This window comes from Hydrogenophaga pseudoflava (assembly GCF_031020795.1).
GTDB lineage: Bacteria > Pseudomonadota > Gammaproteobacteria > Burkholderiales > Burkholderiaceae_C > Hydrogenophaga > Hydrogenophaga pseudoflava_A.
Genome location: NZ_JAVHJP010000001.1, coordinates 637217 through 866035 on the forward strand (window position 1 = coordinate 637217; position 228819 = coordinate 866035).

A 228819-nucleotide genomic window follows, 5' to 3' on the forward strand; every position below is an offset into this window, starting at 1 on the left:
TGAGCGCCGCCACACCGAGCGCAATGCCCAGCATGGACACACCCGAGATGAAGGAGATGAAGCCGTTGCGCCGGGTGGCGCGGCCGGCGCGCGTGTAACGCCAGCCGAGAATGAGTTCGTAAGGGGTTTGCATCGATGAAATCCAGCGGCGATTGTGGCATCCCCGACAATCCCGGCTGTCTCCCCGTCCGGCTTGTCCCCCGTGCCCCACCACCTGCTGATCCCCTTTGCCGCCGCCAGCGCCCCCGAATGCCAGGCGCTGCTGCCCGGCCTGCAACTGCCCAACCTGCAGGCACTGCTGGCCCGCCTGCGCGAACAGCCCGCCGACCGGGGCGACGACCACCAGCTCACGCCCCCGCACGAACGGACCCTGGCCCGCGCGCTGGGCCTGCCGGTGGCGGACGGCCAGATTCCCTGGGCCGCTGCGCAGAGCGAGGCGCCCACCCTGCCCCAGGCCTGGTTCAGTCTGTGCCATTACCAGGTGGGCATGGAACAGGTGACGCTGCTGCCGGGCGCGCAGCTGGCACCGGACGACGCGGAGTCGCGTGCGCTGTTCGAAGCCTTCCAGCCGCTGTGCGCCGAAGACGGCCTGGCGCTGCGCTGGGACAGCGCCACCGAGTGGCATGTGAGCGGCGAGCCGCTGCGCGGCATCGCCTGCGCCAGCCTGGACCGGGTGAGCGGGCGCATGGTGGACGCCTGGCTGGCCGACAGCCCTGCCAACCCGGCCGGCGCGCGTCTGCTCAAGCGCCTGCAGAGCGAGGCGCAGATGCTGTTCTACACCCACCCGGTGCACGACACCCGCACCGCGCGCGGTCTGCTGCCGGTCAACGGCTTCTGGGTGCATGGGGCCGGTGCGCTGGACGCGCCACTGGCGCTGGTCGAGCTGCCCGGGATGCCCGACGCCCTGCGCCAGGCGGCGCTGCGTGGCGACTGGTCGGCCTGGACCGTCGCCTGGCAGGCGCTGGACGCCGGCGAGATCGCCTCCTTGCTGGCGGCCGCACAGCGCGGCGAGCCGGTCACCCTCACCCTCTGCGGCGAGCGCCACGCCCGCAGCTGGACCACCGCTCCGACCGGCGCCCTCACCCGGCTGGGCCGCTCGATCAAGCAACTGTTCGGCACCGCGCCGATCGCCGACACCCTGAAAGACCTATGAAGATCATCACCCGCGACGTGCCGCCGCGCGCCGCCTGGGCGCTGGAGCAGGCCGGTCTGCACCCGCTGCTGGCCCGTCTGTTCGCCGCCCGTGGCATCACGACCAAGGAACAGCTGGACGATGCGCTGGGCCTGCTGATCCCGCCTGCCCAGATGCTGAACGCCACCACCGCCGCGAAGCAGCTGGCCGACGCGATGGCCGCTGGCCAGCGACTGTGCATCGTGGCCGACTACGACTGCGACGGCGCCACCGCCTGCGCTGTGGGCGTGCGCGGCCTGAAACTGCTGGGTGCGCCCATGGGCTGGGACCGGGTCGAGTACCTGGTGCCCGACCGCGTGACCGACGGCTATGGCCTCACACCGTCCATCGCGCAACGCGTGAAGCAGCGCGGTGCGGACTGGCTGGTGACGGTGGACAACGGCATCGCCAGCGTGGCGGGCGTGCGTGCCGCGCGCGAAGCCGGCCTGAACGTGCTGGTCACCGACCACCACCTGCCCGCCGTGATCGACGGCACGGTCACGCTGCCGACCGACTGCACCATCGTCAACCCCAACCAGCCCGGCTGCGGCTTCGAGAGCAAGAGCATTGCCGGTGTGGGCGTGATGTTCTATGTGCTGCTGGCGCTGCGCGCCGAACTGCGCGAGCGCGGCGTGTTCGATGCCAAGACACAACCGAAGATCGACACGCTGCTGCCGCTGGTGGCGCTGGGCACCGTGGCCGACGTGGTCCGGCTCGACGCCAACAACCGCCGCCTGGTGGCGCAAGGCCTCAAGCGCGTGCGCGCCGGCGCCATGCCGCCGGGCATGGCCGCACTGTTCGCCGTCGCTGCCCGCCAGCCGGCCAAGGCCAGCGCCTTCGATTTCGGCTTCGCCCTGGGCCCACGCCTGAACGCGGCCGGCCGACTGGCCGACATGACACTGGGCATCGAATGCCTGCTGACCGACGATCCAGGCCGCGCAGACGAACTGGCACGCACGCTGGATGGCATCAACCGCGAACGCAAGAGCATCGAAGGCGAGATGCGCGAGCAGGCGCTGATGATCGTCGAGGAGCTGTTCGACGAGAGTGAAGAGCCGCCCCCGGCCATCACCGTGTTCGACCCCGATTTCCATGAAGGCGTGGTCGGTATCGTGGCCTCGCGCCTGAAGGACAAGCTGCACCGCCCGACTTTCGTGTTCGCGGCCAGCGGCGCCACGGGCAAGGAGCACGAACTCAAGGGCTCTGGCCGCTCCATCCCCGGCTTTCACCTGCGGGACGCGCTGGACCTGGTGGCCAAGCGCCACCCCGGCGTGCTGCTGCGCTTTGGCGGTCACGCCATGGCTGCCGGCTGCACCATCGACGAAGAACACATCGACACCTTCGAACAGGCCTTTGCCCAGGTCGCCCACGAATGGCTGGACGCCGCCACGCTGCAGCGCCGGCTGGAAGCGGACGGTGCGCTGGACAGGCAGTACCGCCGCGCCGATCTGGTGGACACGCTGCACGCCGAGGTCTGGGGCCAGGGTTTTGCGCCGCCGGTGTTCTGCGAAGAGGTGCAGGTGGTGAGTCAGCGGCTGGTGGGCGAAAAGCACCTGGCCCTGAAGCTCAAACACCAGGGAGAGCCGGTGGACGGGATGTGGTTCGGCCGCACGGAGCCTTTGCCTTCGACCGTCAAGATCGCTTTTCGTCTGGATGCGGACGAGTGGCAGGGGCAGCGGCGGGTTCGGTTTCTGATCGAGGCGGCTGAGGTCTGAAGTCCTTTCGCGCCTACATCTGGGCGCTGCTGGAGGGTGCGGCCGGCACTGCTCGCTCATGTCCCCCGGTCGCCGCCGACCGGAGCAGCCGAAAAAAAACGTCAGCCCACCAGCGACTCCCGCACCGCCGCCAGCTGACGGCGCGACACCGCCAGCCGCTCGTCGCAGCCATCCAGCCGCACCGTCCAGCCCTCGCCCTCCACCGGGTCGTTGTGCTTCTCCACCGCGCGCACACAGCGTCGCGCCACCAGCGCGTTGCGGTGCACCCGCACGAACAGGTGCGCGTACTTCTGCTCCAGGTCGCTCAGCGCCCCGTCGTAGATGTGTTCTTTCTCGGCCGTGCGCACGGTGATGTACTTGAGCTCGGCCTTCAGGTAGATCACCTCCGACAGCGCCACCCGCTCGCTGCGGCCACGCTCCTGGATCAGCAGGCTCTCCGAGGCGCCGCCCGACTCGGACTGCTCCGACGACTGCAGGCGCTGCACCTTCTGCAATGCCTGCTGAAGACGCTCAAGACGCACCGGCTTGGTGAGGTAGTCGACCGCCTCCAGTTCGAAGGCGTGCACCGCATGCTCGGCGTGCGCCGTCACGAACACCACCAAGGGCGGAGCGGTCATGGAACGCAGGTTCTCCGCCAGCGCCATGCCGTCCACGCCGGGCATGTGAATGTCCAGCAGCAGCAGGTCGCAGGGGCCCCGCTGGATCTGCTCCATCGCCTGCACCGCGTTGCCAGCCTCGCCGACCACCTCGGCGCGCGGATCGGTGCAATCGCCCAGCAGCGTGCGCAGCCGCGACCGCGCCAGCGCTTCGTCGTCCACGATCAGTACCTTGAGTGCCATGTCACGCTCCGTTGATCCCTGCGTCCAGACTGTCTTATATCGGTATTTCGAGCCGAACCTGGTACACGCCATCCACCAGCGCCGACTGGAACCGGCCTTCAACGTCGTGCAGCAGCGCCAGCCGCTGGCGCACATTGTCCTGCGCCAGCCCATGCCCGGGTGGGCCGCTGCCGGCGGGCACCGTGTTCGTCACCTTGATGATCACTGTGCCACCGCGGCGCTTGGTGGTGATGCGCACGGTGGCGCCGGTCGGGCTGGGCTCGACCCCGTGCTTGACGGCATTCTCGACCAGCGGCTGCAGGATCAGCGGTGGCAGGCGGGCGCCCGCCGCTTTCGGGTCCAGGTTCCACTCCAGGCGCAGGCGCTCGCCAAAGCGCACCTGCTCGATCGCCAGGTAGTGCTCGGCCAGCGCCAGTTCCTGCGCCAGCGGCACCGCCTCCTGCGAGTCGGCCAGCGCGTGGCGGAACAGCTCGCTCAGGTCCTCCAGCAGGGCTTCGGCCTTGGCGGGCTCCGCCCGCACCAGCGCGATCGCGCTGTTGAGCGTGTTGAAGAGAAAGTGGGGACGGATGCGCGCCTGCAGTTCGGCCAGACGCGCCGTGGTGCCCGCAGGGGCCTTGGCGCGCAGGCGCCACACCAGCCCGGCCACGAGCACCGTCGCAACCAGCGCGCCACTGGCGGCGCTTGCCAGCCACGGGGCCGGCGACACCAGCCCCGTCCAGACCAGCATGCCGCAGCCGTAGATCGCCGACACCGCCCCCAGGCCGATGCCCGCCGCCCACTGGGCCGGCATGGGCAGACGGGCCAGCTGGCGCTTGAGCGCACAGGTCACCAGCAGCCAGATGAGCACCGAGGGCAGCGTGGCCGCGGTCAGCACCGCCAGCGTCTCCAGCCAGCCCACCAGGCTCTGCGCGCCGAACAGGGCCGCCACCCAGGCGATGGCCTGCACGAACAGCACCGCGCGCAGCACCACGCCCAGCTGGCAGGTGTCAAACACCAGTTCGACCTCGCGCCGGTGCTCGGGCATCTGCGACAGCGGCAGCGTGCCCATGGTCGACGACAGGTCCTGGAAGCTCGATAAAATTCGGGAGTCCCGCATGGCTCGCACTATAGGTTGTCGCCGACGGACCGCATGGGCCACCGCACCGGGGCCCATTCCTTCAGGCACACGCGCCACCCTCCGACCCCTTCCCTCGCCGCTGGCACCACCATGTCCACCAACCAACTCGACAAGAAATCCGAAGCCTGGTCCGCCCTATTCTCGGAGCCCATGAGCGAGCTGGTCAAGCGCTACACCGCCAGCGTGTTCTTCGACAAGCGCCTCTGGCTGGCCGACATCACCGGCAGCCTGGCCCACGCCGAAATGCTGGCGGCGCAGAACATCATTGCTGCCAGCGACCTGGCCGACATCCAGCGTGGCATGGCGCAGATCCGCTCGGAAATCGAGGCCGGCAGCTTCGAATGGAAGCTCGACCTCGAAGACGTGCACCTGAACATCGAGGCCCGCCTGACCCAGCTGGTCGGCGACGCCGGCAAGCGCCTGCACACCGGCCGCAGCCGCAACGACCAGGTCGCCACCGACGTGCGCCTGTGGCTGCGCGACGAGATCGACCTGATCTCGGATCTGCTGAAAGAACTGCAGGTCGCGCTGGTCGATGTGGCCGAGAAGAATGTGGATGTGATCCTGCCCGGCTTCACCCACCTGCAGGTGGCCCAGCCGGTGAGCTTTGCGCACCACCTGCTGGCCTACGTGGAAATGTTCGCCCGCGACGCCGAGCGCATGGCCGACGTGCGCCGCCGCACCAACCGCCTGCCGCTGGGCTCGGCCGCGCTGGCCGGCACCACCTACCCGCTGGACCGCGAGCGCGTGGCCCAGACGCTGGGCATGGAAGGCGTGTGCCAGAACAGCCTGGACGGCGTGAGCGACCGCGACTTCGCCATCGAGTTCACCGCCGCCGCCAGTCTGTGCATGGTGCACATCAGCCGCTTCAGCGAAGAGCTGATCCTGTGGATGAGCCAGAACTTCGGCTTCGTGAAGATCGCCGACCGCTTCACCACCGGCTCGTCCATCATGCCGCAGAAGAAGAACCCCGACGTGCCCGAACTGGCGCGCGGCAAGACCGGCCGCGTGGTCGGCCACCTGATGGGCCTGATCACCCTGATGAAGGGCCAGCCCCTGGCCTACAACAAGGACAATCAGGAAGACAAGGAGCCGCTGTTCGACACGGTGGACACCCTCAAGGACACCCTGCGCATCTTCTGCGAGATGGTGGGCGGCCAGCTCAACCCGGCCACCGGCCAGAAGGAAGGTGGCATCACCGTCAACGCCCAGGCCATGGAGGCCGCGGCCAACAAGGGCTACGCGACCGCCACCGACCTGGCCGACTACCTGGTCAAGAAGGGCCTGCCCTTCCGCGACGCACACGAAACCGTGGCCCACGCCGTCAAGGCCGCCACCAGCCACAACTGCGACCTGTCGGAGCTGCCGCTGACCGTGCTGCAGGGCTTCAATGCATCGATCGAAAAAGACGTCTACGAGTGCCTGAGCCTGCGCGGCAGCCTGAACGCCCGCAACACCCTGGGTGGCACCGCGCCGGCCCAGGTGAAGGCGCAGATCGCCCGCCACCGCGTCCGCCTGGCATGAGGCATCTGGTTCTGCTGTTCGTCGTGCTCGCCGCAGGCTACGGTCTGTGGCAGTTCACCTGTCCGCTGATGCGGGCTGAGCAGCTGGGCCTGCTGGCCCGCCACGGCCTGCGGCTGGCGGTGCTGGCGGTCGTGCTGCTGGCTCTGCTGGTGCTGGCCTTCTTTCTTCCGTCCGCCAAACTGCTGTGATCATGCGCAACCTGTCCCGCCTCGCCCTGCCCTTCGCCGCCCTGGCGCTGACCGCTTGCAGCCAGATCGACACAGGCAACGTCGGCGTGGAGCGCACGCTCGGCAAGGTCGGCACGGAAGCCCTGACCCCAGGCGTGTACTTCACGCTGTTCAAGACCGTCGATGAGTTCACCGCCAAGGAAGTGAGCTTCCAGCTGGTGGACATGACCCCCAAGAGCCGCGACAACCTGACCATGAAGGACGTCGACATCGACGTCTATTACAAGACCACCCCGGCCGCCGTCCCCGCGCTCTACATCAAGTACCAGGGGGACGTGGTGCAGCACAACCAGATCGTGCAGGGCGGAACCAAGGACCTGGTGGTGGCCTTCAGCCGAGTCTCGCGCGAGGCACGGGAGGCCATCTACAAGTCGGTGGCCGAACTCGACGCCACCACCATGCACACCAAGCGCACCGAGTTGTCGGAGATGGTGCGTGCGCGCCTGCAGGAAGAGCTGGACAAGAACGACAAGGGCGCCTTCGTGGTCACGGCCGTCAACGTGCGCAACCTGCTGACCGACCCGGCCATCGAGGCCGCCATCCGCTCGCGTGCAGAGACCGACCAGGCGATCGAGAAGAAGCGCAAGGAAGTGGAGCTGGCCAAGGCCGAAGCCGAGCGACTGATCGTCCAGGCCCAGGGCGAGGCCCGTGCCAACGAGATCATCAGTGCCTCGCTCACGCCCAGCCTCAAGGAAATCAAGCTGGCCGAGCTGCAGCGCGACACGGCCCTGGCCCTGGCGAGCAAGCCCGGCAACACCGTGCTGCTCGGCGGTGGTGCTGCGCCACTGGTGAACGTCGGCAAGTAGACAACCTGCCAGACGGCGCTCAAGACTGGGCGCCAAACGCCGATTCAGAGTCCACAGCAGTCCGTGATCCTCGCGGGCCGGTCTTTGAACGGAGGTTTGTCGTGTCCTTTCTGATGTACTGGACGGCCGGTGTGCTGGTGCTGGCTGTGGCCTGGTGGTTCTTCCGCCGCCCGCCGGTGAAAGCGGCACCCAAGCGACCGATCCCGGCACCGCGCAGCAGCGCCCCTACGCCACGTGCCGCTCCCCCGGCGCCCGCAGCCGCGCCGGCCGCCCGTGCACCCGCACTGCCACCGGCCGAACCGCTGCCCGGGGAACTCGCAGGCTTCCACTGGCTGCGTGAACAGGACATCGACCCCGCGCGCCGCGACGCGCTGCTGAGCGCCTTCCGCGGCATTCCGCGCCCCCCTCGCTCGATGCAGAAGCTGCTGTCGCCGGATTTCGTGGCCAAGGCCGGCTCGGCCGAACTGAGCGAGCTGGTGATGGGCGAGCCGCTGATCGCCGCCAAGGTGCTCTCGACGGTGAACTCGCCAATGTACGGACTGCGCACCCCCGTGACCAACATCGGCCATGCGGTGACCTTCCTGGGCATGAACACCGTTCGCAGCATCTGCCTGCAGTACATGCTGGCCGAAGCCTTCAAGCCCAAGCTGGCCGAAGCGCAGCGCTGCTTCGACGCCATCTGGCACGCCAGCGCCATCGCCAGTGAACTCTGCGTGCGGGTGGGCAAGGCGCTGAACCTGCCGGATGTGGGCAACCTGTCGACCCAGGTCGTGCTCAGCTTCGTGGGGCAGCTGGCCGCAGCGTCCCTCATCCCCGCCACGCGCCTGGAGCAATGGCACCACCAGGACCGGCTGCAGCGCGCCCGCACCGAACAGGAACTGCTGGGCCTGAACGCCAGCGAAATCGGCAGCCTGCTGATGAAGTCCTGGGAACTGCCCGAGAGTCTGATCGACGAGGTCTGCGGCGTGGGCCGTCAGCTGGTCACGCCGCTCATGGTGACCGACCGCGCGCGCGCGCCGCGCTTTGCGTTGGGTTACCTATGTGCCCGGCTGGGCGAGCGGTTTGCCCTCGGCGAACTCGACAGCCTGGACGGCTACGATCCGGCGCTGGACATCGCGGCCGATACCCACCATCTGCGCGCAAGCCTGGCCCACCCCGCGCTGGCCCGGCTGGATCAGGCGCTGTCCGCGCCCGAACTGCAGGCCGCGCTGGACCAGATGCTCGGGCGTGTGACCACCACCGCCTGAACGCCGGGCCTTTCAGGTCGTGGGCACCGGGCCGTAGGCGTTGTCACCCTCGCTGGGCTGGACCGCCCAGTAGATCAGCAGGATCATGCCGATCAGGGGGATGAAGTTCACCAGCAGCCACCAGCCGCTCTTGCCGATGTCGTGCAGCCGCCGGGCGCCCACCCCCAGCGACGGCAACAGCAGCCCCAGGAACACCAGGTTGGCCACCGTCTCACCCACGACCACCGCCATCACCACGGCCAGCAGCAGCATGAACAGTGCCCACCACCAGTACTCCGAACGCGTGGCGCGTCCCTCAAAATCCACGTACTTGGAGAAAACGGTCTTGATCGCCTCGACAAACCCCATGTCACCCTCCTCGGTGTCTTGGAAAAACCCCATCATAGAGACCCGCCGCACCGTCCGGGAGGGCTTGATCTCCATCAAGCGTCCAGCCGGGTGTTTGCGGCTACAGTGACGCCCCATGGACGCGACCACCACCCCCGACGCCCCCGCCCAGGCCATCGCCGGCCTGGACTGGACCCCGCAGCTCCAGACCGGCGACGGCCGCATGGACGACACCCACGAAGAATTCGTGGACATGCTCAACCGCCTGCTGGCCACGCCCCAGGACCAGCAGCTGCCGCTCTACCGAGAGTTCGTTGAGCACACCAAAGAGCACTTCGCCCAGGAAGAGCGCTGGATGGTGGCCACCGGCTTTGCGCCCGACAACTGCCACGCCGGCCACCACGCCACCATCATGGAGACGCTGCATGCGGTGGTGGAGCATTACGAAAAAGACGACAAGGAAATCATCACCCGCCTGGCCGAGGCGCTGGTCGAGTGGTTCCCGCAGCATGCCGCGACCATGGACGCGGGTCTGGCGCTGCACATGAAGGAAGTGGGTTTCGACTCCCGCACCGAAACCCTGGCCGATCCGAGCCGGGTGCGCCCGGCCACCATGAGCGGTTGCGGCAGCGTCAGCTGCTCTTGACCGGCAGGCCTGTGCCAGGGCCCTGAGCCGGACCCGCTACAGTGGGCGCATGTCCACGCCCACCACCGCAGCCCTCTTCGCATCCGTCTTCGCGCTGGTCGCGTGGACCTTCTGCGTCCTGCTCCTGATTGCGTTCCGGCGCCTGCAGGCCGGCTTCGACGGCACCGTCTCGCCACGCGAATACGCGCTCGGCGAATCCGGGCGGGTGACCGCTGCCGTGTCGCTGCCCAACCGCAACTACATGAACCTGCTGGAGCTGCCGGTGCTCTTCTACGTCGGCATGCTGATGGCCCACGCCACCGGCGCCGCAACACCGCTGCTCGTGCACCTCGCCTGGGCCTATGTGGCGCTGCGCATCGTGCACAGCCTGATCCACCTCAGCTACAACCACGTGCTGCACCGCTTCGTCGCATTCGCCACCAGCAACGGGGTGCTGCTGGGCATCTGGGCACTGCTGGCGCAGGCCGTGCTCCTTGCATGAGCTCCACGCAATGAACACACCCACCGCTGTCACCCCGCCCGCGGGCAGCCGCATCGCCCAGCGCCTGGAGGGCGCCAGCTTCCACGACGCCTGGGCCATCGACGCCGCCGACCCCTCGCTCAGCGCGCTCGGCCAGTTCCTGAAGTCGGCGCGGGCGACGCCACGCTGGGTCGACGCCTGCATGCGGCTGCGCAACCGTGCGGTGCAGCTGGTGGGCCTGAAGGACCTCGGCGGGCTCTCTGGAATCCACCCCGGCCACACCGACGCGGACTACCGGCCCGGTGACCGGGTCGGCATCTTCACCCTGTTTGAGCAAGCGCCCGACGAGGTGCTGCTGGGCGACCGCGACAAGCACCTGGACGTGGTCGTCTCGGTGCACTGCGCCCGGCCGGTCGGCCAGCCGGTGCGCGTGACCGTCACCACCGTGGTCCACACCAAGAACCTGCTCGGGCGGCTCTACATGCTGCCGGTCAAGCCCATGCACAAGCTGATCGCGCCGTCGGTGCTGCGCGCGATCGGTGCATGACGCACCACCTTTGTAGGAACCCTCTCCATTGGTGCGCTTTTTGCTTTGACATGGTGCGATTCGCCATGCAGACCCTGTTTTGGCGCCAATCACGCACCAAAACAAGCCTTCTGCACGGAGATTTCTCATGGACGCACTCAAACAGGGCGCAGATGCCCTGTTCATCCTGCTCGGCGGGATCATGGTTCTGGCCATGCATGCCGGATTCGCCTTTCTGGAGCTCGGCACGGTCCGGAAAAAGAACCAGGTCAATGCCCTGGTCAAGATCCTGGTCGACTTCTCGGTCTCGACCATCGTCTACTTCGTCGTCGGTTACGGCGTGGCCTACGGCACCCACTTCTTCATCGGTGCCGAAACGCTGGCGCAGAAGAACGGCTACGACCTGGTCAAGTTCTTTTTCTTGCTGACCTTCGCGGCCGCCATCCCGGCCATCATCTCCGGCGGCATCGCCGAACGCGCCAAGTTCTGGCCCCAACTGATCGCAACGGCCGTCATCGTCGGCTTTTTCTACCCGTTCTTCGAAGGCATCGCCTGGAACGGCCACTTCGGCGTGCAGGCCTGGATCGAGGCGACCACCGGCGCCAGCTTCCATGACTTCGCCGGCTCGGTGGTGGTGCACGCCGTCGGCGGCTGGATCGCGCTGCCCGCGGTCATCTTTCTGGGCGCCCGCGCCAACCGCTACCGCAAGGACGGTGGCATCTCGGCCCACCCGCCCTCGAACATCCCTTTCCTGGCCCTGGGCGCCTGGATCCTGTGCGTGGGCTGGTTCGGCTTCAACGTGATGAGCGCACAGACACTGGACAAGATCTCGGGCCTGGTTGCGGTCAACTCGCTGATGGCCATGGTCGGCGGCACCCTCGCTGCGCTGATCGCCGGCAAGAACGACCCGGGCTTCGTGCACAACGGCCCGCTGGCCGGCCTGGTGGCCGTCTGCGCCGGCTCGGACCTGATGCACCCGCTGGGCGCACTGGTGGTGGGCGTGGTTGCCGGCCTGCTGTTCGTTTCCATGTTCACACTGACCCAGAACCGCTGGAAGATCGACGACGTGCTGGGCGTCTGGCCGCTGCACGGGCTGTGCGGCACCTGGGGCGGCATCGCGGCCGGCATCTTCGGCCAACAGGCACTGGGCGGCCTGGGTGGCGTCAGCTTCGGCGCACAACTCATCGGAACCGCCATGGGCGTGGCCTGGGCACTGCTGGGCGGGGTGGTGGTCTACGGACTGCTGAAAGCCACCCTGGGTCTGCGGCTGGACCAGGAAGAGGAGTACGACGGTGCCGACCTGAGCATCCACAAGATCAGCGCCACGCCGGACCGCGAAGTGAGCTGGTGAACCCCGGACGGGGCGGTGGCGCTCAGTGCGCCACCGACTTCGAGAACAGGTTGATCACCAGCATACCCGCGACGATCAGCCCCATGCCCAGCAGGGCGGAGCCATCCAGCGCTTGGCCGAACACCATCCAGGCGATCAGCGAGATCAGCACGATGGCCGCGCCGAGGTAGAGGTAGGCGGTCTTCATCTTGGCAGCTTACCCTCGGGACGGGCGCAACGTGGAGCCGATCTTGCGGATGGATGCGGTTCCGGAGCGGCCAACACGCTCGCTAAGATGGCCGTGCAGATTCCCGCCCACCACCCTCCGTGTTCAACGCAACTCCAGCGCGGCATGAAAAAACCCTTCCTCCTCCTGACAACCAGTCTGGTTCTTGCGTTCAATTCGTTGACCGCTTCGGCCCAGGGAGTCCCCACGATCGAAGACCTGAAGAAAGTGACCGACGCCGCCATGGAGAAGGTGGGCAAGGGAGACGTTGAGGGCGGAATGAAAGCATTCCGCCACCTCACGCTGGTACCGAAATCGGAGTTCGACACGATGCTGGGTCAGACCATGCTGCAGCTTCCCATGCTGACCGGCCGTTTCGGTGCATCCCTCGGTCACGAGTTCATCGAAGAAAAACGAGTGGGTGCATCCCTAGTGAGGCTGACGTACATCCACAAGTTCGATGTTCATGCCACCCGCTGGTACTTCTTCGGCTACCGGGGCAAAGATGGCTGGGCCATCAACACATTCCGTTTCGACGACAAGGTCCAAGACATGTTCTAGGCTCCAAGCCTTCGCAGGCCTCTCGAAAATTGAACGTCCTCTTCGTCTGCAGCCGCAACCAGTGGCGCAGCCCCACGGCCGAGCAGGTATGGCGTCGGCATCCGTTGCTCAATGTGCGCTCGGGCGGCACCAGCCCCAGCGCGCGCCACACGGTCAGCGTCGACGACATCGGCTGGGCCGACGTGGTGATCGTGATGGAGCAGAAGCACAAGTCGCGGCTCGTCGCGGACTTCGGTGACCTTCTGGCCGACAGGCCGGTTCATGTGCTGGACATTCCCGACGAGTACAAGTACCTGGACCCCGAGCTGGTCGAGCTGCTGGAGCAGTCGGTCGGCCGCCTTCTCAAGATCGAATGACCACCACTTCAAAAGCCACCCCCCGTGAATGGTGGGGTCTGGCCGTGATTGCCCTGCCCTGTCTGGTCTATGCCATGGACCTGACGGTGCTCAACCTCGCCGTACCGGCGCTCAGCCGCGCGCTGGCGCCCAGCGCCTCGCAGCTGCTGTGGATCATCGACATCTACGGCTTTCTGGTCGCCGGCTTCCTCATCACCATGGGCACGCTGGGCGACCGCATCGGGCGCCGCCGCCTGCTGCTGACTGGCGCGGCCTTCTTCGCGGCGGCCTCGGTGCTGGCCGCGTTCGCGCGCACGCCGGCCGAGCTGATCGTGTTGCGCGCGCTGCTGGGCATTGCCGGCGCCACGCTGGCGCCGTCCACGCTCTCGCTGATCCGCAACATGTTCCACGACGAGACGCAGCGCCAGTTCGCCATCGGCGTGTGGATCACCGCGTTCTCGGTCGGCAGCGCCATCGGCCCGCTGGTGGGCGGCTGGCTCCTGGAGCACTTCTGGTGGGGCTCGGTGTTCCTGCCCGCGGTGCCAGTGATGGTGTTGCTGCTGGTGCTGGGGCCGCGCCTGCTGCCCGAATACCGCGACGAGAACGCTGGCCGCATCGACGCGGCCAGCGTGCTGCTCTCGCTGGCGGCCGTGCTCGGCACCATCTACGCCATCAAGGCCATGGCCGAAGCCGGGCCGAGCGCGGCTCGGCTGGCGTTGCTCGTGGCCGGTCTGGTGGTGGGCTGGGTGTTCGTGCGGCGCCAGCGGGTGATCGACTACCCGCTGCTGGAGCTGCGGCTGTTCGCCATCCCCACCTTCCGCACCGCCATCGTGGCCTACGCGCTGTCGTGTCTGGCCATGTTCGGCGTCTACATCTTCATCGCCCAGTACCTGCAGATGGTTCTGATGCTCACGCCGCTGCAGGCCGGCTGGGCCACCGTGCCCTGGGCGGGCGGCTTCGTGTTCGGCTCGATGGTGCTGGCGCCGCGCATGGCGGCGCGCTACGGCCCCGGCCCGGTGATGGTCTGGGGTCTTGCAGCAGCCGCGGTGGGGATGTTGCTGATGGTGGGCGCCGACGGCCCGTGGGCGCTGTGGGTGCTGGTGGCCGGCATGGTCGTGGTCAGCCTGGGCATGGCGCCGGTGTTCGCCATCGGCACCGAACAGATCATCACCTCGGCGCCGCCCGAGCGCGCGGGCGCGGCCTCGTCCATCGCCGAAACCGCCTCGGAGTTCAGCGGCGCGCTGGGCATCGCGCTGTTCGGCAGCGCGGGCACCCTCATCTACCGCCACCAGCTGGGCGGTGCGGGGCTGACCGATGTGCCGGCGCAGGCACAGGGCACGCTCGGTGGCGCCCTCGAAACGGCGAACCGATTGCCGCCGGACTCGGCCCGAGCGCTGGTGGGTGCGGCGCAGGCCGCCTTCACCGACGCGCTGCAGTTCACCGCACTCACCAGCAGCGTGCTGGTGCTGCTGGCCAGCGTGCTGGCGGCGCGCATGCTGCGGCGGCCGTCATAGCCGCTGCGCGGGTCACGCCATCGTGTTGACCTGCGTACCCACCGGGCCGCTGCCGGCCAGCGGCAGGTTGCCCGCCACGGAGTTGAGCAGCGAGGCCGCCGCCGACTCCTGCGTCTGCATGGCCTCTTTGAGCACCTCTATCTGCACCTGCTGCTTGGTGGCGCCTTGGCCCATCTGGACCACGCGGTCCACGACCAGGGCGGGAGAAACGGACATGTCCATGGGGACTCCTTTGAAGCTGTTCAGGAGTTATCGGCTGGTGGGCTGGGTGGCTTGAACCGGCGGCGCTGCTGGCCACTGTGCGCCGCTTGCCTCACTGGTAACAAAACGAACACAATGGCCGCAGAGCCATTCCGGCCAGACCACACGCACCGCCCGGGGAGGGAGCGACATGCCAGCAGCGGCACCGGCTCACCGGTTTCACATCCGCGTTGACCGCGAACTCACACACCCTCAGGTGCTCAGCCTGCTGGACGAACACCTGGCCGGCATGCGCGCCGCCTCGCCGCCCGAATGCGTGTTCGCGCTGGACCTGAACGGCCTGCGCCGGCCCGAAGTTACTTTCCTCACCGCCTGGCGCCTGCCGCCGGACGCCCCGCCCGGCGCTGAACCCGACACCGTGGGCGAACTGGTTGCCATGGGCGCCCTCAAGGAACTGGTGCCCACCACCGCCACCGAAGGCGGCCACGGCGAACTCAAGTCCATGCGCACCAGCGCGCGCCACCTGCGCCAAGGGGCCGCGCAGGCCATCCTCACCGAACTGCTCAAGCTCGCCCGCGAGCGCGGCTATGCGCGCGTCAGCCTGGAAACCGGCAGCACGCCGCCGTTTGAACCGGCGATTGCGATGTACCGGCGGTTCGGGTTTGTGGAATGCGGGCCGTTTGCGGATTACCGGGAGGATCCGTTCAGTCGGTTTATGAGCGTTGGAGCTGATCAGGCGCAAAGATGAATGGCCACTCCGGCCCTGTGATAGATGACCTGCATTCCGGCGCAGACCTTTCAAACCTTTGACCCCAAGCCAGGCACGACCAACCTCATCAAAGGAGTCACACGCTCAAGCAAGCGCACAGCCCTCGTTTCAGTCTCAGGACAGCGCTCCCGCCGCACCTTCATCAACCCCTTCTCGCCCCCCTTTCGAACGCGGCCATGCGGAGGGGCCGGATGGGCAGCCCGCGGCCAATTGCGTCCCGGCAGGGCAAGACGCGAGCGGGTACACCTACCGCGACCGAGTTGGACGGCACGTCACGTATGACCACCGAGTTCGCCCCGATGTGCACGTTGTCGCCCACGGTGATGCGGCCCAGCAGTTTGGCGCCGGCGCCGATGTCCACGTTGTCGCCGACGACCGGCGCACAGGGGTCGTCGGCACGGGCCAGCCCCACCACCACGCCGGGACGGAGGCGGCAGTTGTCGCCGAACCGGGCATAACCGCTGATCACGATGCCGCCGAAGTGGTCGATCACAAAGTTCTTTCCCACCCTGACCTCGCAGGGAAGCTCGACACCGGTGAGCACCTGCACGGTCTTGTAGAGCACGTGGTAGAGCAGCGAGAAGGCCTTGCGCACGGGCACGGGACGCAGGCCATAGCGCCAGCGTCCCAGCCGGTACACCAGCATGACCCAGAAACCCTGCGCTCCCAGGCGGCTGCCATGGGCCCGGTAGTCTGCGCGAATGTGGTCGAACATGGGGCTGTGCCGATCTGCGAGGTGGGCGTGACGCCTGTCTTCCGCCCGCGGTTGACCGGGTTCACGTCCTTCCGGGTGGAGGGGGCGGATGCACCAAGCCATTCTCCCCTGCAGCCCGGGCAGCCTCCGTGCGCTGTCGAACATACGGTGGAGCCGCTTGCTCAGGACAGGCTGCCTGCGTTGACCTGGCTTTCGGGCGCTCCGGCCCTCTCCCGCAGCACCGTCTTCAACACTTTTCCGTAGTTGTTCTTCGGCAGCGCCACCACAAACTCATACCGCTTGGGCCGCTTGAACCGCGCGATCTGGTCCAGGCAGAAGGCGTCGAGCGTCTTCGCATCCAATGCCGCCCCGGGCTGCGGCACCACAAACGCCACCACGATTTCGCCCCACTCGGGGTCGGGCGCACCGACCACGGCGACTTCGGCCACGCCGGGTGCGTGCAGCAGCACCTCTTCCACCTCGCGCGGGTAGATGTTGCTGCCGCCGCTGATGATCAGGTCCTTGCTGCGGTCCTTGAGGGTAAGGAAGCCGTCGGCGTCGAGCGCGCCCATGTCGCCGGTCCAAAGCCAACCGTCTCGGATGGCCGCCTGGGTGGCCTCGGGGTTGCGCCAGTAACCGGCCATGACGCTGTCGCCGCGGATCAGCACTTCGCCGACCTCGCCTGTGGGTAGCGGCTGCCCGTCTGGCCCCGCCACGCGGATGCGCACCGGGGTCTGCGCCACGCCGACGGAGGCGATGCGTTCTTCGTGCCGCGGGTGCGCGGTGTCGGCCAGGTGGGCGCGGCCGAGGGCGGTGCCGGTCATGGGGCTTTCGCCCTGGCCGTAGATCTGCACGAAGCGCGGGCCCATGGTGCGCAGCGCGCGGCGGATGTCGGCGGCGTACATGGGCGCGCCGCCGTAGACGATGGTCTTGAAGCTCTGGCCGCACTGCTCGGGCGTGAGGCCCTGCGCCTCGGCCTCGCCGACGATGCGTTTGACGATGGTCGGCGCGGCGAACAGCGAGAGCGGGCCGAGCTGGCGGCCCAGTTCGAACAGCTCGGCGGCGTCGAAGCCGCCCGAGGCGGGCACCACGTGCCGCGCGCCGGCCATGAGGTGCGGGAGGGCGTAGAGCCCCGCCCCGTGCGACATGGGCGCGGCGTAGGCGATGGCGTCCTGCGGGCTGACGTGGTCCACGTCGTTGAAGTAGCCCAGGCCCATGGTGAGCAGGCAACGGTGCGTGATCATCACGCCCTTGGGCCGGCCGGTGGTGCCGCTGGTGTAGAACAGCCAGGCGGTGTCGTCGGGGGCGCGCTCCTCTATATAGGAGAGGCTTTCGCCTTCGTTGATCCAGGCGTCGCATTCGGCGCTGTCCACGTCCATCACGCCGTCCAGCCCGGTGAGCTCCGCCGGGTCCGGCACGATGTCGGAGGTGACGAAGGCCCGGCGCGCACCTGAGTTTTCCACGATCCACTGCACCTCTTTCAGGTGCAGCTTGGCGTTCACCGGCACCGCCACCAGCCCGGCCCACCAGGCGCCGAACAGCAGCTCGAGGTAGCGCGGGTGGTTGCGCATGAACAGCACAACGCGGTCGCCGGGCTGCAGGCCCGCTGCACACAGGTGAGCACCCACTCGCGCAGCGCGCTCCGCCCACTGCTGGTGAGTGGCCACGGCCTGCGTGCCGCTGAAGATGGCGGGGCGGTCGGGGTGTTCGAGCGCCTTGCGCTGCAGCAGGTGGGCGAGGTTCATGGGTCGGGGTCTCCTCTTGTCTCCGTGGTGTACCCGCGAAACGATACAGTGGCTTCATGTCCGAGCCTGTCCCGCCCCTGATTGCCGCGCTGATGCAGCCGGCGCGCTACCCGCACCCGGTCGACCGCGTCGAGCTGGTGCAGACGCACGGCGCCTGGGTGCTGCTGGCGGGCGATTTCGCGTACAAGATCAAGAAGCCGGTGCGTTTCCCGTTCATGGACTTCGGCACCCTGGGCGCGCGGCGCCACGCCTGCGAAACCGAGATCCGGGTGAACCGGCGCTTCCAGCAGCACGACCGGCCGGCCACCCACCTGTACCTGGGCGTGTGGCCCATCGTCGGCACAGCCGAGAACCCGCGCTGGGGCGAGGCCGGCGACGGGCAGCCGGCCATCGAATACGCGGTGCAGATGCGGCGCTTCGACGAGACGGCGCGGCTGGACCATGTGTGCCGGCGCGGCGAACTGACGGCGGAGCACGTGGCGGGGCTGGCGCGCCGCATGGCGGCCTTTCAGGCGCGCGCGGCGGCGGCCGGCAAGAGCCAGCCCTGGGGCCACGCGACCGCGGCCATGCGCTGGCCGCGCGACAACTTCAACACCCTGCGCACGCAGCTGAAGGCGCCGGCCGATGCGGCGCTGGTGCAGGCCCTGAGCGACTGGACCGAGCAGCGCTTCGTGGCCATCGAGCCGCTGCTCTCGCGGCGGCGGCAGAAGGAGCGGGTGCGCGAAGGCCACGGCGACCTGCACCTGGCCAACCTCGCGCTGATCGACGGCGAGGTGCTGCCCTTCGACGCCATCGAGTTCAACGACGAGCTGCGCTGGATCGACGTGGCCAGCGACATGGCGTTCTGCTGGATGGACCTGCTGGACCACGGCCAGCCGGGGCTGGCGAACGTGCTGCTGAGCGAGTGGCTGGACGCCAGCGGCGACGTGTCGGCGCCCACCGTGTGGAGCTTCTTTGCCAGCTACCGGGCGGGCGTGCGCGCCAAGGTTGCGGCGATCCGCGCTGGGCAGCTGACCGGTTCGCCCGAGGCGGACCAGCACCTGGCCGAGGCACGGCGCTACTTGGCGCTGGCGCAGGACATTGCCCACCCCCCGTCGCCGCAGCTGGTCATCACCCACGGCCTGTCGGGCAGCGGCAAGACCTGGGCTTCGGGCCGCTGGCTGCAGACCGAGGCGAGCGGCCGCGCGGTCCGCCTGCGCTCGGACGTGGAGCGCAAGCGCCTGCACGGAATGAGCCCGCTGGCCGCCAGCGGCTCGGGCCTGCACGAAGGTCTGTACCGCCCGCAGGCGCACGAAGAGACCTATGCCTCGCTGCGTGCCCGCGCCCGCATGCTGCTGCAGGACGGCTGGTCGGTGGTGGTGGATGCGGCCTTTCTGCGCGAAGCCGAGCGGCGCTCCTTCGCCGAGCTGGCCGAGGCCGAGGCCTGCCCCTTCCACATCCTGGCCTGCGAGGCACCCGCGGACGAGCTGCGGCGGCGCATCAGCGCGCGCCAGGCCGCTGGCCGGGACGCCTCGGAGGCGACGCTGGCGGTGCTGGAGCAGCAGTTTGGCTGGCTGGAGCCGCTGGGCGACGCCGAACGGGCACGGGGCCTGACGGCCTGAGCCACGGTCGCCCGATACGTCAGCGCCCGAAGATGCCGCGCAGGATACTGCCGGCCGCGCCGGGCAGGCCCCCCGCGGGCTTCTCTTCCGGTGCCGGGGTGCTGTCGCGGCCGCCGGCCATGCCGGCCATGTCCAGACCGAGCATCGCCATGGTCTGGCTCTTGGCGCGCACGCGCACCGACCACTCGGGCTGCCAGTTGTTCGGGGCCTTGGGCGGGCGCACCGGGTGGCTGAAGTGGCTCTCGGGGCCATACGCAATCATGCGCAGCATCGCGCCACCCGCCTCGCCCCGGCCACCACCGCCCTGCCCGCCCGCGAAGATGCCCTGGGGCACGGCGCACTGGGTGGTCTCGGGAGAAAGCAGCACCTTGTTCTTCACCCATTGGGTGGCCGTGGTCTCGGTCAGGTAGTCGAACAGGCCCAGACCCGCGTCGCCGTTGTCGGCACTGGACCAGAGCACCATGTCGTCGCCCGCCATGCCCATGGCGTGCAGGTGGTAGGCGGCGGCGCGCGGCACCGGCTGCCAGGACAGGCGGATGCTCTGCGCCGGGTCGCCCTGCTGCTGCAGCTGGATGGCGGGCATCAGGTCCTGCCGCTCGGCCAGGGTGAACTGCATGGACTCGGGCACACCCTCGCCGCGCACCTGGTGCACGCCCTGCAGAAAGGTGTCGGCCCTGGGGTTCACCGTGTTCTTCTCGTTGGGGTAGAGCGCGTGTTGCGCACCCACGCGGGCCGCGCGCTCGGGCGCCATGCGCCCGGCCAGCGCGCCGGCCCAGGCCGCGGGGTTGTTGGAAAGATTGATGACCTTGGGCTGGCCGGCGCGCACCGCCTCGCCGCAACCCCAGTAGATCAGGATGCGGCCCTTGATCTCGGGCATCTCGCCGGGCTGCGCCTCGCCGGGTTCCTTGAAGCTGGGGCTGGGCGGCACCAGCGGCAGCGACTCGCCCATGCCCATCGTCAGCGGCACGAAGAGCGCGGCTTCGGTGCCGGGCTTGCGCGGGTTGTAGAGCGCCACGTCGATCACGCGGCTGGGCGGGAGGGCGCCGGTCAGGCCCGGCTGGCTGCCCTGCTGGATGAAGCGGCCGCTGGCGTGGCCATAGACGTGTGAACCTCCGCCGCCGCCCCTGTTGCCGCCGAAGAGCCCGCTGATGACGCCGCCGACGCCGCTCTGCATGAATTCGGGCATGCCCGTCATGGTGGAGGTGGACAGGTCGATCCAGAGCTGGGTGGGTGCGGTCTGGGCCTGCGCCGCCAGCGGCACACAGACCAGAGCGGCGACGGCCGCCAGCGGTTGAAGGGATTGCACAAGCTGCTTCGAAAAACGGTGCGCCATGGGTTCCTCCGTTGCGGGCGAGGGCCTGCAAAACCATGATACGCCGCGCCCCTGGCGCCACCAAGACAGTGCGCCGCCCCCCGCTCCCCCGGGCATGGCATGCAGGCGGCGTGTCGGCGCCGTCCGACACCGCAGCGCGGGCGCGGCCGACACACGCGCGCCGGGGGCGGGCGGAGTATGGGATGACCTGCGACCACGGACCTTGCCATGAACACACACCCACCGGAGACACCCACCGTGCCCACCATCCCCCAGCCGGTGATGCCCGGTGTGCAACGCTTCGTTCTCTGCGGCGCCGCCCTGGCGCTTGGCATCCTCGGTCTGCACTTCGGCAAGGCGTTGCTGATCCCGCTGGCGCTGGCGGCGCTGCTGGCCTTTGCGCTCGACCCGGCGGTGAACTGGCTGGAAAGCCGGCGGCTGCCGCGGGGCCTGGCGGTGGGCGCAGTGATGGCGCTGACCATCGCTGCGCTGCTGGGCGCCGCGGCGGTCGCGACCGTGCAGGTGGGCGAACTGGGGCAGGAACTCCCCACCCACCGCCAGAACATCCAGAAGAAGTTGCGCGAGTTGCGGCCGGCGCTGACCCCCTCGGGCACCACGCGGGAGATGACCCGCCTGATGGACATGGTCTCCCGCGAGTTCGAAACCGCCACGCACGCCTTCGAACCGGCGGGCAGCACCAAGCCCAAGGTGCAGCAGGTCGCGGTGGAAACGCGCAGCGGCAGCGCCCGCGCCATCGACCTGGTGATGCGGGTGGGCGTGCAGCTGGCCACGGTGGCGCTGGTGCTGATCCTGGCGGTGATCATGCTGCTGCAGCGCGCCGAACTGCGCGACCGTCTGCTGCGCCTGCTGGGCGGAGACACCGAGCGCATGGCCGAGGCGCTGGCGGAGTCGGGCCGGCGCGTGAGCCGCTACCTCACCGCGCAGCTGATGGTGAATCTGGGCTATGGCGTGCCCATGGCCCTGGGCCTGTGGTTCATCGGCGTGCCGGGCGCCTGGCTCTGGGGCGGCCTGGCCACGGTGTTGCGCTTCGTGCCCTACCTGGGGCCGGCGCTGGGTGCGGTGATGCCGCTGGTGCTGGCCTTCGCGGTCGACCCCGGGTGGTCGATGGTGCTGTGGACGCTGGGGCTGATCGCCACCCTTGAGCTGATCAGCAACAACGTGGTGGAGCCGCTGGCCTACGGCAACTCCACCGGCGTCCTGCCGCTGGCGGTGCTGGTCTCGGCCGCGTTCTGGGCGCTGCTGTGGGGACCGGTGGGGCTGGTGCTGGCCACGCCGCTGACGGTGTGCCTGGTCGTGATGGGCCGCCACCTGGCACCGCTGCGCTTTCTGGACGTGCTCTTCAGCAGCGCACCCCGCAGGGCAATGATGCGCCGCACGGTGTCGGCACCGTCCTACACACCGCGCTGACATTGACCGACACCGATGCACCCACCCCACGCGCACACTGGGTCCATCGCAGCACTGGCGCTGCGGTAACCAACTAGGAGATCGCCATGTTGCACTACGCCGTTGTGTTCTTCGTGATCGCACTGATCGCGGCCCTGCTGGGCTTCGGTGGCATCGCCGCCGGTGCCGCCGGCATCGCGAAGATTCTGTTCTTCGTGTTCCTGATCATGGCCGCGGCCACGTTTGTCTTCGGACTGATCAAGCGCTGACGGGGCCGCTTCGGTACCCGGTTCCATTCCCTTCTTCTTTCAACACAGGAGATCCTCATGAACCCCCAAGTCAAGACCGCCCTGGACAACGCCCAGCACATGATCGAATCCGGTGCCGACAGCGCCCAGCATGCGGTGGCCCGTACCGCCGACAAGGCCGATGAAATGATGACCCATTCGCGCCGGGCCGCCGCCGAAGCGGAGGCCAGCATCCAGGCTGGCCTGCGCCAGGTGCGCGACGCCGTGCCAGCTCACCTGAACCGAGCCGCCCACCGCGCCGAAGACCTGGCGCGCGCTGGCATCGACAAAGCCCGCGCCGCAGGCTCGGCCGTCGCGAACAAGGCCCACGAGGTGGGCGAACGCACCACGGACTATGTGCGCCACGAACCCGGCAAGGCCCTGCTGATGGCGGCCGCCGTGGGCGCCGCGGCCACGCTGCTGTTGACCTGGGCGGCCAACCGCCGCGCCGAACGCTACTGACGCCGGCCAGGGCCCGCGCCGTGATACACCCCGCCTTCATGGCTTTGGCCCGCCAGCCCGGCTTGTTGCTGGAACACGCAGGCGCCTACGCAGACCTCGCTTCGGCCGAACTGGATGAGTGGGGCGAGCAATGGAAACTGCGGGCCGGGCTGAGCACCATCGCGGCCCTGCTGGCGGTGCTGGGCCTGGGCTTGGCTGGTGCGGCGGGCCTGGCAGCGGCCGCGGTGCCGCTGTCGGCGATGCCCATGCCGTGGCTGCTGGTGGTCATCCCGCTGGTGCCTCTGCTGCTGGCGGCAGGGCTCGCCTGGCGCGTGCACCGCCTCGAAAAGGCCGCCCTGTTTGCGGCCCTGCGTGAGCAGATGGCGCAGGACCTTGCGACCCTGCGCATCCTGGAAGAAGAATGAACACACCGCCGGAGCGCGTCCTTCCGACGGCCGAGCGCAAGGCGCGAGCCCTTGCACGGCTGGATGCTTCACGCACCCAGCTGATCCAGCGCCTCTACCCGGAGCCTTCAGGGCGACGGGCAGAAACCGGTACAGGTGGCCTGCTGGACCTCGCGGCCTCCCTGATGAGTTCAATGATGGCCCGCTCCAAGCGCGACGGCCTGCCACGAACCGCTTGGCGCACCGCCCGGGCCCTGGCGCGCCGGTGGTGGACCCGCCAGCCCTGGCACGCCTCGGTCGAGCTGGTGTCGGACACCCTGGCTGGCGACGTGCGGCTGCTCGTGCGCAGACACCCCTGGGCCAGCCTCGCGGCCGCCGCGGCCGTCGGCGCCGCCCTGACGATGGCCCGCCCCTGGGTGGCCCACACACTGCGCCGTCAAACCCGCGACCTGCACCTGCGCGTCGGGCGCATGTTGTGGCGGCAGCTTGCACAGGCTCCGGTGCAACTGGCGCTGCTGGGCGCACTCACCGCCTGGCTCAAGGAACGCCGGCAGGACCCGAGCCACTCCCCGCCGCCGCCGACGCGCCCGGCCGATTCCTGAGGGTCCGGCCCAGGGGGTCACTGGATCAAGCCATTGGTCATTGCGTAGTAGGTGAGTTCGCTGTTGGTGGAGAGCTTGAGCTTTTCCAGCACGCGGGTGCGGTAGGTGCTCACCGTTTTCACACTCAGGAACATGGCCTCGGCCATGGCGCCGATGGTCTCTCCCTTGGCCAGCCGCAGGAACACCTGCAGTTCGCGTTCGGACAGCAGCTCGTGGGGCGGCCGGTCGAGACCGCCGGCCACGCCTTCGGCCAGCAGCGTGGCCACCGCCTGGCTGATGTACTTGCGGCCCATGGACACCGTGCGGATGGCCAGCACGATCTCGTCCGGCTCGCACTCCTTGTTCAGGTAACCGCTGGCGCCCAGGCGCAGCAGGTTGGTGGCGTAGTGCGCCTCGGGGAAGCCGCTGAGGATCAGCACCGCCAGATCCGGGAAGCGGGACTTGATGGCCTTGAGCGCGTCCACACCGCTCTGGTCGGGCATGGAGATGTCCAGCAGCAGCACGTCCACCTCGCCCGTGCGGGCCAGCTCCAGCGCCTCCGCGCCGTTGCTGGCCTCGCCGGTGACGCGCAGGTCCACGTGGTCGGCCAGGTACTGCCGCAACCCGGCCCTCACCACCGCGTGGTCGTCGACGATACCGATACGGATCATGCGTTCGTTCTCCTTGTGTCCGGGTCTCTTGTGCAAACCGCCCCTGGGGCGGTGCGGACCAATGTAGCGCGCGGTCGCGGCGCTGTCCGTCAGACAGTTCCTACACCCCTCCGACAGCGGGGCGGGGCGATGTCCTACAGGGGCACAGGGGGCCGACCGACAGGCCGCGACCCCATCGTTTTCTACAGTGACTGCACAGCACGGCGAGTTTCTTCGCCACCGCTGTTCCGGGCCGGTCGACGCACCGGCCTGCCACCTCCAACCCATCCAAGGAGCACGAGATGAAACTTTCCAACCGCACACAGGCCGTCGTGGCCACCACCGCCCTTCTGATGTCGCTGGTCGCCTGCGGCCAGAGGGAAGACGCCACCGTCGGCCAGAAGATCGACGGCGCCATCAACAGCACCGAACAGGCCGCCCAGGAGGCCCGCCAGGACGCGAAGGAAGCGACCACCGAGATGAAGCGCGACGGCGAAAAGGCGGCGCAGTCCGTGGCCGACACCGCGTCGGACGTGGCCATCACCACCAAGGTCAAGGCCGCACTGGCCGCGGACGACCAGCTCAGCGCGCTGAAGATCGAGGTCGACACCGTCGGCGGCGTGGTGTCGCTGACCGGCCCCGCGCCCACCGCCGAAGCGGCCGACCGCGCCACCACCCTGGCCAAGGCCGTGGAAGGCGTGACCGACGTGCAGAACAAGCTGGTGGTGGGCCAGGGCTGACGCCCGCGCAACACCTTCCCGGCTGCCATCAACCCATCAGGAGATCCGCATGTTCAGAACCATCGCCCTCGCTTCGGCCCTGGCCCTTGGCGTCGTCACCGTGACCGGCTGCGCCGTGGCGCGCGACCAGCAGACGGTGGGGTCCTACATCGACGACACCACCATCACCACCCAGGTCAAGGCCCGTTTTGCCGAAGACCCGACCGTCAGCGCCATGTCCATCAAGGTGGAAACACTCAAGGGCGTGGTGCAGCTCTCCGGTTTCGCCAAGAACAACGCCGAACGCGAACAGGCCGCCACCATCGCGGCCAACGTGAAGGGGGTTTCGCGTGTGACCAACGACATCATTGTGAAATAAAGTGTGTCGGACATGTCCTACAGCGGTGGCCACGCACAGTGGCTATCGTTGCAGGACTGCCCAGGCCCATGTTCCATGCCGACCCTCAGCGCGTTCATCGTCGAAGACAACCCCACCATCCTCAGCAACCTGGTCGCCACCCTGGAAGAGCTGACCAGCGTGAGGATCGTGGGGTCCGCACCATCCGAGGAAGCCGCGGTGCGTGGGCTGCACGAGCACGCCACCGACCTGGACCTGGTCATCGTGGACATCTTCCTTTCGGCGGGCAGCGGCCTGGGTGTGCTGGAGGCCGCCCAGGGCATGCAGATGCGCGCCCGTCGCGTGGTGCTCTCCAACTTCGCCACCCCGGAGGTGCGGCGCCGCTGTCTGGCGCTGGGCGCGGCCGAGGTGTTCGACAAGTCCAGGGACCTGGACGCCCTGATCGACTATTGCGACAAGCTGGCCGAGGTCTGACACTGCCACATGCCCGTGCCACCCAGCCCCACACCCGACACCGAACGCGTCCAGCGCATCCGCAACCGCTTTGAAGTGGCCGCCCGCGGCCGCTACACCATGCCCCTGGTCATTGCCCTGGGTGTGGTCGGCATGGTGGTCAACGAGAGCGCCTACCGCCACTCCGAAGCCACCCTGGACAACGGCATCGCGCTCACCGATGCGCGCGTCAAATCGGCCGAGACGCTGCAGCGGCTCACCGAGGTCGGTCTGTATGCACGGTCCTACATCCTCACCGCCAGTCCAGAGGAAGCGGTCCGCTACCGCGCAGCGGTGGACGATCTGCATGAGATCAAGGACAGCGCCTTGGCCCTGCTCAACCGGGAAGTCCCCGAAGAGTCGGTGTCGGTGGAGCCCATCGAACGACTGATCGACGAGCACATCCGGACCACCGACGCCTGGATGGCGATGGTCGACCGGGGCGAACGCGCCCCCGCCATCGCCGCCGCCGCCAGCCATGCCAGCCTGGAGCGCCGCAATGCCCTGCGGCAGGCTTTTGCCGAGGTGCTGGAGCAGACGGCCGCGGTGCAGCAGAAGGCACGGATCGACCTCTACGACGCGCTGATGATCAACCGCGTGGCGGTGCACCTGCTGGCGCTGGCCACCATGCTCGGCCTGTTCCTGTTCCAGCGCCAGCTGCACCGGGGCGACCGGCAGATGCTCGAAGAGGGGCAGCGACTGGCCGCCCGGGTGAAGGAGCGCACCGCCGAGCTGAGCGAGATGGCCACCCACCTGGTCAATGTGCGCGAAGACGAGCGCGCCCACATCGCCCGCGAACTGCACGACGAACTGGGCGGTCTGCTGACCTCGATGAAGCTGGACTTCGCCCGGCTGCGCCGCCAGCCCGACCTGCCGGCCAGGACGGTGGAGCGCATCCAGGCGATCGAGGCCCGGCTCGGGGAGGGCATCGCCCTCAAGCGCCGCATCATCGAAGACCTGCACCCGTCCGCGCTCTCGCAGCTGGGCCTGGTGCAAGCACTGGAGATCCTGTGCCGCGAGATGGCGGAGCGGCTGGACAGGCCGGTGCATGCCGAGCTGCAGGATGTGGCGCTGGACCGCCCGGCGCAGCTGGCGCTCTACCGCATCGCGCAGGAATCACTGACCAACATCGGCAAGTACGCCGGCTGCGCCGAGGCCCGGGTGCGCCTGCAGGCCGAGGGTGCCACGGTGCGCCTGAGCATTCACGACAACGGCAAGGGCTTCGACCCGCAGCGCGTGCCGCACGGCCGCCACGGTTTGCTGGGCATGCGCATGCGGGTCGAGTCGCACGGCGGACAGCTGCAGGTGGACAGCGCGCCCGGCACCGGCACCACCATCGTCGCGATCCTGCCGTCCCGGGCCGAACCGGGCTGAGCCAGACCCGCTGGCAGCAAATTTCAAAGCCGGAAAGCGGTTTTCAATCGGCCCGGGCCGCGCCCGCCGGTACGATCCGGGGCATTCCAGCCCACCCGGAGACAACCCATGCCCGTGATCACCAACATCGAAGACCTGCGCGTGCTCGCCGAGAAGCGCGTGCCGCGCATGTTCTACGACTACGCCGATTCCGGCTCGTGGACCGAAGGCACCTACCGCGCCAACAGCGACGATTTCCAGAAGATCAAGCTGCGCCAGCGCGTGGCGGTGAACATGGAAAACCGCAGCACGGCCACGAAGATGGTGGGCCAGGACGTGAAGATGCCGGTGTGCATCGCACCCGTGGGCCTGACCGGCATGCAGAGCGCCGACGGCGAGATCAAGGCGGCCAAGGCGGCCGAACGCTTCGGCATCCCGTTCACGCTCTCGACCATGAGCATCTGTTCGATCGAGGACATCGCCCAGCACACCACCGCGCCGTTCTGGTTCCAACTCTACATGATGCGCGACCGCGAGGCCATGGCCCGCATGATCGAGCGCGCCCGCCAGGCCAAATGCAGCGCGCTGGTGCTGACGCTGGACCTGCAGGTGATCGGCCAGCGCCACAAGGACCTGAAAAACGGCCTGACCGCGCCGCCCAAGCCGACCATCGCCAACATCATCAACCTCATGACCAAGCCGCGCTGGTGCCTGGGCATGGCGGGTACGAAGCGCCGCAGCTTCGGCAACCTGGTGGGCCACGTGAAAGCGGTGACCGACATGAAGTCGCTGGCTTCGTGGACCAACGAGCAGTTCGACCCCACCCTGTCGTGGGAGGACGTGGCCTGGGTGAAGGCGCAGTGGGGCGGCAAGCTGATCCTCAAGGGCATCATGGACGTCGAGGACGCGCAGCTGGCGGTGGCCAGCGGAGCCGACGCCATCGTGGTCAGCAACCACGGCGGCCGCCAGCTCGACGGCGCGCCCAGCAGCATCGAGGCGCTGCCCGCCATCGTGGCGGCCGTGGGCCAGCAGATCGAGGTCTGGATGGACGGCGGCATCCGCAGCGGCCAGGACGTGCTCAAGGCCTGGGCCCTGGGCGCGCGCGGCACCATGATCGGCCGCGCCATGGTCTACGGCCTGGGCGCGATGGGTGAAGAAGGCGTGCTCAAGGCGCTGCAGATCATCCACAAGGAACTGGACATCACGATGGCTTTCTGCGGCCACACCAACATCCGGAACGTGGACTCGTCCATCCTGCTGCCGGGCACCTACCCGACCGCCTGAGCGGTTTCGGGCGCTGCGGCGGAGCGTGGGGGCTACAGCAGGTCCAGCACGCGCTTGAGTGCCCACCACATGGTGGCCATGTCGTGGGCCCGATCGCCGGTGCGCGCCTCGACCCAGCGCAGGCCGCGCGCCTCGGTGAGGCTCCGGAGTGAATCGCTGAACCAGCTGTCGGCCCCCAGGCCGACGACGACCGGCCGGTGGTGCACGTGCTGGCAGGCCGTCAGCAGCCGGTCCAGCAGGTGTTCGTTGCGCCCGCTGTCGGTGTCCAGCAGGACCACCGCGGCGGTGTAGTCGGGCAGGAAGGCATGGGTCATGCCCATCGCCAGGCCCTTGCGGGCGTTGGCGATCAGACGCCGCCCGGCCGCCGCCTGTCGCGGCAGATCAAGGTAATCGCTCTCCACGTCCAGCGCGTCCCGTGCCGCGCCGGCAAAACGCCGGTGCACCACCGCCCGCTTTTCGCGGGTGGCCAGCCAGCGCAGCAGGTCGAAGGCGTCGGTGCGGGCGGCCGACATCATCATCACCCGCTGGTAGCTGCCCTCCTGCGCGGCGGCCACCTCGACGTGCCCCGGCAGCGGTGAACACAGGCTGCGCCAGACGCTGGCCGGTTCGTAGCCCTGGCCTTTGAGGTGGCGCTCGTGCAGCGCCATCACCCGGCGCGCGAATTCGCCGGTGCTCTCGGTGGCTTCGGCGATGGAGCCGATCCAGGGTTTGAACAGGCGCGGCTTGCCCACGCTCTCGTGGACCACCCGCAGGCTGCGGTGCCGCTCGTCGAGTGCGACCCGCTCCATCAGCGCCCGGATGCCCTCGGGCGGCCCCTCGATCCACTCCACGAACCAGCCGCAGCGGTGCATCAGCGCGACGCGGAGGTTGTGGGACTGGTTGTTGAGCACCGCGTGGTCGCGGATGCGGCGCATCTCGCCGAGCACCGGGCCATCGACCTGGCAGATGCTGGCGTAGATGAGGCGGCCCAGATCTTGGCGGGACAGTTCGGTGCCGCTGTCGGGCCAAAGGGTGGTGTCGGAATCCGGCTGCATGGCGCCCATGAGAAATTGTCCGATGTATCGGCCTGCGCCCGCCAGACTTGACGGGAAGGACCGCCGCCCGCAGGGGCTTGGGCCACCCGGCGCGTGGGCGGTTTCAGAGGCTGGCCGGCTGGGTCTCGGCGAGCCAGGGCACCAGCGCCACCGGCGCATCCTGCCGCAACACCCATTGGCGCCGCAGCGCCCGCTCGGGTTCGTCGTGGGCGCGCAGGGCCAGCTGTTCGGCCAGGTTGATGATGCGCACCGCGGCGGACTCGTCCGTGCCGGCCGGCACCTCGACCACACCGATCGCCACCTCGGGCTGGAATGGCAGCGACAACGGATCGGGTCCGACGCTGACCGACATGCGCAGCTCGCGCAGCACCCGCTCGGTCACCAGTTCCGCGCGCGTCGGGTCCTGCACCGCCGAGATGGCCAGCACGAAGCAGCGCTGGTGGTACAGGCCCACGACATTGCGGAACCCCACCTGCTGGCGGATGCGCGCGGACAGCGCCACCAGGATGTCCCCCTCCGGGTTCAGGACCGGCGACTCGCGGTAGGCGTAGAGGTTGGACACCGACACCGCCGCGACCAGGCAGGGCCGGCCCATGCGCTGGCTGCGCCAGAGCGCGTCCTCCACCCGGGCCACCAGCTGGGCGCCGCCGGGCAGGCTGGCCGAGGCCAGCGCAGGCACCTGGCCCGCGGCCTGGCGCCGCAGGTGCCGGAAGTGGCGGCTGCGCAGGCGCACCAGCACGACCACGGTGATGAAGTAGCCGACGGTGGCGCAGGCGGTGAGCGCCCAGTAGGCATTGCCCATCTCCATGCCCAGGCCCTTGGCGTACAGCCCGGCCGTCATCTGGGCCAGGCAGAGACAGGCCAGCACCATCCAGCGCGAGAGCTGGTCGCCCAGGGTCACACTGCGCACGGCGATCAGCACACCCATCAGCACCGCCAGGCTGTTGACCGCGGCCGTCAGCAGGAGCACGGTATCGGCCGGCACACCGGCCACCACCAGGCCCAGCAGGAGGAAGGTGCCGGCCACCAGGACCGACGCGCCCGGCCCCATCATGCGCCGCACCAGCAGGTCTTCACGGCGCAGGCCCGACCACAGCCCGAGGTAGGTCATGGCCAGCGCGCCGCACAGCGGGCCCAGCGTGGCCTTCAGCGGCAACCAGTTGATGTGGTTCCAGGAGGGCCACAGCGCTTCCGGCAGGCCCGACATCAGGATGCAGGCGCCCCCGGTGAGCACCAGGCTCAGCCACGAGCGGGCCGACGACACGCTCGGGCGGGTGGCCACGTCGAGCGTGGCCGCCGCGGCCAGTGTCAGCAGGACACCCGCCATGGCAGACCAGATCGCCACTTCAAGAACTTGCATGGCTGGCGGTGATTGAGAAAGGACTGCCGCTGCTGTGGCATCGGATGCCGGCGCCGCAGGCGGTGGACGACGTTCAGTATGCGGCGCAGTGTACCGCCCCAGGTGTCCGTGAGCGCCCGCACCCCCCGCCTCACGCGGGCATACTTCCGGCATGAACGATCCGCACACCGGCCAGTCCGACACCCCTCGCTCCCCCGCCAGCCGCCGCGTCTCGCCCTGGTGGCGCGCGCTGGCCATCTTTCTGCTGCTGGCGCTGATGCTGGGCTGGGCCGCCAGCGCCAGCCTCTACGAACAGCTCAAGGCACAGATCGGCCACCTGCAGGCCAAGGTGGCCAATGTGCCGCAGATCCGCCACATCGCGGTGCTGCTGGACGAGCGGGGTGCCCCGGCCCTGCTCGTGACCATGGACCCGCAGGCCGGTGCCCTGACGCTGCAGCGCCTGAACGAGGTCAAGGAAGGCCGCGAGGACAGCATGCAGCTGTGGGCGCTGAAGGACGGCCAGGCGCCGCGTTCGCTGGGCGTGATCGAGAGCAAGTTCAAGACCCTGCAGCTGCCAGCCCAGGAGGCGGCCCTGGCCGGCGTGGCCGAGCTGGCGATCAGCGTGGAAGCCAAGGGTGGCGTGCCCGAGGCCCAAGGCCCCCGCCTGCCCTGGCTGTTCAAGGGGGCCCTGGTGCACAAGGCCATGTAAGGCCACTCTGGAGCGGGTCGGGCCCGGCGGTGCGGCGCTATGCTCGCAGCACCGTGACCGAGTCTGCGCCCCGTCCCCGCCGCATCGCCCACCTCGACATGGACGCGTTCTACGCGTCGGTCGAACTGCTGCGCTACCCGCAGCTCAAGGGCCTGCCTATGGTGATCGGCGGCGGGCGCCGGCGCGAGGCCGAGATGTTCGAGCGCCTGCGCCAGGCCTGGCCGGACCGTGAATGGGGGCCCGACACGCTGGACCGCATCCCGGTGGACTTCTTTCCGCGCCTGAAGGACTACGTGGGCCGAGGCGTGGCGACCACCGCCACCTACGCGGCGCGCCAGTTCGGCGTCGGTTCGGCCATGGGGCTGATGAAGGCGGCCAAACTCTGCCCGGATGCGATCCTGCTGCCGGTGGACTTCGAGGAGGTCAAGCGGCTCTCGCGCCTGTTCAAGAGCACGATCCTGGAGATCGCGCCGGTGATGCAGGACCGCGGCGTGGACGAGGTCTACATCGACTTCACCCACGTGCCCGGCGGCCAGCGCGAGGGCGGGCGCGTGCTGGCGCGGCTGATCCAGAAATCCATCCTCCAGGCCACCGGCCTGACCTGCTCCATCGGCGTGGCACCGAACAAGCTGCTGGCCAAGATGGCGAGCGAATTCAACAAGCCCAACGGCATCAGCATCGTGCGGCCGGAGGACCTGGAAAGCCTGATCTGGCCGCTGCCCTGCCGCAAGGTCAACGGCGTGGGCCCCAAGGCCGACGCCAAGCTGCAAAGCCACGGCATCCACACCATCGGCGAGCTGGCGGCGCGCGAGAAGTCCTGGCTGGTGGAACACTTCGGCAAGAGCTACGGCGCCTGGTTGCACGAGTCCGCCTGGGGCCGCGACGACCGGCCGGTGGAGACCGAGAGCGAGCCGGTCAGCATGAGCCGCGAGACCACCTTCGACCGCGACCTGCACGCGGTGCGCGACCGCACCGAGGCCGGCGCCATCCTCACCCGGCTGTGCGAGCAGGTGGCGGCAGACCTGCAGCGCAAGGGCTACACCGGCCGCACCATCGGCATCAAGATCACCTTCGACAACTTCGAGAAAGTCACGCGCGACACCACCATCGAGGTGGCCACGGCCGACGCGGCCGTGATCCGCCGGCACGCGGGCCTGTGCCTCAAACGGGTGGACCTGTCGCGGCGCTTCCGGCTGCTGGGGGTGCGGGTGGGCAAGCTGCTGCGGGCCGGAGAGGCGGCCGCGCAGGAAGCGGCCGGCGCCGACCGGCATGAGCCGGCGACCGATCAGCTGTTCTGAGCGGACTGCCGGCCGTTGGTCCCCCGTTGGCGGGACAGCGCATCGTTGACCATTCCTGACGCGAGTCTTACATTCAAGACCTGTTCAGGAGAGCGACATGAACCACCGACTGAACCTGGCCGAGTTGCAGCGCATCAAGCAGTGGCATGTGGACCACCGCGAAGACCATCCGCTGGAGTACCACCTGTGGGACGGGGTGCTCACGGTCTGGTTGCTGGGCTGGATGGGCTGGCTGCCGGCGGTGGTCATAGATGCGTTCTGGGCCCTGCCGCTGTGCGTGGCGGGCATCACACTCCCTCGGTTCTACGTGAACTGGCGCGAACGGGCGCACCGGGCCCACCGTCTCAGGTGCGACTGGCTGGGCTGACGCGCCGCTCTACAGTGGACGGATGAACACGACGCCCACTTGCTTTTCCCTCAGCACCACGCCCGAGGGTGTGGCCCATCTGGTGATGAACCGCCCCGAGGCCATGAACACCATGCACCCGACCTTCTGGCGCGAGCTGGACGAGATCGTCAGCCGGTTGCACCGCGAGGGCACTGCGCGCGCCCTGGTCTTCAGTTCCACCGGCAAGCACTTCTCTGCCGGCATGGCGCTGGAAACCTTCGCCGGCGCCATCCAGATGGACGACCAGAGCCCCGAAGGCCGCGCCGCCATCTTCGACCTGCTGACCGACATGCAGGCCACGTTCAGCAAGATCGAGGCGCTGCGCTGCCCGGTCATCTTCGCCATCCAGGGCGGCTGCATCGGCGGCGCGGTGGACATGGTCACCACCGGCTGCATCCGCTACGCGACGGCGGACGCCTTCTTTTGCATCCAGGAAATCAACATCGGCATGGTGGCCGACGTGGGCACCTTGCAGCGCTTGCCGAAGCTGGTGCCGTTCGCGGTGGTCAAGGAGCTGGCCTACACCGGCCGCCGCCTGCCGGCCGCGAAGGCGCTGGCGTACGGACTGGTCAACGAGGTGTTCGACACGCCCGAGGCCATGCTGGCGGCCGCACTGCAGTGCGCGAAAGAGATCGCCGCCAAACCGCCCATCGCCATCTGGGGCACCAAGCAGGCCGTGACCTACGCGCGAGACCACAGCGTGGAGGACAGCCTGCGCCAGATGGGCTGGCTGCAGGGTGCGATCTGGAGCAACGCGCACGTGCGCGAGTCGATCACTGCGATGAAGGACAAGCGCGCCGGGCAGTTCACGCCGCTCTCGGCGCTGCAGTCGTTCAAGGAACTGGGCTGAGCGGGCGGCGGCCGCGCCGCCTCAGGGCTTGCAGCTGGCGTTGCCGCGCACCACGGTGCCGTCGCGGCACTCGGTGATGATGGACTCCTCGCCGGCACGCGAGGCCAGGGTGGCCGCCGGCCGGGCCGGGCGGCCGGTGGTTTGTGCGCCGCCGGCCCGTACATAGACCAGCTTGCGCGCGCCGCGGGCGCAGGTGCCCACGACCTTGCCGGCCACCTCGGCATCCGCATCCACCACGATCACGGCAAAGCCGGTGGCACCGGTGCCGGCGATCTGGAACTCGATGTGCTCGCGCAGCGGCTCGCAGATGTCGCCAGCGAAGGCCGCACCTGTCATCAGGCCCAGGCCCAGGGCGGTCCAGTGTGGGGATCTCATGGTCCGGCCCATCAGGATGCCAGCAGGCCGTCGAGCCGCCGCAGACCGGCCACCGTCTGCAGACAGGCCTCCGCGGCCTCGGTGCCTTTGACCGCAAAGTGGCGCAGGAAGTACTTGCGGTGCTCGGCGTGTTCGCGGAAGTGGTGCGGCGTGTGCACGGCCAGGATTGTCGGCACGCCGGTGTCCAGCTGCACGTTCATCATGGCCTGCACCACGGTCTGCATCAGCGCGTCGAACCGGTAGATGCCGTCGTCCACCACCAGGGCGCTGCCGACCACGGCGGCGTAGCGGCCCGAGCGCGCCAGACGCTGGGCGTGCAGCGGAATCTCGAACGCACCGGGCACGTCGAACAGGTCGATGCGCTCCGGGCCGATGCCGGCCTCTGCCATGCGGGCGAGGAAGGCGTCGCGCGCCTGCTGGACGATGTCGGCGTGCCAGACGGCTTCGACAAAAGCAAAACGCAGACCGGCTGGCAGGTCGGCGGGAAGGGTGGCGGGGGTGGTGGTGCTCATGGGTGCCGGTATTGTCCGGGATCTCAGGCGGAGACGATCCAGCCTTCGAGCGGGTCGAACGTGGGCAGACCGTAACAGGGGTGACCCGCCGTGTGCTGCTGCAGCGCCCAGGCCGCCTGCAGCAGGCACAGCACCGCGTCAAGGGCGTCCCCGCTGGCGTCGTCGGCCAGGGCGTCGCGCTGGGCGTGGCTGAGCTTCAGGCGCAGGCCGGCGCTGCGCAGCAGCGGCGCGTCGCCCAGCTCCAGCGCGTGGATCAGGCTCTTGCGCGCGATCAGGCGCTCGGGCGTCTGCTTCGACCGGTCGTCGCTCTTGTACGAGGCGTTGCCGAGCACCGAGCGCGCCAGCAGGCCGGGGTAGGCCTCCAGCGCCACGCGCCTCGGGTCGCCGTGATGCAGGCCGGGCAGGCTCGCACCCGCAGCGATCAGGCGCGGCACGCCCGCGTGCAGCATGAAGGCCACCGGCGGGTTGACCCACTTCATGCTCGGGCTCGACCCGGCCGGGCCGTCGGTGGCGCGGTGGGCGAACTTGCCACCGGCCGGGCGCGCGTCGCAGAAGGCCGCGAAGGTGTCGCGGATCTGCTCGCGCGAGAGCGCCGCGTAGTGCGCCATGCAGTCGCGCCAGGCGGTCGGCCAACCCAGGGTTTCGACCAGCTCGCGCGGCAGGCCGAACGGCAGGTCGAAACCGCCCACCCAGCCCTGCCCCACCGGCGCCGCCAGCCGACCCTGCCAGGCGTCCAGCGACTCGAAGGTCTCGATGCGCTCCAGCAGCACGCGCCCGCGGTCGCTGCGGCCCACGGCCAGCGTGACCGGCTTGCGCTTTGAGGGCGCGCTGGTGAAGTCGCAGCCCAGCAGGGTGACGCTGTGGGGGTCCATCGTCCTCACCCGAGCCCCAGCGCCGCCACGCCCGCCGCGATGCAGCACGCCCCGAGGATGCGCAGGCCCCGTTCGCCCTCGCCCAGCAGCTGGCCGCCGATCAGCGCGGCGAACAGCATCGACACCTCGCGCGCGGGCGCCACATGCGACAGCGGCGCCTGCTGCATGGCGTAGAGCACCAGCACGTAGGCGATGGGGCTGACCGCCGCGACGGCCAATGCGTGCCGCCACTGGCGCTGCCAGAGCACCCAGGCGGTGGCGCGGTCGCGCAGCACGGCCGGCGCCAGCAGGGCCACGCGCACGAAGTTGCCCATGTAGTCGACCAGGATGGGCGACATCAGCAGCCACCGCACCGCGTAGCCGTCGACCACGGTGTACGACGCGATGAAGGCGCCGGTCAGCACGCCGTAGAACATGCCCTTGCGCACCCGTTTGCGGGCCACCGGGTCGTGCGCGGCACGCCACAGGCCCGGGCCGCCCGCGATCAGGAACACGCCCAGCACCACGCCCACGATGCCCGCCGCGCCCAGTGCCGAGATGCGCTCACCCAGGAAGACGATGGCCACCAGCGACGACAGCAGCGGGCCGCTGCCGCGCGCCAGCGGATAGACCACCGTGAGATCGGCCTTGCGGTAGCCGCGCAGCAGGATCACGTAATAGAAGACGTGCAGCACACCGCTAGCCACCACCAGCGCCCACTCGGTGCGGCCCCAGCCCGGCACCACGTCGCGCCCGAGCCACCAGCCCAGCGGTGCCCAGAGCAGCATCATGATGAAGGCGGTGAAGAAGGCGAAGCGCGCATCACCCGCGGCCTTCTTGGCCACGATGTTCCAGCCTGCGTGGATCAGGCCGGCGATCACGATGAGCGCGAAGGCGGTCAGCGACATGCCGAAGCGCGAAGGGACCGATCCAGGGGCACCGAGGGTCCGGCTCCGCCGGCCCGAAGTGCCGTCCCCCCTCCCAGCGCCGCAGGCGCGCCAGAGAGGGGGGAAGCCGCGACGCGGCGCAGGGGGGAGTTCCTCAAGCCCTTCCGATGATGCTGGCGGTGGCCATCAGCTCTTCCAGCAGCGCCAGCGACACCTTGCCCGAGACCTGGTAAGGGTCGAACTCGGGCCGCTCGGAGTACTTGAGCACGATGGAGGTGTTGAGCTTGGCCAGGTTGACCGTGCCCATGGTCCAGCCGCCAAAACGGCGCTCGCTGATTTCCTCGAAATGCAGCAGCGCCACGTCGGTGTGGCGCTTGTCGAGCACGATGTGGTTGTAGAGCGTGTTGACCGCCTCGCGCCCGCCCTCGATGGCCTGCAGGAAGATGCCGCCGCCGTAACACAGCACGCCGGTGATGCCGTGGTGCAGGTTGTGGGCGCGGGAGGTTTCCAGGATCGACTCCATGGACTTGGCGCAGTCCTTGTCGATCGCGCGACTGACGTAGAGCAGGCGTACCAGCATGGTGGGCTTCTTCAGGATTGGCGGGGAATGAGAGAGAGGAATTCGCGGCGCAGGTTGGGGTCCTTGAGGAACACGCCGCGCATGACCGAGTTGATCATCTTGCTGTCCATGTCCTTCACGCCGCGCCAGGCCATGCAGTAGTGGCTGGCCTCCATCACGATGGCCAGGCCGTCGGGCTGCGTCTTCTCCTGGATCAGGTCGGCCAGCTGGACCACCGCCTCTTCCTGGATCTGGGGGCGGCCCATGATCCATTCGGCCAGGCGCGCGTACTTGGACAGACCGATCACGTTGGTGTGCTCGTTGGGCATGACGCCGATCCAGATGCGGCCGATCACCGGGCAGAAGTGGTGGCTGCAGGCGCTGCGCACCGTGATCGGTCCGACAATCATCAGCTCGTTGAGGTGCTCGGCGTTGGGGAACTCGGTGACGCTCGGCCCCTTGACGTAGCGACCGTTGAACACCTCCTTGAGGTACATCTTGGCCACGCGGCGCGCGGTGTCGCCGGTGTTGTGGTCGTTGGCGGTGTCGATCACCATGGCGTCGAGCACGCCCTGCATCTTGGCGGTGACCTCGTCCAGCAGCAGCTCCAGTTCGCCGGGTTCGATGAACTCGGCGATGTTGTCGTTGGAGTGGAAACGGTGGCGCGCGGCCTTCAGGCGTTCGCGGATCTTGACCGAGACGGGCGTGCCTTCGGCGTCGTCCAGCTGTTCGGGATTGCTCATGGGTGTTCCGGATTTCATCAGCATCGGGCCATGCTAACACCGCCCCCCCGGCTTGGGGTCCGCGGGGGCTTCAGTACCGGTGGCCGGTCAGGAACAGCAGGGTCCGCATGACGCCGAAGGCGACGCGGTCCAGCACCCGCTGGTACCAGGGGCGACTGCCCAGCGCCTGGGCGTCCAGCTTCTGGCCCGCGTGTTCGAGCAGCACGTCCAGCCGCTGGTGCAGCAGTTCGGCAAACCGCCGGTCGGTGGTCATGACGTTGGCCTCGCGCGCCAGCAGCAGCGACAGCGGGTCCAGGTTGGTCGAACCGACCGTGGCCCAGACCCTGTCCACCACCGCCACCTTGGCGTGCAGGGCGCTGGGGGCGTATTCGCGGATGTCGATGCCCGCGTCGACCAGCTTCTGGTAGACCGGCCGGGCCGCCCGGTACTGGAGGAAGTTTTCGTAGCGGCCCTGCATCATCAGCCGCACCCGCACACCGCGCGCCGCCGCCATGGTCAGGGCCTTGCGCAGCTTGCGCCCCGGGATGAAATAGGCGTTGGCGATCACGATGTCGTGCCGGGCCGAGCCCAGCGCCTTGAGGTAGGCGCGCTCGATGTCGTGCCGGTGGCTGACGTTGTCGCGCAGCAGCAGGGTGGCCCGGGCATCGTTGACACCCAACGGCCCGTCGCTGTGCAGCAGCTGGGCCGCACCTTCGGCCCCGACGCCGCCCCGCGGCCGCCGTCCGGTGTAGAGCTCGACCTTGCGCAGCAGCCGCGTGAAATCGCCGGCCGGCTGTGCCTCCTTGAACGCCTCCCAGGCGGCCCGGAACTCGCGCTCCCGCGCCTTGCGCACCGCCTGCAGGCGCCACCACAGCGTCTCCATGGTGTCGACCATGTCGTCCACCAGCGGACCGGCCACCCTGAGAGCGAAATCGAGCCGTGGCACCTCCAGCCGACCCAGGGCCACGTCGTCCCGGTCGTCGATGAGGTTGATGCCGCCACAGAAGCCGACCAGCCCGTCGACCACACACAGCTTGCGGTGCAGGCGCCGCCAGCGGCTGGGAATCAGCAGGCCCAGCCGGCCCAGCGGCGCGTAGACGCGCCAGCGCACGCCGGCGGCGGCGAAGCGGCGCTGCCACTCCTCGGGCACCCGCGGCGTGCCCACGCCGTCGACCACCAGGCGCACCAGCACACCGCGGCGCGCGGCACGCTCCATCGCCTCGGCCACGCTGAGCGCCGAGCCGGCGAACTCGAAGATGTAGGTTTCCAGATGCACCACACGGCGGGCCGCGTCCATCGCCTCGACCAGTGCGGGGAACAGCGCGTCCCCGCCTTCGAGCAGCAGCAGCTGGTGACCGGGACGGGGCGGTGCCACGGGCCGGTCGTCCGCCAATGGATCGGCGAACGCGTCCGTCTTCACAGTTCCAGCTCGGCGATCAGCGGCAGGTGGTCGGACATGCGCGTCCAGGCCCGGCCGTGGGGCACGTGCGCACTCACGGGCGTGAGCCCCCGCATGTAGATGCGGTCCAGGTGCAGCATCGGCAGGCGCGAGGGATAGGTCGGCAGGCGCACACCATCGAAGGTGCGCAGGTCCAGCGCCGCCATGGGCTTGAGCAGCTGGGCGCCCCAGTCGTTGAAGTCGCCGGCCACGATCAGCGGCGCATCGGCCGGCACCTCCTGCGCCACGTAGCGTCCCAGGCGCTGGACCTGGCGCTCGCGGCTGGCATGGATGAGGCCGAAGTGCACCACCACCACATGGACCTCGCGGCCGTCGACCAGCAGGTGCACGTGCAGCAGGCCGCGCTGCTCGAAGCGGTGGTCGGACACGTCCGAATGCCGGGTGTCCAGCACCGGCCAGCGCGAGAGCAGCGCATTGCCGTGTTCGCCGTGGCGGGTGACCGCATTGGTGCGGTAGACCGACTCGTAACCCTCGGGCGAGAGGTAGTCGGCCTGCTCCAGGTCCGGCCAGCGGGTGAAGTGCTTCTCCAGCTTGCGGTGGTGGCGCCGCACCTCCTGCAGACAGACGATGTCCGCATCGAACTGCTCCACCGCATGCGCCAGGTTGTGGATTTCCAGACGGCGCACCGGCCCCAGGCCCTGAACGCCCTTGTGGATGTTGTAGGTCGCGACTCGCAGGATGCTCATGCGCGAATGATCGCATGCCAGCAACCCGCGCAGCGCCGGAGCGTGGGGGCGACGGGCCAGCCGCCGGGCCGCCCCAAGGCTGGCCCAGCCCCCTCGGGGGGCAGCGACCCGCGCAAGCGGTGGAGCGTGGGGGTCTAGAACCCGCTTTCGCGAATGAAGATGGACGCCACCTTCCGGACCACCCCGGCCGCCAGCGACTCGGCCTCGCCCTCGATGCGCACCCGCACGGTGGCCATCTGCTGCGTGGGCAAGGGTTCGTCGAGCACGATGCGCACCCGGAACAGCGCGTCGCGCACCACATGCCCCCCTCCCTGCCCGTCCTTCGGCGGCTCGGCCACGGTGGCGATCGGGCCGCCGTTGCTGGCGTCCAGCAGAGGGTTGGGCAGCGCCAGGGTGCGCGAGACGTCGATGGCCTCGATGCGCCCGTCGACCCAGGCGCGCGGGTCGGCCATCAGCCCGGCGCGCACCGGCTGGCCGACCTGCAGGCGGCCCAGCTGCGCCTCCTCGACGAAGGCATCGACCACCCAGCTGCGCTGGTCCACCAGCAGCGCCAGCGGCTCGCGCGGCTTGACCCAGACGCCGGGCGCCAGCGCCGGATCGATGTCGCGCAGCTCGCCGTCGAAGGCGGCCCGCAGGGTCAGGCGTTCGCGCTCGTCCCCGCTGAGCTTTTCCTCGGCTTCGTAGAAGGCCTTCTGCGAGGTGAGCGACTGGCGCTGGGCCTCGCCGTCGGGCAGGCCCAGCAGGCCGGCGATCTGCGACTCGCGGGCCTGGGCCAGCTGGCGCGACTTGTCCTGCGCGATGCCCAGGATCGGCGAGTCGAGCACGAACAGCACGTCGCCGGCCTTGAACGTGCGCTGCGCCGGCATGGACACGATCTGGGCCGCGAACGGCGCGTGGATCGGCTGCTGTTCCTGCGCGTGGTACCAGCCGTAGCCGGCGACACGGCTGCTGAACGGGATCAGCAGCAGGACCAGGCCGGCCAGCACGAAACCCGCCAGCCAGCGCTTGCGATCAGCGGCGATCTCCGCGCGGCGTTTTTTCCAGACCTCAAGTTCTCTCATCACGGGACGTCCGATGAACCACACCAGCTCCAGCAGCATGAGCAGGATGCCCAGCAGTTTGAAGAAGAAGACATACACCAGCAAGGCGATGCCGATGAACACTGTCAGCCGGTACAACCAGGTGATCAGCGCGAATGCGATGAGCGCGCGCCGCTTGCCGTCGGGGAAACCTTCGGGCCAGCGGTCCTGGAAGCCCAGCAGGGTGCGGCGCATCCAGGTGCGGGCCAGCGCGCTGGAACGTTCGTGCAGGTTGGGCAGGTCGAGCAGGTCGCTGGCGATGAAGTAGCCATCGAAGCGCATGAACGGACTGGCGTTGATCGCCACCGTCAGCACCCAGCTGGTGGTGGCCAGGAAGAACATGCCGTTGCGGAAGGCGCCGTCCGGCGCCAGGCTCCACACCAGGGTGGCGATGCCGGCCAGGGCCAGCTCCACCGCGATGCCGGCGCTGGCAATGGCCAGCCGCTGGCGCGCATCCTTGAGCCGCCAGCTCTCGCCGGTGTCGGTGTAGAGCATGGGGAACATCACCAGGAAGGCCACGCCCATGTGGGCCACGCGCACCCCGTAGCGGGTGGCGGCGAAGGCGTGGCCCAGCTCGTGCAGCATCTTGGCCACCATCAGGGCCACGCCGTAGCCCAGCAGCCCGTTCCAGGTCATGTTGTCGACCAGGGTGTGGGTGAACTGGTCCCACTGGCGCGACACCAGGAACACGCCCAGCAGCGTGATGGCCAGCACCACCGCCGCGATCAGCGGCATGTTCAGCCGGGCCAGGAAGGGCTGCAGCGCCGCCAGCCAGGCCTGGGGCCGCACCAGCGGCAGGCGGAAGAACAGGTAGTTGTGCAGCAGCGACTCCAGCAGCGAGCGCTTCATGGACTGCGCGCGGGCCAGTGCCTTGGCGACATCGGCCTTGCCGGTCAGGCGCAGCAGCTGGTTGTCCGAGAGGAATTTCTCCAGCGCGCGCACGTCGTCCGCGGTCACGTTCAGCGGCGTCTGCTCGTTGACCGTGCGCACCAGCGAGGCCAGGTCGTTGTCGGCCCAGTGCACCAGCAGCTCGAAGTCGAGCCAGCCGATGCGGAAGAAGCGGTTGCTCACCGGGTCCTGGATCATCCAGGCCGGCGTGCCGTCCTCGTTGGGGGCCGCTGGAAACAGGATCAGCTCGTCGCGGATCGCCGGCAGCGGCTGCTTGCGCGGCGGCGCCTGGACCCGGACCTGCCCGGTGGCCGGCACGGCGGCGCCGGTGCTCACAGCCCGCTCCATTCCCTCAGGTGGGCCAGCGGGCGGCGGAACAGGTAGTAGCCCAGCAGCACCCAGTCGCCGGAGATGCGCGCCGTGCCGCGCAGGCCGATGCGGGGCAGCTCCGTGCCTTCGTCGAACTTGGCGCGCAGCTTGTAGGAAGCCACGCTGTCGGGGCTCAGGGTGGCCTGGTAGCTCGCCTCGACCAGCCGGCCGGAGCGGGGGCTGAGCGGATCGGTGTGCAGGAACAGGCGCACCGGTGCGTCCAGCTCCAGGTTGATCGCATCGGCCACCGCCAGCCAGACCTGGATGCCGCCGTCTTCGGGCTGCGCCAGCTGCATCACGCGCTCGCCGGTCATCACCGGGCGCCCGATCCAGTCGTTGGTGTCCGAGAAGATGGCGATGCCGTCGCGGTCGGCGCGCACCTCGACGCGCTGCGCCTGGGTTTCCACCGCCGCCAGTTCGGCCTCCTTCTCGCGCACGCGGCCCAGGGCCACGGCCACGTCGGCCTTGCTCTTGAGGTCGTCGAAGGCGCGCTGCTGGGCGATGTGGGCATCGGCCTGGGCGATTTCCAGGGCCTTGCGGGCCACGGCCAGCCGGTTCAGCAGCGACGAGTCGTCCAGCGAGAACAGCAGGTCGCCGGCCTTGACCTTGGCGTTGGGCGCCACGGCGAAGGAGCCGACCACCCCGTCCTGCGGCGCGGCGACGGCGATGGCGTTGAGCGCCACCACCTCGGCCGGCGCCAGCACCGACAGGCGCACCGGCACGAACAGGCTGAGCACCAGCAGGCCTGCGAGGATCCAGCGGTTGCGCTTTTTCGCCATCGGCCGCAGCCAGCGCCAGCGGTCCTGCGAGGTCTGGCGCATGCCCGCCAGGCAGTAGCCGTAGGTCGCGTGCAGGCGGCCCAGCAGTTCGCAGGCCCGGTCGGACCAGGGCTGCTCGGCCGCATAGAGCACCATGCCCTTGAAGGCCCCGCGCCGGTCGCGCAGCGGCACCAGGGCCAGGTGCTCGGGCAGCCACTCGCCCCAGCCCTCCGCGTCGTCGGGTGAGGCGTCGGCGATGTCCAGGCGGTGGATCGCGCCGTCGCGCGGCAGGCGCTGGGCAAAGCCGCTGAGCCAGACGGCGAACGGCGAGTCGTTGGCCACGCTGACCAGACCGGACGCAGCGACCAGCCGCAGCCGCTCGCCCTCCAGTTCGAACATCGCGGCCTGCCGGTAGGGCGTGAGCGCGTGAGTTTCGTTGACGATGGTGAACCGCAGCGCGGCCACCGTTTCGGCCTCCAGCGCGCGGGCTTCGATCTGCAGCAGGACGCCCAGATCCGATGCGTCGCTCATGTCGGACTCAGCGCATGCCGGTGAACCTGGCGACGCCGCTCATGCCGGGCAGCAGGTCCGGATGGGACTTGGTCATGGTCGCTTCCAGCTCGATGGTCTGGCTCACCGGGTCGACCCGGCCGTTGATGCGGTGCACCTTGGCCTGGTAGGTCTGGCCGGTCTCGTCGATGGTGACGTCGAACACGTGGCCCATCTTCAGCGTCGAGATCCAGGCAGAGGGCACGTTCAGCTTCATCAGCAGCAGGCCGGAGCGCACCAGGTCCAGCAGCGGCTGGCCGGCGGACACCGTCATGTAGCTGCGCACATGCAGCTTGGCGGTGCGGCCATCCCAGGGCGCACGGATCGAGCACTGCGAGATCTGGAAGTTGTAGAGATCGACCTGGGCCTTGGCCTTGGCCACGGCGCTGGCCGCCAGCGCCACCTCGACGTCGCTGGCCTGCTCCAGGCCCTGCATGCGCAGCTTGGCCTCGTACTGTTCGGTGGCGGCGGCCTGGTCGGCCTTGGCCATCGCCAGGCGGGCGCGGGGTTCGTCGCAGTCCATGGACACCAGCACCGCCCCCTGCTTGAAGGGCACGCCCAGGCCGACGTGCAGCTGGGCGATGCGGCCCGGCACCGGGCTGGCCAGCACCGTCTCGCCCGCCGGCAGCACCAGCACGCGCACCGTGGCCGGGGCAGGCGCCGCAGCGGCGGCGGTTGCGGCCGTCGCCGCAGGCTTGGCGGGTGCGGCGGGGGTCTGGGCGGACGCGGCCATGGAAGCCGCACCCAGAAGGAGGGCCGCGCCAGCGGCGCGCCAGGGGTTCAGAGCAGACAGATCAGTCGACATGGAGCCATGATTTGATGTCGCCAAGATTGGCATTGAGCGCGGCCACCAGGCTGGACTCGTAGACCGAGGCCCGGGCGTTGGCCGGAATGGTAGTGGCAAAGCGCGCCTTCTGCGGCTGGCCCGACCCATCGGTCAGTTCCAGCGTCCAGGAGGCTTTCTCCACCCCGTTGTTTTCGGCCGCGGCGAACGCCAGCTTGAGTTCAATCCCGTCCTTGGCGTCGGTGGCGATCTGGTGGCGCCCCAGCAGCTCCGTCACCAGTGCCTTCATGCGCACCTGCTGCACCGGGTCCTGGATGCCCGCCAGGTTCACGTTCACCGTGGCCGCGCGCCCGAACAGGTTGGAGGACAGCGCGAACGCATCCTTCTCGGTGGCCTTCAGGTGCCCCTTGATGCGTTCGGTCAGCTGGGCCAGGTCGTTGCCCTCGAAGTCGTCGGCGATGGGGTCGAAGCCCAGCGTGTTGTACAGGCGCCCGAACGCGATGTGGGCGTTGGCGTAGGCGTTGGCGCGCTGGTACTGACCCAGCACGGCGCGGGCCTGGGTGCGGATCACCTCCAGCTCGCTCTCGAGCTTGGCGCTCATCGAGGCCTTGGTGAACGCCGCCAGGCGCGTGTCCACCTGGGCGGCCTGGTCCGCCAGCTTGAAGTCCTCCAGCGCCATCTTGTAGCGCTCGGCGCTCACGCGGGTCTGCGTCAGGATGGCCATGGACAGGGCCATGCGGCGCGCCTCGTCGGTCGCTTCCTGGTACTTCTGCGCGTCCTTCATGGCCGGCAGGGCCACCAGACGCATCAGGTTCCAGGCCAGGCTCACGCCGCCTTCGGACCAGCTGTTGTTGTAGCTGTAGACGTTGGAATCATGGCGGCGGCCGTAGTTGAAGGAGATGCCGGGCAGCACGCCCAGGATCTGCTTGCGCGCCTCGTCGGCCGTGATGCGCTTGCGGAAGTCTTCTTCGCGCAGCTCGGGGCGCTGCAGCAGCGCCATGTCTTCGAGCTTGGCGATCTCGCGCGGCGGGGTGGGCAGCGCGGTTTCGTTGGCCTCGGCCACCTGGAACTCCACGCCCGGGGGCACGTTCATGAGCGCGGCCAGCTCGCGCCTGGCGAACTCCAGGTCCTGGCGGCGCTGGTTCAGCAGCGTGGTGGCGTCCAGCAGCGCGCGCTGGTAGGCCAGCGCCAGGCCCGGCGGGATGACCTTCTGTGTTTCGGCTTCGCGCGAACGGCTCAGAGCCAGCGAGGCGCGCTGCAGGATGTCGTCGGCCTGCGCGTTCAGGCGCTGCGCGCCCAGGGCGCGCCAGTAGGCCGCGCGCACGTCCTGCAGCAGGTTCTGCACCACCTTGCGGCGGCGCTCTTCGGCGATGAGGAACTGGTCGCCCTGCTGGCGGGCGCGGTAGTAGGAGACGCCGAAGTCCAGCACGTTCCAGGAGAACTCGATGCCGCGCAGCGAGCGGCTGCGTTCGTCCGAGGTGGTCGGGCGCTCGGCGATCTCGCCGTCCAGGATGCCCACGCTGACGCCACCGGAGTCGTTGCTGCGGCGGGTGTAGCCGGCCGAAGCCACCATCTGGGGCAGCATGTCGTAGGCCGCGTAGTCGCTCAGGCCCATGGCCAGGGCCGACTCCATCTTCTTGAGGCGGTAGTCCAGGTTGTATTTGAGGGCGCGGGCCACCGCCTCTTCCATCGCGATCGGGGCGGTGATCGGCGCCTGGTCGACGTACATGCGGGCGGTGTCGGCCTTGACGCGATCGCGCACCTCCTCGGCCGTGATGGCCTTGGGCGCGACCGAACACCCGGCCACCAGGGCAGCGACCGCCAGGGCCATCAGGGTCTGCGGCAGGCGCTGCACCGCGCCGGAGGAGCTCAGTTGTTCTTGCTTCATGGGGATGTCCTTGTCCATTTCAGTATTCAGTGGGTTCAGCCGGCGACGGTGGAGCGGGTGATCGGGCGGGCACTGAGCGCCCGGTCCTTGGCAAAGCGCTGCAGCTGCTGGCGCAGACCCTTGGCCGCCTGGGGCTTGTCCAAGGGTTTTTCGACCGCCTTGAGCGTTTCCTTGACCGGAGCTTCGGGCGCCACCGGTTCGGCGGCGGCCTTGGTCAGCGGTTCGGTGCCTTGCTCGCGCAGCTGCGCCTGGGTCAGACGGGCGGCCGAGCCTTCGGGCTGCGGGGCGCCCAGCGCGAACTGGTCGGTCAGCGTCCCGAACCCGGGGGTGGCCGACTGGTTGGCGTCCACGGTGGCCGAGCGCAGCATCGATTCGAGCTGCGAGGCGCGCACCGCGTGCTGCACCCACAGGCTCGGATCGGTGGTGATCGGCTGGTGGCGCACCGCGTGCTGCACGTACAGCGCCGGGCTCGGCGCCTGCAGCTCGCCGTAGCCGGGCTCGCGCACCAGCCCCAGAGGCATGCCCTGCGCGTTGTTCGCGAACAGCAGGCTGTCGGGCAGCTGCGCCATGGCTTCGCCCAGCAGCGGTGCGCCCACGGGCAGTGCACCCAGCGGGGACGAGGACAGTTCCCTCTCTCCGCTGGCATCGGCCACGGCGTACAGCACGTGCAGTTCGCTGACGGTCGGCGGTGGCGACACCGGCGGGCGCGGCACCTCGGGCACAGGCGCCGGCGCGGGTGCCGGCGCGGGTGCCGGCGCGGGTGCCGGGGCAGGCGACGGAGCCGGCGCCGGTGCGGGCGCTGGCGGAGGTGCCGGCGGCGCTGGCGGCGGTGCGGTCGGCTCGCCCGGAATCGCGGCGAACGAGAGCACGGCGGACGACGTGGCGCTGCCATCGCTGATCGTGTAGGTCGCGCTGGGGATCGGCCCTGTGTAACCCGGCAGCGGGGTGAAGGTGAACGAGCCGTCCTGGTTGATCACCAGGGTGCCCACGCCAGGGATGGTGGCGGTGTCGCCCGGCGGGAAGCTGCCCGGCACACCGGTGATGGTGAAACCGGTGACCGTCAGCGGGTCGCCGTTCGGGTCGCTGTCGTTGGGCAGCACGTTGCCGGTGACCGGGGTGTCCACCGCGGTCGGCAGCGGGCCGTCGTTGGTCGCCACGGGCGCGCCGTTGGGCACATCGGCGAAGCTCAGCACCGCACTGTCCGTGCCGCCCTGGCCGTCGCTGAGGGTGTAGGTGGCCGGCGGCACCGGGCCGGCATAGCCGCTGGCCGGGGTGAAGGTGTAGCCGCCGTTGGTGCCGATCACCAGTGTGCCGACGAGGTCGCCGGCGTTGTCGCGGATCGTGGCAGTCTGGCCCGCGGCAAAGCCCTCGGGCGTGCCATCGCCGTTGGTGTCCACGGCAAAACCGGACACCACCAGCGGATCGCCGTCGACATCGCTGTCCACGCCCGAACCGTTGTTGTCGGTGATGACGTTGCCCGACACCGGTGTGCCCGGTGTGGTCGGGATCGGTCCGTTGTCGGTCGCCACCGGGGCGTCGTTCACCGGGTCCACCAGCAACCGGATGGTGGCCGTGGCGGTCAGGCCATCGGGGTCCTCGACGGTGTAGTTGATCGGCACCGGGGTGCCGGTGTTGTAGTAATCGGGCTCGGGCGTGAAGGTGAGCGTGCCGTCCGGGTTGAGCACCAGCTGGCCGATCGGATCGCCGCTGACCGGGTCGTTGATCACCACGGGCGTGCCGGGGGTCAAGTTGACACCGTTGATCTGCGTGATCTCCAGCGGCTGGCCTTCCGGATCGCTGTCGTTGGTCAGCGGGTTGAAGGTGACCGGCTGGTCTTCCTGGCCGCGCACGTTGTCGTTCTGCGCGATCGGCGGGTCGTTGGACGCATCCACCACGATGTTCAGGGTGGCGGTGTCGCTGCCGCCGTTGCCATCCGACACGGTGTAGACCACCGGCGGCACGGCGCCCTCGAAGCCGGGCTCCGGGTCGAAGGTGTAGCTGCCATCGGCGTTGACCGTCAATTCGCCCACGTTGAGGATGGTCAGCGGTGTGCCCGGCACGCCCGGCACACCATTGACGGTGAAGCCCGACACCGTGAGCACGTCGCCATCGGGGTCGCTGTCGACGCCGCCCGCGACCGGGCCGTTGCCGTCGTCGGTCAGCAGGTTGCCGCTCACGTTGGTGTCCGGCGCCGCAATGGCGCTGTTGTCTTCGGCCACCGGCGCGTCGTTCAGGCCGTTGACGGTGATGGTCAGCGTGGCGGCGGCGGTCTGGCCGGCCGGATCGGTGACGGTGTAGGTGAACACGTCCTGCACCGCCACACCGGTCGGCAGGGCCTGCGCCGCGGCGGTGGGGGTGTAGCCGTAGCTGCCATCGGCATTCAGCACCAGGGTGCCGTAGCTGCCCACCACCGGCGCACCCACGCCGCCCGCGGCGCCGTTGACGGCGCTCACCGAGAGGCTGTCGCCGTTGGGGTCACTGTCCACGCCACCCGGTGCCGCACCGCTCTGGATCACGCCGTTGGCGGCCGAGACCGTCAGCGCCGCGTCTTCCGTGGTGCTGTTGGTGTCCGGCTGGGCCACGGGGGCAAGGTTGTCCTCGCCCACTTCGATGGTGACCGTCGCGACCGCGGTCTCGCCCGACGGGTCGGCCACCGTGTAGCCGAAGCTGGCCGTGCCGGTGTAGCCGGTGGCCGGCGTGAACACCAGCTGGCCGCCGACCAGTGCCACCGTGCCATTGGCCACGGGAACGGCCGCGCCGCCCTCGGTGATCGCCTGGCCGTCCACCGCCGTCACCGCCAGGGTGTCGCCATCCGGATCGCTGTCGTTGCCCCGCACATCGACGCTCACCGGCGTGCCCACCGGCGTCACCGTCGCATCGTCGCTGGCGACCGGCGGGTCGTTCACCGGCGTCACCGTGACCGTCACCTGGGCATTGAGTTCGTTGCCCAGGCGGTCTTCCACCGTGTAGTTGAAGGCCACCGGGCCGTTGAATCCGGGCGCCGGTGTGAAGACCAGCTGGTCGTCGGTCGGGTCGGCCGGGTCGCCCCCGCTGAGGCTGACCACGCCGATCGGCAGCCCGGTGCCGCTGTCCACCAGCGTCACCGGAGAGCCCGACGAGATGGGGCTGCCGTTGATCTCGGTGATGGTCAGGGGGCCTTCGCTGCCAGGATCGTCGTTGTCCAGCACGTCGATGGTCACCGGCGTGTCTTCCGGCGTGGTGGCGTTGTCGCCCACGACCGAAGGTGTCTCGCTCAGCGGCGTCACCGTGATGTTCAACGTGGCGGTGTCGGTGCCGCCGTTGCCGTCGCTCAGCGTGTAGACCACCTGGGGCGCATTGCCCACGAAGGCGGGCAGCGGGTCGAAGGTGTAGCTGCCATTGCTGTTGATGGTCAGGTCACCGACACCGGGGATGGTGAGCGGGCTGCCCACCACACCGGACACGCCGCCGACGGTGAAGGCACTCACGCTGAGCGTGCCGCCATCCAGGTCGCTGTCCACGCCGTCACCGGTGTTGTCCGTGATCAAGTTGCCGCTGACGTTGGTGTCCTGGATCGTCGTGGCCACGTTGTCGGTGGCCACCGGTGCATCGTTGACCGGCGCCATCGTCAGCGTCAGCGTCGAGGTGTCCGTGCCGCCCTGGCTGTCGCTCACGGTGTAGGTCACCACCGGAATCGCACCGGCGTAGTTGGCCGCCGGCACGAAGCTGTAGCTGCCGTTGCCGTTGATCGTCAGTGCGCCCACGCCGGCGATGGTCGCCGTCTGGCCCGCCGTGTAGGCCGTCGCGTCGCCCGCCACCGTGAAGCCGCTGATGGACAGCGGGTTGCCGTCCACGTCGCTGGCGTTGTTCAGCAGGTCGCCCGCGGCGCCGTCGGCCACCGTCAGCGTCGTGTCTTCCGTGACCGTGTTGGTCTCGTCACCGTCCACCGGCGCGTCGTTGACCGGCGCGATGTTCATCGTCACCGTCGCCGTGTCCGTGCCGCCGCGGCCGTCGTCCACCGTGTACTGGAACGTCACCCCGTTGCCGTTGAAGTTCGCATTGGGCGTGAAGGTCAGCGTGCCGTTCGCGTTCAGGCTCAGCACGCCCTCGGGCAGCGTCACCGGCGAGCCGGTCGTGATCGGGTTGCCGTTGATCTCGGTGATCGACAGCGGGTCGCCGTCCGGGTCCGTGTCGTTGGACCTCGGGTCGAAGCTCACCGGGCTGTCCTCACTGCCCGCCACCACGTTGTCCTGCGCCACCGGCGGGTCGTTCACGTCGTCGATCACCACGTGCACGTTGGCCGTGTCCGTGGCCGTGCCGTCGCTGATCGTGTAGCCGAAGTCCACCGCACCGTTGAAGCCCGCCGCCGGCGTGAACGTGATCGTGCCGTCCGCGTTGAGCGTGGCCGTGCCGTTGGCCACCGCGATGGGCACACCCACCGTCGCCGCCTGGCCATCGATCTGCGTCACGGTCAGCGTCTCGCCGTCCACGTCCGTGTCGTTGCCCAGCACCGCAATCGTCACCGGCGTGTCTTCGGCCGTCGTGCGGCTGTCGTCCACCGCCACCGGCGCGTCGTTCAGACCATTGACCGTGATGGTCAGCGTGGTCGTGGCCGTCAGGCCGCCCGGGTCGCTGACCGTGTAGGTGAACACGTCGCTCTGGCTCTCGCCGGCATCCAGCGCCTGCGCCGCCGCGTTGGGCACGTAGGTGTAGCTGCCGTTGGCGTTGAGCGTGAGGTTGCCCCAGGCGCCGGAGAGCACCGCGCCCACCGTTCCAGGCGTGCCGCCGAAGGAGACCGCGCTGACCGAGAGCGTGTCGCCGTCGATGTCCGTGTCCGCGCCGACCGCCCCCAGGATCACCCCGTTGGCCGCGTTCACGCTCAGCGTCGCGTCTTCCGTCGTGCTGTTGGTGTCCGGGTTGGCTTCGGGCGCATCGTTGATGCCGCCCACGTTGACCGTCACCGTCGCCATGTCGGTGCCGCCGTTGCCGTCGCTGATGACGTAGGTGAAGGTGTCGGTGCCCGTGAAGTCCAGGTCCGGCGTGTACACCAGGTTGCCGCTGCCATCGAGCGTCACCGTGCCGTTGGCCGGGTCGGTGAAGCTGCTGACCGTCAGGCTGTCGCCGTCCACGTCGCTGTCGTTGGAGCGCACCAGGATCGTCACCGGCGTGTCCTCCGGCGTGGTCGTGCTGTCGTCCACCGCCACCGGCGCGTCGTTGACCGGCGTGACCATCACGTTCACGTTCGCCGTCACCGGCGTGCTGCCGTCCGTGGCGGTGTAGGTGAAGCTCACCGGGCCGTTGTAGTCGGGCGCCGGCGTGAAGGTGATGGTGCCGTTGGCGTTGAGCGTGGCGCTGCCGTTGGCCACCGCCACCGGCACCCCCACCACCGCCGCCTGGCCGTCGATCTGCGTCACGGTCAGCGTGTCGCCGTCGGCGTCGCTGTCGTTGAGCAGCACATCGATGGTCACCGGCGTATCTTCCGGCGTGGTCGCCACGTCGTCCGAGATCGAGGGTGTGTCGTCCAGCGGCGTGACCGTGATGTCCAGCGTGCTGCTGCTGCCCGTGTTGGTGGTGTACGTCACCTGCGGCACGCTGCCGTTCCAGTCCGTCTCGGGCGTGAAGGTGTAGTCGCCGTTGCTGCCCAGGGTCAGCGTGCCCACGCCGGCGATCACCGCCGTCTGGCCCGCCGTGTAGGCCGTCGCGTCGCCCGCCACCGTAAAGCTGCTGACGCTCAGCGCATCGTCCACGTCCACGTCGTTGGCCAGCACGTTGCCCGTGGCCGGGATGTCCTCGGGCGTGGTGTCCGTGTCCGCCGTGAGCACACTCGGATCGTTGACCGGCGCCATCGTCAGCGTCAGCGTCGAGGTGTCCGTGCCGCCCTGGCTGTCGCTCACGGTGTAGGTCACCACCGGAATCGCACCGGTGTAGTTCGGGGCCGGCGTGAACGAGTAGGAGCCGTCGGGGTTGATCGTCAGGTCGCCGACGCCCGCAATCGTGGCCGTGTCGCCTGCGGTTCGCAGGCTGCCGTTGACGGTGAAGTCGGTGATCGTGAGCGGGTTGCCGTCCACGTCGCTCGCGTTGTTCAGCAGATCGCCCGCAGCGCCGTCGGCCACCGTCAGCGTCGTGTCTTCCGTGACCGTGTTGGTCTCGTCGCCGTCCACCGGCGCGTCGTTGACCGCCGCCATGGTCAGCGTCAGCGTCGAGGTGTCGGTCCCCCCGTTGCCGTCGCTCACCGTGTAGGTCGCCACCGGAATCGCACCCGTGTAGTTGGCCACCGGTGTGAACGAGTACGAGCCGTTGCCGTTGATGGTCAGCGCGCCCACGCCGGCAATCGTCGCCGTCTGGCCCGCCGTGTACGCCGTGGCGTCGCCCGCCACCGTGAAGCCGCTGACGCTCAGCGCATCACCATCGACATCGCTGGCGTTGGCCAGCAGGTCGCCCGCGGCACCATCGGCCACCGTCAGCGTGGTGTCCTCCGTCACCGTGTTGGTCTCGTTGCCGTCCACCGGCAGATCGTTCACCGGCGCCATCGTCAGCGTCAGCGTCGAGGTGTCCGTGCCGCCGTTGCCGTCCGTGACCGTGTAGGTCGCCACGGGAATCGCCCCCGTGTAGTTGGCCACCGGCGTGAAGCTGTACGAGCCGTTGCCGTTGATGGTCAGCGCGCCCACGCCGGCAATCGTCGCCGTCTGGCCCGCCGTGTAGCTGGTCGCATCGCCCGCCACCGTGAAGCCGCTGATGCTCAGCGCGCTGCCTTCGACGTCGCTGGCGTTGTTCAGCAGGTCGCCCGCAGCGCCATCGGCCACCGTCAGCGCCGTGTCTTCCGTGACCGTGTTGGTCTCGTCGCCGTCCACCGGTGCGTCGTTGACCGCCGCCATGGTCAGCGTGAGCGTCGAGGTGTCGGTCCCCCCGTTGCCGTCGCTCACCATGTAGGTCGCCACGGGAATCGCACCCGTGTAGTTGGCCACCGGAGTGAACGAGTACGAGCCGTTGCCGTTGATGGTCAGCGCACCCACGCCGGCAATCGTCGCCGTCTGGCCCGCCGTGTAGGCCGTGGCGTCGCCCGCCACCGTGAAACCGCTGATGCTCAGCGCATCACCATCGACATCGCTGGCGTTGGCCAGCAGGTCGCCTGCAGCGCCGTCAGCAACCGTCAGTGTGGTGTCTTCCGTCACCGTGTTGGTCTCGTTGCCGTCCACCGGCAGATCGTTCACCGGCGCCATCGTCAGCGTCAGCGTCGAGGAGTCCGTGCCGCCGTTGCCGTCCGTGACCGTGTAGGTCGCCACGGGAATCGCCCCCGTGTAGTTGGCCACCGGCGTGAAGCTGTACGAGCCGTTGCCGTTGATCGTCAGCGCGCCCACGCCGGCGATGGTGGCCGTCTGGCCCGCCGTGTAGGCCGTCGCGTCGCCCGCCACCGTGAAGCCGCTGATATTCAGCGGATTGCCGTCCACGTCCGTGGCATTGGCCAGCAGGTCCTGAGGCGAGCCGTCGGCCACCGTCAGCGCCGTGTCTTCCGTGACCGTGTTGGTCTCGTCGCCGTCCACCGGTGCGTCGTTGACCGGGGTCATGGTCAGTGTCAGCGTGGACGCATCGGTGCCGCCGTTGCCGTCCGTGACGGTGTAGGTCGCCACCGGAATCGCACCCGTGTAGTTGGCCACCGGCACGAAGCTGTAGCTGCCGTTGCCGTTGATGGTGAGCGCACCCACGCCGGCGATCGTCGCCGTCTGGCCCGCCGTGTAGCTGGTGGCATCACCGGCCACCGTGAAGCCGCTGATGCTCAGCGCATCACCGTCGACATCGCTGGCGTTGGCCAGCAGGTCGCCTGCAGCGCCGTCGGCCACCGTCAGTGTGGTGTCCTCCGTGACGGTGTTGGTCTCGTCACCGTCCACCGGTGCATCGTTGACACCGACCACGTTGATATTGACGACCTCGGTTTCCGTCACGCCACTGGGGCTGGTGACGGTGTACGTGAAGCTGTCCGGGCCGGTGTAGTCGGGTTCGGGTGTGTAGGTGAACTCGCCGTTGCTGCCCACCACCAGCGTGCCATGACTGGGACTGGTGTTGCCAGTCACCGTGGGCGTGCCCTCGAAGTTGTCCGCGCTGGCACCACCGGTGCCGGTCAGTACGTTGAAGGTGACCGGGGTTTCCTCGTTGGTGCTGACGTTGTCGGTGACGGTGTCCTGCACCGGCGTGATCGCCACCTGCACGACGTCGGTGGTGGTGGCGGACCCCGAAATGTTGATGGCGTCCAGGAAGTTGCCGAACGTGGGGTTTCCTCCGGCGGCGCTGACGCTGTTGAACTGGAGCACCACGGCATTGCCGGTGGCCGGCCCCAGATTGGCCTGGTACTGCTGCCACGCGGCGTTGCCGGTGGTGTAGTTCTGGCTGAACAGCACGGTGTCGTCGCCACCGCCCAGCACCCCATCGGCCCCCAGGTCGATGGCGGTGACGTTCATGGTGTCGTCACCGGAACGGCCCCGGTGGGCGAACGACAGTTCGAGGTCGCCACCGGCGATGGACGGGGTGAAGGTCTGCGACAGGGTGGACACCAGGTTGGCGTTGAGCTCCGCGAACTGGTCGCCCTCGAAGGCCTCGACGCCGTTGTGGCCGGAGTCCCAGATTTCGATGGTGTTGTCGCTGGCCGAGGTGTCCCAGCCAGGCACCAGCGACTCGTTCACCGCGTGGTAGGCATTGGCGTCCGCAAAGTCAGGGCTCTCAAAGCCTGCGTTGACAAAACCCAGGTCCAGTGGACGCTTGAGCGTGACTTCGAGGTCCGCGGTGGTCGCGCTGTTGTAGTCGGCCGTCGGCGTGAGCGTGAGTCCGTTGAGGGCGGCGTTGACCGATGTGATCGTGCCGGTCAGGATGATCTGGTTGCTGCCGTTGCCGCTGACGCTGACCAGGCCCGCGGTGCCCGAGAGCTGCAGGCTGCCGATGTCGGCCGGAATTTCCAGCGTCACCTGGACCACGGCATTGGTGTTGTCGGGGTCGGTGATGGAAATGGCATTGCCGTTGGCGTCGGAGAACACCAGTGGTGTGTCCTCGGTGGTGGACACCGTGGGCGGGGCGTTGGTTTGCGGAGCGGAGGTGATTGACACATCCACCGTGTAGGTGTTGCTGCCGCCCAGACCGTCGCTGACGGTGTAGGTGAAGCTGTCCGATCCGCTGTAGCCGGGTTCGGGGGTGTAGATGTAGCTGCCGTCGGCATCGACGACCACGGTCCCATGGCTGGGCGCGGTGGTCTGCGTGTAGGTGATCGGGTCACCTTCCGGGTCGCTGGCCGTCGGCAGGTTGCCGGCAAACGGTAGGTCCTGGGGAGTGGAGATCTGGTCGTTCGATGCCACCGGAGGGTCGTTGACCGCCGCCATGGTCAGCGTCAGCGTCGAGGTGTCGGTCCCCCCGTTGCCGTCCGTGACGGTGTAGGTCGCCACCGGAATCGCCCCCGTGTAGTTGGCCACCGGAGTGAACGAGTAGCTGCCGTTGCCGTTGATGGTCAGCGCACCCACGCCGGCGATCGTCGCCGTCTGGCCCGCCGTGTACGCCGTGGCGTCGCCCGCCACCGTGAAGCCGCTGATGCTCAGCGCATCACCATCGACATCGCTGGCGTTGGCCAGCAGGTCGCCCGCGGCACCATCGGCCACCGTCAGCGCCGTGTCCTCCGTCACCGTGTTGGTCTCGTCACCGTCCACCGGCAGATCGTTCACCGGCGCCATCGTCAGCGTCAGCGTCGAGGTGTCCGTGCCGCCGTTGCCGTCCGTGACCGTGTAGGTCGCCACGGGAATCGCCCCCGTGTAGTTGGCCACCGGCGTGAAGCTGTACGAGCCGTTGCCGTTGATGGTCAGCGCGCCCACGCCGGCAATCGTCGCCGTCTGGCCCGCCGTGTAGCTGGTCGCATCGCCCGCCACCGTGAAGCCGCTGATGCTCAGCGCGCTGCCTTCGACGTCGCTGGCGTTGTTCAGCAGGTCGCCCGCAGCGCCGTCGGCCACCGTCAGCGTCGTGTCTTCCGTGACCGTGTTGGTCTCGTCGCCGTCCACCGGAGGGTCGTTGACCGCCGCCATGGTCAGCGTCAGCGTCGAGGTGTCGGTCCCCCCGTTGCCGTCGCTCACCGTGTAGGTCGCCACCGGAATCGCACCCGTGTAGTTGGCCACCGGTGTGAACGAGTACGAGCCGTTGCCGTTGATGGTCAGCGCGCCCACGCCGGCAATCGTCGCCGTCTGGCCCGCCGTGTACGCCGTGGCGTCGCCCGCCACCGTGAAGCCGCTGACGCTCAGCGCATCACCATCGACATCGCTGGCGTTGGCCAGCAGGTCGCCCGCGGCACCATCGGCCACCGTCAGCGTGGTGTCCTCCGTCACCGTGTTGGTCTCGTTGCCGTCCACCGGCAGATCGTTCACCGGCGCCATCGTCAGCGTCAGCGTCGAGGTGTCCGTGCCGCCCGCGCCGTCGGACACGGTGTAGGTGATCACCGGGACGGCATCGTCGAAGTCGGGCAGCGGCGTGAAACTGTAGCTGCCGTTGCTGTTGATGGTGATCGATCCCACACTGGGAATCACCAGGGGCGTGCCCACCACGCCCGCGCCGACGCCGGGCACAGTGAAACCGGTGACGGTGGCCGTGCCGCCGTCGATGTCGACGGTGTTGTTCAGCAGATCGCCCGCGGCGCCGTTGGCCACCGTCAACGTGGTGTCTTCCGTGACCGTGTTGGTCTCGTTGCCGTCCACCGGTGCGTCGTTCACGGCACTCACGGTGATGTTGACCGTGTCGCTGTCGAAGAGCCCGGCCACGTCGGTCGAGCGGACCGTCAGCACGGCCGGACCGAAGTAGTTGCTGGTCGGCGTGTAGGTGATGGACGCCAGAGCGGCGTTGATCTGTGCCGAGGTGCCCGACAAGGTCAGCGTGCTGGTGCCGTTGGTGCCCGACGAGATGGTGGCCCCTCCCGCCAGGCTCACGTTCAGCACGCCGTTGGTCACAGTCAGCTGGGTGGTGGCCAGATTGCCGTCCGGGTCGCTGGTCGACACACCGGTGATGGTCAGCGTGCCGTCTTCGGCCACGGTCTGTGCCCCCGGCACCACGTTGACTGGCGGCCGATTGTTCAGACCGAAATCGATCGCCAGGTTGCTGGAACCGATCTGGCCGACGTCCGCAGTGGCATTGGTGTTGCCACCGGCCGTGGTGTAGGTCCGACCGGCCCCCAGCACGTTGCCGGTGTCGGTCACCTGCACGATGTAGCTGCCCGGCAGCGCGCCGGTGAACAGGTAGAAGCCGTTCGCATCGGTGGTGTCGGTCGCCAGCACCCGCTCGCCGGCGTCTACCACGCCGTTGTTGTTCACGTCGTCCACCAGCCGCACAGTCACACCCGCGATGCCGGAGTCGGTGCCGTCGAAGCTGCCGTTGCCATTGGTGTCGGTGAAGACGCGGTCACCGATCTGCGCAGTGGGCGGAGTCCAGCTGGCGGCGTCGTTCAGCGCGCCCAGCGAGGTGGTGCCGTTGGTGGTGATGCTGATCGCCGACCCGATCAGGGCCCCGGTGGTGGGGTTGTACTGCTGGATGGCGGTGCTCAGCAGGTAGTTGCCACCGGCCTGGGTCTCGGCACCCTGGGTGTTGGTGGTCGCCACAGACAGCGTACCGGCGTTGGTTGCGGACGTGCCCGCACCGTTCAGGGTGTAGCGCGTGACGTTGACCGCCGTGCCCGCGCCGTTCAGCGACGAGCTCTGCAGCGAGTTGGTGGCGGCGTCGTAGCCCAGGTCGCCCCAGTCGTTGCCGGTGATGTTGGTGACCAGGGCGGCGATGCCGGTCACGGTGCGCCCGTCGGCCGAGAAGGTGAGGCGGTAGATGGTGTCGTCGGACGTGGTCCCGAAGCCATCGCCCCCCAGGTTGTTCTCGACGCCCAGGTACAGGAACCCCGTGCTGTCCACAAAGGTGGCCGCGCCACTGCCCACACCGGTGGCACCCACGGTCACGTTGGTGGCCAGGCCCGTGGTCAGGTTGCTGTCCACGACGATGTGGACATTGTTGATGTAGTCGTACGCGAACAGCGCAACGTTGGTGTTGGCGGACGTGTTGGACGTGTAGTAGATGAGGCCTGCGTTGTGGTTGACGGACAGCGAGTTGATGCCGTTGGCGGTGTTGAGCGCCACACCCCCGACGGTCGCCGGCACCGTGGTCAGCAGCGTGGCTTTGCCGGTGGTGGCATCGATGCTGTAGATCGACATGCCCACCGAGCCGAGGAATGCACCGCTGCCGACGTTGACCGCCGTGGTCAGCAGACCCGCCCATTCGGAGGCGGAAATCACCGTGGTCTCGATGGCATCGCCCACCTGGGTCTCCAGCACCCAGTCGCCACCCAGGGCCTCGGCCCCCGTGTCGTCGCTGGAAGCCGCCACATCGGCGCCCGTGGCATCGGCCAGGGCCTCGACAAACGCCAAACCGTCTGCAGACGACGATACGTCGCAGCCGTACAGAAGAATGTCCGCCTCCTCGGCAAGCGCCGCACGGATGATGGCCAGCTCGTCGGCATGCATCCCCGTGATCGAGGTGGTGTCCAGGGCCGCGTTGCCCAGTTCCAGACGGCCCGGTGTCCCGTGGCTGATGATGTGGATCGCGTCGATGCCGGTGCGGCCGTTGAGGAATTCGGCCATCTGCTCCAGGCCGTCCCGGTCCGCGTCCAGCACATACACCTCGCCCGGATGCCAGCTCAGCTGCCCGGCCACATCAGCGGCCACCGCGTCCACGAAGATGATCTCCACTCGCTCGTCGGTGTCGGCCACGGAGGCTTCGTCTGTTGCCAGATCGTCCGCGGCCGTGGTCTCCGCAGCCTCCCCGGCTGCTGCATCCGCGTCGGGATCCGCGTCCGCTTGCACCGACTCGTCCGGCGCGGCTGCAGACCCGGCGTCTGTGTCAGCGTCCACTTCGTCGGCCGCTGGCGTCTCATCGGACGCCGTGCTGGTGGCCGCAGGCACGACCACGGGCTGTTCGGCCTCGGGTTCCTCCGGCGCCTCGTCCACCGCAGCGTCTGTTGTCTCGGTTTCAGCCGCGACGTCGAGTACGGTGGCTGGCAGCGCAGCATCGAAGACGATCCGCTGCTCCAGGACGATCTGGCTCGACAGGGCCCGTTCCGGCGCTCTGCGCGCCTTTCGCCCCGACGAGACCCTGCGACCACCGGACGTCGCCACTTCAGAGGCGGCCACGTAGGTTCCCAGGGACTCGTTCCAGATCGACTTGTATGACTTGTTCATGCTGGTGCTCTATTTGCAACAAGGCGATACAGGACGCCCAATTTGTTACTTATGAAGTACCAGCCGAGGGTATCAAAATTGATGAAGTCTCAGCGACCGCATAGCCCTTTTGGTTCACATTTCCGTAATTTCCTGCACAGGTGAGCGGCGACCGCTGTACATCTTCGACGACGGAAAAGCACACACAGTCTGACACCGCTCCGCTTGCGGCGGCGCCACTTCTATGGCTGGAAAATGCGTGGCAGCAGAAGAATCGCCTCCGCGTTGGAGAACGAGAAACAACGGTCCGCAGCTTCCAGCCAGGGCAGCCATGCCTGTGCCTGGTGTTCCCGCGGACTGAGCACCACCGGCCGCGCCTCCGGCACGCACAGACCGAACACCCGCTCGGTGTTCAGAACCACGCCGGGCGCGTACCGGTGGCGCCACTGCGGGTAGATCTCGTAGATGTTCTGCAAGCCCCAGTCGCTGAGGCGGTGCCCCGGCGCCGAGACGTCGAGCCCGGTTTCTTCAGCCACCTCGCGCGCAGCCGTCGCTTCAAACGGCTCCTCCCACGCCTCCTTGGAACCGGTCACCGACTGCCAGAAGCCCGGCGACTCGGCCCGCTCGATCAGCAACACCTCCAGCGCCGGGGTGTGAATCACCACCAGCACCGATTCAGGAATCTTGTAGGGCGGGGAGGACGGCACGGCGGTTCGGTGGGTTGAACAAAAAAAGGCGCCCGCAGGCGCCTTTCATTCTGGCCGAAGTCCGGCTCAGGCCGTCTTCACCGCGTCCGGGTTGCGCAGGCGGATGTGCAGCTCGCGCAGCTGCTTTTCGTCCACCGGGCTCGGCGCCTGCGTGAGCAGGCACTGGGCGCGCTGGGTCTTGGGGAAGGCGATCACGTCGCGGATGGACTCGGCACCGGTCATCAGGGTCACGATGCGGTCCAGACCGAAGGCCAGGCCGCCGTGCGGGGGCGCGCCGTACTGCAGGGCATCCAGCAGAAAACCGAACTTGAGCTGCGCTTCGTCGGGCGTGATCTTCAGCGCGTCGAACACCTTCTGCTGCACGTCGGCACGGTGGATACGGACCGAGCCGCCACCGATTTCCCAGCCGTTGAGCACCATGTCGTAGCCCTTGGCGATGCACTTCTCGGGTGCGGTGACCATCCAGTCCTCGTGGCCGTCCTTGGGCGCGGTGAAGGGGTGGTGCACCGCCGTCCAGCGGTCCTCTTCCTCGTCGTGTTCGAACATTGGAAAGTCCACCACCCACATCGGCGCCCAGCGGTCCTCGAACAGACCGTTCTTCTTGCCCAGTTCGCTGTGGCCGATCTTCAGGCGCAGCGCACCGATGGCGTCGTTGACAATCTTGGCCTTGTCGGCGCCGAAGAAAATGATGTCGCCGTCCTGTGCGCCGGTGCGGGTCAGGATCTCGGCAATCGCCTTGTCGTGCAGGTTCTTGACGATGGGCGACTGCAGGCCGTCCTTGCCCTTGGCCACTTCGTTGACCTTGATCCAGGCCAGGCCCTTGGCGCCGTAGATCTTGACGAACTCGGTGTAGGCGTCGATCTCGCTGCGGCTCATTTCGGCACCGCCGCGCACGCACAGCGCGACGACACGGCCGTTCTTCATGGTGGCGGGCGCGCTGAAGACCTTGAAGTCCACATCGGCCATGACGTCGGTGAGCTCGGTGAACTCCATCTTCACGCGCAGGTCGGGCTTGTCGGAGCCGTAGCGGTGCATGGCTTCGCTGTAGGCCATGACCGGGAACTCGCCCAGGTCCACGTTCAGCACGTTCTGGAACACCGTCTTGATCATGCCCTGGAACATGTCGCGGATGTCCTGCTCGGTCAGGAACGAGGTCTCGATATCGATCTGCGTGAACTCGGGCTGGCGGTCGGCGCGCAGGTCCTCGTCACGGAAGCACTTGGTGATCTGGTAGTAGCGGTCGTAGCCGGCCACCATCAGCAGCTGCTTGAACAGCTGGGGCGACTGGGGCAGCGCGAAGAAGTGGCCGTCGTGCACGCGGCTGGGCACCAGGTAGTCGCGCGCGCCTTCGGGCGTGCTCTTGGTCAGCATCGGCGTCTCGATGTCGATGAAGCCGTTGGCGTCCAGGAACTTGCGCACCTCCATGGCCACGCGGTAACGCAGCATCAGGTTGTTCTGCATGTACGGGCGGCGCAGGTCCAGCACGCGGTGCGTCAGGCGGGTGGTCTCGCTCAGGTTGTCGTCATCCAGCTGGAATGGCGGCGTGACCGAGGGGTTGAGCACCTTGAGTTCGTGGCACAGCACTTCGATCTGGCCGCTCTTGAGCTTGTCGTTGGTGGTGCCGGCGGGGCGGGCACGCACCAGACCGGTGACCTGCACGCAGAACTCGTTGCGCACGTCCTCGGCGGTCTTGAACATGTCCGGACGGTCCGGGTCGCAGACCACCTGCACATAACCTTCGCGGTCGCGCAGGTCGATGAAGATCACGCCGCCATGGTCGCGGCGGCGGTTGACCCAGCCGCAGAGTTGCACGGTTTGCCCCATCAGGGCTTCGGTCACCAGACCGCAATAGTGGGAACGCATGGCCATATCGGTTCTTCTTTCAGCAGGCGGGCTGCAAGGCTGCAGCCACGGATGTCAGGCGGTCGCGGGAGCGGTCGCCTTGAGGTTGGGGTTCTTGGGTCCACCGGGCACGATCACGCCCATGGAGACGATGTAGGTCAGGGCTTCGTCCACCGACATCTGCAGTTCCACGCAGTCGCGCGTGCGCACCATGACGAAGTAGCCGCCCGTGGGATTGGGCGTGGTGGGCACGTAGACGCTGACGAAGTCTTCGTCGGGACCACTGCCAGGGCGGGCGCGCAACTGCTGCAACACCTCGCCCTGCGGCGTACCGGTCAGGAAGGCGATGGTCCACATGCCGTCCTGTGGCCACTGCACCAGCAAAGCCTTGCGGAAGGCGTTGCCCTTTTCGGAAAACAGGGTGTCGGAGACCTGCTTGACGCCCGAATAAATGGAGCGCACCACCGGGATGCGATGCAGCAGGGCGTGCCACCAGTTCACCAGCCGGTTGCCGATGATGTTCGAGGCCATGGCGCCGATGGACAGGACCACGACCAGCGCGAAGATCACCCCCAGACCGGGCACATGGAAGCCGAACAGCTGGTCCGGTTGCCAGGCGCCGGGCAGGATGCGCAGGGTCTGGTCCAGCGTGGAAACGACCCAGTCCAGCACCCAGAGGGTGATGATCAGGGGCACCAGGACGAGCAGGCCCGAGAACAGCCACTTGCGCAGATTGGCCACAGGGCAGGTCTTTCCGCTGGCTCAGTGGCAGGCGCAGGAACCGCCGCAGGGCGTGGCCGGCGCGGCGCTGGCCGTTTCCGCCGGCTTGGACTCGGTCGAGGCGGCGGCCGTGCCGCTGGCCGCCGAGCCGCCCGCGCTGCCCTTGAAGTCGGTCGCGTACCAGCCCGAGCCCTTGAGCTGGAAACCGGCGGCGGTCAGCTGTTTGCTGAACGTGGCCGCACCGCAGGCGGGGCATTCCGTCAGCGGCGCGTCGGAAATTTTCTGCAGGACGTCCTTGGCATGGCCGCAGGACTCGCACTTGTAGGCATAGATCGGCATGGCGTGAACGGTGGAATGGTCCGGCGACCACAGCCCCAAGGGCCCGAAATGCACCGCGGGGGTGCAAGAACGGCAGGGCGCCGGGAAGTTGAACAAAACCCGTCATTATAGGTGGGGCACCCCGCCCGCACCTTCAAGGGCGGCCCGCCGGTCGGCCCCTCACCACAGGCGGATGCGCAGCATCACCTGGGTGACGATCAGCCCCAGCACGAAGCCGATGCCGCCGTAGATGATGGCCTGCAGCAGCCGGTTGGTCCGCCGCTGCTCGGCCATCAGCTGGTCGAGTTCGGCGCGCAGCTGGTGGGGCCGGTGCTGCAGGTAGTCCTGCAGCAGGCGGGGCAGGGCCGGCAGCAGCTTGGCGTACTGCGGCGCTTCCGCCTTGAGCTGCTGCAGCAGCTTGTGCGGCCCGACCTGTTCCAGCATCCACTTCTCCAGGAAGGGCTTGGCGGTGTTCCAGAGGTCCAGTTCGGGGTCGAGGTCGCGGCCCAGGCCCTCGATGTTGAGCAAGGTCTTCTGCAGCAGCACCAGCTGCGGCTGGATTTCGACATGGAAGCGGCGCGAGGTCTGGAACAGGCGCATCAGCACCATGCCCAGCGAGATCTCCTTGAGCGGCCGGTCGAAGTACGGTTCGCACACCGCCCGGATGGCCGACTCCAGTTCGTCCACCCGGGTTTCAGGCGGCACCCAGCCGCTCTCGATGTGCAGCTCGGCCACGCGCTTGTAGTCGCGCCGGAAGAAGGCGGTGAAGTTCTGCGCCAGGTATTCCTTGTCGAATTCGGTCAGCGTGCCGACGATGCCGAAGTCCAGCGAGATGTAGCGGCCAAAGGTGGCCGGGTCGACGCTGACCTGGATGTTGCCCGGGTGCATGTCCGCGTGGAAGAAGCCGTCGCGGAACACCTGGGTGAAGAAGATGGTGACACCGTCGCGCGCCAGCTTGGGAATGTCCACGCCCTTCTGGCGCAGCTCTTCCACCCGGTTGATCGGAACACCGTGCATGCGCTCCATCACCATCACTTCGGTGTGGCAGTAGTCCCAGAACATCTCCGGAATCAGCACCAGGTCCAGCCCCGCCATGTTGCGGCGCAACTGGGCGGCGTTGGCGGCCTCGCGCAGCAGGTCGAGTTCGTCGTGCAGGTACTTGTCGAACTCCGCCACCACCTCCAGTGGCTTGAGCCGCTTGCCGTCGGCCGAGACCTTCTCGACCCAGCCGGCCATCATGCGCATCAGGCTCAGGTCTTTCTCGATCACCGGCAGCATGTTGGGCCGCAGCACCTTCACCGCGACCTCGCGGCCGCCGTGTCGCCCATCGCGCAGCGTGGCGAAGTGCACCTGGGCGATGGAGGCGCTGGCCACTGGCGTGCGATCGAAATGGCCGAACACGGCGTCCAGCGGCTTGCCAAAGGCCCGCTCGATGGTGGCCACGGCGATGTCACTGTCGAATGGCGGCACCCGGTCCTGCAGGCGGGCCAGTTCGTCGGCGATGTCCGGCGGCAGCAGGTCGCGCCGGGTGGAGAGCACCTGACCGAACTTGACGAAGATCGGTCCCAGGCGCTCCAGCGCCTCGCGCAGGCGCTGGCCCCGCGGCGCGTCCAGGTTGCGCCCCACGGACACGATGCGCGTCAGCAGCCGCAGGCCCGGCCGCTGGAAACTGGACAGCACCAGTTCATCCAGGCCGTGCCGCAGCACCACCCAGACGATGAACAGGCCGCGGAGCAGCCGCGTCATGCCGAGCGTCCGTCGCTGTGACCCGGTTCGGTGGGTGCGCGGCGACCGACAAATGCCTTCAGACCGGCGGCGGCCGACTTCGCGCCGCTCACCAGGGTGTGCGCGACAGCGTCACCGACGAGGCGGGACAAGTCTTCCTCGACGTCCCAGCGCACGTTGTCCACCAGCCAGGCCACCTCGGCCGCCAGTTGCACATCGCCCTGGATGTCCACGTTCGGGCGCTCGCCGCCCAGCACCTGCTGCGCCAGCGCAAAAGGGGAGGTCTGGGTCACGGTCACGTGCAGTTCGGGCTGCCGGTCGCCGGAGGGACGCTCCAGCAGGCCTGCGGGGGTGGGCGCGAGGCTGAGGTGGAAGTCGCCCCAGGCCACGCGCACCGGCTTGCCCTGCTGGCGCTTGAGGCGCTGCTGCGCCTGGGGTTCCTGCATCAGGACATGGTTGAGGAACAGCACCACCCGGTTCTGGACCTCGTCCACCACCCATTCGGGTGGGCGGACACTGCCCAGCAGGGACTGCAGCATGCCCAGAGGGGAACGGGGAGCGGTCGAGGGGTTGGGGGATGCACTGTTCATGATCCCCCGATTCTGACGGATAACCGGAGCGCTTCTACCGCAACGCCTGCACGCCGGCCACCAGCCAGCCGCCGTCGCCGGACTTGGGGCGCGTGATGTTCCAGATCTCGCGGAACGGGTTCGGGCCGGCTGACGGCTCCTCCCGGATCAGACCGGAGAACTCGACGCTCGCCAGGTAGGCCTCGTCCTGTTCTTCCAGACCGAGCAGCTGCGCTTCCAGCATCACCACCTCGGTCTTGTTCGGAGCGGCACCGGCGCGCTCGCGCTCGGCCAGCTGACTCTGGATCTCGGCGAGCATGCCGCCGGTCATCATGGCGCGCAGGCTGGCAATGTCGGAGCGGTCCCAGGCGTCCTGCAGGTTCACGAAGTTCGCCTTGGACGCCCGCAGAAAGCCTTCGGCATCAAAACCGCCGCGCTGCTGGCCTGCCGGGTCGGCTGCCGGCGGGGCATCCGCCAGCGACTCCCAGGGCCGCGCCGACGCGTCGTTTCCCACGTTCTTCGGGCTGTAGCCGCGGGGTGCGGACACCACGCTGTCCGGACCCGCACCAGCAGGTGGGACGGCCGACCGGGTCGCGGACTCGTCGCGGCGAAGCGCCTTGCGCAGCGTCCGCCGCCCCCCGAGCCAATCCGACCACCACCGAGCTTCCATGACCCTGTCCTCCTTGCGTCCCTGACGTCAACCCATCAACACTTGATACCGACGTGAAGCGCCACCACCCCCGCACTGAGGTTGTGCACGTCCACATGGCCAAAACCCACCGACTTCATCAATTGGCGCAGCTCCTCCTGCCCCGGATGCATTCGGATCGACTCCGCCAGGTACTGGTAACTCTGGGCATCGCCCGCCACCAGTTGCCCCAGCTTCGGCAGCACGTTGAACGAGTACCAGTCATAAGCCTTTTCCAGCGGCTTGGCGACACGGGAAAACTCCAAGACCAGCAGCTTGCCGCCCGGCTTGAGGACGCGGCGCATCTCCGACAGGGCCTGGTCCTTGTGCGTCATGTTGCGCAAACCGAAGGCCACGGACACGAAATCGAAGCTGTTGTCGGCAAATGGCAGCTTCTCGGCATCGCAGACCATGGTCGGCAGCACCAGGCCTTCGTCGAGCAGGCGGTTGCGGCCTTCTCGCAACATCGCCTCGTTGATGTCGGTGTGCACGACACGGCCAGCGGGGCCGACGCGCCGCGCGAAGGCCCGCGAAAGATCGCCCGTGCCACCAGCGATGTCCAGCACCTGCTGGCCCGGCTGCGGATTGGCGACGGTGATGGTGTAGCGCTTCCAGATGCGGTGCAGGCCGGCCGACATGAGGTCGTTCATCACGTCGTACTTGGGTGCGACCGAATCGAACACGCTGCGCACGTGTTTCGCCTTCTCCTGTTCGTCGACGGTCTGGAAGCCGAAATGGGTGGTGGCCATGGAATGGGTCTCCGTCGGGGTCAGTGGCTGCCGCAGGCGTGTCCGCCCTTTTCCGGCATGGGTGCGTCGCGGTCCACACCGGCCGCCTGAAGCCGCTGGAGGTAATCGTTCCAGAGTTCCGCCTGTTGCGATCCCAGGAAATACAGGTAATCCCAGGCGTAGATGCCGGAATCGTGGCCGTCCGAAAAGGTCGGCTGCACCGCATAGTTGCCCACCGGCTCCAGCGCCACCAGGGTCACGTCGCGCTTGCCGGTCTGCAGCGTCTCCTGGCCCGGGCCGTGGCCCTGCACCTCGGCCGAGGGCGAGTACACGCGCATCAGCTCAAACGGGATGCGGAAGCTCGCCCCGTCCGAAAAGGACACCTCCAGCACGCGCGAAGCGCTGTGCACTGTGATGTCCTGCGGTGTCGGGGTGTCCTTGTTCAGTCCTGCCATGGGGTTCTCCGTTCAGACCAGCACGCGTTCGATGCCGCCCTGGTTGGCTTTTTCGACATAGGCCGGCAACCAGTTCTCGCCCAGGATCTGGCGCGCCATCTCGACCACGATGTAGTCGGCCTCCAGCAGGCCGTTCTGCAGGTCGTCGGTGTAACGCGACAGGCCCTGCAGGCAGCTCGGGCACGAAGTCAGCATCTTGATGTTGGCCTTCTCGCCCACCGTGCCCGCCGCGCGCAGGGCGGCTTCTCCCTTGCGGATCTCCTCTTCCTTGCGGAAGCGGATCTGGGTCGAGATGTCGGGCCGGCTCACGCCCAGCGTGCCGCTCTCGCCGCAGCAGCGTTCGCTCTTGACCACGCCATCACCGACCAGGGCCTTGACGGTCTTCATCGGGTCCTGCAGCTTCATCGGGCTGTGGCAGGGGTCGTGGTACAGGTAGCCGCCCTGCCCGGCCGGCAGCGTGATGCCTTTCTCCAGCAGGTACTCGTGGATGTCGATGATGCGGCAGCCCGGGAAAATCTTCTCGAACTCGTAGCCCGCGAGCTGGTCGTAGCAGGTGCCGCAGGAGACCACCACCGTCTTGATGTCCAGGTAGTTCAGCGTGTTGGCCACGCGGTGGAACAGCACCCGGTTGTCGGTGATCATCTTCTCGGCCTTGTCGTACTGGCCCGAGCCGCGCTGCGGGTAGCCGCAGCACAGGTACCCCGGCGGCAACACGGTCTGCACGCCCGCGTGCCAGAGCATGGCCTGGGTGGCCAGGCCGACCTGGCTGAACAGGCGTTCCGAACCACAGCCGGGGAAGTAGAACACCGCCTCCGTCTCGGCTGTGGTGACCTGGGGATTGCGGATGATCGGAACGTAGTCCTTGTCCTCGATGTCCAGCAGCGCGCGCGCCGTCTTCTTCGGCAGGCCACCCGGCATTTTCTTGTTGATGAAGTGGATCACCTGCTCCTTGACCGGCGCCGTACCCAGGGTGGCGGGCGGCGCGCTGGTCTGCGCCCTGGCGGCGGGCTTGAGCAGGTTGTTGGCCAGTCGCTGGGCCTTGAAGCCCACGTCCACCATGGCCGAGCGCATGAACTTGATGGTCTCGGGGTTGGTCGCGTTCAGGAAGAACATGGCCGCCGCGTTGCCCGGGCGGAAGCTCTTCTGGCCCATCTTGCGCAGCAGGTTGCGCATGTTCATCGACACGTCGCCGAAGTCGATCTTCACCGGGCAGGGCGAGAGGCACTTGTGGCACACCGTGCAGTGGTCGGCCACATCTTCGAATTCTTCCCAGTGCTTGATGCTGATGCCGCGGCGGGTCTGCTCTTCGTACAGGAAGGCCTCGATCAGCAGCGAGGTCGCCAGGATCTTGTTGCGCGGGCTGTAGAGCAGGTTGGCGCGCGGCACGTGCGTGGCGCAGACCGGCTTGCACTTGCCGCAGCGCAGGCAGTCCTTGACCGAATCGGCGATGGCGCCGATGTCGCTCTGCTGCATGATCAGCGACTCATGGCCCATCAGGCCGAAGGACGGCGTGTAGGCGTTGGCCAGGTCGGACTGGCGCACGCTCGCGTCCTGCGCCATCAGCGCCTGGTGCGCCGCACCGCGCAACAGCTTGCCCTTGTTGAAGCGGCCCTCGGGGTCGACCTTGGCCTTGTACTCGGCAAACGGGTTCAGCTCGTCGTCGGTCAGGAACTCCAGCTTGGTGATGCCGATGCCGTGTTCGCCCGAGATCACGCCGTCCAGACTGCGCGCCAGCACCATGATGCGGGCCACCGCCTCGTGCGCGGTTTGCAGCATCTCGTAGTCGTCGCTGTTGACCGGGATGTTGGTGTGCACGTTGCCATCGCCCGCGTGCATGTGCAGCGCCACCCAGACGCGCCCCTTGAGCACGCGCTTGTGGATCGCGTTGCACTCCGCGAGGATGGGGCCGAAGGCGGCGCCGGTGAAGATCTGCTGCAGCGGCGCACGAATCTGCGTCTTCCAGCTCGCACGCAGCGAGTGGTCCTGCAGCTGCGGGAACAGGGTTTCCACGTCGCGCAGCCAGCCGGCCCACAGCGCGCGCACCTCGCGCACCAGGGCCAGCGCCTGCTGCACGCGGTCTTCCAGCAGTTCGGCGCTGGGAATCTCGTTGGCGTCGTCGGTTTTGCCCAGTGGCAGGTTGCCCCGGGCAAAGAAGGCCTCCAGCGCCTCGCACAGCTTGAGCTTGTTGCGCAGCGAGAGTTCGATGTTGATGCGCTCGATGCCCAGGGTGTACTCGCCCATGCGCGGCAGCGGAATCACCACGTCCTCGTTGATCTTGAAGGCGTTGGTGTGCTTGCTGATGGCGGCCGTGCGCTTGCGGTCGAGCCAGAACTTCTTGCGCGCCTCGGCGCTGATGGCGATGAAGCCCTCGCCGCTGCGGCCGTTGGCCAGGCGGATCACCTCGCTGGTGGCGCGCGCCACAGCGTCGGCGTTATCACCGACGATATCGCCGATCAGCACCATCTTGGGCAGGGTGCCGCGCTTGCTCTTGGTCGCGTAGCCCACCGCCTTGAGGTAGCGGTCGTCCAGGTGTTCCAGGCCGGCCAGCAGGGTGCCGCTGCGCTTCTGTTCGGCGAACATGAAGTCCTTGATCTCGACGATCGAGGGCACGCCGTCCTTGGGGTTGCCGAAGAACTCCAGGCACACGGTGCGGGTGTGTTCGGGCATGCGGTGCACCACCCAGCGGCCGCTGGTGATCAGGCCGTCGCAGCCCTCTTTCTGGATGCCCGGCAAGCCGCTGAGGAACTTGTCCGTCACGTCCTTGCCCAGGCCTTCCTTGCGGAAGGTCTTGCCCGGGATCACGAGCTGCTCGGTGCGCAGGGGCGTCTTGCCATCGGCCGCGAAGTACTTCAGTTCGAAGCTGGCGACCTCGGCGTCATGGATCTTGCCCAGGTTGTGGTCGAGGCGGGTGACCTCCAGCCACTCGGCTTGGGGAGTGACCATGCGCCAGCTCACCAGGTTGTCCAGCGCCGTGCCCCAGAGCACGGCCTTTTTGCCACCGGCGTTCATGGCGATGTTGCCGCCCACGCAGGAGGCTTCGGCCGAGGTCGGGTCCACCGCGAACACATAGCCCGCTCGCTCGGCCGCATCGGCCACACGCTGCGTCACCACACCGGCCTCGGTCCACACGGTGGCCACCGGCTGCTCGTGCCCGCCGATGCGGATGTGCTCCACCTCGGTCATGGCTTCGAGCTTTTCGGTGTTGATGACCACACTCTTCCAGGTCAGCGGGATCGCGCCACCGGTGTAGCCGGTGCCACCCCCCCGCGGGATGATGGTCAGGCCGAGCTCCACGCAGCCCTTGACCAGGTGCGCCATCTCGGCCTCGGTATCGGGTGTGAGCACGACGAACGGGTATTCCACGCGCCAGTCGGTCGCATCGGTCACGTGCGACACGCGCGAGAGGCCGTCGAACTTGATGTTGTCTTTGGCCGTGAGCTTGCGCAGCACCTTGTTCGTGCGCTGGCGCAGCGCCGCCATTTCTTCAAACGACCGGGCAAACGACTCGACCGCCCCCTTGGCAGCTTCCAGCAACTGGCCCACCGACTCGTCACGCACCCGGTCATCCTGCGGCGTGCGGCGCTTCTGCACCTCGCCCAGGCGGTGGTGCAGGGCATCCACCAGCGCCGCGCGGCGCTTGGGGTTGTCCAGCAGATCGTCCTGCAGGTAGGGATTGCGCTGCACGACCCAGATGTCGCCCAGCACCTCGTACAGCATGCGGGCGGAACGGCCGGTGCGCCGCTCGCCACGCAGTTCGTCCAGCAGCGTCCAGGCTGGGGAGCCCAACAACCGCATCACGATTTCACGATCCGAGAAAGACGTGTAGTTGTAGGGGATCTCGCGCAAACGGGGCGATTCGTCTGCGGCGGTTTCCAGAAGCGGAAGCGGCGTGGGGGCGTTCATGAGGGAAATGGGCCAGCAAACGGAGCTGAACCAAGGATGGTACCGCAGCGCAACATGCGCGACACCGACTCATGGAAAGCCCCTGTTGTCACCCTTCGGAAAGACAGCTGCAATGGGTTCGTCACATCCGTTGCCTAGGCTGGCTTGTTTTGTGTCATCACAGCCATCCCCCCACTGAAGGAGATCCACCATGCCCATGCGCCAACACCTCTCGACACTCGCCGCCGCCCTGTGTGTGCTCGGCTTCAGCAGCAACGCCCAGGCGCAGACCGAGATCCAGTGGTGGCATTCGATGGGCGGCGCGTTGGGCGAGTGGGTCAACGACCTGGCCAAGGACTTCAACGCCAGCCAGACCCAGTACAAGGTGGTCCCCACTTTCAAGGGCAGCTATGACGAGTCCATGACTGCCGCCATCGCCGCCTTCCGTTCCGGCAATGCTCCGCACATCCTCCAGGTGTTCGAGGTCGGCACCGCGACCATGATGGCCAGCAAGGGCGCCATCGTGCCGGTGGGCAAGGTCATGGGCGACGCAGGCGTGAAATTTGATCCGGCGGCCTATGTCCCCGCGGTGGCGGGCTACTACACGGCGCCCAATGGACAGATGCTCAGCTTTCCGTTCAACAGCTCGACCCCGGTCTTCCACTACAACAAGGACGCCTTCAAGGCGGCCGGCCTGGATCCGGAGAATCCGCCCAAGACCTGGCCCGAGGTGGCCCTCGCCGCGGGCAAGCTCAAGGCCAGTGGCCACAAGTGCCCCTTCACCACCAGCTGGATCAGCTGGACCCAGCTGGAGAGCTTCTCGGCCTGGCACAACACCGAGTTCGCCACCAAGGGCAACGGCATGCGCGGCATCGACGCCCGCCTGACCTTCAACACCCCGCTGCACGTGCGCCACATCGAGAACCTGGCCAACATGGCCCGGACCGGCCTGTTCGTCTACAAGGGCCGCGGGAACGCCGCCGATGCGGTGTTCGTCTCGGGCGAGTGCGCCATGATGACCGGCTCGTCGGCCCTGTACGGCAACATCAAGCGCAACAGCAAGTTCGCGGCCGGCATCGGTACCCTGCCCTACTACCCCGACGTGGCCGGCGCGCCGCAGAACACGGTGATCGGCGGGGCCAGTCTCTGGGTGATGTCGGGCAAGAAGGCGGAGGAGTACAAGGGCGTGGCCCAGTTCTTCGCCCACCTCTCCAAGCCCGAAGAGGCCGCCAAAAGCCACCAGCGCACCGGTTACCTGCCCGTCACCGTCGCCTCGTTCGAGCTGACCGACAAGAGCGGCTTCTACAAACAGAACCCGGGCACCGACGTGTCGGTGACCCAGATGATCCGCAAGACCACCGACAAGTCGCGCGGCATCCGCCTGGGCAACTTCGTTCAGATCCGCACCATCAACGACGAGGAACTGGAGCAGGTGTGGGCCGGCAAGAAGGGCGCCAAGGAGGCCCTCGACGCGGCCGTGACCCGCGGCAACGAGCAGCTGGAGCGCTTCCAGAAGGCCAATCAGGGCAAGATGTGAGCGCCCGCAGGCCATCCGTCCCTGCCTGCATCCGTCCCTACTGAACGCACCACCCGCAGGACCGACTTGCGGGTGGGGTTGCCAACCTCCCGGCCCCCATGGAAAAACGCGTCCGATTCCGATCCTCCTGGCTGCCCTGGCTGCTCGTGGCGCCGCAGCTGGTCATCGTGCTGGTGTTCTTTTTCTGGCCGGCCGCCCAGGCGCTGTTCCAGAGCCTGCTCCAGCAGGACGCCTTTGGCACCTCGACCGAGTTCGTCGGCCTGCAGAACTTCCAGCGGCTCTGGGAAGACGACACCTACCTGGCCTCGTTCAAGATCACCGCGCTGTTCTCGGTGCTGGTCGCCGTGTGCGGACTGAGCATCGCGCTGCTGCTGGCGGTGATGGCGGACCGCGTGGTCCGGGGCGCCGGCGTCTACAAGACCCTGCTGATCTGGCCCTACGCGGTGGCGCCCGCCGTGGCGGGCGTGCTGTGGGTGTTCATGTTCGCATCGCCCATGGGCATCGTGGCCTACGCGCTGCAGTTCGTGGGCATCGAGTGGAACCACCTGCTCAAGAGCGAACACGCCATGGCCCTGATCGTGATGGCGGCGGTCTGGAAGCAGATCTCCTACAACTTCCTGTTCTTCCTGGCAGGCCTGCAGTCCATCCCCAAGTCGCTGATCGAGGCCGCGGCCATCGATGGCGCCTCGCCCGCCCGGCGCTTCTGGACCATCGTGTTCCCGCTGCTCTCGCCCACCACCTTCTTCCTGCTGGTGATCAACGTGGTGTATGCCTTCTTCGACACCTTCGCCATCGTCGACGCGGCCACGCAGGGCGGCCCCGGCAAGGACACCGCCATCCTGGTCTACAAGGTCTACTACGACGGCTTCAAGGCGCTGGACATGGGCGGCTCGGCGGCCCAGTCGGTGATCCTGATGGTCATCGTGATCGCGCTGACGGTGGTGCAGTTCCGCTATGTCGAGCGCAAGGTGCAGTATTGAGGCACGCCCATGATTGAACGCCGCCCCGTCCTCGACTTCGTGGCCCATGCCGTGCTCATCCTCGGCGTGGCCATCGTGGCCTTCCCGGTCTACCTCACGCTGGTGGGGTCCACCCAGACCGCTGAGCAGATCGCCCAGAGTCGTCCGATGTCGCTCGTGCCGGGCTCGCACTTTCTGGAAACCTACCGCCTGGCCCTCTTCGGCGGCAAGACCAGCCTGGGCAGCACCTTTGCCGCCGGCGGTCCGATGATGCTGGTGAGCCTGGTCAGCGCACTGGTGATTGCCATCGGCAAGATCGCGATTTCGCTGCTCTCGGCCTTTGCCATCGTGTACTTCCGGTTTCCGCTGCGCAACCTGGTGTTCTGGATGATCTTCGTGACCCTGATGCTGCCGGTGGAGGTGCGCATCGGCCCCACCTACGAGGTGGTGGCCAGCCTGGGCATGCTCAACACCTACGCCGGCCTCACCGTGCCGCTGATCGCCTCGGCCACGGCCACCTTCCTGTTCCGCCAGTTCTTCCTCACCGTGCCGGACGAGCTGGTGGAGGCGGCGCGCGTGGACGGTGCCGGGCCGATGCGCTTCTTCAAGGACATCCTGCTGCCCATGTCCGCCACGTCCATTGCGGCGCTGTTCGTGATCCAGTTCATCTATGGCTGGAACCAGTACCTCTGGCCTCTGCTGGTGACCACCGACGAGAGCATGTACCCGGTGGTGCTGGGCATCAAGCGCCTGATCTCCGGCGAGGCCTACACCGAATGGAACGTGGTCATGGCCACCGCCATGCTGGCGATGATCCCGCCGGCGCTGGTCGTGATCCTCATGCAGAAGTGGTTCGTCAAGGGCCTGGTCGACACCGAAAAATAAGCACCCTCATGGCCTCTCTCTCCTTCCGAAACGTCGTCAAGCAATACCACCAGGGCAAGCAGTCGCTGCAGGTGATTCATGGCGTCAATGCCGAGATTGCGGACGGCGAGTTCATCGTCATCGTCGGCCCCTCGGGCTGCGGCAAGTCCACGCTGCTGCGCATGGTCGCCGGGCTTGAAGAGGTCAGCGGTGGCGAGATCCGCATCGGCGAGCGCGTGGTCAACCAGCTCGAACCCGCCGACCGCGACATCGCCATGGTGTTCCAGAACTACGCGCTCTACCCGCACATGAGCGTGTTCGAGAACATGGCCTACGGGCTGAAGATCAAGAAGCTGCCGGCCGCCGAGATCCGGCAGCGCGTGGACAAGGCCGCGGCGATCCTGGAGCTGGGTCACCTGCTGGACCGCAAGCCGCGCCAGCTCTCGGGCGGACAGCGCCAGCGCGTCGCCATGGGCCGTGCCATCGTGCGCCAGCCCCAGGTGTTCCTGTTCGACGAACCGCTGTCCAACCTGGATGCCAAGCTGCGCGCCCAGACCCGGCTGGAGATCCAGAAGCTGCACCGCGAACTGGGCATCACCTCGCTCTTCGTCACCCACGACCAGGTCGAGGCGATGACGCTGGCCGAGCGCATGATCGTGATGAACGCCGGCCGCATGGAGCAGTTCGGCACGCCCGAAGAGGTCTACTCCCGCCCCGCCACCACCTTCGTCGCCAGCTTCATGGGATCGCCGCCGATGAACCTGCTGGAGAACGCGCCGGGCGGGCAGCCTGGCCGCACCCTGGGCATCCGCCCCGAGCACATCGATCTCGCGCCCGAGGGCTGGAGCCTGCGGGTCGAGACGGTGGAGATGCTCGGCGCCGAGCGCCTGATCCACACCCGCCTGGGCGACGAGGCGCTGATCATCCGCACCCACGAGGACCAGGGTGCACCCGAGGTCGGCAGCACCGTGGTGGCGCGCCCCCGCGAAGACAGGCTGCACTGGTTCGACCGGGCGACAGGAGCACGCCTGTGAATCACTCCCCCACCCCCTGGCCCTACCCGCGCTGGATCGCCCACCGGGGCGCCGGCCAGTTGGCCCCGGAAAACACCCTGGCCGCGTTCCGTCTGGGCGCGCAGCACGGCTACCGCATGGCCGAGTGCGACGCCAAGCTCAGCGCCGACGGCGTGGTGTTCCTGCTGCACGACGACACGCTGGACCGAACCACCGACGGCCAGGGCCTCGCCGGTGACCACGCATGGGCCGAACTGAGCCTGCGCGACGCCGGCAGCTGGCACTCGCGCCAGTACGCGGGCGAGCGCCTGCCCACGCTGGAGGGTGTGGCGCGCTTCTGCCGTGCCAACGCCTGCCTGCTCAACATCGAAATCAAGCCCACACCCGGTCTGGAAGAAGAGACCGGGCGGGTGGTGGCGCGGGAGGCGGCGCGACTCTGGGAGGGCGCCCCGGTCCCGCCGCTGCTGACCTCGTTCCAGCCGGAGGCGCTGGCCGGCGCCCAGGCCGCCGTGGCGCCGCTTCCCCGTGGCTTGCTGCTGGAGACGCTGTGGGACGGCTGGCTGGACGTGGCCCGGCAGCTCGGCTGCGTGGCCGTGGTCTGCGACCAGGTGCTCTGGGATGTGGAGGTGATGGCCGCGGTGCACGGCAGCGGCATGCGTGCCCTGGCCTACACCGTCAACGAACCGGTCTCGGCCGAGCGTCTCTGGGCGCTGGGCATCGACGGCCTGATCACCGACCGGGTCGACCTGTTCGCGCCCGACTGACCTTCTGCGGCCCGGTCAGCGCTGGCGCAACCACCAGCCCAGCGAACCCTGGGCCAGCACGAGTGCGGCATAGGTCAGCATCTTGCCGTCGCGGCCGAACACGATCAGGCCCGCCAGCAGCACACCCACACCGAGGGCGCACAGCGCCACCAGTTCCCGGCGCGCACCCCAGCGCCCTGCGCGCGCCTTGGGCCAGATCCGCGGCAGGCCCCACAGCATGACCGCCAGCCCGACGGCCGGGGCAGCGAAGTTGGCAAGGTGAGTGATCAGGGCCAGAAATGACATGAATATGAAGGCGTCCGTCCGCGGCGGCGAATTTTATAATCGCGGCCATGTCTGTCTGGGCGCTCGGCATCAACCACCACACGGCTCCGCTTGATCTGCGGGGCCGTTTCGCGTTCGCGCTCGACCAGATCCAGCCCACGCTGCACGGCTACCGCAGCAGTCTGGCCCGCCAGCCCGAGGCCACCCTGCTGTCCACCTGCAACCGCACGGAGCTGTACGCCGCGGGCGAACAGTCGGCCGTGGAACCCACGCTGGAGTGGCTGGCCCAGACCGGCGGCGTCAGCACCCATGTGCTCAAGGACCACGCCTACATCCTGCGCGAAGGCGAGGCCGCGCGCCACGCCTTCCGTGTCGCCAGCGGGCTCGACAGCATGGTGCTGGGGGAGGCCCAGATCCTGGGCCAGATGAAGGACGCGGTGCGCGCCGCCGACGAGGCCGGCGCCCTGGGCACCACACTGCACCAGCTGTTCCAGCGCTCCTTCGCCGTGGCCAAGCAGGTGCGCACCTCGACCGAAATCGGCGCCCATTCGATCAGCATGACCGCCGCCGCCGTGCGCCTGGCCAGCCAGCTGTTCGAAGACCTCAAGGACATCAAGGTGCTGTTCGTCGGCGCTGGCGAGATGATCGAACTGGCGGCCACTCACTTCGCGGCCAAGACGCCCAAGAGCATGGCGATCGCCAACCGCACGCTGGAACGCGGCGAGGCCCTGGCCGGCCGCTTCGGCGCCCAGGTCCTGCGCCTGGCCGACATCCCCGAGCGCCTGCACGAGTTCGACGCCGTGGTCAGCTGCACCGCCAGCACCCTGCCGATCATCGGCCTGGGCGCGGTGGAACGCGCGCTCAAGAAGCGCAAGCACCGCCCCATGTTCATGGTCGACCTGGCCGTGCCGCGCGACATCGAGATCGAGGTCAAAGGCCTGTCCGACGTCTACCTCTACACGGTGGACGACCTGGCCAGCGTGGTGCAGACCGGCAAGGAAAACCGCCAGGCCGCCGTCGCACAGGCCGAAGCCATCATCGACGCAGGCGTGCTCAGCTTCATGCACTGGCTGGACCAGCGCGATCCGGCCAAGGGCGGCGTGGTGCCTCTGATCCAGCAGATCAATGCCCAGGCCGACGCCTGGCGCGCCGCCGAACTGGCACGCGCCAAGAAGCTGCTGGCCCGGGGCGAGCCGGTCGAGGCCGTGCTGGAGGCCCTCTCCAAAGGTCTGACGCAGAAGATGTTGCACGGCACCCTGGCCGAGCTGCACGCGGGCGACGCCGAGACCCGCGCCGCCACGGCGCAGACCGTCTCGCGCCTGTTCCTGCGCGAGAAGTCCTAGCGGCGCCGACCGCGCACCGGCCGGTGCGCCCCGGGCACGGTCCGTCGGCCCCGTGCATGCCCTCCCGCCGTCGCCTTTTTCCGCTTCCGCATGAAACCCTTCGTCCGCGACACCCTGCTGCGCCAGAAAGCCCGCCTGCACGAGCTGGACGCCCTGCTCTCCGCCCCCGACGTGGTGAACGACCTGGAGCGCTTCCGCACCCTCAGCCGCGAGCACGCCGACGCCTCGGTGATCGTCGAGGCCTTCAACCGCCACCAGCAGCGCGAGGCCGATCTGACCGCCGCCCAGGAGATGCTGGCCGACCCCGACATGGCCGAGATGGCACAGGAGGAAATCGACGCCGCCCGAGCCGACCTCGAACGGCTGGACGCCGAGTTGCAGCACCTGCTCCTGCCCAAGGACCCGGACGACGAACGCCCGGCCTTCGTCGAAATCCGCGCCGGCACCGGCGGTGACGAGTCGGCCCTGTTCGCGGGCGATCTGGCGCGCATGTACACCCGCTACGCCGACAGCCAGGGCTGGACCACCGAGATCGTGAGCGAGTCGCCCAGCGAACTCGGCGGCTACAAGGAGGTGGTGTTGCGCATCGCCGGCCGCGGCCCGGGGACGAACGTCTACGGCCAACTGCGCTTCGAATCGGGCGGCCACCGCGTGCAGCGCGTACCCGCCACCGAAACGCAGGGCCGCATCCACACCAGCGCCGCCACCGTGGCCGTGATGCCCGAGCCCGACGAGACCGAGGCCGTCAAGCTCAACCCGGCCGACCTGCGCATCGACACCTTCCGCGCCAGCGGCGCCGGTGGCCAGCACATCAACAAGACCGACTCGGCCGTGCGCGTGGTGCACCTGCCCACCGGCATCGTGGCCGAGTGCCAGGACGGCCGCAGCCAGCACAGCAACAAGGCCAAGGCGCTGCAGGTGCTGCAGGCGCGCATCCAGGAAAAGGAGCGCAGCGAACGTGCCGCCAAGGAAGCCGCCACCCGCAAGGGCCTGGTGGGCAGCGGCGACCGCAGCGACCGCATCCGCACCTACAACTTCCCGCAGGGCCGCCTGACCGACCATCGCATCAACCTCACGCTCTACAAGCTGCTGCAGGTGATGGAGGGCGACCTGGGCGACGTGGTCCACGCGCTGCAGGTGGCGCGCGGGGCGGAGCTGCTGGCCGACCTGGAGCAGCAGAACAGCTGATGAGCACGCTGACCGATGCCCTGCGGCAAGCCGCGGCCGCCGGCCTGGACCGGTTGGACGCTCAGATGCTGCTGCTGCACGCACTGGGCCGCTCGCCGCACGGGCGCGCCTGGCTGATCGCGCACGACAGCGACCCGCTGCCCGCCGAAGCCGCGGCCCGTTGGACCGGGCTGCTGCAACGGCGGCAACAGGGCGAGCCGGTGGCCTACCTGCTGGGCGAAAAAGAGTTTGCCGGCCTGACGCTGCGGGTGGATGCGCGCGTGCTGGTCCCGCGCCCGGACACCGAGGTGCTGGTGGAATGGGCCCTGGACGCCCTGCCCCCGCCCGGCGGCGGTGCGCCCCGCCTGCTGGACCTGGGCACCGGCAGCGGCGCCATCGCGCTCAGCGTCGCCAGCCGCCGCCCCGACGCACAGGTCACCGCCACCGACGCCAGCGCCGATGCGCTCGCCGTCGCCCGGACCAATGCGCACACACTGAACCTGCCGGTGCGCTTCGCCCAGGGCGCCTGGCTGACCCCTGTTGCGGGCGAGCGCTTTCACGTCATCGCCAGCAACCCACCCTACATCGCAGAGGGGGACCCTCACCTCACCGCCCTCACCCACGAACCCATCAGCGCGCTGACCGCCGGCCCCGACGGGCTGGACGACATCCGCCAGATCGCCACGCAGGCGCCAGGCGCCCTGTGTCCTGGCGGCTGGCTGCTGCTGGAACACGGGCACGACCAAGCCGCCGCGGTGCGGGCACTGCTGGTGGCGCAGGGCTTTCAGGACGTCGGCAGCCGCACCGACCTGTCAGGCATTGAACGTTGCAGCGGCGGCCGCTGGCCTGGCGCGCGATAATTCAGCCATTGGCCGGAGCGTTCCGGACACCCTTCAACGAACCGACAGGACCCCCCCATGAGCGACGTGCAGACCCAGATCGACCAACTGGTCAAATCCAACGACATCGTGCTGTTCATGAAGGGCAGCGCCAGCTTCCCCATGTGCGGTTTCTCGGGCCGCGCCATCCAGATCCTCAAGGCCTGCGGCGTGGACACCAAGGCGCTCAAGACCGTCAATGTGCTCGAAGACGACGGCATCCGCCAGGGCATCAAGGAATACAGCAACTGGCCCACCATCCCCCAGCTCTACGTCAAGGGTGAGTTCATTGGCGGCTCGGACATCATGATGGAGATGTACGAGTCGGGCGAGCTGCAGAAGACCATCAGCGGCCAGGCCTGAGCATCGCCGCTCGCGCCCGCACACAAGCCGCCTTCGGGCGGCTTTGTGCTTTCTGGGATGCCTGACGGCGTGAGGCTTTGCATACTTTGGTCTCATCGCTCGGGAAGCCCCGGTTTTTCAGGGTTCTTCCTGCGTTACGGGTGGGCACGTCTTGTGCTTGAATGAACGCGTCGCTGAACCTTCAAGGAGAACCGAATGAGCTCTTGCAGCCTGGTCGCTTCCCCCACCCTCGGACTGCCCATCGCCCGGATGCGCAGCGTGTTCGACGCCGACGCGGTCGAACGCAAGCTCGCCCACCTGCAGGCCAGCGGCAATGAGCGCGAATACGAAGGCCTGCGCAACACCTGGCAGCGCATGCTCGAACGCGGCCCGCAGCGTTTCGCGGTCAAGCCCTCGGGCGTGCCCGACATGGCCCCCCTCTACGAGCTCCTGCCCAACTTCACCGAGGTACTGGACGACGTCAAGCGCCATGTGGCGCTCAGCCAAGACAGCCACGACAGCCTGGAGGTCACGCCCATCCTCCTGCTCGGCCCGCCGGGTGTGGGCAAGACCCACTTTGCCAAGCAGATCGCCGACCTGCTGGGCACCGGCATGAGCCTGGTGCCAATGAGCAGCATGACGGCCGGCTGGCTGCTGTCGGGTTCGTCCTCGCAGTGGAAAGGCGCCAAGCCGGGCAAGGTGTTCGAGGCCCTGGTGGACGGCCAGTACGCCAACCCGGTGATCGTGGTCGACGAGATCGACAAGGCGGCGGCCGACGCACAGTACGACCCGCTCGGGGCGCTGTACGGCCTGCTGGAACACGACACCGCGCAGAACTTCGTCGACGAGTTCGCCGAGGTGCCGATCGATGCCAGCCAGGTGATCTGGATCACCACGGCCAACGACGAGCGCAGCATCCCCGACCCGATTCTCAACCGCATGAACGTGTTCGAGATCCAGCCGCCCTCACCCGAAGCGGCACGCCGCATCGCCGCCCATCTCTACGACAGCATCCGCGGTGAACACGACTGGGGCAAGCGCTTCGATCCTGAGCCCGCCGACGACGTGCTGGACCTGCTTGCCACCCTGGCACCCCGGGAAATGCGGCGCGCGCTGGTCACGGCATTCGGGAACGCCCGGCTGGCGGACCGTTTCACCGTGGAAGCTGCGGATCTGCCCAAAGCGGGCAGTGGCAAGGCGCGGATCGGTTTCCTGCAGTGAGCGTCCTGGTGCTCAGGCGGCCGGAGGCAACCACTGCCTCGCCGCGGCGTACACCGCGTTGGGGTATTCGGCGCGCCCCCGGCTGCCGTTGTAGCGCCCCAGTGCCATGAAGGTGTCGCCGCGCTCGCGGTCCAGGTAGTGGCGCAGGATGACGCAGCCGAAGCGGATGTTGGTCTGCATGTGGAACAGCCTGCCCGGGTCGCCGTCGCCGATCAGTCGCGACCAGAACGGCATGATCTGCATGTAGCCACGGGCGCCGACGCGCGAGATCGCAAACTTGCGGAACGCGCTCTCGACCTGGATCAGACCCATCACCATGGTCGTGTCCAGGCCGGCGCGTCGGGTCTCGTACCAGACAGTCTGGAGAAACTCGATGCGGGTCTGGAAATCCGGTTTGCGCTTCTTGAGCCGCTCGCTCATCGCCCCAAGCCAGCGCAGGTAGGCCAGGCGCTTGTCGGTGTCGGTGAACTCGGGCACCGGCGGCGCGCTGTTGGCAATGGCCGAGCTGAGCGCCGTGCGCACCGAATCGGCCAGGGGCTCTTCCACCTGCCCGCCCGCATGCACCCAACCGGTGCCCAGCCAGCCGGTCGAGCCGAAGGCCGCCGCACGAGCCAGCCACTGGCGGCGGTCCATCACCCGCGGTCTCACGCGCCCAGGCGCCCCCGGACGTAGGCCAGCGCCTCGGCCGCCGGCACCTTGGTGGCCGCGGCGTCGCGGCGGTGCTGGTACTCGACCATGCCTTCCTTGAGCCCCCGGTCGCCGATGGTCACGCGGTGCGGCACGCCGACCAGTTCCCAGTCCGCGAACATCGCACCCGGGCGCTCGCCCCGGTCGTCCAGGATCACGTCCACACCCGCCGCCAGCAGGCCGGCGTAGAGTTCGTCGGCCGCGGCCTTGACGGCCTCGCTGCGGTCCGCCCCCACCGGGCAGACCACCACCGTGAACGGCGCGATGGCGTCGGGCCAGACGATGCCGCGCTCATCGTGGTTCTGTTCGATGGCCGCTGCCGGTAGCCGCGTGATGCCGATGCCGTAGCAGCCCATCTCGAAATGCTTGGGCTTGCCATCGGTGTCCAGAAAGGTTGCGTTCATGGCCTTGCTGTACTTGGTGCCCAGGTAGAACACATGGCCCACCTCGATGCCGCGCTCGATGGCCAGCGCGCCCTTGCCGTCGGGCGAGGGGTCGCCCTCGACCACGTTGCGCAGATCGGCCACCAGATCGGGCTCGGACAGGTCGCGGCCCCAGTTCACGCCCGTGGTGTGGAAGTCCGGCTCGTTGGAGCCGCAGATCCAGTCGGCCATCACCGCCACCTCACGGTCGGCAACGATCTTCAAAGGCTTCTTCAGGCCGACCGGGCCCAGATAACCCGGCTTGCAGCCGAAATGCGCGTCGATCTCGGGAATGCTGGCGAAGCGGAAGCCCTTGTCCAGACCAGGCACCTTGCCCACCTTGACCTCGTTCATGTCATGGTCGCCCCGCAGCAGCAGCAGCCAGACCTGGCTCTTGACCACTTCTCCGGCCTCGTTGAGTTCGTCGGTGGCCAGCACGAGCGACTTGATCGTGGTCGACAGCGGCACGCCCAGGTACTGCGCCACGTCGGCGCAGGTGCTCTTGCCCGGCGTGGGCGTCTTCACCATCGGGTTGGCGGGCGCAGGCCGCGGACCGGCCGGCGCCAAGGCCTCGGCCTTTTCCATGTTGGCGGCGTAGTCGCTGTTCGGGCAGTAGACGATGGCATCCTCGCCCGTGGCGGCGATCACCTGGAACTCCTCGCTCAAGTCACCGCCGATGGCACCGCTGTCGGCCGCCACCGCACGGTACTTCAGGCCAAAGCGGTCGAAGATGCGGCGATAGGCAGCGGCCATGGCCTGGTAGCTGGCCTTGGCGCCCGCCTCGTCGCGGTCGAAGGAGTACGCGTCCTTCATGATGAACTCGCGACCTCGCATCAGCCCGAAACGCGGACGTCGCTCGTCGCGGAACTTGGTCTGGATCTGGTACAGGTTCTTGGGGAGCTGCTTGTAGCTGCGCAGCTCCTGGCGCGCCACGTCGGTGACCACCTCTTCGCTGGTCGGCTGGATGACGTAGTCGCGCTCGTGCCGGTCCTGGATGCGCAGCAGTTCCGGCCCCATCTTCTCGAAGCGGCCCGTCTCCTGCCAGAGCTCGGCCGGCTGCACCACCGGCATGGTCATCTCGACCGCACCGGCGCGGTTCATTTCCTCGCGCACGATGGCTTCCACCTTCTGGATCACGCGCAGGCCCATGGGCATGTAGTTGTAGATGCCGGCGCCCAGCTTGCGGACCATGCCGGCGCGGGTCATGAGCTGGTGGCTCACCACCTCCGCATCGGCAGGGGCTTCTTTCAGGGTGGTGATGAGGAACTGGGAAGCTTTCATGGGGAAACCGCCACCAAGGTGGACAAAGGCTGGGAGTGTGATCGGAATGAGGCTGGAGAACAGGGGCTCCGTCGGTCGGTGTTTACCCGGCGTTGGGCCGATGCCGCATCGCATTTGGTACGCAATTTGTCATGCGCGATGCATAATCCAGACAGTTCAAAAATTTGGGGTTGATTATGCTTGACAGAGAAGGCTTCAGGCCCAATGTCGGCATCATTCTGCTCAACCAGCGAAACCAGGTGTTCTGGGGCAAGCGCATTCGCTCTCACTCCTGGCAGTTTCCGCAGGGCGGCATTGATCGGGGTGAAACCCCCGAACAGGCCATGTACCGGGAGCTGCACGAAGAGGTGGGTCTCAAGCCCGAGCACGTGAGCATCGTGGCCCGCACGCGGGACTGGTTGCGCTACGAAGTGCCAGACCGGTTCATCCGCAGGGATGCGCGCGGTCATTACAAAGGCCAGAAACAGATCTGGTATCTGCTGCGTCTCGTCGCGCATGACTGGAATCTGAACCTGCGCGCCACCGACCATCCCGAGTTCGATGCTTGGCGCTGGCACGACTACTGGGTTCCGCTGGACGTGGTAGTCGAGTTCAAGCGCGGCGTATACGAAATGGCCCTGACCGAACTGGCCCGTTACCTGCCCAAGAACGACCACCGCAACCGCTACCTGCGAGCGGGCGGTCGGCCGCAACGCTCCGCCGAGGAACAGACGCCGCACGCCGTGTCTCGCATATGTCCGGGCGGCATGGAACTGCCCCCTGGCGCCAGCTTCGATCCGGATCCCCAGGCACAACCGCGCCCCTGTCTGGATTGAAACTGCGGCGCGGCGGCGCAGATTCAGCTGCGCGTGAGCACCAGGTTGTCCCGGTGGATCATCTCCGGCTCGGCGGCGTATCCCAGCAACCGCTCGAAATCCGCCGACGAGCGGCGACAGAGCAAACGCGCTTCCGGGCTGGCGTAATTCGAGAGACCACGTGCGATTTCCGCACCATCCGGCCCGCGCACCGCAATCACGTCGCCGCGCGAGAAATCCCCCTCGACGCCCGTCATGCCGATGGGCAGCAGGCTCTTGCCCTCTCCCACGATTTTTTCAACTGCACCGGAGTCCACGACCACCGAACCCCGCATCTGCAGGTGGTCCGCCATCCATTGCTTGCGTGCCTGCTGCTTGGCGGTCTGGGCCACCAGACAGGTGCCGATGGCCTCCCCTTCGCAGAGGCGCTGCAAGACGCGCGGCTCACGCCCCCAAGCGATCACGGTGGACGCGCCCGAGCCCGCCGCACGCTTGGCCGCCAGTATCTTGGTGATCATGCCGCCTTTGCCGATGCCTGAGCCAGCACCGCCGGCCATCGCCTCCAGTTGCGGATCACCCGCCCGAGCCACATGCACAAAGGTCGCTGATGGATCGCGACGAGGATCGGCGGTGTAGAGCCCCTTCTGGTCCGTCAGGATGACCAGCACATCCGCCTCGACCAGATTGGCCACCAAGGCACCCAGCGTGTCGTTGTCACCGAACTTGATCTCATCGTTGACCACCGTGTCGTTTTCGTTGATCACCGGGACCACGCCGAGCTGCAGCAAGGTCAGAAGCGTGGAACGCGCATTCAGGTAGCGTTCGCGATCGGCCAGGTCGGCATGCGTCAGCAACACCTGGGCACTGCCCACACCACATTCGCGAAGCTTGGTCTCGTACATCTGCACCAGACCCATCTGCCCGACGGCCGCCGCGGCCTGCAGTTCGTTGATTTCTTTTGGACGGCTGGTCCAGCCCAGGCGCTTCATGCCCTCGGCCACCGCCCCGCTGCTGACCATGATCAGCTCGCGCCCGCTTTGTACCAAAGCCGCCAGCTGCTGACTCCAGTGGCCGATGGCCGCCTCGTCCAGTCCCCGCCCTTCGTTCGTAACCAGGCTGGACCCCACTTTCACCACAATGCGCCGCGCGGATTTCACAACGGGCGGAACGCCGCTGTTGTCATTGATAGGAGCGGTCACGAAGCTTCCCACGTCTGCCATGCTTGTATCGGTGTTACGTCAATCGGGTTGCGGGTCACTGCCAGCGAAGCGTGGGTCCACCACGGCAGGGGCCTGGGCGTCTTCGTGAACCTTGGCGATGTGTGCATAAATCTTCTGCACCAGCAACTCGCAGCCTTCGCGGGTGAGCGCGGAGATCTCGAACACCGGACCCTTGTGCTTCAGACGCTTGACGATGTCGTTCACCCGGGATTCCCGCTCTTCCACCGGCACCATGTCCAGCTTGTTGAGCACCAGCCATCGAGGCTTGGCGTACAGCGCCGGGTCGAACTTCTTGAGTTCGGCCGCAATGGCCTTGGCCTGCTGGACTGGATCAACAGTCTCGTCGAACGGCGCCACGTCCACGAGATGCAGCAAGAGCCGGGTGCGCTGAAGGTGGCGCAAGAACTGGTGCCCGAGCCCAGCGCCTTCGGAAGCCCCTTCGATCAGGCCCGGCACGTCGGCCACCACGAAACTCTTCTCCGGCCCTACGCGCACCACACCGAGGTTGGGATGGAGCGTGGTGAAAGGGTAGTCAGCAATCTTCGGCCGTGCATTCGAAATGGCGGCGATCAGCGTCGATTTGCCCGCGTTGGGCATGCCCAGCAAACCGACATCCGCCAAAACCTTGAGCTCCAGCTTGAGCGTGCGCCGCTCACCCGGCCATCCGGGTGTTTTTTGTCTCGGCGCCCGGTTGGTGGAACTCTTGTAGTGCATGTTGCCAAAGCCGCCATCACCGCCTTTGGCAATGGTGATTTGCTCACCCGGCTGGAGCAACTCAAACAGCACCTCACCCGTCTCAGCGTCAGAGATGATGGTGCCCACGGGCATCTTGAGGATGATGTCATCCCCCTTGACGCCAAACATGTCGGATCCCTTGCCGTGCTCGCCACGCTGTGCTTCGAAACGTCGCGTGTAGCGGAAGTCCACCAAGGTGTTCAGACTGGCATCGGCCAGTGCATAAACGTGACCGCCGCGCCCGCCATCTCCACCGTCCGGTCCGCCGAACTCCTTGTACTTCTCATGCCGGAACGACGCGCAGCCGTTGCCGCCATCGCCTGCGGCGACATCGATCGTGGCTTCGTCCACAAATTTCATGATCAGCGCTTCCGAGAAATCAAACAAAAAAGGCCCGCGAACGGCGGGCCTTTCCACAGGATGCTGCCATCCAGTCAGCGGCCCGGGAGGGCCACCGCATCACACCGGCGTGATGCTCACGGTCTGGCGGTTCAGTGCACCCTTGGTTGCGAAGGTCACATGCCCGTCCACAGTAGCGAACAGGGTATGGTCCTTGCCCACTCCGACATTCGTGCCAGGGTGGAACTTGGTACCGCGCTGGCGCACGATGATGGAACCGGCGCTCACCAGTTCGCCACCGAAGGCCTTCACGCCGAGCATCTTGGGCTTGGAATCACGCCCGTTTCGCGTAGAGCCGCCGCCTTTTTTCTGTGCCATTTCAAACTACTCCTCAGGCAGCGATCGCAGCGATCTGCAGCTCGGTGAAATTCTGACGATGACCTTGGCGCTTCTGGTAGTGCTTGCGACGGCGCATCTTGAAGATGCGGACCTTGTCGTGCCGACCGTGTGCCACCACGGTGGCCTTGACTGTTGCGCCAGAGACCAGGGGGGTGCCAACCTTGAGTTCGCTGCCATTGCCGACAGCCAGAACCTGGTCGATCACGATTTCCTGGCCCACTTCCGCAGCAATCTGTTCTACTTTGATTTTTTCGCCAGCAGCAACGCGATATTGCTTGCCACCGGTTTTTATGACCGCGTACATAGGAACCTCATGAAGTTTTTGCCAGCAGGGATTTGCCTGGCATCCGGCAGACGGACTTCCGCCGAACCGTAGATTATAGCACCGCCAGCCGCTAGGCGGAAGCACCACCTTTTGTCCTTCACCGACTGCACGTAGAGCCGCCACACGGACACGGCGCGCCTGTTAGGCGCCTCTTCCCCGGTTCCTATAATCCGCGCACTCCACTCAGCCGAACCGCGGTAGCCGATCTTGACACCAGCCAGCCCCTCCAACGACTCGCCTCTCGACCTGATTCGGCTGGACATGAGAGCCGTTGATCTGGTGATCAACGATCGCCTCACCTCCGAGGTGCCTCTGGTCAAGGAAGTGTCGCAGTACATCATTTCTGCAGGGGGCAAGCGATTGCGCCCTGCACTGCTCCTGCTCATCAGCGGCGCCCTGGGCAGCGCCCACCCACACCGGCACACCCTGGCGGCCGTGGTGGAGTTCATCCATACCGCAACCCTTCTGCATGACGATGTGGTCGACGAGTCCACCTTGCGCAGAGGTCGGGCAACCGCCAATGAGCGGTTCGGAAACGCACCCAGCGTGCTGGTGGGCGACTTCCTGTACTCCCGCGCGTTCCAGATGATGGTGGACGTGAACAACATGCGGGTCATGGAAGTGCTGTCCGAAGCAACCAACGTCATTGCAGAAGGGGAAGTGCAGCAACTGGTGAACATGCACGACCCGTCGCTCGACGAGGCCGCCTACCTCCGCGTCATCCGATCAAAGACGGCCAAGCTCTTTGAGGCAAGCGCCCGGCTGGCGCCCATTTTGGCGGGTGCTACCGAGGAAGTCGAAGACGCGTGCGCCGTGTATGGCCAGGCCCTCGGGACCGCGTTCCAAGTGATTGACGATGTTCTGGACTATGAAGGCGACGCGCATGAGCTGGGCAAGAACCTGGGCGACGACTTGAGGGAAGGGAAAGTAACCCTCCCCATCATCTGCGCACTCAAAAAGGCCTCACCGGAACAGCAGCAACTGCTGCAGTCCGCCATCATTGAGGGCGACGTGGAACACATGGACGCCATTCTGAACATCATTCGTGAAACGGGAGCCCTTGAGGCCGCCCGATCAAGCGCCATGACAGAGGCTCGTCGCGCCATGGAAGCAGCACAAACGCTTCCGGAAAATCTGTACCGTTCGGCTTTGCTACAATTAGCGGCTGATCTGTTGGAGCGCCGCTCCTGACAGTTCCAAACAGCGCCGGTCAGTCATAGTCAGATCGTGCGCTTCGGCGGGGTGTAGCTTAGCCTGGTAGAGCGCTACGTTCGGGACGTAGAGGCCGGAGGTTCGAATCCTCTCACCCCGACCATTCTTTTTGGTCTCCTGCACCGGTCGGCACCGGCATCGCAGGCCATCACCGACACCTCCGCACAACATCCGGCGCGCCCGCAGGCGCGTTTTCGACACAGTTTGGGTGAATTGTGTCTTCCAAGTCATTGATTTACGATAGATTACGCGGTTATGGCATCTGTCGAAACGGCTTCACAAGATACACCTTCCATGGCCTTGCCTGGATTGGGCAGGGCACTTGTGAGCGCAGGAAAGCTGGGTCAGAAGGCGGCCGAAGATCTGTACAAGAAGGCACAGAGCGGGCGCACCAGCTTCATTGCTGAACTGACTGGCTCGGGAGCGGTTTCTGCTTCCGATTTGGCTCACACCATGTCCACGGCGTTCGCGGCGCCGTTGCTGGATCTGGACGCCATCGATCTGCAGAGATTGCCCAAAGGTTTGCTGGACCCCAAGATCTGCATCGACTACCGCATTGTTGTCCTGAGCAAACGCAACAACCGCCTGATGGTCGCGACGGCAGATCCGGCTGATCAGCAGGCAGCAGAAAAGATCAAGTTTGCGACCCAGCTCGGCGTGGACTGGGTCATCGCAGAGTACGACAAGCTCAGCAAGCTCATTGAAGCGCAGTCCACCACCGCCAATGAGGCGATGGACCAGATTGTGGGAGGTGAGTTCGAGTTCGACGAGTTTGCAGCCGAAGCGGTTACCACGGACACCGACAAGACCACCTCCTCGGAAGTGGACGACGCGCCGGTGGTCAAGTTTCTCCACAAGATGCTGCTCGATGCATTCAACATGCGGGCGTCCGATCTGCATTTCGAGCCGTACGAACACAATTACCGCGTGCGTTTCCGCATCGACGGTGAACTGCGCGAAATCGCCTCCCCGCCTGTTGCGATCAAGGACAAGCTGGCATCCCGCATCAAGGTGATCTCCAGAATGGACATCTCCGAAAAGCGGGTGCCGCAGGATGGCCGCATGAAGCTCAAGGTGGGGCCTGAGCGTGTGATCGATTTCCGCGTCAGCACCTTGCCCACGCTGTTCGGCGAAAAGATCGTGATCCGTATTCTCGATCCCAGCAGTGCCAAAGTGGGGATCGATGCCCTCGGCTATGAACCCGAGGAGAAAGAGCGTCTGCTCAGCGCGATCTCTCGCCCCTACGGCATGGTGCTGGTCACCGGCCCGACGGGTTCGGGCAAGACGGTGTCGCTCTACACCTGCCTGAACATGCTCAACAAGCCGGGCATCAACATTTCCACGGCAGAAGACCCGTCGGAAATCAACTTGCCTGGGGTCAACCAGGTCAATGTCAATGAAAAGGCGGGTCTGACTTTTGCAGCTGCGCTCAAGGCATTCCTGCGACAGGATCCGGACGTCATCATGGTGGGCGAAATCCGCGACCTCGAAACCGCGGACATCTCCATCAAGGCTGCCCAGACCGGTCACATGGTGCTGTCGACCCTGCACACCAACGACGCCCCCACCACACTCACCCGGATGATGAACATGGGCATTCCCACGTTCAACATCGCGTCGAGCGTGATCCTCATCACCGCGCAGCGATTGGCCAGGCGCTTGTGCGCCAACTGCAAAGCGCCGCTGGACGTGCCCCGCAAAGCCTTGCTGGAAGCGGGCTACAAGGCTGAAGAACTGGATGGCAGCTGGACCCCTTACAGGCCGGTGGGTTGCTCGGCCTGCAACAACGGCTACAAGGGTCGGGTCGGCATCTACCAGGTGATGCCGATTTCGGAGGAAATCCAGCGCATCATCCTCAAGGGGGGCAGCGCTCTGGACATTGCCCAGCAGGCTTCGCGCGAAGGGGTGAGAACCTTGCGCGAGTCTGGTCTCCTCAAGGTCAAGCAGGGTGTGACATCACTGGACGAAGTGCTCAGCGTCACGAACGAATAAATCGCCATCCGGACCGGGAAACGAGGAACACATGGCTACCGCAGCATCAAAAGGCACCCAGGATTTCGTGTTCGAGTGGGAGGGAAAGGATCGCAACGGGAAGGCGGTTCGAGGCGAGACTCGGGCCATCGGAGAAAACCAGGTGCTGGCCGCCATGCGCCGCCAAGGCATTGTGGTCACCAAAGTCAAGAAGCGCAGAATGCGCTCGGGCAAGCGGATCAAGCCCAAGGACATCGCCATTTTCACCCGCCAGCTCGCGACCATGATGAAGGCAGGTGTGCCCCTGTTGCAGGCGTTTGACATCGTGGGGCGCGGCAACCCCAACCCCAGCCTCTCCAAGTTGCTCAACGACATCCGGTCCGACGTCGAAACCGGCACATCCCTCAGCGCGGCCTTCCGAAAGTACCCGCTGTACTTTGATAGTCTGTACAGCAACCTCGTGGAAGCGGGCGAAGCGGCCGGCATTCTGGAAGAGTTGCTGGATCGGCTGGCGACCTACATGGAGAAAACCGAGGCGCTCAAGTCGAAGATCAAGTCGGCCCTCATGTATCCGGTGGCTGTCATCATCGTCGCGTTTGTGGTGGTGGCGGTGATCATGATCTTCGTGATTCCCTCGTTCAAGCAGGTGTTCACCTCGTTCGGTGCCGATCTCCCTGGACCCACCCTTTTCGTGATCTCCATGAGCGAGTTCTTCACGCAGTACTGGTGGCTCATCTTCGGTGGCATATTCGGCGTCTCGTACTTCTTCCTGCAAGCGTGGAAGCGCAACGAGAAGGTTCAGATGTTCATGGACCGACTCATGCTGAAGATGCCCATCTTCGGGCCGCTGGTGGAGAAGTCGGTGATCGCGCGCTGGACCCGCACGCTGGCCACCATGTTCGCAGCCGGCGTTCCCCTGGTCGAAGCCCTGGACTCGGTGGGTGGCGCCTCCGGTAATTCGGTCTTTTCCAAAGCGACCGAGCGCATTCAGCAGGAGGTATCAACCGGTACCAGCCTCACAAACGCCATGACCAATGCCAACATCTTCCCCTCCATGGTGCTGCAGATGTGCGCGATCGGTGAAGAGTCGGGCTCCATCGACCACATGTTGGGCAAGGCCGCCGACTTCTATGAAGCCGAGGTCGACGACATGGTGGCCGGACTCTCCAGCCTCATGGAACCCATCATCATCGTGGTGTTGGGTACCGTGATCGGAGGCATTGTGGTGTCGATGTACCTGCCCATCTTCAAGCTGGGCCAGGTCGTTTGATCAGCATGGTCAACGCGCTGGACGCCGCGCTGCTGGGCGTTCTGGGGCTGCTGGTCGGCAGTTTCCTCAATGTGGTCATCCACCGACTGCCCAAGATGATGGAGTTGCGCTGGGCAGCAGAATGTGCGGAGTTGCAAGGCACAGCGGCCGACACCGATGCGGCGGCCTCCTACAACCTCATGGTGCCACGCTCTGCGTGCCCTCACTGCGGGCACCAAATCCGGTGGTTCGAAAACATACCGGTGTTCAGCTATCTTGCCCTAGGAGGCAAATGCGCCGGTTGCAAGGCGCCCATCAGTGCCCGCTATCCGACGGTGGAGCTTCTGACCGGTGCCTTGTTCGCCTGGTGCGGTTGGACCTGGGGGCTGGGCTGGGAAGCACTGGCCTGGAGCGGATTTGCTGCGAGCCTCGTGGCGCTGACGTGCATCGACTGGGACACCACGTTGCTGCCTGATGACATCACCCTGCCCCTGCTGTGGGCCGGCCTGTGCCTCTCGGCGCTGGGGCTCACCGGAGTGCCGTTGACCGACTCGCTGTGGGGTGCCGTTGGCGGTTACCTGTCCCTCTGGCTGGTGTATTGGGGATTCAAGCTGGCCACGGGCAAGGAAGGCATGGGTTATGGTGACTTCAAGCTGTTCGCGGCGCTCGGCGCCTGGTTCGGTTGGCAGGCATTGATCCCGATCATCCTCATGGCCTCGGTGATCGGCGCTGTCGTGGGCATCGGTATCAAGGTGTTTTCACAGCTGCGCGAAGGCGGCTATGTGCCGTTCGGCCCTTTCCTGGCCCTGGCCGGAGTCACGTCGCTCTTTTTCGGGCCACGCGCCATCCTGGCCGCGATCGGTCTCTGACCGGCCAGCCATGCGTCGCCTGGGTCTGACGGGAGGCATCGGTAGCGGGAAAAGCACCGTGGCCAAAGTCCTGCAGGTGTGCGGAGCCACCATCCTGGATGCCGACCATATTGCGCGCAGGAGCACTCTTGCAGGCGGCGCCGCCATGCCGGACATTCAGTACCACTTCGGCGATGCATTCGTCGCCAGAGATGGCTCCATGGACCGCGACAAAATGCGCGCGCATGTGTTCGCACACCCGTCAGCCAAACAGCTGTTGGAGTCGCTCATCCATCCACGCGTGCATGAGGAAATGGAGCGTCTGGTCGAAGCCAGCACCGCTGATTGCGTGGTCTTCGACGTCCCCCTGCTCGTCGAGTCGGATCGCTGGCGCCCGCGGCTGGACGCGGTACTGGTGGTGGACTGCACACACGAAACCCAGATCACCCGGGTCATGGCGCGCAACGGATGGCCCCGCCCCCAGGTCGAGAGTGTCCTCGCCCAGCAAAGCACACGCGCCCGACGGCTGGCTTGCGCCGATGGTGTGATCTGGAACGAGGGAATCGATCTGCCGACACTGCAATCCTTGGTCCGGGAGATGGCTGGTCGGTTGGGACTATGATGAACAGGCCCATGACTGAACCTCTGCGCCCTTTGACGCTGTGATCCTGTACGAATACCCCTTCAATGAGCGCGTCCGGACGTACCTCCGGCTGGAGCACCTGTTCACCCGCTTGTCCGAGCTGGTGGCCCGCACCGACGCGCTGGATCACCATTTCGCCATACAGACCATCTTCGAGATCATGGACGTGGCCTCCCGCGCGGACATGAAGTCGGACGTCCTCAAGGACATTGACCGACACCGCATTCAGCTCAACGGCTACCGCGGCAACCCCGCCATTTCCGAGCGGGTGCTCGACGAAGTCATTGGCCGGCTGGATGCCAGCTTTGCCGAACTCAGTGGTGCGACGGGCAAAACCGGACAGTCCCTGACGGACAACGACTGGTTGATGGCCATTCGGAGCCGCATCGGCATTCCGGGCGGCACCTGCGAGTTCGATCTGCCCGGTTACTTCCACTGGCAGCACCAGCCCGCACCGCAGCGCCAGGCCGACCTCCACCGCTGGGTTCAAACCTTGGCACCTCTGGCCGAGGCGATCATGCTGCTCATGAAAATGATGCGTGACTCAGGGTCACCGCACAAAGTGGTTGCCCCTGGTGGCCAGTTCCAGCAGAACCTTCCACAGGGCCGCACGTACCAGTTGCTGCGCCTGGCCATTGATCCACGCCTTGGGCTGATTCCGGAGATTAGCGGCAACCGCCTGATGTTGTCGGTCCGCCTGCTGCGCCTTGGAGACGATGAACGACTGCATCCAGCCGGAGAGGACGCCTCTTTCGAGCTGACGCTCTGCTCCTGAACGCCCGACACATGAGCGAAGCACCCAGACAGGTGACGTGCCCGACCTGCGGAGGCCCAAGCCTGTACGCACCGGCCAACCGGTACCGCCCGTTCTGCGGTGAACGTTGTAAGCAGATGGATCTGGGTGCCTGGGCCAGCGAACGGTTTGCGGTGCCTGAGCAGGCGTCCGACCGAGTGCCGGGGTTCGAGGACAGCTGAAACGGTTCAGCGAGCCGCGGACGCAGCCTTGGCCGCTTCTTCGGCCAGCCAGGCGAGCACGGGTACCGTGCCTGGAAGCACCGGCTCGCAACCCACAGGCAATCGCTCCCAGCGATGGCTCTGCCCTTCGCGCATGTGCAGATCGCCAGACCAGTCGTACACCTTGCAGAAATTCAAGCGGACCAGTGCATGGGGATAGTCGACCACCGATTGTCGCCAGGCCATGGCCGGACCGATGGTGACACCAATCTCCTCCTGCAACTCCCGTCGCAAGGCCTGCTCCACGCTTTCACCAACCTCCAGCTTGCCACCCGGAAACTCCCAGTATCCGGCGTAGACCTTGCCGGGTGGTCGGGAGGTCAGGAGATAGCGACCCTGGGCATCGACCAGGATGCCGACCGCGACCTCGGTGAGCGGGCGCGGTACCCCCTCCGTGGATCCGCCTCCATCGACCACCAGCATCGCGGCCTGACTCATGACCGTGAGCGATGAGAGCCCGCGTAGTCGCGGGCGAACTGGTAGGCCACGCGTCCGCTGCGCGACCCCCGCTCAAGCGCCCAGACCAGGGCCTGGGGGCGCGCCGCTTCGATCTCGGCAGGAGCCACACCGAACGAGGCCAGCCACTGGGCCACGATGGTCAGGTACTCGTCCTGACTGAACGGGTAGAAGCTGACCCAGAGCCCGAAGCGCTCGGAGAGGGAAATCTTTTCCTCCACCACTTCACCGGGATGCACCTCGCCATCGGCGGTGTGGGTGTACGTGAGGTTTTCCTTCATGTACTCCGGCAGCAGATGACGGCGGTTGCTGGTGGCGCAGATCAGGACATTCTGCCCGGCCGCCGACACCGTGCCATCCAGGATGGACTTGAGGGCCTTGTAGCCTGCTTCCCCGTCTTCGAAACTCAGGTCATCGCAGAAAACAAGGAAGCGCTCGGGCCGGTCGGCCACCACGTCCACAATGTCGGGCAAATCCACCAGATCTGCCTTGTCCACCTCGATCAGCCGCAAGCCCTGCGGCGCGTATTCGTTCAGGCAGGCCTTGACCAGAGACGACTTGCCGGTGCCGCGGGCCCCCGTCAGCAATACGTTGTTGGCGGGCAAACCCTGCACAAACTGCAGGGTGTTGCGCTGGATCTTTTCCTTCTGTCCGTCGATTTCCTGCAAGTCCTCCAACCGCATCTGGGCCACCTGGCGCACGGGCTCCAGGACACCATGACCGCTGCTGCGCTTGCGGTAGCGAAACGCGATGGAGGCGTTCCAGTCGGGGGCGCCCAATGGCTGGGGGAGCACCGACTCGATGCGGGAGATCAGCTGCTCGGCCCTTTGAAGGAGCCGTTCGAATTGTTCGTTCATGCCACGCACCCGGCCAAAGGTCAGGATCGGTAGTCGGCGTTGATGGTCACATAGTCGTGGCTGAAGTCGCAGGTCCAGACCGTCTCGGTGGCGTCTCCGCGCCCCAGTCCGATGCGCACCAGGATTTCGGAAGCCTTCATGACACGCTGGCCGTCTTCTTCCCGGTAGTCGGGGTTGCGACCGCCCGCCTTGACCACGTGCACATCTCCGAGATGGAGCTCGATCCGGGCCGCATCGAGGTCGGCGATGCCCGCATAGCCGACCGCCGCAAGAATCCGCCCCAGGTTGGGATCGCTGGCGAAAAACGCCGTCTTGACCAGCGGCGAATGGGCCACGGCGTACGCCACCTTCAGGCACTCGTCGCGGCTGGCGCCCCCTTCCACCCGCACCGTGATGAACTTGGTGGCGCCCTCACCGTCGCGCACGATGGCGTGCGCGAGAAACTGGGCCACCTCGGTCATGGCCGCCAGCAAGGCCTGGCCGTCGGCGCTGGCCAGATCGGCCACCACCGGATTGCCCGCCTTGCCCGTGGCCACCACGACGAAGGAGTCGTTGGTCGACGTGTCGCCATCCACCGTGACACGATTGAACGAGCCGTCGGCCAGTTGCCTAGCCAAGGCGGACATGAGGGCGGGCGCCACCGCCGCATCGGTGGCCACATAACCCAGCATGGTCGCCATGTTCGGGCGGATCATGCCGGCGCCCTTGGCGATGCCGCTCACGGTCACGGTCTTGCCCCCCACCACCGCCTGGCGGCTGATCGCCTTGGGCAGTGTATCGGTGGTCATGATGCCTTCGGCCGCCTTGAGCCATTGTTCACCGGTGGCCCCGGCGACGCTGCCGGCATCGGCCAGCGCCAAGGGCAGCCCGACCAGCAGCCGATCCAGCGGCAACTGCTCCATGATCACGCCAGTCGAGAAAGGCAGCACCTGCTCGTGCGGCACGCCCAGCGCCAGCGCCAGCGCACTCGCGGACTGGCGTGCGTTCTGCAGGCCCTGCTCGCCGGTGCCGGCGTTGGCATTGCCGGTGTTGATCACCATGGCCCGGATGCCCTGCCCGGCCGCAAGATGGTCCCGGCACACCTGCACAGGTGCGGCCGCGTACCGGTTCTGCGTAAACACGGCCCCGACCACACTGCCTTCGTCCAGAAGGAAAACGGTCAGGTCCTTGCGGTTGGCCTTGCGGATGCCCGCTTCGGCCACACCGATGCGAACACCCGCAACGGGCAGCAGGTCCTGGGCTTGGGGAGCGATGTAATTCACAGCCATGGCATCAGATTCCAGTCAAAAGAGCATCAGGTCAGGGCGCCGTGGCAGTGTTTGTATTTTTTCCCGCTGCCGCAGGGGCAAGGATCGTTGCGCCCCACACGCGGCATGTCGGCCACAGCGGTTGCAGCCTCCACGACACTTTCGGCTTCACCGGTCTCTGTCGGAGCGGTGTAGGTCACATTGGAGATCTGTTCGGCGCTGGCCTCCATCTGTTCGGTGGCCTCGGAAATCTGTTCTGCGGACTGCACACGCACGTTCATCAGGATGCGTGTCACGTCGTTCTTCACACTGTCGAGCAGTTGCCCGAACAACTGGAAAGCCTCGCGCTTGTACTCCTGCTTGGGCTGCTTCTGGGCATAGCCACGCAGGTGAATGCCCTGGCGCAGGTAGTCGAGCGCAGACAGGTGCTCCCGCCACTGGCTGTCGATGGTCTGCAGGAGCACCATGCGCTCGAACTGCGTGAAGTTCTCGTCGCCCACCAGGGCCACCTTGTCTTCGAAGACCTGCTTGGCGGCTTTCTGCACCCGCTCGACGATGTCGTCCGCCTCCACCGACTCGGACTCGGAGACCCAGCCAGCGACCGGCAGGTCCACCGACCACTCTTCGCGCAGAACGCGCTCGAGGCCCGCCAGGTCCCACTGTTCTTCCACGCTGCCTTCGGGCACGAACTGGTACACCAGATCCGTCATGCAGCCCTCGCGCAACGCGTCGATCTGGGCCCGCAGGCTCTCCGCGTCCAGGATGTCGTTGCGCTGCTGGTAGATCACCTTGCGCTGGTCGTTCGACACATCGTCGTACTCCAGCAGCTGCTTGCGGATGTCGAAGTTGCGGGCCTCGACCTTGCGCTGGGCGCTTTCAATGCTGCGCGTGACGATGCCGGCCTCGATGGCCTCGCCCTCGGGCATCTTCAGCCGGTCCATGATGGCCCGCACCTTCTCGCCGGCGAAGATGCGCATCAGCGAGTCGTCCAGGCTCAGGTAGAAGCGGGACGAACCCGGATCGCCCTGGCGGCCCGAGCGACCACGCAGCTGGTTGTCGATGCGGCGGCTTTCGTGGCGTTCGGTCGCGATGATGCGCAGGCCACCGAGCGACTTCACCTTCTCGTGATCCGCCTGCCACTGGTCGCGCAGCGCCTGGATGCGCGGGGCCTTGCCGCCGTCATCCAGCGACTCGTCGGCCTCGACCGCAGCCACCATTTTTTCCAGGTTGCCACCCAGCACGATGTCGGTGCCTCGGCCGGCCATGTTGGTGGCAATGGTGATGGCACCCGGGCGACCTGCCTGCGCGATGATGTCCGCTTCGCGGGCGTGCTGCTTGGCGTTGAGCACCTCATGCGGCAGCTTCTCGGCCACCAGCAGCTGCGAGATGATTTCCGAATTCTCGATCGACGAGGTGCCGACCAGCACCGGCTGGCCGCGCTCGTGGCATTCGCGGATGTCCTGGATCGCCGCGACGTACTTTTCCTTGGTCGTCTTGTACACGCGATCAAGCTGGTCGACCCGCTGGCTGGGACGGTTGGGAGGAATCACCACGGTCTCCAGGCCGTAGATCTCCTGGAATTCGTAGGCTTCCGTGTCGGCAGTGCCGGTCATGCCCGAGAGCTTGCCGTAGAGACGGAAATAGTTCTGGAAGGTGATCGACGCCAGCGTCTGGTTCTCAGGCTGAATCGCCACGCCCTCCTTGGCCTCCACCGCCTGGTGCAGGCCATCGCTCCAGCGGCGACCGGCCATCAGTCGGCCGGTGAACTCGTCCACAATGACGATTTCGCCGTTCTGGACCACGTAGTGTTGGTCCCGGTGGTAGAGGTGGTGCGCCTTGAGCGACGTCACGAGGTGGTGCATCAGCGCGATGTTGGCCGGGTCGTACAGCGATGCCCCCTCCGGCAGCAAGCCAGCCTGGCTGAGCAGGCGCTCGGCGTTCTCGTGGCCCTGCTCGGTCATGTGGATTGAGTGCGCCTTTTCGTCCACAGTGAAATCACCTGGCTTGATCACACCCTCGCCGGTGCGGGGATCGGCCTCGCCCTCCTGCCGGGTCAGATGCGGCACCAGTTGCTTGATGGCGGTGTAGACCGGTGTCTGGTCTTCTGCCTGCCCGCTGATGATCAGTGGCGTGCGGGCCTCGTCGATCAGGATCGAGTCCACCTCGTCGACGATCGCGAAGTTCAACCCTCGTTGCACGCGGTCCTTGGCCTCGTGGACCATGTTGTCGCGCAGGTAGTCAAAACCGTATTCATTGTTCGTTCCGTAGGTGATGTCGGCACCGTACGCCGCCTGCTTGTCTTCCCGCGGGGCCTGGGGCAGGTTGATGCCGACCGACAGTCCCAGAAAGTTGTACAGCCGTCCCATCCACTGGGCATCCCGGCTGGCCAGATAGTCGTTCACGGTCACCACGTGCACGCCCTTGCCAGAAAGCGCGTTGAGGTAGACGGGCAGTGTGGCCGTCAGCGTCTTGCCTTCGCCGGTGCGCATCTCTGCGATCTTTCCGGAGTGCAGCGCAATCCCGCCGACCAGCTGCACATCGAAGTGGCGCATCTTCATCACGCGCTTGCTGGCCTCGCGCACCACCGCAAACGCCTCGGGAAGAATCGAATCGAGACTTGCACCGTCGGCCAGGCGGCGCTTGAACTCTGCGGTCTGTGCCTTCAGTTCGTCGTCGCTGAGCTTCTCGAACTGCGGCTCCAGACTGTTGATGCGTTCCACCGTTTTGCGGTAGGTCTTGAGCAAACGGTCATTGCGACTACCGAACAGTTTGGTGAGGAAATTTGTGGCCATAAGTGCGTACCGGCAACGGGCATGGAGATGCCAGGCAGGCGAAATGTTCGAACAACTCCTGCCAGCCGGATCGGCTTGCGCGGGCACGCGGAAGGTGCCGGCAAACGCTGCTGTTTCAAGAGCAAAGCCGCAATTTTACCCGGCGGCTTCTAGGCCCCGACATCAGGGCCTTCGCTGGTTGTCCGGGACCAGCTGGGCCGCTGCGAGTGTCTCTCCTGCGGCCAGGAACCGGGCAGGATCCTGTGGCACGCCCGACACCCACACCTCGAAATGGAGGTGTGGACCGGTCGACCGCCCGGTGGACCCCACCTCGGCAATGACCTGACCCCGCTTGACGATGTCACCCTTCTTCACCAGCACCCGCGATGCGTGGGCATAGCGGGTGATCAGATCGTTGCCATGATCCACCTCCACCATGTTGCCGTAGGCCGGATGCACATCCTGAACCACCACCACGCCGCCAGCGGCGGCCACGATGGGTGTGCCCGTGTCTGCGGGAAAATCCAGACCGGTGTGCAGAGCGGAGCGTCCCGTGATGGGATCGATGCGGAAACCGAAAGCCGAGCCGATCCGCCCACCCGCCACCGGCTCCTCTGTCGGCACGAGCGTGCGCTGAATTTTTTGATCGAAAAGGCGTGACTCGATCACCGTCAGCCAGTCCACACCGGCGCCACTGGCCTTGTCCAGCTGGTTCATCGCCGACATCAGCTCGGGCAGGGTCAGGTCACGCCCGGACACCAGTATCCCCCCGGACCCCGGCTGAACCTTGAACTCTTCCGGCTTCAGCCCCGCCAGTCCGGCAACACGGTCTCCGAGCGACTCGATCTGGAGCATGCGCGCCTGCATTTCGCCCAGCTTGCGGGCCATCGCGGCCAGGTTCTCACGCATGTAGAGCTCTTTGGAGTCGACGTCCCCCTGCGTCACCAGGCGGGCCACCGACTCGAAGCCTGGCCACCCTTGCCGAACGCCTTGCAGGAACACCCAGTGGTAAACCGCCACTGAGCCGAGCATGACCAGCACCGACAGAACAATGCCTGACAGGGCCAGCTTGAGCCCGCTCAGATGTACCGCCCGGCTTTTGGCCAGCCAGGCATCCGTGATAATGATGTGCACTGTCAGACCACCTCTTTCAACGGCAGCGAAGTGTTCCCTCGCCTGCAAAGCATGACCACTGCCTCCCGGTACAACAGCCGAGTGTTCAGTCTTGAACAAGCCGTTGGGGAAGAACCCACACTGGCGCTTTTGCAAGAGCGCATTCGTGCCTCTAAAGAGTGCCTCGAAGCGGTCCAGGCGCTGATTCCATTGCCGCTGCGTTCACAGGTTCAAGCCGGCCCGCTGAACAACGGTGAATGGTGCCTGCTGGTCAGCAGCGCTTCAGCCTCCACCAAACTCCGGCAACTCCTGCCGACCATGCAACAGCGGATGAGGCAAAACGGCTTGGAGGTTACCTCCATTCGCCTGAAAGTCCAACCGCCCCGGCGCTGACGAGCACCGAATGGTGCCGCTTGTCTGACTCGAACAGACGACCTATCGCTTACAAGGCGAGTGCTCTACCAACTGAGCTAAAGCGGCTTCGGGATCAAAATTCTACTTGACGCGTTTGAGCTGAGGCCGGCCGCCGCTGCGGCTAGGGCCGTCAGTAGGCGGTTCGCCTCCGCCATCCTCCGAGCCAAGGGGAACGGGTACCGACCGGAGTGCAGACACGCGATCCTCCGAAGACGACTCACCAGATTCGGTGACCCCCTGAGCAGGATCCACCTCGACCGACTGCGACTCGTCCGGCGGGGGAAACGCCATGCCCTGCCCGTTCTCCCGGGCATAGATCGCGATCACGTGGGTCGTTGGGACCACCACATCCCTCGGCACCCCACCAAATCGCGCCTTGAACTCGATGAAGTCGTTGCCCAGGCGCATCCCGTTGGTCGCATCAAAACTGACATTGAGCACGATCTCGCCGTTGCGGACGTACTCCACCGGCACTTTCACCGAGCCGTCCACATGCACCGCAATGTGCGGCGCGTACCCGTTGTCGGTGCACCATTCGTGCAAGGCACGGATGAGGTAGGGCCGGGTCGACGTGGGCTCCATGTCGTCAAGAATCATCGTAAAAGGTCGAGATCGGGGAGTCGACACCCCGTCACTTGCGCATCACCTTCTCGGATGGCGTCAATGCCTCGATGTAGGCGGGACGGGAAAAGATCCGCTCTGCGTACTTCAGCAGCGGCGCAGCGTTCTTGCTCAACTCGATGCCGTAGAAATCCAGGCGCCAGAGCAGCGGGGCAATCGCCACATCGAGCATGGAGAAGTTGTCCCCCAGCATGAATTTGTTCTTGAGGAACACCGGGGCGAGCTGCGTCAAGCGGTCGCGGATGTGGGCACGCGCCTTTTCGAGCGCCTTTTCGTTGCCTTTGCTGCTGCGCGACTCGAGCACCGAGACATGCGTGAAAAGCTCCTTCTCGAAATTCAGAAGGAACAGGCGGACTCGGGCGCGATCGACAGGGTCACCGGGCATCAGCTGCGGATGCGGGAACCGCTCGTCGATGTACTCATTGATGATGTTCGACTCATACAGAATCAGGTCGCGCTCCACCAGAATGGGCACCTGACCGTATGGATTCATGACACTGATGTCTTCTGGCTTGTTGTAGAGGTCCACATCGCGGATCTCGAAGTCCATGCCCTTTTCAAACAGGACAAAGCGGCAGCGGTGGGAATAAGGGCACGTGGTACCCGAGTACAAGACCATCATGTGGGAGTCTCCTAAGACAAAACAGTGGTTTGCTTGGCCGCGAACCCGCGGAACCGCAAACCACTGCAGATTTCATGGGCGCCCCCGACACGTCAGCGGGGCCCCACAAGCTTGATTTACTTGACGTCTTTCCAGAACGCAGCATTCAGTCGCCAGGCGACGATGGTAAAGGCAGCAAGGAACAGAAGCACCCAGACGCCAATGCGCACCCGGCTGTTCTGTGCCGGCTCAGCCATCCACTGAAGGTAGGCCACCAGATCTCCGACGTTCTGATCGTACTGTTCTTGCGACATGGTGCCGGCCTTCCCGGGCTCCCAGCTCTTGAACAGATGGACTTCCTGCCCATGGCTCTCGTGCTTCTCGAACACCGGTTTGCGTTCACCCTGCAGTTCCCACAAAGGATGGGGCATGCCGATATTGGGGAACACCAGGTTGTTCCAGCCCGTGGGCTTGGTCTCATCGCGATAGTAGCTGCGCAGAAGGGTATAGATGTAGTCGGCACCCGAACCGGCGCTACCCGAGCGCGAACGAGCCACGAGGGTCAGGTCGGGCGGATTGGCGCCAAACCACGCCTTGGCCTGCTTGGGGTCGATGGCCGACTTCATCGTGTCACCGATCTTGTCGGTCGTGAAGGTCAGGTTCTCGGCAATCTGCTTGTCGGTCAGGCCGATATCACGCAGACGGTTGTAGCGCATGAACGAGGCCGAATGGCAGCTCAGGCAGTAGTTGACGAACAGTTTGGCCCCGTTTTGCAGCGCCGCCATGTCGTTGGTGCGCTGTGGCGCCTTGTCCAAGGGGAAACTCGAACCGGCGGCCATCACGGCCCCACTCAGACCGAAGGCCAGCATCAGGCCCAGAAACATCTTTTTCATGTTGGTGATTCTCCGGATCTCACTCAGTGGGGCTTGAAGGTGACGCGGCTGGGCACTGGCTTGAACTCGCCCAGGCGGCTCCACCATGGCATCAGCAGGAAGAAGCCGAAATAGAAAAGCGTACCGACCTGAGAAACGCGCTCACCCACAGGCGACGGAGGCTGCACACCCAGATAACCCAGAATGAGGAAGTTGATCACGAACACGGTGTAGAGCCACTTGTTCCAGCTCGGGCGGTAGCGGATCGACTTCACCGGGCTGTTGTCCAGCCAGGGCAGGAAGAACAGGATGATCACGGCACCACCCATGGTGACCACGCCCCAGAACTTGGCATCGATGGCCAGCATCAGCACCACGGTGACCGCCGCAGCACCCAACACCACCACCTTGAACAGCGCAGCCAGCTTGGACTTGAGCACCGCATACAGGGCCGCTGCCAGCACGCAGGCGATCAGCGCATACATCATCTCACTGGTGATGGCTCGCAGCATCGAGTAGAAGGGCGTGAAATACCAGACAGGTGCGATGTGCAGCGGCGTGACCAGCGGGTCGGCTGGAATGAAGTTGTTGAACTCCAGGAAATAGCCGCCGAATTCCGGTGCGAAGAACACGATGGCCGAGAAAACCATCAGGAACATGGACACGCCGAAGATGTCGTGCACCGTGTAGTACGGGTGAAACGGAACGCCGTCTGCCGGAGCCGACACGGACCAGCGGTTGCCCTTGGGGCCTGCCTTGATTTCCACGCCGTCGGGGTTGTTGGAGCCCACGTCGTGCAGCGCCATCAGGTGGGCGACCACCAGGCCGAGCAGAACCAGGGGCACGGCGATCACGTGGAAGCTGAAGAAACGGTTGAGGGTGGCGTCACCGACCACGTAGTCGCCACGGATCAGCAGAGCCAGGTCAGGTCCAACAAACGGAATGGCAGAGAACAGGTTCACGATCACCTGTGCACCCCAGTAGGACATCTGGCCCCAGGGCAGCAGATAACCCATGAACGCCTCGGCCATCAGTACGAGGAAGATGCCGCAACCGAACAACCACACCAGTTCACGCGGCTTGCGGTATGAACCGTAGATCAGGCCTCGGAACATGTGCAGGTACACGACCACAAAAAAGGCGGAGGCGCCGGTGGAGTGCATGTAACGGATCAGCCAGCCCCAGGGCACGTCGCGCATGATGTACTCGACGGAAGCGAACGCCACCGGCACACCCGCTGCGTTGAGGTTGGCATCGGGCTTGTAATGCATGACCAGGAAAATGCCGGTCACGATCTGGATCACCAGAACGAGCATGGCGAGCGAGCCGAAGATGTACCACCAGTTGAAGTTCTTCGGCGCGTAGTACTCGGCCATGTCGCGCTTGTAGATGTAGAAGGCGGACGGAATCCGGTTTTCGAACCAGTTCGTGACCTTCTGGACAACGGGCGCGTCGGGGGAAATTTCTTTGAATTCAGCCATGGAGTGCCTCTGTGGGGTCGTGTAGCCTGCGCAGTTGCAGGTCAGGCTTTTTTCTCTTCGCCGATCAGCAGCGTGGTGTCGGACGTGTAGTAGTGCGGAGGCACCTCAAGGTTGTCCGGCGCCGGCTTGTTTTTAAACACACGGCCTGCAAGGTCGAAGGTCGAGCCGTGGCAGGCGCAGAGGAATCCACCTACCCAGTCATCCGGCAGCGAGGGCTGGGGACCGGGTGTGAACTTGTCGCCAGGCGAACAGCCCAGATGGGTACAGATGCCCACACCGACAAAGACCTCCGGCTTGATGGAGCGATGGCGGTTCTTGGCGTATTCGGGCGTGGGATAGGCCTTGCGCTCCGAGGTCGGGTCGGCCAGCTGGGGCTCGACCTTCTCGAGGGCAGCCAGCTGTTCCGGGCTGCGGCGCATGATCCACACAGGTTTGCCGCGCCATTCCACCACACGCTTCTCACCAGGCTGCAAGGTGGAGATGTCCACCTCGACGGCAGCGCCAGCGGCCTTGGCGCGCTCGGAGGGCTGGAAACTGCTGACAAAGGGGACGGCGACTGCGGCTGCTCCCACGCCACCCATGGCGGCGGAGGTGATCAGCCAGGTACGGCGGCTGTTGTCCACAGACGCAGCGACGGTTGCTTCACTCATGGGGATCTTTCAAGGAAGTTCAAGACGGGGCCCACTAGGGTCAACCCTGCATTGTACCGGAGCGTTACAAGCGGATTTTTGACCTACACGTGCATGAAAAAACGCACAGCCCAGCAGCAACGAACCCGGGTAGACACGTCAGGAAGGGGTAATACAAATGTGTTCCGTGCGAGAATCATTTCGCAGGGTCCGAAAAGCCTTTGCTTTGTCAAACAACATTGAAGGAGCCCATCGAATGGCCATGCTGCAGGAATTCAAGGAATTCGCCCTCAAAGGCAACGTGATGGATCTGGCTGTTGGCGTGATCATCGGTGGCGCCTTCGGAAAAATCGTGGACTCGGTCGTGGGCGACTTGATCATGCCGGTCGTCAGCAAGATCTTCGGAGGACTGGACTTTTCGAATTACTACATTGCCCTCGCAGGGCAAACGGCCGGCCTTCCACTGGCAGAGGCCAAGAAGGCAGGTGCGGTGCTGGCCTATGGCAACTTCATCACCATTGCCCTGAACTTCGTTATTCTGGCGTTCATCATTTTCATGATGGTCAAGCAGATGAACCGTCTGCGCAAAGAGGCCCCGCCCGCGGCGCCGGCTCCGACACCGGAAGAAGTGGTCCTGCTGCGCGAAATCCGGGACAGCCTTCGAAAGTAGGGCCTTATGGGTGGAAGGGGTTGTCGACGCCCGACCCAAGAGGCGTCTGCAGCCGTTCGGACCGGCTCAGCGACGACTCATCTCGATGGCCGCATCCACCGCTGCGAGCAGGCTTGCGGCGCTGGCCCGGCCGGTCCCCGCCAGATCGAAGGCGGTGCCGTGGTCAGGGCTGGTGCGGACCATGGGCAAGCCCAGCGTGGTATTGACGCCATGCTCAAGGCCGAGCAGCTTGACCGGAATCAGTCCCTGGTCGTGGTACATGGCCACCACCACATCGAATTCCCCTTGACGAGCCCTCATGAACACCGTGTCGGGCGCATGGGGACCACTGACGTTCAGGCCCTCGGCTTGCGCGCGCTCCACAGCCGGCCGCAGTATGTCGATTTCTTCCTGGCCGAACAGCCCTCCCTCCCCCGCATGAGGATTGAGTCCTGCCACCGCAATGCGGGCGCCGGGCATGCCGCAGCGGCTGTAGTGCGACGCTGTGATCCGTATGGTGTCCAGCACGCGCTCGAGCGTGACCGCCTCGAGCGCCTGGCGCAAGGAGACATGGATGCTCACCAACACAGTGGCCAACCCAGGCGCGCTGAGCATCATCCGCACCGGCATCCGGCTCACCGGCACCCCCTCATGTTCGGCGGCCAGCGTTTGCAGGAATTCCGTGTGCCCGGGATGTGGCAAGCCCGCGGCCGCAAGTGATTCCTTGTGCACCGGCGCCGTGACCATGGCCCTCGCCCTGCCGTCCAGCACCCACCGGGCCGCGGCGGCGATGCTGTCGGCGGCGGCACGACCGGCCTGGGCGCTGATCCGGCCCCATGGCACCAGGGCAAAAGGTACGCAGGTTTGTACCAACCCGAACCCTCGGCGGGAAGCCTGCGCCCATTGCTCCGGTCCATCAATCTCCACCACTTCCAGCCGCCCAGGCACGGACAGCGGCTGAACCACCTCGACCGCGCGCCGCAGCGTGGCGACATCACCCGCCACCACCACCTGTTCCCGCAGATCCGGCCGCTCAAGCAGGGCACGAACCACGATCTCTGGCCCGATCCCTGCAGGGTCCCCCATGGTGACGACCAGCGGACGACTGAGAGGAGTATTTTTCACTGCGGACGAATCCATGGCTTCACGCCGGGTTGGGAATGTCGATGAACTGGTGCTCGATGCCCAGCAACCCGGCCACGTGCTCGGCCACGGCCGGTGCGCCGTAGCGCTCCGACGCGTGGTGACCGCAGGCAATGTAGGCCACGCCGGCTTCCCGCGCGTAGTGGGTCTGGGGCTCCGAAATCTCGCCCGTGATAAACACGTCTGCACCGGCGGCAATGGCTGCCTCGAAGTAACCTTGGGCCCCTCCGGTGCAGATCGCCACACGCTCCACCTTGCGCCCAGGGTCGCCCACCAGCAACGCCGTGCGCCCCAGAGACGCCTCGATGGCGCTCGCCAGTTCTGCGGCCGATGAAGACGCGCGCACTCCCATGAAGCCCAGCGACTGATCGCCAAAACGCCCCTCCCCGGCATCCAGCAGCCGGACCCCGATGCGGCGCGCAAGCTGTGCGTTGTTGCCCAGTTCGGCGTGCGCATCCAGCGGCAGGTGGTACGCCAGCAGGTTGATGTCGTGCGACAGCAGGCGCGTCAGGCGCTGCTTCATCCAGCCCGTCACCCGTCCGTCCTGGCCGCGCCAGAACAGCCCATGATGCACCAACAGGGCATCTGCACCGGCGTCGATCGCCGCTTCAATGAACGCCAGACTGACGGTCACCCCGCTGACCAGCTTGCACACCCGCGCGCGCCCTTCCACCTGCAGCCCGTTGGGTCCGTAGTCCTTGAAAAGAGAAGGCTGCAGAAGACGGTCGCAGGCGGCTACCAATTCGTCGCGCAGGACGCCTTGTTCGGAGGACGTTTCGGGTGGCATGAAAGCAGTGGTGCAAGAACCGGTGGCCGGGGACATCCCGACGCCAGCGCTCTATTCTGTCACCGCCCCCTCAGGGGGCAACGCCCCCACGTCATCGCTTCAACCGCGCGCGCGTTCAGCCCGTTCGGACTCGGCCATCTTGCGGTTGAAGAACCGGTAAAACCAGATTGCCATGCCGATCATGAAAGCGATGCCCGCAACGCTGAACAGGCCATAGTCGGTGGAAAAAAGATCGGCAATGGCTTTCATTGTGTGCTCCAGTCCTTTGTAACGACAGGCCGACATTGCATCCCCAAGCCTTCCGGGCCACTTTGACCTGCATCAATCGGCTTGAACTGCCGGGACGCGCGGTCATATGCGGGACAATGCCACTAGGGACTTCTCGACCCGCTCCAGAGCTCCTGCCCCTTTTGCACTTGTTCATCATGAAACGCATCTGGCTTCTTTTTGCCCAAACCGTCACCGTTGCGGTGGCCGTGCTGTTTGTCGTGGGCACGCTCAAGCCCCACTGGCTGGACCGCCGCAATGGGCTGCCCTCGGTGGTGCCGGTGATCGAGTCCGGTGCCGCCTCTGCCGAGCCCGCGGCCAACAGCTTCCGTGAGGCGGCCAAACGGGCGTCTCCTGCGGTGGTGAGCATCAACACCAGCAAGGCGCCCGATCAGGCCCAGATGGCCGATCCCTGGTTCCGGTTCTTTTTCGGCGAGCAGGGGCAGGGACAGCCACAGGCCGGCCTGGGCTCGGGCGTGATCGTGAGCGAAGCGGGCTACATCCTGACCAACAACCATGTGATCGAAGAAGCCGACCAGATCGAAGTCGTGCTCAACGATGGCCGCAGAAGCACCGCCCAGGTCATCGGCACCGACCCGGAAACCGATCTGGCCATCCTGAAGATCGGTCTGGGCGGATTGCCGGTGATCACCTTGGGTAACTCGGACGCGCTGTCGATCGGCGATCAGGTGCTCGCCATCGGCAACCCGTTCGGCGTCGGTCAGACCGTGACCAGCGGCATCGTCAGCGCCCTTGGGCGCACCCAACTGGGCATCAACACCTTCGAGAACTTCATCCAGACCGACGCCGCCATCAACCCGGGCAACTCGGGCGGCGCCCTGGTGGACATCCAGGGGCACCTGATGGGCATCAACACAGCGATCTATTCCCGCTCCGGTGGATCAATGGGCATCGGCTTCGCCATCCCCACTTCCACAGCGCGCAGCGTGCTGGACGCCATCGTGCGCGACGGAAAGGTCATCCGGGGCTGGATCGGCGTCGAACCGCAGGATCTCACCCCTGAACTGGCCGAAAGCTTCTCGATTTCCTCCGGCACGGGGGTCATCATCACCGGCGTCTTGCAGAACGGGCCTGCCGCCCAGGCCGGCGTACGCCCCGGTGATGTGGTGACCCAGGTGGGAGACAAGCCGGTCAGCAACGTGTCCCAGCTGCTGTCAGCCGTGGCGGCCCTCACACCGGGCGTTCCATCCAGTCTGGAAATCGCGAGAAAGGATGGGAAAAAACGAATCCAGATCACGCCGGGCAAGCGCAATATGCCACGCACCCAGTCCAACCGCTGATCAGGACGCTGCGCCGTCCTTCACGGAATCATCCGGCGCCCCGGTATTGCGCACGAACCACTGCGATCCCCAGATCCCCAGCTCATAGAGCAGGCACATGGGCACCGCCAGTGCGAGTTGAGAAATGACGTCAGGGGGAGTCACCACCGCCGCGACCACAAACGCCACCACGATGAAATATCCCCGGAAGTCCTTGAGCTGCTTGACGCTGACCATGTTCATCTTCACGAGGAGGACGACCACAATCGGCACCTGAAACGCTAGGCCGAAGGCAAGATACAGCGACAGGATCGCCTCCACATACGAGGCGATGTCAGGGGTAGCCGCCACACTTTGGGGAGTGAACTGCTGGATGAAGCCAAACATCTTGTCCAGCACGAAGAACTGGACGAAGGCAATGCCCACGTACGCCAGCAGGCTGCCCAGGATGATCAGCGGCACCGCAAAGCGCTTCTCGTGGCTGTAGAGCCCCGGCGCGACGAATGCCCATATCTGGTACATCCACCAGGGCAGAGAAAGCAGCAGGGCGCCCATGGCCAGCACCTTGAGCGGCACAAAGAATGGGGAAAACACGCCCACGGCGATCAGTTTGGCGTCGGGCGGCATGTGCGCACGGATGGGCACGGCGATCAGATCGATCAGACCGCTGGGCCCTGGCCAGATCGCCAGCAGCGCCATGCAGACCCCCAGACCGGCGATGCCGTAAAGCAGCCGGTCGCGCAGCTCCATGAGGTGCTGGACAAACGGCTGCTCGGAACCGGCGAGCTCGTCGGTGGATTTGTCAGGATCGGACATCAGCGGGAGGCAGAGGAAGGACGCGGGCGGAAACGGGCCACGCGGGCCGCACCGGACTGTGCACGCGTGCGCACGCCCATACGGGCCTTGTACCACTGAGGCATGGCTTTCTGCTTGATGCGCCAGTTCTTCCGGGGGTGTTTATAGGAAGGAAAGCTCTCGGTGCCGAGTCGGGAGAGCGCTTCCGAGGTGTCTGAGGAAAATGCCGATCCGTCCAGGCCGGAGGTGGCTTCGGACCACGATTTCTCGAAATCGCTCGCGCCAGAGACCACCGACGACTCCACGTCGCGCGCCGCAGTCTCCACCGACTCTTTCATTTTCTTGAGCTCTTCGAGCTCCATGGAGCGACTGACCTCCGCCTTCACGTCGGCCACGTAACGCTGGGCCTTGCCCAGCAAGGTACCGACCGTGCGTGCCACACGCGGGAGCTTCTCGGGGCCAATGACAATAAGGGCCACCGCACCGATCAGCGCAAGCTTGGAGATACCGAGATCAATCATGGACCGGTGAAACGCAAAACATCAGATGTGGCGCAACGGAAACGTGCGCCATCGGGCCTCAGCTCTTGTGCTTGGCCTCGACGTCGATGGTGGTCTTGTCGCTCCGGGCGTCCTGCCCCACTTGGGCGGGCGGTGTTGCATCGGCAGACTGTCCACCGTCCTTCATGCCGTCCTTGAATCCCTTGACAGCGCCACCAAGATCGGAACCGATGTTCTTCAGCTTCTTGGTGCCGAAAACCATCACCACGATCAGCAGCACGATCAGCCAGTGCCAAATCGAGAATGAACCCATGAATATCTCCAGAAACGTTGTGTGAAAGCGCGAGCGGCGCCAATGCTGGGATTCTACGACCCCGGGTTTGGTTCAGCCGCGGGCCCATGGGCGGGGTCCGCCCATCACATGCCAGTGCAGGTGTTGCACCTCCTGACCGCCTTCCAACCCCGTGTTGCACACCATGCGAAACCCGCCGGCGGGATACGGATTGCAGCCCTGCTCCAAAGCCAGCTTCGGTGCCAGCACCATCAGGCGCCCCATCCAGGCCTCGTCGGAGGGAGCCAGCTGCGCCATTGAGGCGATGTGGTGCTTGGGGATCACCAAAAAATGCACCGGGGCCCAGGGATGGATGTCGTGGAACGCGTACAACTCCTCGTCCTCGTAGACCTTGCGGGATGGAATCTGTCCGGCAACGATCTTGCAGAAGATGCAGTGGGGGTCTTGTTGGCTCATGGGTTGGTGCCGCGGCGTCAGGAGGGCATCGCCTGGCTGGCGTTCATGCGCACCATGCCCCGGACAATGCGATAGAGGAACCAGATGGAGATGATGGCCCAGGCAATCATGCCCGGGATCAGCAGCAGAAACCACAGCGGCGATGTGACGACATACAGAATGCCGGCCCAGATCACGCTGCGGATGCGCCAGGAGAAGTGGCTGGCCTGCCAGGTGCCCTCCGCGTCGCCTTTTTTCACCAGGTCAATGATCAATGCCACGAGCAGGATGCCGACCCCGACTTGCGCGCCCGGCAGCACCGCCGCGACCGCGACGATGAGGTGCAGCAGGTAGCTGATCCAGCCCACCGTCTTGAGGGACTCCGCCTTCTCGCTGTCCACCGCCTTCACGTCGATGATGTCGCTCATGCCGGCTCCTTTCAGGATTTGGGTTCCGCCTCTCGCTCCACCGCCTTGCGCAGGGCCTTTTCTTCGAGGCCGCTCAGGCCCTCGCGGCGCGCCAGCTCGGCCACCACGTCGGCGGGCGCCTTGCCGTAGTGGGCCAGAGCAATCATGCTGTGAAACCAGAGATCGGCCACTTCGTTCACGAGCTTCTGCACGTCGCCACCATGGTCACAGTCTTTGGCCGCCATCACAGCCTCAGTGGCTTCCTCACCGATCTTCTTGAGAAAGGCGTCCGGCCCCTTGTGGAGCAGGCGAGCGACATAACTCTTCTCGGGGTCGCCGCCATGGGCAGGCTTGCGGCTTTCGATGACCGCGGCCAGGCGCGCGAGCGAATCGGTGTCGGACATGGCACTCACTTGTAAATCGATTCAGGGTCCTTGAGCACCGGATCGACCGGCACCCACTGCCCATTCTGGTGGCTCTGGAAAAAGCAGCTGTGGCGGCCGGTGTGGCATGCGATGCCCGGCTCATGCCCCAGTTGCGTCACCTTGAGCAGCACCACGTCGTTGTCGCAGTCCAGCCGGATGTCGTGCACCGTCTGCACATGGCCCGACTCTTCGCCCTTGAACCAGAGCTTGTTGCGCGAGCGGCTGAAGTACACCGCGCGACCGAGCTCGGCGGTCTTCTGCAGCGCCTCTCGGTTCATCCAGGCGAACATCAGCACGTCGCCGGTGGCCGCTTCCTGCGCGATCACGGGCACCAGCCCTTGCGCGTCCCACTTGATGGCGTCCAGCCAGTCCATCACAGCCTCACCGGAATGCCGCGTTCGGCCATGCGCTGCTTGGCCTGCGCCACGGTGTATTCGCCGTAGTGGAAGATGCTGGCGGCCAGCACCGCGTCCGCCCCACCCTGCTGCACACCGTCGGCGAGGTGGTCCAAATTGCCCACACCGCCGGAGGCGATGACCGGCACCCCGACCGCATCGGCCACCGCGCGCGTCAGTTCAAGGTCGAAGCCGCTCTTGGTGCCGTCGCGGTCCATGCTGGTGAGCAGGATTTCACCCGCCCCATGGTCCGCCATCTGGCGTGCCCATGCCACTGCATCCAGCCCGGTGTTCTTGCGGCCACCGTGGCTGTAGACGTCCCAGCCCGCACCACGCTCGGCGAGGTCATCACCATGGCGGCGCTTGGCGTCGATCGCCACCACGATGCACTGCGCACCGTACTTGTCGGACGCATCGCGGATCACCTGAGGGTTTGCGATCGCTGCTGAGTTGAAGCTGGTCTTGTCGGCGCCGGCATTGAGCAGTCTGCGCACGTCTTCCACCGTGCGCACGCCACCGCCGACCGTCAGGGGAATGAATACCTGCGAGGCGACCGCCTCGATGATGTGCAGGATCAGGTCGCGGCCGTCGCTTGTCGCAGTGATGTCGAGGAAGGTCAGCTCGTCGGCACCCTGATCGTTGTAGCGGGCAGCGATCTCCACTGGATCACCGGCATCGCGCAGTTCGACGAAGTTGACGCCCTTGACCACACGGCCACCGGTCACGTCCAGGCAGGGGATGATGCGTTTGGCGAGCATCAGGCTTCAGCCATTCAATTCGTCGGCCAGCGCCTGCGCGGCCTCGAAATCCAGGTCACCGCTGTAGATGGAGCGGCCGCAGATCACACCCTCGACGCCTTCGTCTTCCACCGCGCACAGCTTGCGGATGTCTTCCAGATTCGACAGGCCACCCGAGGCGATGACAGGAATCGACAGTGATTGCGCCAGCTTCACCGTAGCTTCGATGTTGATGCCGCTGAGCATGCCGTCCCGGCCGATGTCGGTGTAGATGATCGATTCGACGCCGTAGTCCTCGAACTTCTTGCCCAAGTCCACGACTTCGTGGCCGGTGAGCTTGCTCCAGCCGTCGGTCGCCACCTTGCCGTCTTTGGCGTCGAGGCCGACGATGATGTGGCCGCCAAACGCGGTACAGGCGTCCTGCAGAAAGCCAGGGTTCTTGACCGCAGCGGTGCCAATGATCACGTAGCGCAGGCCAGCGTCGAGGTAACGCTCGATGGTGTCAAGGTCGCGGATACCGCCACCGAGCTGCACGTCGACCTCGGAGCCGACTTCCTTGAGCACGGCCCGGATGGCCTGTTCGTTCTTGGGCTTGCCGGCGAAGGCGCCATTGAGGTCGACCAGGTGGACGCGCCGCGCACCCTTGTCGACCCAGCGGCGAGCCATGGCCGCCGGATCCTCACCGAACACCGTGGTCTGGTCCATGTCCCCCTGCTTGAGGCGAACGCACTGGCCGTCTTTCATGTCAATGGCGGGAATCAGCAGCATGATGGTTGAAGAAGTGAGGGCACTCAGGGTTTCCAGGACAGGAAGTTCCGGTACAGCGCCAGGCCCTGGTCGGCGCTTTTTTCCGGGTGAAACTGGGTCGCAAAAATGTTATCGCGCGCGATCGCCGACGCAAAGCGGCCGCCAAAGTCCGTCTCGCCCACGACATGCGCCGGATCGGCAGGGCGGGCGTAGTAGCTGTGCACGAAGTAGAAGTAGGCACCGTCGGCGATGCCGGACCACATCGGATGCTCCGGGCGCCCCCCCAGGCGGTGGAACACCTGGTTCCAGCCCATCTGGGGCACCTTGAAGCGGCTGCCATCCTCCTGCAGCCGGTTCTGCAGCTGGAAGCGGACGACCTCGCCCGGCATCAGGCCCAGGCCGTCGGTCGGGCCTTCCTCGCTGCGCTCCAGCAGCATCTGCATGCCGACGCAGACCCCGAACAGGGGTTTGTGGGCCGCCGCATGCAACACGGCTTCCTTCAGGCCTGAGGAGGCCAGTTCATTCATGCAGTCGGCCATGTGGCCTTGCCCGGGCAGCACCACACGGTCGGCGTCGAACACGGCCTGTGCATCGGAGGTGACGACCACGTCGACCCCGGAACCGATGGCGGCGTGCATCACGGCCTGCGACACGGAACGCAGGTTGCCACTGCCGTAGTCCACCACGGCGACTGTCTTGGATTTCATCAGGACCCTGAAGAGGAAAAACTCAGAGTGAACCTTTGGTCGAGGGAATCACATCGCCCAGGCGCTCGTCGCGCTCCAGTGCCATGCGCAGGGCGCGGGCAAAAGCCTTGAACACGGTCTCGGCCTGGTGGTGGGCATTCTCGCCGTGCAGGTTGTCGATGTGCAGCGTCACACCCGCATGGTTGACAAAGCCCTGGAAGAACTCGAAGGCCAGCTGCGTATCGAAGGCCCCGACCATGCCGGCCTTGAAAGGCACGCGCATGTGCAGGCCAGGGCGGCCGGAGAAGTCGATCACCACGCGCGAGAGCGCTTCGTCCAGCGGCACGTAGGCGTGACCGTAGCGGCGGATGCCCTTCTTGTCGCCCACGGCTTTGGCGAAGGCCTGGCCCAGGGTGATGCCCACGTCTTCCACCGTGTGGTGACCGTCGATGTGCAGGTCGCCCTTGGCTTCGATCTCCAGGTCGATCAGCCCGTGGCGAGCGATCTGGTCGAGCATGTGGTCGAAAAAACCGATGCCCGTGGACAGCGCGGCCTTGCCCGAACCGTCGAGGTTGACGTGCACGCGGATCTGCGTCTCGGACGTGTTGCGCTGGACGTCGGCCACGCGGGCCGGGGCGGAAGAAGGGGTGGTCATAGGCTGGATTGCAGGGCCGCGATCATCTGCGTGTTCTCGTCGGGGGTGCCGACCGTCAGGCGCAGGCAGTTGCCGAGCAATGGGTGCATTTTAGAAACATTCTTGACCAGCACACTGCGCGCCTTCAGGCCGTCGAAGGCTTTCTGCGCATCGGGCACCCGCACCAGCACCATGTTGGCCTGGCTGGGGAACGGGCGCACACCCGGCATGTCCGCCAGCGCGGCGATGAGGCGCTCGCGCTCGGCGCGGATGGTGGCCGCCTGCTGGTCGAACACGTCGGCGTGCTCCAGGGCGAACAGCGCACTCTCCGCGTTGAGCGCGCTCACGTTGTAGGGTGGCCGCAGCTTGTCGATCTCGTGCACCAGGGCCTGCAGGCCGACCATGTAGCCCAGGCGCACCCCCGCCAGACCGAACTTAGAGAGCGTGCGCATGAGCAGCACATGGGCGTTGGCCGTCGGCTCCGCGCGAATCTCCTCCAGCCAGCTGCGGCTGGAGAACGGCTGGTAGGCCTCGTCCATCACCACCAGACCTCCAAAGGCGGCCGCCTCGGCGATCAGGCGGCGAATCACAGCGGCGTCCCACAGATTGGCCGTGGGGTTGTTGGGGTAAGCGAGATAGGTGATGGTCGGCCGGTGCTCGCGCAGTGCGGCCAGCATCGCGGCCTCGTCGAGCTCGAAGTCGGCGGTGAGCGGCACACCGTGGAAGGTCAGGCCCTGCAGCTGGGCGCTCATCGCGTACATGACGAAGCCGGGCTGCGGCGCGAGGATGGATGCGCCGGATACATCGCAGCCCATGGCCAGCAGCGAAATCAGCTCGTCCGAGCCGTTGCCCAGCATCAGCGCACAGCCATCGGGCAGATCGACGTAACGCGCCAGCGCCCGCTTGAGGTCTTCGATGCGTGCGCCGGGGTAGCGGTTGATTGCCACCGTGCCCAGACGTTCTCCCAGGGCCTTCTGCAACTCGGGCGGCAGCGCGAACGGGTTTTCCATCGCGTCGAGCTTGACCATGCCCGCCGAATCCTGGATGGCGTAAGCGTGCATGGACTGGATGTCCTGCCGGATGTTCCGCAGGGGGTTGGGGGTATTCATCGCGTTCACTTCGCGCCCCGCATGAGTGGTACCGTGGACAGGCGAAGTTCAGCGGCCCGTGCATGGGCCTGCAGACCTTCGCCATAGGCCAGTTCGGCGGCGATGGTGCCCAGCGCTTGCGCGCCGGCCTGGCTGACCTCGATCAGGCTGCTGCGCTTCTGGAAGTCGTACACACCCAGCGGCGACGAGAAACGGGCCGTGCCGCTGGTGGGCAGCACGTGGTTGGGGCCGGCGCAGTAGTCGCCCAGGCTTTCGCTGGTGTAGGCGCCGAGGAAGATGGCGCCGGCGTGCTTGAGCAGCGGTTCCCAGCGGTGCGGATCGTTGCTGGACACCTCCAGGTGTTCGGGTGCGATGCGGTTGCTGATGGCGCAGGCCTCCTCCATGTCGCGCGTGAGGATCAGCGCGCCACGGTCGTTCAGGCTCTTGGCAATGATGGCCGCGCGCGGCATGGTCGGCAGCAGGCGGTCAATCTCACTCTGCACCGCATCGAGGTAGGCGGCATCCGGGCACAGCAGGATGCTCTGCGCCAGCTCATCGTGTTCGGCCTGGGAAAACAGGTCCATGGCCACCCACTCGGCCGGCGTGCTGCCGTCGGCCAGCACCAGGATCTCGCTCGGGCCGGCGATCATGTCGATGCCCACGGTGCCGAAGACGCGGCGCTTGGCGCTGGCCACGTAGGCGTTGCCGGGGCCGGTGATCTTGTCCACCTTGGGCACGGTGGTGGTGCCATAGGCGAGCGCGGCCACCGCCTGGGCGCCGCCGATGGTGAAGGCCCGCGTGACGCCGGCCACGTAGGCAGCGGCCAGCACCAGTTCGTTGCGCTCGCCGCGCCCGGCTGTGGCCGCGCCCGTGCCGCCGGTGGCCACGCTGCCGCGCACCGGGGTCGGCACCACCATGATGATTTCGCCCACACCGGCCACATGTGCCGGCACCGCATTCATGATCAGGCTCGACGGGTAGGCCGCCTTGCCGCCGGGCACGTAGATGCCCACACGGTCCAGCGGCGTGACCTTCTGGCCCAGCAGCGTGCCGTCTTCGTCGCGGTAGGTCCAGCTCTCGCCCGAGGCTTTCTTCTGCGCCTCGTGGTAGCTGCGCACGCGGCGCGCCGCGTTCTGCAACGCCTCGCGCTGGGCAACGGGCAGGCCGTCGAAAGCCGCCTTGAAGTCGGCCTGCGTCAGCTCGAGCTCGGCCATCGAGGCCGCCTGCAGGCCGTCGAAACGCGCGGTGTATTCCAGCACCGCGGCATCACCGCGTTGCTTCACATCGTGCAGGATGTCCGCCACCCGCTGCTCGATCGCATGGTCCGTGTCCGCCGACCAGTGCAGCCGCGCTGCGAACTGCGCCTCGAAGTCGGGCGCGGTGGTATTCAGTCGGACGGGCTGGGCGGACAGGCTCATGATGGGACGGACTGTTTGGGAATGGCTTGCGAGAAGGCGTCGAGGATGGGGCGGATGGCGGCCTGCTTGAGCTTGAGGGCCGCCTGGTTGACCACCAGCCGCGAGCTGATGTCCATAATCTGCTCGACCTCGACCAGGTTGTTGGCCTTGAGCGTCTTGCCGGTGGACACGAGGTCGACGATGGCGTCGGCCAGGCCGGTCAGGGGGGCCAGCTCCATGCTTCCGTAGAGCTTGATCAGGTCCACGTGCACGCCCTTGCTGGCGAAGAATTCACGGGCAATCGTCGTGTACTTGGTGGCCACCTTCAGGCGCGAACCTTGGCGCACTGCCGAGGCGTAGTCGAAATCGGCGGGCACGGCCACGCTCATGCGGCACTTGGCGATCTGCAGGTCCAGCGGCTGGTACAGACCCTGGCCTCCGTGCTCGATGAGCGTGTCTTTGCCGGTCACGCCCAGATCGGCGCCGCCGTGTTCCACATAGGTCGGCACATCGGTCGCACGCACCAGCACCACGCGCACATCGGCCTTGTTGGTCGGCAGGATCAGCTTGCGCGAAGTGTCCGGGTCTTCCAGCACCTCGATACCCGCGGCCGCGAGCAGCGGTAGGGTCTCGTCGAAGATGCGGCCTTTGGAGAGAGCAAGTGTGATCATTTGATGCGCTCGATGTCGGCGCCGATGCCGCGCAGCTTGGCTTCCATCTGGTCGTAGCCCCGGTCCAGGTGGTAGATGCGGTCGACGATGGTCTCGCCTTCGGCCACCAGGCCGGCGATCACCAGGCTGGCCGACGCCCGCAGGTCGGTGGCCATGACGGTGGCGCCCTGCAGGCGGTCGATGCCCTCGATGACGGCCACTTTGCCGTCGGTCTGGATCTTCGCACCTAAGCGGACCAGTTCGTTGACGTGCATGAACCGGTTTTCGAAGATGGTTTCGGTCACCTTGCTGGTGCCCGTGGCGATGCAGTTGAGCGCCATGAACTGCGCCTGCATGTCGGTCGGGAAGCCCGGGTACTCGGTGGTGCGAAAACTCTGCGCCTTCAGCCGGCCCGAGGCACGCACGCGGATGAAGCCATCACCGGCCTCGATCTGCGCTCCGGCATCGCGCAGCTTGTCGATCACCGCGTCGAGGTGGTCGGCACGGCCGTGGCGCAGCACCACGTCGCCGCCGGTCGCGGCCACCGCGCACAGGAAGGTGCCGGCCTCGATGCGGTCGGCCACCACCTGGTGGGTGCAGCCGTGCAGCCGGTCCACGCCCTGGATGTGGATGCGGCTGGTGCCATGGCCTTCGATCTTCGCGCCCATGGCGATCAGCATCTCGGCCAGGTCGGGAATTTCAGGCTCCTGCGCCGCGTTCTCCAGCACCGTCTCACCCTCGGCCAGTGCCGCGGCCATCAGGAAGTTTTCGGTCCCGGTGACGGTCACCATGTCGGTGGCGATGCGCGCGCCCTTGAGGCGGCTGCGACCCTGCGGCAGCTGGGCCACCATGTAGCCGTGCTCGACCACGATCTCGGCGCCCATGGCCTGCAGGCCCTTGATGTGCTGGTCCACCGGGCGCGAGCCGATGGCGCAGCCGCCCGGCAGCGACACCTTGGCCCGACCGAAGCGGGCCAGCAGCGGACCCAGCACCAGCACCGAGGCGCGCATGGTCTTGACCAGTTCATAAGGTGCTTCGGGGTTGAGGCTGTCGGGCGCGACAAAGCTCATGCCGCCTCGCTCGCCGTGCGTCTCGGTCTGCACACCCATGTTGTCGAGCAGCAGGCGCATGGTGGCCACGTCGCGCAGGCGCGGCACGTTGTTCAGATGCACTGGATCGGCAGTGAGCAAGGCGGCACAGATCTCGGGCAGGGCCGCGTTCTTGGCGCCCGAAATGGTGACCTCGCCGTTGAGGGGGCGTCCGCCGGTGATGCGCAGTTTGTCCATGGTGTCGGGTCGGTCAGTTCTGGGCCGCCCATTCGGCGGGGGTGAAGGTCTTCATGGACAGGGCGTGCACCTCGTCCGTCTTGACGCGTTCGCCCAAGGTGGCATAGACGCGCTGATGCCGCGCGATCGGCCGCTTGCCTTCAAACTCGGGCGACACGATCACGGCGGCCCAGTGGCGGCCGTCACCGGTGACCTCGATGTGTTCGCAGGCCAGGCCGGCGGCGATGAGTTGTTGCAGCTGTTCAGCAGTCATGGAAGTGCTCGTTCAGTGACGGATTTTGTAGCCGGTGCGCAGCAAGTGCAGGGCCAGCGCACTGACGATCAGCAGCGCGCCGCCCACCAGAGCCAGGCTCATCCAGGGCGAGACATCGCTCACCCCGAAGAAGCCGTAGCGGAAACCGTCGATCATGTAGAAGAACGGATTGAGATGGCTCACTGTCTGCCAGAAGTCGGGCAGGGAGTGGATGGAATAGAACACGCCCGAGAGAAAGGTCATGGGCATGATGATGAAGTTCTGGAAGGCCGCCATCTGGTCGAACTTTTCCGCCCAGAGCCCGGCAATCAGGCCCAGAGCCCCCAGCAGGGCGGCGCCCATGAAGCCGAACACCAGAATCCACCACGGCGCCACCAGACTGGGCTGCGCGTACCACCAGGTCACGGCCATCACGCCTGCACCCACGGCCATGCCCCGCACCACCGACGAGCCGACGTAGGCGACGAACCAGGCCCGGTGCGACAGCGGCGTGAGCAGCAGGAACACCAGGTTGCCCATGATCTTGCTCTGGATCAGCGAAGAACTGCTGTTGGCAAACGCGTTCTGCAGCACGCTCATCATCACCAGGCCCGGCAACAGGAAGGCGGTGTAGTTCACCTGGCCGTAGACCTTTGCGCTGCCTTCGAGCACGTGCCCGAAGATCATCATGTACAGGATGGCCGTGATGACCGGCGCCGCCACCGTCTGGAAGCCGACCTTCCAGAAGCGCAGCACCTCCTTGTAGAACAGGGTCCGCCAGCCGTTCATGGGTGGGCCTCCTGGGCCTGGCCGGCGGCTCGTTCCATCACCTCGATGAACACGTCTTCGAGGTCCGCCTTGCGGATCTCCACATCCTCGGCCTCCACGCCGGCTTCGCGCGCCCGCGCCAGCCACTGCTCGACTTCGCTGGCGTTGTGCGCCGGCAGCTGCACCACCCGTCCCGTGACACGGGCCTCGGCCGCCAGCCCGGGCGGCAGCGCCTGGTCGGTCTTGAAACGCAGCACATTGGACGAGGCCTGGCGCAGGAGGTCGGAGGTCTTCTCCAGCGCCACCACCCTGCCCTGCTGCAGCATGGCGATGCGGCCACACAGGGCCTCGGCCTCTTCCAGGTAGTGGGTCGTCAGCAGCACCGTGCTGCCCTTTTTGTTGAGCTGGCTGATGAACTGCCATAGCGTCTGGCGCAACTCCACATCCACGCCCGCCGTGGGCTCGTCGAGCACAATCACCGGCGGTTTGTGCACCAGGGCCTGCGCCACCAGCACGCGGCGTTTCATGCCGCCCGACAGCTGGCGCATGTTGGCACCCGACTTGTCGGCCAGCCCCAGCCCCTGCAGCAGTTCGTCGATCCAGTCGTCGTTGTGGCGGATGCCGAAATAGCCCGACTGGAACCGGAGCGCCTCACGGACGTTGAAGAACGGATCGAAGACCAGTTCCTGCGGCACCACGCCAAGCGCCCGCCGCGCCGCCGCATAGTCGGACTGCACGTCATGCCCCTGCACCAGCACGCGCCCGCCGCTGGCACGCACCAACCCCGCCAGCACACTGATGAGGGTGGTCTTCCCGGCACCATTGGGACCGAGCAACCCGAAGAATTCGCCGGGGTGGATGTCGAAGGACACACCCTTGAGCGCCTGCAGTTCGCCGCGGGCCGAGGCGTATGTCTTGGAAACGTTCTGGAAGGAAACTGCGGGCATTGCGGAAGCGGGCCAGGTCACCGGACGCTGGCAGGACATCTGCTGACCGCGGGTGAGCCGTCGATTTTATGTCGCGGCGCGCTTGGCCGCTGGCGGCGGGCTCAGGCGGGCAGCAGTTCCGCCACGCCGTACAGCGTGACCAGCGCCCGCAAGCGCTGCGGCATGCGGGCGACCTGCAAGGTCTTGCCCTGTGTCAGCAGCGCGTTGCGCAACTCCAGCAACACCGCGACCGCCGAGGTGTCGAACACCCGCAGGGGCTCGGCGTTCAGTACCACGGTTGGACCGGTCTGGCGGAGCAGCGCCTCCCGGAGTCTTTGCAGCGTCTGGGCGGCACCGGAAAGGGTGAGCTGTTCCGGGAGGGGGATGGCGGCGGTATCGGACACGTTCGCCCGGCCTCAGCTGGTCTTGCCGGCCGCGCTCTTGTTGCGCTGTACCAGGTTGGCAATCAGGCCATCGATGCCCTTGGTGTTGATTTCCTGGGCAAACTGGGACTTGTAGGTTTCCACCAGCCACACACCGAGGACGTTCAGATCGTAGATCTTCCAGCCATCGTCCGCCTTCTCAAGGCGGTAGTCCAGCTGTATCGGCTCGCCCTTGCCACGCACCTCGGTGCGCACCACGACTTCCGTGTCTTCCGGCTTGGAGCGCATGGGCTTGAAGCTCAGAGTCTGATCACGCACTTCGCCCAGGGCGCCGGCGTAGGTCCGAACCAGCAGAGTCTTGAACTCGTCCTGCAACTGCTTCTGCTGTTCGGGCGTGGCCTGGCGCCAAGCCCGGCCAACGGCCATGGACGTCATGCGGGAGAAATTGACGCTGGGCATGATCTTGGTATCGACCAGAGCCACGATGCGGCTGATGTCACCCTTCTGGATCGCGGGATCGGCCTTCACCGAAGCGAGCACATCGCTGGAAATGCGCTTGACGAGCGCATCCGGCGCTTCGACCTCGGCCATGGCAAGCGGGCTCGCGAACACAGCGGCGGCGGTGATGAGGCTGAATATCCAGTGGCGGCGTTGCATGTGTGTTGTCCTTTCAGAAGCGGGGTGTGACCCGGCGCGGTGCCGGCTCTTCTGTCCGCATGGGACCGGGACTGTACGGCACCGGTTCCCGGTGAATGTGTCGGAACTGTAATTCAGAGGTATCGGTTTGTGGGTCAGTCGGCCCCGTCCTTGAGGCCGATGCCCTTGTCCTTCAGGTCTTCGATCTGGCTTTCACGTCGCTGCAGATAGAGGTCCCGGGTGAAGCTGTACTTGTCCAGCGCCGCGCCCTCCAGCAGCGAGGTGGCGCGCAGCAGGTTGGCCCTGGTTTCCACCGCTCGCAAGACATACAGTGAGTTGCGGGTCGGGATGTCGGAAATCCCCTGCACAAGGTCGCCACCGGACTCGATGCTGAATCCGGCCGCATCGCGCACGGTCGAAGGACCGAAGATCGGCAGCACAAGGTACGGCCCGGAAGGCACACCCCAACGGCCCAGCGTCTGCCCGAAGTCCAGACGGGTGCGCTCGATGCCCATCTCGGAGGCCACATCAAAGAGACCCGCGACACCGAAGATGGTGTTGACGTTGAAGCGGAGGAAGTTCTCGGCGGCTTCGCGCGGCCGCAACTGCAGCGAGGCGTTGATGAACGACCAGACGTCGCGCAGGTTCTCGAAGAAGTTGTTGACGCCGGTGCGTACCGGATCGGGCGTGACGTCGCGGTACACGGTGGCCACGGGCTTCAGCACCGCGCCGTCCACCGCATCGTTGAACGCCGTCACCTGCCGGTTCAGGGGTTCGAGCGGATCGCGCGGACTCGCGTTCGGTCCACTGGCGCAGCCCGCCAGCACGCCGGCGAGCAGCAGCGAAGCCACCCAGCGCAGCACTCCAAGGCCATCGCATCTCATGTGGACCTCCCGGGGCTCAGTCGTGCTGCACTCACTGCGACTTCTGTTCACCGCCGTCGGCGGCCTTGTTGAACAAGAACTGGCCGATCAGGTTCTCCAGGACCACCGCCGACTGGGTCTGCGTGATCACGTCGCCCGGCTGCAGGTTCTTCTCGTCTCCACCGGGTTCAATACCGATGTACTGGTCTCCCAGCAGACCCGAGGTAAGGATCTTGGCCGAGGAATCCTTGGGGAACGACACGCCCTTGCTGACCTCCAGCGTCACCACGCCCAGGTAGGTCTGGGGGTCCAGGGTCACACTGGTCACCCGGCCGACATGGACGCCCGCGGAGCGCACCGGCGCGCGGGCCTTGAGCCCGCCGATGTTGTCGAAGCGCGCCTGCAGCGTGTAGGTGTCACCACCATTGGTGAAGCTGGCCAGGTTGGCCGCCTTGAGGGCGAGGAACAGCAGCGACAGCGCACCGAGCACGACAAACAGGCCAACGAAGATTTCAATGCTTTTCTTGTTCATGGGTTCTCCCGGATCAAGGGGTCGAGAACATCAGGGCGGTCAGGATGAAGTCCATCGCCAGCACGCCCAGCGAGGCGGTGACCACCGTTCTTGTGGTGGCATAGGCCACCCCCTCCGGGGTGGCTTCGGTTTCATAGCCCTGGTAGAGCGCCACGGCAGTGCAGATGACGCCGAACACCGCGCTCTTGACGACGCCGTTGCCCACGTCCCGCCAGACATCGACGCCGTTCTGCTGGATCGACCAGAAATTGCCGGCGTCGATGCCGATCAGCAGCACGGCGACCACGTAGGCGCCCAGAATACCGACCGTGGAAAACAGGGCGGCCAGCAAGGGCATCGACAGGATGCCGCCCAGGAAACGCGGTGCCAGCACCCGGGCCTTGGGATCGATGGCCATCAGCTCCATCGCCGCGATCTGTTCGCCGGCCTTCATCAGGCCGATTTCGGCCGTCAGCGAGGTGCCGGCGCGCCCGGCAAACAGCAGGGCGGTGACCACCGGCCCCAGTTCCCGCACCAGGGCCAGGTTGACGATCAGGCCCAGCGATTCGGCCGCACCGTAGGTGGTCAGCGCGTAATACATCTGCAGCGCCAGTACGAAGCCCACGGACAGGCCGGATGCCACGATGATCACCAGGGATCGGTTGCCGATGGCGTGGACCTGACCCACCACCAGACCGAAGCGGCGCAGCGCAGACGGCGTCGCGCGCAGCAGATCGAGAAAGAACAGCGCCCCGTGGCCCCAGCGCGCCAACTGGGCCAGGACCACCTGGCCAATCGTCTGCAGTAGCTTCATGCCGTGGCCCTCGGACCAAAGTCTTCGGCCACCGACCGGGCCGGGTAGTGGAACTTGACCGGACCGTCGGGCTCACCGCGCACGAACTGGCGCACCTCCGGATCGGTGCTGGCCATGAGTTCGGCCGGCGTGCCCTGGGCCACGACACGGCCGCCGGGCGCCAGCAGCACCACATGGTCGCTGATCGCCATGCACTGGGGAATGTCGTGGGAGATCAGCAGCGAGGTGGCACCGGTCACGTCGGTCAGAGTGCGGATGAGCTTGGCCGCCACCCCCATGGACACCAGATCGAGGCCCGCAAAGGGTTCGTCATACATGATCAGCTCGGGGTCCAGTGCGATGGCACGGGCGAGCGCCACACGGCGCGCCATGCCACCGGAGACCTCGCTGATCTTCAGATGGGCCGCGCCCCGCAAGCCGACGGCATCGAGCTTCATCAGCACGATGTGGCGAATCAGCGATTCGGGAAGATCGCTCATTTCGCGCAGGGGAAACGCAACGTTGTCGAACACGTTCAGGTCGGTGAACAGCGCGCCGAACTGGAACAGCATGCCCAGACGACGGCGCAGCCGGAACAGCTGCGCCCTGTCGGCGGTGTTCACCACTTCACCGTCGAACACCACCCGGCCGCTGCTGGGCGCATGCACGCCACCGATCAGGCGCAGCAGGGTGGTTTTTCCGCAGCCGGAACCGCCCAGCACGGCCGTGATCTTGCCGCGGGCGAACTGGAGGGAGATGTCGTTGAGGATGGTCCTTCGGCTGTCGTAGCCGAAGGTGACATGGTCGATGTCGATAAAGGGGGTATCGCTCATGAGGCCAGATGTGTGACCGGGCATTGTCGCACGCGCGTCGAAAACGCCCGGTCCGCCTCCGGCAATCCCCCAGGGCTCAGCGCGGCAGGTCGGACTGCCCCATCAGGAACTCATCCACCGCCCGCGCCGCCTGGCGTCCTTCCCGGATGGCCCACACCACCAGGGACTGGCCGCGGCGCATGTCGCCGGCTGCAAACACCTTGGGCACGTTGGTGATGTAACCACCGGTAAAGTCCGTCGTGGCCTTGGCGTTGCCACGCGCGTCCTTCTCGACGCCAAAGGCGTCCAACACCGTCGCAACCGGGTTCACGAAGCCCATGGCCAGCAGAACCATGTCGGCCTTGTATTCCTTCTCGGTACCGGCGATCTCGACCAGCTTGCCGTCCTTGAACTCCACGTTCACCGTCTTGAGACCGATGAGCTTGCCGTTCTTGCCGACGAACTCCTTGGTGGAGATGGCGAACTCACGCGCCAAGATGCCCTTCTCGGCGCTTTCGTCGTGGCTGGAGCTCGTGCGCAGCTTCAGCGGCCAGTAGGGCCAGACCAGGGGCTTGTCTTCCTGCTCCGGCGGCTGCGGCATGACCTCGAACTGGGTCACGCTCACGGCGCCGTGGCGTGTGCTGGTGCCGACGCAGTCGGAGCCGGTGTCGCCACCGCCGATCACGATGACATTCTTGCCATCAGCGCGCAGCTGGTTCTTGAGCTTGTCGCCCGCATTGACCTTGTTCTGCTGCGGCAGGAACTCCATCGCGAAGTGCACACCATCCAGGTCACGCCCCGGCACGGGCAGGTCGCGGCTCTGCTCGGCCCCCCCAGTCAGCAGCACAGCGTCGAACTGTGCCTTGAGGTCCTCGGCGCTGATCACGGTCTTAGCATCGTTGGTGACCTTGCTGCCTTCGGGCAGGGCGCCGACCAGCGTGCTGGTCTTGAACACCACGCCCTCGGCTTCCATCTGCGCCACGCGGCGGTCGATGTGCGACTTCTCCATCTTGAAGTCCGGAATGCCGTAACGCAGCAGGCCGCCGATGCGGCTGTTCTTCTCGAACACCGTCACGTCGTGGCCGGCGCGCGCCAGCTGCTGGGCCGCGGCCAGCCCGGCCGGGCCGGAGCCGACGACGGCAACCTTCTTGCCGGTCTTGTGCCGGGCCGGCTGCGGCTGGACCCAGCCGTTTTCCCAGGCCTTGTCGATGATGGCGTGCTCGATGGACTTGATGCCCACCGCGTCGCCGTTCACGTTGATGGTGCACGCCGCCTCGCAGGGCGCGGGGCAGATGCGGCCGGTGAACTCCGGGAAGTTGTTGGTGCTGTGCAACACGGTGATGGCGTTTTGCCAGTCGCCCTGGTACACCAGGTCGTTGAAGTCCGGAATGATGTTGTTGACCGGGCAGCCGTTGTTGCAGAACGGCGTGCCGCAGTCCATGCAGCGCGCGCCCTGGATCTTGGCCTGGCTGTCGTCCAGCGCAACCACGAATTCCTTGTAGTGCTTCAGGCGTTCGGCAACGGGCTTGTAGCCCTCTTCCAGACGCTCATATTCCATGAAGCCGGTGACTTTTCCCATGATGAATGATCCTGCGTGGGGTGGTTGCTTCTTACTTGGCGGGGGCCGTCTGCTTCTTGGCGCTGCTCTGGGCCTTGCCGGTGGCGGCCACAGCCGCCTTCTTGGCGTTGATCTCGGCCAGGGCGCGCTTGTATTCGGTCGGGAACACCTTCACGAACTTGGCGCGGGCCTCGGCCCAGTTGTCCAGCAGCTCGCGCGCGCGCTTGCTGCCGGTCCAGCGGTTGTGTTCCTGCAGCAGCTTCTTGAGCTGGGCCTCGTCGGTCTGGTCGCGGTGCCAGATCGCCTTGTCGGTGCTGGCTTCCTGCTCGGTGGCGGGCAGCACCTTCTCCAGCGCGACCTGCGCGGTGTTGCAGCGCTGGGCGAACAGGCCGTCCTCGTCGTAGACGTAGGCGATGCCGCCGCTCATGCCGGCTGCGAAGTTGCGGCCGGTCTTGCCCAGCACGACCACCGTGCCACCGGTCATGTACTCGCACCCGTGGTCACCCGTGCCTTCGACCACCGCCGTGGCGCCCGACAGGCGCACGGCAAAGCGTTCGCCGGCCACGCCGCTGAAGAAGGCTTCACCGGAGGTGGCGCCGTACATCACGGTGTTGCCCACGATGATGTTGCGGGTGGAATCGCCGCGGAAGTCGATGCTGGGGCGCACCACCACGCGGCCGCCCGACAGGCCCTTGCCCGTGTAGTCGTTGGCGTCGCCGATCAGGTAGAGCGTGATGCCGTTGGTCAGGAAGGCGCCGAAGGACTGGCCGCCCGTGCCTTCGAGCTGGATGCGGATGGTGTCGTCCGGCAGCCCCTCGGGATGCACCTTGGTGACCGCGCCCGAGAGCATGGCGCCCACGGAACGGTTCACGTTGCGGGCCACCTCGATGAACTGGACCTTCTCGCCCTTCTCGATGGCGGCCTGGCTCTTGGCGATCAGCACGTTGTCGAGCGACTTTTCCAGGCCGTGGTCCTGCTTCCCGACATGCAGGCGCGGCACGTCGGCCGGAACCGCCGGGGTGGCCAACAGACGGCTGAAGTCCAGACCGCGGGCCTTCCAGTGCTCGATGCCCTTCTTCATGTCCAGCAGGTCGGCGCGACCGATGAGGTCGTCGAACTTGCGAATGCCCAGCTGCGCCATGATCTGGCGCGCTTCTTCGGCGATGAAGAAGAAGTAGTTGACCACGTGCTCGGGCTTGCCCGAGAACTTCTTGCGCAGCTCCGGGTCCTGCGTGGCCACGCCCACCGGGCAGGTGTTGAGGTGGCACTTGCGCATCATGATGCAGCCCTCGACCACCAGGGGTGCCGTGGCGAAGCCGAACTCGTCGGCACCCAGCAGCGCGCCGATGACAACGTCGCGGCCGGTCTTCATCTGGCCGTCGGCCTGCACGCGGATGCGGCTGCGCAGGCGGTTGAGCACCAGGGTCTGCTGGGTTTCGGCCAGACCGATCTCCCAGGGCGAACCGGCGTGCTTGATCGACGACCAGGGCGAGGCGCCCGTGCCACCGTCGTGGCCGGCGATCACCACGTGATCGGCCTTGCACTTGGCCACGCCGGCGGCGATGGTGCCCACACCGACCTCAGACACCAGCTTGACGCTGATGTCGCTGTGCGGCGCCACGTTCTTCAGGTCGTGGATCAGCTGGGCCAGGTCCTCGATCGAGTAGATGTCGTGGTGCGGCGGCGGTGAGATCAGGCCCACGCCCGGCACGCTATGGCGCAGCTTGCCGATGTATTCCGACACCTTGCCGCCAGGCAGCTGGCCGCCTTCACCGGGCTTGGCACCCTGGGCCATCTTGATCTGGATCTGGTCGGCGCTGGACAGGTATTCGGCCGTGACACCGAAGCGGCCCGACGCGACCTGCTTGATCTTGGAGCGCAGCGAGTCGCCGGCTTCGAGCGGGTAGTCCACCTCGAAGATGTTGCCCAGCAGGTCGGACATGGTCTGGCCCTGCTTGATCGGGATGCCCTTGAGCTCGTTGCGGTAGCGCAGCGCGTCTTCGCCGCCTTCGCCGGTGTTGCTTTTGCCGCCGATGCGGTTCATGGCCACGGCCAGCGTGGCGTGCGCTTCGGTGGAAATGGAGCCCAGCGACATGGCACCCGTGGCGAAGCGCTTGACGATCTCCTTGGCCGGCTCCACCTCGTCGATGGCAATCGCCTTGGACGGGTCGATGCGGAATTCGAACAGGCCGCGCAGCGTCATGTGGCGCCGGCTCTGGTCGTTGATGATCTGGGCGTACTCCTTGTACGTGTTCCAGTTGTTGGCGCGCGTGCTGTGCTGCAGCTTGGCAATCGCGTCGGGCGTCCACATGTGCTCTTCGCCACGGGCGCGCCATGCGTATTCGCCGCCGGTTTCCAGCATGCTGGCCAGCACCGGGTCGTCGCCGTAGGCGGCCTTGTGCATGCGGATGGCTTCATCGGCGATCTCGAACACGCCGATGCCTTCCACGCGGCTGGCGGTACCGGTGAAGTACTTGGACACGGTCTCGCTGTTTAGGCCGATGGCTTCGAACAGCTGGGCGCCGCAATAGGACATGTAGGTGCTCACGCCCATCTTGGACATGATCTTGGACAGGCCCTTGCCGATCGCCTTGATGTAGTTGTAGATCGCCTTGTCGGCGCTCAGCTCGCCCGGCAGATCCGAGGCGATCGCTTGCAGGGTTTCCATGGCCAGGTAGGGGTGCACGGCTTCGGCGCCGTAGCCCGCCAGCACGGCGAAGTGGTGCACCTCGCGCGCGGTGCCGGTCTCGACCACCAGACCGGCGGTCGTGCGCAGACCCTCGCGCACCAGGTGCTGGTGCACGGCCGACAGCGCCAGCAGCGCCGGCACGGCCACCTGGGTGCGACTGACACCGCGGTCGCTGATGATCAGGATGTTCTTGCCACCCTTGATCGCGTCCACGGCCTCGGCACACAGCGAGGCCAGCTTGGCTTCCACGCCTTCCTTGCCCCAGCTGACCGGGTAGGTGATGTCCAGCGTGGCGCTCTTGAACTTGCCCTGCGTCACCGACTCGATGTTGCGCAGCTTGGCCATGTCGGCCGCGTCCAGCACCGGCTGGCTGACTTCCAGCCGCATCGGCGGGTTGACCTGGTTGATGTCCAGCAGGTTGGGCTTGGGACCGACGAAGGACACCAGAGACATCACGATCGCTTCGCGGATCGGGTCGATGGGCGGGTTGGTCACCTGGGCGAACAGCTGCTTGAAGTAGTTGTACAGCGGCTTGTTCTTGCCCGAGAGCACGGCCAGCGGGCTGTCGTTGCCCATGGAGCCGATGCCCTCTTCGCCGTTGGCGGCCATGGGGCTGAGCAGGAACTTGATGTCTTCCTGCGTGAAGCCGAAGGCCTGCTGCTGGTCCAGCAGCTCGGGCGAGACGCGCTCGGTGCCTGTGGACTGCGGCTCGGTCTTGGCGATGGGCAGTTCGACCGCGTCTTCGCCGGCGACGGGATGCTCCACGTCGTCCAGGCGGATGCGCAGGTTCTCAATCCACTGCTTGTAGGGCTTGCTGTTGGCGAGGTTGGCCTTGAGCTCCTCGTCGTCGATCATGCGGCCCTGCTCCAGGTCGATCAGGAACATCTTGCCGGGCTGCAGGCGCCACTTGCGCACGATCTTGTTTTCCGGGATCGGCAGCACGCCCGACTCCGAACCCATGATGACCAGGTCGTCGTCGGTGATGCAGTAACGCGAGGGGCGCAGGCCGTTGCGGTCCAGCGTGGCGCCGATCTGGCGACCGTCGGTGAACACGATGGAGGCCGGGCCGTCCCAGGGCTCCAGCATGGCAGCGTGGTACTCGTAGAACGCGCGGCGGCGCGGATCCATCATGGTGTGCTGTTCCCAGGGCTCGGGAATCATCATCATCACGGCCTGGCTGATGGGGTAGCCGGCCATGGTCAGCAGCTCGAGGCAGTTGTCGAAGGTGGCGGTGTCGGACTGGCCAGCGAAGCTGATCGGGTAGAGCTTCTGCAGGTCGGCGCCCAGCACCGGCGAGGACATCACGCCTTCGCGCGCCTTCATCCAGTTGTAGTTGCCCTTGACGGTGTTGATTTCGCCGTTGTGCGCCACGTAGCGGTAAGGGTGGGCCAGCGGCCACTCGGGGAAGGTGTTGGTCGAGAAGCGCTGGTGCACCAGGCCCAGGGCCGAGACGCAGCGCGGGTCCTGCAGGTCGAGGAAGTAGGTGCCCACCTGGTCGGCCAGCAGCAGGCCCTTGTAGACCACGGTGCGGCTGCTCATGCTGGGCACGTAATACTCTTTGCTGTGCTTGAGCTTGAGCGCCTGGATGTGGGCGCTGGCGGTCTTGCGGATCACGTACAGCTTGCGCTCCAGCGCGTCCTGCACGATCACGTCGGTACCGCGACCGATGAAGACCTGCCGCATGATCGGTTCTTTCTCGCGCACCGTCGGGGACATGGGCATGTCCTTGTTGACCGGTACGTCGCGCCAGCCCAGCAGCACCTGGCCTTCGGCCTTGATCGCGCGCTCCATCTCCTGCTCGCAGGCCAGACGGGAAGCGTGCTCCTTGGGCAGGAAGATCATGCCCACGCCGTATTCGCCGGCCGGAGGCAGGGTCACGCCCTGCTTGGCCATCTCTTCGCGGTACAGCGCGTCCGGCAGCTGGATCAGGATGCCCGCGCCGTCGCCCATCAGCTTGTCGGCACCGACGGCGCCGCGGTGATCGATGTTCTCCAGAATCTTGAGCGCCTGGGTCACGATGTCGTGACGCTTTTCGCCCTTGATGTGGGCCACAAAACCGACGCCGCAGGCGTCGTGCTCGTTGGCCGGGTCGTACAGACCCTGTTGCTGGAACTGCTGTTGTTCGGCTGCCGTGGTCATGGCGCTTCCTTTTCTGGACAAGGGCATGGCAAAAATGCGCGGGACGCGAAGCTTAATGCACTGCAACATCAATGCCAAGAGGAATAATTGGGGTCAGATTCTTAAAAAATAAAAATAGTAACGGCCCTAAGTAAATAAGGGTCAGATTAAAAAGACACAAGGAGACTTGATTCCAAAGGAAATTTTCCTGATGCCGTCAGGACAATGGCTTTTTGGGGCGGCCTGGTCGTGCCGGGCTCAGCCGACGATCGGTGTCTTGGCCAAGCGATTCCATGTAGGCCCCGTCGCCCAGCGCCCAGCCATGCCACAGCGCATCGGCAATGGCGCCCACCTCTTGCGCATTCAGACCGGCACGCACCAAATCGGCGTACGCCGCCTCGCGCGCAAACGGCGTGTTGCCCAATCCCCAGTACAGCGCATGGGGCGTGATGCGGCGGTCCGGCGCCAGGCCCGCGTAGTGACGGTGACTGGACCAGGGGTAGGACTGCGCATCGGGGCTCAAACCTTCGCGCACCGGGTCCAGATCGATGAAGGCCATGCAGGGCATGAGGTGGCGCTCCGCCTGGATCAGCGTGGACCGGTAGCGCCCTTCCCAGAGCGTGCCACTGCGGCCGTGGCGGCGGTTGAAATGGCGCACATAGTCCCTGCCCATGCCTTGCATCAGACGGGGCACTCCATCGGTGGTGGAGGGCGTGCACAACAGCTGGAAGTGGTCCGGCATCAGCACATAAGCATGCACCGCGACCTTCAGCTGCTCGGCGCGCGCCTGAAGCAGGTCCAGCAGGGCCTCGCGGTCGGTGTCGTCCAGCACGACGGCCTGCCGGTTGTTGCCACGGTGCATCACGTGATGAACCTGCCCCGGCAGGGTCAGGCGGGCCAGTCGAGCCAAGACAGTCTCCGTTGGAATCCGACCCCGATTATCTCCCCGGGGCTTTCAGGCACTCTAGAGGAACTGGCTGGGCTCACCCACGATCAGGCGCGCCAGTTCGTCCAGCCGGGCGGGACTCACCTGGCCGACCGGCAGCCCGGTCGTCAAGACCTCCATGCCACCGACGCAGGCCAGCCGGAACCTCAGCAACGCCGCATCATGATCGGCCGTCACCATCACGCTCGCCCGCGCCGCCATCTCGAAATCGAAGACGATGGCCAGCAAGGCGTTGGACTCGGGATGCCGCTGCTCGGTGCGCTCGTGCACCACGTGGCCGGCGGCCAGGCGCTTCTGGACCCGTTCGAGGTCCGGCGGGAAGTTGACGCTCACCCGCCCCCGGCGCACCTCGCCTTCGCGCGGCCCCAGCTTCCAGCCCAGCGCAAGGTAGTCGAACACCTCGCGGTCGCGCAGGCGTTTCTTCCGGGCGTCGAACCGGAAATCGTACTGCCGCATGTCGGGCCACAGGTGCTTGTGATCGAGCCCCAGCCGCAGCGCCGCCGGCTGGATCACGCTCAGCTGGCGCGCCAGCTCGGACAGGTAGTTCCAGACCACCTGACAGGCCGCTTCGGTGGCCGCGGTGCGGGCTTCCAGCCCGTGCTGCTGTTCGCCCTGCTCGGCCTGGCGGGCCTGCGCCTGTCGTTTGAGCTGCTGGAGATAGCTCATGGGTTCCGTTCCGTCCTCTTGGTCCTGCCCTTGGCGGCTGTGGCTCTCGCCCTCATTGGCGGCAGTGTATCGCCCCTCACCGGGTCGGCGAACCCGGCCGACCGCGCCACTCGCGCTGCAGCCGCGCGGCCAGCAGCAGGCCGAGCAGGGAGCAGGCGCCCGTCACCACCCAGGTCCACTGCCATCCGCCCACACGGGTCACCCACCAGGCCACGGCAGGCGGACCGATGAACTGGCCCAGCGCCGAGAACTGCTGCATCCAGCCCACGGTTGTGGACACCGTGTCCCGGCCCGGGGCCAGCACCACCGCCACGCCAAACAGGGTGCCCGGAATGAGCCCTCCAACCGACGAAAACAGCAGCACGGCCAGGTACTGCAACACCGGATGACCCACCGCCCCAAAGGTGACCACGGCCCCCGCCGCCATCGCGCCGTAGCCGAGCGCCACCAGCACGCCGGGGCGCGCCCCCCGGGCGAGCCACCGCCCAGCCGCCACATTGCCCACCATGTTCACCGCCGCGGCCAGTGCGCTCAGCACCGCCACCTCGGTGGCTCCCAGGCCTGACTGCACATAAATCGTCGGCAGAAAACCGATGACCGCCAGCCACTGGCCTGAATACAGCAGAAAGCCCAAGGCGACCAGCCAGGGCCCCGGCGCCTGCAAAGTCCGCTTCAGACGCGGCCACAGGGACGATGCCGCAGCGGCTGCCTCTCCTGAGCCGGCCGCCGGAGCAGGCACCCGCAGCGCCAGCCAGGCCGCCGCAGCCAGACCAGCCAGCGCCAGCAGCCACCAGGTGGTGCGCCAGCCCGACCAGGCCATCAGCGGTACGCCCAGCAACAGCGCCAGTGCGGTGCCCATCGGCATGTAGGTCCCCCACCACCCCAGCGCCCGGGACAGACGCACCGGGTCGTGCAGGTGCAACCTCAGCAGGCCAGGTGCCGGCAGCACCGTCAGAAGGAATCCGGCGCCCTCCACCACCCGGGACAGCAGCAGCCGGTTCACGTCAGGCGCGAGCGCTCCACCGGCGCTGCCCGCGGCCAGCACGCACAATCCCGCCAGCATCACCCGGCGCGGCCCCAGCCGGTCGGCCAGCAGGCCGACCACCAGCCCCAGCGACAGCCCCGCCAACTGCACCAGCGACAGCAGGAAACCGGCTTGCACCAGATTCAGTCCCAACTCGGCCTGGAGGTAGGGAATCGCCACAGGCAGTTTGCCCACATGCAGCGCTGAGCACACCCCCACACCGACCACCACAAGGGCCACACCCCGGTCGTCGGTGGTGCCGGAACGCACGGGAGACGCCGGAAGGTTCATGGACGCTCAGGGAAACAGCACACGACCGCTCAGGCGCTGGTGTTCCCGGATGGCAAAGCGGTCCGTCATCCCGGCGATGTAGTCGGCCACCGCCCGCGCGGGCTGGCGGACCTTCAACGGCGAGTGCGGCCACTCGTCCAGGCGCTCGAGGTACATCGAGAACAGTTCGGTCACCACCTGCGCCGCCCGCTCCGTGGTGTCCATCACCTGCGGGTGGCGGTACAGGTTGCGCAACAGGAAGTGCTTGAGCGCCTGCGATTCGGCCTTCATCGCATCGGAGAAACCCACCAACGGACGCGCCTGCGCGCGCACGTCGTCGAGCGTCTCCACCCCGGAGGCCTCAATGCGGGCGCGCGTGGTGTCGATCACGTCGTAGACCTGGTCGCTGAGCATCAGTCTGATCGACTCGAACAGCAGCCGACGGCCGCCCAGGTCGGGGTGCGCGCCCAAGGCCTGGCGGCGATAGCGGTCAAACAGGGGCACCTCGGAGATCTGCTCCAGGGTCAGCAACCCGGAGCGCACGCCGTCGTCGATGTCGTGGGCGTTGTACGCAATCTCGTCGGCCAGATTGCACAGCTGCGCCTCGAGCGACGGGCAGCCTCCGGTCACAAACCTCTGGGCCACACCGCCGGGCTCGGCCTTCAACAGGCGCTGCGCATGGACTCTGGAGCAGTGCTTGAGGATGCCTTCCCGGGTCTCGAAGGTCAGGTTCAGCCCGTCAAACGCCGGGTAGCGCTCCTCCAGCGCATCGACCACCCGCAGACTCTGCAGGTTGTGCTCGAAGCCCCAGTCCGCCTCGTCGGTGGATGGTGTTTGCGGGCGCGCAGCCCTCATGGACGCATTGAGCGCGTCCTGTCCCGCATGGCCAAAGGGTGTATGCCCGAGATCGTGGGCCAGGGCAATCGCCTCGACCAGATCCTCGTTGAGCCCAAGGGTGCGCGCAATGCTGCGCCCGAGCTGCGCCACCTCAAGAGAATGCGTCAGCCGGGTGCGGAACAGGTCGCCTTCATGGTTCAGGAAAACCTGCGTCTTGTAGACCAGGCGCCGGAACGCGGTGGAATGAATGATCCGGTCGCGGTCGCGCTGGAACACCGAGCGGGTGGGAGCCTCAGGCTCGGCAAAGCGGCGCCCCCGGCTGCGCGCCGGATCGGCCGCATAGGAAGCGAACAACCTGGGCTTCACCCGCCACAACTTTCGGTAATGACCTCGCCCACCAACATGTCCGGGGCCCCTTGCATCAGGGCCTTGCCGGTCCCGTCCACCAGCACAAAACGAATCTCGCCCGCCTCCGACTTCTTGTCCAGGCGCATCAGGGACAGGTAACGCCCCACGTTGTCGACCTCGTCCAGCACGGGCGCGCGCACCGGAAGACCCGCCGCGGTCACCACCGCCTGGATGCGCTCGACAAAAGCCTCGGAGACCAGCCCCATGCGCGCGGACAGCCGCGTGGCCATCACCATGCCGCAACCCACGGCCTCACCGTGCAGCCAGGCGCCGTAGCCCATCCCCGCCTCGATGGCATGGCCGAAGGTGTGTCCGAAGTTCAGGATCGCCCGCAGCCCCGACTCACGTTCATCTTGCCCCACCACCTCCGCCTTGATCTGGCAACTGCGCTTGACGGCATGCGCCATCGCCTGAGGGTCTTTCGCACGCAGGGCCGCCATGTTGTGTTCGATCCAGTGGAGAAACGCCATGTCGGCGATCGGCCCGTACTTGATCACCTCGGCCAGCCCCGCACTGAGTTCACGCTCAGCCAGCGTGTCGAGTGTGGCCAGATCGCACAGCACCCTCTGCGGCTGGTAGAAGGCACCGATCATGTTTTTGCCCAGCGGGTGGTTGATCGCCGTCTTGCCCCCCACCGAAGAATCCACCTGCGCCAGCAAGGTGGTGGGCACCTGCACGAAGGGCACGCCCCTCATGAACGCGGCTGCAGCGAAACCGGTCATGTCGCCCACCACACCTCCTCCCAGGGCAAACAGAACCGTCTTCCGATCACACGCAGCGCCCAGCAGAGCGTCGAAGATCAGGTTCAGCGTTTCCCAGGTCTTGAATGCTTCGCCGTCCGGCAACACCACATGCAGGACCGAGGGGTAGTGTGGTTCCAGCGAGCGCCGCAGGCGATCCAGATAGAGAGGCGCCACGGTCTCGTTCGTCACGATCATGGCGGCTGTAGCCACCGGCAGTCCCGAAAATGCCTCAGCCCGGTCCAGCAAGCCGGCCGCAATGTCAATTCTGTAACTGCGGTCGCCCAGGTCGATGACCACCTGTTCGCCGCCCGAAGGGGAAAGATCTCGATGCATGCCCCGAGTGTAGAGCCAGGCCTTCACGGCACGGGAACCGGTAACGCTGCTCGTCGGAGACCAGACCCGGTCACGCCCGAGAAGTCCCTCCGGGCGCCAGTTCCAGTTGCATGACGATCATGTTCACCAGCGTGGACACCGAAGGCCGTCCGGTGTCGATGACGTAGTGTGCAGCCTCCCGGTACAGAGGATCGCGCACCGCGTACAGGTCTTTCAGTCGTTGCAAGGGATCGGCCACCTGCAGCAGCGGGCGGTTGCGGTCGTGCCGCAAACGACGGAAAACCTCCTCTGGGGACGACCGCAGGTAGACCACCTGACAACGGTCACGAAGCCGCTGCCGGTTGGCTGGGCGCAGCACAGCCCCCCCGCCCGTCGAGAGCACACTGTCCTGCCCCTGGGACAGCTCATCAATCACGGACTCTTCGATGTCCCTGAACCTGTCTTCACCCTCTCGCTCGAAAAACTCCCGAATCGAACATCCCAGGCGATGCTCGATCACATGATCGGAGTCCGAGAAAGACAGAGAAAGCCGCCGCGCGAGTTGACGGCCGATGGTCGATTTGCCGGAACCGGGCAAACCGATCAGTGCGATGGAGGACAAGTGATCAACTCATTAAAGTCAATGGCGCCTGCTACCAAGAAAGGATAGCAAGCGCCGCTCAACATCCTGACACCTGTCAGGACCAACTGTCATTCAGCAGGCGTGGTTTCCTCGTCGGGCTTTTCGGCTTCGACAGTGAATTCGACCGTGGCAGTTCTAGAGTGGTAATCCAGAACAGTAATCACAAATGGATCACCACATTGTCCAGTAGGCCGAACAGTAAACTTTGGGTCTTTGCCCGTGGCCTCAGTCTTGTCGACAATCAACCCCCCCGGGTTTGCATTGACAATACGGAACGGCGCTTGGCCACCAATGATCGTAAAAACGGTGGGATCTGCGTTTGCTGCGCTCGCACAGCTACCGGTTTCAGAAATCACTGTCAGCTTGGCTTCATCCGGACTGACCGAAAACTCAGTCGAGTCTCCCGCAATGTCTCCGCCCCCCCCGCAAGATGCCAAACCGATTGCCACCACAAGACTTCCCGCAACTTGCGCCGTTTTTTTCAGCATGCGTAACTCCTAAATTCAGTCAGTTCAGCGGCGCGCCATTGCGCCTTCAGTGATCGAACGAGGCGTAATGAAGATCAGCAACTCCTGTTTACGCGACGACTTGTTCTTGTTCTTGAACAGGTTTCCGACAATCGGCAAGTCACCAAACAGCGGCACCTTGGCCACATCCTCGGTCTCCTCTTCTGTGAAGATGCCACCGATCACCACCGTTCCGCCGTTCTCCACCAGCACCTGGGTCTGCACATGCTTGGTATTGATGGCAATGCCGGCCGCCGTCGTTTCACCACGGCTGTCTTTGTTGATGTCCACGTCGAGAATGATGTTGCCTTCTGGCGTGATCTGGGGCGTCACTTCCAGCTTCAGGTTGGCCTTGCGGAACGCAACCGCTGTGGCCCCACTGGACGTCGCGGTCTGATAAGGGAACTCGGTACCTTGTTCGATCAAGGCCTTGACTTGATCCGCCGTCACCACCCGTGGACTGGAAACAATCTTGCCCCGACCATCCGCCTCAAGCGCGGAAATCTCCAGGTTCAGGAACCGGTTGGCAGCGGAACTGAACAGCGACACAGCGAAAGCTGCAGGCAGAAAACCGCCCGCACCCGTCGAAGGCAGATTGACGAAACTCGTGTTGACGGTGTCCATCGTGTTTTCGGACTCGACAGTCGTGCTAGAGACCGCGTTGTAGCTGCCGCCGATCGCCACCCGGTTGGGGCCGCTGACCGGGTATCCCGCCTCGCCGCCACGAACGCCGCGCAAATCGCTGCCACCCAGCCGTACGCCGAGCGAGCGTCCGAACCGATCGTCCGCCTCCACGATGCGCGCCTCGATCAACACCTGACGCACCGGAATGTCCAGCTTGGCGATCAACTGCTGCACCTGCTCCAGCTTGGAGGGAATGTCTGTCACGAACAGCTGATTGGTGCGCGGCTCGGCGATCACGCTACCCCGTGCGGAGAGGATCCGCGCGCTGGCACCGCCCGCTCCAGCGGCCCCACCCGCGCCTGTGATTTGCCCGGCGATGTCACTGGCCTTGGCGTAATTCATCTGGAAACCCTGCGTGCGCAAAGTCTCCAGGCTTTCAACCGAAGCCTTGGATTCCAGTTCCTGCTTCTCGCGCGCCGCGATTTCGTCCTTGGGCGCAATCCAGAGAACGTTGCCGCTCTTGCGCATTCCCAAACCCTTGGCTTGAAGGATGATGTCCAAAGCCTGATCCCAAGGCACATCCTTGAGACGAAGGGTCACAGCGCCGGAAACGGAGTCGGAAGTCACTACGTTGAAATTGGTGAAGTCAGCGATCACCTGCAACAACGAGCGCACCTCGATGTTCTGGAAGTTCAGAGAGAGTTTTTCTCCGTTGTAACCCGGCCCCTGGGTCAGTTTCGACGGATCCAGTTTCTGCTCACGGATCTCCAGCACGAACTGGTTGTCACTCTGGTACGCGGAGTGCTCCCACAAACCCGTGGGCGTCACCAGCATGCGCACCCGGTCACCCACTTGGCTCGTCACCACGGACTGGACAGGAGTCCCGAAATCGGTCACGTCCAGCTTTCTCCGCAGTCCTTCCGGGAGGGTGGTCTTCAGGAAGTCCACCACAAGATCCTTGCCTTGCTGCCGGATATCCACCCCGGTTTGGTTGTTGGCAAGCTCGACCACCACCCGCCCGGAATTGCCCACCCCGCGACGAAAGTCAATGTCCTTGAGTGCGGCGGAATCCACATTACCGGAAGGAGCAAATGCTGCCGGGGGCGCAGATTGTGCTGCCGGTGTTGCCGAAACCGAAGTTGAGCTATCGAGAACCAACAACAGGGTCTTTCCATCGAGCTTGGCCTGGTATGTCGAAGGCTGCTTGAGGTTGATAACGACCCGCGTCCGATCTCCCGCCTGCACGACATTGGCGGATCGGATGTTGCCCTGCCCGATATCCACCGAGCTGCGTCCGATGCCATTCACAACACCAGGGAAGTCCAGAGCAATGCGCGCAGGAGACTGGATTGTGAAACCAGCTGGAACAGCACTCAACGGCTCCGCAGTTTCAATACGAATGACCTCAGCGCCAGATTGGACGCTGCCAGTAAGGGACTGGATGGCATTCTGCGCATATACAAAGGTACAAGCCAGCAAAGAGCCTGCAAACAATGCCAAACCACGAAAAACGTTCTCGCGCCCACCAAGCAACGTCACCTGATGCATCTTTTTCATTTGGTCGATTCCTCTTGTAACTGCAATGCCGCAGGACGCTCAATCCACTCGCCGGCCGCATCCTGCACAATTTCGCGCAGGACGATCTGGTTTTCTTCGATTTTCAGAATACGCCCATAGTTTTGACCGATGTAACTTCCAGGGGTCACTTGGTACAAAAGGGCATCAACCTTCAACAATCCCACAAGCTGGCCATTCCGGCTCAGGCTCCCGACCATCTTCATCGAATCCAGGGGAAATGCCTCAAGAGGTTGCTTTCGACGGTTCAACTCTGGCTCGATAAGCGCAGACTGTCCAGACGGCAGGGCTTGGCCGCTCTTGAGGATACTGGCGAGTTTCTCGTTGCTGAAGGGCTCAATGAAGCGCTCTCCGCCATAAGCGTAAGGCTCAAATTTGGTGGGCTCCGGAATCGGCTTCACATCCGGCTTGATGGAGTTTCTCTCGCGCAGCATCCATGCGCTCAACTCCTCCTGATCGGAGTCCGCACAACCTGCAACGCCCATAGCCAAGGACAGAATCAAGCATCCACCAACAACACGCACGGTGTTCATTTGGCCGCCCCAGTCGATTTTTTGCCCGCAGGCGTCTTACCTGTGGACGCTTTTTGCTGCATGGCAACTTCTTCCTGGTCGAGATATCTAAACGTTTTGGCCACGCAGTCGAGCGTCAAAAAACCATCCCTATCCTTTACAGGGACAATGGCCAGATTGTTCAAAGTCACAATTCGGGACAAATTGGCAATATCTGCAGCAAACAGCCCGATATCGTGATAACCACCGGTGACCTTCACGGTAATCGGCAGTTCAGCATAGTATTCCTTGACTGAAACCTGTCCTGGCCGGAAAAGCTCGAACTGCAAGCTTCTTCCCAGGCCAGCCTGGTTAATATCAGAAAGCAGAGCATCCATTTCAGCCTTGCTCGGAAGTTGCTTCTCCAACTGCGCGACGTACTGTTGCACCTGTTCCAGCTGTTTCTTCAGAGCGTCCAGATTGACAGCTTGCACCAGCTTTTTTCGATAGTCCTCACGCAACGTCTGTTCACGAGATTGTTCCGTCAAAAGCTCTTCATCAACGGTTTTGAGCCAGGTGAACCAAAGAGCGGCAATCACCGCAATACACACAACAACAAAAAGCAGGTTTCTCGGCAGCGCTGGCCACTGAGACGGGTCGTTGGGATCCAGCCCGGAGAACTGCTGACGCAGATTTTCCTGGACCGATTTCAAGTCCACGGAGACTTTGGAGGGTTTGGCCATTTTTGCAACCCCCCTTAAAGTTTGCCCGCGGCTGCAGCTCTCGCAGCCGGCTTGGATGGTTTCGCCACGGGCGCTTCTACCGCCTTTGCAGCACTGGAAGGACGGTTCAGCATGGCGCGTATCGTGAAGTTGGACACCCTGCGCTGCTCCTTGTTTGATACAGAAGCATTGGCCGCAACGATCTCAATAAGCTCCGGCTTGATCAGCCATTTGGTCTTGGTTGATAGGCTGCGCAGAAAATCAGACACCCGCTCCTGTGATTGAGCAGTACCCGTCAGCAACACACTCTGGCTTTCCTGTTTCATACTTCGCAGATAGATCCCGTCTGGCAGCTCACTCACCAACTCCTCCAACAGGTGGACCGGCATATTACGATCAGCCTGCAAATCTTCAACGGCTGTCTGACGGGCACGGAGCGACGCAATCTGCGCCTGCAACGTCGCGATGTCCTTGATTTCCGCGTCCAGGCGTGCAGTTTCCTGCTTCAGAAAAGCGTTGCGAGCCTGCTGGTCGGCAATGCGACCTTGGTACCACGTGTACACCGCTCCACAGATGATGCCTCCGAGCAGAGCGGACAAACCCAATTGGGTGAAGAACTGCTCTTTCCGCCGCTTCCGCGTTGCTTCACGGTGCGGCAGCAGGTTGATGAGAATCATTGATGAAACCTCCGCAGAGCCAGGCCAGTGGAGGTAAGGTAAGAGGGAGCCTCCCTGGCGATCTTTCTTGCGTGGACAGTGGAGGCCATCTCCATCCCGTCAAAGGGGTTGATCACCATGCATGCAAAGGAGGTCTGATGGGTCACGGCCTCGGTCAATCCGGGCAACGCAGCACTCCCGCCAGCGAGCAAGATATGGTCGACTTTGTTGTGCGGCGTGCTGGTGAAAAAGAACTGGAGCGCCCGCCCAACCTCCTGGGCCATGCTTTCGATAAACGGCTCGAGCACGGCGGATCGATAGTCCTCCGGCAAATCGCCTGAGCGCTTTTTCGCCTCCGCCTCATCTGCAGAGAATCCGTATTGCCGCACGATCAGCTGCGTAAGCTGCGCGCCGCCAAAGGCCTGGTCACGCTCATACAGCACATCGTCATTGCGCATCACCTGCATGCTGGTGGTCATGGCACCCACTTCAAACAACGCCACCAGAGAGTCAACCCCCTGGTTGGGCAACGTCTCAATAACGCGGCCCGCGGCCATTCGGGACGCGAAGGGCTCAACGTCCATGATCACCGGCTTGAGCCCAGCGGCTTCCGCAAGCCCCTGACGATCAGACACTTTCTCCTTGCGGGAGGCGGCAATCAACACTTCCGCGTCGCCAGCAGAGTTGGCGCTAGGGCCGACCACACAGAAGTCCAGACTCACTTCGTCCAGCGAAAACGGAATGTATTGGTTGGCCTCTGATTCAACCTGAGCCTCGAGCTCTTTGTCAGACAGGCCGCCAGGAAGAACAATCTTCTTGGTGATCACGGCCGATGCCGGCAAGGCCATGGCCACGTTTTTCGTCTTGCTGCCACTCTTGCGCACCACCCGGCGAACCGCCTCCGCCACCTCGTCGAACTTTTCGATGTTGCCATCGGTAATCCAGCCCCGCTCCAGCGGCTCGATGGCGCATCTCTCCAGGACCAGATCTCCGGATCGGTTGCGCCCCAGTTCAACCAGCTTGACGCTCGACGAGCTCACATCGATGCCCAGCAGCGGCGCCGGATCCCGGCTGAATAACGACCCCAATGAGATCAAGGTGGCCCCCAGAAATGGTGGCGCCAGAGGGCGCCGGACTTAAGAAATCACTTCAATGCTAGCAGCAAGCCCTTTGTGCAGCAAAGAATTTACATGTTTGGCACAAACAGAAACGTTGTCAAAAGCATACGCAAAAAGTCGGGCGAGGACGGGGTAACACCCCCCTCAAGACCGCGGCAGGCGCTGACCGTCGACAATAGGGTGCCAGCGTTCCGGGTCGTCACTCAGGGGCCTGAGTTTTGATGTTCCAACCCAGCTTTTCACTCAACGCATGGCCCCAGAGACCGACGTATCAAAACCCGATCGACCCACCGGTGCTCCCGGCGTGCTCCGATGGATCGGCAAAGCGCTGGCCACGGTAGCCGGATTGGTGGTTGCTTCGGTGCTGGCCCTGCTCATGGGCGTTGGATTGGCGCTGGCGGTCGCCTACCCCAATCTTCCCGACGTGGCCGATCTGGCCGACTATCGTCCGAAGTTGCCGCTGCGTGTCCTCACCGCAGACGGCCAGCTGATTGGAGAGTTTGGAGAAGAACGGCGCAATCTGCTGTCGATCAAGGACATCCCGGATGTCATGAAACACGCCGTGCTTGCCATTGAGGACTCACGGTTCTTCGAGCACAACGGGGTCGATTACAGGGGGATGCTCAGAGCGGCGCTGGCCAACCTGGGTCAATCCAAAAGCCAGGGCGCGTCGACCATCACGATGCAGGTAGCTCGCAACGTCTACCTGTCCGCAGAAAAGAGCTACACCCGCAAGATTTACGAGGTGCTGCTGACTTTCAAGCTGGAACACCTGCTGACCAAGGAGCAGATCCTCGAGATCTACATGAACCAGATCTTTCTGGGTCAGCGTGCTTATGGATTCTCCACAGCGGCGCAGACATACTTCGGCAAACAACTCAAGGATGTCACCGTCGCCGAAGCGGCGATGCTGGCCGGTCTGCCCAAAGCGCCCTCGGCCTACAACCCGATCAGCAACCCCAAGCGGGCCCGTGTCCGGCAGCTGTACATCATCGACCGGATGCTGGAGAACGGCTTCATCACGGCGGACGAGGCGCAGCAAGCCAAGGCCGAGGAGCTCAGGCTTCGCCCGATGCATGTCCAGCTCAAGGTGCATGCCGAATACGTGGCCGAGATGGTCCGCCAGGCCATGGTGCAGCAGTACGGCGAAGAGGCCTACACCCGCGGCCTGGTGGTCACTACCAGCCTGAAAGCCAACGAACAGGAGGCAGCTTATCGGGCATTGCGTCAGGGCATCCTGGACTACGAACGCCGCCAGGCGTACCGCGGCCCCGAGCAGTTCATCAACTTGCCAGAAGACAGGGCTGCGCAGGCGGATTTCATTGACGAGGCTCTCAACGAGCGCCCCGACAACGACGACCTGATGTCGGCCGTGGTGCTCGCTGCCAGCCCGCGCAAAGTGGTCGCGATCCGGCAGGACGGAGACCCGTTCGAAATCACGGGAGAAGGCCTGCGTCCTGCCGCATCGGGGTTGAGTGAGCGCGCCGCTCCGAATCTGCGCATCCGTCCTGGAGCAATCATTCGGGTGGTCAAGGGGCCCAACAACACCTGGCGTATTTCCCAGTTGCCCGAAGTCGAGTCGGCGTTTGTGGCCATGGACCCCCGCAACGGAGCGATCAGGGCCCTCGTGGGCGGTTTCGACTTCCAGAAGAACAAATTCAACCACGTGACCCAGGCCTGGCGTCAGCCGGGTTCCAGCTTCAAGCCCTTCGTTTACTCGGCGGCCCTGGAAAAGGGGGTGACACCCACAACCGTGGTGAACGACGCCCCGTTGTTCTACTCGGCCGCGGAAACAGGCGGCAAGCCCTGGGAACCCAAGAACTACGACGGTCAGTTTGAGGGACCGATGTCGATCCGGCGGGCGCTGGCGCGTTCCAAGAACATGGTGTCCATCCGTGTACTGCAGCTCGTTGGCACACAAAGCGCACAGGAATGGGTGACCCGATTTGGATTCGAGGCGGACAAACACCCTCCCTACCTCACCATGGCCCTCGGTGCCGGAGCCGTCACGCCAATGCAGATGGCGGCAGGTTACGCCGTCTTCGCCAACGGCGGCTACCGTGTGACGCCATCTTTGGTCACCAAGGTGGTCGAGCACAAGGGGCGGGTGCTGTACGACAGCCAGCCTGCCGCGCCGAGTGAATCCCAGCGGGCCATTGAGCCTCGCAATGCATTTGTGATGAGCAACCTGCTCCAGGAAATCACGCGCTCGGGGACAGCCGCTCGCGCGCAGGCGGTGCTCAAGCGCCCCGATCTTTACGGCAAGACGGGCACCACCAACGACTCGATGGACGCATGGTTTGTGGGCTACCAGCCCACGGTGGTCGCGGCGGCCTGGGTCGGCTACGACACGCCGCGCAACCTCGGCAGCCGCGAAACCGGCGGAGGCCTGAGCCTGCCGATCTGGATTTCATACATGGCCGAGGCCCTCAAGGGAGTCCCCGTGAGCGAGATCGAAGCCCCGGCCGGAGTGATCCATGTGGGCAACGAGTGGTACTACGAAGAGTACGGACCGGGCCGCGGGGTGCGCGGCCTGGGGCTGAACGACCCCTGGCCTGGGTCTTCCTCGACCGGAGAACCCGGTGCCAGCGAACAGGACAACGGAAACACCGGAAAGACGCCTGCCGAAGGCGAGGACCGGCGCAGCATCCTGGACCTTTTCAGGAACTGAACACCAGCGGCTGCCCAGCCTGTTCGCTGGCGCACTGAGACAGGTGGACAAAGAACTCTCCGTGGCCTTTGGTGTCGGTCCACTGACGGCCGTCCCACTTGTAGTGGAACCCACCCGCGCGCGCCGCCATCCACACTTCATGCAGCGGTTTCTGCAGATTGATGATGATCTGGCTGCGGTTGGAGAACGTCAGCGTGATCATGCCGCCCACCCGCTGGTTGTCGAGGTCGGCGTCGCTCTCGTCATTGATGCGGTCGCAGCCGCGCTCCACTGCCCTCAGGAGCGCCTCGGCCAGGTCCATGTATTCGGAATCGGTCATTACAATGCCACCACTATGTCGAACAAAACCATTGTAGGTGGCCGTATGTCCCGTTGCAGTGCATGGTCTGCAGTGGCCTTGGTGGTCGCTTCAGTGGCGTTCGCAGGCTGCGGCCAGAAGGGGCCGCTTTACATGCCGGCTCCAAAAGCGGCAAAGCCGGGCACCGCAAAGCCAACGAGCGGCCCGGCGGACTCCCCTGCGGCCCCCTCAGAGCCCACCGACCTCACGACTTCTCCCGCGCGCTGACCCGCGATGCCGCTGGTGCGCCTTGCCGCGGACGCCCGAACCGGCGCCACAGGCGCCATCCCAGCAACCCGCCGAGCAACGTGGCGTACACCGCGACCTCCGCGAAGTCCTGTTTGCCGGCCCTCATCCAGAAAAAGTGCAATATCGCCAAAGCCGCGGTGGCGTAGACGGCGCGGTGCAGTGCTTTCCAGCGGGCAGCGCCCAGCCAGCGGATCGCCCGGTTGAACGACGTGGCCGCCAGTGCCAGCAGCAGCAGCCAAGCCAGCGTGCCCACAAGAATGAATGGCCGCTTGGGCACATCGGCCACGATGTCCTGCCATACGAAGCCCATGTCGAACCAAGCGTAGGCCAGCCAGTGCAGGCTGGCGTAGAAGAACACGAACAGTCCCAGCATGCGGCGCAAACGCGCCAGCTGCGGCCAGCCTGTCCACACGCGCAGCGGAGTGACCAGCAACACCAGCACCAGCGCACGCAAGCTCCAGTCGCCCAGTGAACGGATCAGCGCTTCGGCCGGGTTGGCACCGAGCCGGTCGTTGAAAGCCGCCCCCACCAGCCAGGCCGCCGGCAGCAGCCACAACACGAACACCACCGGCTTGACTGCCGGATGGCCCAGCCAGCGCATCAGTAGAACTTCTTGAGGTCCATGCCGGCATAGAGCGACCCGACCTGGGTCTCGTAGCCGTTGAAGCGCTCGGTCTTGCGCCGCTTGGCAAAAAGCCCTCCCTCATCGCCGATGCGGCGTTCGGTCGCCTGGCTCCAGCGCGGATGCGGCACATCAGGATTCACGTTCGAATAGAACCCGTACTCCTGCGGCGCGGCGATGTTCCAGGCGGTCTTCGGTTCTTTTTCCACAAAACGGATCTTCACCAGCGACTTGCCGCTCTTGAAGCCGTACTTCCATGGCACCACCAGCCGCACGGGCGCACCGTTCTGGTTGGGCAGCACCTCACCGTACATGCCAAAGGCCAGCAGGGTCAGCGGATGGCGTGCCTCGTCCATGCGCAACCCCTCCACATACGGCCAGAGCAGCACATTCGAGGTGACGCCAGGCATCATGCTGCGGTCGGCCAGTGTCACGAACTCGACGTATTTGGCGCTGCCCTGGGGCTCCACCTGACGGATCAGCTCGGCCAGAGAAAAGCCCACCCAGGGAATCACCATCGACCAGCCCTCGACACAGCGCAGGCGGTAGATCCGCTCCTCCATCGGCGCCAGCTTCATCAGGTCGTCGATGCCGAACACCCGTGGTTTGTTGATCAGCCCTTCGACCGACACGGTCCAGGGGCGCGGCTTGAGCGTCTTCGCATACGCCACCGGGTCGGACTTGTCTGTGCCGAATTCGTAAAAGTTGTTGTAGGTGCTGGCGTGTTCGTAGTCGGTGATCTTGTCGGCGGCCAAGGCACCCGCCACCGCGGACCGGACCGAGGGCAGGGGCAACAGCTTGCCGGGCCGGTTCACCGCTGCCTGCGCCAGCGCGTCGCGCGAGGCCCACGCGGCCAGGGCGGCACCGGCGGCGCTCAGCGCCATGCGCTGCATCCACTCGCGACGTCCAAGGTATGCGTCGCGTGAGGTGATCTCGCTGGAGAAAGGGTGCTGGAAACCGTTGTCGGTGGACCGGATGATCATGGCGTGCTCCTGAGGATGGACATCCGTCGTGGGAGCCGCCAGTTTCTTACAAGTTCGGCGGTCAGAGCTCGCCGTAGCTGTGAAGACCCGAGAGGAACATGTTCACGCCAAGGAACGCGAACGTGGTCACCGCCAGGCCCACCAAGGCCCACCAGGCCGCCACCGTGCCACGCAGGCCCTTCATCAGGCGCATGTGCAGCCAGGCGGCATAGTTCAGCCAGACGATCAGTGCCCAGGTTTCCTTGGGGTCCCAGCTCCAGTAGCCGCCCCAGGCCTCGGCGGCCCAGAAGGCGCCCAGCACCGTGGCGATGGTGAAGAAGGCGAAGCCCACCGCGATCGCCTTGTACATCACGTCGTCCAACACCTCGAAGTTGGGCAGGCGCGCGGCAATGCGACCGCGCACCGCCAGGATACCCCCGACGATCAGGGCCGAAACGCCGAAGTAGATGAACCAGTAGCTGCCGCCCTTCTCGGCCGCCCCCTGGCGGAACACGATGGGTTCAAAACACAGCACAACCCCCAGGACGAACAGCGGCGCCAGCTTGTACCAGCGGGTCTCGGTGGCGCTCTGCTTGATCAGGTAGGCGAAGGCCAGCATGGCCGAAATCGCGAAGGTGCCGTAGCCGATGAAGTTGGCCGGCACGTGCAGCTTCATCCACCAACTCTTGAGCGCTGGCACAAGCGGCTGGATCTGGTGCGCTTCACGCACCACCGTGTACCAGAGCAGAAAACCGACCGCGGCGCTGACCACCAGCATCACGAACGCACCCATGGAGCGCGTCCTGTACTGGTCTTCGTAATAGAGGTAGAAAGCAGCGGTCATCCAGCAGAACAGCACGAACACTTCATAGAGGTTGCTGACCGGGATGTGGCCGATGTCGGGGCCGATCTGGTGGCTCTCGAACCAGCGCACCATGGTGCCCACCAGGGCCAGCGTCACCGCCACCCAGGCCATTCGCGAACCCAGCGTCTCAAAGGTGTTGCCGTCGCGCGAGAACATGCCGAGCCAGTAGAACACCGTGCTCATGAAGAACAGCATGCTCATCCAGAGAATGGCCGACTGGCTGGAGATGAAGTACTTCAACAGGAACACCGAGTCGGCGCGTGCCAACTCGGCAACCCCGCCATCTGGCGGAAAGTAGAGCCAGATGGCCAGCAGGGACAGGGCGGCGACGACGGCCATCAGTCGGCTCATCGGGCGCCAGAACCAGCCCAGCCAGATCAGTACCGGTGCTGCACCGACCAGGATCCACTTTTCGTAGATGTCCATCGCGTCGGCGTAACGCACAAACGCCCAGGCCGCTCCGCAGACCACCAGGGCGGCGAACAGCCAGTCCCAAACCGTGCGGCTCGCCAGGAAACCCGGCCCGAGGCCAGCACCCTGCCGGTTGTTCTTCAATTCAAAAGTCTGGGTGGCGGTGTTCATGCATTCACCTTCAGCAATTGGGTCTTCAACTGGTCGAACTCCTGGTCCGACTCCATGGTCTTGCGGTTGGACGACAGGGCCATGGACACCTGGCTGTGGCCGTCCGCACCCGGGGCGAGCCAGATCCAGACGCGGCGTTCGCGCACATACAGCATTGCAAACACGCCCAGGATCAGCAACACGCAGCCGAGATAGACGATGGTCTGTCCCGGAGCCCGCGCCACCTGGAAGACGCTGGCCTGCACATGCTCGAAGTTCTTGAGCTGAAAAGTCATCGGTGCCGGGTAATAGAAGCTGTCGCTCAGGCTGAGCACGGCGCGCGACATGAACTGCTGGGTGGCATCATCACGCGGCAGCGGGGCCAGGCCGGCCTGCGCGCGGCCCAGCTGGGCAAGTTCGAACAACGTGCCGTTGAGGATGCGCACCAGCACCTCGCTGGCACGTTCGCGCTCGGCCGCTGGCACATTGGATTCCAGAAACGCAGACACCGCCGGAAGGCCTCCGCGGATCTCGGCATCCGTTCCCGGAGGAGCGTCCTTGACGGGCGGCAGCTTTTCCGCGCCGGCAAACAGGCTGATGGCCCGCTGCGCCGACGCCTCCAGCGCCTGACTGAGCTCCGGCTTGTCCGGCTCCACGGCCATCGCGGCGTAGCGCTTGACCGCCTGGGCGCGCATGGATGGGTCGGCCAGTGCCGAGCGCAGGCGCACAAAGCCCTCGATGCTGTCCTTGTCGTCGACCGGAACGCGCAAATAGCGCATCGGCTCGGACGGGGTCTCGCGCGCGCCCATCAGGAACACGCGGGCGCCATCCAACTCCATCGGCAGCATGTAGTTGTGGAACTCCACCGCCTGCCCCGCCGCGTCCCGCAGCTTGTAGGTGATGCTGGGGCCGACGTTGCGCAGCTTCTTTTCGGTGACCGTCTTGTGGCCCGAGCCCAGTCTGCTTTCAATCGATTCGCGCAGGTCGACCTTGCGCACATCCGTGGCAGCGCTGTCGTCCTGGCTGAAGTTCTCGACGTTGATGACCCGAAGGCCGGTGTATTCCAGCGTGAGCTTGCTGTCGCCGTTGGTCAGCGAAGACGAGCCGCCAATCACACCCGAAATCTCGAACGGAGCCACCACCGCCCCCATCGGAAAGGCCTGCAAGCTCACCTTCGAGCCGCCGTCGTCGAAGCTGGACTGGTAGATGTTGATGCCGCGGTGGCTGGCCGGATGGTTGACCTCGACCCGCGCCGGCTTCTTTTCGCCCGTCTCGTGGTCGTGAATCACGATGTCGCTCGCGAACAGCTTGGGCATGCCGGTGTCGTAGTACTCGACGATGAACTTCTTGAGCTCGACCGAGAACGGCAGATCCTGCAGCAGCACACCGTCGGACTGACTGAGGATGGCGGTGGACGAACTGGTGCCTTCGGTCACCAGCAGGTTGCCGCGGAAGGTCGGGTTGGAAGGCGAGAGACGGTGCTGCGCCGGCACGTCGGCGATCATGCCGCCGCCGCTGAACGAGCTCTTGCCGTTGAACCACATCTGCGCGCGGACGATCAGGTCACCGTCGAGCAGGCCACCGATACACACCAGAACGATGGCACTGTGCGCCGCCAGATAGCCGATCTTGTTGGCCGTGCCCTTCTTGGCAGCGACCATCCAGCCCTGCCCTTCCGACAGTGCGCGCGACTGCAACTTCACCCGCCACCCGGAAGCCAGCAAGGTCTGGCCCACCCGGTGCGCCGCCGTCTCCGGCGCTTCGGCCAGCGTGCTTTCCGCCCGGTGCGGAAAGGACTTCAGACTCTGCTCGCGGATGTTTTCCTTGAAGGCCTTGAAATCGGCAAAGATCTTGGGGGTGTTGCGAACGATGCACAACGAGGTGCTGATCACGAGAAACGCCAGGATCAGCAGGAACCACCAGACGCTGTAGACCGTGAACAGGCCGGCCTTGCCAAACACCTCGGCCCAGAACGGCCCGAACTGGTTGACGTAGTTGTTCAGCGGTTCGTGCTGCTTGACCACGGTGCCAATCACCGAGGCGATGCAGATCACGGTCAGCAGCGAGATCGCGAACCGCATCGATGACAGCAATTCGACCACGTTGCCAAGCACACGGGAGCCGGATCGAAGCTGGAAACCTTGGGTGGTAGCGGTCATGAAGGCGTCGAAAACAAAAACAGGGCGGTTCCGGGACAGCCAGAACACACCCTGTTGTGAGTCGTCAGAAGGCTGGCGGTTCAACCGGCACGCAAACGCACCCGCATTTTCCCGCCAAATATTATTGGTCGCTTATATCCCCGGAGATCGCGGGGGTCTTCCGGTCAGCGCAGGCCGGCGATGTAGTCGGACACGGCCTTGATTTCCATGTCGTTCATCTTGGCAGCCACACCGGTCATCTGGGCATTGTTGTTGCGGGCGCCGGCGCGGAAGGCATTGAGCTGGGTGCGGGTGTATTCCGCGTGCTGACCCGACAGGCGCGGGTACTGGGCCGGAATGCCGGAGCCGGTGGGGCCGTGGCAGCCGGCGCAGGCGGCGATCTGGCGGTCGGGGATGCCACCGCGGTAGATGCGCTCACCGGCGCGAACCAGGCCTTTTTCGGTGGCGAAACCGGTGGTGGCCTTCTGGTCGGCCAGCCAGTAGGCGATGTTGCGCATGTCCTCGTCGGACAGGGCGGAGGCAAAGCCCTTCATCACCGCGTTGTCGCGCTTGCCAGACTTGAACTCCTGCAGCTGCTTGACCAGGTACTCGGGGTGCTGGTGGGCAATCTTGGGGTTCGCAGGCGTGGTCGAGTTGCCATCGGCCGCGTGACAGGCCACGCACACCTGGCCGTACAGGGCAGCGCCCTTGGCGAGGTCGGGCTTGGCAGTCTGAGCATGAGCGCTGAACGACAGGACGGCCGCTGCGGCGGCGCAAAGAAGTGATGCAGGCAATTTCATGTCTGGGGCTGTCGTCACGGGGACGGCGTCGGGTTGATTGGAATTCGCACGGAAACGGGAGACAACCGGAGGATTTTACAATGGCCCATTGGTAGTACCCCTGATGACCCAAGCCCCCACCCCCGCCCAAGTGGCCGAGCGTCCCGCGCGGCCAGACCCCAAGATCGCCCACGGCTGGCTGCACACGGCGCGATTCCTCACCACCGCCCCCCAGCTGCAGCACCTGCCCGCCCTGCATCTGCCGGAGATCGCGTTCGTCGGCCGCTCCAACGCGGGCAAGTCGACATCGATCAACACACTCACCCAGCAGAAGCGCCTGGCCTTTGCGTCCAAGACGCCGGGAAGGACGCAAAGCATCAACCTGTTCGCGCTGGGCAAGCAGGGCGAGACCGATGCCGTGCTGGCCGATCTGCCGGGTTATGGCTACGCCGCCGTGCCGCGGGAGGCCAAGCTGCGCTGGCAGCGGGTGATGGCCAACTACCTGGTCACTCGGGAGAACCTGCGCGCGGTGGTGTTGCTGTGCGACCCGCGCCTGGGAATCACCGAGCTGGACGAGGCCCTGCTGGAAATCATCCGCCCCCGGGTCGAAGAAGGCCTGAAGTTCCTGGTGCTGCTCACCAAGGCCGACAAGCTCAATCGCGCGGAAGCCAACAAGGCGCTGTCGATGGCGAAGTTGCAGGCCGGCGGCGGCGAGGTCCGGCTGTTTTCTGCACTGAAGAAGCAGGGACTGGATGAGGTGGCGCAACTGTTGTGGGACTGGGCCCATGAAGCCCCGGCCACGCCGCCGCCCGCAGACGACATCGGCGCCGACGACGCTCAGCGGTAGAAAGAGGCCTCACCCGCCGGTCGGGTCTTGAAGCGCTTGTGCACCCAGTAGTACTGCTCGGGTGCCTCGCCAATCCATTCTTCGAGCAGCCGGTTCATGCGTGCCGTGTCGGCCAGTACATCCTCGGTGGGAAAGTCCTGCCAGGGCGGCAGCACCGTGATGTCGTAGCCCTCGGGGGTCAGCCGGCTCAGGATGGGCAGCACACGGGCGCCCCCCATGCGCGCAAAACGCGAGAGCGACGGGATCGTCGCCGCCGAGATGCCGTAGAAAGGCACGAATACCGAGTCGCGCGGCCCGTAGTCCATGTCGGGCAGCAGGTACAGCGGCTCCCCGGCCCTCAACGCGCTGACCAGCGCCTTGAGCCCGGCGCTCTTGGCCACGATGTGCGGCTCACCGAAGCGGCGCCGGCCTTCGGCCATCCATTGGTCCATCACCGGGTTGCGCTGGCGTGCGTAAAGGCCGCAGAAACGCCGCTCCACATGGGCCGTCAAGCCGATCCAGCCCGCGTCCATGCCGACAAAATGAGGCGCGAACAGCAGCGTCGGAGCCGTGCTCTGCAACTCCTGCACGGCACCCCGCAGACGCAGGCGGCGCCGCACCAGTTCCGGAGACCCTTCCCACAACCAGCCGCGGTCCAGCCAGGCTTGCGCGAACAGCACGAAGTGCCGCCGCACCATGCGCCGGCGCTCCGCGGCACTGTGCTGTGGAAAGCAGAGCGCCAGATTGATTTCCGCAATGCGGCGGCGGCGACCGACCAGCAAGTACAGCAGCCCGCCGAGCGCTGCACCGAGCGCCCGCAGCCAGGACAGCGGGAGATGGCGGGTCACGCGCAACATGCCCAGCACCGTCAGGCTCAGCAAGGTCTTCAGAAACGGGCCGCGCGAAGGCGAAGGTGCGGTCATGAGGCGCGCTCTGCCTCCAGCCGTGCGGCATGGCTGACCCCGGATGGCGACTTGTAGCGGTCGTAGGACCAGAGGTACTGGGCGGGACATTCCCGCACCAGGGACTCCATGGCGAGGTTGATCTGGTGGGCCGCCTCCTGCGGGTCCGCCGACAGCTGGCCGCCCGCTTCGGGACGGAAGGGCCGCAGGCGCACCCGGTAGCCGCGTCCCCAGGACAGGCGTTCACCCCAGATCAGCAACACGCGGGCTCCCGCCGTCAGCGCCAGCCGGGCCGAGAGGGTCATGGTGTAGGCGTCGCGGCCGAAAAATGGCGCCCAGACCCCCTGGCCCTCGGGCGGCACCTGGTCGGGCAACAGTCCCACCCCTTGGCGCTGCTTGAGGGCCTTGATCAGTTGCTTGACACCCGCGAGCGTGGTCGGCGCGGTGAACAGTCCCGGCCGGCTGCGGGCCTGTTCCATGATCTCGCGCAACCAGGGCTGGCGCGCCGGGCGGTACAGCACCGTCACCGGCATGCGGTCTCCGAAATGCTGGGCGAACAGCTGCGCCGTGACTTCGAAGCATCCCAGGTGCGGTGTGAGAAACAGGACGCCATTGCCCTCGGCAATGGCCTGCTGGATGAGGTCCTTGCCCTCCCACTCCAGGTGCACGGGCGCGCCCAGCCACAGGCGAGGCAGCTCGGTGACCATCTTGCCCGCCTCCGCCACCGAGGCGAGGGCCACCGAACGGGAAAAGCCGGCCTGGGCCGCGTGGCTGAACAGGGTGCGGCGGTAGCGGCCGGACAGTGCAAAACTCAGCCAGCCCAGGAGCCAGCCCAGACCATGCAGCAGGGGCAGCGGCAGACGCGAGAGAAACCGGAACAGAAGTGGATACAAAGCCGTCAAATCATCAAGAAGGCGGGGCACGCCACCGCTTTTGAGCACATCACCGGGCGCCCTCTGCACCCGATGGCCATGCGGATGGGCGTAAAATCGCCTTCATCGCCGAGTTATTGAACTAATTGCGGGGCGATTCACAAATGCCGCTAAAGCGTTCGCCGAACCCAGAAAGACCGGCAACGCCGGTTCAAACACTCTGGAGTTTATATGGCGAACGACTTCCTCTTCACGTCCGAATCCGTCTCCGAAGGCCACCCCGACAAGGTCGCCGACCAGATCTCGGACGCCATCCTCGACGCGATCTTCAAGCAGGACCCGCGCTCGCGTGTGGCCGCCGAGACCCTGTGCAACACGGGCCTGGTGGTGCTGGCCGGTGAAATCACCACCAACGCCCACGTCGATTACATCCAGGTCGCGCGCGACACCATCAAGCGCATCGGCTACGACAACACCGAGTACGGCATCGACTACAAGGGTTGCGCGGTGATGGTCTGCTACGACAAGCAGTCCAACGACATCGCCCAGGGTGTGGACCACGCCAGCGACGACCACCTGAACACCGGCGCCGGCGACCAGGGCCTGATGTTCGGCTACGCGTGCGATGAGACGCCCGAGCTGATGCCCGCGCCCATCTACTACGCGCACCGCCTCGTGGAGCGCCAGGCCCAGCTGCGCAAGGACGGCCGCCTGCCCTTCCTGCGCCCCGACGCCAAGAGCCAGGTCACGATGCGCTACGTGGACGGCAAGCCGCACAGCATCGACACCGTGGTGCTGTCCAGCCAGCACGCGCCCGAGTGGAGCCTGGGCGACAAGATGAAGCCCGAGTTCAACGAGGCCATCATCGAAGAGATCATCAAGCCGGTGCTGCCCAAGGAATGGCTGCAGAACACCCGCTACCTGATCAACCCGACCGGCCGTTTCGTGGTCGGTGGCCCGCAGGGCGACTGCGGCCTGACGGGCCGCAAGATCATCGTCGACACCTACGGCGGCGCCTGCCCGCATGGCGGTGGCGCGTTCTCGGGCAAGGACCCGTCCAAGGTCGACCGCTCGGCCGCCTACGCCGCCCGCTACGTGGCCAAGAACGTGGTGGCCGCCGGTCTGGCGCGCCAGTGCCAGGTGCAGGTGGCCTACGCCATCGGCGTGGCCAAGCCGATGAACATCACGGTCTACACCGAAGGCACCGGCAAGATCAGCGACGACAAGCTGTCGGCCATCGTGGCCGAGGTGTTCGACCTGCGTCCCAAGGGCATCATCCAGATGCTGGACCTGCTGCGCCCGATCTACGAGAAGACCGCCGCCTACGGCCACTTTGGTCGTGAGGAGCCGGAATTCAGCTGGGAACGCACCGACAAGGTGGATGCGCTGCGCGCCGCCGCCGGCCTGTAAGTCCTTTGCCTTCCTCTGGACAAAAGCCCCGCATCGCGGGGCTTTTTTTTGGTTCCAGGCAGCAGACCTCAGGTCCACAATGCCTGAAGTTTTCCGTCCGGCCGCCGATACGGACAGAACGGCAACTCATGCCATTTGCAACGCCACGACCTGGAGCCTGGAACCATGGAAACCCCTGTCTGCCCGGATCGGACCGACAACGCCAGTCCCGAACTTGAACGCCTGGTGGCTTTGCGCACGCAGGAGCTCAAGATCGCCCTGGAGCGTGCCCAGTCCCTCTACGACCAGGCCCCCTGCGGCTATCTCTCGCTGGACGCCGACCTGCGCTTCGTCAATCTGAACCGCACCCTGCTGGACTGGCTGGGCTACGAGCGCGAAGAACTGCTCGACCATCATCGCGACCTCGCCTCGCTGCTGGAGCCTGAGTGGGTGGCGCTCATGCGCATCCGCATGCAACACCTGATCGACACGGGTCGCACCGAGCCGATCGAACTGGAGATCCGCCGCAAGGACGGCTCGCGCTTCCACGCCCTGTGCTCCTCGACGGCCGTGGTCGATCCGCAGGGCCGCTTCCTCTACAGCAACACCACGGTCACCGACATCAGCGAGCGCAAGGCCGCCGAACAGCGGCTGGCCGCGCACGATGCCTTTCTGCGCAGCATCACCGACCGCATTCCGACGCACCTGGCCTATTACGACAAGGACCTGATCTGCCGATTCGCCAACACCGCCCATGCGGCGCGCAGCGGCCGGCTGGTCAGCGAGATGGTGGGCGCGCACCTCAGCCAGCTGGTCGACCCCGAACAGCTGCCGGACATCCTGCCCCACGTGGCCGACGCCCTCAACGGCCAGAAGCAGACCTTCGAGTCCGAGCGCCTGGAGGCCGACGGCTCACGCACCTTCTACGAGATCCACTACATCCCCGACTTCCAGCTCGACACCGTCGAAGGCATCTTCATCGAGCTGCACGACATCACCGAGCGCCGCCGCACCGAGGAGTTCGTGCTGGAGGCCAACCGCGATCTCGAAGAGCGCGTGCGCGAACGCACCGCCGAGCTGTTCCAGAGCGAGCAGCGCTACCGCCTGATGGTCGACGCCATCCAGGACCACTGCATCTACTTCGTCGACGAGTCCGGCGCCGTCACCGAATGGACCGAAAGCGCCCAGCGCCTGCACGGCTTCGCCCGCACCCAGATGATCGGCAAGCCTTACCTGCGGCTGCTGGCGGTGGACAACGCCGGTGAAGACGAGGTGGACCCGGCGCAGGTGCTGCGCCTGGCCACGGCCCACGGCCAGTGGGAGACCCGCGGCTGGCGCCTGCGCGACGACGGCTCGCGCTTCTGGGCCCACACCGTGCTGACGGCACTGCGCAACGAGGCGGGCGAGCTGCAGGGTCTGTCCTGCATCACGCGCGACATGACCGCCGCCAAGAGTCTGGAGGACGTGATGAACGACCTCAACAAGGAACTGGAAAAGCGCGTGGCCGAGCGCACGCAGCAGCTGGTGGCGGCCAACAAGGACCTGGACGTGTTCTCGCACATGGTCTCGCACGACCTGCGCGCGCCGCTGCGCCACATCAGCAGCTTTGTCACGCTGCTGCAGGAGCAGCTGGGCGAGGTCAACGACCCGATCGCGCAGCAGTACCTGAACTCGATCAACAAGGCCAGCAAGCGCATGAGCCACATGATCGAAGGCCTGCTCGAGTACGCCCGCCTCGGCCGTGTGGCCATCGAGGCCCAGCCGGTGCCGCTGGCCCCGCTGCTCGACGGCGTGATCGCGCACCTCAAGCAGGAGAGCCAGGGCCGCACCATCGAGTGGGTGGTGGAGGACGATCTGCCGGTGGTGCGCGGCGACGCAATGCTGCTGGCCCAGGCCTTCGGCAACCTGCTGAACAACTCGGTCAAGTACACGCGTCCGCGCGAGAAGGCCCACATCGAGATCGGCTGGAAGATCAACCCGGTGGGTGGTCGCACCTTCTACGTGCACGACAACGGCGTCGGCTTCGACCTGGAGAAGGCGCACAACCTGTTCGTGATGTTCCAGCGCCAGCACCACTCGATGGACTTCGAGGGCACGGGCACCGGCCTGGCGCTGTCGCAGCGCATCATCGAGCGCCACGGCGGCCGCATCTGGGCGGAAAGCGCTCCGGGTGAGGGCTGCACCTTCTACTTCACGCTGCCGTTCGAGGGACCCGAGCCCGAGATGGACTTCCCGAAGTCGTCGATGGCCGACCTGCCGGTCTGAGCGTCCGGCCAGCCGCCGGGCTCAGATCTGCAGCGGCGGTTGCGAGAGGTGCAGCACCACCTTGCGTGGATCGTCGGAGAGGCGGTCCAGCGCGCGGTTCAGGCGCGCCAGCAGGCGCTCATCGTCGAGTGCGTCCTCCAGCGAGTCCTTGTCCTCAGGCGGTGTGCTGGAGACCAGGCGGAAGCGCAGTGGCAGGTCGACGGGCAGGTTGGGCACTTTCTCCAGCCCCTTGGCCACCACGTGCTGGCCCAGCAGCTTGAGCAGTTCGGGCTTCTGGGGCCCTTCGATCAGCATGGCGAAGCGGGTGTCGGAGATGCGGCACACCGTGTCCACGTCGCGCACCACGCTGCTCAGGCGAGAGGCGGCCACCACCAGCGCACGGTCACCGGCTTCACGTCCTTCGCGTGCCACGATGTCACCGTGGTTGGACAGCTCGACCAGCATCACGCCGCAGCGATGCCCCGAGCGGCGTGCCCGCTTGAGTGCATCACGCAGGCGCAGACGCAACACCGGGGTGATCGTCAGGCCCGTGAGGGGATCGGTGCTTTCCATCGCACGCAGGCGTGCCCGGTTCTCGCTGAAGTCCTTGGCCCTGCGGTGCAGGATGTAGAGCAGCAGTGGAATCTCGATCGCCGAGCCGATCAGCACCGCGTACTGGGTGGCCCAGCTGTCGGGCAACACGCCCGCGCTGCGCAGCGCCGGAAACGGGTAGCCCAGGTGAACCGGCAGGAAGCCCAGGAACAGCCAGCCGGCGTAGGTCTCGCCCCGGCGCCAGGTCCAGAGGCACAGCGCGATGCTCAGCAGCACCGACAGCAGACCGTACAGGTTGAGCAGGTTGAAGGCCAGCGGCGACAACAGGGCCGCATAGACCAGGGAATAGACCATGCCGAACAGCGACCAGGCCACCACGAAGCGGTCCACACCCACGGAATGGCGCGACACCGCGCAGGCTTCGCGCACGAACCAGATGCCCGAGCCGGTGAGCCAGAGCATGAAGAACGACGGCGCCAGATCGTTCCAGGCGGCCCACTCCGGCCAGAAGAACAGCCCTGCGATGCCGGTGAACGAGGCCTGGAAGCCCAGCATGGACGCCACATAGAAGCAGTAGGCGACGAAGGCCCGGTCGCCGTAGAGCCGGGCGTGGACCCAGCCCAGGAACAGCACCAGCAGCCCGAAACCAAGATAGCCGCCGATGAACAGGAAGGTGGTGTAGCGCTTGGACTGCAGGTTCTCTTCAGTCAGCAACTGCAGCCGCGGGCTGGTGGGCGTCGGCGCATTGGTCAGCCGCAGCCAAAGCGGTTCGTTGAGTTGGGGATCGACCGCAAACACCGGCGTCTGGTCGGGGTGGCTCCACTGGGCCACCGGCAGGTGGTCGCCTGCGCGCTGCTCGGTCCAGCTGCCATCCGGCCCCCGGGTGTAGAGGCGGGCGTCGTTGGTGAAGGCCGCTGCGCTCAGCAGCAGAAACCAGCGCCGCTGCGGGTCCAGTTCACCGGGTTCGATGCGCACCCACAGCGCCGACGATCCCAGCTCGAAGGACCGGTAGCGGTCCATCGCCTCCCAGACGCCCGGCGCTTCGGCCGCCACCTGGTCCACCGTGGCGCTGCCGGAAGGATCGATCCAGAACCGCGTGGACAGGGTGATGTCGCCCTCCCCCGGCACCGCATCGGCGCGGGCCGCCAGGGGGAGCAGCGCGGCCAACGCCAGCAGACCCAGCAGCACCTGGCGCCAGACGGCATGGGGGCTGCAGCGGTGGCGGGCAAAGGCGCGGAACGGCATGGCCGGATCGTAGCGGCTGGGCCGCCCGGCTGTGAGCTGGGTCACGCCACTCATCCGGCCTTGGCGCCATCTGTCGCGTGGACACCCCGAAACGGGCGCGAATGCCAGGTGCCGGTGGTGGTCAGCCGGTCTTCCAGCCGGTTCAACCAGGCCGGCGCGAGCGGGTCCTGGCTCCAGCCGGCGATCAGATCGCCCATGGGGTTGAGCACCCGGTCCGGCAGCGCCAGGGGCCGGGTCTGGTTCATCAGGAAGCGGGTGAGCAGGTGGTAACCGATGGCGCGGGTGAACAGCCGGGACAGCGAAAAGCCCGGCCACACCAGACCGACCACGCCATCCGTCACCCCCACCAGCAGCCGCCCGAGCTGGAACACCAGCCGCGTGGCCCAGGACACGTGCCCGTCGATGCCGATGCGCGCCGCCGTGTCGGGGCCGATCAGCCAGCGCGTCAGCGGCACCGGCAGGCCCCGCAGCACCGGCACACGGATCGAATGCGCCATGGCCGCCACAAGCGCCCGACCCAGCGGCGGCCGGGGATCGGCCTGGCCGGGCAGCAGCGGGGCCTGGGCCTGCAGCACCTCGAACAGCACCGCCGCCTCGTCCATGGTCCAGGCCATGAGTTCGCGGCGCACGCCCAGCACATGGCCCATCACGTTCCAGGCGTGCAGGTAGGCCTCTTCGTCCTCGCTCGGCAGACCCAGCCCGAGGGTGCGCATGCCCTTGAGGAAGGAGTAGCTGAAGGTCAGCAGGGTGTAGGCCAGTTCGATCTGGTTGCAGGGCAGGCCCTGGGCATCGACGTCCCAGCCGTGCGCGGCGAGGGCGCTGTGCATGTGGCGCTCTGCACCCGCCAGCACCTGCGGCGGCACTCGGCCTCTCACCTTCTGCGGGTCGCCGCGCAGGATCAGGTGGCGGATCGTGGCGTGGATCAGGCGCACCTTGAGCACCTGGGCCACGCCCGCGCCCTCGGGGTCTGTCAGGCCGCCCTTCATCATCACCGGGAACACCATGGCGGCGGTCTGGCGGATGCGGTGTTCGGTGTGCTGTTCGAGCTGACCGGCGATGTGCAGCACCTCGGCCAGCTGAGGCATCACGTAGCACTCGGGCAGGCTGGAGCAGAACAGCAGGGTGCAGGAGAGCGGGCCGTGTTCCATGAACAGCGCCTCGGCCCGCGCGATCTGGCCCGGGTCGGCCCAGTCCGGCAGCGCTTGTGCCTGGGCCACATAGGCCTCCAGCGCCGCTGTCACTTCGGGGTCGGCCTGGACACCCGACGCCCAGCCGGGGGCCAGCGCGGCGTTGTGGGTCCAGGCGGCCATCAGCTGGTTGGCCTGTGCCAGGCGGGCCGTCCCTTGCTGCGTCACCACCCCGTCGCCCATGTGCCGGCCGATGAGCGCGGTGATGGTGTCGTCGGCGGTCGGGTCGGCCTGCATCGGCATGGCGGCCAGATCCCGCCCAGCCAGCCGGCGGGCATGGGCGGCGCGCTGCTGCGGGTGGGACCACTGGCGCCACGCGGCCCAGGCCACGACCACCGGCAGACCCATCGCAAAGAAGGCGATGGCCCGCACCTCGATGGGGTGGCCCAGCAGCACCTGGAACACCAGTCCCGACGCGTAGATGAGGATGGGCACCAGCACCGCCAGGGGCAGGCCGTCTGCGGGCGGTGGCGAGCGGCGAGGGGCGGCCAACGCCTGGAAGCTGCCGACGATCACCAGCGACACGGCCATCCAGCCGGCAAAGCCCTGCAGGGTTTCGCCGAACCAGCCGCCGTCGGTCTTCTGCATGATCCAGGCCTTGAGCACGAACACGAAATACGGGTCGGCGCCCAGGTCGAAGGCGGTGATCACCATGGCCGCCACCCAGGCCGTCAGCAGGCCGCTGCGGAAACTGGCATGGGTGTGAACCGGCCGGCGCCACAGCATCAGCGAGGCCATGACGTAGCCGATCAGCGCGAGTGCGAACCACATCAGGGGAATGGCCAGCGGCACATCGCCCAGGCGCGGGCCGAGCACCTCGGTGTAGGTGTAGCGGCCGAAGAACCAGCCCCGCGAGGAGCCCATCTGCTCGGCGAACCAGCCCAGCCCCAGGGCCAGCAGCATCAGCACCCGCGTGCGCCGGTAGCCCAGCAGGCGGGTGGCCGACCAGGCACAGACCCAGAACATCATGGCGCATGACACCACCAGGGCCAGCGTGAGCGGGGGGTAGTGCCAGGCGGTCCAGATCAGCAGCAGCGCCGTGCCGGCGGCGGCCACCTGAAACACGGCGCGGTCAAGGAACGAGGGCACGGGGGAAGTGAGGGCAAAAGAAGGGGCCACAGCCAACGGCTTTCAATGCTTGGTCAACCCCCTTGGGCCGGCATTGTGACCGCAAGCACCGCGCGCCGCCCGCGCGGGTTTTCCCTCGGCGCCCCGTGATGTCAGCGCGGTACGAGAAAGGTGGTCTTCTCGTCCACCCGGATCGCCGCGTCGGTGCTCGACTGCAGCCGGAACACGATGGGATGGGAGCCGCTCGCGGCGCCAGGCGGCACCTGCACCCGCACCGCCAGCGTGCGCACCTCGGTCGGCAGCACGTCGACCTCCCGCTCCGAGGCCAGCGCGATGCCCTCCATGCCGTCCACCGCCAGCCGGATCAGCTGCCGGTCTTCGGTGGCATTCATGATCTGCAGGCGGTAGACGTTCTCGATCCGCCCCTGGTCGACCATGCGTGCGAGTGCGCCGCGGTCGCGGATCACGTCCACCTTCATCGGCACGCGCAGGAACAGGCTCACACCCACCGCCACCGCGATCGCCAGCAACACGGTCGAGTACACCAGCACACGCGGGCGCAGCGCGCGGCGGACGATCTGCGCCTGGTTCCAGCCGCCGGTCATGGCGTTCTGGGTCGAGTACTTGACCAGGCCGCGCGCGTAGCCGAACTTGTCCATCACCTCGTCGCACACGTCGGCGCAGGCGCCGCAGCCGATGCACTCGTACTGCAGTCCCTTGCGGATGTCGATGCCGGTCGGGCAGACCTGCACGCACAGGGTGCAGTCCACGCAGGACCCCAGGCCCTTCTCCCTGGGGTCGATTTTTTTTCCGCGCGAACCACGCGGCTCGCCACGGGCCGCGTCGTAGGTCACGATCAGGGTGTCCTTGTCGAACATGGCGCTCTGGAAGCGGGCGTAAGGGCACATGTACTTGCAGACCTGCTCGCGCATGAAGCCGGCGTTGCCGTAGGTGGCGAAACCGTAGAAGAAGATCCAGAAGGTCTGCCAGGCGCCCATGGTGCCCGCCAGCACCTCCGCCGTCTGGGCGCGGATCGGCGTGAAATAGCCGACGAAGGTGAAGCCGGTCCACAGGGCAAACAGCACCCAGGCCAGGTGCTTGGCGCCGCGGCGGGCGAACTTGGCGCCGCTCATGGGCGCGTCGTCCAGCCGCATGCGGGCCGCCCGGTCGCCTTCGATCTTCTTCTCGATCCACATGAAGATCTCGGTGTAGACCGTCTGCGGGCAGGCGTAGCCGCACCACAGGCGCCCGGCCACGGCGGTGAACAGGAACAGCGACAGCGCCGACATCACCAGCAGACCGGTGAGGTAGATGAAGTCTTGCGGGTAGAGCACCAGACCACCCAGGTAGAAGCGGCGCGAGAGCAGGTCGAACAGCACCGCCTGGCGGCCGTTCCACTGAATCCAGGGGAGGCCGTAGAACAGGATCTGGGTGACCCACACCAGCGCCCAGCGCCAGTGGGCAAAGGTGCCCGTCACCGAACGGGTCTGGATCTTCTTGCGCGACTCGTACAGGTAAATTTCAACGATCTCCGAGGCGGGACTGGCCGTCGATGCGGCGGTGGCTGCGGTCGTGGTGGACATGGTGGTGGGTGGGAGGCAGTCTGCCGATGCCAGCCACCGTCCAAGAACCGTGCCAACCACAAAAGGCCCTTGAATTCAGGCACTTGCCATCGGTCATGTCCCCCCGCAGAACCGCCAGTCTGCCAATGACTGCCAATGTGGCAGCCCAGACGGGACCGGGGAATTTCCCGGTACGCACTTGAAATGGGCAGGGCCGGCCCTTATGATTAGCACTCGCTGGAGTTGAGTGCTAACACCCGACTCCCAGTCGATCCGCGGGGCCCGGCCCCATGGCCAGTGGCACCGCCCATCTGACCCCCATTTGATCCATTTCAGGAGATGCAATGAACCTTCGTCCTCTCGCCGATCGCGTGATCGTCAAGCGCATTGACAGCGAAACCAAGACCGCCTCCGGCATCGTCATTCCCGACGCCGCCGCCGAGAAGCCCGACCAGGGCGAAGTCCTGGCCGTCGGTCCCGGCAAGAAAAACGACAAGGGCGAACTCTCGGCCATGAACGTGAAGGTCGGCGACCGCGTTCTGTTCGGCAAGTACAGCGGCCAGACCGTCAAGGTCGACGGCAACGAACTGCTGGTCATGAAGGAAGACGACCTGTTCGCAGTCGTCGAGAAGTAATTCGCCGCTCATCCATCCCCATTTACTGAATCCGGAGAAATCAACATGGCAGCAAAAGACGTCATTTTCGGCGGAGAAGCCCGCGCCCGCATGGTTGAAGGCGTGAACGTCCTGGCCAACGCGGTGAAGACCACCCTGGGCCCCAAGGGCCGCAACGTGGTGCTGGAGCGCTCCTTCGGCGCCCCCACCGTGACCAAGGACGGCGTGTCCGTGGCCAAGGAAATCGAGCTCAAGGACAAGCTCCAGAACATGGGCGCCCAGATGGTCAAGGAAGTCGCTTCCAAGACCAGCGACAACGCCGGTGACGGCACCACCACCGCCACCGTGCTGGCCCAGGCCATCGTGCGCGAAGGCATGAAGTACGTGGCCGCCGGCATGAACCCGATGGACCTCAAGCGCGGCATCGACCGCGCCGTCGAGTCCCTGATCGCCGAGCTGAAGAAGGCCTCCAAGCCCACCACCACCAGCAAGGAAATCGCCCAGGTCGGCTCCATCTCCGCCAACAGCGACTCCTCCATCGGCGACATCATCGCCAACGCGATGGACAAGGTCGGCAAGGAAGGCGTGATCACCGTCGAAGACGGCAAGTCCCTGCAGAACGAGCTGGATGTCGTGGAAGGCATGCAGTTCGACCGCGGCTACCTCTCGCCCTACTTCATCAACAACCCCGAAAAGCAGGCCGCCCTGCTGGACAACCCGTTTGTCCTGCTGTTCGACAAGAAGATCAGCAACATCCGTGACCTGCTGCCCACGCTGGAAGCCGTGGCCAAGGCCGGCCGTCCGCTGCTGATCATTGCCGAAGATGTCGAAGGCGAAGCCCTGGCGACCCTGGTGGTCAACACCATCCGCGGCATCCTGAAGGTCGTCGCCGTCAAGGCCCCTGGCTTCGGCGACCGCCGCAAGGCCATGCTGGAAGACATCGCCATCCTGACGGGCGGCAAGGTCATCGCCGAAGAAGTCGGCCTGACCCTCGAGAAGGTGACCCTGGCCGATCTGGGCCAGGCCAAGCGCATCGAAGTGGGCAAGGAAAACACCACCATCATCGATGGCGCCGGCGCTGCCGCTGACATCGAAGCCCGCGTCAAGCAGATCCGCGTGCAGATCGAAGAAGCCACCAGCGACTACGACCGCGAGAAGCTGCAAGAGCGCGTGGCCAAGCTGGCCGGCGGCGTGGCCGTCATCAAGGTCGGTGCCGCCACCGAAGTCGAGATGAAGGAAAAGAAGGCCCGCGTGGAAGATGCCCTGCACGCCACCCGCGCTGCGGTGGAAGAAGGCATCGTCGCCGGTGGTGGCGTGGCCCTGCTGCGTGCCAAGCAGTCCGCTGGCGCCATCAAGGGTGACAACCCCGACCAGGACGCCGGCATCAAGCTGGTCCTCAAGGCCATCGAAGCCCCGCTGCGCGAGATCGTGGCCAACGCCGGTGGCGAGCCCTCCGTCGTGATCAACAAGGTGCTGGAAGGCAAGGGCAACTTCGGTTTCAACGCCGCCAACGACACCTACGGCGACATGATCGAGATGGGCATCCTGGACCCGACCAAGGTGACCCGCACCGCCCTGCAGAACGCCGCGTCCGTGGCGTCCCTGATGCTGACGACCGAGTGCATGGTCGCCGAGGCACCGAAGGACGACGCCCCGATGCCCGCCGGCGGCGGCATGGGCGACATGGGCGGCATGGGCATGGGCATGTAATGCCCTGACCCGGCCCCGGGGGCTTCGGCCCCCGCCCGAAACAAAAAACCCCGCGAGGCGACTCGCGGGGTTTTTTGTTTTCAGCGGGACCGCAGGCAATGGACGGGTGCGCCGGGCAGGGTCCGCCGTGGCCAGAATGTCCCCATGACACCAACTCACCACCCCTGGACGCACACCGCCGCCGACCTGGAACTGCCCGACGTCTGGACCACCCTGCCCGGTCCGCGCAGCCTGGCCCTGTTCGAACGGCACGACCGCCACACCACCGGCAGCAACGCCGACCACACCGTCTACCCGCTGGCCCAGGCCTCGCGCCGCGGCCACCTGATCGTGGACGCCGACGGCAACACCTTCGCCGACCACCTCTCGGCCTGGGGCGCATCGCCCTTCGGCCCCACGCCACCGCAGGTCAAGGCCGCCATGGACGCCGCCTGGGCCAGCCATGGCATGCAGATCAGCGGCTGGATGCCCAACACCGCCGCCTTCGCGCTGGTGGACAAGCTCGCCGCCATCGCTCCGGGCCGGCTGAGCCGGGTGGAGTACTCGGTGTCCGGCACGCTGGCGGTCGAAGGCGCGGTCAAGTTCATGCGCGAGGCCCGCGGCCGCCCGCTGATCATCACCTTCGGCGGCCAGTACCACGGCGAATCGACCTACATGAGCGCCGGCGCATCGAGCGACCTGTCCAACGTGTCCTCGGGCCGCACGCAGTACGTGGCCGGCCTGGTCATGGTGCCCTACCCCAACCGCTTCCGCTCGCCCTTCCGCAAGGGGCCTGGCCCCTTCGACGACACCGAGGTGCTGGACTACCTGGACTACCTGCTGGTGCAGCAGATCCACCCCGACCAGGTGGCCGGCGTGCTGATCGAACCCGTGCTCGGCGAAGGCGGGATCCACGCACCGTCGCAGGCCTTCTGGGACCGCCTGGGCGCGCTGTGCCGGCGCTGGGGCTGGCTCCTGTGCCTGGACGAGGTGCAGACCTGCATGGGCCGTACCGGCGAACTGTTCGCGATGCAACGCTGGCAAGGCATCGACCCCGACCTGCTGCTGCTGGGCAAGGCCTTCGCCGCGGGCGGGCAGCCGATCGCGGCGATCCTGGGCACCGACGCCGTGATGCAGGACACCAGCCTGCACCTGGGCAGCACGTACGGCTTCGCGCCGGCCGCCTGCGCGGGTGCCCTGGCGGGCATCGAACTGATCGAAGCCGGGGGCGTGCTGGACAACGCGCGCCGGCTCGAAGCCCTCTTTCTGGAAGAGATGCGCCCGCTGATCCAACGCTTCGAGCAGGTCGGCGATGTGCGCGCCGCCGGCGCCATGGCCGCCATCGAGTTCGTGCGCAGCAAGGCCGGCCACGAACCGGCACCGGCCTTCCAGTTCGCGGTGCACCAGGCCGCGCTGCGCCGCGGCGTGCTGGGCATCTCGCAGCGCGGCAAATGGCATCTGCGCCTGCAACCGGCGCTGACCATGCCGGAGAGCGTGTTCCGCGACAGCTGCCACCGGATTCAGGAAGCGATGGCCGAAGTCGCCGCCCATCCGCCGGCCGAAGCCGAATCGATCCAGGCCGCCGCCGCGCAAGCCGCGCGCTAAGCTTCGCAGCATGTCCGCATCCAGCCCCCTGGCCACCGTCGCCGCCCACAACGCCGCCTGGGGACAGGGTGACATCGAGCAGGTGCTGGCCCTGTACCACCCCGACATGGTCTTCCACGACCACGCCGCCGGCGCGACCTACCAGGGCGCCGTGCTGCGCGAGCACGTGCGCTCGGTCATCCGGCGCTCATCGCTGCACACGCTGGTGTACCTGGACCGCCCCCGGGTGGACGGGGACACCGTGGTCCTGCGCTACGAAGAGACCGTGCGCGCGCCGGCCGGCGGCGAGTGGCTGCGGTTCTCCGCCTGCGACTGCGTGCGGGTGGAGGACGGGCTGATCGCCGAGATCCACGAATACGCCGTGCTCCAGCCGCGGGCCCACGAAGGTTCGACCGCCGGCGTGCGCGACGAGGCCAGCCGCATCGGCCTGTCGCCGCGCGCCATGGGCTTTCTGCTGCGCGACCTGCAAACCTGGTTCGACACCAGCCAGGCCTTCCTGCAGCCGGGCCTGGGCCTGCAGCAGGTGGCCGACGCCACCGGCTACACCCGCAACCAGATTTCCTACGCGCTCAACCACGCGCTGGGGCAGAGCTTCTACCACTACCTCGGTCGTGCCCGCGTGCAGCACGCGATGGCCCAGCCGCAGGCCTTTGGCCACCACTCGATGAACGAACTGGCCCAGTCGCTCGGCTTCCGGTCGGTGAGCGGTCTGTACCGCGCCTTTCGCGACCTCACCGGCCTTACACCGCGCCAGTGGCAGGACGGCATGCCGCCCCGGGTCTCGCTGGACTGAAGCCAGCCGGGCCTGTTCGGACCAGCCTCGGCGCTTCGACTCAGGACACCTGCTGCGGCCCGGTCAGCGCGTCGCGCGACGCCAGCGGACGGAACAGGCGCCACCACGCCAGGCTGATGCCGATGGTGCCCAGCCCGCCCAGCACCACCGAGCCCACCGGCCCGAAGGCCGCCGCCGTCACGCCCGACTCGAACTCACCGAGCTGGTTGCTGGCGCCGATGAAGAGCGTGTTGACCGCCGCCACGCGGCCCCGCATGGCGTCCGGCGTCTCCAGCTGCACCAGCGTCTGCCGCACCACCACGCTGACCATGTCGGCCGCACCGGACACGGCCAGCGCCAGCAGCGACAGCCAGAACGAGGTGGACAGCCCGAACACCACCATGCACAGGCCGAACACGGCCACCGCCACCAGCAGCTTGCGGCCTACATGCCGCTCCAGCGCGACGTGCGACAGCACCAGACCCGCCGCCAGCGCGCCGACCGCCGGCGCCGAACGCAGCATGCCCAGGCCCTCGGGGCCGACCTGCAGGATCTCCTTGGCGAAGATCGGCAGCAGCGCGGTCGCCCCGCCCAGCAGCACCGCGAACAGGTCCAGCGAGACGGCCCCGAGCAGCACCGGGTGGCCCCAGACATAGCGCACGCCGGCCAGCAGCGTCTGTGCGCTGACCGGCTCGCGGGCTGGCGGCTGGCGTTCGTAACGCACCCACAGGCAGGCCAGCGCGGCGCCGAGGAACAGCCCCGCGCAGACGACGTAGACCGCGTTCAGGTTCACCGCAAAGATCAGCCCGCCCAGGGCCGGCCCGCCGATGACGGCCGCCTGGGTGCCGGTGGACGTGACCGCCGTGGCCCGGGCCAGCAGCGGCGCCGGCACCAGCGAGGGCAACAGGGCCTGCTGGGCCGACATCTGGAACGGCCGGATCGCCCCCAGCAGCGCCGACAGCGCCAGCAGCCCTTCGCGCGAGACCACGTGCGCCAGCGTGCCCGCCACCAGCAGCACCGCCACCACCGCCTGCGCCGAGAGGCAGACCGCCACGATGCGGGCCCGGTGGTGTCGGTCGGCGGCGTGGCCCGCCGGCAAGGTGGCCGCGAGGGCCGGCACGAACTGGAACAGCCCCACCAGGCCGAGGTCCCAGGCGCTGGCGGTCAGTTCGTACATGTGCCAGCCGATGGTCAGCATCAGCATCTGGGTGCCGGCGACCGCGGCCACCCGGGCGCACCAGAAGCGGACGAAGGAGGGATGGGACAGCAGATCGGACATGGCCGCAGGCTAGCACGCGGCCCGGGGCGGCACAGGGAGCCAGGAGCTCAGCTGCGGGCCACGACCTCCCAGCGCCCGCTGCGCTCGGACCGCCACAGCGCGTCGATCACGCGGGCCTGGGCGACGGCATCGTCCAGCCCGGACGCGTCGGGCGGTGTGCCCGCGCGCACGCGGCGCGAAAACGCTTCCACCTCCAGCCGGTACTGCTCGGCCGCGGGCAGGGTCTCGACCGTCACGCCGCTGCCGTCCAGCGCCCCGCCCTCGTCCAGCGCCAGCCGCATCTGGCCCCCGCGCGCAGCGTTGAAGGGGATGAACAGTTCGATGCGACCGCGCGTGCCCACCACCTGCACCCGCTGGAACGGCACGCTCTGGGTCGAGACGGTGAAGCTCACCTGCCGCCCGCCGCCGAAATCCAGCAAGGCGCTGGTCGTCCGGTCCACACCCAGCACCGGGTCGCGGTCCACCAGCGCGACCACGCGGCGCGGCTCGGCCTCGAACAGGTGGCGCCCCGCCAGCACCGCGTAGCAGCCGATGTCGTACAGCGCGCCGCCGCCGATGGCCGCCTGGTTGCGGATGTTGGCGCCGTCGTCGTTGAAGTAGGAGAAGAACACCTGCACCGCGCGCGGCGTGCCGATGCGCCCGGCGCGCACCAGCTCGCGGGCGCGCTGCCACTGCGGGTGGTGCCGCACCATGAAGGCCTCTTCGATGTGCACCCGGCTGGCGGCGGCCCGCACGGTCAGCGCCTCGTCGGCGCTGAGGGCGAATGGTTTCTCGCACAGCACGTGCTTGCCGGCCGCAGCCGCCTGCAGGGTCAGCGGCACGTGCAGGTGGTTGGGCAGCGGGTTGTAGATGGCCTCGATGGCGGGGTCGGCCAGCAGGTCCTCGTAGCTGCCGTAGGCCTCTGGAATGCCCAGCTTACCTGCCGCCGCCTGCGCGGACGGCAGGCTGCGCGAGGCGATCGCGCGCAGCTCGACCAGCGGGCTCGCGAGCATCTCCGGGATCACCTTCTCGATGCCGATCTTCGCCGTGCTCAGGACGCCCCACACCACTGGTTTCATGCGCGCTCCCGGTTCAGGTCCTTGGGTTCAGGCGGTTGCTCAGATGTAGCGGTTGAGCAGGTTCTCCAGCAGCTCCTGCCGCCCGGAGACCGGCCGCGTGTCCACATTGCGCTCCAGCACACGGTCGGCCACCTGATCCAGGCCCAGGCGGCCCGCCATCACGTCCTGGCCGAAGGGTGTGTTCCAGCCGGCGTAGCGCGCCTCCACATGGCGCGACAGCTGGCCGTCGGTGATCATCTGCTCGGCGATCAGCAGCGCGCGCGCCGAGACGTCCATGCCGCCGATGTGGCCGTGGAACATGTCCTCGGCGTCGATGGACTGGCGCCGCACCTTCGAGTCGAAGTTCAGCCCGCCGGTGGTGAAGCCGCCGCCCTGCAGGATCAGGTAGAGCGCCAGCGCGGTCTCGGGGATGTTGTTGGGGAACTGGTCGGTGTCCCAGCCGCACTGCATGTCGCCGCGGTTCATGTCGATGGAGCCGAAGATGCCAAGGTCGATGGCGGTGGCGATCTCGTGTTCGAAGCTGTGGCCCGAGAGCGTGGCGTGATTGGCTTCGATGTTGACCTTGATTTCCTTCTCCAGTCCGTGGCGCACCAGGAAGCCGTAGACCGTGGCGGTGTCGAAGTCGTACTGGTGCTTGGACGGCTCGCGCGGTTTGGGCTCGATGAGGATGGTGCCCTTGAAGCCGATCTTGTGCTTGTAGTCCACCACCATGTTCAGGAAGCGGCCCATCTGGTCCAGTTCCTGGCCCATGCGGGTGTTGAGCAGGGTTTCATAGCCCTCGCGCCCGCCCCACAGCACGTAGTTCTCGCCACCGAGTTTCAGCGTGGCGTCCATCGCCTCCTTCACCTGCAGCGCGGCCAGGGCAAAGATCTCCGGATCGGGGTTGGTGGACGCGCCCGACATGAAGCGGCGGTGGCTGAACAGGTTGGCCGTGCCCCAGAGCAGCTTCATGCCGGTCTGCGCCTGCTTGGCCTGCAGCACCTCGACCATCTCGTGCAGGTGGTTCACGCTCTCGCGCGGCGTGCTGCCTTCGGGCGCCACGTCGCGGTCGTGGAAGCAGTAGTAGGGTGCGCCAAGGCGCGAGAAGAAATCGAAGGCCGCGTCGGCCTTCATGCGCGCCGCGGCCATCGGGTCGGCCACGCGCTGCCACGGGCGCTCGAAGGTGCCGTCGTAACCGAAGGGGTCGAAGCCGTTCCAGCAGAAGCTGTGCCAGTAGCAGACGGCAAAGCGCAGGTGTTCTTCCATGCGCTTGCCCAGCACCAGGCGGTCCTTGTCGTACCACTTGAAGGCCAGCGGGTTGGTCGATTGCGGGCCTTCGTAGGCGATGGCGGGAATGTCGGAGAAATAGGTGCTCATGGTGGTCTCGGTTGAAGTCATCAGGGCCTGCGGTACAGGCTGCGGAAAAGTTCATGGCGCGGCGCCAGCAGGGCGCGCTCGACGGGGTCGGGCCGGTAGACGGTGTCGACCGGCGGCGGCAGGCAGACCAAGGCCATCGGCGCGCCCACGCTGAGCGCACCCAGCCGGGCTGCGCCCAGCGCACCACCGACGGCCGATCCGCCGTGGGTGACGATCTCGACGTCCAGCGCGCTGGCCAGCATCTGGGCCCAGAAGGGGCTGCGCGCACCGCCGCCCACCAGGGACAGGCGCGAAACCGTGCTGCCGGCCGCGTGCAGCGCGGCCAGGCCATCGAGCAGGCCGAAGCTCACGCCTTCCATCACCGCGTAGCCCAGGCGCGCCGCGTCGGTGTCGAAGTCCAGGCCGTGGAAGCTGCCACGCACCTTCGCGTCGTTGTGGGGCGTGCGCTCGCCGCTCAGGTAGGGCAGGAACAGCGGCGATGCGGTGCGGTCCTGCGGGCTCAGGGCGGCGGCGCGCGTGGCCACCTCGCCCGCGTTCGCGGCACCCAGCAGGTCGGACACCCACTGCAGCGCGCTGGCGGCCGAGAGCATCACGCTCATCTGGTGCCAGCGGCCCGGCACCGCGTGGCAGAAGGCATGCGTGGCGCTGGCCGCGTTGGGCTGGTAGTCGGGCGTGACCACGAACAGCACACCGCTGGTGCCCAGCGAAAGAAAGCCCTGGCCGGCCTCGACCGCGCCCATGCCCACGGCGCTGGCCGCGTTGTCGCCTGCACCACCGGCCACCACCGTGCCCGGCTGCAGACCCAGCGTCTGCGCCACCTCGGCCTTGAGGCGGCCGCCCGCAGCGCTGCCTTCGACCAGGCGCGGCATGTGGGCGCGCGTCAGACCTGTGAGGGCCAGCAGTTCGTCGGACCAGTCGCGCCGCCGCACGTCCAGCCACAGCGTGCCGCTGGCGTCCGAGAGGTCGCTCACGTGTTCGCCGGTCAGCATCAGGCGCACATGGTCCTTGGGCAACAGCACCTTGGCCACGCGCTGGAAGATCTCGGGTTCGTGCCGCGCGACCCAGCGCAGCTTGGGCGCGGTGAAGCCGGGCATGGCCAGGCTGCCGCCCAGGTCGCTGAGCGCGGGCAGCTCGGCCATCATCTCGGTGCACTCAGCCGCGCAACGGGTGTCGTTCCAGAGGATGGCCGGGCGCAGCACGCGGTCCTGCGCGTCCAGCAGCACCGCGCCGTGCATCTGGCCGGACAGGCCGATGGCCTCGGTCGTTGCGTACTCGGCCGGGTGCGCGGCGCGCAGCGCGGCCAGCGCCGTCTGGGTGGCGGTCCACCAGTCGGCCGGGTCCTGTTCGCTGTGGCCGGGGTGGGGCCGCGAGACGGTGAGCGGGGAGCCGGCCGAGCCGATGACGCGTTGATCGGGGCCGAGCAACAGGGCCTTCACCTCGGAGGTGCCGATGTCGATGCCGATGTACATGAACAGTGGGGTCAGTGAACGGTGGGGGAAACAAGGGGCTCGGACGCGGGGGCCGCGTCCGGCAGCGTGGTGACGGTGGGGGCGTGCATGGGCCGCAGTTCGTGGTGCAGCACCAGGGCGGCCGCGCCGACGGCCGATGCCAGCAGGCCGTAGCGCGCCGGCCGCACCGGTGGCGGCGGCACACCCGCGCTGGTGGCGTAGGCGTCGAGCGTGTCGCGCGCGGTGCGCACGATACCGGGGTGCTGCTCGCAGGACGAACCACCGACCACCAGGGCGCCGGGGTTGAAGGTGGTCCAGAGGTTCTGCAGCACCACGCCCAGGAACACACCCCCGCGCGCCGGGTCGGGCAGCTGGCCCAGCGCCCGGGCACCGAAGAAGGTTTCGGCGCAACCTCGGCGACCGCAGGAGCAGGCCGGGCCGTCGATCTGCAGGATGCTGTGGCCGATCTCGCCCGCCATGCCCTGCAGGCCTGTGAACAGGCGGTCGTTGAGCACGATGCCGGCGCCGACACCGACGCCGCAAGTGACGAAGATCAGCGAGTCCATGTCGTCGCCGTCGGTGAACTCGTATTCGCTGAGGGCCGCAGTGTCGGCCTCGTTCTGCACGTGCACCGCCACCGGTGGACAACCTGCGTCCGCCAGGGCGCGCGTGATCAGCGGCAGGAAGGCCACGTTGCGCCAGCCCAGGTTGGGCGCGAAGCGCACGGTGCCACTGGCCTCGTCGAAGGCACCGGGCAGGCCGATGCCCACGCCCGAAACCAGCACCGGCCGCGCCGCCAGTTCGGCGTGCGCGCGCACCACCAGCTGCGCCACCTGGCGGCACACCGCGCCGGGTTCGTGGTCCGTCAGCGGTTCTTCGATGGACCACAGCACCTCGCCGGTGAGCGAGACCCCCACCACCCGCAGCGACTCGACCGCGATCTCGGCGCCGATCATGGCGCGGCGGCCGCCATCGAGCCGCAGCGGCGTCGACGGCCGGCCCAGGCCCTGTGCGGCGGCGACGCCGGTCTCGGTGACCCAGCCCTCGTCGATCAGCTCGCGCACCAGCAGGCTGACGGTGGATTTGGTCAGGCCGCTCTCCTGCGCGAGCTGGGCGCGCGAGAGGCCGCTGCGCCGCCGCAGCAGCCGCAACAGCACGCTGCGGTTGATGCGTTTGACAAGTTGCTGGTCGCCGGTGGTTTTCATGCGGTGGTGATGGAACGCGCAGGCCTCAGAGGCTGTGGGTCTGCGCCTTTCCTTCCGGTTGTTTGCCCGCGATGATCATGCCAAGGACCTCGTCCTCGGTGACGTCCGCGGTGCGGTAGGCGCCCACCATGCGGCCGTTCTTCATCACCGCCAGCCGGTCGCTCAGGCCGAACACGTCGGGCATGTCGTGGGTGATCAGGAAGATGCCCACGCCTTCGGCCTTGAGCTGGCGCACCAGGTTGCCGACCATCGCCGTTTCTTCCGGGCCCAGGGCCGCGGTCGGCTCGTCCATGATCAGGATGCGGGCGTTGAAGTAGATCGCGCGCGAAATCGCCACCACCTGGCGCTGACCACCCGAAAGCCGGCGCACCGGAGTGCGCACGTTCTTGAAGTTCTTGTTCAGGCGGTGAAACACCTTGCGGGCCTCGGCGTCCATGCGGTGGTCGTCCAGCGTGTTCCAGCGCGTGAGCAGCTCGCGGCCGAGGAACAGGTTGGCCACCGCGTCGAGGTTGTCAGCCAGCGCAAGGGTCTGGTAGATCGACTCGATGCCGCAGCGCTGGGCATCGACCGGGGTGCGGATGTGGGCCTTCTCGCCGTTGATGAGCACCTCGCCGCTGTCGATGGGGTAGGCCCCGGCCAGCATCTTCATCAGGGTGGACTTGCCGGCGCCGTTGTGGCCCAGCAGGGCCACCACTTCGCCCGGGTAGAGGTTGATCGACACGTCGTCGACCGCGCGCACACCGCCGAAGGACTTGCCGATCTGGCGCATTTCAACCAGCGGTGCGCTCATGACAGGTCTCCGGTGACGCGGCGGTACACCACGTCGAACACCACTGCGGCGATCAGCACCTGGCCGATGATCACGTAGCGCAGGCCGATGGAGATGTCCAGCAGCAGCAGGCCGCTGTCGATGCTCTGCATGATCAGCGCGCCCAGCACGGATCCCAGGATGGAGCCGCTGCCGCCGGCCAGCGCGGTGCCGCCGATGACCGCCGCGGCGATCACGTACAGCTCCATGCCGGTGCCCAGCGAGTTGGTGCCGGCGTTCAGCCGCGCGATGGAGACCATGGCGGCGATGGTGATCAGCACGCCCAGCAGCGCGAACAGCATCAGCGTGACCCGGCGCACCGGAATGCCCACCAGGGCCGCGGCCTCGGGGTTGCCGCCCATCGCGAACACGTAGCGGCCAAAGCGGGTGCGGTGCACGATGAAGGACAGCACCAGCGCCACGCCGCCCCAGATCAGCACCGGGATCGGCACGCCCTGCGGCGCGTCCTTGCTGGGGATCTGGTAGGCGTTCATGGTGGCGACGAAGCCCACCACGATCAGCGCCGGCACCGCGGCCACCAGGGCATCGAGCCACAGCGGCGGGTTGGGCACCTCGTAGGCCGCCTTGGCGCGGCGGCGCAGCCAGGTCTGCAGCACCAGCGCCGCCACCAGCACGGCCGCCAGCACCCAGCTGGCCTGCACGCCGATGGCGCCGTCAAAGCCGCCACCCAGGCGCTGGAAGAAGGCGTCGTTGACCGGCTGCGTCTTGCCGTCGGCCACCAGGAAGGCCGCGCCGCGGAACGACATCAGCCCGCCCAGCGTGACCACGAAGGACGGCACGCCGAGCATGGCCGTCAGCGCGCCCTGGTAGAGCGACACCGCGATCGCCACCGCCAGACCGGCCAGCGAGGCCTCGATCCAGTGCCAGCCCGCGGTGTACATCAGCGTCGCGATCAGCACGCCGACAAAGCCCATCACCGAACCGACCGAGAGGTCGATGTGGCGCGCCACGATGACCAGCACCACGACCGTCGCCACGATGCCGACGACCGCCGTCTGCTGGGCGATGTTGTAGAGGTTCTCGGGCGAGAGGAACAGCCCGTCCGAGAGGATGTTGAACACGATGGCGGTGGCCACCAGGACCGCCCCCATCAGCACCAGCCGCCAGTCGATGGCCAGTTGCCTGAGGACATTGGGAACAGGACTCACAGACGCACTCCGGCAGAAAAAAGGACCGCGGGCTGAACCCAGCCCGCGGTCCGAGGGCCTCCATCCATCAGGAGAAACGCAAACTCGATGTCAGAGGACGGGTCATTTGCAGGCGGCCGGGCCCTTGGCCGCGTCCACGCCCTTGCACAGGTCTTCTTTCTTGATCCAGCCGGCCTTGACCACCAGGTCCAGGTTCTTGGCCGTGATCGGCACCGGCTTGAGGAACTGCGCCTGCAGCGACACCTTCTTCTCGCCGCCGGCCCAGGCCGCAGCGCCCGCCACCTTCTGGCCCTTGGCCAGGGACACCGCGGCGGTGGCCGCGTCGCGGCCGAGGTCGCGCGCATCCTTCCACACCGAGACCGTCTGCGAGCCCTGGGCCACGCGATTGAGCGCGGCGTGGTCGCCGTCCTGGCCCGAGACCGGGATGCCCTTGATGCCCTTGGCGGTCAGCGCCGCCACCACACCGCCGGCCGTGCCGTCGTTGGAGGCCACCACGGCGTCGATCTTGCCGCCGGTCTTGGTGATGATCTGCTCCATGTTCTTCTGGGCCACTTCCGGCTTCCAGCCGTCGGTGTATTCCTCGCCCACGATCTTGATGTCGCCCTTCTTGATCGCCGCCTCCAGCACCTCCTGCTGGCCGCCGCGCAGGAAGTTGGCGTTCGGGTCGGTGGGCGAGCCCTTGATCATCACGTAGTTGCCCTTGGGCTGGGCTTCGAGCACGGCGCGCGCCTGCATGCGGCCGACCTCGACGTTGTCGAAGGTGATGTAGAAGACACCGGGCGCCTCGATCAGGCGGTCGTAGGCGACCACCGGGATCTTCTGCTGGTTGGCCTTGTTCACCGCGGGCAGGATGGCGTCCTTGTCCATGGCCAGCACGATCAGCACCTTGGCGCCCTTGGCGATCAGGGAATCCACATCGGACAGCTGCTTCTCGGGGGAGCCACCGGCGTCGGCGCTGATGTAGCTGGCGCCCAGCTTGGCCAGCTGGTCCTTGATGGCCTTCTCGTCGGTCTTCCAGCGCTCTTCCTGGAAATTGGACCAGCTCACACCCACCACCTGGGCAAACGCCCCGGCGCTGGCCAGACCGAGCGCCAAAGCGGTCAACGTTGTCTTCAGTTTCATCCTTGTCTCCAGTGAACGGCCTGCTTGCGGGCCATGGTTGTTGAACGGATTGGTTGGACACATCGTGCGTTGGCCCTCTGCCGGCAGCCATTTAGTACGGACGACAAACTAATTATTCGCCGCCTTGGTGCGCAGCTCCTATTGGGACAAACCCGACATAGTTTGATGATTGAACTTAATAAGATCGGTGCCGGTTCCCTCCCCAAAGGTTGTCCGTGCCCCTCCACTCCCCGCTGCTGTCCGGCCTCTGTGCGGCCCTGGCCCTGCTGCTGTCCGCCCCGCTGCGGGCCCAGCCGTCCGCCCCCGTGGTGCCGCGTTTCGTCGAGGAGACCGAAAGCGCCGGCCTGTTCAGCCGCTTCGAGGGCGAGGACGAGTACATGGTGGGCGGCGGCGTGGCCACCTTCGACTGCGACGACGACGGCCTGCCCGAGATCTACGTCACAGCGGGCGTCGGCAAGGCCCGGCTCTACCGCAACCGCAGCGCGCGCGGACAGGCGCTGAAGCTGCAGGAGTTCCGCTCGGGGCTGGAGACCACCAACGCCGTCGGCGCCTACCCGCTGGACATCGACGGCGACGGCGTGACCGACCTGGTGGTGCTGCGCGTGGGCGAGGTGCAGGTGTACCGGGGCCGGGGCCAGTGCCGCTTCGAGCGCGCCAACGAGGCCTGGAACTTGCGCACCGGCAACGGCTGGCACACCGCGTTTTCTGCCACCTGGGAAGCCGGGCAGACCTGGCCGACCCTGGCCATCGGCACCTACGTCGACCGCAGCAAGCCCGACTTTCCCTGGGGCAGCTGCACGCCGGCGCTGTTCGTCCGGCCACAAGCGGGCGGGGGCTTCCAGCCGGCCCAGCCGCTGGTGCCGGGGCACTGTGCGCTGTCGATGCTGTTCTCCGACTGGAACCGCTCGGGCACGGCGTCGCTGCGCGTGAGCAACGACCGCGAGTACTACAAGGGCGGCGAGGAACAGCTCTGGCGCGTCGCGCCGGGTGCCGAGCCCCGGCGCTACGAGGCCTCAGAGGGCTGGAAGCCGCTGCAGATCTGGGGCATGGGCATCGCCAGCCACGACATCACCGGCGACGGCCTGCCGGAGCTCTACCTCACCAGCATGTCCGACAACAAGCTGCAGACGCTCGAAGCCGGCCCGGGCCAGCCGCGCTACATGGACATCGCATTCAGGCGCGGCGCCACCGCGCACCGGCCCTACGTGGGCGGCGACGTGCGGCCCTCGACCGCCTGGCACGCGCAGTTCGCCGACGTCAACAACGACGGCCGCGCCGATCTGTTCGTGGTCAAGGGCAACGTTTCGTCCATGCCCGATTTCGCGGCGCTGGACCCGAACAACCTGCTGCTGCAGACCGCCGATGGCCAGTTCGTCGAGGCCGGCCACACCGCCGGCCTGGCCAGCGTGCTGCGTGGCCGCGGCGGCATGGTGGCCGACCTCAACGCCGACGGTCTGCTGGACGTGGTGGTGGTCAACCGCGGGGACCGGGCCCAGCTCTGGCGCCAGTTGCCCGCCAGCGCGTCACCGGCGCCGCGCTGGCTGCAGCTGCGGCTGCAGCAGGCCGGCGGCAACCGCGACGCCATCGGCGCCTGGGTGGAGGTGCGGCTGGGCGAGGACGAGAAAGCGCCGGTGCTGCGCCAGGAACTCACCGTCGGCGGCGGCCACGCCAGCGGCCACCTGGGCTGGGTGCACTTCGGCCTGGGCAGCGCAGACCGCGCCCAGCTGCGCGTGCAGTGGCCGCAGGGCGGCTGGAGCGCCTGGCAGCCGGTCGAGGCCGACCGTTTCTACACCGTCGCCCCGTCGGGACTCACCCCCTGGAGAGCACCATGATCCGCCGCCCCGTTGCCCGCTGGGTGCTGGGCCTGGCCGCGCTGTGCGCCGGCCTGCCATCCTCCTTTGCCCAGGCGCCCGCCGTGGCACCCGCTGCCGCAATGCTCTCCGCCGACGCCTACAGCGCGGAGGTCGCCACCGAGTGGTTCGGCCTGGCCCTGCTGCTGACCCAGCAGACCCCGGGCATGAGCCCGCCCGTGGCCGCGCGCGCCCTGGCCTACCTGAGCCTGGCGCTGTACGAATCGGTGGCGCCGGGCATGCCGGGCCAGCGCAGCCTGGCCGGCCAGCTCAACGAACTGCAATCGCTGCCCTGGGCGCAGCCGGACGAGCCCCTGCACTGGCCCACCGTGGCGCACACGGCCATGGCCAGCATGACGCGCATGATGTTTCCGCACGCCAGCGCCGAGAACAAGAACCGCATCGACCTGCTGGAACGCAGCCTGCCGCAGAAGCTGGCGCGCGACTTCGACCCCCAACTGGTGAACGCCGAGGTGCGCACACGCTCGGAGACCTTCGGCAAGCTGATGGCCATGGCCCTGATGACCTGGGCCCGCACCGACGGCGGCCACGAGGCCTGGGGCCCGCTGCGCCGCCACCAGGCCAACTACGTGCCACCCAGCGGCGCCGGGCAGTGGTCGCCCACGCCGCCGGCCTACGCCGCGGCGCTGCTGCCCTGGTGGGGCTCGGTGCGACCGTTTGCGTTGCCCGCGGCCGGCGCCTGCGCGGCCCCGCCGCCGCCCGCCTATTCCGAAGAGACCGGCTCGGCGTTTCAGCGCGAGACCGCCGAGGTCCACCGCATCAGCCAGGCCGCCACGCAGGAGCAGCGCCAGGTCTCGCTGTACTGGGCCGACGACCCGTTGAAGACCCCCACGCCTGCGGGCCACTGGTCCTTCATCGCCACCGACCAGCTCAAGGCCGGCAAGGCCAGCCTGGCCCGCGCGGCCCGGGTGTACACGCGCCTGCACGTGGCCATGGCGGACGCCTTCATCGCCGCCTGGAAGACCAAGTACACCCTCAACCTGCTGCGACCGGTGACCGCGGTGCAGCTGACCATCGACACCCAGTGGGTGCCCACGCTCATGCACACACCGCCATTTCCCGAATACCCCTCGGGCCACTCGGTGCTGTCGTCGGCGGCGGCCGGTGTGCTGGAACAGGAGTTCGGCGCGGGCACCCGCTTCACCGACAACACCCACAACGACCGCGGCTGGGGCCCTCGCAGCTTCGCCAGCTTCCGGGCCGCGGCCGACGAGGCGGCCATCTCGCGCATGTACGCCGGCATCCATTTCCGCAGCGGCATCGAGGGCGGCAAGGTGCAAGGGCGCTGCGTGAGCGAGCGCGTGCTCGGTCTTGCCATGGGCGCGCGATGAGCGCCGGCACCGCATCCGCCCCGGTCACCCGCTGCGGCGACCACACCGTGCACTGGCTCGACGACGGGCGCCAGCGCCTGGGCCTGGTGCCCGGCTTCGGCGGCAGTGCCGCCGCCTGGCTGCTGCACCCGCAGGCCGGTGCGGCCCCGCGCCAGCCCGAGGTACCGTTCCACCTCTGGCGCCCCTGGTTCGGCGACCCGGATCCGTTCAGCGTGGCCTCGCTGCCGCTGGTGCCCTGGTCCAACCGCATCAGCGGCGGTGGCTTTGAACAGGACGGGGTGTTCCACCCGCTGGCGCCCAACCGCGCCGGGGAAGCCTGCCCCATCCATGGAGAAGGCTGGCTGCAGGCCTGGGAGGTACTGGCCCACGACGGGCTGCAGATCGGGTTGCGGCTGGCCTCGCGCCACTTCATGGGCAGCCCCTACGACTACGTCGCCACCCAGCACTACGAGCTGCTGCCCGACGGCATCGAACAGACCCTGTCGGTGACCCACCTGGGAGAAAACCCCCTGCCCTACGGCCTGGGCCAGCACCCCTGGCTGCTGCGCAGCCCCGGCACCCGGGTGCAGGCCCGTGTGGGCGGCGTCTGGCTCGGCCACCCCGACCGACTGCCCCGTGCACACACCGCCATGCCGCCGGACTGGGACCTGTGCGCGGGTCTTGACGCCCACGGGTCGCTGATCGACAACGCCTTCACCGGCTGGGACGGCACGGCCCGCATCGAGTGGCCCGAAAGCGGCTGGGCCCTGACGGTGGAAGACACCTCGGTGACCGGCGATGGCTGCCTGCTGCTGTTCCGGCCGGAGCACGGCCCGAGCTTCTGCGTGGAACCGGTCAGCCACCCGATCGACGCGGTCCACCTGCCGGGCCGACCGGGGCTGCACCACCTGGCGCAGGGCCAGTCGATGACCCAGCGCCTGCGGTGGCGCTTCCACCGCATCGGCTGATCCGGCGCTCAGCGCATCATCGCTTCGAGCTTGATCGTGTCGGCCACGAAGGCGCGGATGCCTTCGGACAGCTTTTCGGTGGCCATCGCGTCCTCGTTCAGCGCGAAGCGGAACGCCGCCTCGTCATACTGCACGAACGGGATGTCCATGGCCTGTGCAGCCTCGGCGTCCAGGGCCTTGGCCAGTGGCGCCTCGCTGGCTTGCAGCTGGGCCAGCAGGTCGGGACTGATGGTCAGCAGGTCGCAGCCGGCCAGTGCGGTGATCTGGCCCACGTTGCGGAAGCTCGCGCCCATCACCTCGGTGGCGATGCCGTGCTTCTTGTAGAAGTTGTAGATGGCGCGCACCGACTGCACGCCCGGGTCGTTGGCGCCGGCCATGGCGGCCTCGTCCCACTTCGCGCCGGCCTGCTTCTTGTACCAGTCGTAGATGCGGCCCACGAACGGAGAGATCAGCTGCACCTTGGCCTGGCCGCAGGCCACGGCCTGACAGAAAGAGAACAGCAGCGTGAGGTTGGTGTGGATGCCGTCGCGCTCCAGCCGCGCCGCTGCCTGGATGCCCTCCCAGGTCGAGGCGATCTTGATCAGGATGCGGTCCACGTGCACACCCTCGCCCTGGTAGAGGTCGATGATGCGGCGCGCGCGGGTCACGGTGGCCTCGGTGTCGAAGCTCAGGCGGGCATCGACCTCGGTCGAGACCCGGCCGGGCACGTGCTTCAGGATCTCGATGCCGAAGCGCACCAGCAGCCGGTTCATCACCTCGTCGACGCCGTGCTGCCCGAACTTGGCGACCGTTTCCTGCAGCAGGTGCGCGTACTCGGGCTTCTGCACCGCCTTGAGGATCAGCGACGGGTTGGTCGTCGCGTCGCGCGGCGAGTAGGCGGCGATCTGGTTGAAGTCACCGGTGTCGGCGACCACGGTGGTGAGCTGCTTGAGGGCATCGAGCTGGTTCATCGGTCTCTCTCAGGGTTGTCGAGGTTTCACAGAAAGATGTAACTGGGTTACCATTTTCGCATGCTTGACCGAATCAGAGCCTCCATGCCCTCACTGGCGCCCGCAGAACAGCGCGTGGGCAAACTCGTGCTGCTCGACCCACGCAGCTTCGCCAGCCTGCCGGTTTCCGAACTGGCCGACCGTGCCCATGTGAGCAAACCCACCGTGGTGCGCTTCTGCCGCAGCATGGGCTACGACGGCCTGTCCGACTTCAAGCTCAAGCTGGCCGGCACCGTCAGCGAAGGCGTGCCCTTCATCCACCGCAGCGTGGACGTGGACGACAAGGTCAGCGACGTGCTGGTCAAGGTGATCGACAACACGGTGGCGGCCTTCCTCAAGTACCGCAACGACGCCTCGACGCACTCGATCGAAAAGGCCGTCGACGCGCTGCTGACCACCTACAAGAACAAGGGCCGCATCGAGTTCTACGGCGCCGGCAACTCGGGCATCGTGGCGCAGGACGCGCAGCACAAGTTCTTCCGCCTGGGCATCAACGCCATCGCCTACAGCGACGGCCACATGCAGGTGATGAGCGCCTCGCTGCTGGGCCCGGGCGACTGCCTGGTGATCGTCTCCAACTCGGGCCGCACGCGCGACCTGATGGACGCCGCCGACATCGCGCGCAAGCACGGTGCCACCGTCATCACCGTCACCGCCAGCGGCTCGCCCCTGGCCACCGCCGGCCACATCCACCTGGCCGCCGACCACCCCGAGGGTTACGACCGCTACAGCCCCATGACTTCGCGCCTGATGCACCTGATGGTGATCGACGTGGTCGCCACCTGCCTGGCGCTGCGCATCGGCGGCAACAAGCTGCAGCCGCTGCTGAAAGAGATGAAGAACAATCTTCGGAGCAAGCGCTACGCCTGAAGGAGAACGCCCGGCCTCCGATCAGATCCGGCCTTCTTCCACCGCGTGGCAGGCCACACGGGTGCCACCGACATCCCGCAGCACCGGCCGCTCCACCCGGCAACGTTCGTTCGCATGCGGACAGCGCGGGTTGAACGCACAACCCGCCGGCGGGTCCAGCGGATTGGGCACCTCGCCTTGCACCGGCGTGCGCGCCCGGCCGGTGTGGTGGATCTTCGGGATCGCGTCCAGCAGCATGCGCGTGTACGGATGGCGCGGACTGTCGAACAGCGTGTGCTTGTCGGCCAGCTCCACCAGGCGCCCGAGGTACATCACACCCACCTGGTCGCTCACATGCCGCACCACCGCCAGGTTGTGGCTGATGAACAGGTAGGTCAGTCCCTGACGACGCTGCAGGTCCTTCATGATGTTGAGCACCTGCGCCTGCACGCTCACGTCCAGCGCCGAAGTGGGTTCGTCGCAGACCAGGAACTCCGGGTGCGTGGCCAGGGCACGCGCGATCGAGATGCGCTGGCGCTGCCCGCCCGAGAACTGGTGCGGGAACTTGACCGCGTCCAGCGGCGAGAGCCCGACCGACTGCAGCAGCTCACCCACCCGCTCGCGCAACTCGCCTGCTCCCGACAGCAGACCGTGCTCGACCAGCGGTTCGGCCACGATGTCCTGCACCCGCCAGCGCGGGTTCAGGCTCGCATACGGGTCCTGGAAGATCATCTGGATGCGGCGGCGCAGCTGGCGCCCCTGCGGTGTTCTGAACGCCGCGTGCGCGTCCTGCCCGTCGAACTGGAAGCCACCCCGCGTGGGTTCGTACAGCCCCACCAGCAGGCGTGCCACCGTGCTCTTGCCGCAGCCCGATTCGCCCACCAGCGCCAGCGTCTGGCCACGCGCAATGTCGAAGCCCACGCCGTCGACCGCGCGCAGCAGCTGGCGCGGGCGCCGCTCCAGCACGCGGTTGAGCCAGGGCACCGAGACGTCGAAGGTTTTGGCCAGGTCGGTGGCGCGCACCAGCGGCTGCGCCGGGTTGGCAGTGCTCACGACACACCTCCTGCACCATCGGCCTGCAGCCAGCAGGCGGCCCGCGTCGGGCCGGCGGCGAGCAGATCTGGCCGCTGCGCGTGACACCGGTCGAACGCGCGGTCGCAGCGCGGGTGGTAGGCACATCCGGCCGGGATCGCGTTCAGGCGCGGCATCGCACCGTCGATCTGGTGCAGCCGTTCGCGGTCCTGGGTCATGTCGGGAATGCAGGCCATCAGGCCCGCGGTGTAGGGGTGGGCCGGCCGGTGGATCACGTCGTGCACCGGCCCGATCTCCGCGACGCGGCCGGCGTACATCACGGCCACGCGGTCGCAGGTCTCGGCGATCACGCCCATGTCGTGCGTGATCAGCATCACCGCGGCACCGCGCTCGCGGCAGATGCGCTTGAGCAGGGTGATGATCTGCGCCTGGATCGACACGTCCAGCGCGGTGGTCGGTTCGTCGGCCACGATCAGCTTGGGCTCGGCCGCCAGCGCGAGCGCGATCACCACGCGCTGGCGCATGCCGCCACTGAACTGGTGCGGGTGGTGGTCGATGCGCTGCTCGGCCGCCGGAATGCCGGTGTCGCGCAGCAGCTGGATCGCGCGCTCTCGCGCCTCGGCCTGGCTCACCGGCAGGTGGGTGCGGATGGTCTCGGTGAGCTGCCGACCCACGGTGTAGAGCGGGTTCAGCGAGGTCAGCGGGTCCTGGAAGATGGCCCCGATCTGCCGGCCGCGCACCTTGCGCAGTTCGGCGAATGGCAGGTGGTCGATGCGCCGGCCTTCCAGCAGGATCTCGCCGCCCGCGATGCGCCCCGGCGGCTCCAGCAGACCGATGATGGACGCGCCGGTCAGCGACTTGCCTGCGCCCGATTCGCCCACCACCCCCAGGATTTCGCCGGGTGCGATGTCGAAGGAAATGTCGTCCAGCGCGCGCAGCGTGCCGCGGCGGCCCGGGAACTCCACGACCAGGTTTTTGACTTGCAGCAGGCTCATCGCAGTTTGGGATTGAGGGCGTCGCGCAGCCAGTCACCGAGCAGGTTGACCGACAACGCGATCAACACCAGCATGGCGCCGGGAAACACCGTGATCCACCATTCGCCCGAGAACAGGTAGTCGTTGCCGACCCGGATCAGCGTGCCCAGCGAGGGGGCGGTGATGGGTGCACCGACACCGAGGAAGGACAGCGTGGCCTCGATGATGATGGCGGTGGCGACCTGGATGGTCGCCAGCACCAGCACCGGCCCCATCACATTGGGCAGCACATGCCGCCGCATGATGCGCAGCGGCGGCACGCCGGTCACGCGGGCGGCCTGCACATACTCCTTGTTGCGCTCGACCAGCGTGGAGCCGCGCACCGTGCGCGCGTACTGCACCCAGCCGGTGAGCGTGATGGCCAGCACCAGAACGCCGAAGGCCAGCGAGTCCTGCGCGTTGGGAAACAGCGCACGGCCCACGCCCGCAATCAGCAGGGCCACCAGAATGGGCGGAAAGGAGAGCATCACGTCGCACAGGCGCATCAGGAAGGCGTCCACCCAGCCGCCCAGAAAGCCGGCGAGCAGGCCCAGCACCACACCGATCAGCACCGACAGCACGACCGAGGTCAGCCCCACCGCCAGCGAGATGCGGGCCCCGTACATCAGCGCCGAGAGGATGTCGCGCCCCTGGTCCTCCGTGCCCAGCAGGAAGGCAGGGTTGCCGCCCTCCATCCAGGCCGGGGGCAGGCGCGCATTGCTCAGTTCCAGCGTGGACAGGTCGAACGGATTGTGCGGTGCCACCCAGGGCGCGAACACCGCACAGAACACGCAGACGAAGGCGATCAGCGCCGCCACCATGGCGGTGGGCGACGAGCGGAAGCTGTGGCCGACGTCGCCGTCGAGCCAGCGTCGAAGGGCGGCGATCAAGGCTCCGCCGATCACTTCACCGACATGAAGCGGAACGGCATGAAGTTGTCCGCCAGCTGTACCAGCTGCACGTTGCCGGCCACACCCCAGGCCAGGGCCTGCTGGTGCAGCGGAAGATGCCCGACATCGTCGGCGTGCAGCTTGAACGCTTCCTTGATCATCGCGTCGCGCCTGGCCTTGTCGGTCTCCGACTGGATCTTCAGCGTCAGCTCATCCACCTTGGGATTGCAGTACGACCCCAGGTTGAACTGGCCGCTGCCCTTTTCGTCGACACAGCGCATCAGCGCATTCAGCGCGTTGTGCGAATCGTAGGTGCCGGGCGTCCAGCCCAGGAGATAGAAGCTGGTGTCGCGCTTGAGGACCTTGGGGAAGTAGGTGCCCTTGGTCTCGGCCTGCAGGTTCACCTTCACACCGACCTTGGCCAGGTTCGCGGCCACCGCCTGGCAGACGTCGCCGTCGTTCACATAGCGGTCGTTCGGGCAGTTCATGGCCACCTCGAACCCGTTGGGGTAGCCGGCGTCGGCCAGCAGCTTCTTGGCTGCCTCGGGGTCGTAGGGCAGGCGGGTGTTCATCGACGCGTCGAAGCCGTTGATGCCGGGGCCGACCATCAGCGCCGTGGGCTTGGACGCGCCGCGCATCACCACGCGCTGGATGGTGTTGATGTCGATGGCCTGGTAGAAGGCCTGGCGCACGCGTTTGTCCTTGAACGGGTTCTTGCCCTTCACGTTGGAGTACAGCAGCTCGTCGCGCTTCTGGTCCATGCCCAGGAAGATGGTGCGCAGCTCCGGCCCTTGCAGCACCTTGGACTTGCCGCTCGCGTTGATGCGCGCCACGTCCTGCAGCGGCACCGGTTCGATCACGTCCACCTGCCCCGAGAGCAGGGCCGCCACGCGGGTGGCATCGTTGCCGATCGGCGTGTACTCCACGTTCACCACATTGCCTTCGATCTTGCCCCAGTAGCTGCCGTTGCGGACAAAGCTGGTCTTGACGTTGGGCTGGCGCTCGCGCAGGCGGTAGGGCCCGGTGCCATTGGAGCGGAAAGAGGCCGCGTTCTCGATGCCCTTTCGGCGGTCCACCGGCCGGGTGGCCTGGTTCTCCTCGGCCCACGGCTTGCTCATGATGTAGACCAGCGCCAGCAGGTCGGGCAGGATGGGAAACGGTGTCTTGGTTTCGATCTCGATCGCGGAATCCCCCACCTTGCGCACTTCCTTGAAGTCGTTGGTGTAGCTCTTCATGTCCGAGCCTTCGCCGGCCGCACGGGCAAAGGAGAACAGCACATCGTCCGCCGTGAATGGCTTGCCATCGTGGAATTTCACGCCCTTGCGCAGCTCGAAGCGCCACACCGTGGGAGAGGTCTGCTTCCAGCTGGTGGCCAGCGCCGGCACCAGCTTGAGATCCTTGTCCCGGGCCACGAGACCTTCATACACGTTGCCGGTCACGCTCAGCTGCAAGGATTCGTTGAGCGAGTGCGGGTCCATCGACAAGGCGTCGCCCTGGTTGCCGATGCGCACCGTCTGCGCCACCGCAGTGCCCGCGATGGCGGCCAGAGCGATGGAGGCGATCAGCGAATGCTTGAAGTTCATGGTTTCTCCTGGTCGGTTGGATGAAAGCTCAAAGCGGGTCGTCGGACAGGGGCATGCCCTGTTCAATCAGGCCGGCGTGGAGGGCCGCGCCCAGTGGCAGCACCTCGTCGTTGAAATCGTAGCGGCTGTTGTGCAGGAAGCAGCTGCCTTCCCCGCCCTGCCCCAGCCGCAGGTAGGCTCCCGGCTTGACCTGCAGCATGAAGGAAAAGTCTTCCGCCCCCATGCTAGGGTCCATTTCCGCGTCCACATGCTCGTCGCCCACCAGATCGCGCGCCACGTGGGCGGCGAACCGGGCCTCGTCCGGTGTGTTGAGGGTCGCGGGATAGATGCGCTCGTACCGCACGTGCGCGGAAGCGCCCAGGCCCAGCGCCACGCCGGAGCACACCTCGTTCAGCCGGCGCTCGACCAGCGACTGGATCTCGGGGCTGAAGGTGCGGACCGTGCCGACCATCGTGGCCTTGCCAGGCACCACGCTGAAGGCCCCGGGATCGCCCGCCTGCATCGAACACAGGCTGATGACCGCGTTGTCGATCGCCCTGACATTGCGCGAGACGATGCTCTGCACCGCCGTGATGATATGGGCCGAGACCAGCACCGGGTCCACCGTGAGGTAGGGGTGCGCACCGTGTCCGCCCTTGCCGGTGACCTCGATGGTGATGCGGTCGGCCGCGGCCATCATCGGCCCGGGGTTCACGCCCACTGTGCCCGGTCGCATCTGAGGCCAGTTGTGCATGGCGTAGACCGACTGCACCGGGAAGCGCTCGAACAGCCCGTCCTCGATCATGGCCTTGGCACCGGCAAAGCCTTCCTCGCCGGGCTGGAAGATCAGCACAGCCGTGCCGTCGAAGCGCCGGGTCTCGGCCAGGTAGCGCGCCGCACCGATCAGCATGGTGGTGTGCCCGTCGTGGCCGCAGCCGTGCATCAGGCCTGCCCGGGTCGATTTCCAGGCGAAATCGTTGAGTTCGTTCATGGGCAGGGCGTCCATGTCGGCACGCAGGCCGATCATCCGCCCGCTGTCCCGGCGGCGCCCGTGGATCAGCGCCACCACGCCCGTCTTGCCAATCTGCGTGTGGATCTCGTCCACACCGCAGACCTTCAGGGACTCGACCACCCGCCGGGCGGTGTAGTGTTCCTCGAAACCGAGTTCCGGGTGGGCGTGCAGCTCGCGGCGCAGCGCCGTCAGTTCGGGGTGCAAGGCGGCGATGTGGGCGAACGCCCGGCCATGAGCGCGGATGCGGGAGGTGTGGGACATCATCAGTGGGCTCCGGCCCTTTCAATGCGCAGGCGAGGGTCGACCGCAAAGTAGAGCAGGTCGACCACCAGGTTGATCACGACGAAGATCAGCGCGATCAGACAGAGATAGGCCGCCATCACGGGAACATCGGCGAAGGTCACGGCCTGGATGAACAGCAGGCCCATGCCCGGCCACTGGAACACCGTCTCGGTGATGATGGCAAACGCGATCAGTCCCCCGAGCTGCAGACCGGTGATGGTCATCACCGGCACCAGCGTGTTCTTCAGCGCATGACCGAAATGCACCGCACGGTTGCTCAGGCCGCGGGCACGAGCGAACTTGATGTAGTCGGTGCGCAGCACCTCCAGCATCTCCGCCCGGACCAGTCGCATGATCATCGTGAGCTGGAAAATCGCCAGGGTCAGCGCGGGCAGCACGATATGGTGCCATCCCTTGGCGGTGAGCAGCCCGCTGCTCCACCATCCCAGCTGCATCACGTCGCCGCGGCCGAAGCTCGGAAACCACCCCAGGTTCACCGCAAACACCAGGATCAGCAGGATGCCGATCAGGAAGGTGGGCAGCGACACACCCAGCAACGACACCGTCATGAACACCTGGCTCACAAAGGTTCCCCGCTTCAGGGCGGCGTACACGCCCATCGGAATGCCCAGCAGCAAGGCCAGCACAGCGGCCACCACCGCCAGCTCCACCGTGGCCGGCAGCCGTTCGGCGATGAGACGCGACACCTTGGCCCCCTGGCGCAGGCTGATGCCGAATTCGCCTTGCGCCGCATTCACCAGGAAATGGCCGAACTGAACCACAACGGGCTGGTCCAGCCCGAGATCGGCACGCAGGCTCCTGATCTGCTCGGGCGTGGCGTCCTGCCCCAGCAGAAACACGACCGGGTCGCCCACGTACTGGAACAAAACGAAAGCGATGAAGGCCACGCTGACCATGACGAGCACCGCCTGGGCCATGCGTCGTAAAACAAATGCAAGCATGAATGACGGACGATCTGAGTCGCTTGGCAGAACACCGGCGCCCCTCAGGGACCACCGCAAAGGGCAAAACGACTTTGCAACAACTGTTCCAGCCCCCCAAGCGTGCTAACCCTAGGGGGCACTTGGGAGCATGCCACAAGCCTCAGCGGGCCGTCAGGGTCATGCTGCCGTACCAGGCGCGTAAGCTGGATTGGGTGTTGTCGGTGTCGGTCATGATCGCCACAGCCCGCAAAGGGCCAGGCTCCTCCCCGAACGCACGGATGAAATCCGCCCGGATATTCCTCTGATAGTCCCGCCAGTGACCGACCTGCTGCGCGCCGCTTTCCACCACCACCTTGCGGATGCGGTCGGTTCGTGCATTGACGATGACCGTCTCAGGCGCATGCTTGTTGGCCCAAACGTACATCAGCGTGGCATAGGGCAACTCTTCTCCCGTGAGCAGACGGCTCATTTCTGACATGCGGTGGTTGCGCCCTGTCCACTTGTTGCGGTCACCGTCAAACGACAGCAGAATCCGGACCGGCGCATCGTCTTTGCCCGCCTCACCCAGATGGGCGTCGTCAGGAAGACCATCGACCTTCCACGAAAACGCAATGTGGTCGACCTCCGGCAGCGTTTTGTCGAATCGCTTTCGCAGGATGCTGACCGAGCCGTCGGCGCTTACCGACAGTGCTGCGCGCCCAGGCCGCCTGTCCACCTCGAAGGCGGCGTAGCGTTTCCCGGGCAACAGAAACGGTTGCCAGTCATCCCCGCCGGGCGGAGTGATGAGCAGCTTATCGACCGCCGCGCGCCATTCTGCTGGTTGATGCGAGGCCGCCTCTCGGTTCGGCACACCGCGTGAAGCTCCCTCACCGCCTTCAAGCAACGGCGGCGCCTTTGCGGCGCAAGCCACGAGCACCGAGGCCAATGCACCCAACATGGCCGTGCCCAATGTGTTTGTCGTTGCGCCGCGCATCCATACCCCACAGACATTGTTTCTTGCGACAAAAAGTAACTGCATCCCAGTCTATCGCCTCTGCCTGCGCATACCCCGCACTGGGGAAGTCAAAAACCAGGGCATTCGATACATTTTTCGCCGTGGGTTCACCCAAGCGCCCACGCTCAACACAACTCGTTCACTTTTAAGGAGGAACCCATGTACAAAAAGCTGTTGTCCCTGTTCATCGCGGGATTTGCCGCCACGGCGTTTGCGGCCGTGGATGTCAACACCGCCAATCCCGCCGATCTGGACAGCATCAAGGGCATCGGCCCAGGCACCTCGACCAAGATTCTCGAAGTCCGCAAGAGTGGCAAGTTCAAGGACTGGGCAGACTTGATCGAACGCATGCCCGGCATTGGCGAAAAGCGGGCGGCCAAACTGTCCGCAGAAGGTCTAACGGTGAACGGCGAGGCCTTCAAGCCTGTCGCTGCCGCCAAGTCGCCGGTGGAAAAACCCGGCAAAGCGAGCGCAGCGCCCGTACCCAAGCAGTAAGTGCCCCAATAGAAAAAGCCACTTGGCAACGCCAAGTGGCTTTTCAACTTTCAGACTCAAGCGGCCAAGGCCGCCGTCATCAGAAGGTGTGCTTCAGACCGAAGCCATAGCGGGTGTCCGGGCCGGTGTTCTTGGTGTCCAGGAAACCGCCGTAAACGGTGGTGCGCTTGGACAGCGAGTAAGCAACACCCAGACCCAGGCCGGAAAGGCGCTCGGCACCGTCGGTCTTCGAGGAGGCGTAACCAGCGGACAGCACCAGGTTGGCACCCAGCGGCACGTCGGCGCCGAAGGACAGGTCGGTGGTCTTGACGCTACCGGCCTTCACGTTGCCGTAGCCAGCCAGCAGCTTGGCGGCACCCAGGTCGTAGGAACCGTTCACACGGGTGAACTTGGTGTCGCCAGTGGCGGTCTTGTCCACTTGGTAGCCGACACCAGCGTACACCGGGCCGCCTTCGTACTTGACGTGGAAAGCGTTGGACTGGTTGCCCGTACCTTCCTTCAGGTTGGTGCTGAAAGCGCCGCTCACGCCACCCATTGCAGGCGAAGCGTAGTAGATGCCGTTGGACGGGTTGGCTGCGTAGCCGGTGCTGGCCCAGACATTGGTCGGAGACAGGACAGAGTCGAACACCGGATTGGTGGCGCCAGAGATGTCGTCGTAAGCGGTCCACATACGGCCCAGCTTGAACTCACCGAAGCCACCGGACAGGCCAACATAGGCCTGGCGGTTGAACGAAGAACCTTCTTCGCCCTGCTTGCCGGTGTCGATCTTGAAGCCGTGCTCCAGCAGGAAGTTGGCCTTCAGGCCACCACCCAGATCTTCCGTGCCCTTGAAGCCCAGACGGCTACCGCTCACACCACCCGAGGTCAGAGCAGCGGGCACGCCCTTGTCCTTGTGCAGCACAGCGTCGGCAACGCCATAGACGCTGACCGAGGATTGGGCTTGGGCCACGCCGGCCACCGAACCCAGAACGGCAAGAGCAATCAGAGATTTCTTCATATCAACATCCTTTAATGCTGGGCTTTGCAGCCCGGTTGAGAAACTGACACTTCATGGTAGCGCGAGCCATCTCACACTTCGAGGGAAAACCCGTAAAAAGATAGCAAGCTGTGGGATTTTGGCGACATGCCGAGATCACCGACGCCGAAGGTCGCAGCTAAGAATAAAAAAAGCCTGTCTTGTTCCCAAGACAGGCCTTGATTTTTATTACATCAACCGGCGTGAGCCGGCGGACGATCAGAAGTTGTGGTGCAGGGTGAAGTCAGCACCGCCCACGTTCTTGCCAGCAGCGGTCTTGGCCTTGCTGTCACGACCATAGGTGACTTCCAGCGCAGTGCGCTTGCTCAGTGGGTAGTAGTAACCCAAGCCCAGCTTCTGGTTCGTGGTCGTGTCGGTGGCCTTGTTCTTGGCTTGAGCGACACCAACCAGCACCTTGCCGGGGCCGGCAGGGATCGTGGCACCCAGCAGCAGACCTTCGGTCTTGGCGCCGGCAGCGGTCTTGGCATTGCCCAGACCAAAGGCCAGCTTGGCGACACCCAGGTCATAGGTGACATATGCGTTGGTCAGCGTGCCGGGAACACCCTTCTCAGTACCAACACCCACATCCAGGGGGCCATTGGCGTAACCGACGGCCAAGCTGTTTTGGGCCTTGGCGGCACCTTCCTTCAGACCGGTCGACACAGCGACGTTCACGCCACTGAAGCTGCCGCTGTAGTGGATGATGTTGGCGGTGCGGATGTAGCCAGGCAGAGTGGAAGTCTGCATACCGATGCCACGCAGAGCGCCGGCACCGTCGCCACCGAAGGGATCAGGCTTGTTGTTGGCGCCCAGGAAGTTCGCGCCGTAGTAGCGACCCAGGCGAATTTCACCGAAGGAGCCAGCCAGACCAACCGTCGACATACCGTTCCAGAAAGTCGACGAGGCCGGGGTCACCACACCGGTCGTGGGGTTGGTGCCACCCGGGTTGTAGGTCGCATCCATACCGGTGTCGGGGCTGAAGCGGTGTTCGATCTGGAACTTGGCTTGCAGACCGCCGCCAAGGTCTTCTGCACCGCGGAAACCCAGACGCGAGCCGTGGATGTTGGTCATCTTCAGCGAATCGCCGTTCATCTTCTGCAGACCGGCTTCCACCTTGCCGTAAATCGTCACGGAGGACTGGGCGAATGCAACGCCGGTGGCAGCCACAGCGGCCAGAGCAATCAGGGTCTTTTTCATTGAGGGTATCTCCAAGGTTGATGAATGGGCCGGCGGTCTGAGCCCCCGAGCCAACCTCCGTTGCTGGAAGTAACCACATTGCACCAGAAGGACTTTGGGGGCGCAAAGCTTTCGGCCCTGTTTGTCGTTCATGGACAACAAGGAAAAGCCCTTCCTAGGGTGATCACTTAGAACATTAGCAATCAACTTCCTGCACTGCATCAGGCGACAATCAAATGAATAGCCCACTTGATCGCCTGCCTATGGATGCCCTGCTGATTGCCGCCGACTCGGCTTTGCGAACCCTGTTTGCCCGTCCCCGTTCAACCCGACCGTGCGGAACCTTGACGGAGCTTCCCGGCAGCCCGCTGAGTGCAGAAGACCAGGCACTGTCAGGGGCGCTGATGCGCGTGAACCACGTTGGCGAGGTCTGCGCCCAGGCGCTTTACACCGCTCAGGCCATGGCCGCTCGCATTAGCTCGAACCCGCGGCGGGAACAGCTCGCCCAGCAACTGGATGCCGCCGGTCGGGAAGAAACCGATCATCTGGCCTGGACCAGGGAGCGCCTGGACGAACTGGGTGCCCGCCAGTCCCTGCTGAACCCTTTCTGGTATGCAGGTGCGTTCGGGATAGGATGGCTCGCCGGACGGATGGGGCCTGGGGTGAGTCTCGGATTTGTGGTGGAAACGGAACGCCAGGTCGAGGACCACCTGGCCTCTCACATGGACCGTTTGCCTCCGGCAGACCGTGCGTCCCGGGCCATCGTGGCTCAGATGAAGGCCGATGAAGCCCGGCACGCACGTGAGGCGCAGCATGCGGGGGCGATGGAGCTTCCTTTGCCAGTCAAGGCTCTCATGAAGGCCGCAGCCAAGGTGATGACCACCGTGGCCCACCGGATCTGAACAGAGGGAGAAGTCTGCTCAGGCCTCCAGAAGATCAAAGCTGGTGCTGATCTCTGCGGTTTTCCCAAGCATGATGCTGGCGGAACAGTATTTTTCGTGACTCATGGCGATGGCGCGCTCGACGGCAGCAGCGGGGATGGCCCGGCCTGTCACGGTGAAGTGCATGTGAATCCGCGTGAACACCTTCGGATCGACGGCGGCACGCTCGGACGTCAGCTTCACACTGCAACCCAGCACATCATGGCGGCCCCGCTTGAGAATCAGGACCACATCGTAGGCCGTGCATCCTCCCGTTCCGGCCAGCACAGTTTCCATGGGCCGGGGTGCCAAATTCGCCCCGCCATTCTCCGGCTTGGCTGCGTCCGGCGCCCCATCCATGGCCAACACATGGCCACTGCCGGTTTCAGCGACAAATCCCATGTGGGAGCGGGTACCGGCGGCGCCGGTCCATGTCACGGTGCATTCCATAGGTGAGTCGGTTGTGAAAAATCTGACAGATCGAGAGTCAGCTCCCTAAAAGCTAGCAAAAACACGCTGAACCGTGTTGCGCCGCAACATTTCTCGATACAATAGCGTCATTGTATTGAAGGTTGTCTCCTCTGCCCTCTACGGGTGGATTCAAACCCGGACCGGTTCCACCAGTCCGGGTTTTTTTTCGTTGCACCGGCTCGCTATGATCGTTGGACCAGGACGAACAATGACCACACGATCCAACAAGAAAAGGGCTGCGGCACCGGCGCCGCGTCCCAGCACTCCGCTCAGTCCGTCGGACTATCTCACCAGAATCCTGAATGCGCGCGTCTACGACGTCGCGGTGGAGTCTGCGCTGGAGCCGGCGCGCAACCTCAGCCGCCGACTGCATAACAAGGTGCTTCTCAAGCGGGAGGACCAACAGCCCGTGTTCAGTTTCAAGCTGAGGGGCGCGTACAACAAAATGGCTCACCTCACGCCCGAGCAGCTTCGCAAGGGCGTGATTTGCGCGTCGGCCGGTAACCACGCGCAAGGCGTCGCGCTGGGCGCCCACAAGTTGGGCACGCGCGCAGTGATCGTCATGCCCACCACGACACCCCAGGTGAAGGTGGATGCCGTCCGCTCTTTTGGCGGAGAGGTGGTGCTCCACGGAGACAGCTACTCCGACGCCTACGGACACGCGGTGCACCTCCAGAAAAAAGAGGGTCTCACCTTTGTTCACCCGTTCGACGATCCGGACGTGATCGCAGGACAGGGCACGATCGCGATGGAGATTCTGCGGCAGCTGCAAAGCCTTGGATCGGACCACCTGGACGCCGTGTTCGTGGCGATCGGCGGAGGCGGCCTGATCTCCGGCGTTGCGAACTACATCAAGGCGGTGCGTCCCGAGATCAAGGTCGTAGGGGTGCAGACGGTCGACTCGGACGCGATGCTGAAGTCCGTCCAGGCAGGCGAGCGGGTCACACTGGGTGACGTCGGTCTCTTCGCCGATGGAACGGCGGTCAAGCTGGTGGGAGAAGAAACCTTCCGCATCGCCAGTGGCCTGGTGGACGAGTTCGTGGTGGTGGACACCGACGCGGTCTGTGCCGCCATCAAGGACGTCTTCGTCGACACGCGCAGCATTGTCGAACCGTCGGGCGCCATGGCCGTGGCCGCCATGAAGCAGTACGTGGCCAAGCACAAGACAAAGGGCGAGACCTACGCCGCCATTCTGTGTGGTGCCAACATGAACTTCGACCGTCTGCGTTTTGTGGCCGAACGGGCGGAAGTCGGCGAGGAACGCGAAGCACTGTTCGCGGTCACCATTCCCGAGGAGCGGGGCAGTTTCAAGCGCTTCCTGGAGTCGTTTGATGCGCTGCCTGGAGGTCCACGCAACATCACGGAATTCAACTACCGCATCGGTGACGCGAAGGTGGCCCACGTGTTCGTGGGCCTGACGACACAGGGACCGGGCGAATCGGCCAAGATCGCCAGCAACTTCCGCAAACGGGGGTTCGAATCGCTGGACCTCACACACGACGACCTGGCCAAGGAGCACATCCGGCACATGGTGGGCGGCCACTCGCCGCTGGCCCAGGACGAACGCCTGCTGCGTTTCGTGTTTCCGGAGCGGCCCGGCGCATTGCTGAAGTTTTTGAGCCTCATGCGCCCGGGCTGGAACATCAGTCTGTTTCACTACCGCAACCAGGGCGCCGACTACGGACGGATCCTGGTCGGGCTGCAGGTGCCACCGAAAGACGACAAGGTGTTTGCCAAGTTTCTGGGGACTTTGGGGTACCCCTGTGTGGAGGAAACCCACAATCCGGTGTACCGACTGTTTCTCAAGAGTTGAGCACACCCATGAAGCCAAGGCCCGCGTCCCTTCCTGACCCGTCACCGGACAAGGACGACAAGGCATCGCCCCCTTGGCCCCCGGTATCACCGACGGCGAACGCCCCGCTGGACCAGGCGGTGCTGCAGCGTCTGAGAGGTCCTTATGGACAGGAGCAGACTCTCGGACGACTGGAAGGACTGGCCATGCAGCTGGCCCGCATCCAGCACGCACCGGGCCAAGCACTCGAAAAGCTCCGGTTCGACGCCCCCCAGCTGGTGGTGTTTGCCGCTGACCACGGTCTCGCAGATGAAGGCGTCTCGAAATCGCCTCAGGACCTGACGCATCGATGCGCCTGCGAGTTGCTCGCAGGCAAGAGCCCTGCGGTTGCCCTGGCGTGGCACTCTGGATTCGACGTCTCTCTGGTGGATGCCGGTGTCGCCCGCCCTTTGCAGCTGCCCGAAGGCAGCGAGGCAGCGGTGCCCCTCCTGCTGCGCAAGATCGGCTATGGCACCCGCAATGCGGCCATGGTGCAGGCCATGTCGCCCGCGCAGGCTCGCTCCGCGATCCAGGCTGGCATGGACGTGGTGCGGCACCTGCCTGGCAATGTGGTGGCGCTGGGCAGCATCGGCGTCGCCGGTGAGGCCTCGGCGACGCTGCTGTTGTCCCGCCTTTGCGGGGTTCCATTGGCCGACGCCTCTGGGAAGGATCAGGAAGCGGACGAGGTGTTCGGGCAGCGCAAGCTGGAGCGGCTGTTTGTGGCCGCCAGCAGGCACCGCCGCGCTACCTCGGCCCAGGCGGCTCTCGCCGCGATGGGCGGGTTCGAGATTGCCATGATGTGTGGCGCAATGATCCAGGCCGCCAGCGAACGGCGGACGGTGCTGGTTGACGGCTTCGTGGCCGGAACGGCCGCACTGGTGGCGCGCGCCTTGGTCCCGGCAGTGGAGGACTATCTGGTGTTTGCCCACCGCGCAGCGGAGCCGGGACACCGGCTGCTGCTGATCCATCTTCAGGCCAGTCCGCTGCTGGACATGGAGTTGCGCAGTTCCGAAGGCGTCGGTGCGCTGCTGGCGTGGCCGCTGCTGCAGTCGGCCCAGCAGCTGCTGCAGCACTGACCCACGGCCGGTACGCGCTCTTTCAGCGCTCGGCCAGCCAGCGCCGGTGCCCGGCCAGCCGCTCGAGGTCGCGCCAGCGCCCTCCCTCCGGCGCGATGCGAGGCCACAGCCTGAGCAACAGTTCGGCCGTGGCCAGCGTGTCGGCCACCGCCTGGTGCCGCACCAGGCACCGGATGCCGAAATGATCCATCCAGTCGTCCAGCGACCGGGCACGCACCTCCGGGTGGGTCACGGCGCACAGGTCGGCCACGTCCAGCCAAGGGTTGCCCAGCCGGCGTCCGAGATGCTTGCGGCAATGCCTGTCGATCATGGTGTCGTCGAAGGCGCTGTGAAAAGCCAGCAGTGGCGCCTCGCCGACGAAGCCGGCGAAGGCCTGCAACGCCTCCGCGGGCGCCACGCCCTCGCGCTGGCGCTGCTCACCGATGCCGTGCAGCAGGATGTTGTCGCGTGCGGACACGGCCTCCTGTCGCAGCACCACCTCGAAGCTGTCGCCCAGCACGATCTCGGGTCGCGGGTCCGCAAGACCGATCTTCAGACCCACCGCGGCAATGGCCAGGAGCCGATCGTTGCGGGCATCCAGTCCGCTGGTCTCCACATCCACGACCACCCAGCGGCCCCCATCAGAAGTGACCTGTACATCTTCGGCGCCCCACCACGACCGCAGTGTTCCCAACAGTGTGGCGTTCATCGCTGGTAGTCGAGCTGCACCCGCTGCTGCAGGCTGCGCACCACCCGCAGCGTCTCCCGCAGGATGCGGCGGTCGATGTCGTTGAGCCCCCCGACCGCGATGCGGTTGGGGTTGTCGCCCACCGAGGTCCCGTCCAGCTGGGCGCGCAGGCGCAGCATCTGCAGAAACTCGAACCCGGCCACCCACGCCTGGTGCTCCCTTCCGGGGACGCCGAGTTTCGCTCCAGCGCCTTCGAACCGTTCCCGTGTCGAGGTCGCCGCGATGCCGTTGGCCAGCGCATACAGGCGGGCCACATCGACCAGGATCGCGGTGCCCTGCAGCTTGAGATCCAGCGTGTCAAGGCCATCCACCGGCGTGGTATCGATCTGCCCGCGCCAGTTCAACGGAGGGGCCTGCACCAGGCCGTTGACAGCGAGCTGGCGGACAAACCGCGGATTGGCCGCCGCGCGCTCGGTCACGAACCCGCGCAGACCTGCGGCCAGGCCCGCTTGTCCCGCCAGGGCGCGGAAGTCGAAATAGATGCTGGCATTGAGCAGATCCTGGGGCGCCCCCTGCTCGATCCACTGCACGAAGCGATGCCGCCACTCGGACAGGGTCAGACAGCAGTCGGGGTTGCCGGCCATGATGTCGCCCTTGCACAGCGGATAGCCGCAGGCGTCCAGCGCCTGGTTGATGTCCTGCGCCATGGCGAGCAACGCGTCCCGCTCGTCCGCGCCGACCTCGTCGGCAAGGATCAGCGCGTTGTCCTGGTCGGTGGCAATGGTCTGCTCACTCCGCCCCTCGGAGCCCAGGGCGATCCAGCAGAAACGCTGCGGGTCCAGCCGGTGTTCCTGGGCCTTGAGCACCACCAGCCGGTTGGTCAGGAGGTCGTTGAGATGGCTGATCAGCTGGGTCAGCTGCAGCGCCTGCACCCCCTGTCCAAGCAAGTGTCGCGCGAACTCGCGGATGTCCCTGGCGGCCGACTGGAGCGCGGCGGTGTCGGATGCCTGGCGAATGCGCTCGCTGACCTGGTTCAGGCTCAGGCGCTGCAGGGCGTACAGATCGCGTTCGGACACGATACCGACCAGCCGCCCCTGCCGCGTCACGGGCACATGGCGAATGCCCTTGGCCGACATCAGCAAGGCCGCTTCCTGGGCACTGCGGTCGGACTCCAGCGTGTGGACCGGTCCCACCATGACCGCCGACATGGGCACGTCCAGCGACACACCCGCCAGCGCGACACGGTCGAGCACGTCGTGGCGCGTGAGGATGCCGACCGGGTGCTGTTCTTCGTCCACCACCAGCATCGACCCGATGCGCAAGCGGTGCATGCTCTCCAGCGCCTGGCGCAACGGCGTGTCGGGAGCGCAGCTCACAGGCGTCTGGCGGCACAGCCGCTCCAGCGGCGTTTCCATCGACTGCTCGGCCAGCACGCGCGAGGCGTAGGCCGACTGCAGCGCCGCACGGGAAAGCTCCAGGAAGCGCATCACACGCCGGTTCAGGAAGTCCCCGAACACCGGACTGAGCTGCGCCAGGGACTGCATCCGCGCGGCCGGCAGGCGCAGCACGAAGGTGTCTTCGGTGGCCAGGTAGGCGGTGCTTGTGGCGCGCTGCGCGAGCACCGCGCTGATGGGGAACAGGTCTCCGGCCTCGTATTCGAACGCCCCGCCTGCCACATCGGAGAGGCCGCGCTTGCCCACCACCGTGCCGCGGCGGATGAAGAACAGTTCACCGGCGGGTCCATCCTCCGGCCTCACCAGCGCCTCGCCCGGTGCGAAGTAGGCCTGTCGAGAAGCCTCCACGAAGGCCCGGACGTGGGCCACTTCCATCTCGTCAAACGGGGGAAACCGGACCAGTTCCGCCGCCAGCTGGTCCAGCAGAGAGGCGGACGGGCTGGGGGTGGACAGGGCCTGGTTCACCGGGACTCCACAGGCTCCGGGAGGCTCAACTCCAGTGCCGCGGGGTCTCCGGCGGCGGTCCCCAGGCGGACCACTCGAGGCCCGACCGAGAGCAGCCGCAGCTCACCATCGACCACCCCGCCCACCAGCACGGGGCGTGGCGGCTGGCCGTCGACGGAGATCAGCGCGGCGCCGCTCTGGCCCGGCTGGCTCGCCAGCCCCAGAAGCCTGAAACGGGAGGACAGGGGCGGAGCGACCGGAGCGGCCGCCTGCGCCTCGGGCACAGCACCCAGAACGCGTGAGACACCGGCCGCGTCCGACTGGATGGGAGGGGTGCCGAGGGCGCTCATCGGGACCAGCTGTCCCCGGCCCCACAGCTGCAACATCCAGTAACCCGACAGCAGCGCCACCAGCAGCCAGAGCAGGCCGGCCGCAAGGCTTGCAAGGGGGGGTGTCTTGAGCATGAACACATTATCATCCACCTTCTTCGGCGCACCGCGCCGCGTGTTCCCGGGAGCCTGTCTTGAAATCCGCCTCTGTCACTCCGATGCCCACCTCCGGTCCATTGCCTGCGCGCGGTCGGCGCCTGCGCGGCTTCACGCTGATCGAGCTGATGGTGGTTCTGGTCATCATCGGCGTGCTGGCCGCCCTGATCGTGCCCAACGTTCTCAACCGCGCCGACGATGCGCGCGTGACCGCTGCCCGGACGGACGTCAACAACCTCATGCAGGCGCTCAAGCTGTACAAGCTGGACAACCAGCGCTTCCCCACCGGCGCACAGGGCCTCACCGCGCTGGTGGCCCGGCCGACCGCGGCCCCTGTGCCGCCCAACTGGCGTCCCTACCTCGACAAGCTCCCGGCCGACCCCTGGAACCAGCCCTACCAGTACGTGAACCCCGGTGTGCACGGTGAGGTGGACGTGCTGTCGCTGGGCGCCGATGGGCAACCCGGCGGCGAGGGCAAGGACGCCGACATCGGCAGCTGGCAGTGAACACCCGCACACGCGGCTTCACACTGCTGGAGCTGCTGGTGGTGGTGTCCATCATTGCGCTGGCCACCGCCGGCGTGAGCCTCTCCTTGCGTGACAGCGATTCCACGGCGTTGGAGAACGAGTCGCTCAGACTGGCGGCGTTGCTCGAATCGGCGCGGGCCCAGTCGCGCACCAGCGGTGTGCCGGTGCGCTGGAAAAACACCGGTGTGGGCTTTGAATTCCAGGGCATCACCTCGCGCGCCAGGTCGGCCGACTCGCTGGCCCGGCCGCGCAGCTGGCTCCACCCGGAGACACGGGCCCGCGTGGTCCAGCCCCCCGGCGCCGAGGAACTCCTGCTGGGCCCCGAACCGCTGATCGCGGCCCAGCGCATCGAACTGGCCAGGGGCGAGCAGCGGCTGGTGCTGGGGACGGATGGCCTTGCACCCTTCGCCGTGATCGCCGAGCCGTCCACACCATGAACCGGCTCAGCCGCGGCTTCACGCTGATCGAGATTCTCGTGGCCCTGGCCGTGGTGGCGGTTGCGCTGGCCGCCGGCTCCCAGGCGACCTCCGCGCTCACGCGGGCTGCCGCCCGCCAGAGCGATCAGTGGCTGGCTCAGCTGTGCGCCGAAAACGAGCTGATCCGGCTGCGCCTGCTGCGACAACTGCCGGACGTCGGCGAAAGTACCAGCGAGTGCCCCCAGGCAGGCCGCACGCTGGCGGTGAGGCTGTCGGTGCAACCCACACCCAACCCGAACTTCCGGCGCGTCGATGCGATCGTGGAGGGCGCGGTCGACGGCAATGGGGTCCGGCTGCTGAGCCTCTCGACCGTGATGGGACGGTACTGATGCGCGGCGCACCGGTCCGACCTGGACGCGACCACGGCTTCACCCTGGTCGAACTGCTGGTGGCGCTGGCAGTGATGTCCATGCTGGCCATGCTGAGCTGGCGTTCGATCGACGCCATGCAGCGGACCCAGGCCCTGACCCAGGCGCGCGCCGACGAACTGCTGCGCTTGCAGGCGGCGCTGGGCCAGTGGGCCGCCGACCTGGATGCTCTGGTGGACACCAAGGAACTCAGCCCGCTGGCATTCGACGGCCGGGTGCTGCGCCTGACCCGGCGGGACGCAGCCGAGAGCGCGCTGCGCAGCGATGGCATCCGCGTCGTGGCCTGGGCACGCCTGCAGTCCCGCGGTGCGGTCGGCACCCAGTGGATGCGCTGGCAGTCCGGTCCGATCAAGCGCCGGGACGAACTGGCCGACGCATGGGACCGGGCCGCGGCATGGATCGATTCCCCCGCCGAGATCGATCCCCGCGACACCCAGGTCACCCTCGCGGCGATCGACCAGTGGCAACTGTTCTATCACCGCGGGGAGACCTGGGGCAATCCGCAGTCCTCCGTTGGCAACGAGAACACCGGCATCACCCTGGGGGGCGACGACGAGATTCCCAACGGCGTGCGCCTGGTGCTGACGCTGTCGGCCGGGCGGGGTCTCTCCGGCAAGGTGTCCAGCGACTGGGTGCGTCCATCCCTCCTGGCAGGCCGCTGATGAAGACGCCGCGCACGTCATCCAGTGAACGGGGAGCGGCCCTGCTGCTGGCCATGCTCACCGTCACCCTGGTGGCCACCCTGGCCTCGGCGGCTCTCTGGCAGCAGTGGCGCTCCTCCGAAGTCGAGGCGGCCGAACGGCAGCGCCTGCAAGCGGGCTGGATCCTCGTGGGCGCCCTCGACTGGGCGCGCCTGATCCTGCGCGAAGACGGGCGCGCCAACCGCACCAGCGGTGCCGCCGACCACCTGGGCGAACCCTGGGCGACCCCGCTGGAAGAAGCCCGGCTGTCGTCCTTCCTGGCCGCCGACAAGAACAACAGCGCGGACGACCTGATGCCCGCTTTCCTGTCCGGAGAAATCAAGGACGCCCAGTCCAAGCTGAACTTCGGCAACCTCGTCAGGGTGAGCCGGACGGACTCGCAGTCGAAGGTGGAACTGTCTTCCACCGACGTGGCGATGTTCGAGCGGCTGTTCACCCTGCTGAACCTTCCCAAGCCCGAACTCGAAGCGGCGACGGCCAACCTGCTGAAAACCACCGAGCGGGCCCTCAACGACCCCGAGCCCTCCTCTTCGCCACTGACGCCGCAACGCTTCGCCCAGCTGGCCTGGCTGGGTCTGAGTCCGTCGACGCTGCAAGCCCTGCGGCCCCACGTCACGGTCCTGCCGGAGCGCACACTGCTCAATCTGAACACCGTCACGCCGGAGGTGCTCAGCGCCAGCATCCCGGGCCTGGACCTGGCGCTGGCCCAGCAGGTGGTGTCCCTGCGGGCCAACACGCCGTTCACCAGAGCAGAGGATGCCATCAAGCTCATACCGGGCGCGACCCCGCAGTCGGTCGGCAACCAGCGCCACGATGTGCGCAGCCGGTTTTTCGAGGTGAACATCCGCCTGCGGCTGGACGACACCGTGATCGAAGAGCGCGCCCTGGTTCAGCGCGACGGTCTGAGAACACGGGTGCACTGGCGCGAACGGGTGACGCCATCATGAGCACGGACTTCATCCGGCGGCACCGCCCCATCCCTAAAATAGTCCTCCGCCCAGTACCCACGGGGCATCGCAGCCCCTCCTTCACGTGCTGATCCTCACACCGACCAACTTCAGCGCCGGCATGCCCACATCGACATCGGTGCTGGACTGGGTGCTTTCTCCCAACGGACAGGTCGCGTCGGACCACGGCGGCTGCGCGCTGGCGCTGCTCCCGGCCGACGACGACGTCGTGCTGGTGCTGCCGCCACGGCTCGTGTCCTGGCACCGGCTGGCCCTGCCCAAGGTGGCCAGCGCGCGCGTGAGAGCCGCCCTGGACGGGATGCTCGAAGACCGCCTGCTCAACGATCCGGCGGAGCTGCATCTGGCCCTGGAGCCGGGCAGCCGTCCCGGGCAGACGCTCTGGGTGGCGGCCTGCAACAAGGCCTGGCTGATGGCCTGGCTCCAGGCCCTCGAGGCCGCCGGCCGCCCGGTCTCGCGCATCGTGCCGGCGCTCTGGCCCACCTCGGCGGGTGGCTCGGAGGGTGGCGAAACCGTGCACTGGGCGCACGACGAAGGCAACCGTGTCTGGCTGTCCACCGCCAGCCCGCTGGGGGTGCGCAGCATTCCCCTGCGTGAAAACGGTTCGAGCACCTTCGGCGCCACCAGCCGGTTCGGTGCCGACAGCCGGTTCGGTGCCGACAGCAGTTTCGGCCCGGCCAGCACCTTCGGGGACTCCGGTTTCGGCAGCCTCGGGTCTTCAACCGGCCGCGGCCCCGAGCACACGCTTACCGCCGCGTCCGACCCGGCCACCACGAGCTGGTACGCGGACCCGTCGATCACGGCACTGGCCGAACAGGTGTGCAACCAGCGCTTCGACCTCATGCCGCCGGCGGACTGGCTGCTGCGCTGCGCCCAGTCCGATTGGAACCTCGCTCAGTTCGATCTGCGGCTGTCCAGCGGCGCGCGGCGCACGCAGCGCATGCGGCAGGGCTGGCGCCAGCTGGCAGTCGCTCCCGCATGGAAGCCGGCGCGCTGGGCCCTGGCGGCTCTCGTGCTGACCACGCTCGCCGGTGTGAATGCGCTGGCCTGGAAAGAGCGCTCGGTCCTGCAGGCCAAGCAGCAGGCCATCCGGCAGACCCTGCAGACCACCTTCCCCGATGTCGGCCTGGTGCTGGACGCCCCGGTCCAGATGCAGCGCGAGCTCACCCGCCTGCAGCAGGCCAGCGGCACCCTGTCGCCGCAGGACCTGGAGGGCATGCTCGCCTTCATCGCCGCCACGGAACCCGGCGCCTCACTGGCCAGCATCAACTTCCTGACCGGCGAGGCCCGGCTGGGCATCGGAGGGCTGCCCGAGGACCGCCTGATGGCGCTGCAGCAAGCCATGGCGGCCCGGGGCTGGCAGGTCAGCTCGGATTCGGGCATGTTGAACGTCCAGGCCAAGGGTCCCTGATGTCTGCCAAACGATCCATTCCCGTTTCTTCCGCCTTCTCCCGTGTGGGCCAGCGCCTCGGCGCGTCCCTGCAGGGCCTGCCTCCCCGCCAGCAGAAGGCGGTGCGCCTCGCAGCCTGGGTGGTGGGCCTGGCACTCCTGTGGTGGGTGGCGCTGGCGCCGGCCGTCTCCACGCTGCGGCAGGCACGCGCCCAACACGCCGAGCTGGACAAATCCCTGGGGCAGATGCAGGAGCTGGCGGCCAGCGCGGAGATCATCCGCACCCAGAACGCCACCCCCGTCCCGGCCCCGGAAGTGGCCCGGCGGTCGCTGGAACAGGCCACCAGCGGCCTGGGAGCCGGCGCCCAGCTCGCGCAGCAGGGTGACCGTGTCACGGTCACCCTGCGCGAGATTCCGGCGGCGGCCCTGGCCCAGTGGCTCCAACAGGTCCGGGTCAACGCCCGCGTCGTGCCGGTGCAGGTGCAGCTCCAGCGCAGCGGCAACCCCGCTTCATGGACAGGACAGGTGGTGCTCGCCGGTCCGGGACTCGGCCCATGATGGAACACCGCAAGCCTGCTGCCGCCCGCTGGGCCTGGCTGGGGGCCATCGCCGGGTCCGTGCTCGCCCTCGTGGTGTTTGCCCCCGCGCTCTGGGTGGGCATCCTGCTCTCGCATCTGAGCAACGGCTCGGTGCAGCTTCTCAACACCGGTGGCACGGTGTGGAGCGGGCGCGGCGATGTGCTTCTGAGTGGCGGCGAGGGCAGCCGGGGGCAGACGGCGCTGCCACACGGTCTGCGCTGGACGCTCCGCCCCGGGTGGTCGCAGGGTCCGGTTCTGCGCATCACCCTGGCCTCCCCCTGCTGCACCGCACAACCGATGTCCCTCGCCTTGCGACCGGGGCTGGCCGGTGCCCAGGTGCAGGTCGACGCCTTCAGCAGCCGCTGGCCGGCTGCCGTGCTGGTCGGCCTGGGCACCCCCTGGAACACCCTGCGCATGGACGGCCAGCTGCGGGTGCAGTCGCCCGGTTTCTCCCTGGCCCTGACCGGCAGGCGCGCCCGCCTGGACGGGCTGCTGGTGGTGGAGGCCCACAACCTCGCCACGCGCGTGTCGACCCTGCGCCCTCTGGGCAGCTACCGCGTCGAGTTCCGCTCGACCGGGGACGGCGACAACGCGGCACTGAAGCTGGCCACCCTCAAGGGTGGCCTGCTGCTCGATGGCGATGGTCAGTGGTCGGGCGGACGCCTGCGTTTCCGGGGCGTGGCATCGGCGGCCCCCGGCCAGGAGTCGGCGCTGGCCAACCTGCTGAGCATCATTGGCCGCCGCGATGGCGCCCGTACCCTGTTGACGTTTGGTTAACAGCCAGAGCGAGACTTCGCGATAGGATCAACAGATGAAATCGACCCATTCCCCTGCCGTGCTGGCACTGGCGCTCGCCGTGCTGACCGGCACCCTGGCCGCCCCGACCGCATGGGCCCAGTCCAAGCGCGCCGCCGAGCCGGTCGTGCTCAATTTCGTCGGGGCCGAAATCGAGGCCGTGGCCCGCACCATGGCCACCATCACCGGACGCAATGTGGTGGTGGACCCTCGGGTCAAGGGCACCGTCAATCTCTCGACCGACCGGCCGGTGGCCCCCATCGTGGCCCTCAACCAGTTTGCCGCCGCGCTGCGCCTGCAAGGCTTCTCCCTCATCGAAACCGGTGGGCTCTACAAGATCGTGCCGGAGGCCGATGCCAAGCTGCAGAGCAACACCGTCAGCGCCGGCCCGGTCAGCCAGCTGCCCGCCAGCAACCAGATCGTCACCCAGATCTTCCGGCTCAACCACGAATCGGCCAACAACCTGGTGCCTGTGCTGCGCCCGCTGATCGGCCCCAACAACACCATCAACGTCAACCCGGGCAACAACTCGCTGATCATCACCGACTACGCCGACAACCTGCAGCGCATCGGACGCATCATCGCGTCGCTGGATGTCTCCGGCGCCACCGACGTGGAGGTGATCCCGCTGCAGCACGCCCTGGCGGCCGACCTGGCCCCCATGGTGCTCCGGCTGATCGAGCCGGGCAGCACGGGTGGTGTGGCCGCCGCCGCCGGACAGGCGGGGGACACCTCCTACAAGACCACCCTGATCGCCGAACCGCGCAGCAACAGCCTCGTGCTGCGGGCCGCCAATCCGGCGCGGCTGGCATTGGCCCGGTCCCTGGTGGCCCAGCTGGACCGCCCCAGCAGCGCCGATGCAGCAGGCAACATCCATGTCGTCTATCTGAAGAATGCCGACGCCGTCAATCTGGCTGCCACGCTGCGGGCCGCCATGGCCGGCGAAGGCAGCAGCGGAGTGGCGGGCGGTTCGACCGGCGTCACGACCGTGCGGAACACCACCGGGGGCATGACCCAGACGCCCGGCACCGCCGCCACCAGCCCGGCCACCACACCGGTGACGGCCAGCGCAGGCCCGTCGACGGGCGGCCAGATCCAGGCCGACCCGGCGACCAATGCGCTGATCATCACCGCCCCCGAGCCGCAATACCGGCAGCTGCGCGCCGTGATCGACCAGCTCGACTCTCGCCGCGCGCAGGTCTACGTGGAGAGCCTGATCGCCGAGGTCAATGCCGACAAGGCGGCCGAGTTCGGCATCCAGTGGCAGGGTCCTCTGGGCAATCTCGGCGAAAACACGGTGGGGCTGCTGGGCACCAACTTCGGTACCGGTGGCAACAACATCCTGACCAACCTGCTGCCCATCGCCCAGGCCGACACCACCAAAATCCAGGCGCCGGGCACGGGTCTGAACTTCGGCATGGCCTCGCGCCGCAACGGCATCTACCTGCTGGGTTTCCTGGCGCGCTTCCTGCAGCAGAACGGCGACGGCAACATCCTGTCCACGCCCAACCTGCTGACACTGGACAACGAAGAAGCCAAGATCGTGATCGGCCAGAACGTGCCCTTCGTGACCGGCCAGTTCACCAACACCGGCGCCGGCAACGGCAACAACGGCTCGGTCAATCCGTTCCAGACCATCGAGCGCAAGGACGTGGGACTGACCTTGCGCGTCAAGCCGCAGATCAGCGAGAACGGCACCATCAAGATGACCATCTTCCAGGAGGTCAGCAGCGTGCAGGCCTCGTCGGTCAACTCCACCACCGGTCTCATCACCAACAAGCGCACCATCGAATCGACCGTGCTGGTCGACGATGGCGGCATCGTGGTGCTGGGTGGGCTGCTGCAGGACGAATACTCCGGCAACCAGGAAAAGGTGCCCGGCCTGGGCGACATCCCGCTGCTGGGCAACCTGTTCAAGAGCGAAAACCGCAGCCGCAAGAAAACCAACCTGATGGTGTTCCTGCGCCCGGTGGTGCTGCGTGATGCGCGCACCACCAACAGCTTCTCGCTCGACCGCTACGAGTTGATGCGGTCGGTGCAGAAGGACTCGCAGCCGGCCAGCAGCGGCACGGTCCCCGTGAACGTGGCGCCGGTGATGCCTCCGCAGCGCGCTGCCGACAGCGCCCCCGCTGCCGCGCCCACGGCCGCGCCGCCGCAGCCAGCGACCCCGACGAACTGATGCAGCCCCGATGAAACACCCGCTGCCCTACGCATTCGCTCGTGAGCACCTCTGGCTGCTGGAAGAGGAGGACGGGCGGCTGACTCTGCGGGGCAGTTCCAGCGCCGCCGGGGACCAGGAGACGCAGACGCGCCGGCTGTCGGCGCTGTCGGAGATCTTGCGCTGCCACGACGTGGAGGAACTGCAGTGGGAGCCCGGCGAGCTGCTGGCGCAGCGCATCAGCGCCGCCTACGCGCAGGGCGAGTCCAGCGCCGCGGCGGTGGTCAGCGAGGTGCAGAGCGATGCCGACCTCAGCCGCATGATGCAGGAGCTGCCGGCCATCGAAGACTTGCTGGAAACCGCCGACGACGCGCCCATCATCCGCATGCTCAACGCGCTGCTCACGCAGGCCGCGCGCGATGGCGCCAGCGACATCCACATCGAGCCCTTCGAACGCCATTCGAGCGTGCGCTTCCGCGTCGACGGCACGCTGCGCGAGGTGGTGCAGCCCAACCGCGCACTGCACGCCGCACTGATCTCGCGCCTGAAGATCATGGCGGAGCTGGACATCTCCGAGAAGCGCCTGCCGCAGGATGGCCGCATCTCGCTGCGCATCGGCACGCGCGCGGTCGACGTGCGTGTCTCCACGCTGCCCAGCGCCCACGGCGAGCGCGCGGTGCTGCGCCTGCTGGACAAGAGCGAGAGCCGCCTCAACCTGGAGGCCGTCGGCATGCAGGGCGACGTGCTCGAACGCTTCGAGAAGCTGATCCACCAGCCGCACGGCATCATCCTCGTGACCGGACCGACCGGCTCGGGAAAAACCACCACGCTGTACGCCGCGCTGCAGCGGCTGGACGCGACGCAGCAGAACATCATGACGGTCGAGGACCCGATCGAGTACGAGCTGCCCGGCATCGGCCAGACCCAGGTCAACGCCAAGATCGAGCTCGACTTCGCGCGCGCGCTGCGCGCCATCCTCCGCCAGGACCCGGACGTGGTCATGATCGGCGAGATCCGCGATTTCGAAACCGCGCAGATCGCGATCCAGGCCTCGCTCACCGGCCACCTGGTGCTGGCCACCCTCCACACCAACGACTCGGTGAGCGCCGTCACCCGACTGATCGACATGGGCGTCGAGCCCTTCCTGCTGAGCAGCTCGATGCTGGGCGTGCTGGCGCAGCGCCTGGTGCGCAAGCTCTGCCCGAAGTGCAAGCGCCAGGACGCCAGCGGTCGCTGGCAGCCGGTCGGTTGTGCACACTGCAACCAATCAGGCTACAAGGGCCGCACCGGCATCTACGAACTGCTGGTGACCGGCGACAAGATCCGCTCGCTCATCCACAACCGCGCCGCCGAAAGCAAGATCTTCGTGGCGGCCGAAGCCGCGGGCCTGCGCACCATGCGCGCCGACGGCCAGCGTCTGATCGACGAAGGCATCACATCGGAAGCCGAAGTCCTGAGCGTCACCCGAGACTGAGCTCTCTCATGCCCGCCTACTCCTTCGAAGCGCTGAACGCGCAGGGTGCGACACAGAAAGGCCTGATCGACGCCGACACCGCCAAGGCGGCGCGGAGCATGCTGCGGGGCCGGGGTCTGGTGCCGCTGGCCGTGGAGCCGGCGGTGTCGTCCCACAGCGGCGGCCGCGGCAGCGGGCTGAACATGACGCTCTGGGGCGGTCGGGTCTTCAACGCCACCACGCTGGCCGTCTGGACCCGCCAGCTCGCCGGGCTGGTGTCTTCGGGCCTGCCGCTGGAGCGTGCGCTTTCGGCGCTGGCGGACGAGGCGGAAAAAGACGATCAGCGCCGCCTGGTCGCCAGCCTGCGCGCCGAGGTCAACGCCGGTGCGGCGTTCGCCACCGCGCTGGGCCAGCACCCGCGCGAGTTCTCACCCATCTACACCGGCGTCATCGCGGCCGGCGAACAGAGCGGGCAGCTGGGCACCGTGCTGGAAAGCCTGGCCGACGACCTGGAAACCCGCGAAGCCCTCAAGAACAAGCTGGTCGGTGCCTCGCTGTACCCGGCCATCGTCACCGTGGTGGCGATCGTGATCGTGGTTTTCCTTGTGAGCTACGTGGTGCCCCAGGTGGCGGGCGTGTTCGCGGGCAGCAAGCGCGCCCTGCCCATCCTGACCGTGGTGATGCTGGCGATCAGCGACTTCGTGCGCAGCTACGGCTGGCTGATGCTGGGCCTGCTGGTGCTGGCCGGGATAGGGCTGGTCCTGGCCCGGCGCAACGAGGCGCTGCGGCTGCGCATGGACGCGGCCTGGCTGCGCCTGCCCCTGGTGGGGCGCCTGGCGCGCGGCTACAACGCGGCGCGTTTCGCCGCCACACTGGCCATGCTCGCCGCGGCGGGGGTGCCGATCCTGCGCGCGCTGCAGACCGCGGCAGAGACCCTGTCCAACCGATCGATGCGCGCCGACGCGCTGGACGCACTGGTGCTGGTGCGCGAGGGTGCGCCGCTGGCGTCGGCGCTGGCCAGCAAGAAGCGCTTCCCGCCACTGGTGGCCATGTTCGCGCGGCTGGGCGAGCAGACCGGCCAGCTGCCGGTGATGCTGCAGCGCGCCGCGGTCCAGCTCGGCGCCGAGGTGCAGCGCCGCGCCATGCACCTGGCCACCATCCTGGAGCCGCTGCTGATCGTGGCCATGGGAGTGGTCGTGATGCTGATCGTGCTGGCGGTGCTGATGCCCATCATCCAACTGAATCAACTCGTGAAGTGAGGCCACCATGCCGGTGACGCTGGATGGACAGCTGGTGGTCGCGATCTCCTCGCGCGCCCTGTTCGACTTCGAGGAAGAGAACCGCGTCTTCGAGACCGGCGACGACCGGGCCTACATGAAGCTGCAGCTGGACCGGCTGGAAGAGCCCGCCCAGCCGGGCGTGGCGTTTTCGCTGGTGAAGAAGCTGCTGGCCTTCAACGACAGCCTGGCCCAGCGGGTCGAGGTGGTGATCCTCTCTCGCAACGACCCGGTTTCGGGCATGCGCGTGTTCCGTTCGGCCCAGCACTACGGCCTGCCGATCCAGCGCGGCAGCTTCACGCGCGGCCAGCCGCCCTGGCGCTATCTGCGACCGCTGCGCGCCAACCTGTTCCTCTCCACCCACCTGGCCGATGTGCGCGACGCGCTCGGCGCCGGTGTGCCGGCCGCACAGGTGTATCCACTGTCCGTGCGCGCCAGCGACGCCCATCCGCACGAGGTGCGCATCGCCTTCGACGGCGACGCGGTGCTGTTCTCCGACGAGGCCGAGCGGGTGTTCCAGGCGCAGGGCCTCAACGCTTTCCAGCAACACGAACGCGACAAGGCCGCACAGCCTCTGCCCGGAGGCCCGTTCAAGCCCCTGCTCGAAGCCCTGCACCGCCTGCAGGCGGAGGGCACGAGCGCGATGCGCATCCGCACCGCCCTGGTCACGGCGCGTTCGGCACCGGCGCACGAACGCGCCATCCGCACCCTGATGGACTGGGGCATCGACGTGGACGAGGCCATGTTCCTCGGCGGCCTGCCCAAGGGACCGTTCCTGCGCGAGTTCGAACCCGATTTTTTCTTCGACGACCAGACCGGCCACATCGAGTCTGCCGCGCAACACGTGCCGGCGGGGCATGTGGCCAGCGGCGTGGCAAATCTATAGCATCCAGCCCCATCCCCGTGCTGCACGAGCATGTGAACCAACCCCGTCAAAGCGAACCCCTGCCATGGACCCGTCCGAACGCCTTGCCCACAACCAGTACCAGCGTCGCTATTTCGACCATGTGAGCCGGGCACGGCTGGCCCTGGGCGAAACCACCTACGTGAATGCCCATCTGGCCCGAATGCAGGCCGGTGTGCCGTTGCAACCGGGACAGACGGTGCTCGAGGTAGGCGCAGGACCGGGCAAGTTCACCCTGCCCCTGGCAGAACGCGGCTGGGACATCGTCGCCAACGACCTTTCCCCCGTGCTGCTGGACCAGCTGCGACAGGCGTCCGACCAGCGCGTGCGCACCGTGTGCGGGGACATCGCCGAGGTGTCCGAGCTGACCGACGAACGCTTTGACCACGCGGTTGGCTTTTTCGTCCTGCACCACCTGAAGGACTTCGACCGGGTGTTCAAGGGCCTGGCCAAAGCGCTCAAGCCCGGTGCCACCGTCTCGTTCTGCGAACCGGTCGGCTGGAATCCCCTGTACTACCTGCAGATCCTGCTGACACCGAGCATGCGCTTTGCCGGAGAACCCTCGCTCAGCGCCATGCGCCCTAGCGTGATCCTGCCGGCGCTGGCGCGCGCGGGTTTTGTCGACACCCGTGCCGTGGGCTATGGCTACTTTCCGCCCCAGCTGAAGAACCGCCCTTGGGGCGATCGGCTGGAGCAGTGGCTGGACCGTCGCGAGTGGGTGCCCTTTCCCCACGCGTTCCAGCACTTCAGCGCCCGCCTGCCCGGCTGACGGCCCCATGACGGCCATGGCCTGCCCCCGCTGTGCCGGCACCCCACCAGACCCGGCATGCGAACAGTGCCCGGGCTGCGGCCTGCGGCCTTCGCCCTTGGCTCGTCTCTGGCTGGCGGCCAACGACACCCACCCCGAGGGCTTCGACGCCGAAGCGGCAGACCGGCTATCAGACTTGGCGGCGCAGAAACATTTCTGGATGCGCGAGCGCCAGCGGCTGATGGCGCGGCTGCTTCAACGCATGTCGGGCGGTGGACCGACCTCCTGGCAGAAGGCCCTTGAACTGGGTTGCGGCACCGGCGAACAACTGCGGATGCTGGAGTCGGTGGCCAGGACCGTCACGGCTGTCGACGGGCACCGGTCTCTGCTGGAACAGGCGCATGCCCGTTCCAGCCGCGCCGTTCTGGTACAGGCCGACGTCACGGACACCGCACTGCCCTCCGGAGAGCACGACCTGATCGCCGCCTTCGATGTGATCGAGCATGTCGACGCAGACGCCTTCCTGGCCGAGGCGCGTCGCGTCGCTCGCCCCGGCGCCGACCTGTTGCTGTCGGCACCGGCCTTTCCTTCGCTGTGGAGCGACATGGATGTGCGGGCCGGTCACCGCTGCCGCTACCGCCTGACGCAGATGCGGAAGGAGTTGCTGCGCCACGGCTGGCGCCCCGCAGGCCACACCCATTACCAGTGCCTGTTGTTCCCGCTGGTCTATGCCAGCCGGCGCTGGTCGGGCACCGCCGGACAGGTCGCCGAACGGCGTCCTTCGGCCATGCTGGACCGCTGGCTGGGAGCGGTCAACCGCTTCGAGGTCCAGGCACTGGGCCGCTGCTCGCTGCCCTTCGGGTCGTCGCTGTTCGTATGGGCCAAGGCGGTGGCCTCATGAACCGGCACGCCTCTTCACTGGAGCTGATGCTCTTCGAATCGGGCGCGGCCGGCGCCAAGGCGATGATGGCGGCGGGCATCGACCACTTCGTGGTCGACTGGGAATACATGGGCAAGACTGAGCGACAGAAGGAATTTGACACCGAGATCGCGCCCGTCGGCCCGCAGGCCCTGTCCGATGTGGCCCGCCTTCCCGGCGCCCGGACCTGGTGCCGGATCAATGGCGAGGGGGCGCATACACCGGAAGAGGTCGAGATCGCGGTCGGTGCCGGCGCCCGCGGCATTTTCCTGCCCATGGCCCACTCCCCGGCCGAGGTGGAGCGCTTCCTGCGGCTGGTTGATGGCCGGTGTCAGGTCGGCATCCTGGTCGAGACCACGGCCGCCCTGTCCTGCGCACGCAGTCTTGCGACGCTGCCGCTGGACCGCGTGTACTTCGGGTTGAACGACTTTGCCATCAGCCGCGGCGGCGGATCGATCTTCCGGGCGGTGCTGGACGGTTCGGTGGAGCGGGCCCGCGAAGCCTTTTCCCACACCCCGTTCGGGTTCGGAGGCGTCACCGCGGTGGACGGTGGCACGCCGGTGCCGTGCGCGCGGCTGCTCGAGGAAATGGCCCGCCTGGACTGCCAGTTCGTGTTCCTGCGCCGCTCGTTCAGGCGCGATGTGCAGCGCCTGGGCGCCGCCCGCCTGACAGCGGAGGTGGCCGCCTATTGGCAGCGTTGTCGCGCCCGCACGGCGGCAGAGACCGCGCACGACCGCCGCACACTGGAGCGCTTGCTCGCAGAGGTCTGCGATGCCGTCTGAAGCCTTGGTGCGACTGGCCGGGGCTTTTGAAGGGAAGCGCGTGCTCGTCACCGGCGCTGGCGGCTTCGTCGGTGCCAACCTGGTGCGCGTACTGCTGGCAGGTGGCTGCAGGGTGGAGGCCTTGCAGCGTCCATCGGGCTCGTCGTGGCGGCTGGCCGGGCTGGAGAACCCATGGCTCACCCGCCACGAAGTCGATGTTGCAGACCGTCGGCAGCTGACCGCTGTGTTTGCGCAGGTGCAGCCGGAGGTCGTGTTCCACCTGGCAGTGCCCCGGGGTCACGATGAGCGGGCGCGAGACGAAATGATGCGGGTCAACGTGCTGGGTGCCCACGAGATGATGCGGGTGGTCCGTGCACATGGAACGGGCCGACTGATCGTCGCCGGCAGCATGCTGGAGCACGGACCGTCCGATGCCGCCCTGGGCGAGGACCACCCGACCCGGCCCAACACCTGGCACGGCGCCACCAAGGCCGCCGCCACCCTGCTGTACCAGCAGGGTGGCGGAGAGGGCTTGCCGGTGACGGTCCTGAGACTGGCCCACGTCTATGGTCCGTGGGAATCGGCGCACCGGTTTGCACCGACCGCCATCCGGGCGGCGCTGGAAGACCGGCCTGTGGTGCTGACCCGCGAGCTCGCCCGGCGCGACTGGGTGCATGTGCACGATGTCTGCGAAGCCTTGCTGCTGGCGGGCCTGCGACAGGGGCACGGCGATGTCTACAACATCGGGACCGGCATCGAGACCAGCAACGAAGAACTGCTGGAGCATGTGGCCGCTGCCACGGGCCGCGCGGTCCGGGTGGCCGCCCGGACGCTGGCGCCGCGGATCACCGACGCCCGCCACCGCCATGCCGACCGTTCGCGGGCCGAGCAGGTGCTCGGCTGGGTGCCCCGGCTCAGCCTGAGCGAAGGCCTGCGGCACACCGTGCGCTGGTACGTGGAGAACACGGCAGCCTGGTCCCAGGCAGGTGATGTGCGGCCCGAGGTGGTATGAGCAGACCCGTCGAGGCCGACGTCGTCGTCGTGGTGCCGGTGTACCGCAACGCCCCCACCCTGGAGGAACTGGCGCGCCGGACCCTGGCGGCGCTCGCACCGACCGGCCTGACTCACCGCCTTCTGTTTGTGGTGGATGCGAGTCCCGACGACGCATGGGATCTTGTCTGCCGCATGGCAGGGGAGGAGCCGCGCATCCAGGGGTTGCTGTTGCCCACCAACCAGGGCCAGCATCGCGCGCTCCTGACCGGCATCGCCCACAGCCGCGCGCGTTGGATCGCGGTCATGGACGCCGACCTGCAGGACCCGCCCGAACTGCTGCCGGCCCTGGTGGAGGCCAGTGCAGGTTCCGGTATGACGGCCTTTGCCCGGCGCGAAGGCCGCTACCAGGCGGCCGGCCGCATGCTGACCTCGCGCGTGTTCAAGTCGCTGCTGGGCCTGTTCCTGCGCATGCCCGCCGATGTGGGCACCTATTTCGTGGTGCCAGGGAAGGTCGCCGACAGGATGCGGCGCGCCCCGGTGCGCCATCCCCAGGTGGTGGTGATGGCACGGAGCTTTTCCCCTGGATGGTGCGGCGTGCCCTTCACCCGCCGGGCGCGCGAGGTGGGTGAGTCGGCCTATTCGTCGCGTGCCAGGTGGCGGGCAGCGTTGCGCAGCCTGCGTTGTGCCTGGGAGTGCCGCTGCGCCCGCCGGGTCGGCGAAGACGCCTGGACCGGCGCCGACGCACCCGCTCCCTTCCGGCAAACGACCCGGTCATGACGTTTCCCTCTGCCCCGTCCGCGCGCTTCAGCAGATGGTGGCCACCCTTGGCCGCCGGCACCATCACCCTCGGACTGTGCCTGTCCCTTCTGTGGTGGCTGTACCGCCCGATGGGCGACTGGCTTCGTTCGCCGCTTTACTACGAAGGCGACGGTCTGTGGAACCTGTTCGTCGTCAAGACGGTGATCGAGAACGGCTGGTACGGCGCGAACCCGATGCTGGGTGCGCCCTACGGCGCCCAGTTGCTCGACTTCGCCAAACCCGAGCTGCTGTTCCTGGCCTTCCACAGGCTGGCCGGCGTCTTCACGCACGATGTCGCCCTGATCCACAACCTGTTCTACCTGCTGGGCTTTGCCTGTGTGGCCTTGAGCGCGCTGATGGTGCTGCGCGACGGGTTCCGGCTGCACTGGCCGCTGGCGGTGGCGGGCGCCCTGCTCTACGCCTTTCTGCCCTACCACTTCGTGCGGCTGCCCCACATGTTTCTCTCCAACTACCTCGCCGTCCCGGTCGCGGTGTGGCTGGTGCTGCGTGTGGCGGGCGAGCGCCCCCCCTTCCTTGAGCGCGGCCACTGGGGCCCCAGCTCCTGGCGCGTCTGGCTCGCCTGTGCCGTGGTGGCGTCGACGAGCATCTACTACGCCTTCTTCGGTCTCGTGCTGGTGGCCGCGACCGGGCTGATGGAGTCCCTGCGCAGGGCCGTCTGGCAGCCTTTGAAGTCGGCCACAGCCACCTGCCTGCTGGTGGGCGGACTGGTCGTGCTCAACCTGGCACCGACGTTGCTGTACCAGCACCGGGAAGGCCCCAATCCGGCGGTCGCGGGCCGGGACGTCAGGGAGCTCGACCTGTATGCACTGCAGCCTGTGCAGCTGCTGCTGCCCTCCGGCAGACACCGCGCCGCACCCCTGGCCGGAATCACCCACCGATACAACGCGCAAGCCCTCAACATCAATGAAAACACCGCGTCCGCGCTGGGCATGCTGGGCAGCGCTGGGTTCCTCGCCCTGCTGATCGGGTTGCTGGTCGCCCATCCCCTGCTCAATGCCATGCCCCCGCTGGGCGTCGCGGCGCGCGCCAATGCGGTGGCGCTGGCACTGGCGGTCACCGGCGGCGGCGGCATGCTGCTGGCCCTGCTGGTGTCGCCCCAGTTCCGCGCACTCAACCGCATCAGCGTGGTGATCGCCTTTCTGGCACTGGCAGCGCTGCTGATGATCGTTCAGCACGGTGTGCAGCGGCGCGCAGCGCGGGTGCTGGCGGCCGCCCTGCTGCTGCCGCTGGGTCTGTGGGACCAGGTTCCCGCGGCCGTGGCGCCACAGCGCCAGGCCACCGTGGCCGCCTACAAGGCAGACCGCCATTTCGTGCGCCGGCTCGAGGCGATCGTGCCCCAGGGCTCGGCCATCCTGCAGTGGCCGCACGTGGGTTTTCCGGAAGCACCGCAACTGCACCAGGAAGGCCATTACGCCCATTTGCGGGGTTATCTGCACAGCACCCACCTGCGCTGGAGTTACGGCGGCATGGTGGGACGCGAGAGCGATCTTTGGCTGCGACAGCTTGCCACGCTGCCGGTGCAGGACATGGCACGCGCAGCGGCGGACCGGGGCTTTGCCGGCATCTGGCTGAACCGGCGGGCCCTGCCGGACGGGGGAGCCGCAACGGCCGCCGCGCTGCGCTCCATCGGCGTGGTGCGGACGCTCGACAATGCAGACCGTTCGATTGCCTTTTTCTCGCTCAAACCCCTTGTCCAACCGACCAGAGACCATGACCTCACCCAACCGACTCCTTGAGACGCAGCACTTCCTGCGCAAGGTGCTCGCGCTCGCAGTGCCCTACTTCAACTCGGAAGAGAAGTGGAAGGCGCGCGGGCTGCTGGCGGCGATCATTGCGCTGAACCTCGCGGCCGTGTACATGCTGGTGCTGCTCAACGAGTGGAACCGCGTCTTCTACGACGCGCTGCAGAACAAGGACCAGGTCACCTTCTGGCGCGAGCTGGGCCGCTTCACCTACCTGGCCTTCGGCTTCATCATCATCGCGGTCTACCGCTTCTACCTGCGCCAGGTGCTGGAGATGCGCTGGCGCACCTGGATGACCAAGCACTACCTCGACCGGTGGCTGTCCAACAAGGCCTTCTACCAGCTCGAACTCCACCGTTTCGCCAAGGACACCGACGCGCCGCCGGACAACCCGGACCAGCGCATTGCCGAGGACCTGAACCTGTTCACCAGCTCGACGCTGGGCCTGTCGATGGGCCTGCTGAGTTCGGTGATCACGCTGGTGAGTTTCGTCGGCATCCTCTGGACGCTCTCGGGCAGCTTCTCGTTCGGCTTCAACGGGGGTTCGTACACCATTCCCGGTTTCATGGTCTGGATGGCGGTGCTGTACTGCGCCATCGGCAGCGTGCTGGCGCACTACATCGGCCGGCCGCAGATCAAGCTCAACTTCCAGCAGCAGCGCGTGGAGGCCGACTTCCGGGTGCACCTGGTGCGCGTGCGCGAATACAGCGAGTCGATCGCGCTGGACCGCGGCGAACCCGTCGAACGCCAGCACCTGGGCGAGCGCTTCGGTGCGGTGCTGGACAACTACTGGAAGCTCATCAAGGCGCAGAAGCGCCTGATCTGGTTCACCAACGGCTTCGGTCAGGCGGCCGTGGTGTTCCCCTTCATCGTGGCGGCGCCGCGCTTTTTCAGTGGCGCGATCCAGCTGGGCGAGCTGATGCAGATTTCTTCGGCTTTCGGCCGGGTGCAGGACTCGCTGTCCTGGTTCGTCGACAACTACGACGCCCTGGCCGCCTGGCGCGCCACCACCGACCGCATCACCAGTTTCGAGGAGAGCTTCCAGGCGCTGCAGACCGCGCCACTGCAATCGGTGCCGGCCACCGAGGCCGACACGCTGCAGATCGACACACTCGACCTGGCGCTGCCCGGCGGTGTCGCGCTGATGTCGGCTGGCGGGCTGAGCCTGAAAGCGGGCGACCGCCTGCTGGTCAAAGGGCCGTCGGGCAGCGGCAAGTCCACCCTGTTCCGGGCCCTGGCCGGCATCTGGCCCTGGGCCAAGGGCCGGCTGCAGAAACCCGCCGACTTCGAGCAGCGCGTGATGTTCCTGCCGCAGCGGCCTTACTTCCCCGTGGGCAGCCTGCGCAAGGCGCTGGCCTATCCCGAACCGGCCGAGCGCTACGGCGACGGGCAGCTGAGGCAGGCGCTGGACGAGGCCCTGCTGCCCCACCTGGCCGACCGGCTGGACGAAGAGGACAGCTGGGGCCAGAAGCTCTCGGGCGGCGAGCAGCAGCGGCTCGCGGTGGCGCGCGCCCTGCTCAAGCGGCCTCGCTGGCTGTTTGTGGACGAGGCCACCAGCGCGCTGGACGAAGCGGCCGAGCACACGCTCTACGAGCGCCTGCAGGCGCTGGTGGCGTCACAGGACGGCGCCCTGGTGTCCATCGCCCACCGGCCGGCGGTCGCCGCCTTCCACAACCGGCGCTGGGAGCTGGAACCCGGGGCCGCGGACGGGGCCCGTTTTGCCCTCGCGGCACGCTGAGCGACGGCTGGTAACACACTCGTCCTGCAAAGCCTTGCGCACCTCGCGGCGGCGCCGTAGGCTGGGTGGTTTCCGTGATGGAGACAAACCGTGGGCACACACCCGCCGTCTGGCGCCAGGCGCCCGTCATCGGCCCATCGCCAGGCCCTGCAGCAGTACAGGGCCCGGGCCGAACAATACGACAGCGAACTGGCACCGTTCGAACCCCTGCGCCGGGAGGCGATCCGGCGCCTGGAGTTGCGGCCCGGCGACACCGTGATCGACGTCGGTTGTGGCACCGGCCTGAGCTTCGGGCCGCTGCTCGCCCGCCTGGGCCCGCGTGGCCACATCGTCGGCATCGAACAGTGCCCCGAGATGATGACCAGGGCGCGCCACCGCTTCCACGACCGGCGCACGCACCAGCTCCGGCTGGTGCAGGCCCCGGTGGAAGATGCCCGCTGGCCGGGGCAGGCGGATGCCGCCCTGTTCCACTTCACACACGACATTCTTCGCAGCCCTGCGGCACTCGACAACGTGCTGGCGCACCTCACGCCGGGCGCGCGCGTGGTCGCCACCGGGCTTCAGTGGGCAGCGCCCTGGGTGTGGCCCGTCAACCTGTTCGTGCTGGGTGCGGCGCTGTACTCGGTCAGTTCGCTCGACGGCCTGGCACAGCCCTGGAGCGAACTGACCCCGCGGCTCGACGGCTTCGAGGTGCAGCCGACCTGGATGGGCAGCATCTTCATGGCCTCCGGCGTCTGGCGCGGCTGATGCGCGGCCAGCGCCCGTGACCGACCTCAGGTCCCGGCGACCGGTGGAGAAGGCGGCGCGTGGCACGCCACGCACAGCTTGTTGCCCTCGGTGTCGCGGAAGTAGGCCCCGTAGTAGTGGGCGTGGTACTCGGGCCGCAGGCCAGGCGGTCCCTCGCAGCGCCCGCCCTGCGCCAGCGCCACCGCATGGGCGCGGTCGACCGTGGCGCGGTCCGCGGCCAGGAACGCCGTCATCGCGCCGTTGCCGGGCGTGTGCGGTTGGCCGTCGAAGGGCGTGCCGATCAGCAGCAGCGGTCGCGGATCGGGCGACGACTGCCAGCCGGCCCAGGGGCGCTCCGGTTCGCAGAAGCGCTCCTGCACGCCCAGCACCGGCATCAGCGCGCGGTAGAACGCCAGGGCCCTTGGGAAGTCGGCCACGCCGATGAAGATGTGGGAAAACATGCGGTGCCCCTTCATTGAAACTGGTTTCAGGCCCGAGCCCGCAGTTCCTGCAGCGTGGTCGCCAGCAGGCGCAGCCCGAAGGCGCCAACCAGGCCCGCCGCTCCGCGGTTGAACACCGCGCGCCCGCGCTGGTAGGCGGACTGGATGCGACCATGCGAGAACGCAAGCGCCAGGAACACGTGCCAGACCACGGCGTTGAACCAGACCAGCAGCAGCGCCGCAGCCAGGGTGCCGATGCCCGGAGAGGGAGGCAGCGCGGTGGCAAACACGCTGCCGAAGAACAGCGCGGTCTTGGGGTTGAACACATTGGTGATGAAGCCCATGCGGAACGCCGCCGCCCGGCTGGTCGTCACCGCCTGGACCCCCGCCGCTGCCGTGACCGGCGAGCGCCAGAGCTTCCAGCCCACGTGGCAGAGATAGAGCGCACCCGCGATCTGGAAACCCTGACGCAGCGCCGGATGCGCGGAAAACACCGCCCCCATGCCCAGCAGCGCCAGCGAGGCCCAGAGCAGGGTCACGGTGGTGATGCCCGCAACGGCCGCCAGCGACACGCTGCGGGTGCTGCCCGCGGCCAGTTGGGCGATCAGCACGAAGTTGACTCCCGGACTGACCAGCACGACCCAATGCAGGACGGCGATGGTGAGGAAGGTGGTGAGCATGATGGATTCTCTGAATGGTTCAGTTGAAGCCGAGCTGCACAGCAGGGACCACCCGGTTCCTGCGGCCCGGGTACGACAGCCAGGGCAGCACCGCGTTGAACTCTCGGACGATGTCGCCGGCCTCGACCGCAGTGCCGCCTCCGGTGTCCAGGCGCTTGGCGATGTGCGCGTCGCCCAGCAGCGTCAGGTCGTAGCCACGTTCCAGCGCGGCGTAGGCCGTGGCGCGGATGCACCAGCCGGTGACAGCCCCGCACAGCACGATGTGGGCGACCCCGTGCGCCGCCAGTTCGGCCTCCAGCGTGGTCTGCTCGAACGAGGAGTTGTGCTGCTTGTAGACGCGGATGTCGTCCACCTGCGGCACCAGCGCCGGCACCCACTGCCACTCGGCGCTGCCCCGGGGCAGCTCCTCGTCGTCGTGCTGCACCCAGATGATGGGTGCACCCGCATCGCGGGCCTTGTGCACGGCGATGGTGATGGCGTCGAGCTGACGGGATATGTCGCCCGCAGCGGCGACGACGCCGACCTGCACGTCGACGATGAGCAATGCGGACCGGTTGCCGGTCCGGATGGTGGCCATGGATACGTCAGCTCGATTGGCCAGCGGCATCGCGCCTCTTGTCCACTGGCTTGGCGTTCAACACAGCGTCCCTGAAAGCCGGATCGGCCGCCAGTCCCTTCAGGCTGTCGACGTAGGCGTTCAATATCAGCGTCGACACTCCTCCCGGGAGGTCGCCGTCCACTTCGAATCGCCCCGGTATCTTGCGGGTATAGATGACCTTTTTGCTTGAAATTTCGAGCAGTTCCCAGGTGATCTCTAGCAATGCACCGCCTTTCACAAGGCCTGGAGCACCTGTGCGCAGGTCCGGACTGTGAGCAAAAGGATGCCAAGCGTTCGCATTCACTCTGCTCAGACGCCCTCCCAACAGCAAATCCGGTAAGGCTGACGACTTGAAGACCGAAGTCTCTTCAGGAGCCATTTTGTATCCGAGGGGCGAAAACACACTCGCAAATCCCCTCCGCAAATCACCATCACTGAGCAGACGTGCATCTGGCGGCAATCGTGGGAGGCTCACATCATTCTTCCACCACGTATATTGAATGCCAACACTGGATTCATTCGGGTCAATGTTTGTCACAAAGGGCCCCAACGCCAGGGAGCCGACCGCTTGAGCTTCTGGCACTTTCAACGGCACGGAATCACTGGTTTTGACTACCGGCGTCCCGCCGCACCCCACCAGCAGCAAGATAGCGAACAGCGATGGCAAAAGCCGGGACACAACCGATCTGTTGTCAGTGAAAAAGCTCATTAGGTTGACTCCAAAGTCCGCTTCAAATCGACTATAGCCTGCACCAAAGGATCAGCAGCTTCTGGCGGATTTACTTCAACGTGCAATCACAAAAACGATTCCACCCCCGCGCCCGAAGCTCACACGCTGGGCAGCTGCCGCAGCCGTAGCCCCAGTCGTGGCGGTGTTCCCGGTCGCCGATGTAGCAGGTGTGGGTGTGTTCGACGATCAGGTCGACCAGTGCGTGGCCGCCATCGGCGACGCCCGAATCCTCCCCCAGCTCGTGCGCGAGCTGCCAGGTCTGGGCCTTGTCGATCCACATCAGCGGGGTGTCGATCAGGAAGCGGTGGTCCATGCCGAGGCTGAGCGCCACCTGCAGCGCCTTCATGGTGTCGTCGCGGCAGTCGGGGTAGCCGCTGAAGTCGGTTTCGCAGACGCCGGTGACGATGACCTGGATGTCCCGCCGGTAGGCCAGCGCCGCAGCCAGCGTGAGGAACAGCAGGTTGCGGCCGGGCACGAAGGTGTTGGGCAGGCCGCTGGCCTCCATCCTGAACGCCATGTCGCGGGTGAGCGAGGTTTCGCTGACCTTGCCCAGCACGGCCAGGTCCAGCAGGTGGTCTTCGCCCAGGCGCCCGTCCCAGGCCGGGAACTGCTCGCGGATCTTCTGCAGCACCACCGTGCGCGCCTGCAGCTCCACGCTGTGGCGCTGGCCGTAGTCGAAGCCCAGGGTTTCGACGCGCGGGTAGCGCGCGAGCGCGTGGGCGAGGCAGGTGGTGGAGTCCTGCCCGCCGGAGAACAGGACGAGGGCGCTGGTGTGGTGGGAGGTGCGGGTCTGCGCGTTCATCCGCGCATGGTAGCGGCCACGGGGTTCAGACTCCCCTCAAGGGAGCCTGTGGAGCGGGTGCGAGTCCGTGGTCGCGGCTGGTGGCCAGCATGCGCAGCAGGCCGCGGTTGGCGTGTTCGAGCGTGACCTCGTGCTGTTCGCAGACGCCCGGCAGCCGGTCGATGCGGTCGGCGTCGCCCTGTGCGCGCGCGATGTCCAGCAGCGGGTGGTATGGCCCAATGTGGCTGAGCAGGGCGTCGGATACGCGCGGCGACAGCGGCAGGTGGCCAATCAGCTGGGCCAGCGGCTCGTGCAGCAGGCGGTCGAGCTGGCCGAAGATGGCGGTGGTGTAGACCTCGGCGCGCAGCGCCTCGTCCGAGCCAGGGTCCAGCAGGTGCTGCGCCAGCCGCGCCTGCATCACATGGCCGTAGCGCACCGGGTGCAGGGCCAGGTCTTCGTCAGCGCCGGCCTGCTGCTCGATCAGCCAGCGGTCGAGCGCCGAAAAGCCCAGCATCATGATGGCGTGTCGCAGCGCGCCGATCTCGTGCCGGCCACCGTACAGCGAGGAGTTGACCCTCAGCAGCAGCCGGTACACGAGCACCGGGTCCTGGCGGACGTAGCGTTCGACACGCTCGATGGAGGCGTCTTTCTCGAGCGCCTGGCGGATCAGGGCGATGGCCACCGGGTCGCAGCCGGGGGCCCGGTGGCGGGTGTTGTGCAGCACGTCGTCGTCGGGCCAGCCCAGCACCCCCCAGGCGCCCGCCTCGTCGAGGCAGTGGTCGGCCAGCGCGCGGTTGCACACGTTGCGGTAGATCTGCCCCGGGCGGATCGGTGTGGGCCGCGGCGGCACGGGCACCGCCGCGGTGGGGCGGCACTGCAGGGCCTCCAGGGCGTCGGCCGCGTCCAGGCGCAACAGGCTGCGCACGTCCAGCGGCACGGCGTATTCGTGGCGCACCTCGGCGAAGTCCGCGCGGCGGATGAGCTGGTGGCCTTGGCGCACGGCCTGCGAGAGCAGGGCCAGGCTTTCCGTATGCGCGAACAGGGCCGAGGGCACTTCGAGGCAGGTGTTGGGCACCGGCGTGCACCGCAGGGCCTGGTGCAGCAGCGAGGGCGATTCGAGCGCGAGGATGAGCACCGGCGCAGCCACCGGCCAGTCGTCGCCCAGCACCTGCATCAGGTGGGCCGCGTCGACCGAGGCCGGGTCGGTCGGCAGCACCGTCAGGCGCACCGCCGCGAGCAGCCGGTGCCGGTTCCAGACCGGCTGGTAGGCCATCGCAACGCTGTCGAGGACGGTGTGGCTCATGCGGCGGGTCCGGTGTCAGCTCAGGTACTGGAACAGCGAGAGCTTCTGGATGGACGCATAGGACTGGAGCGCCGCCTGGGCGCCCACTTCCATGGTCTTGAACTCCGAATAGGCCTTGACCAGGTCGATGTCGACGAGCCGGGAGTTTTCAATGGTGTGGTCGGCCTCCCGGTTGCCCAGCAGGTTGTCCATCGAGTCGGCGCGGCCGAGCCACTCGCCGGCCTGTGCGCGTGCCAGCAGCATGCGTTCGTGTCCGGCGTCGAGTTCGGCCAGGGCACGGCCCAGGTTGTGGGTGCGCAGGGCGGCGTCGCCGCTGCCCCCGTTGTCCAGGCGCAGGGTGTCGATGGCGTCCTGCATCACCTTGAACATGTCGGTCGGCGCGGTGGATGGTGTGATGTCCAGCTGGTCGCCGGCACGCGGCTCGCCGTTGAGCTGGAAGGACATGCCGTCGAATTCGATCTGCGAGCCGGAGCTGTAAGGCAGGCCGGTCTGGCCGGGCACGGGGGTGCCGGTGGTCACGTCGACCACGCTGTACTGCATGGCGCCGGCGGTGCCGCTGAAGTCGATGCGGTAGTCGTGGCCGGTGAGCGCCGAGGGGTCGGTCACCTGGCCGGTGTCGCTGCGCAGGCTGCCGGTGTTGCCAGCGGCCAGGTCGATGGAGAAGGTGCCGTTGCCGGCGGGAATGCG

Annotated in this window: 219 protein-coding genes, 2 tRNA genes and 1 pseudogene (2 of these 222 only partly in view); 88 read left to right on the top strand and 134 right to left on the bottom strand. The window is 66.6% G+C overall.

The genetic code is table 11. The annotated features are described in order from the left end of the window. Positions 1-133, bottom strand: the beginning of a protein-coding gene (locus tag RCO38_RS03115; RefSeq protein WP_308326832.1) for a lipoprotein-releasing ABC transporter permease subunit. 1124 nt of this gene lie to the left of the window's left edge; the window shows 133 of its 1257 coding nt (coding positions 1-133); its start codon is at positions 131-133; the stop codon falls past the left edge of the window. Between the two features lie 69 nt (positions 134-202). Here RCO38_RS03115 and RCO38_RS03120 point away from each other — a divergent pair, with 69 nt between their 5' ends. Then, on the top strand, positions 203-1153 hold the full coding sequence (locus RCO38_RS03120) for a phosphoglycerate mutase (RefSeq protein ID WP_308327313.1): 951 nt from the start codon (positions 203-205) through the stop codon (positions 1151-1153). Next, entirely contained in the window at positions 1150-2886 is a 1737-nt protein-coding gene (gene recJ / locus RCO38_RS03125; protein WP_308326833.1) for a single-stranded-DNA-specific exonuclease RecJ, read from the top strand. Before RCO38_RS03120 ends, recJ begins: the two co-directional genes overlap by 4 nt. A 101-nt stretch (positions 2887-2987) precedes the next feature. Here the strand turns inward: recJ and RCO38_RS03130 are convergent, their stop codons facing one another. Together RCO38_RS03130 and RCO38_RS03135 are read right to left on the bottom strand one after the other, a co-directional pair. Next, the gene (locus RCO38_RS03130) at positions 2988-3725 is read right to left on the bottom strand and encodes a LytR/AlgR family response regulator transcription factor (protein ID WP_308326834.1); all 738 of its coding nucleotides are present in this window, start codon (positions 3723-3725) and stop codon (positions 2988-2990) included. A 34-nt stretch (positions 3726-3759) separates the two neighbouring features. Then, complete coding sequence (locus tag RCO38_RS03135; RefSeq protein ID WP_374694498.1) at positions 3760-4821, bottom strand: histidine kinase; 1062 nt, start codon at positions 4819-4821, stop codon at positions 3760-3762. A gap of 111 nt (positions 4822-4932) precedes the next feature. Between RCO38_RS03135 and argH the strand changes: the two genes are divergently transcribed. The 4 genes from argH to RCO38_RS03155 all read left to right on the top strand — a co-directional run bounded on the left by argH (position 4933) and on the right by RCO38_RS03155 (position 8646). Beyond that, a complete protein-coding gene (gene argH / locus RCO38_RS03140) occupies positions 4933-6366 on the top strand; it encodes an argininosuccinate lyase (protein WP_308326835.1) in 1434 nt (477 codons plus the stop codon). Next, a complete protein-coding gene (locus RCO38_RS03145) occupies positions 6363-6554 on the top strand; it encodes a hypothetical protein (RefSeq protein WP_308326836.1) in 192 nt (63 codons plus the stop codon). The genes argH and RCO38_RS03145 overlap by 4 nt, the downstream gene beginning before the upstream one ends. A gap of 2 nt (positions 6555-6556) precedes the next feature. Further along, positions 6557-7399, top strand: coding sequence for an SPFH domain-containing protein (locus RCO38_RS03150; RefSeq protein ID WP_308326837.1), 843 nt, complete (start codon positions 6557-6559; stop codon positions 7397-7399). A gap of 101 nt (positions 7400-7500) precedes the next feature. Next, positions 7501-8646 (top strand): HDOD domain-containing protein, encoded by a 1146-nt coding sequence (locus tag RCO38_RS03155; protein WP_308326838.1) that lies wholly within the window; start codon positions 7501-7503, stop codon positions 8644-8646. A 12-nt stretch (positions 8647-8658) separates the two neighbouring features. Here the strand turns inward: RCO38_RS03155 and RCO38_RS03160 are convergent, their stop codons facing one another. Next, a complete protein-coding gene (locus RCO38_RS03160) occupies positions 8659-8994 on the bottom strand; it encodes a DUF805 domain-containing protein (RefSeq protein ID WP_308326839.1) in 336 nt (111 codons plus the stop codon). Between the two features lie 115 nt (positions 8995-9109). Here RCO38_RS03160 and RCO38_RS03165 point away from each other — a divergent pair, with 115 nt between their 5' ends. From RCO38_RS03165 to RCO38_RS03180, 4 genes are all read left to right on the top strand, one after another. Then, positions 9110-9619 carry a bacteriohemerythrin gene (locus tag RCO38_RS03165; RefSeq protein ID WP_308326840.1) on the top strand — a complete coding sequence of 170 codons (510 nt, stop codon included), beginning with the start codon at positions 9110-9112 and terminating at the stop codon, positions 9617-9619. A 49-nt stretch (positions 9620-9668) separates the two neighbouring features. Then, entirely contained in the window at positions 9669-10100 is a 432-nt protein-coding gene (locus RCO38_RS03170; protein WP_308326841.1) for an MAPEG family protein, read from the top strand. Positions 10101-10110: 10 nt separating this feature from the next. Continuing rightward, positions 10111-10626 (top strand): DUF2867 domain-containing protein, encoded by a 516-nt coding sequence (locus tag RCO38_RS03175; RefSeq protein ID WP_308326842.1) that lies wholly within the window; start codon positions 10111-10113, stop codon positions 10624-10626. Positions 10627-10753: 127 nt separating this feature from the next. After that, positions 10754-11956, top strand: a complete 1203-nt coding sequence (locus tag RCO38_RS03180) for an ammonium transporter (protein WP_308326843.1) — start codon at positions 10754-10756, stop codon at positions 11954-11956. 22 nt (positions 11957-11978) lie between these two features. On the opposite strand, the gene RCO38_RS03185 is transcribed toward RCO38_RS03180, so the two are convergent. Then, positions 11979-12143: a hypothetical protein gene (locus RCO38_RS03185; protein WP_374694499.1), complete on the bottom strand. Its 165-nt coding sequence runs from the start codon at positions 12141-12143 to the stop codon at positions 11979-11981. Between the two features lie 87 nt (positions 12144-12230). Between RCO38_RS03185 and RCO38_RS03190 the strand changes: the two genes are divergently transcribed. Genes RCO38_RS03190 through RCO38_RS03200 form a run of 3 tightly spaced genes read left to right on the top strand, consistent with a single transcriptional unit; the run spans position 12231 to position 14571 of the window. Next, positions 12231-12722: a hypothetical protein gene (locus RCO38_RS03190; RefSeq protein ID WP_308326844.1), complete on the top strand. Its 492-nt coding sequence runs from the start codon at positions 12231-12233 to the stop codon at positions 12720-12722. Between the two features lie 29 nt (positions 12723-12751). After that, complete coding sequence (locus tag RCO38_RS03195) at positions 12752-13078, top strand: low molecular weight protein tyrosine phosphatase family protein (protein ID WP_308326845.1); 327 nt, start codon at positions 12752-12754, stop codon at positions 13076-13078. Continuing rightward, positions 13075-14571 carry an MFS transporter gene (locus RCO38_RS03200; protein WP_308326846.1) on the top strand — a complete coding sequence of 499 codons (1497 nt, stop codon included), beginning with the start codon at positions 13075-13077 and terminating at the stop codon, positions 14569-14571. The genes RCO38_RS03195 and RCO38_RS03200 overlap by 4 nt, the downstream gene beginning before the upstream one ends. A gap of 12 nt (positions 14572-14583) precedes the next feature. On the opposite strand, the gene RCO38_RS03205 is transcribed toward RCO38_RS03200, so the two are convergent. After that, positions 14584-14787 carry a putative motility protein gene (locus RCO38_RS03205; protein WP_308326847.1) on the bottom strand — a complete coding sequence of 68 codons (204 nt, stop codon included), beginning with the start codon at positions 14785-14787 and terminating at the stop codon, positions 14584-14586. A gap of 241 nt (positions 14788-15028) precedes the next feature. Here RCO38_RS03205 and RCO38_RS03210 point away from each other — a divergent pair, with 241 nt between their 5' ends. Continuing rightward, complete coding sequence (locus tag RCO38_RS03210) at positions 15029-15520, top strand: GNAT family N-acetyltransferase (RefSeq protein ID WP_374694500.1); 492 nt, start codon at positions 15029-15031, stop codon at positions 15518-15520. A 163-nt stretch (positions 15521-15683) separates the two neighbouring features. Here the strand turns inward: RCO38_RS03210 and RCO38_RS03215 are convergent, their stop codons facing one another. Both RCO38_RS03215 and RCO38_RS03220 read right to left on the bottom strand, forming a co-directional pair. Further along, the gene (locus RCO38_RS03215) at positions 15684-16256 is read right to left on the bottom strand and encodes a serine O-acetyltransferase (protein ID WP_308326849.1); all 573 of its coding nucleotides are present in this window, start codon (positions 16254-16256) and stop codon (positions 15684-15686) included. A gap of 161 nt (positions 16257-16417) precedes the next feature. Further along, positions 16418-17980, bottom strand: coding sequence for an AMP-binding protein (locus RCO38_RS03220; RefSeq protein WP_308326850.1), 1563 nt, complete (start codon positions 17978-17980; stop codon positions 16418-16420). 56 nt (positions 17981-18036) lie between these two features. Between RCO38_RS03220 and RCO38_RS03225 the strand changes: the two genes are divergently transcribed. After that, entirely contained in the window at positions 18037-19581 is a 1545-nt protein-coding gene (locus tag RCO38_RS03225; RefSeq protein ID WP_308326851.1) for a bifunctional aminoglycoside phosphotransferase/ATP-binding protein, read from the top strand. Between the two features lie 19 nt (positions 19582-19600). Here RCO38_RS03225 and RCO38_RS03230 read toward each other — a convergent pair whose 3' ends face one another. After that, complete coding sequence (locus RCO38_RS03230) at positions 19601-20887, bottom strand: hypothetical protein (RefSeq protein ID WP_308326852.1); 1287 nt, start codon at positions 20885-20887, stop codon at positions 19601-19603. A gap of 234 nt (positions 20888-21121) precedes the next feature. Between RCO38_RS03230 and RCO38_RS03235 the strand changes: the two genes are divergently transcribed. The 5 genes from RCO38_RS03235 to RCO38_RS03255 all read left to right on the top strand — a co-directional run bounded on the left by RCO38_RS03235 (position 21122) and on the right by RCO38_RS03255 (position 24034). Further along, positions 21122-22321 (top strand): AI-2E family transporter, encoded by a 1200-nt coding sequence (locus RCO38_RS03235; protein ID WP_308326853.1) that lies wholly within the window; start codon positions 21122-21124, stop codon positions 22319-22321. A gap of 86 nt (positions 22322-22407) precedes the next feature. Further along, positions 22408-22569 carry a DUF1328 domain-containing protein gene (locus RCO38_RS03240; RefSeq protein ID WP_308326854.1) on the top strand — a complete coding sequence of 54 codons (162 nt, stop codon included), beginning with the start codon at positions 22408-22410 and terminating at the stop codon, positions 22567-22569. Positions 22570-22626: 57 nt separating this feature from the next. Beyond that, complete coding sequence (locus RCO38_RS03245) at positions 22627-23049, top strand: hypothetical protein (protein ID WP_308326855.1); 423 nt, start codon at positions 22627-22629, stop codon at positions 23047-23049. Between the two features lie 38 nt (positions 23050-23087). After that, complete coding sequence (locus RCO38_RS03250; protein WP_308326856.1) at positions 23088-23453, top strand: hypothetical protein; 366 nt, start codon at positions 23088-23090, stop codon at positions 23451-23453. Beyond that, positions 23450-24034 (top strand): hypothetical protein, encoded by a 585-nt coding sequence (locus RCO38_RS03255; RefSeq protein ID WP_308326857.1) that lies wholly within the window; start codon positions 23450-23452, stop codon positions 24032-24034. Before RCO38_RS03250 ends, RCO38_RS03255 begins: the two co-directional genes overlap by 4 nt. A 17-nt stretch (positions 24035-24051) precedes the next feature. On the opposite strand, the gene RCO38_RS03260 is transcribed toward RCO38_RS03255, so the two are convergent. Continuing rightward, entirely contained in the window at positions 24052-24684 is a 633-nt protein-coding gene (locus RCO38_RS03260; protein WP_308326858.1) for a response regulator transcription factor, read from the bottom strand. 281 nt (positions 24685-24965) lie between these two features. Here RCO38_RS03260 and RCO38_RS03265 point away from each other — a divergent pair, with 281 nt between their 5' ends. From RCO38_RS03265 to RCO38_RS03285, 5 genes are all read left to right on the top strand, one after another. After that, positions 24966-25403, top strand: a complete 438-nt coding sequence (locus RCO38_RS03265) for a BON domain-containing protein (RefSeq protein WP_308326859.1) — start codon at positions 24966-24968, stop codon at positions 25401-25403. 49 nt (positions 25404-25452) lie between these two features. Then, positions 25453-25761 carry a BON domain-containing protein gene (locus RCO38_RS03270; RefSeq protein WP_374694501.1) on the top strand — a complete coding sequence of 103 codons (309 nt, stop codon included), beginning with the start codon at positions 25453-25455 and terminating at the stop codon, positions 25759-25761. Positions 25762-25836: 75 nt separating this feature from the next. After that, a complete protein-coding gene (locus RCO38_RS03275) occupies positions 25837-26214 on the top strand; it encodes a response regulator (RefSeq protein WP_308326860.1) in 378 nt (125 codons plus the stop codon). Positions 26215-26223: 9 nt separating this feature from the next. Further along, on the top strand, positions 26224-27606 hold the full coding sequence (locus tag RCO38_RS03280; RefSeq protein WP_308326861.1) for a sensor histidine kinase: 1383 nt from the start codon (positions 26224-26226) through the stop codon (positions 27604-27606). Between the two features lie 108 nt (positions 27607-27714). Further along, positions 27715-28869: an alpha-hydroxy acid oxidase gene (locus RCO38_RS03285; RefSeq protein WP_308326862.1), complete on the top strand. Its 1155-nt coding sequence runs from the start codon at positions 27715-27717 to the stop codon at positions 28867-28869. A gap of 32 nt (positions 28870-28901) precedes the next feature. On the opposite strand, the gene RCO38_RS03290 is transcribed toward RCO38_RS03285, so the two are convergent. Together RCO38_RS03290 and RCO38_RS03295 are read right to left on the bottom strand one after the other, a co-directional pair. Then, positions 28902-29903, bottom strand: coding sequence for a BLUF domain-containing protein (locus tag RCO38_RS03290; RefSeq protein ID WP_308326863.1), 1002 nt, complete (start codon positions 29901-29903; stop codon positions 28902-28904). A gap of 103 nt (positions 29904-30006) precedes the next feature. After that, positions 30007-31263, bottom strand: coding sequence for a hypothetical protein (locus RCO38_RS03295; protein ID WP_308326864.1), 1257 nt, complete (start codon positions 31261-31263; stop codon positions 30007-30009). Between the two features lie 151 nt (positions 31264-31414). Between RCO38_RS03295 and RCO38_RS03300 the strand changes: the two genes are divergently transcribed. The 4 genes from RCO38_RS03300 to RCO38_RS03315 all read left to right on the top strand — a co-directional run bounded on the left by RCO38_RS03300 (position 31415) and on the right by RCO38_RS03315 (position 34487). Further along, positions 31415-31951: an anti-sigma factor domain-containing protein gene (locus RCO38_RS03300; protein WP_308326865.1), complete on the top strand. Its 537-nt coding sequence runs from the start codon at positions 31415-31417 to the stop codon at positions 31949-31951. 98 nt (positions 31952-32049) lie between these two features. Next, positions 32050-33249: a Y-family DNA polymerase gene (locus tag RCO38_RS03305; protein WP_308327316.1), complete on the top strand. Its 1200-nt coding sequence runs from the start codon at positions 32050-32052 to the stop codon at positions 33247-33249. A 97-nt stretch (positions 33250-33346) separates the two neighbouring features. Beyond that, complete coding sequence (locus RCO38_RS03310) at positions 33347-33616, top strand: hypothetical protein (protein ID WP_308326866.1); 270 nt, start codon at positions 33347-33349, stop codon at positions 33614-33616. Between the two features lie 22 nt (positions 33617-33638). Beyond that, the gene (locus RCO38_RS03315) at positions 33639-34487 is read left to right on the top strand and encodes an enoyl-CoA hydratase-related protein (RefSeq protein WP_308326867.1); all 849 of its coding nucleotides are present in this window, start codon (positions 33639-33641) and stop codon (positions 34485-34487) included. A gap of 21 nt (positions 34488-34508) precedes the next feature. Here the strand turns inward: RCO38_RS03315 and RCO38_RS03320 are convergent, their stop codons facing one another. The 23 genes and pseudogenes from RCO38_RS03320 to RCO38_RS03430 all read right to left on the bottom strand — a co-directional run bounded on the left by RCO38_RS03320 (position 34509) and on the right by RCO38_RS03430 (position 71695). Continuing rightward, a complete protein-coding gene (locus tag RCO38_RS03320; RefSeq protein ID WP_308326868.1) occupies positions 34509-34862 on the bottom strand; it encodes a DUF1161 domain-containing protein in 354 nt (117 codons plus the stop codon). A gap of 11 nt (positions 34863-34873) precedes the next feature. Then, the gene (locus RCO38_RS03325; RefSeq protein ID WP_308326869.1) at positions 34874-35374 is read right to left on the bottom strand and encodes a 6,7-dimethyl-8-ribityllumazine synthase; all 501 of its coding nucleotides are present in this window, start codon (positions 35372-35374) and stop codon (positions 34874-34876) included. 23 nt (positions 35375-35397) lie between these two features. Beyond that, positions 35398-36246 (bottom strand): DUF429 domain-containing protein, encoded by an 849-nt coding sequence (locus RCO38_RS03330; protein ID WP_308326870.1) that lies wholly within the window; start codon positions 36244-36246, stop codon positions 35398-35400. Between the two features lie 5 nt (positions 36247-36251). Further along, positions 36252-37133: an EamA family transporter gene (locus tag RCO38_RS03335; RefSeq protein WP_308326871.1), complete on the bottom strand. Its 882-nt coding sequence runs from the start codon at positions 37131-37133 to the stop codon at positions 36252-36254. A gap of 133 nt (positions 37134-37266) precedes the next feature. Beyond that, positions 37267-37692: a BLUF domain-containing protein gene (locus RCO38_RS03340; protein WP_308326872.1), complete on the bottom strand. Its 426-nt coding sequence runs from the start codon at positions 37690-37692 to the stop codon at positions 37267-37269. An 11-nt stretch (positions 37693-37703) separates the two neighbouring features. Further along, the gene (gene folE, locus RCO38_RS03345) at positions 37704-38438 is read right to left on the bottom strand and encodes a GTP cyclohydrolase I (RefSeq protein WP_308326873.1); all 735 of its coding nucleotides are present in this window, start codon (positions 38436-38438) and stop codon (positions 37704-37706) included. 46 nt (positions 38439-38484) lie between these two features. After that, the gene (gene clsB / locus RCO38_RS03350; protein WP_308326874.1) at positions 38485-39768 is read right to left on the bottom strand and encodes a cardiolipin synthase ClsB; all 1284 of its coding nucleotides are present in this window, start codon (positions 39766-39768) and stop codon (positions 38485-38487) included. A gap of 41 nt (positions 39769-39809) precedes the next feature. Beyond that, positions 39810-40538, bottom strand: a complete 729-nt coding sequence (locus RCO38_RS03355) for an endonuclease/exonuclease/phosphatase family protein (protein WP_308326875.1) — start codon at positions 40536-40538, stop codon at positions 39810-39812. A gap of 134 nt (positions 40539-40672) precedes the next feature. After that, entirely contained in the window at positions 40673-42841 is a 2169-nt protein-coding gene (locus tag RCO38_RS03360) for an HlyD family efflux transporter periplasmic adaptor subunit (RefSeq protein WP_308326876.1), read from the bottom strand. Next, positions 42838-44163 (bottom strand): efflux RND transporter periplasmic adaptor subunit, encoded by a 1326-nt coding sequence (locus RCO38_RS03365; RefSeq protein WP_308326877.1) that lies wholly within the window; start codon positions 44161-44163, stop codon positions 42838-42840. The genes RCO38_RS03360 and RCO38_RS03365 overlap by 4 nt, the downstream gene beginning before the upstream one ends. Before the next feature lie 7 nt (positions 44164-44170). Further along, on the bottom strand, positions 44171-44986 hold the full coding sequence (locus RCO38_RS03370) for an efflux RND transporter periplasmic adaptor subunit (protein ID WP_308326878.1): 816 nt from the start codon (positions 44984-44986) through the stop codon (positions 44171-44173). Continuing rightward, a complete protein-coding gene (locus RCO38_RS03375) occupies positions 44976-46853 on the bottom strand; it encodes a TolC family protein (RefSeq protein WP_308326879.1) in 1878 nt (625 codons plus the stop codon). Before RCO38_RS03375 ends, RCO38_RS03370 begins: the two co-directional genes overlap by 11 nt. Before the next feature lie 35 nt (positions 46854-46888). After that, the gene (locus RCO38_RS03380) at positions 46889-60061 is read right to left on the bottom strand and encodes an Ig-like domain-containing protein (protein ID WP_308326880.1); all 13173 of its coding nucleotides are present in this window, start codon (positions 60059-60061) and stop codon (positions 46889-46891) included. 221 nt (positions 60062-60282) lie between these two features. Then, entirely contained in the window at positions 60283-60747 is a 465-nt protein-coding gene (gene nudB, locus RCO38_RS03385; RefSeq protein WP_308326881.1) for a dihydroneopterin triphosphate diphosphatase, read from the bottom strand. Positions 60748-60813: 66 nt separating this feature from the next. Beyond that, positions 60814-62616, bottom strand: a complete 1803-nt coding sequence (gene aspS / locus RCO38_RS03390; protein ID WP_308326882.1) for an aspartate--tRNA ligase — start codon at positions 62614-62616, stop codon at positions 60814-60816. Positions 62617-62664: 48 nt separating this feature from the next. Beyond that, complete coding sequence (locus tag RCO38_RS03395) at positions 62665-63330, bottom strand: DUF502 domain-containing protein (RefSeq protein WP_308326883.1); 666 nt, start codon at positions 63328-63330, stop codon at positions 62665-62667. Between the two features lie 21 nt (positions 63331-63351). After that, positions 63352-63648, bottom strand: coding sequence for an FmdB family zinc ribbon protein (locus RCO38_RS03400; protein ID WP_308326884.1), 297 nt, complete (start codon positions 63646-63648; stop codon positions 63352-63354). A gap of 159 nt (positions 63649-63807) precedes the next feature. After that, positions 63808-65373 carry a ubiquinone biosynthesis regulatory protein kinase UbiB gene (gene ubiB, locus RCO38_RS03405; protein WP_308326885.1) on the bottom strand — a complete coding sequence of 522 codons (1566 nt, stop codon included), beginning with the start codon at positions 65371-65373 and terminating at the stop codon, positions 63808-63810. Next, positions 65370-65942, bottom strand: coding sequence for a ubiquinone biosynthesis accessory factor UbiJ (locus tag RCO38_RS03410; RefSeq protein ID WP_308326886.1), 573 nt, complete (start codon positions 65940-65942; stop codon positions 65370-65372). Before RCO38_RS03410 ends, ubiB begins: the two co-directional genes overlap by 4 nt. Positions 65943-65976: 34 nt before the next feature. After that, positions 65977-66531 (bottom strand): annotated as a pseudogene (locus tag RCO38_RS03415) (Tim44 domain-containing protein); the annotation flags it as partial. 95 nt (positions 66532-66626) lie between these two features. After that, positions 66627-67358 carry a bifunctional demethylmenaquinone methyltransferase/2-methoxy-6-polyprenyl-1,4-benzoquinol methylase UbiE gene (gene ubiE / locus RCO38_RS03420; RefSeq protein WP_308326887.1) on the bottom strand — a complete coding sequence of 244 codons (732 nt, stop codon included), beginning with the start codon at positions 67356-67358 and terminating at the stop codon, positions 66627-66629. A gap of 20 nt (positions 67359-67378) precedes the next feature. After that, complete coding sequence (locus RCO38_RS03425; RefSeq protein ID WP_308326888.1) at positions 67379-67792, bottom strand: DUF971 domain-containing protein; 414 nt, start codon at positions 67790-67792, stop codon at positions 67379-67381. 12 nt (positions 67793-67804) lie between these two features. Continuing rightward, entirely contained in the window at positions 67805-71695 is a 3891-nt protein-coding gene (locus RCO38_RS03430) for an FAD/FMN-binding oxidoreductase (RefSeq protein WP_308326889.1), read from the bottom strand. 196 nt (positions 71696-71891) lie between these two features. Here RCO38_RS03430 and ugpB point away from each other — a divergent pair, with 196 nt between their 5' ends. From ugpB to ugpQ, 5 genes are all read left to right on the top strand, one after another. Continuing rightward, complete coding sequence (gene ugpB, locus RCO38_RS03435; protein WP_374694515.1) at positions 71892-73211, top strand: sn-glycerol-3-phosphate ABC transporter substrate-binding protein UgpB; 1320 nt, start codon at positions 71892-71894, stop codon at positions 73209-73211. 98 nt (positions 73212-73309) lie between these two features. Then, on the top strand, positions 73310-74191 hold the full coding sequence (gene ugpA, locus RCO38_RS03440) for a sn-glycerol-3-phosphate ABC transporter permease UgpA (protein ID WP_308326891.1): 882 nt from the start codon (positions 73310-73312) through the stop codon (positions 74189-74191). Positions 74192-74200: 9 nt separating this feature from the next. After that, the gene (gene ugpE / locus RCO38_RS03445; protein WP_308326892.1) at positions 74201-75055 is read left to right on the top strand and encodes a sn-glycerol-3-phosphate ABC transporter permease UgpE; all 855 of its coding nucleotides are present in this window, start codon (positions 74201-74203) and stop codon (positions 75053-75055) included. 8 nt (positions 75056-75063) lie between these two features. Then, the gene (locus RCO38_RS03450) at positions 75064-76068 is read left to right on the top strand and encodes a sn-glycerol-3-phosphate import ATP-binding protein UgpC (RefSeq protein WP_308326893.1); all 1005 of its coding nucleotides are present in this window, start codon (positions 75064-75066) and stop codon (positions 76066-76068) included. Continuing rightward, the gene (gene ugpQ / locus RCO38_RS03455) at positions 76065-76811 is read left to right on the top strand and encodes a glycerophosphodiester phosphodiesterase (protein ID WP_308326894.1); all 747 of its coding nucleotides are present in this window, start codon (positions 76065-76067) and stop codon (positions 76809-76811) included. Before RCO38_RS03450 ends, ugpQ begins: the two co-directional genes overlap by 4 nt. A 15-nt stretch (positions 76812-76826) precedes the next feature. On the opposite strand, the gene RCO38_RS03460 is transcribed toward ugpQ, so the two are convergent. Continuing rightward, positions 76827-77096 (bottom strand): hypothetical protein, encoded by a 270-nt coding sequence (locus tag RCO38_RS03460; RefSeq protein WP_308326895.1) that lies wholly within the window; start codon positions 77094-77096, stop codon positions 76827-76829. Positions 77097-77143: 47 nt separating this feature from the next. On the opposite strand from RCO38_RS03460, the gene hemA reads away from it, so the two are divergent. The 5 genes from hemA (at position 77144) to RCO38_RS03485 (ending at position 82026) form a co-directional block, all read left to right on the top strand. Beyond that, the gene (hemA, locus tag RCO38_RS03465) at positions 77144-78418 is read left to right on the top strand and encodes a glutamyl-tRNA reductase (RefSeq protein WP_308326896.1); all 1275 of its coding nucleotides are present in this window, start codon (positions 77144-77146) and stop codon (positions 78416-78418) included. 90 nt (positions 78419-78508) lie between these two features. Next, entirely contained in the window at positions 78509-79606 is a 1098-nt protein-coding gene (gene prfA / locus RCO38_RS03470; RefSeq protein WP_308326897.1) for a peptide chain release factor 1, read from the top strand. Then, positions 79606-80445 carry a peptide chain release factor N(5)-glutamine methyltransferase gene (gene prmC / locus RCO38_RS03475; protein WP_308326898.1) on the top strand — a complete coding sequence of 280 codons (840 nt, stop codon included), beginning with the start codon at positions 79606-79608 and terminating at the stop codon, positions 80443-80445. The genes prfA and prmC overlap by 1 nt, the downstream gene beginning before the upstream one ends. A 57-nt stretch (positions 80446-80502) precedes the next feature. After that, entirely contained in the window at positions 80503-80826 is a 324-nt protein-coding gene (gene grxD / locus RCO38_RS03480) for a Grx4 family monothiol glutaredoxin (RefSeq protein WP_066152991.1), read from the top strand. 195 nt (positions 80827-81021) lie between these two features. Continuing rightward, a complete protein-coding gene (locus RCO38_RS03485; RefSeq protein WP_308326900.1) occupies positions 81022-82026 on the top strand; it encodes an AAA family ATPase in 1005 nt (334 codons plus the stop codon). Positions 82027-82038: 12 nt separating this feature from the next. Here the strand turns inward: RCO38_RS03485 and RCO38_RS03490 are convergent, their stop codons facing one another. Beyond that, positions 82039-82659, bottom strand: coding sequence for a lytic transglycosylase domain-containing protein (locus tag RCO38_RS03490; protein ID WP_308326901.1), 621 nt, complete (start codon positions 82657-82659; stop codon positions 82039-82041). An 11-nt stretch (positions 82660-82670) separates the two neighbouring features. Then, a complete protein-coding gene (locus tag RCO38_RS03495) occupies positions 82671-84416 on the bottom strand; it encodes a proline--tRNA ligase (protein WP_308326902.1) in 1746 nt (581 codons plus the stop codon). A gap of 176 nt (positions 84417-84592) precedes the next feature. Here RCO38_RS03495 and RCO38_RS03500 point away from each other — a divergent pair, with 176 nt between their 5' ends. Beyond that, positions 84593-85231: an RNA pyrophosphohydrolase gene (locus RCO38_RS03500; protein WP_308326903.1), complete on the top strand. Its 639-nt coding sequence runs from the start codon at positions 84593-84595 to the stop codon at positions 85229-85231. 23 nt (positions 85232-85254) lie between these two features. On the opposite strand, the gene proB is transcribed toward RCO38_RS03500, so the two are convergent. The 4 genes from proB to rplU form a co-directional block, all read right to left on the bottom strand. Continuing rightward, positions 85255-86430: a glutamate 5-kinase gene (proB, locus tag RCO38_RS03505; RefSeq protein WP_308326904.1), complete on the bottom strand. Its 1176-nt coding sequence runs from the start codon at positions 86428-86430 to the stop codon at positions 85255-85257. A gap of 18 nt (positions 86431-86448) precedes the next feature. After that, positions 86449-87525: an Obg family GTPase CgtA gene (gene cgtA, locus RCO38_RS03510; RefSeq protein ID WP_308326905.1), complete on the bottom strand. Its 1077-nt coding sequence runs from the start codon at positions 87523-87525 to the stop codon at positions 86449-86451. A gap of 99 nt (positions 87526-87624) precedes the next feature. Then, positions 87625-87882 (bottom strand): 50S ribosomal protein L27, encoded by a 258-nt coding sequence (gene rpmA / locus RCO38_RS03515; RefSeq protein ID WP_308326906.1) that lies wholly within the window; start codon positions 87880-87882, stop codon positions 87625-87627. 13 nt (positions 87883-87895) lie between these two features. After that, on the bottom strand, positions 87896-88207 hold the full coding sequence (gene rplU / locus RCO38_RS03520) for a 50S ribosomal protein L21 (RefSeq protein ID WP_066152961.1): 312 nt from the start codon (positions 88205-88207) through the stop codon (positions 87896-87898). Positions 88208-88489: 282 nt separating this feature from the next. Here rplU and RCO38_RS03525 point away from each other — a divergent pair, with 282 nt between their 5' ends. The 8 genes from RCO38_RS03525 (at position 88490) to RCO38_RS03560 (ending at position 95126) form a co-directional block, all read left to right on the top strand. Continuing rightward, entirely contained in the window at positions 88490-89419 is a 930-nt protein-coding gene (locus RCO38_RS03525) for a polyprenyl synthetase family protein (protein WP_308326907.1), read from the top strand. A 47-nt stretch (positions 89420-89466) separates the two neighbouring features. Next, a tRNA-Pro gene (locus RCO38_RS03530) sits at positions 89467-89543 on the top strand. A gap of 152 nt (positions 89544-89695) precedes the next feature. After that, on the top strand, positions 89696-91432 hold the full coding sequence (gene pilB / locus RCO38_RS03535) for a type IV-A pilus assembly ATPase PilB (RefSeq protein WP_308326908.1): 1737 nt from the start codon (positions 89696-89698) through the stop codon (positions 91430-91432). 31 nt (positions 91433-91463) lie between these two features. Further along, positions 91464-92681 carry a type II secretion system F family protein gene (locus tag RCO38_RS03540; protein ID WP_308326909.1) on the top strand — a complete coding sequence of 406 codons (1218 nt, stop codon included), beginning with the start codon at positions 91464-91466 and terminating at the stop codon, positions 92679-92681. 5 nt (positions 92682-92686) lie between these two features. Continuing rightward, the gene (locus RCO38_RS03545) at positions 92687-93529 is read left to right on the top strand and encodes a prepilin peptidase (RefSeq protein ID WP_308326910.1); all 843 of its coding nucleotides are present in this window, start codon (positions 92687-92689) and stop codon (positions 93527-93529) included. Positions 93530-93539: 10 nt separating this feature from the next. Further along, entirely contained in the window at positions 93540-94130 is a 591-nt protein-coding gene (coaE, locus tag RCO38_RS03550) for a dephospho-CoA kinase (RefSeq protein ID WP_308326911.1), read from the top strand. Between the two features lie 40 nt (positions 94131-94170). After that, the gene (gene zapD, locus RCO38_RS03555) at positions 94171-94926 is read left to right on the top strand and encodes a cell division protein ZapD (protein ID WP_308326912.1); all 756 of its coding nucleotides are present in this window, start codon (positions 94171-94173) and stop codon (positions 94924-94926) included. Positions 94927-94937: 11 nt separating this feature from the next. Continuing rightward, on the top strand, positions 94938-95126 hold the full coding sequence (locus tag RCO38_RS03560) for a DNA gyrase inhibitor YacG (protein ID WP_308326913.1): 189 nt from the start codon (positions 94938-94940) through the stop codon (positions 95124-95126). A gap of 6 nt (positions 95127-95132) precedes the next feature. On the opposite strand, the gene RCO38_RS03565 is transcribed toward RCO38_RS03560, so the two are convergent. The 5 genes from RCO38_RS03565 to RCO38_RS03585 form a co-directional block, all read right to left on the bottom strand. Further along, complete coding sequence (locus RCO38_RS03565; RefSeq protein WP_374694502.1) at positions 95133-95603, bottom strand: NUDIX domain-containing protein; 471 nt, start codon at positions 95601-95603, stop codon at positions 95133-95135. Further along, positions 95600-96478 carry an ATP-binding protein gene (locus RCO38_RS03570; protein WP_308326914.1) on the bottom strand — a complete coding sequence of 293 codons (879 nt, stop codon included), beginning with the start codon at positions 96476-96478 and terminating at the stop codon, positions 95600-95602. Before RCO38_RS03570 ends, RCO38_RS03565 begins: the two co-directional genes overlap by 4 nt. A 20-nt stretch (positions 96479-96498) precedes the next feature. Further along, the gene (gene argJ, locus RCO38_RS03575; RefSeq protein ID WP_308326915.1) at positions 96499-97746 is read right to left on the bottom strand and encodes a bifunctional glutamate N-acetyltransferase/amino-acid acetyltransferase ArgJ; all 1248 of its coding nucleotides are present in this window, start codon (positions 97744-97746) and stop codon (positions 96499-96501) included. Positions 97747-97772: 26 nt separating this feature from the next. Next, positions 97773-100517, bottom strand: a complete 2745-nt coding sequence (secA, locus tag RCO38_RS03580) for a preprotein translocase subunit SecA (protein ID WP_308326916.1) — start codon at positions 100515-100517, stop codon at positions 97773-97775. Positions 100518-100679: 162 nt separating this feature from the next. Next, positions 100680-101630 carry a M23 family metallopeptidase gene (locus RCO38_RS03585; protein ID WP_308326917.1) on the bottom strand — a complete coding sequence of 317 codons (951 nt, stop codon included), beginning with the start codon at positions 101628-101630 and terminating at the stop codon, positions 100680-100682. Between the two features lie 51 nt (positions 101631-101681). Between RCO38_RS03585 and RCO38_RS03590 the strand changes: the two genes are divergently transcribed. Further along, positions 101682-102002, top strand: a complete 321-nt coding sequence (locus RCO38_RS03590; protein ID WP_308326918.1) for a DciA family protein — start codon at positions 101682-101684, stop codon at positions 102000-102002. 11 nt (positions 102003-102013) lie between these two features. On the opposite strand, the gene RCO38_RS03595 is transcribed toward RCO38_RS03590, so the two are convergent. The 6 genes from RCO38_RS03595 to petA all read right to left on the bottom strand — a co-directional run bounded on the left by RCO38_RS03595 (position 102014) and on the right by petA (position 106248). Beyond that, positions 102014-102089: transfer RNA gene (locus tag RCO38_RS03595), tRNA-Thr, on the bottom strand. 15 nt (positions 102090-102104) lie between these two features. Further along, positions 102105-102620, bottom strand: a complete 516-nt coding sequence (locus RCO38_RS03600) for a ClpXP protease specificity-enhancing factor (RefSeq protein ID WP_308326919.1) — start codon at positions 102618-102620, stop codon at positions 102105-102107. Between the two features lie 34 nt (positions 102621-102654). Further along, positions 102655-103266, bottom strand: a complete 612-nt coding sequence (locus RCO38_RS03605) for a glutathione S-transferase N-terminal domain-containing protein (protein ID WP_066152914.1) — start codon at positions 103264-103266, stop codon at positions 102655-102657. A gap of 116 nt (positions 103267-103382) precedes the next feature. Beyond that, positions 103383-104138, bottom strand: a complete 756-nt coding sequence (locus tag RCO38_RS03610; protein ID WP_308326920.1) for a cytochrome c1 — start codon at positions 104136-104138, stop codon at positions 103383-103385. Between the two features lie 23 nt (positions 104139-104161). Next, positions 104162-105598 carry a cytochrome b gene (locus tag RCO38_RS03615; protein WP_308326921.1) on the bottom strand — a complete coding sequence of 479 codons (1437 nt, stop codon included), beginning with the start codon at positions 105596-105598 and terminating at the stop codon, positions 104162-104164. A gap of 41 nt (positions 105599-105639) precedes the next feature. Continuing rightward, entirely contained in the window at positions 105640-106248 is a 609-nt protein-coding gene (gene petA, locus RCO38_RS03620) for a ubiquinol-cytochrome c reductase iron-sulfur subunit (RefSeq protein WP_066152901.1), read from the bottom strand. Between the two features lie 235 nt (positions 106249-106483). On the opposite strand from petA, the gene mscL reads away from it, so the two are divergent. Continuing rightward, positions 106484-106897: a large conductance mechanosensitive channel protein MscL gene (gene mscL / locus RCO38_RS03625; protein WP_308326922.1), complete on the top strand. Its 414-nt coding sequence runs from the start codon at positions 106484-106486 to the stop codon at positions 106895-106897. A 66-nt stretch (positions 106898-106963) separates the two neighbouring features. Here mscL and pdxA read toward each other — a convergent pair whose 3' ends face one another. The 3 genes from pdxA to RCO38_RS03640 form a co-directional block, all read right to left on the bottom strand. After that, complete coding sequence (gene pdxA, locus RCO38_RS03630) at positions 106964-108016, bottom strand: 4-hydroxythreonine-4-phosphate dehydrogenase PdxA (protein ID WP_308326923.1); 1053 nt, start codon at positions 108014-108016, stop codon at positions 106964-106966. A 4-nt stretch (positions 108017-108020) separates the two neighbouring features. Further along, positions 108021-108806: a Nif3-like dinuclear metal center hexameric protein gene (locus tag RCO38_RS03635; RefSeq protein ID WP_308326924.1), complete on the bottom strand. Its 786-nt coding sequence runs from the start codon at positions 108804-108806 to the stop codon at positions 108021-108023. Between the two features lie 99 nt (positions 108807-108905). Further along, entirely contained in the window at positions 108906-109055 is a 150-nt protein-coding gene (locus tag RCO38_RS03640) for a DUF3149 domain-containing protein (protein WP_308326925.1), read from the bottom strand. A gap of 176 nt (positions 109056-109231) precedes the next feature. Here RCO38_RS03640 and RCO38_RS03645 point away from each other — a divergent pair, with 176 nt between their 5' ends. Then, positions 109232-110374: a trypsin-like peptidase domain-containing protein gene (locus RCO38_RS03645; RefSeq protein ID WP_308326926.1), complete on the top strand. Its 1143-nt coding sequence runs from the start codon at positions 109232-109234 to the stop codon at positions 110372-110374. Here the strand turns inward: RCO38_RS03645 and tatC are convergent, their stop codons facing one another. The 38 genes from tatC to RCO38_RS03835 all read right to left on the bottom strand — a co-directional run bounded on the left by tatC (position 110375) and on the right by RCO38_RS03835 (position 144636). After that, a complete protein-coding gene (tatC, locus tag RCO38_RS03650; protein WP_308326927.1) occupies positions 110375-111169 on the bottom strand; it encodes a twin-arginine translocase subunit TatC in 795 nt (264 codons plus the stop codon). It abuts the gene before it with no gap. Beyond that, on the bottom strand, positions 111169-111669 hold the full coding sequence (gene tatB / locus RCO38_RS03655) for a Sec-independent protein translocase protein TatB (protein ID WP_308326928.1): 501 nt from the start codon (positions 111667-111669) through the stop codon (positions 111169-111171). The genes tatC and tatB overlap by 1 nt, the downstream gene beginning before the upstream one ends. Positions 111670-111727: 58 nt before the next feature. After that, positions 111728-111961, bottom strand: a complete 234-nt coding sequence (tatA, locus tag RCO38_RS03660) for a Sec-independent protein translocase subunit TatA (protein WP_308326929.1) — start codon at positions 111959-111961, stop codon at positions 111728-111730. Positions 111962-112033: 72 nt separating this feature from the next. After that, positions 112034-112396, bottom strand: a complete 363-nt coding sequence (locus RCO38_RS03665) for a histidine triad nucleotide-binding protein (RefSeq protein WP_308326930.1) — start codon at positions 112394-112396, stop codon at positions 112034-112036. Positions 112397-112413: 17 nt separating this feature from the next. Further along, positions 112414-112803 carry a DUF4870 family protein gene (locus RCO38_RS03670; protein WP_308326931.1) on the bottom strand — a complete coding sequence of 130 codons (390 nt, stop codon included), beginning with the start codon at positions 112801-112803 and terminating at the stop codon, positions 112414-112416. Between the two features lie 11 nt (positions 112804-112814). Further along, entirely contained in the window at positions 112815-113186 is a 372-nt protein-coding gene (locus RCO38_RS03675; RefSeq protein WP_308326932.1) for a phosphoribosyl-ATP diphosphatase, read from the bottom strand. 5 nt (positions 113187-113191) lie between these two features. Beyond that, on the bottom strand, positions 113192-113581 hold the full coding sequence (gene hisI, locus RCO38_RS03680) for a phosphoribosyl-AMP cyclohydrolase (RefSeq protein WP_308326933.1): 390 nt from the start codon (positions 113579-113581) through the stop codon (positions 113192-113194). Continuing rightward, positions 113581-114360 carry an imidazole glycerol phosphate synthase subunit HisF gene (hisF, locus tag RCO38_RS03685; RefSeq protein WP_308326934.1) on the bottom strand — a complete coding sequence of 260 codons (780 nt, stop codon included), beginning with the start codon at positions 114358-114360 and terminating at the stop codon, positions 113581-113583. The genes hisI and hisF overlap by 1 nt, the downstream gene beginning before the upstream one ends. 6 nt (positions 114361-114366) lie before the next feature. After that, positions 114367-115107 (bottom strand): 1-(5-phosphoribosyl)-5-[(5-phosphoribosylamino)methylideneamino]imidazole-4-carboxamide isomerase, encoded by a 741-nt coding sequence (gene hisA / locus RCO38_RS03690; RefSeq protein WP_308326935.1) that lies wholly within the window; start codon positions 115105-115107, stop codon positions 114367-114369. Between the two features lie 23 nt (positions 115108-115130). Next, a complete protein-coding gene (gene hisH, locus RCO38_RS03695; protein ID WP_308326936.1) occupies positions 115131-115793 on the bottom strand; it encodes an imidazole glycerol phosphate synthase subunit HisH in 663 nt (220 codons plus the stop codon). 22 nt (positions 115794-115815) lie between these two features. Continuing rightward, positions 115816-116427: an imidazoleglycerol-phosphate dehydratase HisB gene (gene hisB / locus RCO38_RS03700; RefSeq protein ID WP_308326937.1), complete on the bottom strand. Its 612-nt coding sequence runs from the start codon at positions 116425-116427 to the stop codon at positions 115816-115818. After that, positions 116424-117515, bottom strand: coding sequence for a histidinol-phosphate transaminase (gene hisC / locus RCO38_RS03705; RefSeq protein WP_308326938.1), 1092 nt, complete (start codon positions 117513-117515; stop codon positions 116424-116426). Before hisC ends, hisB begins: the two co-directional genes overlap by 4 nt. 5 nt (positions 117516-117520) lie before the next feature. Beyond that, complete coding sequence (hisD, locus tag RCO38_RS03710; protein WP_308326939.1) at positions 117521-118912, bottom strand: histidinol dehydrogenase; 1392 nt, start codon at positions 118910-118912, stop codon at positions 117521-117523. Beyond that, a complete protein-coding gene (gene hisG / locus RCO38_RS03715) occupies positions 118909-119562 on the bottom strand; it encodes an ATP phosphoribosyltransferase (RefSeq protein ID WP_308326940.1) in 654 nt (217 codons plus the stop codon). The genes hisD and hisG overlap by 4 nt, the downstream gene beginning before the upstream one ends. Continuing rightward, positions 119559-120827, bottom strand: coding sequence for a UDP-N-acetylglucosamine 1-carboxyvinyltransferase (gene murA / locus RCO38_RS03720; protein ID WP_308326941.1), 1269 nt, complete (start codon positions 120825-120827; stop codon positions 119559-119561). Before murA ends, hisG begins: the two co-directional genes overlap by 4 nt. Before the next feature lie 13 nt (positions 120828-120840). After that, positions 120841-121080 carry a BolA family protein gene (locus tag RCO38_RS03725; RefSeq protein WP_308326942.1) on the bottom strand — a complete coding sequence of 80 codons (240 nt, stop codon included), beginning with the start codon at positions 121078-121080 and terminating at the stop codon, positions 120841-120843. 12 nt (positions 121081-121092) lie between these two features. Continuing rightward, positions 121093-121848 carry an ABC transporter permease gene (locus tag RCO38_RS03730; RefSeq protein ID WP_308326943.1) on the bottom strand — a complete coding sequence of 252 codons (756 nt, stop codon included), beginning with the start codon at positions 121846-121848 and terminating at the stop codon, positions 121093-121095. Beyond that, positions 121845-122774: an ABC transporter ATP-binding protein gene (locus tag RCO38_RS03735; protein WP_308326944.1), complete on the bottom strand. Its 930-nt coding sequence runs from the start codon at positions 122772-122774 to the stop codon at positions 121845-121847. Before RCO38_RS03735 ends, RCO38_RS03730 begins: the two co-directional genes overlap by 4 nt. Positions 122775-122875: 101 nt before the next feature. Beyond that, positions 122876-123157, bottom strand: a complete 282-nt coding sequence (locus RCO38_RS03740) for an STAS domain-containing protein (RefSeq protein WP_308326945.1) — start codon at positions 123155-123157, stop codon at positions 122876-122878. A gap of 12 nt (positions 123158-123169) precedes the next feature. Continuing rightward, positions 123170-123793 (bottom strand): MlaC/ttg2D family ABC transporter substrate-binding protein, encoded by a 624-nt coding sequence (locus RCO38_RS03745; RefSeq protein WP_308326946.1) that lies wholly within the window; start codon positions 123791-123793, stop codon positions 123170-123172. Between the two features lie 134 nt (positions 123794-123927). Then, positions 123928-124656 carry an MlaA family lipoprotein gene (locus tag RCO38_RS03750; RefSeq protein WP_308326947.1) on the bottom strand — a complete coding sequence of 243 codons (729 nt, stop codon included), beginning with the start codon at positions 124654-124656 and terminating at the stop codon, positions 123928-123930. A gap of 31 nt (positions 124657-124687) precedes the next feature. Further along, positions 124688-125167, bottom strand: a complete 480-nt coding sequence (gene mlaD / locus RCO38_RS03755; RefSeq protein ID WP_308326948.1) for an outer membrane lipid asymmetry maintenance protein MlaD — start codon at positions 125165-125167, stop codon at positions 124688-124690. A 13-nt stretch (positions 125168-125180) separates the two neighbouring features. Continuing rightward, positions 125181-125960 carry a lipid asymmetry maintenance ABC transporter permease subunit MlaE gene (gene mlaE / locus RCO38_RS03760; RefSeq protein WP_308326949.1) on the bottom strand — a complete coding sequence of 260 codons (780 nt, stop codon included), beginning with the start codon at positions 125958-125960 and terminating at the stop codon, positions 125181-125183. Beyond that, positions 125957-126772: an ABC transporter ATP-binding protein gene (locus tag RCO38_RS03765; RefSeq protein ID WP_308326950.1), complete on the bottom strand. Its 816-nt coding sequence runs from the start codon at positions 126770-126772 to the stop codon at positions 125957-125959. The genes mlaE and RCO38_RS03765 overlap by 4 nt, the downstream gene beginning before the upstream one ends. Positions 126773-126848: 76 nt before the next feature. Next, complete coding sequence (locus tag RCO38_RS03770; RefSeq protein WP_308326951.1) at positions 126849-128330, bottom strand: glutamate synthase subunit beta; 1482 nt, start codon at positions 128328-128330, stop codon at positions 126849-126851. 31 nt (positions 128331-128361) lie between these two features. Continuing rightward, complete coding sequence (locus tag RCO38_RS03775; RefSeq protein WP_308326952.1) at positions 128362-133137, bottom strand: glutamate synthase-related protein; 4776 nt, start codon at positions 133135-133137, stop codon at positions 128362-128364. Positions 133138-133333: 196 nt separating this feature from the next. After that, positions 133334-134026: a transposase gene (locus RCO38_RS03780; RefSeq protein ID WP_308326953.1), complete on the bottom strand. Its 693-nt coding sequence runs from the start codon at positions 134024-134026 to the stop codon at positions 133334-133336. 54 nt (positions 134027-134080) lie between these two features. Continuing rightward, positions 134081-134728: a hypothetical protein gene (locus tag RCO38_RS03785; protein WP_308326954.1), complete on the bottom strand. Its 648-nt coding sequence runs from the start codon at positions 134726-134728 to the stop codon at positions 134081-134083. 76 nt (positions 134729-134804) lie between these two features. Next, positions 134805-136043, bottom strand: a complete 1239-nt coding sequence (locus RCO38_RS03790) for an MFS transporter (RefSeq protein WP_308326955.1) — start codon at positions 136041-136043, stop codon at positions 134805-134807. Positions 136044-136049: 6 nt separating this feature from the next. Further along, a complete protein-coding gene (locus RCO38_RS03795) occupies positions 136050-137213 on the bottom strand; it encodes a deoxyguanosinetriphosphate triphosphohydrolase (RefSeq protein WP_308326956.1) in 1164 nt (387 codons plus the stop codon). Positions 137214-137221: 8 nt separating this feature from the next. Continuing rightward, a complete protein-coding gene (gene aroB, locus RCO38_RS03800; RefSeq protein ID WP_308327318.1) occupies positions 137222-138343 on the bottom strand; it encodes a 3-dehydroquinate synthase in 1122 nt (373 codons plus the stop codon). 70 nt (positions 138344-138413) lie between these two features. After that, positions 138414-138944 (bottom strand): shikimate kinase, encoded by a 531-nt coding sequence (locus tag RCO38_RS03805; RefSeq protein WP_308326957.1) that lies wholly within the window; start codon positions 138942-138944, stop codon positions 138414-138416. 89 nt (positions 138945-139033) lie between these two features. Continuing rightward, positions 139034-139453: a hypothetical protein gene (locus tag RCO38_RS03810; RefSeq protein ID WP_308326958.1), complete on the bottom strand. Its 420-nt coding sequence runs from the start codon at positions 139451-139453 to the stop codon at positions 139034-139036. A gap of 24 nt (positions 139454-139477) precedes the next feature. Further along, complete coding sequence (gene pilQ, locus RCO38_RS03815) at positions 139478-141652, bottom strand: type IV pilus secretin PilQ (protein ID WP_308326959.1); 2175 nt, start codon at positions 141650-141652, stop codon at positions 139478-139480. Beyond that, positions 141649-142203, bottom strand: coding sequence for a pilus assembly protein PilP (locus RCO38_RS03820; RefSeq protein WP_308326960.1), 555 nt, complete (start codon positions 142201-142203; stop codon positions 141649-141651). Before RCO38_RS03820 ends, pilQ begins: the two co-directional genes overlap by 4 nt. Then, complete coding sequence (locus RCO38_RS03825) at positions 142200-142904, bottom strand: type 4a pilus biogenesis protein PilO (protein ID WP_308326961.1); 705 nt, start codon at positions 142902-142904, stop codon at positions 142200-142202. The genes RCO38_RS03820 and RCO38_RS03825 overlap by 4 nt, the downstream gene beginning before the upstream one ends. 14 nt (positions 142905-142918) lie before the next feature. Continuing rightward, on the bottom strand, positions 142919-143560 hold the full coding sequence (locus tag RCO38_RS03830; RefSeq protein ID WP_308326962.1) for a PilN domain-containing protein: 642 nt from the start codon (positions 143558-143560) through the stop codon (positions 142919-142921). Then, positions 143557-144636 (bottom strand): pilus assembly protein PilM, encoded by a 1080-nt coding sequence (locus RCO38_RS03835; RefSeq protein WP_308326963.1) that lies wholly within the window; start codon positions 144634-144636, stop codon positions 143557-143559. The genes RCO38_RS03830 and RCO38_RS03835 overlap by 4 nt, the downstream gene beginning before the upstream one ends. Positions 144637-144907: 271 nt before the next feature. On the opposite strand from RCO38_RS03835, the gene RCO38_RS03840 reads away from it, so the two are divergent. Further along, positions 144908-147328 carry a penicillin-binding protein 1A gene (locus tag RCO38_RS03840; protein ID WP_308326964.1) on the top strand — a complete coding sequence of 807 codons (2421 nt, stop codon included), beginning with the start codon at positions 144908-144910 and terminating at the stop codon, positions 147326-147328. On the opposite strand, the gene cyaY is transcribed toward RCO38_RS03840, so the two are convergent. Continuing rightward, the gene (gene cyaY, locus RCO38_RS03845) at positions 147318-147647 is read right to left on the bottom strand and encodes an iron donor protein CyaY (RefSeq protein ID WP_308326965.1); all 330 of its coding nucleotides are present in this window, start codon (positions 147645-147647) and stop codon (positions 147318-147320) included. The genes RCO38_RS03840 and cyaY overlap by 11 nt on opposite strands. A 45-nt stretch (positions 147648-147692) precedes the next feature. Here cyaY and lptM point away from each other — a divergent pair, with 45 nt between their 5' ends. Then, complete coding sequence (gene lptM, locus RCO38_RS03850; protein WP_308327319.1) at positions 147693-147893, top strand: LPS translocon maturation chaperone LptM; 201 nt, start codon at positions 147693-147695, stop codon at positions 147891-147893. Here lptM and RCO38_RS03855 read toward each other — a convergent pair. The 5 genes from RCO38_RS03855 to RCO38_RS03875 all read right to left on the bottom strand — a co-directional run bounded on the left by RCO38_RS03855 (position 147871) and on the right by RCO38_RS03875 (position 153862). Then, a complete protein-coding gene (locus RCO38_RS03855; protein WP_374694503.1) occupies positions 147871-148515 on the bottom strand; it encodes a sulfite oxidase heme-binding subunit YedZ in 645 nt (214 codons plus the stop codon). The genes lptM and RCO38_RS03855 overlap by 23 nt on opposite strands. Then, entirely contained in the window at positions 148515-149519 is a 1005-nt protein-coding gene (gene msrP / locus RCO38_RS03860; protein WP_308326966.1) for a protein-methionine-sulfoxide reductase catalytic subunit MsrP, read from the bottom strand. Before msrP ends, RCO38_RS03855 begins: the two co-directional genes overlap by 1 nt. 61 nt (positions 149520-149580) lie before the next feature. Next, complete coding sequence (gene ccsB / locus RCO38_RS03865; RefSeq protein WP_308326967.1) at positions 149581-150945, bottom strand: c-type cytochrome biogenesis protein CcsB; 1365 nt, start codon at positions 150943-150945, stop codon at positions 149581-149583. Next, positions 150942-153083, bottom strand: coding sequence for a cytochrome c biogenesis protein ResB (locus RCO38_RS03870; protein ID WP_308326968.1), 2142 nt, complete (start codon positions 153081-153083; stop codon positions 150942-150944). Before RCO38_RS03870 ends, ccsB begins: the two co-directional genes overlap by 4 nt. A gap of 164 nt (positions 153084-153247) precedes the next feature. Beyond that, complete coding sequence (locus RCO38_RS03875; RefSeq protein WP_308326969.1) at positions 153248-153862, bottom strand: c-type cytochrome; 615 nt, start codon at positions 153860-153862, stop codon at positions 153248-153250. Between the two features lie 103 nt (positions 153863-153965). Here RCO38_RS03875 and yihA point away from each other — a divergent pair, with 103 nt between their 5' ends. After that, positions 153966-154688 carry a ribosome biogenesis GTP-binding protein YihA/YsxC gene (yihA, locus tag RCO38_RS03880; RefSeq protein WP_308326970.1) on the top strand — a complete coding sequence of 241 codons (723 nt, stop codon included), beginning with the start codon at positions 153966-153968 and terminating at the stop codon, positions 154686-154688. On the opposite strand, the gene RCO38_RS03885 is transcribed toward yihA, so the two are convergent. Together RCO38_RS03885 and RCO38_RS03890 are read right to left on the bottom strand one after the other, a co-directional pair. Then, positions 154679-155590 carry a lysophospholipid acyltransferase family protein gene (locus RCO38_RS03885; RefSeq protein WP_308326971.1) on the bottom strand — a complete coding sequence of 304 codons (912 nt, stop codon included), beginning with the start codon at positions 155588-155590 and terminating at the stop codon, positions 154679-154681. The two genes, yihA and RCO38_RS03885, sit on opposite strands and share 10 nt — an antisense overlap. After that, positions 155587-156462, bottom strand: a complete 876-nt coding sequence (locus tag RCO38_RS03890) for a lysophospholipid acyltransferase family protein (RefSeq protein ID WP_308326972.1) — start codon at positions 156460-156462, stop codon at positions 155587-155589. Before RCO38_RS03890 ends, RCO38_RS03885 begins: the two co-directional genes overlap by 4 nt. 210 nt (positions 156463-156672) lie before the next feature. On the opposite strand from RCO38_RS03890, the gene metK reads away from it, so the two are divergent. Together metK and RCO38_RS03900 are read left to right on the top strand one after the other, a co-directional pair. Beyond that, complete coding sequence (metK, locus tag RCO38_RS03895; protein ID WP_308326973.1) at positions 156673-157851, top strand: methionine adenosyltransferase; 1179 nt, start codon at positions 156673-156675, stop codon at positions 157849-157851. Positions 157852-158016: 165 nt separating this feature from the next. After that, on the top strand, positions 158017-160095 hold the full coding sequence (locus RCO38_RS03900) for a PAS domain-containing sensor histidine kinase (RefSeq protein WP_308326974.1): 2079 nt from the start codon (positions 158017-158019) through the stop codon (positions 160093-160095). Between the two features lie 21 nt (positions 160096-160116). On the opposite strand, the gene RCO38_RS03905 is transcribed toward RCO38_RS03900, so the two are convergent. From RCO38_RS03905 to ccoG, 3 genes are all read right to left on the bottom strand, one after another. Then, complete coding sequence (locus RCO38_RS03905) at positions 160117-161916, bottom strand: sensor domain-containing diguanylate cyclase (RefSeq protein ID WP_308326975.1); 1800 nt, start codon at positions 161914-161916, stop codon at positions 160117-160119. Positions 161917-161921: 5 nt separating this feature from the next. Beyond that, positions 161922-164147 (bottom strand): carotenoid biosynthesis protein, encoded by a 2226-nt coding sequence (locus RCO38_RS03910; RefSeq protein ID WP_308326976.1) that lies wholly within the window; start codon positions 164145-164147, stop codon positions 161922-161924. Between the two features lie 131 nt (positions 164148-164278). Next, a complete protein-coding gene (gene ccoG / locus RCO38_RS03915) occupies positions 164279-165709 on the bottom strand; it encodes a cytochrome c oxidase accessory protein CcoG (RefSeq protein WP_308326977.1) in 1431 nt (476 codons plus the stop codon). A 323-nt stretch (positions 165710-166032) separates the two neighbouring features. On the opposite strand from ccoG, the gene groES reads away from it, so the two are divergent. From groES to RCO38_RS03935, 4 genes are all read left to right on the top strand, one after another. Then, the gene (gene groES / locus RCO38_RS03920; RefSeq protein WP_066152738.1) at positions 166033-166323 is read left to right on the top strand and encodes a co-chaperone GroES; all 291 of its coding nucleotides are present in this window, start codon (positions 166033-166035) and stop codon (positions 166321-166323) included. Positions 166324-166368: 45 nt separating this feature from the next. Further along, entirely contained in the window at positions 166369-168012 is a 1644-nt protein-coding gene (gene groL, locus RCO38_RS03925; protein WP_308326978.1) for a chaperonin GroEL, read from the top strand. Between the two features lie 144 nt (positions 168013-168156). Continuing rightward, a complete protein-coding gene (locus RCO38_RS03930) occupies positions 168157-169596 on the top strand; it encodes an aspartate aminotransferase family protein (RefSeq protein WP_308326979.1) in 1440 nt (479 codons plus the stop codon). Positions 169597-169606: 10 nt separating this feature from the next. Then, positions 169607-170389 carry a nuclear transport factor 2 family protein gene (locus RCO38_RS03935; RefSeq protein ID WP_308326980.1) on the top strand — a complete coding sequence of 261 codons (783 nt, stop codon included), beginning with the start codon at positions 169607-169609 and terminating at the stop codon, positions 170387-170389. A 40-nt stretch (positions 170390-170429) separates the two neighbouring features. On the opposite strand, the gene RCO38_RS03940 is transcribed toward RCO38_RS03935, so the two are convergent. The 8 genes from RCO38_RS03940 to xylF form a co-directional block, all read right to left on the bottom strand. Beyond that, entirely contained in the window at positions 170430-171647 is a 1218-nt protein-coding gene (locus tag RCO38_RS03940; RefSeq protein ID WP_308326981.1) for an MFS transporter, read from the bottom strand. Positions 171648-171694: 47 nt separating this feature from the next. Continuing rightward, entirely contained in the window at positions 171695-172705 is a 1011-nt protein-coding gene (locus tag RCO38_RS03945; protein ID WP_308326982.1) for a Gfo/Idh/MocA family protein, read from the bottom strand. Positions 172706-172744: 39 nt separating this feature from the next. Continuing rightward, positions 172745-174061, bottom strand: a complete 1317-nt coding sequence (xylA, locus tag RCO38_RS03950; RefSeq protein ID WP_308327321.1) for a xylose isomerase — start codon at positions 174059-174061, stop codon at positions 172745-172747. A gap of 20 nt (positions 174062-174081) precedes the next feature. Further along, positions 174082-175530, bottom strand: coding sequence for a xylulokinase (gene xylB / locus RCO38_RS03955; protein WP_308326983.1), 1449 nt, complete (start codon positions 175528-175530; stop codon positions 174082-174084). A gap of 11 nt (positions 175531-175541) precedes the next feature. Continuing rightward, positions 175542-176714 carry an ROK family protein gene (locus tag RCO38_RS03960; protein ID WP_308326984.1) on the bottom strand — a complete coding sequence of 391 codons (1173 nt, stop codon included), beginning with the start codon at positions 176712-176714 and terminating at the stop codon, positions 175542-175544. 25 nt (positions 176715-176739) lie between these two features. Beyond that, positions 176740-177504: an ATP-binding cassette domain-containing protein gene (locus RCO38_RS03965; RefSeq protein WP_308326985.1), complete on the bottom strand. Its 765-nt coding sequence runs from the start codon at positions 177502-177504 to the stop codon at positions 176740-176742. After that, positions 177501-178634, bottom strand: coding sequence for a sugar ABC transporter permease (locus RCO38_RS03970; protein WP_308327322.1), 1134 nt, complete (start codon positions 178632-178634; stop codon positions 177501-177503). The genes RCO38_RS03965 and RCO38_RS03970 overlap by 4 nt, the downstream gene beginning before the upstream one ends. 159 nt (positions 178635-178793) lie before the next feature. Then, complete coding sequence (gene xylF / locus RCO38_RS03975) at positions 178794-179813, bottom strand: D-xylose ABC transporter substrate-binding protein (RefSeq protein ID WP_308326986.1); 1020 nt, start codon at positions 179811-179813, stop codon at positions 178794-178796. Between the two features lie 215 nt (positions 179814-180028). Here xylF and RCO38_RS03980 point away from each other — a divergent pair, with 215 nt between their 5' ends. The 3 genes from RCO38_RS03980 to RCO38_RS03990 are packed head-to-tail and all read left to right on the top strand — an operon-like array spanning position 180029 to position 183962. Continuing rightward, positions 180029-181645, top strand: a complete 1617-nt coding sequence (locus RCO38_RS03980; RefSeq protein ID WP_308326987.1) for a CRTAC1 family protein — start codon at positions 180029-180031, stop codon at positions 181643-181645. Further along, a complete protein-coding gene (locus tag RCO38_RS03985; protein ID WP_308326988.1) occupies positions 181642-183015 on the top strand; it encodes a vanadium-dependent haloperoxidase in 1374 nt (457 codons plus the stop codon). Before RCO38_RS03980 ends, RCO38_RS03985 begins: the two co-directional genes overlap by 4 nt. Beyond that, positions 183012-183962, top strand: a complete 951-nt coding sequence (locus RCO38_RS03990; RefSeq protein ID WP_308326989.1) for an aldose 1-epimerase — start codon at positions 183012-183014, stop codon at positions 183960-183962. The genes RCO38_RS03985 and RCO38_RS03990 overlap by 4 nt, the downstream gene beginning before the upstream one ends. A gap of 8 nt (positions 183963-183970) precedes the next feature. On the opposite strand, the gene tal is transcribed toward RCO38_RS03990, so the two are convergent. Continuing rightward, a complete protein-coding gene (tal, locus tag RCO38_RS03995) occupies positions 183971-184912 on the bottom strand; it encodes a transaldolase (RefSeq protein ID WP_308326990.1) in 942 nt (313 codons plus the stop codon). A gap of 60 nt (positions 184913-184972) precedes the next feature. On the opposite strand from tal, the gene RCO38_RS04000 reads away from it, so the two are divergent. Further along, a complete protein-coding gene (locus RCO38_RS04000) occupies positions 184973-185821 on the top strand; it encodes a MurR/RpiR family transcriptional regulator (RefSeq protein WP_066152707.1) in 849 nt (282 codons plus the stop codon). Between the two features lie 21 nt (positions 185822-185842). Here the strand turns inward: RCO38_RS04000 and RCO38_RS04005 are convergent, their stop codons facing one another. From RCO38_RS04005 to RCO38_RS04035, 7 genes are all read right to left on the bottom strand, one after another. Beyond that, positions 185843-186853: an ABC transporter ATP-binding protein gene (locus tag RCO38_RS04005; protein ID WP_308326991.1), complete on the bottom strand. Its 1011-nt coding sequence runs from the start codon at positions 186851-186853 to the stop codon at positions 185843-185845. Beyond that, the gene (locus tag RCO38_RS04010; protein WP_308326992.1) at positions 186850-187827 is read right to left on the bottom strand and encodes an ABC transporter ATP-binding protein; all 978 of its coding nucleotides are present in this window, start codon (positions 187825-187827) and stop codon (positions 186850-186852) included. Before RCO38_RS04010 ends, RCO38_RS04005 begins: the two co-directional genes overlap by 4 nt. After that, the gene (locus tag RCO38_RS04015) at positions 187824-188732 is read right to left on the bottom strand and encodes an ABC transporter permease (RefSeq protein WP_374694516.1); all 909 of its coding nucleotides are present in this window, start codon (positions 188730-188732) and stop codon (positions 187824-187826) included. Before RCO38_RS04015 ends, RCO38_RS04010 begins: the two co-directional genes overlap by 4 nt. A 14-nt stretch (positions 188733-188746) precedes the next feature. Then, a complete protein-coding gene (locus RCO38_RS04020) occupies positions 188747-190318 on the bottom strand; it encodes an ABC transporter substrate-binding protein (RefSeq protein WP_308326994.1) in 1572 nt (523 codons plus the stop codon). Positions 190319-190346: 28 nt separating this feature from the next. Next, complete coding sequence (locus RCO38_RS04025) at positions 190347-191573, bottom strand: M20 aminoacylase family protein (protein WP_308326995.1); 1227 nt, start codon at positions 191571-191573, stop codon at positions 190347-190349. Further along, entirely contained in the window at positions 191573-192553 is a 981-nt protein-coding gene (locus tag RCO38_RS04030; protein ID WP_308326996.1) for an ABC transporter permease, read from the bottom strand. The genes RCO38_RS04025 and RCO38_RS04030 overlap by 1 nt, the downstream gene beginning before the upstream one ends. A gap of 142 nt (positions 192554-192695) precedes the next feature. After that, positions 192696-193553: a DUF3047 domain-containing protein gene (locus RCO38_RS04035; RefSeq protein ID WP_308326997.1), complete on the bottom strand. Its 858-nt coding sequence runs from the start codon at positions 193551-193553 to the stop codon at positions 192696-192698. A gap of 135 nt (positions 193554-193688) precedes the next feature. Here RCO38_RS04035 and RCO38_RS04040 point away from each other — a divergent pair, with 135 nt between their 5' ends. Then, positions 193689-194024: a ComEA family DNA-binding protein gene (locus tag RCO38_RS04040; RefSeq protein WP_308326998.1), complete on the top strand. Its 336-nt coding sequence runs from the start codon at positions 193689-193691 to the stop codon at positions 194022-194024. A gap of 79 nt (positions 194025-194103) precedes the next feature. Here RCO38_RS04040 and RCO38_RS04045 read toward each other — a convergent pair whose 3' ends face one another. Together RCO38_RS04045 and RCO38_RS04050 are read right to left on the bottom strand one after the other, a co-directional pair. Further along, entirely contained in the window at positions 194104-195021 is a 918-nt protein-coding gene (locus RCO38_RS04045) for a porin (RefSeq protein WP_308326999.1), read from the bottom strand. Between the two features lie 237 nt (positions 195022-195258). Next, positions 195259-196368, bottom strand: coding sequence for a porin (locus RCO38_RS04050; RefSeq protein ID WP_308327000.1), 1110 nt, complete (start codon positions 196366-196368; stop codon positions 195259-195261). A gap of 110 nt (positions 196369-196478) precedes the next feature. On the opposite strand from RCO38_RS04050, the gene coq7 reads away from it, so the two are divergent. Further along, a complete protein-coding gene (gene coq7 / locus RCO38_RS04055) occupies positions 196479-197117 on the top strand; it encodes a 2-polyprenyl-3-methyl-6-methoxy-1,4-benzoquinone monooxygenase (RefSeq protein ID WP_308327001.1) in 639 nt (212 codons plus the stop codon). A gap of 18 nt (positions 197118-197135) precedes the next feature. On the opposite strand, the gene RCO38_RS04060 is transcribed toward coq7, so the two are convergent. After that, positions 197136-197585, bottom strand: coding sequence for an OsmC family protein (locus RCO38_RS04060; RefSeq protein WP_308327002.1), 450 nt, complete (start codon positions 197583-197585; stop codon positions 197136-197138). A gap of 229 nt (positions 197586-197814) precedes the next feature. Here RCO38_RS04060 and ilvA point away from each other — a divergent pair, with 229 nt between their 5' ends. Continuing rightward, positions 197815-199419 (top strand): threonine ammonia-lyase, biosynthetic, encoded by a 1605-nt coding sequence (ilvA, locus tag RCO38_RS04065; protein ID WP_308327323.1) that lies wholly within the window; start codon positions 197815-197817, stop codon positions 199417-199419. Between the two features lie 8 nt (positions 199420-199427). Beyond that, positions 199428-200513: a nicotinate-nucleotide--dimethylbenzimidazole phosphoribosyltransferase gene (locus RCO38_RS04070; protein WP_308327004.1), complete on the top strand. Its 1086-nt coding sequence runs from the start codon at positions 199428-199430 to the stop codon at positions 200511-200513. A 22-nt stretch (positions 200514-200535) separates the two neighbouring features. Here the strand turns inward: RCO38_RS04070 and RCO38_RS04075 are convergent, their stop codons facing one another. Genes RCO38_RS04075 through RCO38_RS04085 form a run of 3 tightly spaced genes read right to left on the bottom strand, consistent with a single transcriptional unit; the run spans position 200536 to position 203542 of the window. Further along, positions 200536-201201: a 3'-5' exonuclease gene (locus RCO38_RS04075; RefSeq protein ID WP_308327006.1), complete on the bottom strand. Its 666-nt coding sequence runs from the start codon at positions 201199-201201 to the stop codon at positions 200536-200538. After that, positions 201198-203099, bottom strand: a complete 1902-nt coding sequence (locus RCO38_RS04080) for a DUF294 nucleotidyltransferase-like domain-containing protein (protein ID WP_308327007.1) — start codon at positions 203097-203099, stop codon at positions 201198-201200. The genes RCO38_RS04075 and RCO38_RS04080 overlap by 4 nt, the downstream gene beginning before the upstream one ends. Continuing rightward, the gene (locus tag RCO38_RS04085; RefSeq protein WP_308327008.1) at positions 203096-203542 is read right to left on the bottom strand and encodes a type II secretion system protein N; all 447 of its coding nucleotides are present in this window, start codon (positions 203540-203542) and stop codon (positions 203096-203098) included. Before RCO38_RS04085 ends, RCO38_RS04080 begins: the two co-directional genes overlap by 4 nt. Before the next feature lie 83 nt (positions 203543-203625). Between RCO38_RS04085 and gspG the strand changes: the two genes are divergently transcribed. The 20 genes from gspG (at position 203626) to RCO38_RS04185 (ending at position 223621) form a co-directional block, all read left to right on the top strand. Continuing rightward, positions 203626-204069 carry a type II secretion system major pseudopilin GspG gene (gene gspG, locus RCO38_RS04090; protein ID WP_308327324.1) on the top strand — a complete coding sequence of 148 codons (444 nt, stop codon included), beginning with the start codon at positions 203626-203628 and terminating at the stop codon, positions 204067-204069. Further along, complete coding sequence (locus RCO38_RS04095) at positions 204066-204527, top strand: prepilin-type N-terminal cleavage/methylation domain-containing protein (protein WP_308327009.1); 462 nt, start codon at positions 204066-204068, stop codon at positions 204525-204527. The genes gspG and RCO38_RS04095 overlap by 4 nt, the downstream gene beginning before the upstream one ends. After that, positions 204524-204895 (top strand): type II secretion system minor pseudopilin GspI, encoded by a 372-nt coding sequence (gspI, locus tag RCO38_RS04100; protein ID WP_308327010.1) that lies wholly within the window; start codon positions 204524-204526, stop codon positions 204893-204895. Before RCO38_RS04095 ends, gspI begins: the two co-directional genes overlap by 4 nt. Further along, positions 204895-205596, top strand: coding sequence for a PulJ/GspJ family protein (locus RCO38_RS04105; protein ID WP_308327011.1), 702 nt, complete (start codon positions 204895-204897; stop codon positions 205594-205596). Before gspI ends, RCO38_RS04105 begins: the two co-directional genes overlap by 1 nt. Next, complete coding sequence (gene gspK, locus RCO38_RS04110) at positions 205596-206582, top strand: type II secretion system minor pseudopilin GspK (RefSeq protein ID WP_308327012.1); 987 nt, start codon at positions 205596-205598, stop codon at positions 206580-206582. The genes RCO38_RS04105 and gspK overlap by 1 nt, the downstream gene beginning before the upstream one ends. An 85-nt stretch (positions 206583-206667) precedes the next feature. Beyond that, a complete protein-coding gene (gene gspL, locus RCO38_RS04115; protein WP_308327013.1) occupies positions 206668-208011 on the top strand; it encodes a type II secretion system protein GspL in 1344 nt (447 codons plus the stop codon). Then, positions 208011-208547 (top strand): type II secretion system protein GspM, encoded by a 537-nt coding sequence (gspM, locus tag RCO38_RS04120; protein WP_308327014.1) that lies wholly within the window; start codon positions 208011-208013, stop codon positions 208545-208547. The genes gspL and gspM overlap by 1 nt, the downstream gene beginning before the upstream one ends. Next, positions 208544-209344: a type II secretion system protein N gene (gene gspN / locus RCO38_RS04125; RefSeq protein WP_308327015.1), complete on the top strand. Its 801-nt coding sequence runs from the start codon at positions 208544-208546 to the stop codon at positions 209342-209344. The genes gspM and gspN overlap by 4 nt, the downstream gene beginning before the upstream one ends. A 34-nt stretch (positions 209345-209378) precedes the next feature. After that, positions 209379-211541: a type II secretion system secretin GspD gene (gspD, locus tag RCO38_RS04130; protein ID WP_308327016.1), complete on the top strand. Its 2163-nt coding sequence runs from the start codon at positions 209379-209381 to the stop codon at positions 211539-211541. Between the two features lie 10 nt (positions 211542-211551). After that, the gene (gspE, locus tag RCO38_RS04135; protein WP_308327017.1) at positions 211552-212994 is read left to right on the top strand and encodes a type II secretion system ATPase GspE; all 1443 of its coding nucleotides are present in this window, start codon (positions 211552-211554) and stop codon (positions 212992-212994) included. Between the two features lie 8 nt (positions 212995-213002). Further along, a complete protein-coding gene (gene gspF, locus RCO38_RS04140; protein WP_308327018.1) occupies positions 213003-214232 on the top strand; it encodes a type II secretion system inner membrane protein GspF in 1230 nt (409 codons plus the stop codon). Between the two features lie 7 nt (positions 214233-214239). Next, on the top strand, positions 214240-215136 hold the full coding sequence (locus RCO38_RS04145; protein WP_308327019.1) for a 5'-nucleotidase: 897 nt from the start codon (positions 214240-214242) through the stop codon (positions 215134-215136). A gap of 64 nt (positions 215137-215200) precedes the next feature. After that, positions 215201-215923 (top strand): class I SAM-dependent methyltransferase, encoded by a 723-nt coding sequence (locus tag RCO38_RS04150; protein ID WP_308327020.1) that lies wholly within the window; start codon positions 215201-215203, stop codon positions 215921-215923. A gap of 97 nt (positions 215924-216020) precedes the next feature. After that, positions 216021-216803 carry a class I SAM-dependent methyltransferase gene (locus RCO38_RS04155; RefSeq protein ID WP_308327021.1) on the top strand — a complete coding sequence of 261 codons (783 nt, stop codon included), beginning with the start codon at positions 216021-216023 and terminating at the stop codon, positions 216801-216803. Continuing rightward, a complete protein-coding gene (locus RCO38_RS04160; protein WP_308327022.1) occupies positions 216800-217603 on the top strand; it encodes a hypothetical protein in 804 nt (267 codons plus the stop codon). The genes RCO38_RS04155 and RCO38_RS04160 overlap by 4 nt, the downstream gene beginning before the upstream one ends. Then, on the top strand, positions 217593-218594 hold the full coding sequence (locus RCO38_RS04165) for an NAD-dependent epimerase/dehydratase family protein (protein WP_308327023.1): 1002 nt from the start codon (positions 217593-217595) through the stop codon (positions 218592-218594). The genes RCO38_RS04160 and RCO38_RS04165 overlap by 11 nt, the downstream gene beginning before the upstream one ends. After that, complete coding sequence (locus RCO38_RS04170; protein WP_308327024.1) at positions 218591-219352, top strand: glycosyltransferase; 762 nt, start codon at positions 218591-218593, stop codon at positions 219350-219352. The genes RCO38_RS04165 and RCO38_RS04170 overlap by 4 nt, the downstream gene beginning before the upstream one ends. Positions 219353-219399: 47 nt before the next feature. Next, positions 219400-221130, top strand: coding sequence for a hypothetical protein (locus RCO38_RS04175; RefSeq protein ID WP_308327026.1), 1731 nt, complete (start codon positions 219400-219402; stop codon positions 221128-221130). Next, positions 221105-222874: an ABC transporter ATP-binding protein/permease gene (locus tag RCO38_RS04180; RefSeq protein WP_308327027.1), complete on the top strand. Its 1770-nt coding sequence runs from the start codon at positions 221105-221107 to the stop codon at positions 222872-222874. The genes RCO38_RS04175 and RCO38_RS04180 overlap by 26 nt, the downstream gene beginning before the upstream one ends. A 90-nt stretch (positions 222875-222964) precedes the next feature. Further along, positions 222965-223621, top strand: coding sequence for a class I SAM-dependent methyltransferase (locus RCO38_RS04185; protein ID WP_308327028.1), 657 nt, complete (start codon positions 222965-222967; stop codon positions 223619-223621). A gap of 26 nt (positions 223622-223647) precedes the next feature. Here RCO38_RS04185 and RCO38_RS04190 read toward each other — a convergent pair whose 3' ends face one another. The 7 genes from RCO38_RS04190 to flgL all read right to left on the bottom strand — a co-directional run. Beyond that, a complete protein-coding gene (locus RCO38_RS04190) occupies positions 223648-224061 on the bottom strand; it encodes a VOC family protein (protein ID WP_308327029.1) in 414 nt (137 codons plus the stop codon). A gap of 26 nt (positions 224062-224087) precedes the next feature. Next, positions 224088-224720, bottom strand: a complete 633-nt coding sequence (locus RCO38_RS04195; protein WP_308327030.1) for a LysE family translocator — start codon at positions 224718-224720, stop codon at positions 224088-224090. Positions 224721-224739: 19 nt separating this feature from the next. Next, positions 224740-225297, bottom strand: coding sequence for an isochorismatase family protein (locus RCO38_RS04200; protein WP_308327031.1), 558 nt, complete (start codon positions 225295-225297; stop codon positions 224740-224742). 7 nt (positions 225298-225304) lie between these two features. Then, positions 225305-226027 carry a hypothetical protein gene (locus RCO38_RS04205; protein ID WP_308327032.1) on the bottom strand — a complete coding sequence of 241 codons (723 nt, stop codon included), beginning with the start codon at positions 226025-226027 and terminating at the stop codon, positions 225305-225307. 70 nt (positions 226028-226097) lie between these two features. Further along, a complete protein-coding gene (gene queC, locus RCO38_RS04210; RefSeq protein ID WP_308327033.1) occupies positions 226098-226850 on the bottom strand; it encodes a 7-cyano-7-deazaguanine synthase QueC in 753 nt (250 codons plus the stop codon). Between the two features lie 25 nt (positions 226851-226875). Next, positions 226876-228132, bottom strand: a complete 1257-nt coding sequence (locus RCO38_RS04215; RefSeq protein ID WP_308327034.1) for an HDOD domain-containing protein — start codon at positions 228130-228132, stop codon at positions 226876-226878. A gap of 15 nt (positions 228133-228147) precedes the next feature. Next, positions 228148-228819, bottom strand: the 3' portion of a protein-coding gene (flgL, locus tag RCO38_RS04220) for a flagellar hook-associated protein FlgL (protein WP_308327035.1). Its footprint extends 552 nt past the window's final position; 672 of the gene's 1224 nt are visible here — the last part of the coding sequence; the start codon falls outside the window, past its right edge; its stop codon occupies positions 228148-228150.

Coding starts and splice junctions, on each gene's coding strand:
- RCO38_RS03295 (WP_308326864.1), bottom strand. CDS start 31,263: ATGCAAGTTCTTGAAGTGGCGATCTGGTCTGCCATGGCGGGTGTCCTG.
- RCO38_RS03410 (WP_308326886.1), bottom strand. CDS start 65,942: ATGAACAGTGCATCCCCCAACCCCTCGACCGCTCCCCGTTCCCCTCTG.
- RCO38_RS03565 (WP_374694502.1), bottom strand. CDS start 95,603: ATGAGTCAGGCCGCGATGCTGGTGGTCGATGGAGGCGGATCCACGGAG.
- metK (WP_308326973.1), top strand. CDS start 156,673: ATGGCGAACGACTTCCTCTTCACGTCCGAATCCGTCTCCGAAGGCCAC.
- RCO38_RS03945 (WP_308326982.1), bottom strand. CDS start 172,705: ATGAAACCAGTGGTGTGGGGCGTCCTGAGCACGGCGAAGATCGGCATC.
- RCO38_RS04060 (WP_308327002.1), bottom strand. CDS start 197,585: ATGGAATGCACCGTGACATGGACCGGCGCCGCCGGTACCCGCTCCCAC.
- hisC (WP_308326938.1), bottom strand. CDS start 117,515: ATGAATACCCCCAACCCCCTGCGGAACATCCGGCAGGACATCCAGTCC.
- RCO38_RS03130 (WP_308326834.1), bottom strand. CDS start 3,725: ATGGCACTCAAGGTACTGATCGTGGACGACGAAGCGCTGGCGCGGTCG.
- RCO38_RS03300 (WP_308326865.1), top strand. CDS start 31,415: ATGAACGATCCGCACACCGGCCAGTCCGACACCCCTCGCTCCCCCGCC.
- RCO38_RS03970 (WP_308327322.1), bottom strand. CDS start 178,634: ATGGGGGCGGTCCTGGTGGCCACCGCCATCGTGTTCAACATCCTCTCG.
- RCO38_RS03525 (WP_308326907.1), top strand. CDS start 88,490: ATGAGAGCCGTTGATCTGGTGATCAACGATCGCCTCACCTCCGAGGTG.
- RCO38_RS03885 (WP_308326971.1), bottom strand. CDS start 155,590: ATGACCGCACCTTCGCCTTCGCGCGGCCCGTTTCTGAAGACCTTGCTG.
- coq7 (WP_308327001.1), top strand. CDS start 196,479: ATGGATGCCCTGCTGATTGCCGCCGACTCGGCTTTGCGAACCCTGTTT.
- RCO38_RS03775 (WP_308326952.1), bottom strand. CDS start 133,137: ATGACCACGGCAGCCGAACAACAGCAGTTCCAGCAACAGGGTCTGTAC.
- queC (WP_308327033.1), bottom strand. CDS start 226,850: ATGAACGCGCAGACCCGCACCTCCCACCACACCAGCGCCCTCGTCCTG.
- RCO38_RS03160 (WP_308326839.1), bottom strand. CDS start 8,994: ATGGGGTTTGTCGAGGCGATCAAGACCGTTTTCTCCAAGTACGTGGAT.
- RCO38_RS03485 (WP_308326900.1), top strand. CDS start 81,022: ATGAGCTCTTGCAGCCTGGTCGCTTCCCCCACCCTCGGACTGCCCATC.
- hisI (WP_308326933.1), bottom strand. CDS start 113,581: ATGGACTGGCTGGACGCCATCAAGTGGGACGCGCAAGGGCTGGTGCCC.
- RCO38_RS03190 (WP_308326844.1), top strand. CDS start 12,231: ATGGCCGTGCAGATTCCCGCCCACCACCCTCCGTGTTCAACGCAACTC.
- RCO38_RS03370 (WP_308326878.1), bottom strand. CDS start 44,986: ATGTCGACTGATCTGTCTGCTCTGAACCCCTGGCGCGCCGCTGGCGCG.
- RCO38_RS04215 (WP_308327034.1), bottom strand. CDS start 228,132: ATGAGCCACACCGTCCTCGACAGCGTTGCGATGGCCTACCAGCCGGTC.
- murA (WP_308326941.1), bottom strand. CDS start 120,827: ATGGACAAACTGCGCATCACCGGCGGACGCCCCCTCAACGGCGAGGTC.
- RCO38_RS03365 (WP_308326877.1), bottom strand. CDS start 44,163: ATGAGCGACGCATCGGATCTGGGCGTCCTGCTGCAGATCGAAGCCCGC.
- groES (WP_066152738.1), top strand. CDS start 166,033: ATGAACCTTCGTCCTCTCGCCGATCGCGTGATCGTCAAGCGCATTGAC.
- ubiB (WP_308326885.1), bottom strand. CDS start 65,373: ATGACGCGGCTGCTCCGCGGCCTGTTCATCGTCTGGGTGGTGCTGCGG.
- RCO38_RS03985 (WP_308326988.1), top strand. CDS start 181,642: ATGATCCGCCGCCCCGTTGCCCGCTGGGTGCTGGGCCTGGCCGCGCTG.
- rplU (WP_066152961.1), bottom strand. CDS start 88,207: ATGTACGCGGTCATAAAAACCGGTGGCAAGCAATATCGCGTTGCTGCT.
- RCO38_RS03355 (WP_308326875.1), bottom strand. CDS start 40,538: ATGAGCATCCTGCGAGTCGCGACCTACAACATCCACAAGGGCGTTCAG.
- gspF (WP_308327018.1), top strand. CDS start 213,003: ATGCCCGCCTACTCCTTCGAAGCGCTGAACGCGCAGGGTGCGACACAG.
- RCO38_RS03750 (WP_308326947.1), bottom strand. CDS start 124,656: ATGAGATGCGATGGCCTTGGAGTGCTGCGCTGGGTGGCTTCGCTGCTG.
- RCO38_RS03145 (WP_308326836.1), top strand. CDS start 6,363: ATGAGGCATCTGGTTCTGCTGTTCGTCGTGCTCGCCGCAGGCTACGGT.
- tatA (WP_308326929.1), bottom strand. CDS start 111,961: ATGGGTTCATTCTCGATTTGGCACTGGCTGATCGTGCTGCTGATCGTG.
- xylF (WP_308326986.1), bottom strand. CDS start 179,813: ATGAAACTGAAGACAACGTTGACCGCTTTGGCGCTCGGTCTGGCCAGC.
- RCO38_RS03185 (WP_374694499.1), bottom strand. CDS start 12,143: ATGAAGACCGCCTACCTCTACCTCGGCGCGGCCATCGTGCTGATCTCG.
- mlaE (WP_308326949.1), bottom strand. CDS start 125,960: ATGAAGCTACTGCAGACGATTGGCCAGGTGGTCCTGGCCCAGTTGGCG.
- RCO38_RS04150 (WP_308327020.1), top strand. CDS start 215,201: ATGGACCCGTCCGAACGCCTTGCCCACAACCAGTACCAGCGTCGCTAT.
- RCO38_RS03340 (WP_308326872.1), bottom strand. CDS start 37,692: ATGCTGGTACGCCTGCTCTACGTCAGTCGCGCGATCGACAAGGACTGC.
- gspE (WP_308327017.1), top strand. CDS start 211,552: ATGAAACACCCGCTGCCCTACGCATTCGCTCGTGAGCACCTCTGGCTG.
- RCO38_RS03380 (WP_308326880.1), bottom strand. CDS start 60,061: ATGAACAAGTCATACAAGTCGATCTGGAACGAGTCCCTGGGAACCTAC.
- tatB (WP_308326928.1), bottom strand. CDS start 111,669: ATGATTGATCTCGGTATCTCCAAGCTTGCGCTGATCGGTGCGGTGGCC.
- RCO38_RS03545 (WP_308326910.1), top strand. CDS start 92,687: ATGGTCAACGCGCTGGACGCCGCGCTGCTGGGCGTTCTGGGGCTGCTG.
- pilB (WP_308326908.1), top strand. CDS start 89,696: ATGGCATCTGTCGAAACGGCTTCACAAGATACACCTTCCATGGCCTTG.
- RCO38_RS03330 (WP_308326870.1), bottom strand. CDS start 36,246: ATGGACCCCCACAGCGTCACCCTGCTGGGCTGCGACTTCACCAGCGCG.
- RCO38_RS03170 (WP_308326841.1), top strand. CDS start 9,669: ATGTCCACGCCCACCACCGCAGCCCTCTTCGCATCCGTCTTCGCGCTG.
- cgtA (WP_308326905.1), bottom strand. CDS start 87,525: ATGAAATTTGTGGACGAAGCCACGATCGATGTCGCCGCAGGCGATGGC.
- RCO38_RS03735 (WP_308326944.1), bottom strand. CDS start 122,774: ATGCCCGCAGTTTCCTTCCAGAACGTTTCCAAGACATACGCCTCGGCC.
- RCO38_RS03870 (WP_308326968.1), bottom strand. CDS start 153,083: ATGACCGCTACCACCCAAGGTTTCCAGCTTCGATCCGGCTCCCGTGTG.
- RCO38_RS03935 (WP_308326980.1), top strand. CDS start 169,607: ATGTCCGCATCCAGCCCCCTGGCCACCGTCGCCGCCCACAACGCCGCC.
- mscL (WP_308326922.1), top strand. CDS start 106,484: ATGGCCATGCTGCAGGAATTCAAGGAATTCGCCCTCAAAGGCAACGTG.
- RCO38_RS03590 (WP_308326918.1), top strand. CDS start 101,682: ATGACCACTGCCTCCCGGTACAACAGCCGAGTGTTCAGTCTTGAACAA.
- RCO38_RS03640 (WP_308326925.1), bottom strand. CDS start 109,055: ATGAAAGCCATTGCCGATCTTTTTTCCACCGACTATGGCCTGTTCAGC.
- RCO38_RS04085 (WP_308327008.1), bottom strand. CDS start 203,542: ATGCTCAAGACACCCCCCCTTGCAAGCCTTGCGGCCGGCCTGCTCTGG.
- RCO38_RS03810 (WP_308326958.1), bottom strand. CDS start 139,453: ATGCTGAAAAAAACGGCGCAAGTTGCGGGAAGTCTTGTGGTGGCAATC.
- tal (WP_308326990.1), bottom strand. CDS start 184,912: ATGAACCAGCTCGATGCCCTCAAGCAGCTCACCACCGTGGTCGCCGAC.
- RCO38_RS03205 (WP_308326847.1), bottom strand. CDS start 14,787: ATGTCCGTTTCTCCCGCCCTGGTCGTGGACCGCGTGGTCCAGATGGGC.
- yihA (WP_308326970.1), top strand. CDS start 153,966: ATGACCCAAGCCCCCACCCCCGCCCAAGTGGCCGAGCGTCCCGCGCGG.
- RCO38_RS04205 (WP_308327032.1), bottom strand. CDS start 226,027: ATGAGCTTTTTCACTGACAACAGATCGGTTGTGTCCCGGCTTTTGCCA.
- hisF (WP_308326934.1), bottom strand. CDS start 114,360: ATGCTCGCCAAACGCATCATCCCCTGCCTGGACGTGACCGGTGGCCGT.
- RCO38_RS03900 (WP_308326974.1), top strand. CDS start 158,017: ATGGAAACCCCTGTCTGCCCGGATCGGACCGACAACGCCAGTCCCGAA.
- RCO38_RS03335 (WP_308326871.1), bottom strand. CDS start 37,133: ATGTCGCTGACCGCCTTCGCGCTCATCGTGATCGCCGGCCTGATCCAC.
- RCO38_RS03675 (WP_308326932.1), bottom strand. CDS start 113,186: ATGTCCGACACCGATTCGCTCGCGCGCCTGGCCGCGGTCATCGAAAGC.
- hisD (WP_308326939.1), bottom strand. CDS start 118,912: ATGAGCCTGTCCGCCCAGCCCGTCCGACTGAATACCACCGCGCCCGAC.
- RCO38_RS03490 (WP_308326901.1), bottom strand. CDS start 82,659: ATGGACCGCCGCCAGTGGCTGGCTCGTGCGGCGGCCTTCGGCTCGACC.
- RCO38_RS03200 (WP_308326846.1), top strand. CDS start 13,075: ATGACCACCACTTCAAAAGCCACCCCCCGTGAATGGTGGGGTCTGGCC.
- RCO38_RS03635 (WP_308326924.1), bottom strand. CDS start 108,806: ATGCCACCCGAAACGTCCTCCGAACAAGGCGTCCTGCGCGACGAATTG.
- hisG (WP_308326940.1), bottom strand. CDS start 119,562: ATGATCACACTTGCTCTCTCCAAAGGCCGCATCTTCGACGAGACCCTA.
- RCO38_RS04040 (WP_308326998.1), top strand. CDS start 193,689: ATGTACAAAAAGCTGTTGTCCCTGTTCATCGCGGGATTTGCCGCCACG.
- groL (WP_308326978.1), top strand. CDS start 166,369: ATGGCAGCAAAAGACGTCATTTTCGGCGGAGAAGCCCGCGCCCGCATG.
- RCO38_RS03235 (WP_308326853.1), top strand. CDS start 21,122: ATGAACACACACCCACCGGAGACACCCACCGTGCCCACCATCCCCCAG.
- RCO38_RS03560 (WP_308326913.1), top strand. CDS start 94,938: ATGAGCGAAGCACCCAGACAGGTGACGTGCCCGACCTGCGGAGGCCCA.
- tatC (WP_308326927.1), bottom strand. CDS start 111,169: ATGTCCGATCCTGACAAATCCACCGACGAGCTCGCCGGTTCCGAGCAG.
- hemA (WP_308326896.1), top strand. CDS start 77,144: ATGTCTGTCTGGGCGCTCGGCATCAACCACCACACGGCTCCGCTTGAT.
- gspI (WP_308327010.1), top strand. CDS start 204,524: ATGAACCGGCTCAGCCGCGGCTTCACGCTGATCGAGATTCTCGTGGCC.
- RCO38_RS03305 (WP_308327316.1), top strand. CDS start 32,050: ATGGACGCGTTCTACGCGTCGGTCGAACTGCTGCGCTACCCGCAGCTC.
- RCO38_RS03255 (WP_308326857.1), top strand. CDS start 23,450: ATGAACACACCGCCGGAGCGCGTCCTTCCGACGGCCGAGCGCAAGGCG.
- RCO38_RS03820 (WP_308326960.1), bottom strand. CDS start 142,203: ATGAACACCGTGCGTGTTGTTGGTGGATGCTTGATTCTGTCCTTGGCT.
- ubiE (WP_308326887.1), bottom strand. CDS start 67,358: ATGGCCACCACCCATTTCGGCTTCCAGACCGTCGACGAACAGGAGAAG.
- RCO38_RS03770 (WP_308326951.1), bottom strand. CDS start 128,330: ATGGGAAAAGTCACCGGCTTCATGGAATATGAGCGTCTGGAAGAGGGC.
- RCO38_RS04025 (WP_308326995.1), bottom strand. CDS start 191,573: ATGATGTCCCACACCTCCCGCATCCGCGCTCATGGCCGGGCGTTCGCC.
- RCO38_RS03960 (WP_308326984.1), bottom strand. CDS start 176,714: ATGAAAACCACCGGCGACCAGCAACTTGTCAAACGCATCAACCGCAGC.
- RCO38_RS03290 (WP_308326863.1), bottom strand. CDS start 29,903: ATGCAGCCGGATTCCGACACCACCCTTTGGCCCGACAGCGGCACCGAA.
- RCO38_RS03270 (WP_374694501.1), top strand. CDS start 25,453: ATGTTCAGAACCATCGCCCTCGCTTCGGCCCTGGCCCTTGGCGTCGTC.
- RCO38_RS03175 (WP_308326842.1), top strand. CDS start 10,111: ATGAACACACCCACCGCTGTCACCCCGCCCGCGGGCAGCCGCATCGCC.
- prmC (WP_308326898.1), top strand. CDS start 79,606: ATGAGCACGCTGACCGATGCCCTGCGGCAAGCCGCGGCCGCCGGCCTG.
- RCO38_RS03430 (WP_308326889.1), bottom strand. CDS start 71,695: ATGAACGCCCCCACGCCGCTTCCGCTTCTGGAAACCGCCGCAGACGAA.
- coaE (WP_308326911.1), top strand. CDS start 93,540: ATGCGTCGCCTGGGTCTGACGGGAGGCATCGGTAGCGGGAAAAGCACC.
- RCO38_RS03240 (WP_308326854.1), top strand. CDS start 22,408: ATGTTGCACTACGCCGTTGTGTTCTTCGTGATCGCACTGATCGCGGCC.
- RCO38_RS04050 (WP_308327000.1), bottom strand. CDS start 196,368: ATGAACGACAAACAGGGCCGAAAGCTTTGCGCCCCCAAAGTCCTTCTG.
- gspN (WP_308327015.1), top strand. CDS start 208,544: ATGATGGAACACCGCAAGCCTGCTGCCGCCCGCTGGGCCTGGCTGGGG.
- RCO38_RS03730 (WP_308326943.1), bottom strand. CDS start 121,848: ATGAACGGCTGGCGGACCCTGTTCTACAAGGAGGTGCTGCGCTTCTGG.
- RCO38_RS04200 (WP_308327031.1), bottom strand. CDS start 225,297: ATGGCCACCATCCGGACCGGCAACCGGTCCGCATTGCTCATCGTCGAC.
- cyaY (WP_308326965.1), bottom strand. CDS start 147,647: ATGACCGATTCCGAATACATGGACCTGGCCGAGGCGCTCCTGAGGGCA.
- RCO38_RS03250 (WP_308326856.1), top strand. CDS start 23,088: ATGGCTTTGGCCCGCCAGCCCGGCTTGTTGCTGGAACACGCAGGCGCC.
- RCO38_RS04180 (WP_308327027.1), top strand. CDS start 221,105: ATGACCTCACCCAACCGACTCCTTGAGACGCAGCACTTCCTGCGCAAG.
- RCO38_RS04020 (WP_308326994.1), bottom strand. CDS start 190,318: ATGAACTTCAAGCATTCGCTGATCGCCTCCATCGCTCTGGCCGCCATC.
- RCO38_RS03460 (WP_308326895.1), bottom strand. CDS start 77,096: ATGTCATTTCTGGCCCTGATCACTCACCTTGCCAACTTCGCTGCCCCG.
- aspS (WP_308326882.1), bottom strand. CDS start 62,616: ATGGCCATGCGTTCCCACTATTGCGGTCTGGTGACCGAAGCCCTGATG.
- RCO38_RS03310 (WP_308326866.1), top strand. CDS start 33,347: ATGAACCACCGACTGAACCTGGCCGAGTTGCAGCGCATCAAGCAGTGG.
- RCO38_RS03965 (WP_308326985.1), bottom strand. CDS start 177,504: ATGAGCGCACCGCTGGTTGAAATGCGCCAGATCGGCAAGTCCTTCGGC.
- RCO38_RS03665 (WP_308326930.1), bottom strand. CDS start 112,396: ATGAGCCAACAAGACCCCCACTGCATCTTCTGCAAGATCGTTGCCGGA.
- gspK (WP_308327012.1), top strand. CDS start 205,596: ATGAAGACGCCGCGCACGTCATCCAGTGAACGGGGAGCGGCCCTGCTG.
- msrP (WP_308326966.1), bottom strand. CDS start 149,519: ATGATCATCCGGTCCACCGACAACGGTTTCCAGCACCCTTTCTCCAGC.
- ccoG (WP_308326977.1), bottom strand. CDS start 165,709: ATGTCCACCACGACCGCAGCCACCGCCGCATCGACGGCCAGTCCCGCC.
- RCO38_RS03840 (WP_308326964.1), top strand. CDS start 144,908: ATGGCCCCAGAGACCGACGTATCAAAACCCGATCGACCCACCGGTGCT.
- RCO38_RS03500 (WP_308326903.1), top strand. CDS start 84,593: ATGCTTGACAGAGAAGGCTTCAGGCCCAATGTCGGCATCATTCTGCTC.
- RCO38_RS03990 (WP_308326989.1), top strand. CDS start 183,012: ATGAGCGCCGGCACCGCATCCGCCCCGGTCACCCGCTGCGGCGACCAC.
- RCO38_RS03855 (WP_374694503.1), bottom strand. CDS start 148,515: ATGCGCTGGCTGGGCCATCCGGCAGTCAAGCCGGTGGTGTTCGTGTTG.
- pilQ (WP_308326959.1), bottom strand. CDS start 141,652: ATGAAAAAGATGCATCAGGTGACGTTGCTTGGTGGGCGCGAGAACGTT.
- RCO38_RS03610 (WP_308326920.1), bottom strand. CDS start 104,138: ATGAAAAAGATGTTTCTGGGCCTGATGCTGGCCTTCGGTCTGAGTGGG.
- mlaD (WP_308326948.1), bottom strand. CDS start 125,167: ATGAACAAGAAAAGCATTGAAATCTTCGTTGGCCTGTTTGTCGTGCTC.
- RCO38_RS03570 (WP_308326914.1), bottom strand. CDS start 96,478: ATGAACGAACAATTCGAACGGCTCCTTCAAAGGGCCGAGCAGCTGATC.
- RCO38_RS03940 (WP_308326981.1), bottom strand. CDS start 171,647: ATGTCCGATCTGCTGTCCCATCCCTCCTTCGTCCGCTTCTGGTGCGCC.
- RCO38_RS03400 (WP_308326884.1), bottom strand. CDS start 63,648: ATGCCGATCTATGCCTACAAGTGCGAGTCCTGCGGCCATGCCAAGGAC.
- petA (WP_066152901.1), bottom strand. CDS start 106,248: ATGAGTGAAGCAACCGTCGCTGCGTCTGTGGACAACAGCCGCCGTACC.
- RCO38_RS03135 (WP_374694498.1), bottom strand. CDS start 4,821: ATGCGGGACTCCCGAATTTTATCGAGCTTCCAGGACCTGTCGTCGACC.
- RCO38_RS04035 (WP_308326997.1), bottom strand. CDS start 193,553: ATGCAGTTACTTTTTGTCGCAAGAAACAATGTCTGTGGGGTATGGATG.
- RCO38_RS03670 (WP_308326931.1), bottom strand. CDS start 112,803: ATGAGCGACATCATCGACGTGAAGGCGGTGGACAGCGAGAAGGCGGAG.
- RCO38_RS03790 (WP_308326955.1), bottom strand. CDS start 136,043: ATGAACCTTCCGGCGTCTCCCGTGCGTTCCGGCACCACCGACGACCGG.
- ugpB (WP_374694515.1), top strand. CDS start 71,892: ATGCGCCAACACCTCTCGACACTCGCCGCCGCCCTGTGTGTGCTCGGC.
- RCO38_RS04070 (WP_308327004.1), top strand. CDS start 199,428: ATGAAGCCAAGGCCCGCGTCCCTTCCTGACCCGTCACCGGACAAGGAC.
- RCO38_RS03285 (WP_308326862.1), top strand. CDS start 27,715: ATGCCCGTGATCACCAACATCGAAGACCTGCGCGTGCTCGCCGAGAAG.
- RCO38_RS04195 (WP_308327030.1), bottom strand. CDS start 224,720: ATGCTCACCACCTTCCTCACCATCGCCGTCCTGCATTGGGTCGTGCTG.
- xylB (WP_308326983.1), bottom strand. CDS start 175,530: ATGTACATCGGCATCGACATCGGCACCTCCGAGGTGAAGGCCCTGTTG.
- proB (WP_308326904.1), bottom strand. CDS start 86,430: ATGGCAGACGTGGGAAGCTTCGTGACCGCTCCTATCAATGACAACAGC.
- RCO38_RS03600 (WP_308326919.1), bottom strand. CDS start 102,620: ATGATTCTTGACGACATGGAGCCCACGTCGACCCGGCCCTACCTCATC.
- argH (WP_308326835.1), top strand. CDS start 4,933: ATGTCCACCAACCAACTCGACAAGAAATCCGAAGCCTGGTCCGCCCTA.
- folE (WP_308326873.1), bottom strand. CDS start 38,438: ATGCTGATGAAATCCGGAACACCCATGAGCAATCCCGAACAGCTGGAC.
- RCO38_RS03540 (WP_308326909.1), top strand. CDS start 91,464: ATGGCTACCGCAGCATCAAAAGGCACCCAGGATTTCGTGTTCGAGTGG.
- RCO38_RS03495 (WP_308326902.1), bottom strand. CDS start 84,416: ATGAAAGCTTCCCAGTTCCTCATCACCACCCTGAAAGAAGCCCCTGCC.
- recJ (WP_308326833.1), top strand. CDS start 1,150: ATGAAGATCATCACCCGCGACGTGCCGCCGCGCGCCGCCTGGGCGCTG.
- lptM (WP_308327319.1), top strand. CDS start 147,693: ATGTCCCGTTGCAGTGCATGGTCTGCAGTGGCCTTGGTGGTCGCTTCA.
- RCO38_RS03225 (WP_308326851.1), top strand. CDS start 18,037: ATGTCCGAGCCTGTCCCGCCCCTGATTGCCGCGCTGATGCAGCCGGCG.
- RCO38_RS03245 (WP_308326855.1), top strand. CDS start 22,627: ATGAACCCCCAAGTCAAGACCGCCCTGGACAACGCCCAGCACATGATC.
- ugpA (WP_308326891.1), top strand. CDS start 73,310: ATGGAAAAACGCGTCCGATTCCGATCCTCCTGGCTGCCCTGGCTGCTC.
- RCO38_RS03875 (WP_308326969.1), bottom strand. CDS start 153,862: ATGAAATTGCCTGCATCACTTCTTTGCGCCGCCGCAGCGGCCGTCCTG.
- RCO38_RS03745 (WP_308326946.1), bottom strand. CDS start 123,793: ATGCAACGCCGCCACTGGATATTCAGCCTCATCACCGCCGCCGCTGTG.
- RCO38_RS03325 (WP_308326869.1), bottom strand. CDS start 35,374: ATGAGCACCACCACCCCCGCCACCCTTCCCGCCGACCTGCCAGCCGGT.
- RCO38_RS03450 (WP_308326893.1), top strand. CDS start 75,064: ATGGCCTCTCTCTCCTTCCGAAACGTCGTCAAGCAATACCACCAGGGC.
- rpmA (WP_308326906.1), bottom strand. CDS start 87,882: ATGGCACAGAAAAAAGGCGGCGGCTCTACGCGAAACGGGCGTGATTCC.
- RCO38_RS03930 (WP_308326979.1), top strand. CDS start 168,157: ATGACACCAACTCACCACCCCTGGACGCACACCGCCGCCGACCTGGAA.
- RCO38_RS03220 (WP_308326850.1), bottom strand. CDS start 17,980: ATGAACCTCGCCCACCTGCTGCAGCGCAAGGCGCTCGAACACCCCGAC.
- RCO38_RS03425 (WP_308326888.1), bottom strand. CDS start 67,792: ATGGCAGGACTGAACAAGGACACCCCGACACCGCAGGACATCACAGTG.
- RCO38_RS03180 (WP_308326843.1), top strand. CDS start 10,754: ATGGACGCACTCAAACAGGGCGCAGATGCCCTGTTCATCCTGCTCGGC.
- RCO38_RS04010 (WP_308326992.1), bottom strand. CDS start 187,827: ATGAGCCTGCTGCAAGTCAAAAACCTGGTCGTGGAGTTCCCGGGCCGC.
- RCO38_RS03615 (WP_308326921.1), bottom strand. CDS start 105,598: ATGGCTGAATTCAAAGAAATTTCCCCCGACGCGCCCGTTGTCCAGAAG.
- gspM (WP_308327014.1), top strand. CDS start 208,011: ATGTCTGCCAAACGATCCATTCCCGTTTCTTCCGCCTTCTCCCGTGTG.
- hisH (WP_308326936.1), bottom strand. CDS start 115,793: ATGAAATCCAAGACAGTCGCCGTGGTGGACTACGGCAGTGGCAACCTG.
- RCO38_RS03830 (WP_308326962.1), bottom strand. CDS start 143,560: ATGATTCTCATCAACCTGCTGCCGCACCGTGAAGCAACGCGGAAGCGG.
- RCO38_RS03765 (WP_308326950.1), bottom strand. CDS start 126,772: ATGAGCGATACCCCCTTTATCGACATCGACCATGTCACCTTCGGCTAC.
- ccsB (WP_308326967.1), bottom strand. CDS start 150,945: ATGAACACCGCCACCCAGACTTTTGAATTGAAGAACAACCGGCAGGGT.
- RCO38_RS04170 (WP_308327024.1), top strand. CDS start 218,591: ATGAGCAGACCCGTCGAGGCCGACGTCGTCGTCGTGGTGCCGGTGTAC.
- RCO38_RS03265 (WP_308326859.1), top strand. CDS start 24,966: ATGAAACTTTCCAACCGCACACAGGCCGTCGTGGCCACCACCGCCCTT.
- prfA (WP_308326897.1), top strand. CDS start 78,509: ATGAAACCCTTCGTCCGCGACACCCTGCTGCGCCAGAAAGCCCGCCTG.
- RCO38_RS04045 (WP_308326999.1), bottom strand. CDS start 195,021: ATGAAGAAATCTCTGATTGCTCTTGCCGTTCTGGGTTCGGTGGCCGGC.
- RCO38_RS04075 (WP_308327006.1), bottom strand. CDS start 201,201: ATGAACGCCACACTGTTGGGAACACTGCGGTCGTGGTGGGGCGCCGAA.
- RCO38_RS04145 (WP_308327019.1), top strand. CDS start 214,240: ATGCCGGTGACGCTGGATGGACAGCTGGTGGTCGCGATCTCCTCGCGC.
- RCO38_RS04190 (WP_308327029.1), bottom strand. CDS start 224,061: ATGTTTTCCCACATCTTCATCGGCGTGGCCGACTTCCCAAGGGCCCTG.
- RCO38_RS04165 (WP_308327023.1), top strand. CDS start 217,593: ATGCCGTCTGAAGCCTTGGTGCGACTGGCCGGGGCTTTTGAAGGGAAG.
- pdxA (WP_308326923.1), bottom strand. CDS start 108,016: ATGGATTCGTCCGCAGTGAAAAATACTCCTCTCAGTCGTCCGCTGGTC.
- aroB (WP_308327318.1), bottom strand. CDS start 138,343: ATGCATCGAGATCTTTCCCCTTCGGGCGGCGAACAGGTGGTCATCGAC.
- RCO38_RS03725 (WP_308326942.1), bottom strand. CDS start 121,080: ATGACTGCTGAACAGCTGCAACAACTCATCGCCGCCGGCCTGGCCTGC.
- gspG (WP_308327324.1), top strand. CDS start 203,626: ATGCCCACCTCCGGTCCATTGCCTGCGCGCGGTCGGCGCCTGCGCGGC.
- secA (WP_308326916.1), bottom strand. CDS start 100,517: ATGGCCACAAATTTCCTCACCAAACTGTTCGGTAGTCGCAATGACCGT.
- RCO38_RS03645 (WP_308326926.1), top strand. CDS start 109,232: ATGAAACGCATCTGGCTTCTTTTTGCCCAAACCGTCACCGTTGCGGTG.
- RCO38_RS04000 (WP_066152707.1), top strand. CDS start 184,973: ATGCTTGACCGAATCAGAGCCTCCATGCCCTCACTGGCGCCCGCAGAA.
- RCO38_RS03785 (WP_308326954.1), bottom strand. CDS start 134,728: ATGAGCTATCTCCAGCAGCTCAAACGACAGGCGCAGGCCCGCCAGGCC.
- RCO38_RS03320 (WP_308326868.1), bottom strand. CDS start 34,862: ATGAGATCCCCACACTGGACCGCCCTGGGCCTGGGCCTGATGACAGGT.
- RCO38_RS03275 (WP_308326860.1), top strand. CDS start 25,837: ATGCCGACCCTCAGCGCGTTCATCGTCGAAGACAACCCCACCATCCTC.
- RCO38_RS03375 (WP_308326879.1), bottom strand. CDS start 46,853: ATGAAGCAAGAACAACTGAGCTCCTCCGGCGCGGTGCAGCGCCTGCCG.
- hisA (WP_308326935.1), bottom strand. CDS start 115,107: ATGCTGCTGATTCCCGCCATTGACATGAAAGACGGCCAGTGCGTTCGC.
- RCO38_RS03825 (WP_308326961.1), bottom strand. CDS start 142,904: ATGGCCAAACCCTCCAAAGTCTCCGTGGACTTGAAATCGGTCCAGGAA.
- RCO38_RS03150 (WP_308326837.1), top strand. CDS start 6,557: ATGCGCAACCTGTCCCGCCTCGCCCTGCCCTTCGCCGCCCTGGCGCTG.
- gspD (WP_308327016.1), top strand. CDS start 209,379: ATGAAATCGACCCATTCCCCTGCCGTGCTGGCACTGGCGCTCGCCGTG.
- RCO38_RS03260 (WP_308326858.1), bottom strand. CDS start 24,684: ATGATCCGTATCGGTATCGTCGACGACCACGCGGTGGTGAGGGCCGGG.
- argJ (WP_308326915.1), bottom strand. CDS start 97,746: ATGGCTGTGAATTACATCGCTCCCCAAGCCCAGGACCTGCTGCCCGTT.
- RCO38_RS04160 (WP_308327022.1), top strand. CDS start 216,800: ATGAACCGGCACGCCTCTTCACTGGAGCTGATGCTCTTCGAATCGGGC.
- RCO38_RS03165 (WP_308326840.1), top strand. CDS start 9,110: ATGGACGCGACCACCACCCCCGACGCCCCCGCCCAGGCCATCGCCGGC.
- RCO38_RS03280 (WP_308326861.1), top strand. CDS start 26,224: ATGCCCGTGCCACCCAGCCCCACACCCGACACCGAACGCGTCCAGCGC.
- hisB (WP_308326937.1), bottom strand. CDS start 116,427: ATGACCACCCCTTCTTCCGCCCCGGCCCGCGTGGCCGACGTCCAGCGC.
- ilvA (WP_308327323.1), top strand. CDS start 197,815: ATGACCACACGATCCAACAAGAAAAGGGCTGCGGCACCGGCGCCGCGT.
- RCO38_RS03215 (WP_308326849.1), bottom strand. CDS start 16,256: ATGTTCGACCACATTCGCGCAGACTACCGGGCCCATGGCAGCCGCCTG.
- RCO38_RS03315 (WP_308326867.1), top strand. CDS start 33,639: ATGAACACGACGCCCACTTGCTTTTCCCTCAGCACCACGCCCGAGGGT.
- xylA (WP_308327321.1), bottom strand. CDS start 174,061: ATGAGCACCTATTTCTCCGACATTCCCGCCATCGCCTACGAAGGCCCG.
- RCO38_RS03605 (WP_066152914.1), bottom strand. CDS start 103,266: ATGATGGTCTTGTACTCGGGTACCACGTGCCCTTATTCCCACCGCTGC.
- RCO38_RS04030 (WP_308326996.1), bottom strand. CDS start 192,553: ATGCTTGCATTTGTTTTACGACGCATGGCCCAGGCGGTGCTCGTCATG.
- grxD (WP_066152991.1), top strand. CDS start 80,503: ATGAGCGACGTGCAGACCCAGATCGACCAACTGGTCAAATCCAACGAC.
- ugpE (WP_308326892.1), top strand. CDS start 74,201: ATGATTGAACGCCGCCCCGTCCTCGACTTCGTGGCCCATGCCGTGCTC.
- RCO38_RS04105 (WP_308327011.1), top strand. CDS start 204,895: ATGCGCGGCGCACCGGTCCGACCTGGACGCGACCACGGCTTCACCCTG.